The sequence below is a fragment of the Nocardioides panzhihuensis genome, assembly GCF_013408335.1.
GTDB lineage: Bacteria > Actinomycetota > Actinomycetes > Propionibacteriales > Nocardioidaceae > Nocardioides > Nocardioides panzhihuensis.
This window is the reverse complement of record NZ_JACBZR010000001.1, coordinates 4,520,825-4,745,825: the sequence shown is the minus strand read 5'-3', so window position 1 is coordinate 4,745,825 and position 225,001 is coordinate 4,520,825. Positions and strand designations below refer to the sequence as shown.

215 protein-coding genes and 2 tRNA genes (2 of these 217 cut by a window edge) are annotated in these 225,001 nt (G+C 69.1%); 130 read left to right on the top strand and 87 right to left on the bottom strand.

What is annotated here, in order from left to right; translation table 11 throughout:
• Window positions 1-467, top strand: partial view of an acyl-CoA dehydrogenase family protein gene (locus BJ988_RS22525; RefSeq protein ID WP_179660118.1) — the 3' end only. It extends 1,177 nt beyond the left edge of the window; the window shows 467 of its 1,644 coding nt (coding positions 1,178-1,644); its start codon lies off the left edge, out of view; the stop codon is at window positions 465-467.
• 26 nt (window positions 468-493) lie between these two features.
• On the opposite strand, the gene aztA is transcribed toward BJ988_RS22525, so the two are convergent.
• On the bottom strand, window positions 494-1,147 hold the full coding sequence (gene aztA, locus BJ988_RS22520; RefSeq protein ID WP_218861051.1) for a zinc ABC transporter ATP-binding protein AztA: 654 nt from the start codon (window positions 1,145-1,147) through the stop codon (window positions 494-496).
• Between the two features lie 55 nt (window positions 1,148-1,202).
• Between aztA and aztB the strand changes: the two genes are divergently transcribed.
• Genes aztB through aztD form a run of 4 tightly spaced genes read left to right on the top strand, consistent with a single transcriptional unit; the run spans window position 1,203 to window position 5,425 of the window.
• Complete coding sequence (gene aztB, locus BJ988_RS22515; protein ID WP_179660117.1) at window positions 1,203-2,090, top strand: zinc ABC transporter permease AztB; 888 nt, start codon at window positions 1,203-1,205, stop codon at window positions 2,088-2,090.
• Window positions 2,051-3,283 (top strand): ABC transporter, encoded by a 1,233-nt coding sequence (locus tag BJ988_RS22510; protein ID WP_179660116.1) that lies wholly within the window; start codon window positions 2,051-2,053, stop codon window positions 3,281-3,283. The genes aztB and BJ988_RS22510 overlap by 40 nt, the downstream gene beginning before the upstream one ends.
• Window positions 3,280-4,200 carry a zinc ABC transporter substrate-binding protein AztC gene (gene aztC, locus BJ988_RS22505; protein WP_179660115.1) on the top strand — a complete coding sequence of 307 codons (921 nt, stop codon included), beginning with the start codon at window positions 3,280-3,282 and terminating at the stop codon, window positions 4,198-4,200. Before BJ988_RS22510 ends, aztC begins: the two co-directional genes overlap by 4 nt.
• Window positions 4,201-4,210: 10 nt before the next feature.
• The gene (gene aztD, locus BJ988_RS22500; protein WP_179660114.1) at window positions 4,211-5,425 is read left to right on the top strand and encodes a zinc metallochaperone AztD; all 1,215 of its coding nucleotides are present in this window, start codon (window positions 4,211-4,213) and stop codon (window positions 5,423-5,425) included.
• A gap of 55 nt (window positions 5,426-5,480) precedes the next feature.
• Here aztD and BJ988_RS22495 read toward each other — a convergent pair whose 3' ends face one another.
• On the bottom strand, window positions 5,481-6,536 hold the full coding sequence (locus BJ988_RS22495) for an aldo/keto reductase (RefSeq protein WP_179660113.1): 1,056 nt from the start codon (window positions 6,534-6,536) through the stop codon (window positions 5,481-5,483).
• 90 nt (window positions 6,537-6,626) lie between these two features.
• Between BJ988_RS22495 and BJ988_RS22490 the strand changes: the two genes are divergently transcribed.
• The 4 genes from BJ988_RS22490 (at window position 6,627) to BJ988_RS22475 (ending at window position 8,965) form a co-directional block, all read left to right on the top strand.
• Window positions 6,627-7,214, top strand: a complete 588-nt coding sequence (locus BJ988_RS22490) for a TetR/AcrR family transcriptional regulator (protein ID WP_179660112.1) — start codon at window positions 6,627-6,629, stop codon at window positions 7,212-7,214.
• A 119-nt stretch (window positions 7,215-7,333) separates the two neighbouring features.
• Window positions 7,334-7,675, top strand: coding sequence for a nuclear transport factor 2 family protein (locus tag BJ988_RS22485; protein WP_179660111.1), 342 nt, complete (start codon window positions 7,334-7,336; stop codon window positions 7,673-7,675).
• 35 nt (window positions 7,676-7,710) lie between these two features.
• The gene (locus BJ988_RS22480) at window positions 7,711-8,106 is read left to right on the top strand and encodes a VOC family protein (protein ID WP_179660110.1); all 396 of its coding nucleotides are present in this window, start codon (window positions 7,711-7,713) and stop codon (window positions 8,104-8,106) included.
• 10 nt (window positions 8,107-8,116) lie between these two features.
• Complete coding sequence (locus BJ988_RS22475) at window positions 8,117-8,965, top strand: helix-turn-helix transcriptional regulator (RefSeq protein WP_179660109.1); 849 nt, start codon at window positions 8,117-8,119, stop codon at window positions 8,963-8,965.
• A 44-nt stretch (window positions 8,966-9,009) separates the two neighbouring features.
• On the opposite strand, the gene BJ988_RS22470 is transcribed toward BJ988_RS22475, so the two are convergent.
• On the bottom strand, window positions 9,010-9,429 hold the full coding sequence (locus BJ988_RS22470) for a MarR family winged helix-turn-helix transcriptional regulator (RefSeq protein ID WP_179660108.1): 420 nt from the start codon (window positions 9,427-9,429) through the stop codon (window positions 9,010-9,012).
• A gap of 84 nt (window positions 9,430-9,513) precedes the next feature.
• Here BJ988_RS22470 and BJ988_RS22465 point away from each other — a divergent pair, with 84 nt between their 5' ends.
• The 6 genes from BJ988_RS22465 to BJ988_RS22440 all read left to right on the top strand — a co-directional run bounded on the left by BJ988_RS22465 (window position 9,514) and on the right by BJ988_RS22440 (window position 17,077).
• Complete coding sequence (locus BJ988_RS22465) at window positions 9,514-10,311, top strand: crotonase/enoyl-CoA hydratase family protein (RefSeq protein ID WP_179660107.1); 798 nt, start codon at window positions 9,514-9,516, stop codon at window positions 10,309-10,311.
• Window positions 10,308-12,305 (top strand): acetoacetate--CoA ligase, encoded by a 1,998-nt coding sequence (locus BJ988_RS22460; protein WP_343051740.1) that lies wholly within the window; start codon window positions 10,308-10,310, stop codon window positions 12,303-12,305. Before BJ988_RS22465 ends, BJ988_RS22460 begins: the two co-directional genes overlap by 4 nt.
• Window positions 12,302-13,222: a 3-hydroxyacyl-CoA dehydrogenase NAD-binding domain-containing protein gene (locus tag BJ988_RS22455; RefSeq protein ID WP_179660106.1), complete on the top strand. Its 921-nt coding sequence runs from the start codon at window positions 12,302-12,304 to the stop codon at window positions 13,220-13,222. The genes BJ988_RS22460 and BJ988_RS22455 overlap by 4 nt, the downstream gene beginning before the upstream one ends.
• A 38-nt stretch (window positions 13,223-13,260) precedes the next feature.
• The gene (locus BJ988_RS22450) at window positions 13,261-14,796 is read left to right on the top strand and encodes an acyl-CoA synthetase (protein ID WP_179660105.1); all 1,536 of its coding nucleotides are present in this window, start codon (window positions 13,261-13,263) and stop codon (window positions 14,794-14,796) included.
• Complete coding sequence (gene couO / locus BJ988_RS22445) at window positions 14,793-15,677, top strand: 4-hydroxyphenyl-beta-ketoacyl-CoA hydrolase (RefSeq protein ID WP_179660104.1); 885 nt, start codon at window positions 14,793-14,795, stop codon at window positions 15,675-15,677. Before BJ988_RS22450 ends, couO begins: the two co-directional genes overlap by 4 nt.
• A 98-nt stretch (window positions 15,678-15,775) precedes the next feature.
• Window positions 15,776-17,077 (top strand): MFS transporter, encoded by a 1,302-nt coding sequence (locus BJ988_RS22440; RefSeq protein ID WP_179660103.1) that lies wholly within the window; start codon window positions 15,776-15,778, stop codon window positions 17,075-17,077.
• A gap of 42 nt (window positions 17,078-17,119) precedes the next feature.
• Here BJ988_RS22440 and BJ988_RS22435 read toward each other — a convergent pair whose 3' ends face one another.
• On the bottom strand, window positions 17,120-17,590 hold the full coding sequence (locus tag BJ988_RS22435; RefSeq protein WP_179660102.1) for a winged helix-turn-helix transcriptional regulator: 471 nt from the start codon (window positions 17,588-17,590) through the stop codon (window positions 17,120-17,122).
• Window positions 17,591-17,699: 109 nt separating this feature from the next.
• Between BJ988_RS22435 and BJ988_RS22430 the strand changes: the two genes are divergently transcribed.
• From BJ988_RS22430 to BJ988_RS22420, 3 genes are all read left to right on the top strand, one after another.
• Window positions 17,700-18,164, top strand: coding sequence for an SRPBCC family protein (locus tag BJ988_RS22430; protein WP_179660101.1), 465 nt, complete (start codon window positions 17,700-17,702; stop codon window positions 18,162-18,164).
• A gap of 246 nt (window positions 18,165-18,410) precedes the next feature.
• Window positions 18,411-19,610, top strand: coding sequence for a sensor histidine kinase (locus BJ988_RS22425; protein ID WP_179660100.1), 1,200 nt, complete (start codon window positions 18,411-18,413; stop codon window positions 19,608-19,610).
• A 79-nt stretch (window positions 19,611-19,689) separates the two neighbouring features.
• Window positions 19,690-20,352: a response regulator gene (locus BJ988_RS22420; RefSeq protein ID WP_179660099.1), complete on the top strand. Its 663-nt coding sequence runs from the start codon at window positions 19,690-19,692 to the stop codon at window positions 20,350-20,352.
• A 53-nt stretch (window positions 20,353-20,405) separates the two neighbouring features.
• Here BJ988_RS22420 and BJ988_RS22415 read toward each other — a convergent pair whose 3' ends face one another.
• The 3 genes from BJ988_RS22415 to BJ988_RS22405 all read right to left on the bottom strand — a co-directional run bounded on the left by BJ988_RS22415 (window position 20,406) and on the right by BJ988_RS22405 (window position 22,533).
• Window positions 20,406-20,804 (bottom strand): hypothetical protein, encoded by a 399-nt coding sequence (locus BJ988_RS22415; protein WP_179660098.1) that lies wholly within the window; start codon window positions 20,802-20,804, stop codon window positions 20,406-20,408.
• The gene (locus tag BJ988_RS22410) at window positions 20,801-22,180 is read right to left on the bottom strand and encodes a DUF4331 domain-containing protein (RefSeq protein WP_179660097.1); all 1,380 of its coding nucleotides are present in this window, start codon (window positions 22,178-22,180) and stop codon (window positions 20,801-20,803) included. Before BJ988_RS22410 ends, BJ988_RS22415 begins: the two co-directional genes overlap by 4 nt.
• 77 nt (window positions 22,181-22,257) lie before the next feature.
• Window positions 22,258-22,533, bottom strand: a complete 276-nt coding sequence (locus tag BJ988_RS22405; RefSeq protein WP_179660096.1) for a hypothetical protein — start codon at window positions 22,531-22,533, stop codon at window positions 22,258-22,260.
• 279 nt (window positions 22,534-22,812) lie between these two features.
• On the opposite strand from BJ988_RS22405, the gene BJ988_RS22400 reads away from it, so the two are divergent.
• Genes BJ988_RS22400 through BJ988_RS22385 form a run of 4 tightly spaced genes read left to right on the top strand, consistent with a single transcriptional unit; the run spans window position 22,813 to window position 26,324 of the window.
• Complete coding sequence (locus BJ988_RS22400) at window positions 22,813-23,658, top strand: alpha/beta hydrolase (protein ID WP_246321551.1); 846 nt, start codon at window positions 22,813-22,815, stop codon at window positions 23,656-23,658.
• Window positions 23,655-24,395, top strand: a complete 741-nt coding sequence (locus BJ988_RS22395) for an ABC transporter ATP-binding protein (protein ID WP_179660095.1) — start codon at window positions 23,655-23,657, stop codon at window positions 24,393-24,395. The genes BJ988_RS22400 and BJ988_RS22395 overlap by 4 nt, the downstream gene beginning before the upstream one ends.
• A gap of 37 nt (window positions 24,396-24,432) precedes the next feature.
• Window positions 24,433-25,257, top strand: coding sequence for an ABC transporter permease (locus BJ988_RS22390; protein WP_179660094.1), 825 nt, complete (start codon window positions 24,433-24,435; stop codon window positions 25,255-25,257).
• Between the two features lie 5 nt (window positions 25,258-25,262).
• The gene (locus tag BJ988_RS22385; protein WP_218861047.1) at window positions 25,263-26,324 is read left to right on the top strand and encodes a fatty acid desaturase family protein; all 1,062 of its coding nucleotides are present in this window, start codon (window positions 25,263-25,265) and stop codon (window positions 26,322-26,324) included.
• A gap of 11 nt (window positions 26,325-26,335) precedes the next feature.
• Here BJ988_RS22385 and BJ988_RS22380 read toward each other — a convergent pair whose 3' ends face one another.
• Window positions 26,336-26,893, bottom strand: a complete 558-nt coding sequence (locus BJ988_RS22380) for a hypothetical protein (protein WP_179660092.1) — start codon at window positions 26,891-26,893, stop codon at window positions 26,336-26,338.
• Window positions 26,894-26,939: 46 nt separating this feature from the next.
• Window positions 26,940-27,350, bottom strand: a complete 411-nt coding sequence (locus BJ988_RS22375; RefSeq protein WP_179660091.1) for a hypothetical protein — start codon at window positions 27,348-27,350, stop codon at window positions 26,940-26,942.
• A 152-nt stretch (window positions 27,351-27,502) separates the two neighbouring features.
• Between BJ988_RS22375 and BJ988_RS22370 the strand changes: the two genes are divergently transcribed.
• The 4 genes from BJ988_RS22370 (at window position 27,503) to BJ988_RS22355 (ending at window position 31,649) form a co-directional block, all read left to right on the top strand.
• Entirely contained in the window at window positions 27,503-28,198 is a 696-nt protein-coding gene (locus BJ988_RS22370; protein WP_343051737.1) for an NAD-dependent deacylase, read from the top strand.
• Window positions 28,199-28,229: 31 nt separating this feature from the next.
• The gene (locus BJ988_RS22365) at window positions 28,230-28,946 is read left to right on the top strand and encodes a hypothetical protein (protein ID WP_179660089.1); all 717 of its coding nucleotides are present in this window, start codon (window positions 28,230-28,232) and stop codon (window positions 28,944-28,946) included.
• Between the two features lie 128 nt (window positions 28,947-29,074).
• Window positions 29,075-30,439 carry an MDR family MFS transporter gene (locus BJ988_RS22360; RefSeq protein ID WP_246321550.1) on the top strand — a complete coding sequence of 455 codons (1,365 nt, stop codon included), beginning with the start codon at window positions 29,075-29,077 and terminating at the stop codon, window positions 30,437-30,439.
• A gap of 61 nt (window positions 30,440-30,500) precedes the next feature.
• Window positions 30,501-31,649: an acyl-CoA dehydrogenase family protein gene (locus tag BJ988_RS22355; protein ID WP_425490884.1), complete on the top strand. Its 1,149-nt coding sequence runs from the start codon at window positions 30,501-30,503 to the stop codon at window positions 31,647-31,649.
• A 400-nt stretch (window positions 31,650-32,049) separates the two neighbouring features.
• Here the strand turns inward: BJ988_RS22355 and BJ988_RS22350 are convergent, their stop codons facing one another.
• Complete coding sequence (locus BJ988_RS22350; RefSeq protein ID WP_179660087.1) at window positions 32,050-32,187, bottom strand: hypothetical protein; 138 nt, start codon at window positions 32,185-32,187, stop codon at window positions 32,050-32,052.
• A 174-nt stretch (window positions 32,188-32,361) separates the two neighbouring features.
• On the opposite strand from BJ988_RS22350, the gene BJ988_RS22345 reads away from it, so the two are divergent.
• The 5 genes from BJ988_RS22345 (at window position 32,362) to BJ988_RS22325 (ending at window position 36,060) form a co-directional block, all read left to right on the top strand.
• A complete protein-coding gene (locus BJ988_RS22345; RefSeq protein WP_179660086.1) occupies window positions 32,362-33,600 on the top strand; it encodes an amidohydrolase in 1,239 nt (412 codons plus the stop codon).
• Between the two features lie 71 nt (window positions 33,601-33,671).
• On the top strand, window positions 33,672-34,136 hold the full coding sequence (locus BJ988_RS22340) for a hypothetical protein (RefSeq protein WP_179660085.1): 465 nt from the start codon (window positions 33,672-33,674) through the stop codon (window positions 34,134-34,136).
• Window positions 34,120-34,854, top strand: coding sequence for a VIT1/CCC1 transporter family protein (locus BJ988_RS22335; protein ID WP_179660084.1), 735 nt, complete (start codon window positions 34,120-34,122; stop codon window positions 34,852-34,854). Before BJ988_RS22340 ends, BJ988_RS22335 begins: the two co-directional genes overlap by 17 nt.
• A gap of 33 nt (window positions 34,855-34,887) precedes the next feature.
• Window positions 34,888-35,448, top strand: coding sequence for an RNA 2',3'-cyclic phosphodiesterase (thpR, locus tag BJ988_RS22330; protein WP_179660083.1), 561 nt, complete (start codon window positions 34,888-34,890; stop codon window positions 35,446-35,448).
• 84 nt (window positions 35,449-35,532) lie between these two features.
• The gene (locus BJ988_RS22325) at window positions 35,533-36,060 is read left to right on the top strand and encodes a DoxX family protein (protein ID WP_179660082.1); all 528 of its coding nucleotides are present in this window, start codon (window positions 35,533-35,535) and stop codon (window positions 36,058-36,060) included.
• A 223-nt stretch (window positions 36,061-36,283) separates the two neighbouring features.
• On the opposite strand, the gene upp is transcribed toward BJ988_RS22325, so the two are convergent.
• On the bottom strand, window positions 36,284-36,925 hold the full coding sequence (upp, locus tag BJ988_RS22320; protein ID WP_179660081.1) for a uracil phosphoribosyltransferase: 642 nt from the start codon (window positions 36,923-36,925) through the stop codon (window positions 36,284-36,286).
• Between the two features lie 81 nt (window positions 36,926-37,006).
• Here upp and BJ988_RS22315 point away from each other — a divergent pair, with 81 nt between their 5' ends.
• The 3 genes from BJ988_RS22315 (at window position 37,007) to BJ988_RS22305 (ending at window position 38,111) form a co-directional block, all read left to right on the top strand.
• A complete protein-coding gene (locus BJ988_RS22315) occupies window positions 37,007-37,519 on the top strand; it encodes a tRNA adenosine deaminase-associated protein (protein WP_179660080.1) in 513 nt (170 codons plus the stop codon).
• Between the two features lie 26 nt (window positions 37,520-37,545).
• Window positions 37,546-38,013, top strand: coding sequence for a nucleoside deaminase (locus BJ988_RS22310; RefSeq protein WP_179661639.1), 468 nt, complete (start codon window positions 37,546-37,548; stop codon window positions 38,011-38,013).
• 10 nt (window positions 38,014-38,023) lie between these two features.
• A tRNA-Ser gene (locus BJ988_RS22305) sits at window positions 38,024-38,111 on the top strand.
• Window positions 38,112-38,155: 44 nt separating this feature from the next.
• Here BJ988_RS22305 and BJ988_RS22300 read toward each other — a convergent pair.
• The 4 genes from BJ988_RS22300 to BJ988_RS22285 form a co-directional block, all read right to left on the bottom strand.
• Window positions 38,156-39,013, bottom strand: a complete 858-nt coding sequence (locus tag BJ988_RS22300; protein ID WP_179660079.1) for a fructosamine kinase family protein — start codon at window positions 39,011-39,013, stop codon at window positions 38,156-38,158.
• Entirely contained in the window at window positions 39,010-39,480 is a 471-nt protein-coding gene (locus BJ988_RS22295; RefSeq protein WP_179660078.1) for a low molecular weight protein-tyrosine-phosphatase, read from the bottom strand. Before BJ988_RS22295 ends, BJ988_RS22300 begins: the two co-directional genes overlap by 4 nt.
• Window positions 39,481-39,534: 54 nt before the next feature.
• Window positions 39,535-39,927 carry a phage holin family protein gene (locus BJ988_RS22290; RefSeq protein WP_179660077.1) on the bottom strand — a complete coding sequence of 131 codons (393 nt, stop codon included), beginning with the start codon at window positions 39,925-39,927 and terminating at the stop codon, window positions 39,535-39,537.
• 93 nt (window positions 39,928-40,020) lie between these two features.
• Entirely contained in the window at window positions 40,021-40,692 is a 672-nt protein-coding gene (locus BJ988_RS22285; RefSeq protein WP_179660076.1) for a GntR family transcriptional regulator, read from the bottom strand.
• Between the two features lie 135 nt (window positions 40,693-40,827).
• On the opposite strand from BJ988_RS22285, the gene BJ988_RS22280 reads away from it, so the two are divergent.
• Together BJ988_RS22280 and hisC are read left to right on the top strand one after the other, a co-directional pair.
• Complete coding sequence (locus BJ988_RS22280; protein WP_179660075.1) at window positions 40,828-41,748, top strand: arginine deiminase family protein; 921 nt, start codon at window positions 40,828-40,830, stop codon at window positions 41,746-41,748.
• A 10-nt stretch (window positions 41,749-41,758) separates the two neighbouring features.
• A complete protein-coding gene (gene hisC / locus BJ988_RS22275; RefSeq protein WP_179660074.1) occupies window positions 41,759-42,838 on the top strand; it encodes a histidinol-phosphate transaminase in 1,080 nt (359 codons plus the stop codon).
• An 82-nt stretch (window positions 42,839-42,920) separates the two neighbouring features.
• On the opposite strand, the gene BJ988_RS22270 is transcribed toward hisC, so the two are convergent.
• Window positions 42,921-43,592, bottom strand: coding sequence for a hypothetical protein (locus tag BJ988_RS22270; RefSeq protein ID WP_179660073.1), 672 nt, complete (start codon window positions 43,590-43,592; stop codon window positions 42,921-42,923).
• A gap of 673 nt (window positions 43,593-44,265) precedes the next feature.
• Here BJ988_RS22270 and BJ988_RS22265 point away from each other — a divergent pair.
• Window positions 44,266-44,736, top strand: coding sequence for a hypothetical protein (locus tag BJ988_RS22265; RefSeq protein ID WP_179660072.1), 471 nt, complete (start codon window positions 44,266-44,268; stop codon window positions 44,734-44,736).
• 58 nt (window positions 44,737-44,794) lie between these two features.
• Window positions 44,795-45,760 carry a glutathione S-transferase family protein gene (locus tag BJ988_RS22260; RefSeq protein ID WP_179660071.1) on the top strand — a complete coding sequence of 322 codons (966 nt, stop codon included), beginning with the start codon at window positions 44,795-44,797 and terminating at the stop codon, window positions 45,758-45,760.
• 27 nt (window positions 45,761-45,787) lie between these two features.
• Here the strand turns inward: BJ988_RS22260 and BJ988_RS22255 are convergent, their stop codons facing one another.
• Both BJ988_RS22255 and BJ988_RS22250 read right to left on the bottom strand, forming a co-directional pair.
• On the bottom strand, window positions 45,788-46,882 hold the full coding sequence (locus BJ988_RS22255) for a DUF2855 family protein (RefSeq protein ID WP_179660070.1): 1,095 nt from the start codon (window positions 46,880-46,882) through the stop codon (window positions 45,788-45,790).
• A gap of 87 nt (window positions 46,883-46,969) precedes the next feature.
• Complete coding sequence (locus tag BJ988_RS22250) at window positions 46,970-47,554, bottom strand: hypothetical protein (protein ID WP_179660069.1); 585 nt, start codon at window positions 47,552-47,554, stop codon at window positions 46,970-46,972.
• 191 nt (window positions 47,555-47,745) lie between these two features.
• Here BJ988_RS22250 and pdhA point away from each other — a divergent pair, with 191 nt between their 5' ends.
• The 4 genes from pdhA (at window position 47,746) to BJ988_RS22230 (ending at window position 52,150) form a co-directional block, all read left to right on the top strand.
• On the top strand, window positions 47,746-48,882 hold the full coding sequence (gene pdhA / locus BJ988_RS22245) for a pyruvate dehydrogenase (acetyl-transferring) E1 component subunit alpha (RefSeq protein WP_179660068.1): 1,137 nt from the start codon (window positions 47,746-47,748) through the stop codon (window positions 48,880-48,882).
• Complete coding sequence (locus tag BJ988_RS22240) at window positions 48,879-49,853, top strand: alpha-ketoacid dehydrogenase subunit beta (RefSeq protein WP_179660067.1); 975 nt, start codon at window positions 48,879-48,881, stop codon at window positions 49,851-49,853. The genes pdhA and BJ988_RS22240 overlap by 4 nt, the downstream gene beginning before the upstream one ends.
• Window positions 49,847-51,178: a dihydrolipoamide acetyltransferase family protein gene (locus tag BJ988_RS22235; protein ID WP_179660066.1), complete on the top strand. Its 1,332-nt coding sequence runs from the start codon at window positions 49,847-49,849 to the stop codon at window positions 51,176-51,178. The genes BJ988_RS22240 and BJ988_RS22235 overlap by 7 nt, the downstream gene beginning before the upstream one ends.
• A 111-nt stretch (window positions 51,179-51,289) precedes the next feature.
• Entirely contained in the window at window positions 51,290-52,150 is an 861-nt protein-coding gene (locus BJ988_RS22230; protein ID WP_179660065.1) for a calcium-binding protein, read from the top strand.
• 96 nt (window positions 52,151-52,246) lie between these two features.
• Here BJ988_RS22230 and BJ988_RS22225 read toward each other — a convergent pair whose 3' ends face one another.
• From BJ988_RS22225 to BJ988_RS22205, 5 genes are all read right to left on the bottom strand, one after another.
• On the bottom strand, window positions 52,247-53,884 hold the full coding sequence (locus tag BJ988_RS22225) for an ABC transporter permease (RefSeq protein ID WP_218861043.1): 1,638 nt from the start codon (window positions 53,882-53,884) through the stop codon (window positions 52,247-52,249).
• The gene (locus BJ988_RS22220; RefSeq protein WP_179660064.1) at window positions 53,881-54,819 is read right to left on the bottom strand and encodes an ABC transporter ATP-binding protein; all 939 of its coding nucleotides are present in this window, start codon (window positions 54,817-54,819) and stop codon (window positions 53,881-53,883) included. The genes BJ988_RS22225 and BJ988_RS22220 overlap by 4 nt, the downstream gene beginning before the upstream one ends.
• Window positions 54,820-54,876: 57 nt before the next feature.
• Window positions 54,877-55,548, bottom strand: a complete 672-nt coding sequence (locus BJ988_RS22215) for a TetR/AcrR family transcriptional regulator (RefSeq protein WP_179660063.1) — start codon at window positions 55,546-55,548, stop codon at window positions 54,877-54,879.
• Between the two features lie 47 nt (window positions 55,549-55,595).
• Window positions 55,596-56,498 (bottom strand): exonuclease/endonuclease/phosphatase family protein, encoded by a 903-nt coding sequence (locus BJ988_RS22210; protein WP_179660062.1) that lies wholly within the window; start codon window positions 56,496-56,498, stop codon window positions 55,596-55,598.
• A 99-nt stretch (window positions 56,499-56,597) separates the two neighbouring features.
• On the bottom strand, window positions 56,598-58,130 hold the full coding sequence (locus BJ988_RS22205; protein ID WP_179660061.1) for a carboxyl transferase domain-containing protein: 1,533 nt from the start codon (window positions 58,128-58,130) through the stop codon (window positions 56,598-56,600).
• Window positions 58,131-58,576: 446 nt separating this feature from the next.
• Here BJ988_RS22205 and BJ988_RS22200 point away from each other — a divergent pair, with 446 nt between their 5' ends.
• The 5 genes from BJ988_RS22200 to nagB all read left to right on the top strand — a co-directional run bounded on the left by BJ988_RS22200 (window position 58,577) and on the right by nagB (window position 63,519).
• Window positions 58,577-59,032: an HNH endonuclease gene (locus tag BJ988_RS22200; RefSeq protein WP_246321549.1), complete on the top strand. Its 456-nt coding sequence runs from the start codon at window positions 58,577-58,579 to the stop codon at window positions 59,030-59,032.
• Window positions 59,033-59,308: 276 nt separating this feature from the next.
• On the top strand, window positions 59,309-60,346 hold the full coding sequence (locus tag BJ988_RS22195; RefSeq protein WP_343051734.1) for an ROK family transcriptional regulator: 1,038 nt from the start codon (window positions 59,309-59,311) through the stop codon (window positions 60,344-60,346).
• Entirely contained in the window at window positions 60,346-61,788 is a 1,443-nt protein-coding gene (locus BJ988_RS22190) for a glycoside hydrolase family 3 protein (protein WP_179660059.1), read from the top strand. The genes BJ988_RS22195 and BJ988_RS22190 overlap by 1 nt, the downstream gene beginning before the upstream one ends.
• An 11-nt stretch (window positions 61,789-61,799) precedes the next feature.
• Window positions 61,800-62,720 carry an ROK family protein gene (locus BJ988_RS22185; RefSeq protein ID WP_343051733.1) on the top strand — a complete coding sequence of 307 codons (921 nt, stop codon included), beginning with the start codon at window positions 61,800-61,802 and terminating at the stop codon, window positions 62,718-62,720.
• A 1-nt stretch (window position 62,721) separates the two neighbouring features.
• On the top strand, window positions 62,722-63,519 hold the full coding sequence (nagB, locus tag BJ988_RS22180) for a glucosamine-6-phosphate deaminase (protein WP_179660058.1): 798 nt from the start codon (window positions 62,722-62,724) through the stop codon (window positions 63,517-63,519).
• Here the strand turns inward: nagB and galT are convergent.
• The 4 genes from galT to BJ988_RS22160 are packed head-to-tail and all read right to left on the bottom strand — an operon-like array spanning window position 63,516 to window position 68,339.
• On the bottom strand, window positions 63,516-64,610 hold the full coding sequence (galT, locus tag BJ988_RS22175; protein ID WP_179660057.1) for a galactose-1-phosphate uridylyltransferase: 1,095 nt from the start codon (window positions 64,608-64,610) through the stop codon (window positions 63,516-63,518). The two genes, nagB and galT, sit on opposite strands and share 4 nt — an antisense overlap.
• A 24-nt stretch (window positions 64,611-64,634) precedes the next feature.
• The gene (locus tag BJ988_RS22170) at window positions 64,635-66,203 is read right to left on the bottom strand and encodes a protein kinase domain-containing protein (RefSeq protein WP_179660056.1); all 1,569 of its coding nucleotides are present in this window, start codon (window positions 66,201-66,203) and stop codon (window positions 64,635-64,637) included.
• Complete coding sequence (locus tag BJ988_RS22165) at window positions 66,200-67,540, bottom strand: FHA domain-containing protein (protein ID WP_179660055.1); 1,341 nt, start codon at window positions 67,538-67,540, stop codon at window positions 66,200-66,202. The genes BJ988_RS22170 and BJ988_RS22165 overlap by 4 nt, the downstream gene beginning before the upstream one ends.
• Window positions 67,533-68,339, bottom strand: a complete 807-nt coding sequence (locus tag BJ988_RS22160; RefSeq protein WP_179660054.1) for a PP2C family protein-serine/threonine phosphatase — start codon at window positions 68,337-68,339, stop codon at window positions 67,533-67,535. The genes BJ988_RS22165 and BJ988_RS22160 overlap by 8 nt, the downstream gene beginning before the upstream one ends.
• A gap of 230 nt (window positions 68,340-68,569) precedes the next feature.
• Between BJ988_RS22160 and BJ988_RS22155 the strand changes: the two genes are divergently transcribed.
• From BJ988_RS22155 to BJ988_RS22140, 4 genes are all read left to right on the top strand, one after another.
• On the top strand, window positions 68,570-74,887 hold the full coding sequence (locus BJ988_RS22155; RefSeq protein WP_179660053.1) for an Ig-like domain-containing protein: 6,318 nt from the start codon (window positions 68,570-68,572) through the stop codon (window positions 74,885-74,887).
• Between the two features lie 16 nt (window positions 74,888-74,903).
• On the top strand, window positions 74,904-75,872 hold the full coding sequence (locus tag BJ988_RS22150) for an AAA family ATPase (protein ID WP_179660052.1): 969 nt from the start codon (window positions 74,904-74,906) through the stop codon (window positions 75,870-75,872).
• Between the two features lie 202 nt (window positions 75,873-76,074).
• The gene (locus tag BJ988_RS31445; RefSeq protein WP_179660051.1) at window positions 76,075-77,244 is read left to right on the top strand and encodes a DUF58 domain-containing protein; all 1,170 of its coding nucleotides are present in this window, start codon (window positions 76,075-76,077) and stop codon (window positions 77,242-77,244) included.
• Complete coding sequence (locus tag BJ988_RS22140; RefSeq protein ID WP_179660050.1) at window positions 77,241-79,478, top strand: transglutaminase TgpA family protein; 2,238 nt, start codon at window positions 77,241-77,243, stop codon at window positions 79,476-79,478. Before BJ988_RS31445 ends, BJ988_RS22140 begins: the two co-directional genes overlap by 4 nt.
• 21 nt (window positions 79,479-79,499) lie before the next feature.
• Here the strand turns inward: BJ988_RS22140 and BJ988_RS22135 are convergent, their stop codons facing one another.
• Together BJ988_RS22135 and BJ988_RS22130 are read right to left on the bottom strand one after the other, a co-directional pair.
• Complete coding sequence (locus BJ988_RS22135) at window positions 79,500-79,865, bottom strand: PPOX class F420-dependent oxidoreductase (RefSeq protein WP_179660049.1); 366 nt, start codon at window positions 79,863-79,865, stop codon at window positions 79,500-79,502.
• A 76-nt stretch (window positions 79,866-79,941) separates the two neighbouring features.
• Entirely contained in the window at window positions 79,942-80,379 is a 438-nt protein-coding gene (locus BJ988_RS22130) for a DUF4383 domain-containing protein (protein ID WP_179660048.1), read from the bottom strand.
• Window positions 80,380-80,538: 159 nt separating this feature from the next.
• On the opposite strand from BJ988_RS22130, the gene BJ988_RS22125 reads away from it, so the two are divergent.
• Together BJ988_RS22125 and BJ988_RS22120 are read left to right on the top strand one after the other, a co-directional pair.
• Window positions 80,539-80,808, top strand: coding sequence for a type II toxin-antitoxin system Phd/YefM family antitoxin (locus BJ988_RS22125; RefSeq protein ID WP_179660047.1), 270 nt, complete (start codon window positions 80,539-80,541; stop codon window positions 80,806-80,808).
• Entirely contained in the window at window positions 80,808-81,227 is a 420-nt protein-coding gene (locus BJ988_RS22120) for a PIN domain-containing protein (protein WP_179660046.1), read from the top strand. Before BJ988_RS22125 ends, BJ988_RS22120 begins: the two co-directional genes overlap by 1 nt.
• Here BJ988_RS22120 and BJ988_RS22115 read toward each other — a convergent pair.
• Window positions 81,208-82,392: an RsbRD N-terminal domain-containing protein gene (locus BJ988_RS22115; protein WP_179660045.1), complete on the bottom strand. Its 1,185-nt coding sequence runs from the start codon at window positions 82,390-82,392 to the stop codon at window positions 81,208-81,210. The genes BJ988_RS22120 and BJ988_RS22115 overlap by 20 nt on opposite strands.
• Before the next feature lie 71 nt (window positions 82,393-82,463).
• On the opposite strand from BJ988_RS22115, the gene BJ988_RS22110 reads away from it, so the two are divergent.
• From BJ988_RS22110 to BJ988_RS22100, 3 genes are all read left to right on the top strand, one after another.
• Window positions 82,464-83,615 carry a ferredoxin reductase gene (locus BJ988_RS22110; protein ID WP_179660044.1) on the top strand — a complete coding sequence of 384 codons (1,152 nt, stop codon included), beginning with the start codon at window positions 82,464-82,466 and terminating at the stop codon, window positions 83,613-83,615.
• 25 nt (window positions 83,616-83,640) lie between these two features.
• On the top strand, window positions 83,641-84,891 hold the full coding sequence (locus BJ988_RS22105) for a fatty acid desaturase family protein (RefSeq protein WP_179660043.1): 1,251 nt from the start codon (window positions 83,641-83,643) through the stop codon (window positions 84,889-84,891).
• Between the two features lie 90 nt (window positions 84,892-84,981).
• Window positions 84,982-85,545 (top strand): RipA family octameric membrane protein, encoded by a 564-nt coding sequence (locus BJ988_RS22100; protein ID WP_179660042.1) that lies wholly within the window; start codon window positions 84,982-84,984, stop codon window positions 85,543-85,545.
• A gap of 52 nt (window positions 85,546-85,597) precedes the next feature.
• On the opposite strand, the gene BJ988_RS22095 is transcribed toward BJ988_RS22100, so the two are convergent.
• On the bottom strand, window positions 85,598-86,311 hold the full coding sequence (locus tag BJ988_RS22095) for a Type 1 glutamine amidotransferase-like domain-containing protein (protein WP_179660041.1): 714 nt from the start codon (window positions 86,309-86,311) through the stop codon (window positions 85,598-85,600).
• Between the two features lie 74 nt (window positions 86,312-86,385).
• The gene (locus BJ988_RS22090) at window positions 86,386-89,460 is read right to left on the bottom strand and encodes a M4 family metallopeptidase (protein WP_179660040.1); all 3,075 of its coding nucleotides are present in this window, start codon (window positions 89,458-89,460) and stop codon (window positions 86,386-86,388) included.
• 205 nt (window positions 89,461-89,665) lie between these two features.
• On the opposite strand from BJ988_RS22090, the gene BJ988_RS22085 reads away from it, so the two are divergent.
• Window positions 89,666-89,929 (top strand): WhiB family transcriptional regulator, encoded by a 264-nt coding sequence (locus BJ988_RS22085; protein ID WP_292649912.1) that lies wholly within the window; start codon window positions 89,666-89,668, stop codon window positions 89,927-89,929.
• Window positions 89,930-89,937: 8 nt separating this feature from the next.
• On the opposite strand, the gene BJ988_RS22080 is transcribed toward BJ988_RS22085, so the two are convergent.
• Window positions 89,938-90,834 carry a sigma-70 family RNA polymerase sigma factor gene (locus tag BJ988_RS22080; RefSeq protein ID WP_179660039.1) on the bottom strand — a complete coding sequence of 299 codons (897 nt, stop codon included), beginning with the start codon at window positions 90,832-90,834 and terminating at the stop codon, window positions 89,938-89,940.
• Window positions 90,835-90,972: 138 nt separating this feature from the next.
• Between BJ988_RS22080 and BJ988_RS22075 the strand changes: the two genes are divergently transcribed.
• Window positions 90,973-91,437, top strand: coding sequence for a carboxymuconolactone decarboxylase family protein (locus BJ988_RS22075; RefSeq protein ID WP_246321548.1), 465 nt, complete (start codon window positions 90,973-90,975; stop codon window positions 91,435-91,437).
• 235 nt (window positions 91,438-91,672) lie between these two features.
• Here BJ988_RS22075 and pgm read toward each other — a convergent pair whose 3' ends face one another.
• Window positions 91,673-93,352: a phosphoglucomutase (alpha-D-glucose-1,6-bisphosphate-dependent) gene (gene pgm / locus BJ988_RS22070; RefSeq protein ID WP_179660038.1), complete on the bottom strand. Its 1,680-nt coding sequence runs from the start codon at window positions 93,350-93,352 to the stop codon at window positions 91,673-91,675.
• 38 nt (window positions 93,353-93,390) lie between these two features.
• Here pgm and BJ988_RS22065 point away from each other — a divergent pair, with 38 nt between their 5' ends.
• A complete protein-coding gene (locus BJ988_RS22065; RefSeq protein ID WP_179660037.1) occupies window positions 93,391-94,182 on the top strand; it encodes a crotonase/enoyl-CoA hydratase family protein in 792 nt (263 codons plus the stop codon).
• On the opposite strand, the gene BJ988_RS22060 is transcribed toward BJ988_RS22065, so the two are convergent.
• The 3 genes from BJ988_RS22060 to BJ988_RS22050 all read right to left on the bottom strand — a co-directional run bounded on the left by BJ988_RS22060 (window position 94,164) and on the right by BJ988_RS22050 (window position 96,734).
• On the bottom strand, window positions 94,164-95,039 hold the full coding sequence (locus BJ988_RS22060; protein WP_179660036.1) for a hypothetical protein: 876 nt from the start codon (window positions 95,037-95,039) through the stop codon (window positions 94,164-94,166). The two genes, BJ988_RS22065 and BJ988_RS22060, sit on opposite strands and share 19 nt — an antisense overlap.
• Before the next feature lie 69 nt (window positions 95,040-95,108).
• On the bottom strand, window positions 95,109-96,050 hold the full coding sequence (locus tag BJ988_RS22055; RefSeq protein ID WP_179660035.1) for an oxidoreductase: 942 nt from the start codon (window positions 96,048-96,050) through the stop codon (window positions 95,109-95,111).
• 75 nt (window positions 96,051-96,125) lie between these two features.
• A complete protein-coding gene (locus BJ988_RS22050; RefSeq protein ID WP_179660034.1) occupies window positions 96,126-96,734 on the bottom strand; it encodes a LysE family transporter in 609 nt (202 codons plus the stop codon).
• Window positions 96,735-96,809: 75 nt separating this feature from the next.
• Here BJ988_RS22050 and BJ988_RS22045 point away from each other — a divergent pair, with 75 nt between their 5' ends.
• On the top strand, window positions 96,810-97,727 hold the full coding sequence (locus tag BJ988_RS22045) for an ArgP/LysG family DNA-binding transcriptional regulator (RefSeq protein WP_179660033.1): 918 nt from the start codon (window positions 96,810-96,812) through the stop codon (window positions 97,725-97,727).
• Here BJ988_RS22045 and BJ988_RS22040 read toward each other — a convergent pair.
• From BJ988_RS22040 to BJ988_RS22030, 3 genes are all read right to left on the bottom strand, one after another.
• The gene (locus BJ988_RS22040; RefSeq protein ID WP_179656083.1) at window positions 97,706-98,053 is read right to left on the bottom strand and encodes a DUF6458 family protein; all 348 of its coding nucleotides are present in this window, start codon (window positions 98,051-98,053) and stop codon (window positions 97,706-97,708) included. The two genes, BJ988_RS22045 and BJ988_RS22040, sit on opposite strands and share 22 nt — an antisense overlap.
• Window positions 98,054-98,144: 91 nt before the next feature.
• The gene (locus BJ988_RS22035) at window positions 98,145-99,368 is read right to left on the bottom strand and encodes an MFS transporter (protein ID WP_343051731.1); all 1,224 of its coding nucleotides are present in this window, start codon (window positions 99,366-99,368) and stop codon (window positions 98,145-98,147) included.
• Window positions 99,369-99,481: 113 nt separating this feature from the next.
• Complete coding sequence (locus tag BJ988_RS22030) at window positions 99,482-101,335, bottom strand: acyl-CoA dehydrogenase C-terminal domain-containing protein (protein ID WP_179660031.1); 1,854 nt, start codon at window positions 101,333-101,335, stop codon at window positions 99,482-99,484.
• Between the two features lie 199 nt (window positions 101,336-101,534).
• Here BJ988_RS22030 and BJ988_RS22025 point away from each other — a divergent pair, with 199 nt between their 5' ends.
• The gene (locus BJ988_RS22025) at window positions 101,535-101,987 is read left to right on the top strand and encodes a nuclear transport factor 2 family protein (protein WP_179660030.1); all 453 of its coding nucleotides are present in this window, start codon (window positions 101,535-101,537) and stop codon (window positions 101,985-101,987) included.
• A 98-nt stretch (window positions 101,988-102,085) separates the two neighbouring features.
• Here the strand turns inward: BJ988_RS22025 and BJ988_RS22020 are convergent, their stop codons facing one another.
• The 4 genes from BJ988_RS22020 to BJ988_RS22005 all read right to left on the bottom strand — a co-directional run bounded on the left by BJ988_RS22020 (window position 102,086) and on the right by BJ988_RS22005 (window position 105,196).
• Window positions 102,086-102,718, bottom strand: coding sequence for a TIGR02453 family protein (locus tag BJ988_RS22020; RefSeq protein ID WP_179660029.1), 633 nt, complete (start codon window positions 102,716-102,718; stop codon window positions 102,086-102,088).
• Between the two features lie 36 nt (window positions 102,719-102,754).
• Window positions 102,755-104,131, bottom strand: coding sequence for a class-II fumarase/aspartase family protein (locus tag BJ988_RS22015; RefSeq protein WP_179660028.1), 1,377 nt, complete (start codon window positions 104,129-104,131; stop codon window positions 102,755-102,757).
• Window positions 104,132-104,287: 156 nt separating this feature from the next.
• A tRNA-Gly gene (locus BJ988_RS22010) sits at window positions 104,288-104,363 on the bottom strand.
• 50 nt (window positions 104,364-104,413) lie between these two features.
• Window positions 104,414-105,196: an SGNH/GDSL hydrolase family protein gene (locus tag BJ988_RS22005; protein WP_179660027.1), complete on the bottom strand. Its 783-nt coding sequence runs from the start codon at window positions 105,194-105,196 to the stop codon at window positions 104,414-104,416.
• Between the two features lie 130 nt (window positions 105,197-105,326).
• On the opposite strand from BJ988_RS22005, the gene dcd reads away from it, so the two are divergent.
• Together dcd and BJ988_RS21995 are read left to right on the top strand one after the other, a co-directional pair.
• Window positions 105,327-105,902 carry a dCTP deaminase gene (gene dcd, locus BJ988_RS22000; protein ID WP_179660026.1) on the top strand — a complete coding sequence of 192 codons (576 nt, stop codon included), beginning with the start codon at window positions 105,327-105,329 and terminating at the stop codon, window positions 105,900-105,902.
• Between the two features lie 7 nt (window positions 105,903-105,909).
• On the top strand, window positions 105,910-106,872 hold the full coding sequence (locus tag BJ988_RS21995) for a serine/threonine-protein kinase (RefSeq protein ID WP_179660025.1): 963 nt from the start codon (window positions 105,910-105,912) through the stop codon (window positions 106,870-106,872).
• On the opposite strand, the gene BJ988_RS21990 is transcribed toward BJ988_RS21995, so the two are convergent.
• The gene (locus tag BJ988_RS21990; protein WP_179660024.1) at window positions 106,869-108,827 is read right to left on the bottom strand and encodes a vWA domain-containing protein; all 1,959 of its coding nucleotides are present in this window, start codon (window positions 108,825-108,827) and stop codon (window positions 106,869-106,871) included. The two genes, BJ988_RS21995 and BJ988_RS21990, sit on opposite strands and share 4 nt — an antisense overlap.
• A gap of 78 nt (window positions 108,828-108,905) precedes the next feature.
• Here BJ988_RS21990 and BJ988_RS21985 point away from each other — a divergent pair, with 78 nt between their 5' ends.
• From BJ988_RS21985 to BJ988_RS21945, 9 genes are all read left to right on the top strand, one after another.
• Window positions 108,906-109,409 carry a DNA-binding protein gene (locus BJ988_RS21985; RefSeq protein ID WP_179660023.1) on the top strand — a complete coding sequence of 168 codons (504 nt, stop codon included), beginning with the start codon at window positions 108,906-108,908 and terminating at the stop codon, window positions 109,407-109,409.
• Between the two features lie 36 nt (window positions 109,410-109,445).
• Window positions 109,446-110,048 (top strand): DNA-3-methyladenine glycosylase I, encoded by a 603-nt coding sequence (locus tag BJ988_RS21980; protein ID WP_179660022.1) that lies wholly within the window; start codon window positions 109,446-109,448, stop codon window positions 110,046-110,048.
• Between the two features lie 71 nt (window positions 110,049-110,119).
• A complete protein-coding gene (locus BJ988_RS21975; protein WP_179660021.1) occupies window positions 110,120-111,178 on the top strand; it encodes an ABC transporter substrate-binding protein in 1,059 nt (352 codons plus the stop codon).
• 8 nt (window positions 111,179-111,186) lie between these two features.
• Complete coding sequence (locus BJ988_RS21970) at window positions 111,187-112,218, top strand: FecCD family ABC transporter permease (protein WP_179660020.1); 1,032 nt, start codon at window positions 111,187-111,189, stop codon at window positions 112,216-112,218.
• The gene (locus tag BJ988_RS21965; RefSeq protein WP_343051729.1) at window positions 112,215-113,255 is read left to right on the top strand and encodes a FecCD family ABC transporter permease; all 1,041 of its coding nucleotides are present in this window, start codon (window positions 112,215-112,217) and stop codon (window positions 113,253-113,255) included. The genes BJ988_RS21970 and BJ988_RS21965 overlap by 4 nt, the downstream gene beginning before the upstream one ends.
• Before the next feature lie 16 nt (window positions 113,256-113,271).
• On the top strand, window positions 113,272-114,087 hold the full coding sequence (locus BJ988_RS21960; protein ID WP_246321547.1) for an ABC transporter ATP-binding protein: 816 nt from the start codon (window positions 113,272-113,274) through the stop codon (window positions 114,085-114,087).
• Between the two features lies 1 nt (window position 114,088).
• A complete protein-coding gene (locus tag BJ988_RS21955; RefSeq protein ID WP_179660018.1) occupies window positions 114,089-115,015 on the top strand; it encodes a siderophore-interacting protein in 927 nt (308 codons plus the stop codon).
• A gap of 84 nt (window positions 115,016-115,099) precedes the next feature.
• Entirely contained in the window at window positions 115,100-116,830 is a 1,731-nt protein-coding gene (locus tag BJ988_RS21950; RefSeq protein WP_179661633.1) for a sodium:solute symporter family protein, read from the top strand.
• 10 nt (window positions 116,831-116,840) lie between these two features.
• Complete coding sequence (locus tag BJ988_RS21945; RefSeq protein ID WP_425490883.1) at window positions 116,841-117,137, top strand: hypothetical protein; 297 nt, start codon at window positions 116,841-116,843, stop codon at window positions 117,135-117,137.
• Between the two features lie 10 nt (window positions 117,138-117,147).
• Here BJ988_RS21945 and BJ988_RS21940 read toward each other — a convergent pair whose 3' ends face one another.
• From BJ988_RS21940 to BJ988_RS31105, 8 genes are all read right to left on the bottom strand, one after another.
• Window positions 117,148-117,909 carry a DUF4097 family beta strand repeat-containing protein gene (locus BJ988_RS21940; protein WP_179660017.1) on the bottom strand — a complete coding sequence of 254 codons (762 nt, stop codon included), beginning with the start codon at window positions 117,907-117,909 and terminating at the stop codon, window positions 117,148-117,150.
• Window positions 117,910-117,982: 73 nt separating this feature from the next.
• Entirely contained in the window at window positions 117,983-118,564 is a 582-nt protein-coding gene (locus BJ988_RS21935; protein ID WP_179660016.1) for a toxin-antitoxin system HicB family antitoxin, read from the bottom strand.
• A gap of 239 nt (window positions 118,565-118,803) precedes the next feature.
• Window positions 118,804-122,091 carry a (Fe-S)-binding protein gene (locus tag BJ988_RS21930; RefSeq protein ID WP_179660015.1) on the bottom strand — a complete coding sequence of 1,096 codons (3,288 nt, stop codon included), beginning with the start codon at window positions 122,089-122,091 and terminating at the stop codon, window positions 118,804-118,806.
• 184 nt (window positions 122,092-122,275) lie between these two features.
• Window positions 122,276-123,550, bottom strand: a complete 1,275-nt coding sequence (locus BJ988_RS21925; protein ID WP_179660014.1) for a choice-of-anchor P family protein — start codon at window positions 123,548-123,550, stop codon at window positions 122,276-122,278.
• A 271-nt stretch (window positions 123,551-123,821) separates the two neighbouring features.
• Complete coding sequence (locus BJ988_RS21920) at window positions 123,822-124,766, bottom strand: hypothetical protein (protein ID WP_179660013.1); 945 nt, start codon at window positions 124,764-124,766, stop codon at window positions 123,822-123,824.
• 248 nt (window positions 124,767-125,014) lie between these two features.
• Window positions 125,015-125,893 (bottom strand): HpcH/HpaI aldolase/citrate lyase family protein, encoded by an 879-nt coding sequence (locus tag BJ988_RS21915; RefSeq protein ID WP_179660012.1) that lies wholly within the window; start codon window positions 125,891-125,893, stop codon window positions 125,015-125,017.
• 1 nt (window position 125,894) lies between these two features.
• Complete coding sequence (locus BJ988_RS21910) at window positions 125,895-126,962, bottom strand: HpcH/HpaI aldolase/citrate lyase family protein (protein ID WP_179660011.1); 1,068 nt, start codon at window positions 126,960-126,962, stop codon at window positions 125,895-125,897.
• 57 nt (window positions 126,963-127,019) lie between these two features.
• The gene (locus BJ988_RS31105) at window positions 127,020-127,154 is read right to left on the bottom strand and encodes a hypothetical protein (protein ID WP_281365491.1); all 135 of its coding nucleotides are present in this window, start codon (window positions 127,152-127,154) and stop codon (window positions 127,020-127,022) included.
• 70 nt (window positions 127,155-127,224) lie between these two features.
• On the opposite strand from BJ988_RS31105, the gene BJ988_RS21905 reads away from it, so the two are divergent.
• A complete protein-coding gene (locus tag BJ988_RS21905; protein ID WP_179660010.1) occupies window positions 127,225-128,187 on the top strand; it encodes a GlxA family transcriptional regulator in 963 nt (320 codons plus the stop codon).
• A gap of 25 nt (window positions 128,188-128,212) precedes the next feature.
• On the opposite strand, the gene BJ988_RS21900 is transcribed toward BJ988_RS21905, so the two are convergent.
• The 4 genes from BJ988_RS21900 to BJ988_RS21885 all read right to left on the bottom strand — a co-directional run bounded on the left by BJ988_RS21900 (window position 128,213) and on the right by BJ988_RS21885 (window position 132,896).
• Window positions 128,213-128,752: a DnaJ family domain-containing protein gene (locus tag BJ988_RS21900; protein WP_179660009.1), complete on the bottom strand. Its 540-nt coding sequence runs from the start codon at window positions 128,750-128,752 to the stop codon at window positions 128,213-128,215.
• A gap of 26 nt (window positions 128,753-128,778) precedes the next feature.
• Window positions 128,779-130,236 (bottom strand): MFS transporter, encoded by a 1,458-nt coding sequence (locus BJ988_RS21895; RefSeq protein ID WP_179660008.1) that lies wholly within the window; start codon window positions 130,234-130,236, stop codon window positions 128,779-128,781.
• The gene (locus BJ988_RS21890) at window positions 130,233-131,537 is read right to left on the bottom strand and encodes a M20/M25/M40 family metallo-hydrolase (RefSeq protein WP_179660007.1); all 1,305 of its coding nucleotides are present in this window, start codon (window positions 131,535-131,537) and stop codon (window positions 130,233-130,235) included. The genes BJ988_RS21895 and BJ988_RS21890 overlap by 4 nt, the downstream gene beginning before the upstream one ends.
• Before the next feature lie 63 nt (window positions 131,538-131,600).
• Entirely contained in the window at window positions 131,601-132,896 is a 1,296-nt protein-coding gene (locus BJ988_RS21885) for a C39 family peptidase (RefSeq protein ID WP_179660006.1), read from the bottom strand.
• A 106-nt stretch (window positions 132,897-133,002) separates the two neighbouring features.
• Between BJ988_RS21885 and BJ988_RS21880 the strand changes: the two genes are divergently transcribed.
• Entirely contained in the window at window positions 133,003-134,151 is a 1,149-nt protein-coding gene (locus BJ988_RS21880) for a GTPase family protein (RefSeq protein WP_343051728.1), read from the top strand.
• A gap of 9 nt (window positions 134,152-134,160) precedes the next feature.
• On the opposite strand, the gene BJ988_RS21875 is transcribed toward BJ988_RS21880, so the two are convergent.
• Window positions 134,161-134,649, bottom strand: coding sequence for a winged helix-turn-helix transcriptional regulator (locus BJ988_RS21875; protein ID WP_179660004.1), 489 nt, complete (start codon window positions 134,647-134,649; stop codon window positions 134,161-134,163).
• Between the two features lie 110 nt (window positions 134,650-134,759).
• Between BJ988_RS21875 and BJ988_RS21870 the strand changes: the two genes are divergently transcribed.
• From BJ988_RS21870 to BJ988_RS21860, 3 genes are read left to right on the top strand one after another with little or no spacing between them, the layout of a single operon-like run.
• A complete protein-coding gene (locus BJ988_RS21870; RefSeq protein ID WP_179660003.1) occupies window positions 134,760-135,425 on the top strand; it encodes a dihydrofolate reductase family protein in 666 nt (221 codons plus the stop codon).
• 10 nt (window positions 135,426-135,435) lie between these two features.
• Complete coding sequence (locus tag BJ988_RS21865) at window positions 135,436-135,585, top strand: hypothetical protein (RefSeq protein ID WP_179660002.1); 150 nt, start codon at window positions 135,436-135,438, stop codon at window positions 135,583-135,585.
• Between the two features lie 10 nt (window positions 135,586-135,595).
• The gene (locus tag BJ988_RS21860; protein ID WP_179660001.1) at window positions 135,596-136,501 is read left to right on the top strand and encodes an SDR family NAD(P)-dependent oxidoreductase; all 906 of its coding nucleotides are present in this window, start codon (window positions 135,596-135,598) and stop codon (window positions 136,499-136,501) included.
• Here the strand turns inward: BJ988_RS21860 and BJ988_RS21855 are convergent.
• The 3 genes from BJ988_RS21855 to BJ988_RS21845 all read right to left on the bottom strand — a co-directional run bounded on the left by BJ988_RS21855 (window position 136,498) and on the right by BJ988_RS21845 (window position 139,977).
• Entirely contained in the window at window positions 136,498-137,793 is a 1,296-nt protein-coding gene (locus BJ988_RS21855; protein WP_179660000.1) for an HNH endonuclease, read from the bottom strand. The two genes, BJ988_RS21860 and BJ988_RS21855, sit on opposite strands and share 4 nt — an antisense overlap.
• 521 nt (window positions 137,794-138,314) lie before the next feature.
• Window positions 138,315-138,932, bottom strand: a complete 618-nt coding sequence (locus BJ988_RS21850) for a nitroreductase family protein (protein ID WP_179659999.1) — start codon at window positions 138,930-138,932, stop codon at window positions 138,315-138,317.
• 37 nt (window positions 138,933-138,969) lie between these two features.
• Window positions 138,970-139,977 (bottom strand): IS481 family transposase, encoded by a 1,008-nt coding sequence (locus tag BJ988_RS21845; RefSeq protein WP_179659998.1) that lies wholly within the window; start codon window positions 139,975-139,977, stop codon window positions 138,970-138,972.
• A gap of 255 nt (window positions 139,978-140,232) precedes the next feature.
• Here BJ988_RS21845 and BJ988_RS31100 point away from each other — a divergent pair, with 255 nt between their 5' ends.
• From BJ988_RS31100 to BJ988_RS21780, 14 genes are all read left to right on the top strand, one after another.
• A complete protein-coding gene (locus tag BJ988_RS31100) occupies window positions 140,233-140,355 on the top strand; it encodes a hypothetical protein (protein WP_281365490.1) in 123 nt (40 codons plus the stop codon).
• A 127-nt stretch (window positions 140,356-140,482) separates the two neighbouring features.
• Window positions 140,483-143,377, top strand: a complete 2,895-nt coding sequence (locus BJ988_RS21840) for a helix-turn-helix transcriptional regulator (RefSeq protein WP_179659997.1) — start codon at window positions 140,483-140,485, stop codon at window positions 143,375-143,377.
• A gap of 90 nt (window positions 143,378-143,467) precedes the next feature.
• Complete coding sequence (locus BJ988_RS21835) at window positions 143,468-143,608, top strand: hypothetical protein (protein WP_179659996.1); 141 nt, start codon at window positions 143,468-143,470, stop codon at window positions 143,606-143,608.
• 59 nt (window positions 143,609-143,667) lie between these two features.
• Window positions 143,668-146,589 (top strand): helix-turn-helix transcriptional regulator, encoded by a 2,922-nt coding sequence (locus BJ988_RS31095; RefSeq protein WP_179659995.1) that lies wholly within the window; start codon window positions 143,668-143,670, stop codon window positions 146,587-146,589.
• A gap of 70 nt (window positions 146,590-146,659) precedes the next feature.
• Window positions 146,660-147,256 (top strand): hypothetical protein, encoded by a 597-nt coding sequence (locus tag BJ988_RS21825; RefSeq protein WP_179659994.1) that lies wholly within the window; start codon window positions 146,660-146,662, stop codon window positions 147,254-147,256.
• A gap of 74 nt (window positions 147,257-147,330) precedes the next feature.
• Window positions 147,331-148,182: an aldo/keto reductase gene (locus tag BJ988_RS21820; RefSeq protein ID WP_179659993.1), complete on the top strand. Its 852-nt coding sequence runs from the start codon at window positions 147,331-147,333 to the stop codon at window positions 148,180-148,182.
• A gap of 261 nt (window positions 148,183-148,443) precedes the next feature.
• Window positions 148,444-150,315 carry a molecular chaperone DnaK gene (gene dnaK, locus BJ988_RS21815; RefSeq protein ID WP_179659992.1) on the top strand — a complete coding sequence of 624 codons (1,872 nt, stop codon included), beginning with the start codon at window positions 148,444-148,446 and terminating at the stop codon, window positions 150,313-150,315.
• The gene (gene grpE / locus BJ988_RS30195; RefSeq protein ID WP_179659991.1) at window positions 150,312-151,013 is read left to right on the top strand and encodes a nucleotide exchange factor GrpE; all 702 of its coding nucleotides are present in this window, start codon (window positions 150,312-150,314) and stop codon (window positions 151,011-151,013) included. Before dnaK ends, grpE begins: the two co-directional genes overlap by 4 nt.
• 71 nt (window positions 151,014-151,084) lie before the next feature.
• The gene (locus BJ988_RS21805) at window positions 151,085-152,278 is read left to right on the top strand and encodes a DnaJ C-terminal domain-containing protein (RefSeq protein ID WP_179659990.1); all 1,194 of its coding nucleotides are present in this window, start codon (window positions 151,085-151,087) and stop codon (window positions 152,276-152,278) included.
• Entirely contained in the window at window positions 152,278-152,712 is a 435-nt protein-coding gene (locus BJ988_RS21800; protein ID WP_179659989.1) for a heat shock protein transcriptional repressor HspR, read from the top strand. Before BJ988_RS21805 ends, BJ988_RS21800 begins: the two co-directional genes overlap by 1 nt.
• A gap of 475 nt (window positions 152,713-153,187) precedes the next feature.
• A complete protein-coding gene (locus BJ988_RS21795; RefSeq protein ID WP_218861041.1) occupies window positions 153,188-154,501 on the top strand; it encodes a DUF445 domain-containing protein in 1,314 nt (437 codons plus the stop codon).
• Window positions 154,498-155,517, top strand: a complete 1,020-nt coding sequence (locus BJ988_RS30190) for an Abi-alpha family protein (RefSeq protein WP_218861040.1) — start codon at window positions 154,498-154,500, stop codon at window positions 155,515-155,517. Before BJ988_RS21795 ends, BJ988_RS30190 begins: the two co-directional genes overlap by 4 nt.
• An 81-nt stretch (window positions 155,518-155,598) precedes the next feature.
• The gene (locus BJ988_RS21785) at window positions 155,599-156,921 is read left to right on the top strand and encodes a DUF445 domain-containing protein (RefSeq protein WP_179659988.1); all 1,323 of its coding nucleotides are present in this window, start codon (window positions 155,599-155,601) and stop codon (window positions 156,919-156,921) included.
• Window positions 156,922-157,000: 79 nt separating this feature from the next.
• Window positions 157,001-157,894, top strand: a complete 894-nt coding sequence (locus tag BJ988_RS21780) for an Abi-alpha family protein (RefSeq protein ID WP_218861038.1) — start codon at window positions 157,001-157,003, stop codon at window positions 157,892-157,894.
• A gap of 26 nt (window positions 157,895-157,920) precedes the next feature.
• Here the strand turns inward: BJ988_RS21780 and BJ988_RS21775 are convergent, their stop codons facing one another.
• On the bottom strand, window positions 157,921-158,127 hold the full coding sequence (locus BJ988_RS21775; protein ID WP_179659987.1) for a hypothetical protein: 207 nt from the start codon (window positions 158,125-158,127) through the stop codon (window positions 157,921-157,923).
• Window positions 158,120-158,965 carry a multinuclear nonheme iron-dependent oxidase gene (locus tag BJ988_RS21770; RefSeq protein WP_179659986.1) on the bottom strand — a complete coding sequence of 282 codons (846 nt, stop codon included), beginning with the start codon at window positions 158,963-158,965 and terminating at the stop codon, window positions 158,120-158,122. The genes BJ988_RS21775 and BJ988_RS21770 overlap by 8 nt, the downstream gene beginning before the upstream one ends.
• A gap of 125 nt (window positions 158,966-159,090) precedes the next feature.
• Here BJ988_RS21770 and BJ988_RS21765 point away from each other — a divergent pair, with 125 nt between their 5' ends.
• Entirely contained in the window at window positions 159,091-161,364 is a 2,274-nt protein-coding gene (locus BJ988_RS21765; protein ID WP_179659985.1) for a transglycosylase domain-containing protein, read from the top strand.
• Between the two features lie 45 nt (window positions 161,365-161,409).
• Here the strand turns inward: BJ988_RS21765 and BJ988_RS21760 are convergent, their stop codons facing one another.
• The 4 genes from BJ988_RS21760 to BJ988_RS21745 form a co-directional block, all read right to left on the bottom strand.
• On the bottom strand, window positions 161,410-162,261 hold the full coding sequence (locus BJ988_RS21760) for a GTP-binding protein LepA (RefSeq protein WP_179659984.1): 852 nt from the start codon (window positions 162,259-162,261) through the stop codon (window positions 161,410-161,412).
• 201 nt (window positions 162,262-162,462) lie between these two features.
• The gene (locus BJ988_RS30650; RefSeq protein ID WP_179659983.1) at window positions 162,463-163,665 is read right to left on the bottom strand and encodes a lytic transglycosylase domain-containing protein; all 1,203 of its coding nucleotides are present in this window, start codon (window positions 163,663-163,665) and stop codon (window positions 162,463-162,465) included.
• A 112-nt stretch (window positions 163,666-163,777) separates the two neighbouring features.
• Window positions 163,778-164,854, bottom strand: coding sequence for an HAD family hydrolase (locus BJ988_RS21750; RefSeq protein WP_179659982.1), 1,077 nt, complete (start codon window positions 164,852-164,854; stop codon window positions 163,778-163,780).
• Window positions 164,811-166,031, bottom strand: a complete 1,221-nt coding sequence (locus tag BJ988_RS21745; RefSeq protein WP_179659981.1) for a PucR family transcriptional regulator — start codon at window positions 166,029-166,031, stop codon at window positions 164,811-164,813. The genes BJ988_RS21750 and BJ988_RS21745 overlap by 44 nt, the downstream gene beginning before the upstream one ends.
• A 289-nt stretch (window positions 166,032-166,320) precedes the next feature.
• Here BJ988_RS21745 and BJ988_RS31600 point away from each other — a divergent pair, with 289 nt between their 5' ends.
• From BJ988_RS31600 to BJ988_RS21695, 10 genes are all read left to right on the top strand, one after another.
• Entirely contained in the window at window positions 166,321-168,090 is a 1,770-nt protein-coding gene (locus tag BJ988_RS31600; RefSeq protein WP_179659980.1) for an ABC transporter permease, read from the top strand.
• Complete coding sequence (locus BJ988_RS21735; protein ID WP_179659979.1) at window positions 168,090-168,932, top strand: MlaE family ABC transporter permease; 843 nt, start codon at window positions 168,090-168,092, stop codon at window positions 168,930-168,932. Before BJ988_RS31600 ends, BJ988_RS21735 begins: the two co-directional genes overlap by 1 nt.
• Window positions 168,929-170,218, top strand: a complete 1,290-nt coding sequence (locus tag BJ988_RS21730; RefSeq protein WP_179659978.1) for an MCE family protein — start codon at window positions 168,929-168,931, stop codon at window positions 170,216-170,218. The genes BJ988_RS21735 and BJ988_RS21730 overlap by 4 nt, the downstream gene beginning before the upstream one ends.
• Window positions 170,215-171,246 carry an MCE family protein gene (locus BJ988_RS21725; protein ID WP_179659977.1) on the top strand — a complete coding sequence of 344 codons (1,032 nt, stop codon included), beginning with the start codon at window positions 170,215-170,217 and terminating at the stop codon, window positions 171,244-171,246. Before BJ988_RS21730 ends, BJ988_RS21725 begins: the two co-directional genes overlap by 4 nt.
• On the top strand, window positions 171,246-172,259 hold the full coding sequence (locus BJ988_RS21720; RefSeq protein ID WP_246321545.1) for an MCE family protein: 1,014 nt from the start codon (window positions 171,246-171,248) through the stop codon (window positions 172,257-172,259). Before BJ988_RS21725 ends, BJ988_RS21720 begins: the two co-directional genes overlap by 1 nt.
• Window positions 172,256-173,302 carry an MCE family protein gene (locus BJ988_RS21715; RefSeq protein ID WP_179659975.1) on the top strand — a complete coding sequence of 349 codons (1,047 nt, stop codon included), beginning with the start codon at window positions 172,256-172,258 and terminating at the stop codon, window positions 173,300-173,302. The genes BJ988_RS21720 and BJ988_RS21715 overlap by 4 nt, the downstream gene beginning before the upstream one ends.
• The gene (locus BJ988_RS21710) at window positions 173,302-174,660 is read left to right on the top strand and encodes an MCE family protein (protein ID WP_179659974.1); all 1,359 of its coding nucleotides are present in this window, start codon (window positions 173,302-173,304) and stop codon (window positions 174,658-174,660) included. Before BJ988_RS21715 ends, BJ988_RS21710 begins: the two co-directional genes overlap by 1 nt.
• On the top strand, window positions 174,660-175,799 hold the full coding sequence (locus BJ988_RS21705) for an MlaD family protein (protein WP_179659973.1): 1,140 nt from the start codon (window positions 174,660-174,662) through the stop codon (window positions 175,797-175,799). The genes BJ988_RS21710 and BJ988_RS21705 overlap by 1 nt, the downstream gene beginning before the upstream one ends.
• 79 nt (window positions 175,800-175,878) lie before the next feature.
• On the top strand, window positions 175,879-176,469 hold the full coding sequence (locus tag BJ988_RS21700) for a hypothetical protein (RefSeq protein ID WP_179659972.1): 591 nt from the start codon (window positions 175,879-175,881) through the stop codon (window positions 176,467-176,469).
• On the top strand, window positions 176,466-176,969 hold the full coding sequence (locus BJ988_RS21695; protein ID WP_179659971.1) for a hypothetical protein: 504 nt from the start codon (window positions 176,466-176,468) through the stop codon (window positions 176,967-176,969). Before BJ988_RS21700 ends, BJ988_RS21695 begins: the two co-directional genes overlap by 4 nt.
• Before the next feature lie 82 nt (window positions 176,970-177,051).
• Here BJ988_RS21695 and BJ988_RS21690 read toward each other — a convergent pair whose 3' ends face one another.
• From BJ988_RS21690 to BJ988_RS21680, 3 genes are all read right to left on the bottom strand, one after another.
• Complete coding sequence (locus BJ988_RS21690; RefSeq protein ID WP_179659970.1) at window positions 177,052-177,447, bottom strand: peptidoglycan-binding domain-containing protein; 396 nt, start codon at window positions 177,445-177,447, stop codon at window positions 177,052-177,054.
• A 310-nt stretch (window positions 177,448-177,757) separates the two neighbouring features.
• On the bottom strand, window positions 177,758-178,003 hold the full coding sequence (locus tag BJ988_RS21685) for a hypothetical protein (RefSeq protein ID WP_179659969.1): 246 nt from the start codon (window positions 178,001-178,003) through the stop codon (window positions 177,758-177,760).
• On the bottom strand, window positions 178,000-178,425 hold the full coding sequence (locus BJ988_RS21680) for an SCO6045 C-terminal-like domain-containing protein (RefSeq protein ID WP_179659968.1): 426 nt from the start codon (window positions 178,423-178,425) through the stop codon (window positions 178,000-178,002). The genes BJ988_RS21685 and BJ988_RS21680 overlap by 4 nt, the downstream gene beginning before the upstream one ends.
• Before the next feature lie 155 nt (window positions 178,426-178,580).
• Here BJ988_RS21680 and clpB point away from each other — a divergent pair, with 155 nt between their 5' ends.
• The 4 genes from clpB to BJ988_RS21660 all read left to right on the top strand — a co-directional run bounded on the left by clpB (window position 178,581) and on the right by BJ988_RS21660 (window position 183,843).
• The gene (gene clpB / locus BJ988_RS21675; RefSeq protein ID WP_179659967.1) at window positions 178,581-181,172 is read left to right on the top strand and encodes an ATP-dependent chaperone ClpB; all 2,592 of its coding nucleotides are present in this window, start codon (window positions 178,581-178,583) and stop codon (window positions 181,170-181,172) included.
• Between the two features lie 88 nt (window positions 181,173-181,260).
• A complete protein-coding gene (locus BJ988_RS21670) occupies window positions 181,261-181,842 on the top strand; it encodes a chloramphenicol phosphotransferase CPT family protein (RefSeq protein ID WP_179659966.1) in 582 nt (193 codons plus the stop codon).
• A gap of 164 nt (window positions 181,843-182,006) precedes the next feature.
• The gene (locus tag BJ988_RS21665; RefSeq protein WP_179659965.1) at window positions 182,007-183,101 is read left to right on the top strand and encodes a hypothetical protein; all 1,095 of its coding nucleotides are present in this window, start codon (window positions 182,007-182,009) and stop codon (window positions 183,099-183,101) included.
• A 43-nt stretch (window positions 183,102-183,144) separates the two neighbouring features.
• Entirely contained in the window at window positions 183,145-183,843 is a 699-nt protein-coding gene (locus BJ988_RS21660; RefSeq protein ID WP_179659964.1) for a hypothetical protein, read from the top strand.
• Here the strand turns inward: BJ988_RS21660 and BJ988_RS21655 are convergent.
• Together BJ988_RS21655 and pyrE are read right to left on the bottom strand one after the other, a co-directional pair.
• Window positions 183,840-184,514: a DedA family protein gene (locus tag BJ988_RS21655; RefSeq protein ID WP_179659963.1), complete on the bottom strand. Its 675-nt coding sequence runs from the start codon at window positions 184,512-184,514 to the stop codon at window positions 183,840-183,842. The two genes, BJ988_RS21660 and BJ988_RS21655, sit on opposite strands and share 4 nt — an antisense overlap.
• A gap of 78 nt (window positions 184,515-184,592) precedes the next feature.
• The gene (gene pyrE / locus BJ988_RS21650; RefSeq protein ID WP_179659962.1) at window positions 184,593-185,129 is read right to left on the bottom strand and encodes an orotate phosphoribosyltransferase; all 537 of its coding nucleotides are present in this window, start codon (window positions 185,127-185,129) and stop codon (window positions 184,593-184,595) included.
• A 19-nt stretch (window positions 185,130-185,148) separates the two neighbouring features.
• Here pyrE and BJ988_RS21645 point away from each other — a divergent pair, with 19 nt between their 5' ends.
• A complete protein-coding gene (locus BJ988_RS21645) occupies window positions 185,149-186,315 on the top strand; it encodes an aminotransferase class I/II-fold pyridoxal phosphate-dependent enzyme (protein ID WP_179659961.1) in 1,167 nt (388 codons plus the stop codon).
• A gap of 4 nt (window positions 186,316-186,319) precedes the next feature.
• Here BJ988_RS21645 and BJ988_RS21640 read toward each other — a convergent pair whose 3' ends face one another.
• A complete protein-coding gene (locus BJ988_RS21640; RefSeq protein ID WP_343051723.1) occupies window positions 186,320-187,099 on the bottom strand; it encodes a DedA family protein in 780 nt (259 codons plus the stop codon).
• 57 nt (window positions 187,100-187,156) lie between these two features.
• Between BJ988_RS21640 and BJ988_RS21635 the strand changes: the two genes are divergently transcribed.
• Window positions 187,157-187,846, top strand: a complete 690-nt coding sequence (locus BJ988_RS21635; protein WP_218861034.1) for a TrmH family RNA methyltransferase — start codon at window positions 187,157-187,159, stop codon at window positions 187,844-187,846.
• 86 nt (window positions 187,847-187,932) lie between these two features.
• Here BJ988_RS21635 and BJ988_RS21630 read toward each other — a convergent pair whose 3' ends face one another.
• From BJ988_RS21630 to BJ988_RS21615, 4 genes are all read right to left on the bottom strand, one after another.
• A complete protein-coding gene (locus BJ988_RS21630; protein WP_179659960.1) occupies window positions 187,933-188,709 on the bottom strand; it encodes a septum formation family protein in 777 nt (258 codons plus the stop codon).
• Between the two features lie 92 nt (window positions 188,710-188,801).
• Window positions 188,802-189,173, bottom strand: coding sequence for a dihydrofolate reductase family protein (locus BJ988_RS21625; protein ID WP_179659959.1), 372 nt, complete (start codon window positions 189,171-189,173; stop codon window positions 188,802-188,804).
• Between the two features lie 180 nt (window positions 189,174-189,353).
• Window positions 189,354-189,845, bottom strand: coding sequence for a SigE family RNA polymerase sigma factor (locus tag BJ988_RS21620; RefSeq protein WP_179659958.1), 492 nt, complete (start codon window positions 189,843-189,845; stop codon window positions 189,354-189,356).
• Complete coding sequence (locus BJ988_RS21615; RefSeq protein ID WP_179659957.1) at window positions 189,845-190,969, bottom strand: hypothetical protein; 1,125 nt, start codon at window positions 190,967-190,969, stop codon at window positions 189,845-189,847. The genes BJ988_RS21620 and BJ988_RS21615 overlap by 1 nt, the downstream gene beginning before the upstream one ends.
• Window positions 190,970-191,132: 163 nt before the next feature.
• Here BJ988_RS21615 and fbaA point away from each other — a divergent pair, with 163 nt between their 5' ends.
• The 4 genes from fbaA to BJ988_RS21595 all read left to right on the top strand — a co-directional run bounded on the left by fbaA (window position 191,133) and on the right by BJ988_RS21595 (window position 195,794).
• Complete coding sequence (gene fbaA / locus BJ988_RS21610) at window positions 191,133-192,155, top strand: class II fructose-bisphosphate aldolase (protein WP_179659956.1); 1,023 nt, start codon at window positions 191,133-191,135, stop codon at window positions 192,153-192,155.
• A 264-nt stretch (window positions 192,156-192,419) separates the two neighbouring features.
• Window positions 192,420-194,105, top strand: a complete 1,686-nt coding sequence (locus BJ988_RS21605; protein ID WP_179659955.1) for a fibronectin type III domain-containing protein — start codon at window positions 192,420-192,422, stop codon at window positions 194,103-194,105.
• Between the two features lie 313 nt (window positions 194,106-194,418).
• A complete protein-coding gene (locus BJ988_RS21600; protein WP_218861670.1) occupies window positions 194,419-195,141 on the top strand; it encodes a FadR/GntR family transcriptional regulator in 723 nt (240 codons plus the stop codon).
• The gene (locus tag BJ988_RS21595) at window positions 195,138-195,794 is read left to right on the top strand and encodes a cache domain-containing protein (RefSeq protein ID WP_179659954.1); all 657 of its coding nucleotides are present in this window, start codon (window positions 195,138-195,140) and stop codon (window positions 195,792-195,794) included. Before BJ988_RS21600 ends, BJ988_RS21595 begins: the two co-directional genes overlap by 4 nt.
• Before the next feature lie 7 nt (window positions 195,795-195,801).
• On the opposite strand, the gene BJ988_RS21590 is transcribed toward BJ988_RS21595, so the two are convergent.
• On the bottom strand, window positions 195,802-197,277 hold the full coding sequence (locus BJ988_RS21590; protein WP_179659953.1) for a DHA2 family efflux MFS transporter permease subunit: 1,476 nt from the start codon (window positions 197,275-197,277) through the stop codon (window positions 195,802-195,804).
• A gap of 46 nt (window positions 197,278-197,323) precedes the next feature.
• Here BJ988_RS21590 and BJ988_RS21585 point away from each other — a divergent pair, with 46 nt between their 5' ends.
• The 4 genes from BJ988_RS21585 to BJ988_RS21570 all read left to right on the top strand — a co-directional run bounded on the left by BJ988_RS21585 (window position 197,324) and on the right by BJ988_RS21570 (window position 201,917).
• Window positions 197,324-197,737, top strand: coding sequence for a DUF3151 domain-containing protein (locus tag BJ988_RS21585; RefSeq protein WP_179659952.1), 414 nt, complete (start codon window positions 197,324-197,326; stop codon window positions 197,735-197,737).
• 45 nt (window positions 197,738-197,782) lie between these two features.
• Window positions 197,783-199,303 (top strand): lysine--tRNA ligase, encoded by a 1,521-nt coding sequence (gene lysS / locus BJ988_RS21580; RefSeq protein WP_179659951.1) that lies wholly within the window; start codon window positions 197,783-197,785, stop codon window positions 199,301-199,303.
• Window positions 199,304-199,461: 158 nt separating this feature from the next.
• On the top strand, window positions 199,462-200,442 hold the full coding sequence (locus BJ988_RS21575; protein WP_179659950.1) for a helix-turn-helix transcriptional regulator: 981 nt from the start codon (window positions 199,462-199,464) through the stop codon (window positions 200,440-200,442).
• A 176-nt stretch (window positions 200,443-200,618) separates the two neighbouring features.
• Window positions 200,619-201,917 carry an adenylosuccinate synthase gene (locus BJ988_RS21570; protein WP_179659949.1) on the top strand — a complete coding sequence of 433 codons (1,299 nt, stop codon included), beginning with the start codon at window positions 200,619-200,621 and terminating at the stop codon, window positions 201,915-201,917.
• Window positions 201,918-201,979: 62 nt separating this feature from the next.
• On the opposite strand, the gene BJ988_RS21565 is transcribed toward BJ988_RS21570, so the two are convergent.
• The 3 genes from BJ988_RS21565 to BJ988_RS21555 are packed head-to-tail and all read right to left on the bottom strand — an operon-like array spanning window position 201,980 to window position 204,807.
• Window positions 201,980-202,258, bottom strand: coding sequence for a hypothetical protein (locus tag BJ988_RS21565; RefSeq protein ID WP_179659948.1), 279 nt, complete (start codon window positions 202,256-202,258; stop codon window positions 201,980-201,982).
• A gap of 22 nt (window positions 202,259-202,280) precedes the next feature.
• Window positions 202,281-203,567: a phosphoribosylamine--glycine ligase gene (gene purD, locus BJ988_RS21560; protein WP_179659947.1), complete on the bottom strand. Its 1,287-nt coding sequence runs from the start codon at window positions 203,565-203,567 to the stop codon at window positions 202,281-202,283.
• Between the two features lie 25 nt (window positions 203,568-203,592).
• Window positions 203,593-204,807 (bottom strand): DUF4032 domain-containing protein, encoded by a 1,215-nt coding sequence (locus BJ988_RS21555; protein WP_179659946.1) that lies wholly within the window; start codon window positions 204,805-204,807, stop codon window positions 203,593-203,595.
• A 52-nt stretch (window positions 204,808-204,859) separates the two neighbouring features.
• On the opposite strand from BJ988_RS21555, the gene purB reads away from it, so the two are divergent.
• From purB to BJ988_RS21525, 6 genes are all read left to right on the top strand, one after another.
• Window positions 204,860-206,287, top strand: coding sequence for an adenylosuccinate lyase (gene purB, locus BJ988_RS21550; protein ID WP_343051845.1), 1,428 nt, complete (start codon window positions 204,860-204,862; stop codon window positions 206,285-206,287).
• Window positions 206,288-206,330: 43 nt separating this feature from the next.
• On the top strand, window positions 206,331-206,912 hold the full coding sequence (locus BJ988_RS21545) for a sigma-70 family RNA polymerase sigma factor (RefSeq protein ID WP_179659944.1): 582 nt from the start codon (window positions 206,331-206,333) through the stop codon (window positions 206,910-206,912).
• Window positions 206,909-207,679, top strand: coding sequence for a hypothetical protein (locus BJ988_RS21540; RefSeq protein WP_179659943.1), 771 nt, complete (start codon window positions 206,909-206,911; stop codon window positions 207,677-207,679). The genes BJ988_RS21545 and BJ988_RS21540 overlap by 4 nt, the downstream gene beginning before the upstream one ends.
• 13 nt (window positions 207,680-207,692) lie before the next feature.
• Entirely contained in the window at window positions 207,693-208,094 is a 402-nt protein-coding gene (locus BJ988_RS21535; RefSeq protein ID WP_179659942.1) for an NUDIX hydrolase, read from the top strand.
• Window positions 208,095-208,134: 40 nt separating this feature from the next.
• Window positions 208,135-209,031, top strand: a complete 897-nt coding sequence (locus BJ988_RS21530; protein ID WP_179659941.1) for an oxygenase MpaB family protein — start codon at window positions 208,135-208,137, stop codon at window positions 209,029-209,031.
• 98 nt (window positions 209,032-209,129) lie between these two features.
• Window positions 209,130-209,708: a putative antibiotic biosynthesis monooxygenase gene (locus BJ988_RS21525; protein ID WP_179659940.1), complete on the top strand. Its 579-nt coding sequence runs from the start codon at window positions 209,130-209,132 to the stop codon at window positions 209,706-209,708.
• A 4-nt stretch (window positions 209,709-209,712) separates the two neighbouring features.
• On the opposite strand, the gene BJ988_RS21520 is transcribed toward BJ988_RS21525, so the two are convergent.
• Window positions 209,713-210,045 carry an ArsR/SmtB family transcription factor gene (locus BJ988_RS21520; protein ID WP_179659939.1) on the bottom strand — a complete coding sequence of 111 codons (333 nt, stop codon included), beginning with the start codon at window positions 210,043-210,045 and terminating at the stop codon, window positions 209,713-209,715.
• An 85-nt stretch (window positions 210,046-210,130) separates the two neighbouring features.
• Here BJ988_RS21520 and BJ988_RS21515 point away from each other — a divergent pair, with 85 nt between their 5' ends.
• Window positions 210,131-211,339, top strand: a complete 1,209-nt coding sequence (locus BJ988_RS21515) for an MFS transporter (RefSeq protein WP_246321544.1) — start codon at window positions 210,131-210,133, stop codon at window positions 211,337-211,339.
• A gap of 16 nt (window positions 211,340-211,355) precedes the next feature.
• On the opposite strand, the gene BJ988_RS21510 is transcribed toward BJ988_RS21515, so the two are convergent.
• Window positions 211,356-211,952, bottom strand: a complete 597-nt coding sequence (locus BJ988_RS21510; RefSeq protein ID WP_179659938.1) for an HIT family protein — start codon at window positions 211,950-211,952, stop codon at window positions 211,356-211,358.
• A 69-nt stretch (window positions 211,953-212,021) separates the two neighbouring features.
• Between BJ988_RS21510 and BJ988_RS21505 the strand changes: the two genes are divergently transcribed.
• The gene (locus BJ988_RS21505) at window positions 212,022-212,930 is read left to right on the top strand and encodes a phosphoribosylaminoimidazolesuccinocarboxamide synthase (protein ID WP_179659937.1); all 909 of its coding nucleotides are present in this window, start codon (window positions 212,022-212,024) and stop codon (window positions 212,928-212,930) included.
• A 113-nt stretch (window positions 212,931-213,043) separates the two neighbouring features.
• Window positions 213,044-214,606, top strand: a complete 1,563-nt coding sequence (locus BJ988_RS21500; protein WP_179659936.1) for an AMP-binding protein — start codon at window positions 213,044-213,046, stop codon at window positions 214,604-214,606.
• Between the two features lie 68 nt (window positions 214,607-214,674).
• Here the strand turns inward: BJ988_RS21500 and BJ988_RS21495 are convergent, their stop codons facing one another.
• Window positions 214,675-215,907, bottom strand: coding sequence for an MFS transporter (locus tag BJ988_RS21495; RefSeq protein WP_179659935.1), 1,233 nt, complete (start codon window positions 215,905-215,907; stop codon window positions 214,675-214,677).
• A gap of 79 nt (window positions 215,908-215,986) precedes the next feature.
• On the opposite strand from BJ988_RS21495, the gene purS reads away from it, so the two are divergent.
• The gene (purS, locus tag BJ988_RS21490; RefSeq protein ID WP_179659934.1) at window positions 215,987-216,238 is read left to right on the top strand and encodes a phosphoribosylformylglycinamidine synthase subunit PurS; all 252 of its coding nucleotides are present in this window, start codon (window positions 215,987-215,989) and stop codon (window positions 216,236-216,238) included.
• Complete coding sequence (gene purQ / locus BJ988_RS21485) at window positions 216,235-216,906, top strand: phosphoribosylformylglycinamidine synthase subunit PurQ (RefSeq protein ID WP_179659933.1); 672 nt, start codon at window positions 216,235-216,237, stop codon at window positions 216,904-216,906. The genes purS and purQ overlap by 4 nt, the downstream gene beginning before the upstream one ends.
• Here purQ and BJ988_RS21480 read toward each other — a convergent pair.
• A complete protein-coding gene (locus tag BJ988_RS21480; protein WP_179659932.1) occupies window positions 216,872-218,122 on the bottom strand; it encodes an ROK family protein in 1,251 nt (416 codons plus the stop codon). The two genes, purQ and BJ988_RS21480, sit on opposite strands and share 35 nt — an antisense overlap.
• Window positions 218,123-218,267: 145 nt before the next feature.
• Here BJ988_RS21480 and BJ988_RS21475 point away from each other — a divergent pair, with 145 nt between their 5' ends.
• A complete protein-coding gene (locus tag BJ988_RS21475) occupies window positions 218,268-221,762 on the top strand; it encodes an alpha-N-acetylglucosaminidase TIM-barrel domain-containing protein (protein ID WP_179659931.1) in 3,495 nt (1,164 codons plus the stop codon).
• Window positions 221,763-221,823: 61 nt separating this feature from the next.
• On the opposite strand, the gene BJ988_RS21470 is transcribed toward BJ988_RS21475, so the two are convergent.
• On the bottom strand, window positions 221,824-223,263 hold the full coding sequence (locus BJ988_RS21470; RefSeq protein ID WP_179659930.1) for an MFS transporter: 1,440 nt from the start codon (window positions 223,261-223,263) through the stop codon (window positions 221,824-221,826).
• A 171-nt stretch (window positions 223,264-223,434) separates the two neighbouring features.
• On the opposite strand from BJ988_RS21470, the gene BJ988_RS21465 reads away from it, so the two are divergent.
• Both BJ988_RS21465 and BJ988_RS21460 read left to right on the top strand, forming a co-directional pair.
• Window positions 223,435-223,986 carry a TetR/AcrR family transcriptional regulator gene (locus BJ988_RS21465; protein ID WP_179659929.1) on the top strand — a complete coding sequence of 184 codons (552 nt, stop codon included), beginning with the start codon at window positions 223,435-223,437 and terminating at the stop codon, window positions 223,984-223,986.
• Window positions 223,987-224,014: 28 nt separating this feature from the next.
• Window positions 224,015-224,521 (top strand): YflT domain-containing protein, encoded by a 507-nt coding sequence (locus tag BJ988_RS21460; protein WP_179659928.1) that lies wholly within the window; start codon window positions 224,015-224,017, stop codon window positions 224,519-224,521.
• 43 nt (window positions 224,522-224,564) lie between these two features.
• On the opposite strand, the gene BJ988_RS21455 is transcribed toward BJ988_RS21460, so the two are convergent.
• Window positions 224,565-225,001 carry the end of a glycoside hydrolase domain-containing protein gene (locus BJ988_RS21455; RefSeq protein WP_179659927.1) on the bottom strand. It continues 916 nt past the right edge of the window, so 437 of the gene's 1,353 nt are visible here — the last part of the coding sequence; its start codon lies beyond the right edge, outside the window; it ends in the stop codon at window positions 224,565-224,567.

The window sequence follows — 225,001 nt, the reverse complement described above, 5'->3', positions numbered from 1 at the left end:
CCTTCATGGTCAACGAGGCCCTGGAGTGCCTGGGTGGCAACGGCTACATCGAGGACTTCGACGTCGCGCGCATCTATCGCGAGATGCCGCTCCTCTCGATCTGGGAGGGGTCGGGCAACGTCGCGGCGCTGGACGCGCTGCGAGCGCTGGCGAAGGAGCCGCACACCCTTAACGCGTTCATGGCCGAGGCGGAGCTCGCCTCCGGTGCCGACGCCCGCTACGACGCCGCGCTGGACCGGTTGAAGAAGGAGTTCGCCTCCTTCGACGACCTCGAGCTCCGGGCGCGACGGATCGTGGAGCAGATGGCTCTGGTCTTCCAGGGCTCCCAGCTCGTCCGGCACGCACCTGCTCCCGTCGCCGACGCGTTCTGTGCCTCGCGTCTCGGCCGGGACTGGGGTGGAGCCTTCGGGACGCTGTCGCCACGCGGGGATCTCGGCGCGATCATCGAGCGAGCGCTTCCCGCCTGACCCAGCCCGGCCTCGGCGGGCCACGTTCACCAGCCGACGACGCGACCGTCCTCGAGCCGGATGACGTCGTCCGCGGCGGCGATGCTCTCCTCGTCGTGGCTGACGCAGACGATCGTGGTGCCCCGGGCGGCCTCCTCGGCGAGGATCTCGCGGGTGCGCTGCCGGCTGGCGGCATCGAGCCCCGCGGCAGGCTCGTCGAGGAGCAGGATCTCGGTGTCCTGGACGATGCCCTGAGCCAGCAGCGCGCGCTGGCGCTGCCCGCCGGAGAGCTCTCCGAACGTACGCTGCTCGAGGCCGGTCAGGCCGACCCGGTCGATCACCTCCGCGACCGCGCTCCGCCGGTCGGCGCGCCTGCTGCCCAGGTGACCCCGGGTGCGGCCCCAGGTCCCGATCGCAACGACGTCGTGGACGGTCACCGGTAGGGCGTCGGGCGTCGAGGGTCGTTGCACGACCAACGCGAGCCGTCCGTCGCGGTCGATCACGCCCCGTCGCGGGCTCCGCACCCCGGCGAGCAGCTCGACGAAGGTCGACTTTCCCGACCCGTTCGGCCCGGTGACGGCGGTGACCGAGCCAGGCGAGAAGCGTGCGCTGACGTCGTGGAGCACGTCGTGGCCGTCGTAGCCGAAACAGAGGCCGCGGGCGGAGAGGTGTGGGGAGTCGGTCTTGTCGAGGGGGAGCACATGCAGCACTATAGCAATTGGTAACCATTCTCATTAAGCGTTAGAGTCCCGGTTCGTGTCACCGATCATCGAGCCCTTCCGGACCGACTTCATGCTGCAGGCGCTGGCCGGCGGAGTGCTGGTCGCGGCGATCTGTGGAGTCGTCGGCACCTGGGTCGTGATCCGCGGGATGGCGTTCCTCGGGGAGGCGATCGGGCACGGGATGCTCCCCGGCGTCGCCCTCGCGACGGTCCTCGGCGCACCCGTCATGCTCGGTGGCGCCGTGAGCGCGATCGTCATGAGCGCGACCATCGGAGCGCTCCAGCGCCGCGGCCGGCTGACCTACGACACCAGCATCGGGCTGCTGTTCGTGGCGATGCTCTCGCTCGGCGTCATCATCGTCTCCCACTCGCGCAGCTTCGCCACGGACGCGACGGCGATGCTGTTCGGCGACGTACTCGCCATCGGCACCGCCGACGTCGCCGGCCTCGCCGTCGCCCTTGCCATCACTCTCGCCATCGCCGCGGGCTTCCACCGGTCGTTCGTCGCCTCGGCCTTCGACCCCCGGATCGCCCGTACGTTGGGCCTGCATCCGCAGCTGGCGCAGGTGATGCTCGTCGGTCTGGTGACCCTCGCCGTGGTCGCTTCCTACCAGGCGGTCGGCTCGCTGCTCGTGATCGCGCTGCTCCTCGCGCCGGCCGTGGCTGCCGGCCAGTGGACCACGAGGATCCCCACGACCATGGCCTGCGCCGCCGCGATCGGCGCAGTCGCGGTCTTCATCGGCCTGACCGCCTCCTGGTACGCGGAGACCGCCGCCGGGGCGTCGATCGCCTGCGCGGCGATCCTCACCGCGGTCGCCTCCGGGCTGCTCCGCAGCGGCCTCGGTCTCCTTCGCCGTCTGTCCCCCACCTCCGAAAGGACCACATGCACCGCAGGACACTCGCCGGCGTCGTCACAGGGCTGACGCTGGCCGCCACCACGGGGTGCGGCGGCTCCCCCGCTCCTCGGGCCGATGACGCGAGCGCCGGCTCGGGGAAGGACCATGGCGCCGTCGAGGGCGCGCAGGAGGTCGCCGAACCCCAGCTGCACCTGACCACGATCGACGCCGGCGGTGCGGTCGCCCAGCTCGACCTGATCGAGGGGAGCTCCGCGAAGGTCGGAACCGTCGGCGTTCCGAGCGCGGTCGACAGCGACGGCCGCTACCTCTTCGCGACCACCGCGGACGGCGTGGAGATCGTCGACAGCGGCGTGTGGACCTGGGACCACGGCGACCACTTCCACTACTACCGGGGCGAGCCGGCGCTTCTCGGCACGGTCGAGGGCGACGGCGACGGTGACGTGACGGTGGCGACCGGTCCGCTGTCGACGGCCGGCGCGACGGGGGTGTTCTTCGCGGGCAGCGGAGAGGCGGTCCTGCTGGACAACGAGGCCCTCGCCGACGGCGAGGTGCGCGAGCGGTTCCGGCTTGACGCCGAGCCTCATGCGGGGCTGGTCGCGCCGTTCGGCGACGGCGCCCTGGTGACGGTCGCCGACGGCGGCGAGGTCACCGGGCTGACGTATCACGACGCCGACGGCAGTGCGGTCGGAGAGCAGATCCCCTGCGCCCAGGCGAGCGGCACGATCACCACCAAGGTCGGCGTCGTCGTCGGCTGTGCCGACGGTGCGGTGCTGGCCACCGAGGCCGACGGGGAGCCCCGCTTCGAGCGGATCGACTATCCGAAGGGCACGACGGCGCCGCGGGCGACGACGTTCGAGGGGCGAAAGAGCCGCCCGACGGTCGCCGCACTGTCCGGGACGACCGGGATCTGGCTCCTCGACACCCGTGAGCGGACCTGGAGCCACCTCGACGCCGGCGTACCGCTGCGCCAGGTGGTCGCCGTCGACGACGAGGAGGGGCACGTGCTCGCCCTCGACACGACCGGCCGTGTCCGCGTCTTCTCTGCTGAGGACGGCAAGCAGCTCGCCGCGACCGAGCCCCTCGTGGACCTGAGCGAGGCCGCCGCGGGAGTCGACCTGGTCGTCGACCAGGAGCGGGCCTACCTCAACGTGCCGGAGAAGGGGGGCGTCCACGAGATCGACTACGCCGACTCCGCACGGGTCGCCCGGACACTCGAGACGCCCACCGCCCCGGTGTTCTTCACGGAGACCGGCCGATGAGGCGCCTGCTCGGGGCCGCGGTCGCGGCCGCCGCGATGACACTCACCGGCTGCGTCGGCGCAGCCGACGGCGACGACCGCCCGCACATCGTGGTGACCACCAACATCCTCGGCGACGTCGTCACCAAGACGGTCGGCGACACGGCCCGGGTCACCACGCTGATGCGCCCCAATGCCGACCCGCACTCCTTCGAGATCTCGGCACGGGAGGCCGCGATGATGCGCGATGCCGACCTGCTCGTCTCCAACGGGCTCGGCCTCGAGGAGGGCCTCCAGCGCCACCTCGACAAGGCGGCCGAGGCCGGCGTCGAGACGTACGTCGCGGGTGAGCAGATCGACGTCCTCGACTATGCCGAGGGGGACTCCGCGGGCACGCCGGACCCGCACTTCTGGACCGACCCGGCGCGGATGCGCGAGGTCGTCGACGGCCTCGAAGCGGTGGCGAAGGACGTCGACGGCGTCGACGACCGGGCGGTGGAGCAGGCGGCGGCTGCGTACCGCACCGAGCTCGAGGAGCTCGACCAAGAGATGACCGACTCCTTCGCGAGCATCCCGGAGCAGCACCGCAGCCTGGTCACCAACCACCACGTGTTCGGCTACCTGGCCGAACGGTTCGGGTTCCGGGTCGTCGGCGCGATCATCCCCGGTGGGACGACCCTGGCCGCGCCCAGCGCCGCGGACCTGCGCGACCTGACCGAGGCGATCGAGCAGGCCGGTGTGCCGACGATCTTCGCCGAGTCCTCGCAGCCGGACCGCCTCATCCAGGTGCTCGCCGACGAGGCGGGCGTCGACGTCGGCGTCAGCGAGCTGTTCACGGAGTCCCTGACCGAGAAGGGCCGGGGCGCCGAAACCTACCTGACCATGATGCGCGCCAACACCGAGCGCATCACCAGCGGGCTCTCCGAGCCCACCGATTGAAAGGCGCACCATGCAGACCCCACAGAAGCGTGCCCTCCGGGCCGTCGCGGCGGTGGCCGGCGTATCGCTGGCCCTCTCGGCGTGCGGATCCACCGCCGAAGGCGACGAGTCCAAGAACCAGAAGTCGGCAGACGCCGGCAACCGCCTCGCCGTCTCCTACGCCAACGGGATCGCCGTCCTGGACGGTGAGACCCTCGAGGTCGTCGACGAGTTCGAGACCGAGGAGTTCGTACGCCTCAACTCGGTCGGTGACGGTCGCAACCTCATGGTGACCACCAGCAAGGGCTTCCAGGTGCTCGACACCAAGAGCCCCGAGCTGACCGACCTCGTCTTCGAGGCCGACGCCGGTGGCCACGTCGTCCACCACGGCGACAAGACGGTCCTCTACGCCGACGGCAGCGGCGAGACGACGATCTTCGAGACCGACGCGCTCGGCGACGCGGGTAAGCTCCCGGAGACGACGACCTGGACGGCGCCCGAGGCCCACCACGGCGTCTCGATCGTGCTCGAGGACGGCACCCTGCTGACCACGGTCGGGACCGAGGAGAGCCGCTCGGGAGCGATCGCCCTCGAGGCCGACGGCGACGACCCTTCGACAAGCTCAGGACATCGCTTCAAGGAGGCCGCCACCAACGACACGTGCCCCGGCATCCACGGCGAGGGCACCGCGGCCGACGAGGCGGTGGTCTTCGGCTGCGAGGACGGCGCCCTGCTCTACCGCGACGGTGCGTTCGAGAAGCTCCAGGCGCCCGACGAGTTCGGCCGGATGGGCAACGCGTACGTCTCCGAGACCAGCCCCATCATCGTCGGCGACTACAACACCGACCCCGACGCCGAGGGCTACCTGCTCGACAGCGTCGCCCTGGTCGACACCGAGAAGAGCACCTTCAAGCCGATGGCGCTTCCCGAGGGTGTCGAGTACACCTTCCGCGACGTGGCGCGCGGACCGGAGGACCTGGCCTACATCCTCGCCACGGACGGCTCGATCCACGTCCTGGACCCCGCGACCGGCAAGATCACCGACGAGTTCCCGGTCGTGAAGCCCTGGGAGGGACCGGCGGAGTGGCAGGACCCGCACCCGGCGATCAAGGTGAGCGGTGACATCGCGTACGTCACCGAGCCGGCCAGCAACACCGTGCACGCCGTCGACCTCACCTCCGGTGAGGTCACCGCCTCCGTCGAGCTCTCCGAGCAGCCGAACGAGATCGCGATCGCGCTCGGCTGAGCCCGCCACCCCTCTCGCCCCACCGCCCGCCCAAGGCGGCGGTGGGGCCTCGCCGTCAGGCCACGGGCGTGGTCGGCAGGATGAATCGGTGGGGGTCGTCGCCGAGCATCGGTGCCTGGATCGTGGTATTGATCTCGTGCGGTACGCCCATGCTCGGTGCGCTCACGTCGGTGAGGCGCGCGTACTGCTCCGGGGTCAGGTCTAGGTCCAGCGCGCCGAGGTAGTCAGTGAGCTGGTCCATCGTCCGCGGCCCGATGATGGGGACCAGAGCTGTGGTCGAGCGGTCACCGCGTGCGCGGAGCCACGCCATCGAGACCTGGGCGGCGCTCCGACCGGTCTCGGCTGCGACGGCCAGCACCGCGTCGATGACCGCGGTCCGCTGGTCGGTCGACTCGGTGGGACTGATGCGGGCCGGATCGGTCATGCGTCCCTCGCCGCTCGTGCGGTACTTGCCGGTCAGCAACCCGCCGGCCAGAGGTGACCACAGGTTCGCGGCGAGTCCGAGCGACTCTGCCATCGGCAGCAGCTCCCGCTCGGCGCTGCGCTCGGCCAGGCTGTATTCCATCTGTACGCCGACGATGGGTGACCAGCCGCGCAGGTCCGCCTGGCTGACGGCCAGCGAGACCTTCCAGGCCGGGTAGTTCGACAGGGCGCCGTGATGGATCTTCCCGCTCCGGACCAGGTCGTCCAGCCCGCGCAGGATCTCCTCGATCGGCGTGTACTGGTCGGGGAAGTGGACCCAGAACATGTCCAGATAGTCGGTCTTGAGTCGCTTGAGGCTGGCTTCGACCGAGGAGATCATCGCCTTCCGGGTGGTGCCGTGGTTGGCGCGATCGGGGGCCTCGGGATTGCCGAGCCCGTACTTCGACGAGAGCACGAAGTGGTCGCGAGTCGTGGTGAGAAGATCGCCGAGCATGACCTCGGACTGTCCGCCCTGGTACATCGCGGCGGTGTCGAGGAATGTGCCTCCGGCGTCGGCGTATCGGTCGAAGATCGCCCTCGCCTCAGGGGCAGGGGTCCCGCTGGACCATTCGGTGCCGAAGTTGCCCGTTCCCAGGGCGTACTCGGAGACCCGTAGGCCGGCCTGTCGACCAAAGCTGGTGTAGCGCATCAGATGCTTTCCTCGCTGGTAAACCGATCGTCTTACCAGCGACGCTAGCAGCAGGTGGCGGTGAAGTAAACCGATCGGTACCATCGGGGGATGGAGAACACACCGACGGTGCGCGAGGGCGGCCGGGGCGCGCGCGAGAGGATCTTGGCCGCAGCCGAGGAGCTGTTCTACGGCCAGGGCGTGAACGCCACCGGTATGGCAGAGCTGGCCGCGTCGGCTCATGTGTCGAAGCGGACTCTCTACCAGCAGTTCGCGACGAAGGACGAGCTGATCGAGGCTTGCCTGCGTCGGTTCCAGGATGAAGAGGTGCTGGGCAACGAGCTGGCCCTCAAGCGTACGGACCTCACACCTCGGGAGCGGCTCCTGGCGCTCTTCGCCGCGCCGGCGCCCGGGTTCCCTCTTCGTGGCTGTCTCTTCAGCAACACGGCGGTCGAGATCGCCGACACGACTCACCCGGTCCGCGAGTTCGTCGCCGACCACAAGCGTCGGTTCGCCGAGCAGGTCGTCGACATCGCTCGGCAGGCCGGCGCCTCGGACCCGGAGGCACTCGCCGGTCAGCTGTCGGTCCTCTTCGACGGTGCCAGCGCCCGAGCAGCGGTGCTCAGCAGCGCGGCCCCGTACGAGCAGGCCCGGGCGGCCGCAGAGGTGCTCATCGAGCACGCCGTCGTCGGTGAATGACGCCGACCTCGGGGGGGCCGCACGCCGAGCCAGGGTGCGCTGCACCCTGGTGCCGCCTCGATCTGACGCACAGACTCGGACACATCAGGCACGAGGCCCGATCGAAGGAAGGGGTCGCCATGACCATCACCGAGCAGCACGCGGTCGTCGAGGACTGGATCGCCGCCACCGACAGCCACGACCTGATGCGCTATCTGGCGCATTTCAACGAGGACGCTGTGCTCGACGACCCCTCGGTGGGTCGGCAGTTCAACGGCCGCGGGGAGATCGCGGAGTACTTCCGGTCCTACTTCATCGGCTACAACACCCGGACCCGGCTGCTCGGCACCGAGGCCCGCGGCGGACTGCTGCACGTCGAGGTCGACTTCACCGGCGACTTCCCCGGGGGACAGACCGGTGGGACCTTCGACCTGACGTTCGACGGCGAGCGGATCGCCAACGCCACCGCCGACCTCACCTGAGCCAAGCCACATCGACACGTGACTACGGAGCACCCATGACGAATCCTCTGCCCATCCCGCCCGTCACCCTGGGAGCCATCAACATGGAGGCCGAGGACCCGCAGGCCCTCGCTGCCTTCTGGGCCGAGGTCACCGGTGGTACGCCGGCGGTCTCGGGTGACCACGTCTACATGCCCGCGGCGCACGATGGCGGTTTCGCCATGTTCTTCCAGCCCATGACCGGACCCCGGCCGGACCGCGCCGCGTCCCATCTGGACCTGACCGTCCCGTGGGGCAGCCGTGTCGCCACGGTCGACCGGCTGCTCGATCGTGGCGCCACTCACCTGTGGGACGTGCTCGAGGAGTACGAGCATGTCCAGTGGACCACCCTGGCCGACCCGGAGGGCAACGCGTTCTGCGTGGCCGAGCATCCGCCGGTCGCCGGACACTAGAGTGGCGGCCATGGCTGCGGCTCCCACCCCGCTCGGTGAGTTCCTCCGAGCCCAGCGCGCCAGGATCAGTCCCGGGGACGTCGGCCTCCCCGATGTCGGCGTGCGTCGGGTGCCGGGCCTGCGCCGGGAAGAGGTCGCGGTGCTCGCCGGAGTCAGCGCCGACTACTACGCCCGGCTCGAGCAGGGCCGTGAACGGGCCCCGACGGCATCCGTGGTGGAGACCCTCTCGGTCGCTCTCCTGCTCAGCGCCGACGCCCGCGACCACCTCTTTCGCCTGGCCCGCCTCTCGCCCGGCTCCCAGGGCATCGGCGGACAGGTCAGCGCCGAGCTCAACGTGCTTCTCGACGCCTTCCCTCAAGCAGCCGCGTACGTCGTCGATCCGGTCTTCCGGATCATCGCCGCCAACCCCACGGCCCGGGAGTTGCTCGGGCCTCAGCAGCTCGAGCGTGGTGCGATGCGCTTCCTGTTCGTCGAGCCCGGGGCTCGTAAGTACTTCGACGACTGGGAGCAGGTCGCGCGAGCCGGCGTCAGCGCGCTCCGACTCGGCGTCGGGTACGCACGACCGCACCCGGACCTGCTGCCTCTGATCGACCAGCTGCGCGCGTCGTCCCCGGACTTCGCGACTCTGTGGGCCGACCAGACCGTGGCCGGCCTCGCCGTCACCCACAAGGTGATCAACCATCCTGAGGTCGGCCGGATCGCGCTGACCTACCAGACCTTCGACGTACGCGATGCCCCCGGGCAGCAGCTCACGGTCGCGACCGCCGTCCCTGGCACTTCCAGCGCCGATGCGCTCTCGATGCTCGGCAGCCTTCACGCGACCCGTGCGACCACTGCTCCTCGCCCGTCGGCCACCTGAGCTCGCCGGGCGGCCGTAGGGTCGGAGATGGTGAGCGAAGGTCCCTAAGACAGCGCCCGGCGGGCGGTGTCGAGGAACGTACGGAACGACTCTCGGTCCTCGGGTCCGAGCTCGGCCAGCATCTGCTCCTCGAGCTCTTCGACGCGCGGGTCGTAGGTGTCGAGCAAGGTGCGGCCCTCGGTGGTGAGGCTGATCAGCATGCGGCGCCGGTTGTCGGGGTCGGTGCGGCGCTCGATGAGGCCGCGGCGCTCGAGGGCACCGATGAGATCGGCGGCGGACTGGGCGCGTACGAACGAGGCGCGGGCCAGGTCGGCGGCGCTCATCGTGGGGCGGCGCTCGAGCACCGAGAGGGCGGTGTACTGCAGGGCGGTGACCCCTGATTCCTTCAGGACGGCGTCGAGGCGGGCTCGGGTGGCGAGCTCGAGCTGCTTGACGACGTAGAGCAGCAGGGGTGCGTCGGTCATGCGGTCATTCAAGCATCGCTGCGCTTGCGAGAGGCGCCTACTTCTGCGATTATCAGGATTCCTGTCAATCAAGAGGAGTTCATGATGCTGGGAACCTCCCCATGGTCGGCGTTGCCCGATGCCCTGCGCGCCGAGCGCGTCGACGACATCGCGGTGCTGACCCTCGCCCGTCCCGCGAAGCGGAACGCGCTCAGCGATGAGGCGGTGCTCGGGATCGAGCGGTTCTTCGATGGCCTCGAGCCGGACGTACGCGCCGTCGTCATCGACGCGGACGGCGACCACTTCTGCGCCGGGCTCGACCTGTCCGAGATGACCGAGCGCGACACCCTCGCCGGAGTCACCCACTCGCGGATGTGGCACCGGGTCTTCGAGAAGATCGAGTTCGGGCCCGTCCCGGTCGTGGCGGCGCTGAAGGGCGCCGTGGTCGGAGGCGGCCTTGAACTGGCCGCCGCCGCGCACATCCGGGTTGCGGAGGAGTCCACCTTCTACGCTCTGCCCGAGGGGCAGCGCGGGCTCTTCGTCGGCGGCGGTGCCTCGGTGCGCGTCCCACGGCTCATCGGGGTCTCCCGGATGGCCGACATGATGCTGACCGGCCGTCGCTACGACGCGCAGGAGGGGCTGGGACTCGGCCTGAGCCAGTACGCGGTCGCCGACGGCACCGGCCGCAAGACCGCCCTCGAGCTGGCCGGCCGGATCGCCCAGAACGCGCCGCAGACCAACTTCGCCGTCGTGCAGGCGCTGCCGCGCATCGCCGAGGCCAACCCCCGTGACGGCTTCCTGATGGAGTCGCTGATGGCCGCGATCGCGCAGGGGACCGACGACGCCAAAGGTCGGATGCAGGACTTCCTCGACGGCAGGGCCAAGAAGGTGACGGACCAGTGAGCGCGACCCAGCAGCAGATCGAGCAGGGCGACATCGTCTGGACGCCGCCGACGGACGTGCTCTCCACCTCCCGCGTCGGTGAGTTCCTGGCCTGGCTCGCCCGCGAGCGCGGCCTGGAGATGACCAACCACGACGAGCTGTGGCGCTGGTCGGTGACCGACCTCGACGGCTTCTGGTCGGCGGTGTGGGAGTTCTTCGGGGTGCGGAGCCATGCTGCGTACGACGCCGTCCTGACCTCCCGAGAGATGCCGGGGGCGCGCTGGTTTCCGGGCGCGCTGCTCAACTATGCCGAGCACGCGCTCGGCGCCGACGAGGATCTCGACCGGGTCGCCGTGCTCGGCCGTTCGCAGACCCGTGACGACGTCGAGCTGACCTTCGGCGACCTGCGCGACCAGGTGGCCCGGGCGCGGGCGGCGCTGATCAGGCTGGGCGTACGCCGCGGCGACCGCGTCGCCGGCTATCTCCCCAACATCCCCGAAGCCCTGGTCGCCTACCTCGCCACCGCCAGCCTGGGCGCGACCTGGGCGAGCTGCGCGAGCGAGTTCGGTCCGCGCAGCGTGATCGACCGCTTCGCCCAGATCGAGCCGGTCGTGCTGCTGGTCGCCGGCGGCTACCGCTATGGCGCCAAGGACATCGACCGGCGCGAGCAGGTGGCCGAGATCCGGGCCGAGCTGCCGTCGGTGCGCCACGTGATCGATGTCGAGTACGGCCCGCATCGCGTCGACGACGCGCTCTCCTGGACCGCCCTTCTCGCCGCGGAGGAGGGCGCCGAGATCGCTTTCGAGCCGGTGCCCTTCGACCATCCGCTCGTGGTGCTCTTCTCCTCCGGCACGACGGGTCGCCCGAAGGCGATCGTCCACGGCCACGGCGGCGTCCTGCTCGAGCACCTCAAGAACCACGGGCTGTCGTGGGACATGGGACCCGAGGACCGGATGCTCTGGTTCTCCACGACCGCCTGGATGATGTGGAACGCCCTGGTCTCCTCGCTGCTGGTCCGCTCCTCGATCGTCATGGTCGACGGCAACCCGATGCACCCCGACCTCACCTGGCAGTGGCGGCTCGCGGCCGAGACGGGAGCGACCGTGATGGGTGCCAGCCCCGGGTTCGTGATGGCCTGCCGCAAGGAGGGCGTCGACCTCAGAACCCTTGGTGAGCTGCGGGTTCGCGTCCTCGGCTCGGCCGGAGCGCCACTCCCGCCCGAGGGCTATGCCTGGCTTCGGGAGCAGCTCCCGGGCGCCCAGATCAACGTCGGCAGCGGCGGCACCGACGTCTGCTCCGGCATCGTTCAGAACAACCCGCTGCTCCCGGTCTACGCCGGCGAGATCTCCGGTCGCTGCCTCGGTGTCGACGCCCACGCGTTCGACGAGTCCGGCCGCCCGGTCACCGGCGAGCTCGGTGAACTGGTGATCACCTCGCCGATGCCCTCGATGCCGGTCGGCTTCTGGGGCGATGACGACGGGTCGCGCTACCGGAGCGCCTACTTCGACCACTATCCCGGCGTGTGGCGCCACGGTGACTGGATCCTCTTCCACGACAACGGCAGCTGCCACGTCGCGGGTCGCTCCGACGCGACCCTCAACCGCGGCGGCGTACGCCTCGGCACCGCCGAGTTCTACCGCGTCGCCGAGGAGGTGGACGGCGTCGCCGACTCGCTGGTCGTCCACCTCGAGGACCCCGACGGAGGCAACGGCGAGCTGCTGCTCTTCGTCGTCACCGACGAGGGCTCTCGCCTCGACGACCAGCTCCGGGCGCGCCTGGTGGGCGCGCTGCGGTCGGCGCTCTCCCCACGGCACATCCCTGACGAGGTGATCGAGGTGCCCGCGGTGCCGCGCAACCTCACCGGCAAGAAGCTCGAGCTGCCGGCCAAACGCATCCTTCAGGGCGTACGTCCCGAGGATGTCGCCAGCCGGGACGCGCTCGCCGACCCGGCATCCCTGGACCCGTTCGTCGCGCTGGCGACCTCGGGCGCGCTGAGCCGAAGGAGCAGCTCATGAGGAGCGGCCAGAAGGTTCGTACGCTCGGGGTCGTCGGCACCGGCGCGATCGGGGTCAGCTGGGTGGTGCTCGGGCTCGAGCACGGGCTCGACGTGGTCGCCTGGGACCCGGCCGAGGGTGCCGAGGAGCGGCTGCGGGCGCAGATCCCGAACTCGCCGCTGGTCGAGCCGCGAGGCACGCTTCGCTTCGCCGAGAGCCTCGCCGAGGTCGGGCGTGAGGCCGACCTGGTGCTCGAGAGCGGGCCCGAGCGGCTGGAGGTCAAGCGCGAGATCTTCGCCGCGCTCGACGCGGCCGCCGCCCCCGACGTACTCCTGACCAGCAGCTCCTCGGGCCTGATGCCGAGCACCTTCCAGGACGCCTGCACCCACCACCCGGAGCGGGTGCTCGTCGCCCACCCGTTCAACCCGCCGCACCTGGTGCCGCTGGTCGAGGTCGTGGGCGGCTCGGCGACATCGTCGGATGCCGTCGACGCTGCCCTGGAGACCCTGCGCCACCTGGGCAAACGTCCCATCCACATCCGACGCGAGGTGCCCGGCCACGTCGCCAACCGGCTCCAGGCGGCGCTGTGGCGCGAGGCCTACCACCTCGTCGACCAGGGCATCGTCTCGGTCGCCGACATCGACACCGCGATCTCCGACGGCCCTGGTCTGCGCTGGTCGCTGCTCGGCCCCTTCGCGACCCAGCACCTCTCCGGCGGTCCTGGCGGGCTCGGCCACGTGCTCGAGCACCTCGGCCCGCCGATGGTCGACTGGTGGGACGACCTGGGTCATCCCGCGCTCACGCCTGCTCTGGTCGAGAAGCTGGTCGACGGCGTCGACGAGGAGCTCGACGGGACCTCGGCGGAGGAGCTCGTCGAGCGCCGCGACCAGGCGCTGCGGCGACTGCTGGAGATCAAGGCAGATATCGGACTCGGCTGAGTCCACGAGCTGAGTCCACGAGAGGAACGAGGATCGACATGTTGGACAGCGGCATCGGATCGTGGCCCGCCCGCCGGGCCCGGATGACCCCTGGCGCACGGGCGTTCGTGCAGGACGACGCGGCGGTAACGTACGCCCAGGTCGACCGCCTCGTCGAGGCGCTCGCCCACGGCCTGCGTGCCCGCGGCGTCGCAGCCGGGGACCGGGTCGCCTTCCTGGGCCTGAACTCCGTCGAGCTCGTGGTGACGCTCTTCGCCACCGCGCGGCTGGGCGCGATCTTCCTGCCGCTCAACACCCGGCTGGCGCCGCCGGAGCTCGCCTGGATCCTCGCCGACGCCGAGCCGGTGCTCCTGGTCCACGCCGACGACTTCGACGCGACCGTCGCCGCCGAGCCGGTCGCGGCCCTCGGGCTGCCGAGCCACCGGTTCACCGCGTCCGGCGGCCGCGGTCTCGACACGCTGGCCGAGGTCGCCGAGGTCGCGGGGGAGCGGATCGACGTCGAGGTCGGCCTGGGCGACGTCTTCATGATCCAGTACACCTCCGGCACGAGCGGCCGCCCCAAGGGCGTGATGCTGACGCACGGAAACATCGCCTGGAACGCCTTCAACCTGCTCGTCGACGTCGATCTGCGCTCCGACGAGGTCGCGCTGGTCACCGCTCCGCTGTTCCACACCGCCGCGCTCAACCAGGTGCTGCTCCCGACCTTCCTCAAGGGTGGTACGTCCCTCATCGCGGCCCGCTTCGACCCGGCTTCGGCGATCGCCACCATCGAGCGTGAACGGGTCACCCTGCTCTTCGGCGTCACCTCGATGTACCAGGCTCTCGCCCAGGAGCCGACCTGGGCCACCGCCGACCTCGACAGCCTCCGCTCGGCCCTGAGCGGCGGCGCGCCGATCCCGCGCACGCTCCTCGACACCTGGCAGTCCCGCGGCCTGCACATCATCCAGGGCTACGGCCTGACCGAGGCCTCCCCGGGGACCACCATGCTGCGCGCCGGCGACGGCCTCGACAAGCTCGGCTCGGCCGGCACTCCCTGCTTCTTCACCGACGTACGCGTCGTGGCGCCCGGCAACGATGAGGCGGCTCCCGGCCAGACCGGTGAGGTGCACGTCAGCGGTCCCAACGTGACTCCCGGCTACTGGCGCAACGAAGCGGCGACGGAGGCTGCCTTCGACGGACCCTGGCTGCGTACGGGTGATGTCGCGATGCTCGACGACGACGGCTTCCTCTACGTGGTCGACCGGGTGAAGGACATGTTCATCAGCGGCGGCGAGAACGTCTACCCGGCAGAGGTCGAGCAGGCGATCTACACCCATCACGGCGTGGCCGAGGCCGCCGTCATCGGCGTCCCCGACGAGCGCTGGGGCGAGGTCGGTCGCGCCGTCGTCGTACGCCGCCCCGGCACCGCCCTCACCGAGTCCGACCTGCTCGAGCACCTCGGCGGCCGGCTCGCCCGCTACAAGATCCCCAAGGTCGTCGTCTTCGTCGACGAGATCCCGCACAACGCCTCCGGGAAGCTGCTGAAGTCCCGGGTGCGCGAGCTGTACGGCACCCCGGAAGGAACCACCCGATGACCCGCTACGAGCCCCGCATCGACACAGCCTCGATCCGAGCCCTCGACATGCACACCCACGTCGAGGCAGACCATCACGGCCACTTCTCGCTCGACCAGGAGCTGATGGACGCTTCCGCGGCGTACTTCCGCGGCGACCACCCGCGCACGCCGACCGTCGACGACCTCGCCGCCTACTACCGCGAGCGCGACATGGCCGCGGTGATCTTCACCGTCGACGCCTCGACCGGTCTCGACCACCCGCCGCTGTCGAGCGAGGAGATCGCCGAGCGGGCGACCGAGCACGCCGACGTGCTGATCCCGTTCGGCTCGGTCGACCCTCGCAAGGGCGAGGCGGCCGTGAAGCAGGCGCGCCGGCTCGTCGAGGACTACGGCGTACGCGGCTTCAAGTTCCATCCCGGGCTGCAGGCGTTCTCGCCGGCCGCCCCTGAGCACAGTCCGCTGTGGGCGACCCTCCAAGAGCTCGATGTGGTCGCGCTGTTCCACACCGGCCAGACCGGGATCGGTGCCGGCCTTCCGGGCGGACGCGGGATCAGGCTGCGCCACTCCGACCCGCTGCTGCTCGACGATGTCGCCGCCGACTTCCCGGACCTCCAGATCGTGATGGCGCACCCCGCCGTCCCGTGGGTCGACGTCCAGATCTCGATCGCCACCCACAAGGCCAACGTGCACATCGACCTCTCGGGCTGGTCGCCGAAGTACTTCCCGCCCCAGCTGGTCAAGCAGCTCAACGGCCCGCTGCGCCACAAGGTGCTCTTCGGGTCCGACTTCCCGTTGATCACCCCTGACCGCTGGTTCGCCGACCTCGACAAGCTCGAGATCAAGGACGAGGTCCGACCGCTGTTGTTCCGGGACAACGCGCTCCGTCTGCTCGGTCTCTAGGCCTCTCTTTTCACCGCCGGACCCCTTGACGGGGTGACGTGTATCACTAGAATTGACAGGAATCCTGATAAACAGGAATCCTGAATGGAGCCCCCAAAATGACCCTCACCTCCGGTGGTAGCACGACCGCCCCACGTACGCAGATGGGCCGGATCGTCGCCAGCAGCTTCACGGGCAGCTTGATCGAGTACTACGACTTCCTGCTCTACTCCACCGCCTCGGCCGTGGTCTTCAATGAGGTCTTCTTCTCCAACCTCGACCCGGTGACCGGAACGATCGCGTCCTTCGGCACCTTCGCCGCGGGCTACCTGGCGCGCCCGCTCGGCGGCGTGATCTTCGGCCACTTCGGCGACCGGCTCGGCCGGAAGAAGATGCTGGTCCTGACCATGCTGATCATGGGGTTGGTCAGCTTCCTGATCGGCTGCCTGCCGACGTATGGCCAGATCGGCGCAGCCGCGCCGGTGCTTCTCGTCCTGCTTCGGGTCATCCAGGGTGTCGCGATCGGTGGCGAGTGGGGCGGCGCGGTGCTGATCACCGCCGAGCACGCCACCTCTCGGCGTGGTCTGTGGGCATCGTTCACCAATGCAGGTGCCCCGGCCGGAATGGTCCTCTCCACCGCGGTGATGGCGCTGATGGCCACGGTCACCACTCCCGAGCAGTTCACCGCCTGGGGATGGCGCGTGCCGTTCCTGCTCAGCATCGTCCTGCTCGCCGTCGGCCTGTGGATCCGCCTCAGCGTGACCGAGTCGCCCGCCTTCGAAGCGATGAAGGAGAAGAAGGCCGACGCGAAGACGCCGCTGATGGAGGTGCTCCGCAACCACCCGCGCACGCTCCTGCTGGCCGTCGGGGTGGGGCTCGGCGCCTTCGTGGTGCAAGGCACCTTGACCACCTTCCTGATCAGCTACGCCATCGGGGCGGGCTTCGAGCGCCCGGCGGTGCTCAACGCCCTGACGCTGTCCTCGGCCGGCGCCGTCATCGGGATCATCGGCTGGTCCGCGCTCACCGACCGGGTCGGCCGTCGGCCCGTGGTGCTCTCCGCGGCCGTCGCGACCGCCGTCTTCGGATATCTGCTCTTCCCGATGCTCGACAGCGGGAGCACCGCGCTGCTGGTCCTTGCGGTGGTCCTGGGGCAGTCGGTCATCCACGCCGCCTTCTACGGTCCGCTCGCAGCGCTGATGAGCGAGGTCTTCAAGACCTCCTCGCGCTACACCGGGGCCTCGCTGGGCTACCAGCTCGCCGGCATGGGGGCAGGGCTCTCGCCGCTCCTCTTCGCGTCTATGCAGAAGGCCGGTGCGAGCACCATCATGCTCTCCACCGTCATCGCCGCGTTCTGCCTCCTGAGCGTCTTCTCCCTGGTCCGGCTGGGGGAGACCAGCGACCGAGATCTCGTCGACGCCTGACCCTCACAGTGCCTGCTGCGAGTCGCGGCGGGCACTGCTGCGTCATCGGTTCCGAACCGGCCGGCGGGCCGCCAGGTAGTCCGCGGGCATGCCCGGGCCGGGGCGGACCACGACGTCCTCCGGTGGGACGGTGCCGTGCTGCTCGCAGCGCGTCTCGAGGTGGACGGGTTCGCCGCAGTCCGCGTGGAGGTAGTCGATCGGGCGGCCGTCGGGGGCGAACCAGGTATCCCCCCACTCGGTGAGCGCGATCAGCGCGGGGCGTAGCCCTTGGGCCATGGCGGTCGGCCGGTAGTCGCCGGCGTCGTCGCGGGTCATCAGGCCGGCCTCGACGAGGGAGGCGAGGCGTGTCTTCAGGATGTTCGTGGAGATGCCGAGGTTGTGCTGGAAGTCGCCGTAGCGCGTGACGCCGGCGAAGATCGCGTCCCGCAGGATCAGCAGGGTCCAGCGCTCGCCCACGATCTCCAGAGATCGGGCGATGGAGCAGATCTGACCGTCGTACGTCTTTCCGAGCACAGTGAAGAGTCTAGCAAGTCACTTGCATGATGAAAGTGTCTGTGTCTACGGTGGTGCTTGCATGATGCAAGTCCATGATGAAAGTCAGAGCCGATCTCAGGAGACAACCATGAGCGACCTCACCGCAACCTTCACCGTCGACGCCACCCCTCAGGAGGCGTACGAAGCCATCAACGACGTACGTTCCTGGTGGGGGCACCACATCGCCGGACCCACCGACCAGGTCGGTGCCGAGTGGTACTACCTGGTGCCGGACATCCACTACTCCAAGCAGCTCGTCAAGGAGCTGGTTCCGGGCGAGCGCGTCGTGTGGGAGTTCACCGACGGCTACCTCGACTTCATCGCGGACAAGAAGGAGTGGATCGGCACGACCGGACGCTTCGACATCGACCGCGATGGCGACCAGACCCGGGTGACCTTCACCCACGAGGGCCTCAGCCGCGGCGACGAGTGCTTCGACGTCTGCTACGACGCCTGGACCCACTACATCACCGTCAGCCTGAAGAGCCGGATCGAGTCCGGCGAGGGCACAATCCGAACGCAGGACGAGGACAAGGCTGCCGTGGGCAGGTAGCGCGTCACCCGGTGAACGGGTCGATTTGGGCCTTCCGGAGCCGCTCGGGAAGGCCCAGAGTGACCAATTCTCGATCGGCGAGGTCACCCACTTCGATCTCCAGGAACTTGGGCGCCACCAGTACAGAACGGTGCAGTCGGCGCGTACATCGTCCAGACGGAGGCCATAGGCGCTCAGGGGCAGCGCGACTGCACGAGTTGTGCGGAGCATGCGCCACGCACGCGATGCCCTGGTATTACTGAAAGCATGCTGAAGACCTGGCCTGGCCGCGGTCGTCTGGCCTTGTACGTCGCCGCGACCGTGCTCGCGATCGTGGAGGCCGCGGTCCTGACCACCGACCCCTATGAGGTCGCGGGCGGGGTCGCTCTGCTGATCGGGGTCACGCACGCCGCCTCGGTTCCGTTGGCGCTCCGGCGGCCGGTGGAGGCGGCCGGGCTCTCCCTGGCCGCGGTGACCGTGGCCGCACTGGCGATCGTGAGGGTGAGCGAGGACGGATGGCCATGGATGGTGCCGCCGCCGACGCTGACCCAGCTTCTGGTGCTGGTTGTGCTGACCCTGGTCGCCGGGTGGCGGCTGGCGGCGATCACCCTGGCCATTCAGGTTGCCGCCGGAGTGGTCCTGGCCGTGGTCGGATGGACGTGGAACGACATCGGCGACTCGCTCGTGGAGGTGGCCAACTTCGCCTCGCTCGCGCTGCTGTTCGGCGCCCTCGCCGCCGTCGCCAGGCGGCTGGCCGAGAGCCGCAGCGCCTTGCAGGAGGAGCACGAGCGGCGCTCGGTCGTCGAGGAGAAGGCGCGCATCGCCCGCGAGCTGCACGACGTGATCGCCCACAACATGTCGCTGATCACCGTCCAGGCCAGATCGGCGCCGCACCGGGTCGACGACGTCAGCCCGGCGGCCGAGGCGGAGTTCGCCGAGATCGCCGACCTCGCCGCCTCGGCCCTGCGGCAGATGCGTGGTGTCCTCGATGTCCTGCGCACCGAGGAGGGTCAGTCGGGCCGGGTCCCGGTGCCGGGCATCGACGGTCTCGCCGGCCTCTTCGACTCGGCCCGAGGGACGGGGCAGCGGGTCGAGGTGCGCGGCGAGCTTCCGGAGGTCACCGATGTGGCTCCCGAGGTCGGCACCGCCGCCTATCGGATCGTGCAGGAGGCGCTCAGCAACGCCCGCCGCCATGCTCCCAGCGAGCCGGTGAGCATCGATCTGACGCTAGGCGAGCAGGATCTCGAGATCCGGGTGACCAACACGCTCGCCGGCCCCGCCCCGACCGCCGCGGGGGAGAACGCCAGCGGGGGTCACGGACTGATCGGGATGCGTGAGCGCGCCGCCGCCGTCGGTGGCAGCCTCACCGCCGGGGCAACTGGAGAGAACGCGTTCGTCGTCGACGCGCGACTCCCGAAGCAAACCGTTGTGCGCGCCCTCTCCAAACGCGGTAGGAAGACCCCGTGAACGAGCGCAAGCGAGTGAACCGTGAGCACAACACGCCGCCGCGCCCGTATTCTGGCGCTTGCGCTACGGGGGTGGCGGCGTGACGGTGAAGATCGTGGTCGTCGACGACCAGGACATGGTGCGCTCCGGATTCGTGGCGCTGCTCAGCACCCAGCCGGACATCGAGGTGGTCGGCACCGCCGCCGACGGCTCCGAGGCGGTGCAGGTGGTGCGGCGTACCCATCCTGATGTGGTGCTGATGGACGTCCGGATGCCGGTGATGGACGGGATCGAGGCGCTCCGGCAGCTCGCCGAGAACCCGGCCACCGCACAGATCAAGGTGATCATGCTGACCACCTTCGACGCCGATGAGTACGTCCACGAGTCCCTGCGTCTCGGTGCCAGCGGGTTCCTGCTCAAGGACGCCTCTCCGGACGAGCTCGCCTCCGCCATCCGCGTGGTCCACGCAGGCGAGGCGCTGCTCTCACCGTCGGTGACCCGGCAGGTGATCGCCCAGTTCGCCCGCGCGCCTAGGAAGAGGCGGGCCGACCCGCGCCTCAAGCAGTTGACCGAGCGTGAGCGCGAGGTGCTCGAGAACATCGCCCGAGGCAGCTCCAACAGCGAGATCGCCGCCGAGCTCTTCCTGGCCGAGCAGACCGTGAAGACCCACGTCAGCCGCATCCTCGGCAAGCTCGGCCTGCGCGACCGCGCCCAGGCCGTGGTGTTCGCCTACGAGAGCGGCCTGGTCGCGCCGCACGTCTGACGGGCGAGAGACGCATGACCCGGCCCGCGATGGTGCGGGCCGGGCCATTCATGTCAGCGTGGCCAGATTGCGTAGGTGACCTTCCCTCCGCTGACGTCCACGGTCAGCCGGACCGGACCGTCCGGTCGGACGTACAGCTCGTAGGACCCCTCGGGGACCTCGTAGAAGACAGCCGAGTGGACCGTGTCGCCCTCGGGCGTCGGTCGCGGCACCACAGCTACGTGCGGCAGCCCGTGGTGATGACCGTGATCGAGTTCATCGTGGCTGTGGCCCTTCGCATCCTCCGGCCCAGCCGGGACGGCTCGGCCGGTCGGGCGCAGCTCGATCTCCAGCCCTTCGAGCTCGGCCGGCATCTCGATGACCAGGGCACCGATGTCGCCACCGATGTCCAGCAGCACCGATGACCCCCGCCCGGCATGGGGGTTCTCGAGGAGATTCGCGTCCTTGTTCATGACGCGGCCGGCACGCCCGGCTTGGACTGGTATCCGCCGGCGGGCGTACCGAGGTACGGGAACACCTTCAGGTAGTCGGAGTTCGTGTTCGACGTACCGTCGTTGATCGCGCTCGCCGCGTCGTCGGGGGTGAACTTCGGGTCGACGAGCGGGATGGTGAGCCCGGCGACCGCTCGCAGCTCGACAGTGACCACGTCGTCGAAGACCCGGCGTCCGTTGGGGAATCCGGCGGCATCGCCGGCGACGAGGCCGAGCGGATTCGGTGTCTTGGCCGGCGGAACGGCGACGTTCAGTCGGAGCAGGTCGGACTCGACCGGGCCGGTGTAGTTCTGGAATCCCGGCACCACCCCCTCCGGGATCCCGGTCAGCAGGATCGCTGCGAGGTCCGCCCGCGGCTTCTTGTACGCCGCCAGGTTCGGGAACACGTCCGGGTAGAGCACGGGCAGCAGGCCGGCGAGCTCCGGCGTGGTCACGTACTTGGCGTACTCGCGGTCCTTCGACGGCGGTCGGCTGTTCCACCTGTCCTTTTCCGCCATCGGCACGATGACCTCGTTGAACAGGGGATTGCCCAGCCGCGAAACCTGCTTGTGCGGGCCGTGCCACACGGAGATGCCGAGAAGCTCGTCGAAGATCCTGGACTGCTGCCGGCTGGCCGACGCCCAGACACCGATGGTCGCCTTCGGGTCCATCACGTCCTTGGGGACCCGGCCGTTGCGGGTCAGGTCGCTGATCGGGACCTGGAGTGCGATCGTGTGCACGTTCGAGCCCTGCAGACCGTTGACCCCGACCGCTGCAGCTGACGGGATCAGGTGCGCCATCTGGAACGGCCGCAGCGTACCGAGGTCGAAGATGCTGCCCAGGTCAGCGAAGAAGCCGTCCGCGCGCTGCCCGGCGAACACCGTGCGTCCGCCGTCGAGAGTGTGGACTGCCGCTTTCGCGAGCTTGGCGTAGTCCGGCGTGCTCCGGATGCCTACGTTGACCGGCGGTACGGGGAGGTCACGGGCCAGGGTCCGGGACCTGCCCTTCTCCACTCGGGTGACCGTGTAGTACTGCGGACGGTTCCAGGTCTTGTCCTCGATCGAGGTGATCGGTCCAGTGTTGTAGAGGAAGGTCTTCTTGTTCCGGATCTCGGCCCGGAACCGGAACTGGTAGCTGATGTCGGTCTTGCCGTCTCCGCCGTTGGAGATGTTGATCTGGTAGAGCACGTCGTCGCCGAACTCGTAGAAGTTCGGACCGCCGAACGGGTTCTGGAACGGGATGAAGTTTGCGATGAGGGTGACCGTGTCCGGCTTGTCCGGGCTGACGAACGCGTAGACATCGGTGTTGTCGGCGACCGGATCCTTCGAGATCTCCGGTGCTTCGCGATGGGACGACATGAAGTTCCTCCACTAGAGGTGCTGATCGATGAGATGAGGTACGAAGGGTGCCCGCGGTACGCCGGCCCGTGGTCAGGTCAGGCGGTCCGCGTGGATCCGGCCAGGCGGGCGGCGAGCTCCCGATCAGTCACCAGGACCTCGCGGTCGCCGACCATGATCACCAGCTGGCCCTGCTTGACGTTCTTCACGTGCACCACGAACGACTCCGCGTTCGCCAGGTCGACCGACTCCAGGCCGGCCGCCGCATCGGCGGACGTCGAACCGAAGATCTTGGGTACGGCAACCGCACCGACCGCTGCCGCTGTCCCGGCCCCGGCGATCACCAGGAAACCGCGACGTGACTGTTCACTCATGACTGTCCCTTCCACTCGACAGGCGCTGCCACCGAACGGCCAGCCGCGGCCCGGTCTGATGGACGTGATCTGGATCACAAAGTCGCGCCACGGCGTGGTTCGTCCTCCAAGGCGAAACGGATTTGACGAGACGCGATAATTTCTCCTCAGTGCGGCTCATCCCAGCGACGAGTCGCATCGGGTCTGGTTCCAAGGGGCATCCCCGACTACCCCGGTAGGGGGTCGAATGGCTCCCGGGAGTGACGCGCGGCGGTGAACCCGCTTCCTAACGTCACAGCCATGACAGTGACGCCGCTCAGATACGGCCTCGACGAGGCCGACGGAACCATCGGACCCCGGCTGCTCGCCTGCGACCCTCCCGGCGGAGCGCGGGTCGTGGAGGTCTTCGGAGACGTCGTGAACGCCGACCACATCGCGGTCGTCGTGCCCGGCAACGGCCACCACCTCGGCAACTACTTCACCAGCCAGGAGGCTCACAGCCCCCGCAGCCGCGGGCAGCTCCTGCTTCGTACGATGCAGGAGCTCGCGCCCGAGAGCCGGTCGGCCGTCGTGGTCTGGGTGGGCTACCACGCGCCGCCGGAGTGGTACAACGCGATCACCAACGACGCGGCCTATGCCGGCGCGAACGACCTGGCCGCCCTCACCCACTACCTGCCCCGCGATGCCCACCTCACCCTGATCGGCCACAGCTACGGCTCCACGGTCGCCGGCCTCGCCCTCGCCGCGGCTCGCGCCGAGGACTGCGTGGCGCTGGGCAGCCCGGGCATGGGTGTGGTCCACCGCTCCGAGCTCGGCACCGGCACGCGGCTGTGGGCCGGCTACGGCGAGACCGACCGGATCCGGCTGATCCCGCAGGTACGCCTCGGCCGGCTCGGTCTGGGCCGCAACCCGCTGCATCCCGAGCTCGGTGCGACCACGTTCGGCACCGGCGACATCCCCGGCCACTGCGGCTACTACACCGAGGGCAGCGAGTCGCTGCTCAACATCGCTCGGATCGCACTGGGCCGCTACGACGAGGTGACCCCGGCCGGTGTGATCTCGACAAGCTCGACCACCGAGGGCCGGAGGGGCCGAACAGCCACCGCCCGACGCATCCCCGCAAAGGACATGGAGACAGCAGCATGATCACCGACGAACCCGCCATCTGGACCCAAGGGCTCCGCAAGAGCTATCCCGGTCGTGGTGCCGCGCTGGACGGCATCGACCTCGCCGTCGCCCCCGGCACCGTCCACGGACTGCTGGGGCCCAACGGCGCCGGCAAGACCACCACCGTACGCATCCTGGCCACCCTCGCCCGCCTCGACTCCGGTCAGGCCTGGGTCGCCGGCCGCAACGTCGTCCACGACCGGGCGGGGGTGCGCGCCCGCATCGGTATCGCCGGACAGTACGCCGCCGTCGACGAGGTCCTGAGCGGCCGGCAGAACCTGGAGATGTTCGCCCGCCTGTACCGGATGCGGGCCAAGCAGGCACGTCAGCGCTCCGGTGAGCTGCTGGAGCGCTTCGGGCTCGTCGAAGCCGCCGACCGCCCGGTCCGCGGTTACTCCGGAGGCATGAGGCGACGGCTCGACCTCGCCGTCAGCCTCATCCGCAGCCCCCACGTGCTCTTCCTCGACGAGCCCACCACCGGGCTCGACCCGCGCAGCCGGCTCGAGGTCTGGGACGCGGTCCGCGAGTTGGCCGAGTCCGGCACGACCGTGCTGCTGACCACCCAGTACCTGGAGGAGGCCGACCGCTTGTGTTCACGCATCACGATGGTCGACCGCGGTCGCGTCGTGGCCGAGGGATCGCCCGCCGAGCTCAAGTCCAGCGTCGGCGGCCGCGACCTCGACGAGGCGTTCCTGCTGCTGACCGAGGGGGCCTGAGATGTCTGTGTCCATCACTGGGTCCATTGCTGGGGCCATGACCGACGTCTCCGACATCCACGGATCACGCATCACGTGGGCGGCGGTCGACACCTGGGTCGTGGCCAAGCGCCACCTCCTCCATCTCGTACGCCGCCCCGACGAGCTCCTCGGCACGCTGATGATCCCGGTGATGGCCGTGGCGATGTTCGGTTTCGTCTTCGGCGAGGCCTTCGGGGTCGCGATGGACGTGCCGGGGGCCGAGTATCGGGAGTTCCTGCTCCCGGGCCTCTTCGCGCTCACCATGGCGTTCGGCATCGGGAACACGACGATCTCGATCGCTGAGGACGTACGCGGCGGGGTACTGGACCGTATGCGATCCCTTCCCATGTCACCGGTGGCAGTGCTGGCCGGGCGCGCCCTGGCCGACATGATCCTGGCGGTGGTCGAGCTGTCCATCCTGCTGGCGCTGGGGACGCTCTTCGGCTGGCAGGCCCATCTCGGGCTCGGCGGTGTCCTCGTCGCGCTCGGGCTGCTGGTGCTGCTGCGTCTGGCCTTCTCCTGGGTCGGCATCCTGCTCGGCCTGCTGGTCAGTGGACCCGAGGCGGCGATGAAGTACTTCGCGCTCGTCTTCCCGCTCGCCATGGTCGCCGACACGATCGTGCCGACCGACCTGATGCCCGGCTGGCTGGCCATCCCCGCCGAGTGGAACCCGCTCTCCTCCACCGTCATCGCCACCCGTGAGCTCTTCGGCAACGTGGCCGCTCCCGCCACCACCTGGGTCGGCGAGCACGCGCTGACCATGGCCGTCCTCTGGCCGGTCGCCATCATCGCGATCTGCCTGCCGCTGGCCATGGCCCGCCTGCGGCGTCTGGGGCGGTGACCACGATGGCCACGCTCCCCGGCCAGGCTCACCGCCAGGTCAACGCCTACACCGAGCTGATGAGTCGCGTCAGGCAAGAGGGCCTCCTGGCGCGGTCGCCGCGGACGTACGCCCGCCGTGCAGCCCTCCTCGGCACCGGCTACGCGCTCGCGCTGATCGCCATGCTCGCCCTCGGGCAGACCTGGTGGCAGCTGCTGGTCGCAGCGGCCTTCGGGGTCCTGTTCACCCAGACGGCGTTCCTCTCCCACGACGGCGCCCACCGGCAGATCTTCGCCTCCGGCCCGAAGAACGAATGGGCCTCTCGCATCCTCGGCAACCTGGTCGTCGGGCTGAGCTACGGCTGGTGGATGCGCAAGCACACCCGCCACCACGCCAACCCGAACAAGGTCGGCGCGGACGAGGACATCCGCCCATCGGTCCTGCTGTTCACCCCCGAGGACGTCGAGCGGCGTACAGGTTTCAAGCGGTGGCTCACCGCCCGCCAGGGATGGCTGTTCTTCCCGCTGCTGACCCTCGAAGGCGTCAACCTCCACGTCGGCGCCGTCCGCACCGTGATCGGCGACCGGGACCTCAAGCATCGCCGTACGGAGGCAGCGTTCCTGGCGGTGCGGCTGATCGGCTGGCCGGTCCTGGTCTTCTCGGTTCTCGGCCTCGGCCTGGGCGCGGCATTCCTCGGCGTGCAGCTGGCCGTCTTCGGCGTCTACATGGGCGCCAGCTTCGCCCCCAACCACAAGGGCATGCCGCTGGTTCCGCGCGACACCAGGATCGACTTCCTCTCCCGCCAGGTCCTGACCTCCCGCAACATCCGCGGCGGGCGCTGGGTCGACTGGTTCATGGGTGGCCTGAACCTGCAGATCGAGCACCACCTCTTCCCCAGCATGCCGAGCAGCACTCTTCGCCGCGCCCAGCCCCTGGTCCGCGCCTACTGTGCCGAGCAGGGCGTCCCCTACACCGAGGCCGGTCTCCTGGAGTCGTACGCCATCGTCGTCCGTCATCTCAACCGCGTCGGCCTCGGCGACCGCGACCCGTTCGCCTGCCCGTTCGTCGTGGTCAACAGGACGGGCTGACCGGGTGGGCCCTACGGGGTCGGATCGGCGAGCACCGCTGCCCGGACCCGCCCGTGATCTGAGTAGTCCACATCGGCCTCCACGGTGCCGGCGCCACCGAGCTCCCTCTCCCACTCATGGGTGAGGGACTCGGTCTCGCCGTCCTTTCGGGCCCGCCGGTCGAACGAGACCCGGGTGACGTACCCGTCCTTCGACCAGACCAGCACCCCGTCGACCTCGGCCTCGAAGCGACGACCGTCGGGCAGCACGAGATCGACACGTTCGCTGGCGTAGTCGCGGATCCCCGGGTAGGCCTCGTTGTCCTCGGGCAGGCTGGAGAGCCGGACCGGCTCACGCAGGTCGATCTCGATGGTGCCGGGGTCGCGGTTGAGCTGGGAGAAGACGACGAGGGTGACGACGAACAGCACCGGAATCGCGAGCACGCCGACGCCGGTCCAGGCCAGCGGCTTCGGGTTCCTCCCCGACATCCGCACCACCCCGGCGGCGACGAGCAGGGCGATCGCGAGGGCCACGAAGCCGAGCAGCACCGCCCCGACGATGATGATCAGAAACGCCCCGCCCGCACCCATGGGGCCAGTATCGCGGTCGCGCGGTTCGCCGCACGGCTGAACGGACCTACGCGACGGTCGCGGCGATGCAGACGGCCAGCGTGGAGAAGTAGACGACGCCGGCGAACAGGGCGTGGAAGCCGACGCGGAACGGCAGCCGGCCGTTGAAGATCGAGCGAAGGGCGAGCTTGTACGTGTTGACCATCGAGAGGTGGCTGCCGCCCAGACGCCGCGTACGCCGCAACAGCATGTTGTCGCCGAAGGCGTTGCCGATCGTGATCATGACCAAGGCCGCCCATGCGTAGAGGACCTGGTCGGTGAGGACGTACGTCACCCACGTCCCGAGCCCGATGGCGGAGAGAACGACGTGGGTGATCACCACGCGTGGGTGAGCGCGGCCGTGCCGGAACCAGCCCGTCATCAGGAAGACCCCCACGGCCACCTGGACGAGCCACGCCACGAGGACGAAGTACGACATGCTGCGACCGTAAGACCGCTCGCGGCCTGCTGGACGAACCGAGCCGGCGGTCCCCGATATCGGGGGCGCCTTTCCCGACTGTGCCGGGCAGAAGTCCACAACAGCCGTCCGGGGCAGCGAAGGCTTCGTCGACATCGCTAGCCTCAGTGCTTGTGAAAGTTGTCGTGCTCACCGGAGCCGGGATCTCTGCAGAGAGCGGTCTCGCGACCTTTCGCGACGCCGACGGACTCTGGCAGGGGCACCACGTCGACGACGTCGCCACGCCCGAGGCCTTCCAGCGCGATCCCGCGACGGTGCACCGGTTCTACGACGACCGGCGCCGAGAGCTGCGGGCGGTGGCGCCCAACCCGGCCCACATCGCGCTGGCCAGGCTCGAGCAGATCCTCGGCGACGACCTGCTCGTGGTCACGCAGAACGTCGACGACCTGCACGAGCGAGCCGGCTCCCGCCGGATCGTGCACATGCACGGCGAGCTGCTCTCCGCCCTCTGCGCCTCGTGTCAGGGCCGGTTCGCCTGGGACGACGACCTCGGCGACGTGCCCGCCTGCCCAGGGTGTGGCAACAGCACGCTGAGGCCCGACGTGGTGTGGTTCGGCGAGATGCCCTACGACCTCGACCTGATCGAGCGGGCCCTCATCCAGGCCGACCTCTTCGTCGCCGTCGGCACCAGCGGCGCGGTCTATCCGGCCGCCGGTTTCGTACGTATGGCCGCGGTCGCCGGTGCCAGGACGCTCGAGCTCAACCTGGACTCGTCCGAGACCTCGCACCTCTTCGACGAGGCCCGCCAGGGGCCGGCCAGCAAGCTGGTGCCCGAGTGGGTTGCCGACGTACAGGCGCCTTCGCATTGACCAGTTCGCAAATTCTGTCACGATAGGCCGCGTGTTTCGCCAAGCCGTGCTCACGACCGCCCTCACCGTCGCGCTGACCAGCGCTCTCACCGGCTGTGGCGAGGAGGAGGGCACCCTGTCCCAGGCACGCGACTACGCGAAGGAGCCCGGGAACCAGATCGCCGAGCACGCACGAACAGCGATGCACGACCTCGACACCGTCCACGTCGAGGGCGACGTGCTCGACTCGGAGGGCACCAAGATCACCGTCGATCTCGACGTCTCCGCCGAGGACACCTGCGTCGGCAAGGTCAGCATCGGCGACGGTGAGATCTCGCTGCGCGCCATCGCCGGCTCGGCCTGGTATCAGGGCGACGAGGCGTTCTGGAAGTCGATCGCGCCGGCCAAGGGCGAGGGCGAGCGCATCGCCAAGCGGGTCGGCGACAAGTGGGTGAAGCTCGAGGGTGAGCTGGCCAGCCTGCGCGCCTTCTGCAGCATCGACAGTCTCACCGCCCAGATGGTCCCGGCCGAGGCCGAGGCGCAGACGGTCGGCCCGGCGATGGCCGCCGAGGGTCCCTCCGTACGCCTCGACGTCACCCACGGCGACACCGAGAGCCGGACGTACGTCCTGGCCTCGGAGCCGCACCGGATCGTGAAGTGGACCCAAGGCAGCGCCGGCGAGCTCACCTTCTCCGACTTCGACGAGGAGTTCGAGGTCGAGGAGCCTCCCGCCGACGAGGTCTTCGACCTCGCCGAGCTCGAGAAGTGACTCCCCAGGAATGCCCAGGAATGAATCGGCGGCCGTGAGGCTTGCGGAAAAGTGTGTCCACCTCCACCAGACCCACTCGCAGCTCGATAGGACTTCGTAGCGAACGCGGGCCGATCCTGCTCGCGGTCATGGTGTCGCTGAGCCTGGTCGCGATCGACATGACGATCCTGGCGACCGCGGTGCCGAGCGTGGTGAAGGACCTGGGCGGGTTCGAGCAGTTCCCGTGGCTCTTCTCGATCTACGTGCTGGCCACCGCGGTGACCACGCCGCTGTACGCCAAGGTCGCCGACCGGCTCGGCCGCAAGCCGGTCATGATCGCCGGGATCGTGGCCTTCCTGGTCGGGTCGCTGCTGTGCGGACTGGCGTGGTCGCTGACCGCACTGATCGTCTTCCGGGCGATCCAGGGCATCGGCGCGGGTGCGATCCAGCCGATGGCGATGACGATCGTCTCCGACATCTACACGCTGGAGGAGCGGGCGGTCGCGACGTCGTACGTCGCGTCGGTCTGGGCCACCGCCGCGATCGTCGGCCCGACGCTCGGCGGCCTCTTCGCCGACTACCTCGACTGGCGCCTGATCTTCCTGATCAACCTGCCGATCGGCGCGGTTGCGCTGTGGCTGCTCCGCCACTTCCACGAGGACCGCCGACCCGCGGCGACGACCGCCATCGACTGGTCCGGTGCTGGGCTGCTGACCGTCGGCGGGATCGCGTTGCTGCTCGGTCTGCTCGAGGGCGGGCACGCCTGGGCGTGGGCCTCGTGGCCGTCCTACCTGATCTTCGCGGTCGGCATCGCGGCCCTGGTCGCCTTCGGGTTCGTCGAGCGTCGTGCCGCCGACCCGGTGCTGCCGCCGTGGGTCCTCGGCCACCGGGTCCTCGCGCCGGCCAACGCCGCCAGCCTGATCGTCGGCGTGGTGATGCTCGGGCTGACCACGTACGTCCCGCTCTATGCCCAGAGCGTGCTCGGTCACTCGGCGGTGGTGGCCGGGTTCGCGCTCGCCGGGATGAGCATCGGCTGGCCGATCGCCGCCGCCACGGCCGGCCGGATCTACCTCTCGAAGGGGTTCCGGGCCGCGGTCGGGCTCGGTGCGCTGTTGGTCATCGCCGGCGGGCTGGTGCTGGTCACGGTCCGCGAGACGTCGTCGTTCTGGCACCTGGCGATCCCGTGCTTCGTGCTCGGGCTCGGCTTCGGCTGGTCGGTCAACCCGGGCGTCGTCGCTGCTGGCTCAGCAGTCGGCTGGGAGGTGCGCGGGGTGGCGACTGGATCCAACATGTTCGCCCGCTCGGTGGGCTCGGCGCTGGGCGTCGCGCTCTTCGGCGCGGTCGCGAACGGCCTGGTCAGGCGTGAGTACGCCCCGGGAGAGGTGCCTCCGCTCGAAGCCCTGCCGGCCGACGTCCTCGCGCCGGCGCTGCATGTCGTCTTCCTCGTTGGGCTGGTCGTCTCGCTCCCGCTGCTGATCGTGGCGTGGCGTACGCCGGTCCGGATCAACAGATGACCCAACCGTTTTTGAAACAGGGGTTACCACTGAGTAACCACTGCGTCGTAGACTCCGACGCATGCTGAAGCGCGACCACTATGAGGAAGACCACGAGGACTTCCGAGCCTCCGTCCAGCAGTGGCTGGAGCGTTCGGTCAAGCCCCACACCGACAAGCACATCGCCGACAAGGCGCTGCCCCGCGAGTTCTGGCTCGAAGCCGGTGAGAACGGCTTCCTCGGTCTCGCGATCCCGGAGGAGTACGGCGGCGCCGGCGCCGACGACTTCCGCTTCAACGCGGTCCTCGCCGAGGAGCTCGCCAAGATCGGCGCGGCCTACCCGACCTGCGTCGGCATCCACTCCGACATCACCGCTCCCTACCTGGTCCGCCTCGGCACCGAGGAGCAGAAGCAGCGCTGGCTCCCGGGCGTGGCCTCCGGCGAGATCCTGCTCGCCATCGGCATGACCGAGCCGTCCGGCGGCTCCGACCTGGCCGCGCTGAAGACCACCGCGGTCCGCGACGGCGACGAGTGGGTCATCAACGGCTCGAAGACCTTCATCACCAACGGCTACTCCTGTGACCTGGTGATCACCGCGGTCCGCACCGACCCGGAGAAGGGCGCCAAGGGCATCACCCTCTTCGCGATCGAGGCCGACAAGGAGGGCTTCTCCCGCGGCCGCAAGCTCGACAAGGTCGGCATGGAGGAGTCCGACACCGCCGAGCTCTTCTTCGAGAACGTACGCGTCACCGACGCCGAGATCATCGGCGAGCTCAACCGCGGCTTCATCCACATGATGGAAGAGCTCCCGCAGGAGCGCGTCTCCTGCGCGGTCGCCAACGTCGCCCAGGCCAAGCAGATCCTGCTCGAGACCGTGCAGTACGCCAAGGACCGCAAGGCCTTCGGCCAGTCCATCGGCGCCTTCCAGCACAACAAGTTCCTGCTCGCCGAGCTGGTCACGCAGATCGAGGTCGCCGAGGCGTACGTCGACAAGTGCGTCGCCGCCCACGCTCGCGGTGAGCTCTCGCCCGTCGAGGCGTCCAAGGCCAAGTGGTGGTCCTCGCAGGCGCAGTCCGAGGTCCTCGACCACTGCGTCCAGATCCACGGCGGCTACGGCTTCATGAACGAGTACCGAGTCGCTCGCGCCTGGCGCGACGCCCGCGTCACCAAGATCTGGGCCGGCTCCAATGAGATCATGAAGGAGCTCATCGGCCGCGACCTCGGCTTCTGAGCCCGAACGAAAATTCATTCGTACGCCGCGGGCGGCCGTTCCTCCGGGAGCGGCCGCCCGTGGTGATCGAGCAGATCACCTGGACGACATCGGTGTCGCGGAGCACACGGCCAAGCTGTTTCACCAGGGGCGGTTCCAACTGATCGTCTTCACGGGTGCGAACGCGCCCACGACGGTGAAGAACTTCCCCCGCGGCGAAGCGGTGGAATTCGCCGAACGTGCAGAAGAGCCTGGCGTTCCTCGCCAGGCGAACCGCGTGCAACAAACACAGGCCAGAACCTCAAGTTCACCCGGTCGTTGCTGGAGGAACGTGGCATCCCGGCGACGAGTGCGACTCTGATCAGCCGCCCCTATCAGCAGCGTCGCGCGTACGTCCCGATCACTGACGTTCGGGATCGTGTCAAGAGTGATGAAGCTGCTCCGCCAGGTCCAGAACGGCCTCAGCCTGGCGCAGCGCGGCGGTCAGGCGCGCATCATTCAATGATTCGCCGAGGTGCTGGACCCTGAGCCTGGTGTTCGGGGCGGAGAAGTCCGCCATCAAGTCGTACTAAAGTACGGAGAAGCGCACAATAGTACGACCTGCGCGTTGTCCTGCTTGTCGTGGACCACGACAACCTCAGCACAGGTTCGCCTCCGACACACACGGGCCGGGGTTGGCTCGACTTCGTCCTCCCACGGCTCGCTGAGGTCCTCGAAGCGGCATGATGGCGCCATGACCCAGCGCTCCTCCGTTGCCATCACCCACGCGTACGTAGTCCCGGTCACCGGCGACCCGATCGAGGACGGGACGGTGGTGATCGAGGACGGAGTGATCACGGCAGTCGGGAGGGGCGTCGAGATCCCCGACGGGATCGAGACGATCGACGCCGCGGGGAGATGGCTGCTGCCCGGCTTCGTCGAGGGGCACGGCCACATCGGGATCTCCGAGCAGGGCGAGGGCTGGGCCGGCGAGGACACCAACGAGATGACCGACCCCGACGGCGCGGCCCTGCGGGCGATCGACGCGGTCAACATCGAGGACGAGGGCTTCCGCGACGCCCTGGCCGGCGGGGTGACCACTGCGGTGATCAAGCCCGGGTCCGGCAACCCGATCGGCGGCCAGACGGTCGCGATCAAGACCTGGGGCGGACGGACCATCGACGAGCAGGTCGTCTCCGACTCGGTCTCGGTCAAGAGCGCCCTCGGCGAGAACCCCAAGCGCGTCTACGGCGACCAGAAGAAGACCCCGTCGACCCGTCTCGGCGTCGCCACCATCATCCGGAAGGCCTTCGTCGAGGCGCAGAACTACGCCGCCAAGCGGGCGGCTGCCGAGGAGAAGGGCGAGCCCTTTGACCGCGATCTCGGCAAGGAGACCCTCGCTCGCGTCCTCGCCGGCGAGCTCGCCTGGGACCAGCACACCCACCGTGCCGACGACATCGTCACCGCCATCCGGCTGAGCGAGGAGTTCGGCTACCGCCTGGTCGTCAACCACGGCACCGAGGGCCACCTGCTCGCCGACGTGCTCGCCGAGAAGGACATTCCGGTCATCTACGGTCCGATGTTCGTGTCCCGCTCGAAGGTGGAGGTGCGCAACCGGGCCAACCGCAACATCGCCGCGATGGCCGCCGCGGGCGTGCGCGTCGCGATCACCACCGACCACCCGGTCATCCCGATCAACTTCCTGGTCCACCAGGCATCCTTCGCCGTACGTGACGGCCTCCCGCGAGACACGGCCCTGGCCGCGATCACCACGAACCCGGCGAGCTTCCTCGGTCTCGACGACCGCGTCGGCGCGATCGTGCCCGGTCTCGACGGCGATGTCGTCCTCTGGTCCGGAGACCCGCTCGACACCGACCACCGCGCAGAGCGCGTCTTCATCACCGGGACCGAGGTCTACGCCTGGGACGGCGAGGCCGACGCCGGGCGCGGTGCTGGGAGCACGCGGGAACGCGCGACGAGGTTCGGGATCTGATGGTGTCGGTGAGGGCACCGCGCAGGCGGCCCGGACGCAACGAACCTCGCAACGCAGACGTACCCAAGGTCATGACCAGCACCCACAACAGCGACAAGAGCAAGCTCGCGACCCGCCCTGCGGCGTACGTCCTGCCCGTCCTGGCCCCGTTGCTGGCCCTGACGTTGGCCGGATGTGGCTCCGAGGCGACCGACCCAGGCGCTAACGTGTCTGACGTGCCCAGCTCATCCAGCCCGACGCCCGCCGAAGACCCGAACGTCGCAGCCGCGATCGCCGACCTGGCCGAGCGTCAGGGGATCAAGAGCGAGGAGATCACCGTCGTCTCCAACGACGAGGTGACCTGGCGCGACGGCAGCCTGGGCTGCCCGGAGCCCGGGAAGATGTACTCGATGGCCCTGGTCGACGGCGTCCGCGTCGTGCTCGAGGCAGCGGGGAAGACGTACGCGTATCACGGCGGCAAGAGCGGGACGGTCCGTTTCTGCGAGAACCCACAGGAGCCCGTCCCCAGCGAGGGGACCAGTGACGCTCCCCAGTGAGGGTGCCCATGCGGGCCACGGCGACGCCGAGGAGCGGGCCGACGGCCTGAACAACCGGCTCAACTGGCTGCGCGCAGGGGTCCTCGGCGCCAACGACGGCATCGTGTCGACCGCCGGCGTGGTGATGGGTGTCGCCGGTGCCACCACCGACGACACCGCGATCCTCATTGCCGGCGTCGCGGCCCTGGTGGCGGGAGCGATCAGCATGGCTGCGGGGGAGTACGTCTCCGTCTCGACCCAGCGCGACACGGAGAGGTCGCTGATCGCCAAGGAGCGCCGCGAGCTGGAGGAGATGCCCGAGGAGGAGCTGCGCGAGCTGGAGGGGTTCCTGCGGGAGCGTGGGCTCGAGGACCAGACCGCCGCCGACGTCGCCCGGCAGCTCACCAAGCGCGACGCGCTGCGAGCCCACGCCGCGCTGGAGCTCGGCATCGACGTCGACGATCTCACCTCGCCCTGGACCGCTGCCGGGGCCTCGATGGTCGCGTTCACGCTCGGGGCGCTGCTGCCGCTCCTCTCGATCACGCTCCTCCCCGAGAGCGACCGCATCTGGGCGACGGTCCTCACCGTCGCCGCCGCGCTCGCCGTCACCGGCTGGACCAGCGCGCGCCTCGGCTACGCGCCACCCGTCCGAGCGGCGCTGCGCAACGTCGCCGGCGGGCTGCTGGCGATGCTGGTGACCTACGTCGTCGGCGACCTGCTCGGCACACAACTCAGGTGACCCTGTCCGCTCCGCCAGGCACAATGGACATCGATGAATCGAATGTTCGTGGCGGTGATCCCGCCGGAGTCGAGGATCGAAGATCTCGACGAGTTCCTGTCCGTACGCCGCGACGCGGCCGCCTTCCGCTGGTCGGCGCCTGACCAGCTCCACCTGACGCTCGCCTTCGCCGCTCACGTCCCCGACCGGTCGCTCGACGACGCGATCGAGCGGCTGGAGACGGCCGCGGGGCGGCGTACTCCCTTCACGCTGACCATCACGGGTGGCGGCGCCTTCCCCAACGTGGCCGAGGGCAAGGTCCTCTACGCCGGGGTGGAGACCGACGCGTTCGAGGAGCTCGATCGAGCGGCCGCAGGCGCTCGTAACGCGCTGGTCAAGGCCGGGTCCGAGGTCGACGGCGGACGTTTCCGACCCCACCTGACGGTCGCGCGGGCCGGCGTTCCGGTCGAGCTCAGCAACTGGGTGCGGCTGCTCGATGCGTACCGGGGGCCGTCCTGGACCGTCTCGTCGTTCGTGCTGGTGCGCTCGCGGCTCGGAGAGGGGCCGAGGAAGCGCCCGGCCTATCAGGCCGTAGCGGAATTTCCCTTCGGCTGACAGCAAACCCCGGGTGGTAACGGCGCGGACCCGAGATCGCTACCGTGTGCGGGCCGTTCTGAGCTACCCAGAGGAGAATCGGACATGAGTCGACGAGTGGGGCGCAACGCCTACACCGGACTTTTCAACGACGTCGTGCTGCTCGCCGCCCGTGTGGTCGTCGGCGGGATCTTCGTCGCGCACGGCTGGCAGAAGTACGACCAGGGCTTCGCCGGCACCGAGCAGTTTCTCGGCGGGCTGGGGGTGCCTCAGCCTGCGATCGCCGCCCAGGTGGCGACGTACGTCGAGCTCGTCGGCGGTGCGCTGCTGATGCTCGGCCTGTTCGCGCCGGTCGTCGGGGTGCTGCTCGCGGCTCAGATGGCCGGAGCGATCTGGTACGCCCACCGCACCACCGAGGTCTTCGTCGACCAGGGCGGCTGGGAGCTCGCCGCCGCGCTCGGTGTCTCTGCTCTCGTGCTCGGCCTCGTCGCCCCGGGCCGGTTCACCCTCGATCAGCTCCTGACCTGGCCTTTCAAGGCGAGGGCTGCCAAGCGCAAGGCCCGGGAGGCCGAGGCGAACGAAGCGGCCGAGGCGCAGCCGTACGTCGAGGAGAAGGTCACCATCAAGGCCTGAGCCCCGCTGGTCGAGCCGCCGGAGCCGCTATGCGACCGAGCGAGGCCGCCCGGCGAGCTTGCTCGTCCGGGTGTGCCGAGCGAGGGAGCACCCGAGCGAAGCGAGGGCGGCGAAGGCGTGTCGAGACCAACACGGTCCTATCGAGCGCCGAGGGGATTGTGCTGGTCTCGACACGCTCGGCCGCAGGCGGCCTCGTGGCTCGACCAGCGGCGACTTCGCTGGTTCAGCCCGCGACGCCGTAGAGCCGGTCGCCGGCGTCCCCGAGCCCGGGAACGATGTAGCCCTTCTCGTTGAGCTTCTCGTCGAGGGCCGCGGTGACGAGCCGGACCGGAGCGTCGACGCCGGCGAGGGCGTTCTCGAGGGCCTTGATGCCTTCAGGAGCGGCCAGGAGGGTGACGGCGGTGATGTCGTCGGCGCCGCGCGAGACCAGGAAGTCGATCGCTGCGGCCAGGGTGCCGCCGGTGGCCAGCATCGGGTCGACCACGTAGCACTGCCGGCCGGAGAGGTCGGCGGGCAGACGCTCGGCGTACGTCGTCGCAGCCAACGTCTCCTCGTTGCGGACCATGCCGAGGAAGCCGACCTCGGCGGTCGGCAGCAGCCGGATCATCCCGTCGAGCATCCCGAGACCGGCCCGCAGGATCGGGACGATCAGGGGCTGCGGGTCGGTGAGGCGTACGCCCTGGGTCTGGGCCACCGGAGTGACGATGTCGACCGGCGCGACGCGCACTCCGCGGGTCGCCTCATAGGCGAGCAAAGTGACGAGCTCGTCCGCAAGCCGCCGGAAAGTCGAGGAATCGGTCTCTTTGTTACGCAGCGTGGTGAGCTTGTGGGCGACGAGCGGGTGGTCCACAACGAGGGTCTCCATGGGCTGAACCCTACGGTTGGTTCCCCTTAAGGTCACCAATTCCCCCTAGACCTCGGGCTGTTTGGATGTCACTCTGGTCGTGTGTCTGATCAGCTGGAGCAGATCGAGGGTGTTGACTTCGCCGTCGCGATGTATCGCGAGGACGGAGCTTGGGTTGTGCGCGAGCTGGCGCACGACCTGCTGACCGATGTCGAGACTCTGACGCACGCGCTCCACCGCTTTCCAGGCGATGGCGGCGCGATCGCGATGGCGGCGATCGACGAGGACTTCTTCGTGATCGTCCGGGTCACCGGCGCCGCGACCAGGGTGCTGCTCTCCGACGTGACCGCGGCCGACGAGTGGGAGCTGGCAGCGTCGGCTCTCGACGTGCTCGGGCTGCCGCTGCCGGAGGAGGTCGAGGAGGAGGAAGAGGCCGATCCTGCCGGCGACCTCGGCATCCTCGCCGACTTCGGGATGAGCGCGGTCGAGATGGGCATGCTGCTGGACGACATGTTCGAAGACGACCTCTACCCGGACGAGACTCTCTCCGAGATCGCCCGAGCGATCGGTTGTGGCGAGGCCTTCGACGACGCCGTCGGCCTCATGCCCGCGTGATCGCAGCCGACCGCTGGGAGGCCCCGATGCGGGCAGCCCTCGACGAGGGTCGCGCTGCCTTGGCGACCGGTGACGTGCCGATCGGCGCGGTCGTCGTGGACGCGTCCGGGGCCGTGATCGGCACCGGGCGCAACGTACGCGAGGCCGAGGCCGACCCGACCGGACATGCCGAGGTGGTCGCGCTGCGCGAGGCGGCCAAGGCACGGGGTGAGTGGCGCCTGGAGGGCTGCACGCTCGTGGTGACCCTGGAGCCGTGCACGATGTGTGCGGGTGCCGCGGTCCTGGCGAGGGTGGAGCGGATCGTCTTCGGTGCCTTCGACGACAAGGCCGGTGCGGTGGGATCGCTGTGGGACGTCGTACGCGACCGCCGGCTCAACCACCGACCCGAGGTCGTCGCCGGGCTGATGGCCGAGGAGCAGCGCGCCATGCTGGAGGACTTCTTCGGCGCCCAGCGAAGCGGCCCCGATTTCGGCGAAGACCACCCGAGGTTGTAACTTATTCGGCGGTGACGTGTCCGAGCGGCCGATGGTGCAACACTCGAAATGTTGTGTAGGGCGACCTACCGTGGGTTCAAATCCCACCGTCACCGCCACACCGAAAACCCCTGGGTAACCAGGGGTTTTCTGCTTTTCCGTATCAGAGGTAGCGAGCAGCCACGGTGGAGGCGCGGGCGCCGTAGCCACCGCCGAACATCGCGGCGTGGACGAGGAGCGGGAAGAGCTGGTGGAGGCCTTGACGGTCCTCCCAGCCCTCGGCGAGGGGGGTCGCGTCCTCGTAGGCGGCCATCATCCGCTCCAGATGGGGGAGGCCGAAGAGCGCGAGCATCGCGAGGTCGACCTCACGATGACCGGCGTACGCAGCGGGGTCGATGAGCCAGGCGTCGCCGCTCCGGTCCCAGAGCACGTTGCCGTTCCAGAGGTCGCCGTGGAGAAGGGCGGGCGGCTCCTCCGGGATCAGCGACGTCAGCTTCCCGACGACCTGCTCGACGCGCTCGGCGCCGGCGGCGTCGATGTTGCCGCGGTCGCGAGCGGCCTTGAGATAGGGGAGCAGTCGGCGTACGGCGTAGAACTCGGCCCAGCTGTCCGCAGGCTTGTTGGGCATCGGCAGCCGGCCGATGAACCCGTCCTTCTCGGCACCGAACCCCGAGACCGGAGCGGAGTGCAGGCCCGCGAGCGAGCGGCCGAGCTCCTCGGCGGTCTCGGCGTTGGGGCGGCCGGGATCGACCCAGCGCAGCACCAGGCAGTCGGGCTCGGCCGCAAGCACCTCGGGGACCTTCACGGCGCCCGACTCCTCCAGCCAGCGAAGCCCGCGGGCCTCGGCGGCGACGAAGTCGTCACGAGCGGGGGAGAGCGCCTTCATCAGCACCAGCGAGCCGTCACTGAGCCGGATCTTGGTGGCGGTAGAGGTGTCACCGCCCGCAACTGGAGATGTGCTCACCACCGCGGCCCCGAGCAGCTGTTCGGCACGTCGGGCGACCGCGGGCTGGCGGGTCACGAACCGCGCCTCGACGTGGCTAGGGACGCGACGATCGCATCACTCGTACGCTCCACCATGGCCAGCACCTCCCGGAATCCCTCGGCACCACCGTAATAGGGATCGGGCACATCGCCGGGGCCTTCGGGATCGAAATCACGAAACATCCGCAGCCTGCTCGCTGGTGTCTGACCAGCCAGATCGGCCAGGTCAGCCAGGTTGTCCGCGTCCATCGCAAGCACGAGATCGTACGTCTCGGGGTCCCCGACCGGCCATTGCCGGGCCCGGTGACGCTCGGGGTCATAGCCCGCCTCGAGCAGCGTCGCGGCCGCGCGGCGGTCCATCTTCTCGCCGGCATGCCAGCCACCGGTGCCGGCCGAGACGAGCTCCACGTCGTCGAGCCCGGAACCGTCCAGACGATCCCGCAACACCACCTCTGCCATCGGAGAACGGCAGATGTTGCCCAGGCAGACGACCGCGATCTTCATGACCCGAGTTTTACATTTCGGCCAAGAATGCGGGCCGAATGCCGATTCTGGGCCTCAGCTGGCGGTTTCCGGCCAGACCCGGTCCAAGGCCCAGCCGACGATCGAGATGATGATGCCGCCGAGCACCGCTGCCCAGAACCCGTCGACGTGGAAACCGATCTCGGTCGGACCGAGGATCCACGCGGTCAAGCCGAGCATCGCCGCGTTGATGACCAGCAGAAGCAGGCCGAAGGTGAGCAGGATGAACGGGAACGCCACGAACTTCAGTATCGGCTTCACCCACGCCGACACGATGCCGAGCACCAGGGCGACGAGCAGCAGCGGAAGCAGCTTGTGCTTGATCTCGGCCATGCCGCTGGTGGGGCCGTCGAAGTAGATCCCGTCGACGAGCCAGGTTGCCACGGCCAGGGCGATGGCGTTGGTGATGAGCCAGGTCACGATGCGCATGGCGTTGAGTGTCGCAGGCTCCGCGTCCGCACGTAAGGGTTGAGCGACCGGCGTGGCGGACGTGTCGGTCTCGACCGCCCGGTCGCTGGAGCCTCACCTCTCCAGACCCAGCGCTCTGCAGATCGAGTGGGCCGCATCGGAGAGGTGTTTCTGGAGGAACCGCTCGGCGTCATCGATGTGGTCGGCGTCCAGGAGACGGACCAGGGCCGCATGGTCCTCTGCCTGGTCGTGGGCGTTACGGCGGATGCGGTCGACCTGGGCGAGGGCGAGCTTGAGCTCGAGGACCAGGTGCTCCTGCATCGCGACGAGCCGCGGAGATCCGGTCAGCGCGACGAGCGAGAGATGGAAGGCGAGGTGGCGCTCGTTGAGCTCGCGGTAGGTCGAGTGGTCCGAGTGGACCGCCGAGATGTACGCATCGAGTGAATCGTGCACAGCCTTGCGGTTCTCCGTGGAGGCGTTCCCCCAGTTGCGGACCCCGGCGCCCTCGAGCACCCAACGGGCGGCACAGACGTCGCGGACCGAAGCGGCCTCGGGGGTGGCGACGGCGACGCCCTTGTTCGGGGCGCGGGTGGCCAGTCCCTCGGCGACGAGGATGGTCAGCGCCTCGCGGACCGTGGAGCGGCCTACCCCCAGGGACTCGGCGAGACCGTGCTCGCGCAGCGGCGTGCCGGACTCGAGCTCGCCCTCGAACACCGCCCGGCGGAGCTCGTCGGCGACTCGGTCGACCGTCGAGGCCGGTTCGTCCAGGGTGAGCGACTCGAACATGGGCCCCATTGTCCTACCTGCGCTGTCTTCCGGTGCTGACCGTTCGTGTACTAACCTATCGGCAGAGGATTGTCTGACAATCAGTCAATCAGGCAATCGGACGATCTTACGATCAGAGTTGAGAGGGGTTAACGAGTGAGCACATCGCTGAGCTGGGGACGTCACTACCTGATGACCGAGCCGACGCACTACCGCATCGACTACGCCATCAACCCGTTCATGGACACCGAGATCCAGCCGGATCCGGTCCGTGCTCGCGCGCAGTGGGACACCCTCAGGGCGACCATCGAGGAGCTCGGCGGGCGCGTCGACGTCATCGCGCCCCGTGAGGACAGCCCCGACATGGTCTACGCGATGAACCTCGGCTTCGCGGCCACCCTTGCAGACGACAGTGCCGATCGCCTCGGGCTCCGCTTCGGCAGGCGCCACGTGCTCCTCTCCCACATGCGCTTCCCCGAGCGCCGCAACGAGACGCTCACCGCGGTCGAGTGGTTCGCCGCGAACGGTTGGGGGACGGCGTACGTCGGCAAGGACGGCATCGGGCCGACCTTCGAGGCGGGGGACGTCTTCCCGTTCGCCGGCCACCTGGTCGCCGGCACCGGGCCGCGCACCGACGAGATGGCGCTGAAGACGCTGGCGGCCGAGATGCACGTGCGGGTGCTGGGCGTGCGCACGACCCACGCCGGCATGTACCACCTCGACCTGGCCTTCTGCCCGCTCGACGAGCGCCGAGCGATCATCTGTCCGGACGCGCTCGCTCCCGAGTCGGCGCAGGCGCTCCTCGACCTGATCCCGGAGCCGCTGGTCATCACCGAGGAGGAGGCGCTCAGCACGTTCGCCGCCAACTCGATCGTGATCGGCCGCACCATCGTGATGCCGTCCTGCCCGGACCGTATCCGCGCCGTTCTCGAGGGCTGGGGCTTCACGATCCGGATCGTCGACATGAGCGAGCTCCACCTCGGCGGCGGGTCGGTCCGCTGCGTCACCAACCCGCTCGACATCGTGGTCGGCCGAGACGTCCCCGTGGTTTACGGGGGCGAGGTCATCCCGACCTAGAGTTGTGATCATGACCACCCCACAGCCTCGCCCCAGTGTCGCTGCGATGCCTGCGTACGTCGCGGGCAAGCCGCCGGCCGAGCGGCCGGGGCTGGTGACCTACAAGCTCTCCTCCAACGAGAACCCGTACCCGCCGCTCGACGGGGTCGTCGAGATCGCCGCCGCGGCGGCGGGACGGGTCAACCGCTATCCCGACGCCGGCAACACCGAGCTCTACGAGGCGCTCGCGACGAACTACCAGGTTCCCGCCGAGGAGCTCGCGCTCTCGACCGGCGCGGTGGCGCTGATCTTCCAGCTGGTCTCGGCCTACTGCGGACCGGAGGACGAGGTCGTCTTCGCCTGGCGCAGCTTCGAGGCCTACCCGATCGCGGTTCTCGCCGCCGGCGCGACCGCGGTGAAGGTGCCCGTCGCCTCCGACGGCCACCACGACCTGGACGCGATGGCGGCGGCCATCACGGAGCGTACGAAGGTCGTCTTCGTCTGCACCCCCAACAACCCCACCGGCACCTCGGTCACCCAGACCGAGCTCGATGCCTTCCTCGCGAAGGTGCCCGAGCACGTGCTGGTCGTGGTGGATGAGGCCTACGCCGAGTTCGTCCGCATGGACGATGCCGTCGACGGCATCGCCACCTACCGGTCCCGGCCGAACGTCGTCGTGCTGCGCACCTTCTCCAAGGCCTACGGGCTCGCCGGCTTCCGGGTCGGCTACGCCTTCGCGCCCGCGCCGATCGCCGCCACCCTGCGGGCGATGGCGCTGCCGTTCGGGGTCAACGTGGTCGCGCAGGCGGCCGGCGTCGCCTCGCTCGAGCGGAAGACCGAGCTGTTGGCCCGCGTCGACGACCTGGTGACCGAGCGCGTCCGCGTCGTCGAGGGCGCACGCGCCGCCGGCTGGGACGTCCCCGATGCCCAGGGCAACTTCGTCTGGTTCGCCTTCGGGTCGGCCGACCGCTGCGCCGAGTTCGCTGCGGGTGCCGACGAGATCGGCCTGATGGTTCGTCCCTACCCGCCGGAGGGCGTGCGCGTCTCGATCGGCGAGGCGGAGGCCAACACCCGCCTCATCGAGCTCGCGGGTTCGTTCCCGAAGGGCTGAGAACGGCGTTCGGCCACATAGCAGAGGTCCAGCAGCACCCCGCGCTGCTGGACCTCTGCTATGTGGGTTCTGATGTGTGGCTTTACGGCACCGGGAGCTTCCCGAGGATCGAGCTGAGGAGGTCGGTCAGGACAGGGCCGACGACCGGGACGCTGTTGATGATGCCCAGCAGGCTGTCGGTGACGTTGGGCAGCTCAGGAGTGCCCGGGATCGGAATGTCCGGAACGGGAACGTCCGGAACGGGAACGTCCGGAACGGGGACGTCCGGAACGGGAGCGTCCGGGACCGGAACGTCCGGTACAGGAACGTCCGCGGCCGGGGTGCCCGGGACCTCAGGGCTGTCCGGAACCTCGGGGGCGTCAGGAACGTCCGGGACCGGGATTTCCGGGACCTCAGGGCTGTCCGGAACCTCGGGGGCGTCAGGAACGTCCGGGACCGGGGTTTCCGGGACCTCAGGGCTGTCCGGAACCTCAGGGGCGTCAGGGACCTCAGGGGCGTCCGGCGCGTCCGGGACCTCGGGGGCGTCCGGAGCGTCCGGCGCGTCGGGGGTGTCCGGGGTGTCCGGGGTGTCCGGAATGCCCGGGCCCGGGTTGTCCGGAACCGGGCAGCCGGGGACCGGGACGCTCGGGCCCGGTGTTTCCGGGACTGGGCAGTCAGGACTTGGAGGTGGCACAGGACTGGCCATGGCTGGTGCGGCGACCGTGGCCATTGCGAGTCCGGTGACGACAGCGGCGATTCGAGCCCGAGAGTTCACGAGATCTCCTTTGTTTGCTGTTGGGTCGTACCGAATGAATCCTGAGACGCCCATAACCTTAAAGTCAAGGACTTTCTCTTACCTATTGGTTCTTATGGGCGCGATGCCTTCGGTTTCAGAGGCATTTTCTGATATGTCGTCATTTGGGACTAAAGGCCGCGATCCTGTTCGATTTCATACGTTCCAGTGTTGATCGCGGGTAAAAAGGTATATAAGCCTCGACGAAGGTGACGGCCGGCGTGTGCGATGGCTGTTCACATCGGCTGCCGGCGGCGGATCAGCGCTGTTCTCGGATGCGGATCTCGGCAGGCACGGTCGCGGGTGACGGCGTCCGTATGAATCGGTGGGCTGGGGCGATTCTTTAAGGGAATCCGCTTTGGAAGCCGGTCCAGACGAAACCCGATTACCAATCAACGTATTCTGATCTAGCAGTCTCGGCATCGTGGTATTCCACCTGTTTCCAGCCAAGTTTCGCTCACCTGATTTCGGCCCGTTCTCGAGCGCACGAGCTCGCGGGCCGTTAGGGTTCCCGCTACCTCGCCACCACCATTGCCCAGGAGGCCGCGGCTCGTCGGAGCTGACGCGGGGTCGTCAATGTCGAAGCCACCCTCGACCTCGACAGTCTCGGTCGATGTGGCCCCGGACCAGCAGGAGTGAAGTTACGGTGTTGCTCGTGGGACAGCCTCCGCAGCGGGCGAGCATCGTGACCCGCGGCCGCCGCTGGCGTCGCGGAGTACGCATCTCCGGACTGCTGGTGGCGGTCGTGGCTCTTGCCGCGCTCGCGCTCTGGTGGATGGCGCGCGCCTCGGGGCCGGCCGAGGTCTCCCGCGAGTTCATGGAGACGACCTCGGCGGCCACCCTCTACGAGCTCGCCTCCGACGAGGGCGACGAGCTCCTCGACGGCGGTGGCGCCCGCGCGATGATCGACGCCGCCGAGGGCGAACGAACCTATGCCGACCCCAGCCCGCGCGCGGTGACCCGGACCATGGTCTTCGCTGAGCCCGATGTGGAAGGCGAGACCGCCCGCGTCACCGTCGCCGTCTCGTACGCCGCCGAGGACGGCCCGGTCGCGGACGAGTCGATGATCGTCGTCCTCGTCCGGGAGGGCGGTGGATGGCGCGTCGAGAGCTGGGGTACGGCCTGAGGCTCGACTTCGTCGCCTGGCTGGTTCACGTTCCGACCCAGCGCCTAAGGTGAGGTGCATGGGGGAGAAGGCGACCTACATCCAGCCAGGCAACGAGTTCAACCGGGACATGAACTACATCCCGGACCGGATCACCCGTGACGCGCGGAAGCCGGAGTTCGGGTCGAGCGACGTCCCGCTGTGGCCCGTCGAACCGGGCCGCTACCGGCTGATCGCGGCCGCCGCCTGCCCGTGGGCCAACCGGGCGATCATCGTCCGCAACCTGCTCGGGCTCCAGGACGTCATCTCCCTCGGTCTCGCCGGCCCGACCCACGACGCCAGGTCGTGGACCTTCGATCTCGACCCCGGCGGCATCGACCCGGTGCTGGGGATCGAGCGGCTGCAGCAGGCCTACCTCGAGCGCTACCCCGACTATCCGCGCGGCATCACGGTGCCGGCGATCGTCGAGGAGGCCTCAGGCAAGGTCGTCACCAACGACTTCCCGTGGATCACCCACGACTTCTTCCATGAGTGGACCGACTTCTTCGCCGACGACGTGCCCGACCTGTGGCCGCGCGATCTCCGTGGGGAGATGGATGAGGTCAACCAGAGAGTCTTCACCGAGATCAACAACGGGGTCTACCGGTGTGGCTTCGCCGGCTCTCAGGAGGCGTACGACGCGGCGTACGACCGCCTCTTCACGGCTCTCGACTGGCTCGAGGAGCGGCTGTCGCGGCAGCGCTACCTGGTCGGCGACCAGCTCACCGAGTCCGACATCCGGCTGTTCACGACGTTGGCTCGCTTCGACGCGGTCTACCACGGCCACTTCAAGTGCAACCGGCAGAAGCTCGCCGAATTCCCGGCGCTGTGGGCCTACGCGCGCGACCTCTACCAGACCCCGGGGATCGGCGAGACGCTCGATTTCGAGCAGATCAAGCAGCACTACTACATCGTCCACACCGACCTGAACCCAACTCAGATCGTCCCCGCCGGCCCCGACCTCTCTGGTTGGGACGAGCCGCACGGACGCGAGTCGCTCGGCTGAGACGAACTCGGGGCGCGTCGTTCGGTGTCACCCCGCGTTGGGGATGAACACGTGACCGGCGACGGGGTCCGTCGATCCGTCGTGGAATTCGGCGATGACGGCCGGGGCGTCCTCGAGACCGGCGTGTTCGACCAGCTTGATCGCTGGCCGGTCCGGCCCTCCCACACGCTCGAGGAACTCACGCTCGTCGCGTCGGTAGCGCTGCATGAAAGCACGCGACTGGCCCTCCGCCTTGTAGGCGTCGAGCTGGAGGGCTGCGAAGAAGAAGACCGGAGCCGGTCCCACGAGGCTGGCGTCCTCCTCGGGGAAGCCCTCGGCCTGAGTCGACCCGACGAGGCAGTCGAACGCGAGCTGGTCACCGAAGTGCTCGTGCACCCGCCGGCGCAGATCACCGTCGCCTGACAGGTCGACATAGACGGTCCGTCGGCCCGGGTCGACGGCTGTCAGATCGGCGTACTCATGTGCCTCCGCGTAGTGGCCGAGACCTTTGACGAAGTCCATGTTGCGGGCGGAGGTGAGCGCGATCTTCTCGGCCGGAGAGTCGGCGAGGCAGTAGGCGATGCCGTACGCCGTCTTGCTCGAGGCGCTCGAGATCACGAACTGCTCGGCGTCGAAGAAGTCGCGCTCACGCAGGTAGTCCGCTGCGGTGTAGGAGGTGATGAACAGGGCGCGGAAGATGGCGGTGAGACTGTCCAGCCGCGGATCTGCATCCTGTGGCTGGAGCTCGTAGAGGTTGTAGACCTGGGGCGTCCCGGTGCGGTGCTCGGCGCCGTCGATGAAGCTGCGAGAGGTGACCGTCGTGGGTCGCATCGTCAGGTGGGTCGCGAGGGGGAAGTAGCCGAAGATCCGAGTCCCCACAGGTACCTCGGACGACCTCGACTCGACGATCTCCGCATGCCCCCACGCCGGCATGCAGCCGTGCCCGGGCAGCTCGGCTGGGAACAGATTCCAGTACCTCAGGGCGTCGCCGTAGACCGCGTAGGTCATGTTGTTCGTGGTGAGAGCGAAGCGCTCGACCCGCGCCAGCACCTCACCCTCGTTGAGCTGTGGGGCCGAAAGGTCCACCAGATCAGCCACGCCGAGGTCGCTCTTGAGCGACTCCACTCGGGTGATTCGAGTCATCGGTTCCTCATCTCCTGGATCTGGGGACGATCCCGTTCGACAAACTTACTAAGCGCTTGCTTAGTTGTCTACCGATGAGTGAACCTCTCAGTATCCGGTGCGCTGCTGTCGCCTCGCGGCGCCGACCGAGCTGAAGTAGGCCGACGACGGCCGCAGCCACAGCAGCACCAGGATCGCGATCACCAGCAGCGGGTTCACGACCGCGAGCACGACGCTTCCGCCGGACATGGGCATGGTCATCCCGCCGAGCGCGGCGTTGCCCGCCATGCTGCCGACGCTCGACAGGCTGGAGGCCAGTGAGAGGGCGCCGAAGACGGTGCCGGTGATGCGCGCCCAGTTGCGGCCCTTCCCGTTCATGATCGCCATCCAGATCCAAAGCCCGAGCGTGATCAGCCCGAGGACGGCGCCGCCGATCTGGATGATCGGGACGAACATGTCCGCCATCTCCTGAGCGTCGATGACCGAGGGGTCGTACGTGGGCTGCTTCTCCATCTCCGTCACCATCTGCGCCTTCATCTCGGCGATGTCCATGGTGAGGAGGAACAGGAACGAGACGACGGTCAGCAGGCCGCCGATCCACATGCCGATCACGGCGTACGTCACGGTCTTCGGCCGCTCGATGGGAGCGGCGGGCACGGGGTAGGGCTGGTTGTAACCGTAAGGATCGGACATCGGCGCCTCCGTGGCGGTTCGTGGGGGAGGCGACTCTAGCGACGAGGCCTCGCTCCAACCATCGAATTCGCGTGTGACTGAGGAAGCAACCGCGGGCGGGTACCGTTTGACTATGTCGATGTGTGACAGATCACAAGTCTGCGTACGACATGGCCAGCGGTGGCGACCCCACCCCGTGTGAAGGAAGCGTGATGACTGAATTTCTGGATCCGAGTCCCAGCCACACCGACATGGTGCAGCTGCTGAACCCCGAGGGAGAACGGGTCACGCACCCGGACTTCGAGTTCTCACCCGACCGCCCCGAGGACGAGGCCGTACGCGGCTTCTACCGCGACATGGTGCTGACCCGCCGCCTCGACGTCGAGGCCACTGCGCTGCAGCGCCACGGCGAGCTGGGCCTGTGGGCTCAGCTGCTGGGCCAGGAGGCGGCGCAGATCGGCGCGGCCCGCGCGCTCGCGCCCCAGGACTTCGTCTTCCCGACCTACCGCGAGCACGGCGTGGCCTGGTGCCGGGAGGTCGACCCGATGCAGCTGCTCGGACTGTTCCGCGGCACCGACCAGGGCGGGTGGGACCCCGCCGAGCACAACTTCGGGCTCTACACGATCGTCATCGGCGCCCAGACGCTGCACGCGACCGGCTACGCGATGGGAGTGCAGATGGACGGTCTCGTCGGCACCGGCGACCCGACCCGGGACACGGCCGTCGTGGCCCACTTCGGTGACGGCGCCTCATCGCAGGGCGACGTCAACGAGGCGATGGTCTTCGCCGCCACCTACAACGCACCGGTCGTCTTCTTCTGCCAGAACAACCAGTGGGCCATCTCCGAGCCGGTCGAGCAGATGGTCAAGGTGCCGCTCTACAAGCGCGCCCAGGGCTTCGGCTTCCCCGGCATCCGCGTGGACGGCAACGACGTCCTGGCGACGTACGAGGTGATGAAGTCGGCGCTCAAGCGGGCTCGCGAGGGCGGCGGGCCGACGATGGTCGAGGCCTACACCTATCGGATGGGCGCGCACACCACCACCGACGACCCGACCCGCTATCGACTCTCCGACGAGGTCCAGGCCTGGAAGCTCAAGGACCCGGTCGCTCGGGTGGAGGCCTACCTGCGCCGTGGCGGCGGCGCCTCGACCTCGTTCTTCGCCAAGGTGGAGGCCGAGGCCGACGAGTTCGGCGAACGCCTGCGCGCCGGGATCCATGCCCTGCCCGAGCCCGACCCGGTCAAGCTCTTCGACAACGTCTACACCGAGCTGCCCGAGGAGCTGCGCGAGCAGCGCGACGGCTACGCGGCGTACCTCTCCTCCTTCGACCTCGAGGGGGCCTCCCGATGAAGATGACGCTGGCGAAGGCGCTCAACGCCGGGCTGCGGCGATCGATGGAGGACGACTCGAAGGTCGTCCTCATGGGTGAGGACATCGGCCGTCTCGGCGGTGTCTTCCGGATCACCGACGGGCTCCAGAAGGACTTCGGCGAGGCGCGGGTGATCGACACGCCGCTGGCGGAGTCGGGGATCGTCGGCACGGCGGTCGGTCTCGCGCTGCGGGGCTATCGGCCGGTGGTAGAGATCCAGTTCGACGGATTCGTCTACCCGGCCTACGACCAGATCGTCTCCCAGGTGGCGAAGTTCCACTACCGCTCCGGCGGCCGGGTCGCGATGCCGATGGTCATCCGGATCCCGTTCGGCGGCGGCATCGGGGCCGTCGAGCATCACAGCGAGTCGCCGGAGGCGCAGTTCGCGCACACGCCCGGTCTCAAGGTCATGGCCTGCTCGAACCCGGTCGACGCCTACTGGATGATCCAGCAGGCGATCTCCCATCCTGACCCGGTCATCTTCCTCGAGCCGAAGCGGCTCTACCACTCGACGAAGGCCGACGTCGACGTCGACGCGACGCCGGGGGAGTTGTTCGAGTCGCGGGTCGTGCGGTCCGGTTCCGACGTGACGGTGCTCGCCTACGGCCCCACCGTGAAGACTGCCTTGACCGCCGCCGAGGCGGCCGCGGGGGAGGGCAAGTCGCTCGAGGTGATCGACCTGCGCACCCTCTCGCCGCTGGACATGGCGCCGGTGCTCGAGTCGGTGCGGCGTACGGGCCGTGCCGTCGTCGTCCACGAGGCCCACGTCAACCTCGGCCTCGGCGCCGAGCTCGCGGCCCGGATCACCGAGACCTGCTTCCACTCCCTGGAGGCGCCGGTGCTGCGCGTGGGCGGGTTCGACACGCCCTATCCGCCGGCGCGGGCCGAAGAGCACTACCTTCCGGACCTCGACAGGGTCCTCGACGCCGTGGACAGGAGCCTGGCATGGTGAACGAGTTCAAGCTGCCCGACGTCGGCGAGGGCCTCACCGAGGCCGAGATCGTCGAATGGCACGTCGCCGTCGGCGACGTCATCAAGGTCAACGACCCCGTCTGCGACATCGAGACCGCCAAGTCCGTGGTCGAGCTGCCTTCTCCGTACGCCGGGGTGGTGCAAGCGCTGCTGGTCGAGGTCGGCACCGAGGTCCAGGTCGGCACCCCGATCATCCGCATCGGCGACTCCGCCGAGGAGTCAGTTCCTGACCCCGAGACGTCAGTTTCTGACCCCGAGGAGTCGGTTCCTGACCCCGAGGAGTCGGTTCCTGACGCCGAGACGTCGGTTCCCGAGCAGGAAGAGCCCGAGAAGCCCCTGACCCTGGTCGGCTACGGCTCCAAGGAAGACGCCGTCGTACGCCGCAACCGCACCGCCGCCGCGCCCGCCGCAGCCGCGGGCAACGGAGTGCTGGCCAAGCCGCCCGCCCGGAAGCTGGCGCGCGACCTGGGGGTGGACCTGGCGACCGTCACGCCGGAGCGCGAGGACGGCGTGATCACCACGGCCGACGTGGAGGCGCTGAAGGGCGCTCCGCCGGCCGAGACACGCGAACCGGTCGAGCCGGCAGCGCCGGTCGGTGGTGAGCGGCGCGAGCCGATCAAGGGCCTGCGCAAGCAGATGGGCCAGGCGATGGTCGACTCCGCGTTCACGCTGCCGCACGTGACGATCTGGACGACGATCGACGTGACCCGTACGTCCGAGCTGGTCGGCGAGCTCAAGACCGACCGTGACTTCGCGGAGGTCCGGGTCAGCCCCCTGCTGATCGTGGCCAAGGCGGCGCTGCTGGCGATGCGACGTACGCCGATCATCAACTCCTGGTGGGACGAGGCCGCCCAGGAGATCGTGTTCAAGGAGTACGTGAACCTCGGCATCGCCGCGGCCACGCCCAGGGGCCTGCAGGTGCCGAACGTGAAGGGCGCGGACCGGATGTCCTTGGTCGAGCTCGGCGCCGCGATCAACGAGCTGACCGCGACCGCGCGTACCGGCAAGACCCCGCCGGCCGACCAGGCCGGCGGGACGTTCACGATCACCAACATCGGCCCGTTCGGCATCGACGGCGGCGCCCCGATCATCAACCCGGGCGAGTCCGCGATCCTCTCGGTCGGCGCCTTCAAGCGCCAGCCGTGGATCGTCGGCACCGGGGACGACGAGCGCATCGAGCCCCGCGACGTCTGCACCCTCGCGCTCAGCTTCGACCACCGCCACATCGACGGCGAGGCCGGCTCCCGCTACCTGGCCGACGTGGCGAAGATCGTCGGAGACCCGAGCACAGCCCTGCTGTTCTGACATTCGACAATCGCTCCACAGAACGTCAATTCGCTACCCAGGCCGGTATCGGATCTGGAACTATCCTCAGGCCCGCGCTGACGCGGGCCTGAGGATCTTCTGGAGGCAGGAATGGTGCTCCTGACGGGGCGCACGCTGCTCGCCGGGATCGTCGCGATGGCCGCTTCGGCGACCGTGCTCGTGGCGAGCCCCGCAAGCGCGGCGACAACTTCGACCGGCGTACGTTGCACGATCGTCGGCACGTCCGGTGACGACAAGCTCCGCGGAACATCCGGCAGGGATGTGATCTGCGGTCGAGGTGGCGGTGACGTGATCGATGGACGTGGGGGCAATGACCTCATCGATGGCGGATCCGGCGTCGACCTCATCAGCGGTGGGTATGGCAGCGATGTCATCCTGGGGGGCGACTCTCAGGACCACATCCATGGCAACGCTGGCAACGACACCATCAGAGGCGGTGCCCGACCTGACTTCCTCTACGGCGGACCCGGAGCCGACAAGATCAACGGTGGACGTGGCAGCGATGACCTGTATGGCGGCACCGGCAGCGACCGTATCTGGGGTGAGAGCGGAACAGATGCGATCACTGCAGGCGACGGCAACGACATCGTCGCAGCGGGTGCTGGTGGGGACCTGGTCTGGGGCGGTGTCGGCGATGACCGAATCTCCGGTGGAACTGGAGTCGATGACATCTACGGCGGCCGTGGCGCAGACCAGATCCAAGGTGGTGACCAGAACGACTACATCCTCGGTGAGGCCGGCAACGACCGGCTCTGGGGAGGTTCTGGCCACGACAGCCTCTTCGGTGGCACAGGAGCAGACGTTGTTCGCGGTGACTCTGGATCCGACTACATCGCGGGAGGCGACCAGAACGACAACCTCGACGGCGGCTCGGGTGAAGACGTCGTATATGGCGAAGGTGGGAGTGACACCTGCGTGGCCCGTCCTAGCGACACGGTGGGTACCTGCTGATTAGTTGCTGTCACCCTTGACGAGACGTCAGTAACGCCGGTCGAGTGGGCACCTCGGTGCCCACTCGACCGGCGTACGTGACGTCTCGGCAGGGCGTCAGCTCGTGATGTCGCGGCGGCGGAAGCCGACGAACGCAGCCAGGAGCAGAACGGCTGCGACCACACTGAGGCCGATCATGTGTGATGCCTCGATGGGCTCCTGCGGGTAGCGGCCGACCCACCAGATGGGGGAGATGCCGGCTACGGCGTCCGGGAGGTCGAAGAGGGGCCCGAACATCCCGGTGATGGCGGTGAACGCGAAGAGCGCCCAGACGACCGGCGTGATCTTCGGGACCCAGGCGTACAGGGCAGCGGTCAGCGCCATGAAGACGGCGACTGCGGGCAGGAACGCCGCGCCGCCCTTCAGGAACGTCGCCAGCTCGACCTCGCCGTTGACCAGCGCACCGGCCCACAGCGCGAGCGCACCGGAGACCATGGTCAGTACGAAGGCGCCGAAGGCCACGACCAAGAGGTGCGCGGCGAACCAGCGGCCCCGCGAGACCGGCTTGGCCAAGGTGATGTCCAGCCTGCCTTCGGTCTCCTCGCTCTTGGTCCGCAGGGTGGTGGCGATCGCATACCCGGCAGCGGCCAGCGCGGCGTACAGGATCATGATCGCCAGGAACCCGGTGAGCGGGTCGTCGCCGAACATCTCGGTCCCGCCGGGGATGTCCTTCATCATCTCCTCAACCCCCTCGCCGAGGTAGGTGCCGGTCGCGCCGAACATCACGAAGGTGCCGAGGAACCACCAGAACAGCGCCATCCGCTGCTGGCGCCACGACATCGCGAGCGGGTTCGAGAGCATCGAGGGCGCCTCGGCTCGGCCCGAGCCGCCGGTGAGCAGGGCCCCGTCGAAGTCCCGCTTCGAGGCCAGGAAGGCTCCGAGCGCGAGCAGCACCAGGACCGCTACGACGCTCAGCGCGAGCGGCCACCAGCGCAGATCGACGTACGCCCGCATCTGCTGCGTCCACGCGATCGGTGAGAGCCAGGAGAGCCAGGTGCCGTGCTCGCCGGGCCCGGCCTGCAGGTCGCCGATGCCGCGCAGCAGCACGGAGACACCCAGGACCGCGAGGGCGAGACCGGTGGCGCCGCGCCCGTGGGTGGTCAGCTGCGAGGTGACCAGGGCGACGGCGGCGAAGACCAGTCCGCTGACGGCGATCGCCGTCGAGAGTGCGAAGGTGTCGGCGACCGCGAGGTCCCCCGCGGTGATGAGCAGCGCGCTGCCGAGCAGGGCGAAGACGACGTTGGCGATGACCACCGTCAGCAGGGAGGCGGCGACCGCCGCGTGTCGCCCGACGGCGCCGGACCGGACCAGCTCGGCCCGACCGCTCTCCTCCTCGGCGCGGGTGTTGCGCACGACCTCGAACATGTTCATCACGCCGAGCAGCCCGATCATCCACAGGGTCATCTCGTTGGCGAACATGGCGCCGATCGTGTAGTCGTCGAGCCCGTAGTTGGGCCCGCCGAGGAACACCGATGCCGGCTGCTGCATCAGGTCGGCGCGTCCCTGCCGGTCCTCGGCCGTGGGGTAGACGGTGCCTAGGGCGGTGACGAAGTAGGCGTACAGCGCGAGCAGCGAGGCCGTCCAGACGGTGAGCCGCACGCGGTCGCGTCGCAGCATGAACCGGGTCAGGTGCCAGGTGCCGGCGAAAGAGTCCAGCGCCGTACGCCTCGGCATAGCCGGAGCAAGCGCGCTCATCGAGCGTCCTCCGTCTCGATGACGTCACCGTAGTGCCGCATGAAGAGCTCCTCGAGCGACGGCGGGGTGATGGTCAGACCGCGTACGTCGAGGTCGGTCAGCGTCTTGAGCACGTCACCGACGGCGTGGTTGTCCACGTCGAAGGCGACCCGGGTGCCGGCACCGTTCTGGCTGGTCACCAGGTCGTTGACGGCCTCGAGGCTGCCCAGCGGGGACGGGTCGCCGCCGACGGTGGCGACGACCGCGGAGCGAGTGAGGTGGCGCAGCTCGTCGAGCGTGCCGGACTCGACGGCGACCCCGGCCCGGATGATCGTGACGGTGTCACAGACCTTCTCGACCTCGCTGAGGATGTGGCTGGAGAGCAGCACCGACGAGCCCGCGGCCTTGGCCTCCCGGGCGTACTCGGTGAAGACGGCCTCCATCAGCGGGTCCAGGCCCGAGGTCGGCTCGTCGAAGATGTAGAGGTCGGACTCGTCGAGGAAGGCCGCGACCAGGGCGACCTTCTGCCGGTTGCCCTTGGAGTAGGTGCGCGCCTTCTTCGTCGGGTCGAGCTGGAACCGCTCCAGCAGCTCGGCCCGGCGCGCCTTGCGTCGGGCCTTGTCGCCGCCCGGCTTGAGCCGGGTGAGGTAGTCGATGCACTCGCCACCGGTGAGGTTGGCCCACAGCGACACGTCGCCGGGGACGTACGAGATCCGCTTGTGCAGCTCGACCGCGTCACGCCACACGTCGCCGCCGAAGAGGCGTGCGGTGCCGGCGTCTGCGCGCAGCAGCCCGAGCAGGACCTTGATGGTGGTGGACTTGCCGGCGCCGTTGGGGCCGAGGAAACCGGCAACCTGGCCGGGCTCGACGGTCAGGTCGAGGCCGTCCAGGGCCTTGAACGAACCGTAGGACTTGTGCAGGCCCGCGATCTCGACCGCAGGGATGTTTTCGGGCATGAGGAACTCGCTTCCGCGTTGGGAGAGTAGGAGGACGTACGCCGACGGGGCCTGGCGTCATTCAGACGGGGGCTCCGTGGCGGCTTCCTGCGGCGGGTCCGGGACGTAGAGCAGGTATTCGTCGAGCATCCGGCGGGTGGTGAAGACACCCTGGGTGTAGAGCTCGATCATCGGGAGATAGCTCGTTCCCAGGAAGCTCCGCACCATGCCGCTGATGTCGCTGGGGTCCTCGGACGGGTTGAGGGTCAGCTCGAGCATGAGCGAGCCGAGAGCGGAGAGGACCAGATAGCGGGCCCTGGCCGTCTCGTCGAGGCTTGGCTTGATCAGCCCTGCCTCGATGCCGTGCTTGGTGTAGCCGACCGCGTCCTCGATCATCTGCTCGATGAAGGCGCGGCCGACCGGGCCACCGTCCTGCAGCGAGCGGAGGACGTAACCGAGCATCGGCGCGTACTCGTCCGCGGCCGCGAACCTGTGCAGGATGCCCTCACCCGAGGCCAGCTCGTCGATCGTCTCGTTCTTCGCCGCCCGGATCTCGGTGAGCACCTGCTCGTCGCACTCGGCGTGGAGGGCGTCCTTCGAGCCGAAGTGGTGCATCACGAGGGCCGGGCTCACGCCGGCGTCGATGGCGATCGTGCGGACCGAGGCACCGAAGCCGTCACGCGCGAACCGGAGCACGGCCGCGTCGCGGATCCGCTCGCGGGTGCTTTGGTCGGCAAGGGCTGAACGCATGTTCAATGCTAAACACGTGTTCAGCCCCTGCGCAAGGGATTGGCCGATCAATCGGTGGTCCAGCTGAAGTCGACGGCGATGGGGAAGTGGTCGGAGACCATCAGGTCGGTGCCGTCCTCGCGGAAGTCTGCGTCCAGGTTGCGGTAGGAGGTCGCACTCAGATCGACACCGTCGCCGTCGCGGTAGAGCACCTTGTCGACGACCTCGCACTCCACGCCCGGGTTCACCTCCGGGCACCCCAGGGCGGGGCTGCCGCGGTCGGGCTCGTCACCGCTGCGTACCAGCTCCACCCAGGCATCGGTGAGACCGTTGGCGGCAGCGAAGTCGGAGATGCGGTCGCCCTCGCGGGTGTAGCGCGTGTTGGTGTCGCCCATGACCAGGACGGCGTTGCCGGCGGAGTGCTCGGAGATGTACGCCGTCAGCTGCTTGAGGTTTCCGCGTCGAGCGGCCTCGTCCAGGTCGCCGTCGCCGGCGTCGGCGTGCAGGTTGTAGACGTCGATCCAGGTGTCCGGGGCGATCTGAGCGCGGTGGAAGGTGAACCCTTTCGGGGTCAGGCAGTCGGCCGAGCCGATCCAGCAGTGCTTCCAGGTGACGCGATCGAGCGTCTCGTACGGCTGGTGGTGCAGGCTGTTCAGCCCGCTGCCGAACGGCACTCCGCCCGAGGTAGGGGTGCGGTGGGCGTGCACGTCGGTCTCGTAGAGGTAGGCGTGGTAGTTGAAGTCCTCCTGGACGTTGACGATGTCGAACTCGTCGATCCGTCGGCCGATCTCGTTGGTGGCGCTCTTGCGGGGTGTCGGGGCGCTGGAGATGGCTTCGGGGAGGCCGGCGATGTTGTACGTCAGTGCGCTGAAGCGCCCGTCGTGGGCCTGCGCCGGGATGGCGCCTAGAACGGGTAGGGCCGTGGCGAGCGAGATGGTCGCGACGGCGAGGAGACGGTTGATCTGAGGCACGAGAGACTCCGATCGACGGTGGGGTTGCTGCCGGAGTCGGCAGCGCCGAGCCACCCATCGTGGCGGACGTTGCGGTGGGTGTCCTCGGATCGGAGTGAGTCAGCGCGCGTAACGAGCAGCCCGAGTCGCCGGGGCGCCCGGGCCGGCGGCGAGCAGCGCGAGCAGCTCGTCCTCCAAGATCGCGCCGACCCGGCGGCAGAAGGCCACGGGCTCGTCGGCGGCGTCGGGGGACTCCGTGACGATCCGATCGACCACGCCGATCTGCTGGAGGTCGACTGCCAGGACCCGCTGTGCCTCGGCCATCTCGGCGGCGTGGTCGGAGTTGCCGTGCACGATCGCGCTCGCGCCTTCCGGCGGGAGCGGAGAGAGCCAGGCGTGCTGGGCGGCGACCACCCGGTCGGCGGGGAGGAAGGCGAGCGCGCCGCCACCGTTGCCCTCGCCGAGCATCAGACTGAGCGTCGGGGTCTCGACGTTGACGAGCGCTCCCAGCGTACGCGCGATCTCGCCGGCGATGCCGCCGTTCTCCGCCTCGGCCGACAGCGCGGCGCCGGGGGTGTCGATGACTGTGACGACGGGGAGGCCCAGGCCGGCGGCGAGCTTCATCCCGCGCTGTGCCTCGCGCAGCCCCTCCGGACCCAGCGGCTGATGTGCCTGCTCGCGCCGGTCCTGGGCCAGCACCAGACACGGCGCCGACCCGAACCGGGCCAGCGCGATGATCAGGCCCGGATCGCGCTCGCCCTGCCCGGTGCCGTTGAGAGGTACGACGTCCGAGGCCGCGATCCGGAGCAGCGCTCGCGCCCCGGGCCGGTCCGCCCGCCGGGACCGCGTGATCGCGTCCCACGTGTCGATCGCCGAGAAGTCGCGCGCGTCGGCCGAAGCGTCACTCCCGTCGGCCGAGGCGTCATCCGGTGACCTCTCGGCCGACGCGAGTGACGTCTCGGGCGACGCTAGTGACGTCTCGCGCCGGAGGTCGAGGATGGTGAGTACGCGGTCGACGAGCCCGGCGAGCTCGTCGGGAGGTACGACGCCGTCGACGAGGCCGTGGGCGAAGAGGTTCTCCGCGACCTGGACGCCGGAGGGGAAGGGCCGACCGTTGAGCACCTCGTAGACCTTCGGCCCCAAGAAGCCCAGGAGCGCCTCGGGCTCGGCGACGGTGACGTGTCCCAGAGAGCCCCAGGAGGCCATCACCCCGCCGGTGGTGGGGTGGCGCAGGTAGACGAGGTAGGGGAGCCTGGCCGCCTTGTGTCGGGTGACCGCCTCGGCGATGCGCACCATCTGCACGAACGCCGGCGTACCTTCCTGCATCCGGGTCCCGCCCGAGGCCGGCCCGGCCAGCAGCGGCAGCCCTTCCCGTGTCGCCCGCTCCACGGCGGCGATCAGCCGCTCGGCCGACGCGCGCCCGATCGACCCGGCGAGGAACCGGAACTCCGAGAGCACCACGGCCACCCGTCGTCCGGAGATCCGGGCCTCTCCGGTGACCACCGACTCGTCGGTCCCGGCGCGCTCTCGCGCGCGAGCCAGGTCGGCGGCGTACGCCTCCGGGATCTCGCCGTAAGACGGCGGGGCGTCCCAGGGAGTCCACGTGCCTGGGTCGAGGACGAGGTCGAGCAGCTCAGCGGAGGTCAAGCCCATGGGCCGACCATACCCAGGAATTGGCTTGGTGGTCAGTCCAGTCCAGATCGGCAGATCTCGTCGCTAACGGGCACAAACGATGCGAGTCGGGTGTAGTTAACCGGAACGACATGGGGCTGACCTGCGAAAACCGTTGGTAGGTGGAGGGTGTTCGTTCTACTCTGGTAGCACCCGGTTCGCGCCGGGGTCAGCCATCCAAGCCCAACCGAAGGTCCAGCCATGAACGCGCAGCACTCGACCACCGCCCCGGCGGCCTGGTCGCTGACCGCTGCGCACGAGCGTGACCCTCATGCCCGCGGGAGCCGACAGTGACCTGGGTGCATAGCCGCACCGGATCACTCCGGGCCGCTCCTGCGAGACATGTCCGTCTCGCTGGGGCGGCCCTTTTTGTTTCTGTCCGAATCAACACGCGATCTCTATCCGACTCTCCTGGGAGGTAACCGAGCATGACCACGACCATGGGTGCAGTAACGCTGTACAACGCCTCCTTCGAGCCGCTCGGGAGGGTCTCGTTCAAGCATGCCGTGCGGATGCTGTTCCGCGAGGTGGCGGTGGTCCACGAGCAACAGGGCGACAAGATGATCGGGCCACATCCATGGCCGAAGGCGGTGCGGCTGGTCCGCTACATCGCCATGCACTGGATGTACCGCCCGGCCGGCTACTCCCGCGAGGGAGTGCTCAAGCGGGACCAGCATCGTTGCGCCTATTGCGGCGGCCACGCTCGCACCATCGACCACCTGCTGCCGCAGTCGCGCGGGGGCAGGTGGACATGGATGAACACCGTGGCGGCATGCGGCAGGTGCAACGGCCGCAAAGGCAACCGCACCCCAGAGGAGGCCCACATGTCCCTCCGAGTCCAACCGTTCGTCCCGACCCGTGCCCAGCTCGCCGCCATCGCCTGACCCGTCGAGAGGTCAGCTTCTGCCCCCGAGGAGTCGATTTATGGTCGCGAGGCGTCAGTTCCTGACGCCGAGCGGTCCAGGAACTGACGCCTCATCGTCAGAAACTGACCTTTCGGCGTCAGAATGTGACGTCTCGGCGGGGAAAAGGCCGCGTCGACTTGACGCGCCATTAATAAGTACGATGGACTAACAAACATGTCGAAGGCGAGACGGCGTACGTTGCGGCCGATCGGGAAACTGCTACAGGAAGATGCGCGGCGTCATCATCGTTCTCTGGTGCTCCAGCACCTCTTCGCGGTGGGCCCCGCGAGCCGCGCCGACCTGGCTCGATCCTCCGGTCTGACCCGGGCGACGGTCTCCGACCTGGTCGGGAGCCTGCTCGACGACGGGCTCGTCGAGGAGCTCGGCGCGCCGGTGGAGAGCCGGGTGGGGAAGCCGCCCATGCTGATCGGGCTGGCCGCCGACGCCACCCACATCGTGGCGATCGACGTCTCCGGGGACGACCAGGTCGCCGGCGCCGTGCTCAACCTGACCGGCGACGTCATCCACCGCACCACCCGGTGCCGGGAGGGACGCACCGGAAGCGAGGCCGTACGTCTCGTGACGGATCTGGTCACCGAGCTGATCGCCGGCTCCGCCCGGCCGATCCTCGGCATCGGGATCGGCAGCCCAGGTGTCGTCTCGGCCGACGGCACCGTCATCGACGCGCCCAACCTGGGCTGGACCGATGTCCCCCTGGCCGAGCACGTGCGCCGCGAGACCGGCCGACCGACGTACGTGGCGAACGACGCCAACACGGCGGTGCTGGGGGAGTACACCTTCGGGCAGTCCGGCGACGGCGGGCTGATGCTCGTCCGGGTCGGCACCGGTGTCGGTGCCGGCCTCGTGCTCGAGGGCGCGCTGCTCCATGGTTTCGTCGACGCGGCCGGTGAGGTCGGCCACGTGACCGTCGACCCCGGAGGCGCGCTGTGTGCGTGCGGCCGCTCGGGCTGCCTGGAGACCTTCCTCGCGGTGCCGCGCCTGCGGGAACGCATCGAGACAGGCCACGACGATGCGCTCGTGGAAGCCGGAGAACATCTTGGAAAGGCACTGGCGCCCGTGGTCGGAACCCTCAACCTTCACGAGCTGGTCCTCTCCGGGCCGGCCGATCTCCTCGACGGACCGCTGCGGGAGACCGCCGATCGGATCATCCGCGAGCGGACGATGCCGGTCAGCGGCGAGCGGCTGGAGTTCCGTACGTCCACGCTCGGCGAGGACGTCGTCATCGTCGGGGCTGCGGTGCTCGTCCTCGCCGGCGAGCTGGGAGTGTCGTGATGCCGCCCTCCTCAGCCGTCGAGACCCTGGCGCTGCGCGTCCAGGTGTCCGCCTTCGCAGGCTCCACGCTGCCGGCCGACTACGCCGACCTGCTCCGCGAGGGTCTGGGCGGCATCTGCCTCTTCGGCACCAACACCGAGGCCGGTGAGGAGTCCGTACGCCGCCTGGCGGCCGAGATCCGATCCGCCTCCGCCCTGGGTGGTCGGGTCCCGGTGATCACCATCGACGAGGAAGGCGGGGACGTCACCCGGATGGAGGCGCTCACCGGCTCCTCGGTGCTCGGCGCCGCCGCCCTCGGTGCGGCCGACGACCTCACGCTGACCGAGGAGACCGGCCGGGCCGTCGGAGTGCGGCTGGCGCGAGCCGGCATCAACCTCGACCTGGCACCCGTCGCGGACGTGAACTCCAACGCCGACAACCCGGTGATCGCGACGCGGTCGTTCTCCCACGATGCCGGCGTGGCCGCCAAGCACGTCGCCGCCTGGGTGCGGGGCCTGGAGTCGGCCGGCGTCGCCGCCTGCGTCAAGCACTTCCCCGGCCATGGCGACACCGGCCAGGACAGCCACGTCGCCCTGCCCGTCCTCGACGCCGACCTGGCGACGCTTCACGAGCGCGAGCTGGTCCCGTTCCAGGCGGCCGTCGAGGCCGGTGCCGCCTCGGTGATGACCTCCCACATCGTGGTGCCGGCGCTGGACCCCGACCTGCCCGGCACGCTCTCGGCGCCGGTGCTGGGCCTGCTGCGCGAGCTGGGCTTCGACGGACCGATCGTCACCGACGCCCTCGACATGGCCGGAGCCTCTGCCGAGCGCGGGATCCCGGCTGCCGCGGTGCTCTCGCTCGAGGCGGGGGCCGACCTGCTCGTCCTCGGTCCCGACAAGCCCGCCTCGCTGGTCCGCGACACGGCCGCCGCGATCGTGGCCGCGGTCGAGTCGAGTGAGCTCGCGCTGGAGCGGCTCCAGGATGCTGTCGCGCGTATCGACCGGCTGCTCGCCGACTTCCCAGGAACCGAGCAGCGCCCGGACATCGACCCGAAGCTCGAGCAGCGCTCGATCGAGGGTGCCCGCCGCGCGCTCGCGACGGCGAGCGACCTCACCGAGCTCCCGGACCTCGCCGGTGCCCGGGTGGTGACCGTCGACACCGAGGCGAACATCGCCGTCGGCGACGTCCGCTGGGGCCTTCCTCCGGACGTCGTCCTGCGCCCGGGCGAACCGCTCCCGGAGCTCCCCGACGCACCCCTCATCGTGCAGGTGCGCGACGCCCACCGGCGCCCCGACGTCGGCCAGACCGTCGCGGAGCTACGCAGCGCCGCGGTGCTGGTGGAGTGGGGCTGGCCTGGGACGTACAACGGACGTCGGTTGCCGCGCCTGTGCCCGCAGGGCTTCTCACTGCCGGGCGTGGCCGCCGTGACCGAGATCCTGCGACGATCGGGCTGGGACCGGTGAGCCCCCGACCGGTGAGCCCCGCACTGGTGAGCCCAGCGCGGGTCGGCCTCGACATCGGCGGGACCAAGATCCACGGCATCGCGATCGGCCCGGACGGGGCCGTGCTGGCCGAGGAGCGTGCCGCGACCACCCCGGGCGCCGAAGGCGTCGTGAAGAGCGCTGCCACGGTGGTCGCGAGTCTGCGGGATGCGCTCGACGACGGCGAGATCAGCTCGATCGGGGTCGGCATCCCCGGCATAGTCGACACCCGAGCGGGCACCGTGAAGCATGCGGTCAACCTCGGTCTGGACGGTGACGCCTTCCCCCTCGCGGAGCTTCTCGGCGCGCGGGCCGGAGCGGTCGTCACTCTCGAGAACGACACCAATGCGGCCACGCTCGGCGCGCACGCGGTCGAGGACGTCGACGACCTGGTCTACCTCTCGCTCGGCACCGGCCTGGCCGCCGGCCTCTACCTCAACGGAGCGCTCCGCCGCGGCTTCCACGGCGCCGCCGGGGAGGTCGGACATCTTCCGGTCGACCCGGAGGGCCCGGTCTGCGGCTGTGGGCAGCGCGGCTGTCTCGAGCTGGTCGCCTCGGGCGCCGCGCTCGCGGCCGCCTGGCCGACCGCCGCCGGCCACCCCGCCGCCGCGCTCTTCGCGGCAGCGACCGCGGGCGACCCGGCCGCTGTCACGGTCCGTGACCGCTTCGCCGACGGCGTCGCCGCCGCCGTACGCGCGCTCGCTCTTGCCGTCGACCCCGAACGCGTCGTCATCGGCGGGGGAGTGGCGACGGTCGGTGAGCCGCTGCGCGAGGCGATCGCGGCCGCGCTCGTCAGGCAGACCGAGGCCTCGCCCTTCCTCGCCTCCCTCGAGCTCGCCTCGCGACTGAGGGTGGTCTCCGCCGCACCGGTCGCCGCCATCGGCGCCGCTCTGATCACTCCGACCAAGGACTGACATGGAAGTAGTTGTCCTCGACACCCCAGCCCAGGTGGCCTCCCTCGCCGCTGACACCATCGAAGACGTCGTGCGCCGCGGGGCGGACGCCGGCGCCCCGGCCGTGCTCGGCCTGGCCACCGGCTCGACGCCGCTGGCGACCTACGTCGAGCTCGTCCGGCGCGCCCAAGACGGCCGCGGGCCGTCCTACGAAGGCGTGGAGACGTTCAACCTGGACGAGTACGTCGGCCTCCCCGACGGCCACGAGCAGTCCTATCTGGCGACCATCCGGCGGGAGCTCACCGACGCGATCGGCATCCCTCCCGAGCGGGTCCACGGTCCCGACCCGACCGTGGCGACGCTGCCGGACGCCGGCGAGCGCTACGAGGCGGCCATCGTGGCAGCGGGCGGGATCCAGGTGCAGCTCCTCGGCATCGGCTCGGATGGCCACCTGGCCTTCAACGAGCCGGGCTCGTCGCTGGCCTCGCTGACCCGGATCAAGACGCTCACGGCCACGACGAGGAAGGACAACGCGCGCTTCTTCGGCTCGCCCGACGCGGTGCCGCGCCATGTGCTCACCCAGGGGCTCGGCACCATCACCAGAGCCGGCCACCTGCTTCTGCTGGCGACCGGGGAGGGCAAGGCCGACGCGATCGCAGCAGCGGTCGAGGGCCCGGTCTCGGCTAGCTGTCCTGCCTCGGTCCTCCAGCTCCATCCCCACGTCTCCGTGCTGCTCGACGAGGCCGCGGCCTCTCGCCTCGTACGCCGCGACCACTACCGCGAGGTCTACGCGGACAAGCCGGACTGGCAGGGCCTCTAGAGCGCCTCGCGGAGCCGCTCGGCCGCGGTCTCCGGCGGGATGTCGTTGACCCAGAGCGCGACCCCGGACTCGATGCCGGCCAGATACTTCAGCCGCCCCGGCGCCCGCCGGATGGTGAAGATCTCGGCGGCCAAGTGCCAGGTCTCCTCGCGGCCGGTCGGGGCCTGCTGCCAGCCGGCGATGTAGGGCACCGGACCGGCGTCGTCGAGCCCGTCCATCCGGCGCAGGCACTCCTGGTAGAGCGCGGCGAGGTCGTTCATCTCGTCGGCGGTCAGCCCAGGCAGCGAGCCGACGTGGCGCCGCGGCACGACGCGGATCTCGTAGGGCCAGCGACCGGCATAGGGCACGTACGCCACGAACGACTCGTTCTCCGCCACCACCCGCGATCCGTCGGCGATCTCGTCGGCGAGCACCGCACACTGCAGGCACTCGCCGGTCGCCTCGCGGTGAGCGTCGGCGGCGTTCACGAGGGACTCGATCCGCGGCGGCAGCACCGGCATGGCGTAGATCTGGCCGTGGGGGTGCTGGAGGGTCACCCCGATCTCCTCCCCGCGGTTCTCGAAGCAGAAGACGTAGGCCACCTCCGGCATCGCCGTCAGCTGCTCGGTGCGGCGCGCGAGCGCCGCGAGCACCGTCCGCACCCGCTCGGGAGGGAGGTCGACGAAGCTCTGCTCGTGGTCGCTCGTGAAGCAGACCACTTCGCACCGGCCATGTCCCGGCTGGGAGACGAACGGCTCTCCGGTCGCCTCGCCCACCGCGACCGTCGAGAGCGCCGGGAACCGGTTCTCGAAGGCCACCACGTCATAGCTCTCGGCCGGGACCTCGGTGAGCCTCCCGTCGACCGACGGGCACAGCGGGCACTCGTTCGACGGCGGCTTGAACGTACGCGTCTGCCGGTGTCCCGCCACCGCCGTCCAGGTCGCGGTCAGCCGGTCCCAGCGCAGCTGCGACCCGCCCGCCCGCGGCTCCAGGGGCCGCTCGTCGTGCACCGACCGCAGCGTCGGCTGCTCGTCGAAGAACCAGATCTCGCGACCGTCCGCCAGCTTCGCTGAGGTGGCCACAGGGTCGGTCGGCACCGGTGTGTTCTGCATGCGCCCAGTATCGCCTGCGGCGAGCTACTTGCTGACGCAGGCCTGGGCGGCACCCTGGGAGACGTTGCCGTTCTCACCCAGGGAGCGGACCTGGATGCAGACCTTGGTGGCTCCCTCGAGGCGTACGACCGCCTTGGGGCGGCTCACGTTCCCGCTGGTGGAGTTGTCGCCGACCCACTTGTAGCCGGTGGCTCCGGGGACGCCGGACCAGGTGAAGACGGCGCGGTTGCCGTTGAGCGTGCCCTTCACCTTGCCTGGGGCGGCGGGCCCGGTGACGCCGGGGAGGTCGGTCTCGACGGGTGGGGGCGGGACCTCGTCGGGCTTCTCGTCCTCGCCACCACGGGAGAGCATGATGCCGATGGTGGCGGCGACGAGGAAGAGGACGACGACGCCGATGATCGCCGGTGTCTTGCTGCGGGTCTCGCCCGGGCGCGCGCCGGTGAGGACGGAGGGGCCCTCCTCCGTACGCGGGTAGCTGAACCGGGTGCGGTCGCCGGAGGGCGAGCCGGCATCGGCCACAGGCGTAGACGCGAGCGAGGCCGGGGGCTGGGTGATCGGCGCCTGCGCGATGACCTGGGAGGGCGGCTTGAGCTCGGTGGCCTTCTCCATCTCCGGGTCGGTGGGTGGAGAGGGAAGACGCGCCCGGCCCGAGCCGGTGGTCGGCCCCTCACCCCGCGCGGCCGGGATGTCGGGAACGACCGGGATGGAACCGCTGCCGCCGGCGTCGCGGTCGAGGACCTGCACCTCGGTGCGTCCGAGCCGCAGCTCCTGCTCGATCCGCTGGAAGTGTCGGGCCAGGTCGAGGGCCGTCCTCGGCCGGTAGGTCGGGTCCTTCGCCATCGCCTGCTGGAGGACCCGGTCCAACGACGGAGGTACGTCGGGCCGACCCGTCGCGGGCGGAGCCGTGTGCAGGATGCGGGAGAAGACGGCGCGGTCGGAGTTGTTGCCGCGCTCTGCGAACGGCGACCGGCCGACGAGGAGGTGCCAGACGGTTGCGGCCAGCGAGTAGACATCGGAGGCCACCGACCCGTTGGACGCGGAGGTGAGGACCTCGGGCGGCGACCACGGCAGCGAGACCCCGATGTCGCCCTCGTCGTCGCGCGGACGGCCGGCGATGCCGAAGTCGGCCAGACCAGGCACGTCGTAGCGGGAGAGCAGGATGTTGGACGGCTTGATGTCGCGGTGGATGATCCCGGCGCGGTGCGCGGTCTCGACCGCGGACGCCATCTGGATCCCGAAGCGCAGCGCGTCCTGCACCTTCATCGGGTTGTTGCGTACGCGAGCACCGAGGTCGTTGTTGGGGTAGTAGCCCATCACCAGGTACGGGCGGCCGTCGGGCGTCTCACCGGCGCTGTGCACCGGCACGATGAACGGGTGCTCGGCCAGCTCGGCCATCACCGCCGCCTCCGCGGCGAACTGCGCCCGCTGGGCCTCGGCGAGGTCGGCGGACCGCATCAGCTTCACCGCGACCCGGACCTTCGGGTGGTGCCGCTCGTAGAGGTAGACGTCGGCGAAGCCACCCGAGCCGAGCCGGCCCAGGCAGGTCATCCCCGGCAGCTCGGGACCGAGCTCGGGGCGTGCTGCCTGGTTCACCCGAGAACCTCGTAGGTCAGGTTGATCGAGCCGGCAAGGCTCACCACGGCTCCGGGCTCCAGCGAGTACTCCTCCATCGGCCGCATCTGCTGCGGACGCCCACCGGGCAGGGTCAGATAGGACCCGTTGGCGGAGCCCAGGTCGCGGACGAGCACCTGCCACTCCTCCAGGCGCACCTCGGTGTGCAGTCGGCTGATGTCAGGCAGCATCACCTTCACCAGATGCGGAGGTACGCCGCCGGCCCCCGTGTTGCCGCTGGCATCCGCGCGGGGCGACCGCCCGAAGATCGCACCCCGGTCCAGGACGACGATGCGGCCGTCGTCGAGCTTGAGCTGGCCCAGCGCGGGGCGCGGGACCGAGACCGGCTGCTGATGTGGAGGCAGCGCCAACCGGCAGATGCGGCAGGTCGGGGAGTAGGGCGGGGACGCGTGCCCCTGCGGGCAGTAGACCGCCCACACCGTCGGCCCGCCCGCGGGCGGAACCGGGGTCGGGGTGTTGCGGACGCGGGTGGCCATGTCGTTGGGCGGGTACGCCGCGGGCGCGGGCGCAGGCGTAGGCGGGGGCATGGGGGGCGGGCTCTGCGGAGGCATGGCCGGCGGCGCGGGCTGCCGGTCGGGCGGACCCCATGCGGGCTGGTCGGACTTCTTGGCACCCTTCTTGCGCCACGGAAGCCCGTCGATGATGCCCTTCTTGGCCTCCGGCGCGGGCTGCGGCGGCGACATCGGTGGCGGCGGAACGGCGGCCGGGGGAGGGCTCTGGAACGGCGGCACGCCCGGCGTCGGCGGTGGAGGCGCGGCAGGCGGGGCCGCGGGCGGCGGAGAGGCGGCCAGGTCCGAGCGCCGGATGGTGTGGTCCATCTGCGCCATCGTCGCGTCGGCCTGGGCCTGCGCGCCGAAGTCGGGGTCGAAGACGACGTCGAGCGAGCGCGCGTGGGCGGTATCGAGTAGCGGCTGGTCCTCCTCCATGCCGCCCCAGGCGCCGTTGGCGAGCTCGGCGCGCTCGGGGACGGCGGCGAAGTGGCCGTCGGCCCACTTGCCGGAGACGTCGATGCCGTCGACGAAGACCGGCACCTCGTTGACGACCGCGGTCACCTTGGCCGGCGAGCGTACGGCGTAGCGCACTCGCGGGCCCTCGCGTCCGACGATCGCGAAGCCGGGGGCGCGCGGTCCGTCGGCGGAGAGCAGTCCGGCGATCGCGTCGACGGGCCGGGGGTCGGTCAGGGCGGCTTGGACGCCGCCGACCCGCGGGTCGCCCGGCCCCAGCTGGACCAGCGCCCAGCACCGGTCGCCCTTCAAGGCGAGCCAGTGCCCAACACAGTAGGTAGCGGTATCACTCATGAGACGACGTGATGTCCCCTGAAGATCGGGCAGAGTCCGTAGGAGCGGCGAAGAGAGAGGGCGGGGGTGTCACGAGTACCACAGTGACATTGTCGCGCCCGCCCGATGCAACCGCAGCGTCCACCAGCCTCTGGGCCAGGTTGTCGATGCTCCCGCCCACACCGAGCGTCTTGGACGCGATCTCGTGGATCTCGTGGTCCTCGAGCTCGCCGGTGAGACCGTCGGAGCAGAGCAGGAACATGTCGTCGGGCGACACGGCCATCAGCCAGGTGTCCGCCTCGGGCGACGGGAAGGTGCCGAGCGACCGGGTGATGACGTTGCGCAGCGGGTGGACGCGGGCCTCCGCGGCGGTGATCATCCCCGCCTCGACCATGGCGGCGACCTCGGAGTGGTCGATGCTCACCTGGGTCACCCCCGTCGTCGAGAGCCGGTAGACGCGCGAGTCGCCGACGTTGAAGACCAGCCAGTGGGGCGCACCCTCCGACTCCACGAGCGCCACCCCGGTCAGGGTCGTGCCCATGCCCTGCTTCTCGGAGTGACGGGTCGCCTCCGCGGTGATCGCGGAGTTGGCGGCGTGGACGGCGTCGAGGATGTCCTCGGGAACCGGGCAGACGGCCGCGAAGCGGCTCTGGAAGGTCGCCACCGCGAGCGAGCTGGCGACGTCGCCACTGGCATGACCGCCCATCCCGTCGGCGACGACGGCCACCGCAGGAAGCATGACGAACGAGTCCTCGTTCACCTCGCGGACCCGGCCGACATCAGTCGCCCCCGCGGCACGCAGGGCTGGGTATGCGGTCATGCTGTTCCTTTGCGGAGCCGATTATCGGGACATCCCGGTCAGGATGCGAAATGGTGGTGCTAAGAGCGGACACTTTAGAACATCCCGTACGGTACCGGTGAGCGTGTTCACTGAGCCGTGTGCCACGTTTGGCTCATTCGTGTGGCTTCAACCCTGACGCGCGCCTAGAGTAAGCCCGGCTTTTTGCGTCGGCTGGCCGATTGGCATGGAAGGACTTGGGGAGAGTCTTGGTGGCACGTTTCGGGATGGCGCCCGGTTGGATGCGGCGTCACCGCACCGCTATCGCGTCCTGGGCTGCCCTTGCGGTGGTTGCCAGCGGTTTGACCGTCTACGCGATCCAGTCGACGGGCTACCCCGTGCACAAGGCCGATCTCGACGACGGTGGCATCTGGGTGACCAACCAGTCCTGGGGCACCCTGGGCCGGCAGAACCGCCCGGTGGCTCAGCTCGACGGTGTCGTCTGGGCGGCCAACGAGACCGGCTCGAGGTCCGAGCGCAACGGGCTCGACGTGGTGCAGAACGGCATCGCCGTGGCCTCCGTCGACCGCGACGCCCGCACGATCACGCCGGTGAACACCAAGCTCGCCGAGGGCCTGGACGACGACGCGGTGACCGTCAAGGACAGCCGGGTGGTGATGGGCGGCAACACGATCGGTGTCGCCGAGCAGAAGACCGGAAAGGTCTGGCTCACCTCCGTCGACCCGACCACCGGCATCGGCGATCTCTCCGACCTCTCCGGCTCGGCCAAGCCCACCGAGACGGTCGGCGCGGACGCGGTGCTCACGATCGGCGCCGACGGGACCGCGTACGCCGTCTCGGCAGCCAAGCGGACGCTGACCACCTTCGCGCCGGACGGTGAGCGGTTCGCCGATCCCGTCGAGACCAAGCTCCCCAAGTCCCCGGAGTACGCGGAGACCCCGACCTCGGCGACCGTCGTCGGCGACGACGTCATCACCCTCGACGAGGCCGGTTGGCTGCTCGGTGCCTCCAAGGGCTCGTACATCGCCGTGGACTTCGGCGACACCGCGGAGAGCGCGGTCCTCCAGCAGTCCTCCGTCAAGGCCGGGGACGTCCTCGTCGGTGACGCGGAGGGCCTCAAGGCCGTAGACCTGAGGAACGGCGAGATCCGGCGCATCTCCGAGTCCGCCGGCGACCCCGCAGCGCCCGTCCGGCTCGGCGACTGCGTCTTCGGCGCCTGGGCCAACGGTTCGACCGGCTCGGTGGCGACCCAGTGCGGCGAAGGCGAGCCGATCCTGGGCGAGATCCCGACGCTCGGCCCGGCCGCCGAGCTGGAGTTCCGGATCAACCGCGGCCAGCTGGTGCTCAACGACCTGCGAAACGGCGATGTCTGGGAGATCGACGGCGCCGACATCAAGAAGATCTCCAACTGGGAGGCCTTCCAGCCGCAGACCCAGAAGCAGAACCAGAAGAAGGACAAGCAGCAGCAGCAGACCAAGGCCGCTCAGGCGCCGAAGGCCAAGGACGACCAGCTCGGTGCTCGGGCCGGACGCACCACGGTCCTGCACGTCCTCGACAACGACTCCTCCGCGAAGGACTCGATCCTGAGCGTGGTCTCGGTCGGCAAGGCCTCCGTCAAGGGTGTCGAGGCCACCATCGCCCCCGACCGGCAGTCGGTCCTGGTCACCACTCCCGAAGCGTCCGAGGGGAAGACGACCAGCTTCAAATACACGGTCGACGACGGTCTCAAGGGCAAGGCCGGCCAGGACGACGCCAGCGTCGAGCTCAAGATCCAGGGCTCCGAAGGCACCGGCAAGCCGACCCTGCGTGATCACTACACCCCGACCGACTACACCGTCGCGGCCGGCGGCACCGTGGAGATCCCGGTGGTGAGCGACTGGCGCGACGAGCGCTACGGCGACCCGGTCACCGCGCAGTCCCCGGAGGCCTCCAAGGGCAAGGCGAGCGTGACTCCCGACGGCCTGCTGCGCTACACCGCCGCCCCGGACGCCTCGGGCAGCGAGAACCTCGGCTACCAGGTCAGCACCGGCGGCAAGGCGTCGAAGAACAAGGTGCGCGTCAACATCGTCGCCGGCGCGAACACCGCGTCCCCCGAGCCGAAGGACGACGTCGCAGAGGGGACCCAGGGCTCCTGGGTCACGATCCGGCCGCTCGACAACGACATCCCCGGCGCCGACCCGTCCGACCTCGACGCGACCCTCACCCTCGCCGGCGACGTCCCGCCCAAGGGCGGCCTCGAGGTGAGCACCGACCGGGAGACCGGCGTGGTGCGTGCCAGAGGCAGCTCTCCGGGCACCTACCAGCTCAGCTACAACGCCGGGTTCGGGGCGGCCAAGCCCGTCTCGGCGAAGATCCGCGTCGACGTCAGACCCGCTTCCCAGGCCGCGGACGAGCCGATCGCCACCCCGGACACGACCGCCGTGCTCGGCACCTCGACCCGCACCCTGGACGTCCTCGCCAACGACTACGACTCCCAGGGCCGGCTCCTCGCCGTGACCCATGCCGAACCGGTCGGCGAGAGCGACCTGACGGTCGCGGTGCTCGACGGACGGTGGCTGCGGATTCAGGCGTCAAAGCCCGACATCTCCCCGTCCACCCAGGCGATCCGCTACACGATCAGCAACGGCGCGGCCGAGGCCGAGGGCTCGGTGACGGTGAGCCAGCGTCCGGCGCTGCGCGGTGCCGCGAACGCTCCGGAGGCGGTCGACGACGAGGCGACGGTGAGAGCTGCCGACTCCGTCTCCATCCCGGTGCTCGACAACGACTCGACGCCGTCGGGCGACCCGGTCGGTCTGGTGGTCGACCAGACCATGGAGACCAAGGGACAGCTGCAGGTGCTCGGCCAGCCGGCCGTCGGGGAGGCCTACATCGACGGCAACCGGGTCCGCTACGTCGCACCGGACGACGTGAAGGGGCCGGTCGACGTCGACGTCCGCTACGTCGTGCAGAACACCGGCGACCCCTCCGCGGAGCACTCCTCGGGCAACATCCGCGTCCACGTCAAGCCGCTGCCGAAGAAGAAGGCCGACAACTCCCCGCCGGCGCCGAAGGCGCTGGAGTCGCGGGTGGTCCAGGGCGACGAGGTCACGCTGCGCCTGCCCACGGTCGGCACCGACCCGGACGGCGACTCGGTCTCGGTGACCAGGATCAACAGCGCACCGTCCTACGGCCGCGTCCTGGCCCACGGGGCGAACACGATCACCTATCAGGCCTTCCCCAGCGCCGCGGGCACCGACGAGTTCACCTACGAGGTCAGCGACCCGTTCGGTGCCGTCGCGACCGGCACCGTGCGGATCGCCGTCGTCGCGCCCGGCGCGCCCCAGCGTCCGGTCGCCGTCGACGACCTGGTCACGCTCGACCCCAGCAAGAAGCTGACCTACGACGTGCTCGCCAACGACCTGCGTACGCCGGGGACGGAGCTCCATCTGGCCTCGCCCGACGCGGCCAGCGGCGCCGGGGTCAAGCAGCGTTCCGACGGCATCGTCACGGTCACAGGTGGCTCCGAGAAGCCGTTCCAGAACATCCCCTACCGCGCCACCACCGGCCTCCACGAGGACACCGGCGAGCTCGCGATCCGCTATCAGGAGGGCTACGACAACCCGCCGATGGCGGGGATCGTGGTCGCGGACCCGGAGGGCGACTCGGCGACGGCCACCGTCGACGTGATGGCCAAGGTGACCGACATCGACGACTCGCTCGAGGACCTCACCGTCGACGCGGTCAAGGGCCCCTCGGTCGGCGAGGACGAGGCCAAGCCGAAGATCGACGACGGCGAGGTGACCCTGCCGGTCGGCGACACGACCCGGGTGTGGACCTACCGGGTCACCGACCCCGACGGCGCCCAGGCGGTCGGCTCGATCTACGTCCCGGCGCGTCCCAAGGACGCTCCCTACCTGAAGCCGGGCTCCGAGCTCCAGCTGAACCCGGGGGAGACGAAGAAGGTCGACATCACCGACTACGTCGAGGACCCCGAGGGCGACCCGGTGGTGCTCACCACCACCGACAAGATCGTGGCCGCGCCGGAGGGGATGCTCAACACCGGCGACACCACGGCGACGACGGTGGAGGTCACCGCAGGTGAGACGAAGGGTCCGGCGGTCCTGACGTTCGAGGTCGCCGACCGCGAGAAGATCACCTCCGCCGAGGCCCACCTGGCGGTGATCTCGCTGCCGGTGCAGATCGGCAAGGAGGAGCCGGAGATCAACTGTCCGAGCACCCCGGTCGAGGTCCCCGAGAGCGGCGACGGCGCGCTGGTCGACATCGCCGCCATCTGCCACGTGTGGACCGCGGACCCGGGCGACTCCGACGACCTCGACTTCACCGCCGAGGTCGGCGAGGGGCTCGACGGGGTCGAGGTCAAGCCCGAGGCCGGCGGTCTGCGTCTCACCGCCGAGCACGCCGACGCCGGTGCCCAGGGCGCCCTGGAGATCGGCATCGAGGGCACCGACGCGACCGGTCAGCTCCTCGTCACGGTCATCGCGCTGCCGCCGCCGTCGCTCTCCCCGATCAAGCCGCTCCAGACCGAGGCCGGGAAGACGGTGTCGATCGACATCGCCGACTATCTGCAGACGCCTGTCCCGTCCGGGTCGCAGGAGGTCGTGATCACCAAGCTCGACCCGATCGACGGTGACTCGCCCGACATGGGTGAGGTCAGCGGGTCGAAGATCACCTTCAACACCCCTGAAGAGGGGCACGGCCACTACCGCTACCCGATCGAGGTCAGCGACTCGGGCAAGGACTCCAAGCGGGTCAAGGCCACCGGCGTCATCGAGGTGGACGTCATCGACGTCCCCGGTGCGCCGACGGGGCTGCGTACGACCTCCGACTTCCTCTCCAACGTGGTCGCGCTGTCGTGGAACGCTCCGAAGGACAACGGCGACGACCCGATCCAGCGTTACGAGGTCGAGGCCAACGGTGACCACGTCCAGGACTGCCCGTCGACCTCGTGCCGCATCACCAACCTGAAGAACGGTGTCATCTACGACTTCCGTGTGCGCGCGGTGAACTCGGTGGGACCGAGCCGGGAGTGGAGCAACTCGGCCGAGGGCGAGCCCGACGCCTACACCGGTCCGGTGCAGAACCTGCGAGTCACCCGCCAGCGCGACCACCGGGTCGAGCTGAGCTGGAGCAAGCCGGCCCCGTGCGACTGCTCGGACGTGCAGAAATACCGGATCAGCTGGCCGGGCGGCGGCATCAAGGACATCTCCGCAGGTCAGACAACCTATCCGGCGGCGGTGAGCACCAACGGTGACCCGGTGCAGTTCACCGTCGTCCCGCTCAACGACAAGGGCGTCAAGACCAACAAGGGCCCCTCCGCGACGGTCGAGGGGATGGGTGCGGGCAAACCGGACACCCCCGCGACGCCGACCTTCGAGTTCGCCAACACAGCCAACAACTCAGGCAAGACGGTGAACGTCTCGTGGAGCCCGGTGGCGCCCAATGGTCCCGCCCCGGTCACGTACGAGGTACGCCGCACGGGCGGCTCCGGCGAGAAGATCGTCTGCTCCTGGGTGACCGAGACGAGCTGCCGTGACGATGTCCCCAACGACGGCACGATCTACACGTACGACGTCCGGGCACGCAACGCGGAGGCGACCTCGCCGCGCGAGACGGGATCGGGAGGCTCGCCGGACACGCACATCTCCAGCTACTCCGCCGGTGGCAAGGTCGAGGCGGCAGCGACGCCGGACGCGGTCTCCTTTGCCAGCGCGACCCCGACCGGGTCCAACGGCCAAGCGAAGATCGTCTTCACCCCTCGCGCCTCGCACGGTAAGACCAACCGAGTCGAATGTGTCCGCAACGGCTCGTCCTGCGGGTCTTGGACCTACCCGCCCGAGGGCGCCGGTCAGCAGACCAAGACGATCTCGGGATTCACCAACGGCACCTCGACCCAAGTGCAGTTGCGCGCCTGCAACGACTCGTCCGGTGGCGCCGGTGCCGGGGAGTCTTGTGGCGCCTGGTCGTCGAAGAACGTGACCACCTACGGACCCCTCGGCACGCCCTCGATCTCGGCGAACGCGGTCTCCAACTCCAAGGACGTGAGGTGGAACGTCAGCTATGACCCGAACGGCAACGCAGCCACCGTCGTCGTCAAGCGGGGCAACACCGTCATCGAGCAGTTCAACACCGGCACCGATAAGGGCAGCCGCTCGGGCACGGACACGGCACCGGACTGGAGCACGACCTACACCTACACGGTGACGATCAGCGACAGCTCGCCCTCACGTAACAGCAAGTCCGACTCGGTCAGGGCGACGACGGACAACCCGCCACCACCCTCGATCAGGGCCTACAAGGGCGGCGAGTGCTCAGGCGCGAGCTGCCCTGAGCCGGACGTGGCCTGCGGCGGCACCTGCTGGTACGTCGGTGCCGAGATCACCGACAAGGGCTTCCCGAACAACGACTGGAGATGCGAGACCGACCAGACCAGGTCGGAGTGGACGGTCCGCATCGGCTCCAACGGTGAGGGCCGCGAAGCAGGCAATGGCTGGGTGGGTGCCAACAACAAGACCACGGTCACCTGTAGATCGTCTGGCCGACCGACCCAAGAAGTGACCTTCACTTGGTAACCATGAGAGAGAAACGATGACCGTCACCACTGAGCAGGCTCGCTGGTTCCACGAGACCTTCGAGAAGCTGTGCGACAACGTCGAGAAGGCGGTGCTGGGCAAGCGCAACGTGATCCGCCTGGTGCTGACCGCGCTGCTCTCCGAGGGCCACCTGCTCCTCGAGGACTACCCCGGGACCGGCAAGACCCAGCTCGCCCGCGCTCTGGCCAACACCGTCCAGGGCTCGCACGCGCGCATCCAGTTCACCCCCGACCTGCTGCCGTCCGACGTCACCGGCGTCACGGTCTACGACCAGGGCAAGGCCACCTTCGAGTTCCACCCGGGTCCGATCTTCCACTCGATCGTGCTGGCCGACGAGATCAACCGAGCCTCCCCGAAGACCCAGAGCGCGCTGCTGGAGGTCATGGAGGAGGGTCGGGTCACCGTCGACGGTTCCACCCGCGACGTGGGCCGGCCGTTCATGGTGATCGCGACCCAGAACCCGATCGAGCAGGCCGGTACGTACCGGCTGCCCGAGGCGCAGCTGGACCGCTTCCTCATGAAGACGTCGGTCGGCTACCCCGACCGGAACGCCACCGTCGAGCTGCTGATGAACTCCTCGGTCCGGGACCGGGCTACCCTCGTCACCCCGATCATCACCGCGCCGACGGTCACCCAGATGGCCGAGATGGCCGACCAGGTCTACATCGACCAGGCGATCGTCGCCTACGTCTCCGCGCTGGTCGACGAGTCGCGTCGCCACAAGCACGTACGCCTCGGCGCCTCCATGCGTGGCTGCCTCGCCCTGGTGCGCACCGCGAAGGTGTGGGCGCTCTCCGAGGGCCGCTCGCAGGTGCTGCCCGACGACATCAAGTCGCTCGCCGAGCCGGTGCTCTGCCACCGCCTGATCCTCGACCCGGAGGCGATGTTCAACGGCGTCACGGTCGAGGACGTCATCGGCGACCTGCTCACCTCGGTCCCGGCTCCCACCGAGCGTGTCGCCTGAGATGAGTCACCCGCTGGTTGAGCCGCCGGAGCCGCCACCGTCGGTTGAGCCGGACCCGCGAGGAACGAACGGGTCCGTGTCGAAACCAACACGGTCCCCTCGGCGCTCGATGAGGACTGTGTTGATCTCGACACGCCTCCGACTAGCGGCTCCGGCGGCTCGATCAGCGGTGAGGTCAGTGGTCGGGGTGGTTCGACCAGCGGTGACGAAATGGTTCGGCACCGTGACCTCGATCGGCTGGGGCGTGCTGCTCCTCGGCGCGCTCGCCTGGGTCGCCGCGACCGCGCTGGGCTGGATCGAGGCGGCCGTGGTGGCGATGGCGGCGCTGTTCCTCGTGATCGGCGCGGCCTTCTTCATGATCGGGCGCACCCGGCTCACGGTGGCCACGGTGGTCGAGCCGCCGCGCGTCGCGGTCGGTCAGGCGCTGACCGGCGAGCTGCGGGCCCGCAACGAGGCGCGCGGCCCGCTCGTCTCGACGAGCCTGGAGTTCCCGATCGGGGCAGGTGGGGTGACGTACGACCTGCCGATGCTGCTTCCCGGCGCCGAGCACACGGAGCTGTTCGTGGTGCCGACGCAGCGTCGCGGCGTGATCGACGTCGGTCCCGTCCGGACCGTGCGCGGTGACCCGCTCGGGCTCTTCCGGCGGGTGCAGGAGTGGACGGATCGCACCGAGGTCTTCGTCCACCCGCGCACCACTCATCTGGAGCCCTTCGGGGTCGGTCTGGTCCGTGACCTCGAGGGGTCCACGGCGCAGAACACCTCGATGAGCGACCTGGCCTTCCACGCGCTGCGTGAGTACGTCCCCGGCGACGACCTGCGCCACGTCCACTGGCGCTCCTCGGCGCGCCACGGGCAGCTGCTGGTGCGGCAGTTCCTCGACACCCGTCGCTCCCACATCGTCGTCATCGTCGACTCCTCGCCGATGTCCTACGACAACGAGGACGAGTACGAGACGGCGATGTCGATCGCCGGCTCGCTGCTGCGCCGCGGGATCCTGGACGAGTTCGACGTCTCGTTCGCGACCGGCGACGTGATGATGGTGCGGGCAACCGCGGCCAACGGGGGAGGGCGGTCCGCCCTGGACGCCTGCTCCCGGGCGACCCCACAGCCGACCAACCTGATCGAGACCACCGGCGAGGCGGCCCGGCAGGCGCCGGACGCGTCGTTGGTGATGCTGGTGACCGGGCGCTATCCCCAGTTCGTGACGCTGCAGCGCGCGGCCGGTCAGTTCTCGGTCGACGCCACGACCGTCGCCGTGCGGGTCGACTCCTCACAGCGGGCCGGCTTCAAGGCCGTCGCCGACCTGCCGATGCTCACCCTGCCCGATCTGGACCAGCTGCCGATCGTTCTCTCGAAGGGGCTGTCCGGATGAAGAAACACCACTCCGTAGACGCCCTCCTCCTCTTCCTGCTCGGCACCATCGCGTTCCTCGGCTTCGACGACACCTACGCCGGTTGGACCTACCTGATCGCCGGGGTCACCGGGCTCCTGCTCGGGATCCTCATCGCCTTCGTCGGCCGCGGACAGCCTGTGGTCGTGCTGGCCGTCGGGCTGCTGGCCGCCTTCTTCGTGCTCGGTGGCGCGGTTGCGCTGCACGGGCTCGGCAACCTCTCGATCCTTCCGGTCCCCGACACCATCGGCACCCTTGCCGACAACTCCGTGCACGGCTGGAAGCGGCTGCTGACCACGCTGCCGCCGGTCGACGGCGGTGCGCTGCTGACGATCCCGTACATCCTCGGCCTGGTCTCCGGCTGTCTCGGCTTCGCGCTGGCGGTGCGGATGAAGGCGGCGCTGCCGCCGGTTCTGGTCGCCTTCGCGTTGATGGCCGGCGTGATCCTGCTCGGCGTCCAGGATCCGTCCAAGACCGCTCTGCTGGGCGCGCTCTTCGGGGCGGTCGCGATCACCTGGCTCTGTATCCGCGGGCTGCGGGCTCGCGCCCTCGCCGCCGGTGGCCGCCGCCTCTCCCGGACCGCCATCGGGGCAGGGCTGTGCCTCGGCGCGGCCGGGCTGGCGTTCCTCGGCGGGCCGCTGCTCCCGGGTATCGCGCCCGAGCGCACCGTGCTGCGCGGCGAGATCGAGCCGCCTTTCGACGTCGGGCAGTATCCCTCGCCCCTGGCCGGCTTCCGGATCTACACCAAGGGCTACCAGACACCGGAGGACGATCGCCGGCTCTATGAGAAGGACCTCTTCACCGTCTCGGGCCTGCCCGAGGGGACCCGGGTCCGGGTTGCCGCCATGGATTCCTACGACGGCACCGTCTGGCGCGCGGCCAACGACTCCGGTGAGACCGAAGGTCCCGACGACACCTTCCAGAAGATCAGCTCGACGCTGCGCAACCCGCTCGCCGACGGCAAGCAGGTGCGCGGGACGATCACGATCGGCGAGGACTTCGGTGGCGTCTGGGTGCCGCTGCCGACCGCGCTGACGCGCATCTCTTTCGACGGTCCCGACACCGACTCGTTCCGCTACAACCTGGCGACGTCCACCGGCGTTCTGCCGTCGGCGCTGAAGCCGGGCGACTCCTACTCATTCACCGCCTCGGTCGCTGACGAAAAGGTCGGGGAGAAGAGCGAGAACTGGTCGGGCGGGTCGCCGATCGGTGACGAGGCCGCTCAGTTCCAGGCGCTCGCGGCCGAGTACGCGGGCGGGGGTGACTCGCCGATCACGAACGCGCTGGCGGTGGCCGAGAAGCTGAAGTCCGAGGGGACCTACACGGACGGGGAGCCGCCCAACCAGCAGTATCCGGCCGGCCACTCGCTGCGTCGTCTCGCCGACTTCACCGCCAAGGGTGGCCAGCTCGCCGGCAACGACGAGCAGTACGCCGCGCTGATGGCGGTCCTGGCCAACCAGGTCGGTGTGCCGGCCCGAGTGGTCCTGGGGGCCGTCGTCGGCTCCGACGGAACCGTCCAAGGCAAGGACATGCACGCCTGGGTCGAGCTGCGGATGTCGGACGGTTCGTGGGCGACCCTGGACTGGAACGAGTTCATGAACACCGAGAAGCCGCCCGAGCAGAACGCTCCGCAGCCCGAGGAGCTCGTCACCGGCAAGGTCGTCCCGCCGCCTGCGCCCGTGCGTCCGCCCGCGACCTCCGGCGACCCGCTGGACGAGTCGGTCAACCAGAAGGCCAACTCCCGTCCCGACGGGTTCGTCCTGCCCGGCTGGGTGGTGGCCATCTTCAAGTACGTCGGCCTGCCGCTGCTCCTCATCGCAGCTCTGTGCGGGGCGATCATCGGCGCCAAGATCTGGCGCCGCCACCGCCGCCGCACCCGGGGGACTCCCGTCGCCCGCCTCTCCGGTGGCTGGCGCGAGACCCTCGACCACGCCCGAGACTTCGGGGTGGCGGCCCCCGCCTGGGCCACCCGCCGCGAGCAGGCCTCCGTCCTCTCCGCGTCCGCGGGCATGGACGGCGCGCCGGGCCTCGCCCTCCTCACCGACACCACCATGTTCGACGAGTCCGGGCCGAAGGATGACGACGTGGAGACCTTCTGGGAGCAGGTCGGGACGCTGCGTACGTCCCTGTCCGGCTCTCGCACGCGCTGGCAGCGCATCCGGGCGGCGATCAACCCGCTGTCGCTGCTGCCCGCTCGGTTGCGGGGCAAGCGGTAGCCGCGGTTCGAGCCACCGAGGCTAGGCGTCGAGGCCGTACTCGATGACCCGCGCCGGGGTGATCCTCAGGATCTCGCGGGACAGGCCTTCCATCGGTGGGTCGATGTCGGTGAGGGCCTCGGCAGTGCCGCGGATCTCGACCATCCGCGGCTGCCAGGGGTTGGTGGACTTCAGGTCGTCGACGACGAACGCGACCTGATCGTGCTTCTGGGCGTTCTTGAACTTTCTGGACCTGCCCATCTCGTAGCCGCCGATCAGGATCCGGTGCTCGTCGTCGATGTTGAACCCGACGGGGTTGTTCTGTAGGCCCCCGTCGGGTGCGAGGGTCGCGAGCCTGCCCAGCGGTTGGGTGCGGAGGTAGCGGAGCTGCGTGTCGGTGAACTTCATGACTCCAGCGTGGTTGCTCATGTCGAGTTGAGGTCAACCCTTCTCCGGATCGACGACGTCGCGACCCTCGCTCCGGTCAGAGTGCGCCAGGTCGATCTCCTGCGTGCGGGCGCCGCCCCAGGGCCAGGCCGAGCGCGATCATCCCCGCGCCCAGGATCAGGTGAAGCCAGTTGTCGGCGTCGTTGAGGGGGACGAAGTTCGCGTGGCTGCCGTGATCGATGACCAGGCCGTAGATCCACAGAACCAGGTAGATCGCCCCGCCGCCGATCAGGTAGCCACGGGCTCCGCTCCAGGTGCTTGCCAGGACGAGGCCGGCGATCCCGAACAGGAGGTGCACGATGTTGTGCAGGATCGACACCTGGAAGATGCCGAGGAGCATGGCTTGGGACTCGTGGCCCGCGAAGGTCATCGAGTCATAGTCGGTGGTCACGCCCGGGATGAACCCGAGGACTCCGACGAGCAGAAACGTCGCGCCCACGACCGTCGCCGCGATCTGCAGCGGTGTTGCGGTCATGGACCGATAGGCAGTGGCGTTTGTCATGGCAGGAGTGGTACCCGGTTCGCCGAGCTCGTATGCCGCACCACGGCTACGTGGCTCCGATAATCGGAAGGCTTACGTTCGGAACCGGTAGTCTTTGTAGAAAAGTTCTATTTCCTGCGTTATCGTGAATGCATGAGCGAAGTGCGAGTGGGTGAGCTGAACCAGCAGACGGGCAGGGTGCTGAGGCGCGTCCAAGCCGGTGAGTCGCTGGTCGTGACCGATCACGGCCGTCCCGTGGCGATGTTGGTGCCGGCGCCGACGAGCAGGTTCAGACAGCTAGAGATGCTCGGCCACATCAAGCCGCCGAGGAACACCAGCGGTCGGCTCACTCCGGTCAAGCGAGTGAAACTGTCGAGGTCGACCGACGAGATCCTCGCGGAGATCCGGGCGGACAAGATCTAGTGCTCGTCTACGTCGACACCTCGGCCATGGCGAAGCGGTTCGCGGATGAGCCTGAGTCTGATGCTCTGGATGAGCACTTGAATGCGCTGATAGCTCGGGGAAACACCGTCATCTCGTCCGTCCTGCTCGACGTCGAGTTGACCCGGGTTGCCCGACGCGAGCGCCTGGACCCCGCGACCGTCGAAGCCGTGCTGGCCGACGTCGGCTTGGTGGGCATCTTCCCGGAGGTGCTTGAGGCTGCCAAAGACATCGAGTTTCACCTGAAGGCGCTCGACTCGATCCACCTAGGCACCGCTCTGATCCTCCAGGACGAGGCGGAGGGAGACGAGGCAGTCGAGCAGGTTGTCACGTATGACGACCAGATGGCTCGGGTCGCCGAGAAACTCGGCTTCGAGGTGGTCAGCCCAGGGCGACCGTGAGAGCGAGGAGCATCGCGGGGTCGTCGAGCCGATCGCCGTACACGTCGCGTATCTGCCCCATCCGATAGCGGACTGTCTGCGGGTGGATGAACAGATCGGCCGCGACGTCCTCGCGCCGGCCCTGGTGGAGGAGCCAAGAGCGCAGGGTCTCGGTGAGCTTCTCGGCGGTGGCTGGACGCAGGTCGGCCAACGGGGCGAGCACCTGGGCGCGGAGGTCCTCGCGGGCATCGGAGTCGGCAGACAGCACCAGCTCGACCAGGTGCTGCTCGGTGTCGGACCCGAGATCCGCGAAGTGGACGCGGCGGGCGCGCTCGTAGGAGACCCGGGCCTCGCGCCACGGCTTGGCCGGCCCGACCACGGCCCGACGACCTTCCAGCGCCTTCATCAGGGGCCGTCGGCGGTGACCGTGGGCGTCGGGGACGAGCATCAGAGTGTGGTCGTTCAGATCGCGTAGGTCGTCGAACTCCAGCGTGGACTGGTTGACCTTGGCGAGGATGCTGCCGACCTGCGAGTTCGGCACGAGCACGGCGGTCAGCGTGCTGGGCGGAGTCCACTCGGCGCGCGCTGCGGCGTCATCGAGCTCCTCCGGGGTCGTCGCCTCCGCCAGCAGCCTCCGGGCCAGCCGTTCGCGCAGCTGGCGCTGCACACGTCCGGTGGTGGCGCGTTCGTCGGCATGTCCGGCGGCCGAGGCCTCCGAGATCTCGTCGATCCAGGCGAAGACCAGCGCGGAGAACTCGACCAGCATCGCCGGTTCCATGCCACCTTCGACGGCCTTGCTGGCGAGCTGTCTCCAGGCGACCCTGGCGCCGATGCGATAGGCGGCGAGCAGGGCCTCCATCGTGCGTCCGCTCCTGGCCTCACCGCGCCCGAGGTCGTACGCTCCCTGGAGGGCCGGTGGGGTCGCGGCCGACACGTCGGCAGCGAGGCCGGCGCCGGAGGCGAGCGACAGGAAGCCACCCAGGGCCACCCCGACAGCGGTCCGGATGGTCTCGCCCATGTGCCCGGAGAGGGCGTCCTGATAGGGCGGCACCTCGGCGATGACAGCGTCGACCACGTCTTCGCCGACTTGGGGGAGCACCTCTCGGATCGAGGCGATGACCTCGGGAGTCAGCTGAACGTCATAAGAGGAGAGTTCAGGGATCTTTGGGGAACTTTTGTTCGTCACGTATAAATCCGCCTATCAGATTCACGTCGCTAACACAGGAGTTTACCTCGTTTAAGTAGCACTATGGAGACATGGCTGAGATCTCCACATCCACCGCCTTGCTCTCCCCGAGCAAGGCCAGGCGTCCCGCGCTGCGGGAGCGGCTCTCGCGCAAGGCGTGGGAGCTCGCTGAGACGATCGCAACTCCATTGGCCCCAGCCGACTACCTCGACCTCTTCAACCCGCTCCGGCCCGGTGCTGACCTGCGCGGACGCATCGTCAAGGTCACCCCGGAGACCGCCGATGCGGCCACCATCGAGATCAAGCCCGGCGCCGACTGGGAGGGCCACACGCCCGGCCAGTACGTCCGCGTGGGCGTCGAGGTCGACGGCGTACGCCACTGGCGGGCCTACTCGCTGACCCACGGCCCCCGCAAGGACGGCCTCATCTCGATCACCGTCAAGGCTGTCCCCGACGGCAAGGTCTCCAGCCACCTGGTGCGCCGTCTGCGCCCGGGCAGGATCGTCCACCTCGAGCAGGCGGCCGGCGACTTCGTCCTCCCCAGCGACCTGCGCGGCCACAAGTTCCTGATGGTCACCGCCGGCTCCGGCGTGACGCCGGTCATCGGGATGCTACGCAACCTCTTCCCGGTCACCGACGAGGGCGTCGTCGAGCACCAGCGTCTCGACGTGACCGTCGTGCACGTCGCTCCGAGCCGCCCCGACTCGATCTTCATCCGCAACCTCGAGTCCCTCGCCGAGGCGGGCGCGATCCGCCTCGTCACCCGCTACACCGGCTCCGAGGGTCGCCTCGACCTCGACGCCCTCGTCGAGCTCGTCCCCGACCTGCAGGAGCGCAGGGCGTACGCCTGTGGCCCCGCCGGTCTCCTCGACACCCTGCAGTCCTGGTACGACGCCGAGGGCCTGCCGCTCCAGACCGAGCAGTTCCGTCTGGCCACCGTCGTCACCAGCGAGGGCGGCACCGTCTCCTTCAAGGACAAGACCGTCGAGGCCGCCGGCGACAAGCCGATCCTCGACGCCGCCGAAGAGGCCGGCGTTCTCATGCCGAGCGGTTGCCGTATGGGCATCTGCTTCGGCTGTGTGCTCCCGATGAAGGAGGGCGCCGTCCGCGACCTCCGCAACGGTGAGCTCACCGTTGCCCGACCCGGCGAGACCGGGCCCGAGGGCATTCCCATCCAGACCTGCATCTCCGCCGCCGCCGGCGAGTGCGTCATCGACCACTGACCGACCACGAGAGAGCGAGACAGAAATGACCATCGCACCCGAAGCCCCGGCCTACACCGGCCCCATCGCCCACCTCAGCCGCGAGGACGTCGAGCAGCTCGGCCGCGAGCTCGACGCCATCCGCCAGGACGTCCTCGACACCCGTGGTGAGCGCGACGCCGCCTACATCCACAAGGTCATCAAGGTCCAGCGCTCCTTGGAGCTCGGCTCCCGCGCGGTCCTTCTGGCCAGCATCTTCCCGCCGGCGTTCGTCGTCGGCACCGTCGGTCTCTCGATCGCCAAGATCCTCGACAACATGGAGATCGGCCACAACATCATGCACGGCCAGTGGGACTGGATGCGTGACCCGAAGATCCACTCCTCCGTGTGGGAATGGGACAACGCCTCCACCAGCGAGGGTTGGAAGCACTCCCACAACGAGCTGCACCACACCTACACCAACATCGTCGGCAAGGACAATGACCTCGGTTGGGGCATCATGCGCGTCGACGAGGAGCAGCGCTGGACGCCGGCGACGCTCAGTCAGCCGCTGATGAACTTCATCAACATGTGCATCTTCGAGTACGGGATCGCGGCCTATGATCTCGAGCTCGGCAAGATGCGCCGCCTCAAGAAGAGCGGCCGTGACATGCCCGAGGGCTGGCACGAGATGGCGCGCAACACGGTGAAGAAGATCCGCCGCCAGGCGTTCAAGGACTACGTCGCGCACCCGCTGGCGTCGATGGTGACGCTCTCCGGCCCGACCACGCTGCTGGCCAACGTGACCGCCAACTTCGTGCGCAACGTCTGGACCCACTCGGTGATCATGTGCGGTCACTTCCCCGAGGGCGTGGAGACGTTCGAGCTCAAGGACATCCCCGAGAACGAGACCCGCGGCGAGTGGTACGTCCGCCAGATGCTCGGCTCGGCCAACATCTCCGGCTCGAAGTTCCTGCACCTCATGTCGGGCAACCTGTCCCACCAGATCGAGCACCACATCTTCCCGGACCTGCCCTCGAACCGCTACGCCGAGATCGCTCCCAAGGTCCGCGCGCTGTTCGACAAGTACGGCCTGAACTACCACACCGCGCCGATGCCGCAGCAGGTCGCTTCGGCCTGGCACAAGGTGCTGCGCCTCTCGATGCCCAACGGCTTCTTCGAGTCCACCAACGTGCGCAACGCCCCCTCGCAGTTCGGCAAGCTGGTCAAGGCCGTCCGCGGCGACACCCGCACCCGCCGACGCATCCTGAAGGAGTTCGAGGCTGCCGGTGCCGCCTCGGTCGGCAAGGCTGTCTGACGCTTCCTGCCTTCCCGGCGGTCGTGTGTCCACACGGTGACGAACCTCGTATGGACATCGTCCGCCGGGAGCGGTAGACAACTAGCCACTATGGAGAACGAGTTGATTCCCGGCACCGGGTCACAGACCGCGGTGCGCAGCTATGTGACCGCCAACCAGCCGAACTCCTCGGCGCTCGCCGACGGTCTGTGGGTGCTGCCTCCCGACGTGCTCTCCAGCGGCGACCGCGCGGTGCTCTTCGACCAGTACAAGCTCTACGCCGCCGAGGCGGAGCGGCTCAGTGTGCGGCGTACGCTCACCAGCGCCTTCCTCCTCGTCCTCAACATCGGGCTCCTGGTCGCCGGCACCGCCCTCGTGGCCAGCTCGCCGGAGCAGCCCTGGCTCTTCACTGTCGCCCTGATCGCCGCCCTCGGCACCTGCCTAGGCTGGTTCTGGATCATCCGCTCCTACCGGCAGATGGCGAGCGGGAAGTACTCCGTCATCTCCCACCTCGAGAAGCAGCTTCCCGCGGCGCCGGGTGTGGCCGAGTGGTCGGCGGTCGGTCTGGGGCGCGACAGCTCGCGCTACCTGCCGATGAGCAACATCGAGGTGTGGGCGCCCGCGCTCTTCGCGTTCTGCCACGTCGCGACGTACGCCCTGCTCTACGTGCCGTAACGCTGGTTGAGCCGCCGGAGCCGCTAGGCGGAGGCGTGTCGAAACCAACACATCACGGGAGCGTACGAACCTCCAGTGCCGTCTCCCCGTCCGGCCCGACGGCGTATGCGACTCCGTCGGGCCGTTCGCTGATCGCCTCGACCAGCTCGCCGTCGCGCCACAGCAGGGCGACGCCGTCGTCGGCGGCGTAGCCGGCCGGGAGTGCCCCGGAGCCGACGAACCGGACGTACGTCTCGCGTCGGTCCGCCTCGCCGAGGTAGTGCGGGCAGAACGAGCCGGGGAGGAAGCCCAGGCCGTCGGGGAGCGGCGCGGTGGGGCCGAAGGAGTCGGTCGAGGAGGCCTCGTACCAGCAGTTGGCCCCGGCCGAGATCCCCGCCAGGATCGTGCCGCCGCCGGCGGCCTTCTCCAGCAGGGCGGGCAGCCCGTGCAGTCGCCAGACCGCCAGCAGGTTGGCGGTGGACCCGCCGCCGACGTAGACGATGTCCTGGTCGAGCAGCTGCTCGAGCTCGTCGATCGGGAGCTCGTGCCCTTCGGGAGCCTTGTTGAACAGCGACAGCACTTTCGCCTCGGCACGCTCGGCGTACGCAGCGAGGAACTTGTCGTGATAACTGTCCGCGTCCCCGCTCGCGGTCGCGATGAAGCAGACCTTGGGCTTCGCCTTCCCACTCAGCCGGGTCAGTTCCGCGTCGAGGGGCGAGAAGTCCCGCCCGTGCACCTCGGGCATCGAGAAGCCGCCACCGCCCAGGGTCATGATCGTTCCGCGCATGGGGTGAGTGTAGGGACACAGAGAGCCCCGCCGAACTGGATTGTCCGGCGGGGCTCTCTGGTTGATGTGTCGGTCTACTTGACCCTGACGGTCACCGTCTCGGTGATCGCCTCGTTCTTCCGGTCACCCGAGTAGGCCACCTGATAGGTGTGCTCGCCTCGGCTCGCCCGGAATGTCGCCGTCTCGTCCTTCTTGAGACCGAACCGGCCGATGCGCTTGCCGTTCTCGGTGACGACGATCTCGCCGGAGGCGCGCTCGCCGTCGACGGTGATCTCGACCTTGCCCTTCTTCGGCGACTCGGCGGTGATCTCCGGGACGGCCTTCTCGGTGCAGTAGCTCACCGAGACGTTGTCGATGGCCCAGCCCTCGACACCGTTGCAGCCGTCGCGACCCATGTCGAAGCGGAACTTCACGGTGTCACCGGCGTCGGCGACCGCGTCCAGGTCGACGATGGTGGTGCCCCACTCGCCGGTGAACTCGCCACCGTCGGTGCCGGTCCAGACCGGCTGGCCCTCCAAGAACCCGCTGCCATCGCCGAGCGCGCCGGCGGGGGCGTTGAAGAGGTACGCGGCCTGGTCGACGAGCGCGAAGTCGCCACCGTTGACCGACACCTTGACGTTGCCGCCGTCCCAGCCGGCCTCGGTGCGTACCGAGTGGTCGAACGTGAGGCGCGGCGTCTGGCCTGCGGGCACGGTGATCTCCGGGGAGATCAGGCCGTTGCGAGAGGTCAGGTCGTCGGGGTCGTTCCGACCACCGCAGGAACCGAGGTCCGCGGGGTCAGGGCCCCAGGCGACTCCGGTCTCGTTGCCCTCGATGTCGGAGCGGGCCTCCCACGGGAAGCCGTTGCCGCCGTTCCACGCCTCGGCGTCCTGGGACCAGCCGGTGAGGCCGTCCTCGAAGGTCTCGGTGTAGGTGGAAACCTCGTTGGTGCCCTCGCCGCAGATGGCGGGGGTGTCCTGGTCGAGCAGCGGACCGAAGTTGCACTGGACGGGCTCGTCGGCGAGCTCGGTGGCCGTGTTGGCCGCGGCGACGGCAGCACAATCAGCAGCCGTGATCGGCTCGAGTGCCGGAGCCTCGGCCGCGCCACCCGGAGTCACGCCGCCGCCGGACTGCGGCGTCGAGGTGCCAAGGGTGAGCTTCTTGAGGTTGGTGGCCCCGGCCAGGTCGGCGCACGAGGTGACCATCGCCTGGGCGTACTCGGGGAAGCCCGAGGTCGGCGTCAGGTAGTTGGTCTGGGTGTGCCAGATCAGGTTGGCCGCCTTGTCGAGGCCGATGCTCGGCACCGTGACGTCGTTGTAGGCGCCGCCGTCCACGAGCAGGGCGAAGTGGTGGTTGATGACGCCGGAGTTCGAGTGAACGCCACCGGCATCGCTGGTGTCGCAGTGGTACTCCTCGTCGGAGACCTTGCCCGGGTCGCCGTAGCAGGTCGGGTTCCACATGTCGCGGATCGCGCCGCCGAAGGCGGTGGAGTCCTCACCCACCAGCCAGCGCTCGGACTCGGCGGTGTTGGCGGTCTGCGAGATCGTCGCAGTCGCCGAACCGGCCGTGCGCAGCTTCTCACCGTGTGCCATGTCGATCATGACGCCGGGGATCGTCGAGGTGCCGCTCATCGGGTTGGGGGCGGCAGCCGTGTTGTTGCCGACCACGAGGCCGGCGGCACCAGCCGCGACCGCGTTGTCCGCCTTGATCTGGAATGGGCAGGTGCCCCGGTCGACGTAGGCCCACTTGCCGGCCACGTCTGCGGCGTTGGAGTAGGCCGTGCAGCCGTCGGTCTCGGACGGGCCCTCCGTGTTGGCGGCGTCACGGGCGACCACGATGCTCGCGTTCACCGGCGTGGCGAACGCGTCGGGGGCGGTCCAGGAAGCCGACGCGACCTGGCAGAGCCCCGCGATGTCCTCCGGCGCGGTGATCTCGAACTTCACTCGCGCGGGCGAGGAGGTCGAGCACGCGTCGTCGGAGCGGATCACGTCGTCCGTCGTGTTCTCACGGGTGTTGAGGAAGTCGACGGCGTTGCCCCACATGTCGGAGTACGCCTCGTTGAGCGCGCCCGACTGCCACTGGTAGATCAGGCCGGAGGTGTGCTCGGTGTAGGCGTGGCCCCACTCGTGCGCCACCACGTCGTCGGAGGTGACCCCGGAGCAGTAGTTGGTGGTCGCGCCGTTCCAGTTGGCGTTCGGGCACGAGATCCCCGGGTCGTTGTTGACCGTGACCATCTTCGCGCCGGAGCCGTCGTAGGAGTCGCGGCCGAACGTGTTCTGGAAGAGCCAGTAGGACTCGCCGGTGGTGGCGACCTCGTTCTGCTGGTCCTGGTCGAGCGTGCCCGGGAAGGCGTCGTTCTCGACCCAGACGGTCGCGTCGTCGGCGGTGTCGGGGGTGTTGTGCTTCTCGATCAGCTCCCGCTCGTTGGCCGAGTGGATCATCGAGTAGCGGTTGACCGGCTTGCCGTTTGCTGCGTCGAGCACGACGGTCTCGCGCACGGTGGACTTGTTGGACACCTCGATGACCCAGGCGAGCAGGCTCTTGCCGCTCACGCCCTGGGCGGCGCCCATGCGGTAGACGTTGAGGTCGGCCTCGACCACCTCGACGCCCAACGTGTTGACCTGACTGTCGGCGTGGGCGTCGGCGGGCTTCGCCTTCACGAGATCGAGCGCCTTGGCGCTCGCCTTCTCCTTCGACCACTTCGGGGTCGTGCCGAGGTCGAGCGACGGGGCGGCGAAACCGTTGACCGAGGTCAGGTCGCCGGCCTTGTCGACGTGAGCCTTCAGGACGCCGCCGAAGACCGGCACGCCCTCGTACTCCTGCTTGAACTCGACGGTCCAGCCGGAGGGGTTCGTGGTCACCTTCGACTGGTCGAGCTGGTCGGCCTCGGCCCCGAAGACCGGGGCGTACTTGTCGAGGTACTTGCGGGCCTTCGCGGCCGCCTTCGACTTGCCGTCGGCCGCGACGTCGGGCATCAGGTCACCCTTGGTGGATACGAAGCCGATCTGGCCGGTGGCACCCTCCTTCTTGAGTGTGACCGTCTTGTCGGCATCGGCCCTGAGTTGGTCGATGGCGCTTGAATCTGGCTGTGCGGCGACGGCTGCGATCGGTGTGACCACCATGCCTGCCGCGACGAGTGCAAGGCTGATTCCTTGCATTCCGAGCTTCACGGTTGCTCCTCTCGGGATTGCGCCACGTCAGGTCGCGGCGCTTTCGCATCGTAGAGAGATTTGCGTCACACAGATGTGCAAACGCGTATCACAAGTCCAAAACGATTCGATCCCGGACGGTTGGCTCGCGGCGCAGAGGGCCTCAGGGGCGATCTAAGGTAGTTTCCCGATGCGCGGGACTACCTCAGGCGCAGATTCTCAAGGGGTGCCCCTCGAGATCATCCCGCCTCTGTACGCCGCCGGCCTGCCGTGCCATGGAGACGACTCTGCGTTGTGGTTCTCAGAGTCCCCTGCCGCCCTCGAGGTGGCCAAAGACCGCTGCCTCGACTGCCCGGTGATGCGTGAGTGTCTCTCCGGCGCCCTGGCCCGCTCGGAGCCGTGGGGCGTCTGGGGCGGCGAGATCGTCGAGCGTGGCCAGGTGGTCACCCACAAGCGCGGCCGCGGCCGTCCCCGCCGCCAGGCGGCCTAGGACATGCCCTAGCCGTGCGCTGACTCGAGGCCCAGGTCCTCGGCGACCTTCGCGATCTGGGCGGGGGCTGCGTACGCCTCGATCTCGGTGATCCGACCGTCGACCACGGTGAAGGCCATGACGCTGTAGAGCTTCCCGTGGATGGTGACCACGGCGCCGGCGGTGCCGTTGACGAGGGCAGGGTGGGTGACGCGGTCGGCATGGGCGTACATGACCGCGTTGCCGGCGACCTTCGCGGCGCCGCGGTAGGTGGTGATCCCGGAGCCGAGATCGGAGCGGAGGACCACCTCGGGGTGGAGCGCACCGATGAGCCGATCCAGGTCACCGCCCCGGGCGGCTGCGAAGAAGGCGTCGACGACCTCGCGCTGCGCGGTGACATCGGTCTCCGGCGTACGACCTCTGACCCTCCGCCGCGCGCGGCTCGCGAGCTGTCGGGTCGAGTCCGGGGAGCGGTCGAGCATCGTCGCGATCTCGTCGAAGGGCACGGCGAAGAGATCGTGGAGTACGAAGGCCAGCCGCTCGTCGGGCGAGAGCTGGTCGAGCACGACGAGGAGAGCGATGCTGACCGAGTCGGCGAGGATCGCCCGCTCGGCCGGGTCCTGCCTCGTGCCGTCGTCGAGGGTGACCGAAGGGTCGGGCAGCCCGGCCTCGAGGGGCCCGGCATCCAGGGACACCTCGCCGCGGGTCTTGCGGGAGCGCAGCATGTTGAGCGAGACCCGTGCCACCACCGTCGTCAGCCACGCGCCGATGTTGTCGATCTCGTCGGCGTCGCTCCGGCTCAACCGCACCCAGGCCTCCTGCACGGCGTCCTCGGCCTCGGCGGCCGACCCGAGCAGCCGGTAGGCCACCCCGAACAGCTGTCGCCGCTCGTCCTCGAACCGCTTGGCCAGCCATTCCTGCTGCATCGTCCGTCCTCCGGATCCATGGGTCGGTAGTCTCCACAGACCCGACACGCGAAGCAGACCAGATGTGACCGATCCGGCGAAAGAAATTTTTCTTTCACCGACCTGTCACATCTGTCCGGCCCCGCGGGACGAGATGGCATGAGCAACCGAATGAAGAACCCCGCAGAAGTCATCCCGCAGGCATTCAAGGGCATCGGCAACCTACTGGCCGCCGTGGCCGACGGCGGCCTCCCCGAGACCACGACCGAGCTCGTCGCCATCCGAGTGAGCCAGCTCAACGGCTGCGCGGCCTGCCTCCAGGGCCACGCCGTACGCCTCGCAGACGTCGGCATCCCGATCGAGAAGGTCGTCGGCCTGGCCGCGTACCGTGAGTCGCCCTTCTTCGACGACGCGGAGAAGGTGGCGCTCGCTCTGGCCGACGCCGTCACCCGCCTCGCTGACTCCGAGGACGCGGTGTCCGACGAGCTCTGGCGCGAGGTCACCAAGCACTACGACGAGAAGCAGACCGCCGCCCTGGTCCTCTGCATCGCCACCCACAACCTCTTCAACCGGGTCAACGTGACGGTGCGGGAGGACGCCGAGCACCCGTTCTGGCTCCGCTGACGCCCAAAGCCGCGCTACGCTGACGCGCCATGATTCGTGAGCGTAGACGCGGCGTTGTCGGCTGTGCGTTGGTCCTGGCCCTCGTGGTCGTCGTCGCGCTCCTGGTCGGAGCAACGCTCGAGCTCGGTCCAGGCGTCCTGAACCGCTGGGAGACGTGCCTCCAGGATCCTGGCCACGAGATCTGCGGCGATGGGCCGGGACCCGGAAGCATGGAGGGAGGCACCTCTAGTGCCCCTCAGCTCAGCGCCTCGGCGACGACATCCTTGGCCTCAGCCTGAACCGCGGCGAGATGCTCGGGGCCCAAGAAGGACTCCGCGTAGATCTTGTAGACGTCCTCAGTCCCCGACGGGCGAGCGGCGAACCAGGCCGACTCGGTGGTCACCTTCAGGCCACCGATGGCCGCACCGTTGCCGGGTGCCTCGGTGAGCTTGGCGGTGATCTCCTCGCCGGCCAGGGTGGTGGCGGTGACGGCGTCGGGGGAGAGGGCGGCGAGCTTGGCCTTCTCATCCCGCGTCGCGGGTGCGTCGATACGGGCGTACGCCGGTTCGCCGTGCTCGGCGACCAGCTCGGCATAGCGCTCCGACGGTGACTTCCCGGTGCGCGCCAGGATCTCGGAGGCGAGCAGGGAGAGGATGATCCCGTCCTTGTCGGTGGTCCAGACGGTGCCGTCGAAGCGCAGGAACGAGGCGCCCGCGGACTCCTCGCCGCCGAAGCCGAACGAGCCGTCGATCAGCCCGGGCACGAACCACTTGAACCCGACGGGCACCTCGACGAGGGCCCGTTCTGATGAGCCCAGCTCGAGTGCGCCGGCGACCCGGTCGATCATCGAGGACGAGACCAGCGTCTTGCCGATCCGCGCGGTGGCCGGCCAGTCCGGCCGTGCGCCGCCGAAGAGGTGGTCGATCGCGACCGCGAGGAAGTGGTTGGGGTTCATCAGCCCGGCGTCGCGGGTGACGATCCCGTGCCGGTCGGCGTCGGCGTCGTTGCCGGTGGCGATGTCGAACTCCGGGGTGCTCTCCAGGAAGCGCACCAGCTCGGCCATCGCGCTGGGGGAGGAGCAGTCCATCCGGATCTTGCCGTCCCAGTCCAGCGGCATGAAGCGCCAGGTCGGGTCGACCAGCTCGTTGACCACGTTGAGCTTGAGCTTGTGCCGCTCGGCGATCTCGCCCCAGTAGGCCACGGAGGCGCCCCCGAGCGGATCCGCCGCGATCCGCACCCCCGACTCACGGATGGCGGCCAGGTCGACCACGTTGGGCAGGTCGTCGACGTAGGAGCCCAGGAAGTCGTACGCCTCGGCTTTCCGCCGCGCGGCAGCGAACGGCACCCGCTTGACGCCGGTGAGCTCGGCCCGGATCAGCTCGTTGGCGCGCGCGGCGATGACCTTGGTCGCGTCGGAGTCAGCGGGGCCGCCGTGGGGCGGGTTGTACTTGAAGCCACCGTCGGCTGGCGGGTTGTGGGACGGGGTCACGACGATCCCGTCGGCCAGACCGCTCCCGGAGGTCGAGCCTGTCGAGACCCGTCCGGCGTTGGCACGGAGGATCGCGTGCGAGACCGCCGGCGTGGGCGTGTAGCCGTCGCGGTCATCGACCAGGACACGTACGTCGTTGGCGACCAGCACCTCCAGCGCGCTCGCCCAGGCGGGCTCGGAGAGGCCGTGGGTGTCGCGGCCGATGAACAGCGGCCCGTCGATCCCCTGCGAGGTCCGGTAGTCGACGATCGCCTGGGTCGTGGCCAGGATGTGCGTCTCGTTGAACGCCGACTTGAGCGAGGAGCCGCGGTGCCCGGAGGTGCCGAAGACGACCTGCTGGGCCGGATCGTCGGGGTCGGGCTGCAGGTTGTAGTAGGAGGCGACCAGGTGAGGTACGTCGACCAGGTCGGCGGGCGTAGCGAGCGTTCCAGCGCGAGGGTCAGCCATGTGTCCCATCATGCCTACTGCCCCGTACTGTTCTCCCCATGCCCCTCGTCACCACCGAAATCAACGACGGCATCGCCCAGGTGCGCCTCAACCGCCCTGACAAGCTCAACGCGCTGACGCTCGACCTGCTCCGGGAGCTGGTCGCCACCGCCAAGACGCTCGGCAAGAACCACGACCTGCGAGCGGTGGTCATCGCCGGTGAGGGAGACGCGTTCACCGCCGGTCTCGACTTCGCCTCGGTCCTGCGCGACCCGAAGAAGGTCGTCGGTGCGTTCCTGCCCGTGCCCTTCCGTGGCACCAACCTCTTCCAGGAGTCGGTCTGGGCCTGGCGTCGGCTGCCGGTCCCGGTGATCGCGGCCGTCCACGGTCACTGCCTCGGTGGCGGCGTACAGATCGCGCTCGGCGCCGACTTCCGCATCGCCGAGCCCGACTCGCAGTGGTCGGTCCTCGAGGGCAAGTGGGGCATCATCCCCGACATGACCGGCATCCGGTCGCTCTCCGAGGTCGTCGGCATCGACACCGCCAAGAAGCTCACCATGACCGCCGAACAGTTCTCCGGCGAGCGTGCCTACGAGCTGGGCCTGGTCACCGAGCTCTCCGCCGACCCGGTGGCCACCGCCACCGCCTTCGCCCGCAGGCTCTCCGAGCGCTCTCCGGACCAGCTCGCCGCCGCCAAGCGCCTCTTCAACGACACCTGGTACGGCCCCATCAGGCGCACCTTCTCCCGCGAGCGCATCGAGCAGGTCCGCCTCCTCTTCGGCGAGAACACCAAGATCGCCCGCGAAGCCGCCTTCAAGCGCGAGAAGCCGACCTACAAGCCCCGCCGCTGACCCTCATCCGTCGAGACGTCACCAGCGTCGGCCGAGACGTCACCAGCGTCGCTCGAGGCGTCACTCGCGTCGGACGAGGCGTCACTCGCGTCGGACGAGGCGTCACTCGCGTCGGACGAGGCGTCACTCGCGTCGGACGAGGCGTCATCCGCTGACTTCTCGGCCTGCGGGAGCGACTTCTCGGCCGACGTACCTGACGCCTCGGCGTGCTTGCGGCGGCGCTTGATCTCGCCCTGGGCGAGGAAGAAGGCGAGGAGGACGGGCCAGACGTACTTGAGATGGTTCGCGATCCACTTGACCCATTCGGGGACCTGTACGTTCGGCAGGTCCGGCCAGGGGATCGCCGGCCACGGGATGCTGGGAAGGTCGGGGAGCGGCAGGTCGGGGAGGTCCGGCAGGTTCGGGAGCGGGAGGTCGATGTCCGGGAGCGAGATCCGGGAGACGATCCAGGCGACGACCATCGCGCCGACGATGCCCGCGATGACGCCGCCGACGCCGCCGAGGGTCTCGATGAGCGCATAGCGCCTGGGATGCTCGATCACCCGGCGTTCGTACGCAGCGGCTCGTGACCCCGGCTCCGGGGTCAGGTCGACTCCGCCGACGCCGGTCAGCCCGGCCAGGCCTTCCTCAGGCGTGAAGTAGGTCGCGCGCCGCGGCGTGCCGAGCCCGGAGTGGATCACGAGCAGGCTCCCGTGCTCCTTGCTCTCCAGCCGAGCCCGATCGTCGGAGGTCTTCCGGGTGAGGATCTCTTCGCCGTCGACGGTCCACACGAACGTACGGACGATCTCTCCGGTCACCTCGAGATGGTGGGTGCTCCCGGAGATCGTTCGCGACCAGATCTGGACCTTCTTGCTCACCCCTCGAATCTAGAAGTCGGGGCACCGCGGCGGCATCGGCCGCAGGTAGCGACCGGAACCAGACTTTGGTCAGGGGTAGGAGAGTCCGGTGGTCTGCTCGGAGAGCTCCCACAGCGCCCGCGCCGCCTCCGGGTCGCGCGCGAGGCGAGACGCGGAGACCGGCTTCGGCACGCCACCACCCTCGAAGGCGCCGCTCGGACCGATGTACGTCGCGGGCTCGAGCCCTGGGTAGGTTGCCGCCATCAGCGCCGGCCAGGCGCCGGCCTCCGGTGACTGCCCCGTCGCCCGGACGAATGCTTCGCCGATGCTCGCGATCGGCGCGACCATGGTTCGGGCGGCCCCGTTCGCCATGAGGTGGGTGGCGGCGAGCCCCGGGTGGGCGGCGTACGCCGCGATCGGCAGCCCCGCCTTCTCCAGGCGTCGCTGGAGCTCGAAGGTGAAGAGCAGGTTGGCGAGCTTCGACTGCGAGTAGACGCCCCACGGCGAATAGCGGCCTACCTGCGCCGTCGGGAAGCCGAGCGGTGCTTTGCGGGCGACCTTGTGGGCCATGCTCGCCATGGTCACGATCCGCCCTTCGCCGCTCTCGGCCAGCGGCTCGAGCAGCAGCCCGGTCAGCAGGAACGGACCGAAGTGGTTGGTCGCCATCTGCAGGTCGAGGTCGTCCACGGTGCGCGACTGCGGTGTCGCCATCACCCCGGCGTTGTTGACCAGCAGATGGAGCGGCCCGCCGCCTTCGAAGGTCGCCGCCGCGATCGCCTCGGCCCCGGCCCGCACCGCTTGGAGCGAGGAGAGATCGAGGGCGACCCGGTCGAGCCGGGCGCCCGGAACCTCCTCGGTCAGCGCTTCAGCGGCCGCGTCGAGCTTCTCCCAGGACCGCCCCGCCAGGATCACGCGCGCCCCCGCCGCGACGAGGCCACGCGCGACGAAATACCCGATCCCGCCCAGCGTCGGGCCGGTCACCACGGCGTTCTTGCCGGTCAGGTCGGGAATGTCGGAGGTCGTCCACGCCATGCGGCCACACTAGGCGGCCGATCAACACAATGGCTGGATTTGACTATGGCCGGATTTGAAGGGCGGCCCGCCCGGTCAGCCGAGCCCGCCCACCGCGAGCCCGCCCGCGATCGCGAGCATCATGCACCCGATGAGAGTGTCCAGCACCTGCCAGGCACGTCGGCTGGCGAGCAGCGGAGCGAGGAACCGGGCGCCATAGCCGAGACCGGCGAACCAGACGATGCTGGCCACGCACCCGCCGACGGCGAACCCCCATCGCGCCGAGCCGTAGGTCGCCGCAATCGACCCGTGGAGCACAAGTGTGTCGATGTAGACATGCGGGTTGAGCCAGGTGAAGGCGGCGGCCTTGGCGATCACGCGGGGGAGCGTCTCGCGGGGCGCCTCCGCAGCATCCATCCCCGAGGGCCGCAGCGCCCGCCGGAACGACCCGATTCCGTACCAGCCGAGGAAGACCACCCCGAACCAGCGCAGCACCTCCACCGCCCACCCGGCGCTCTCGACGACCGCCCCCATGCCGGCGACCCCGGCGCAGATGAGGAGTAGGTCGGAGATCGCACACACGGCCACCACGGCGAACACGTGCGAGCGCAGGATGCCCTGTCGCAGGACGTACGCGTTCTGGGACCCGATGGCGATGATGAGGCTGAGCCCGGTGAGGAGTCCGGCGAGGCTGGCGTTGATCACACCGGCGACGCTAAGGCGCCCGCGTGCCTACAGGCCAGCGAAAGAATCTAACCGAAGATAAGCCACACTTAAGCCGTGCCCGCTCTCGACCCGACCCAGCTCGAGACCCTCGTCGTCATCGCCGAGGAAGGCACCTTCGACGCCGCGGCCCGACGCCTCCACATCACCCCGAGCGCTGTCAGCCAACGGATCCGCGCGCTCGAGCGCGCGGCCGGCCAGGTGCTGGTGCGGCGTACGACTCCCTGCACGCCCACCGAGGCCGGTGAGCCGCTGATCAGGCACGGCCGACAACTCCGCCTGCTGCTCGACGAGGCCGCCGCGACCCTGACCTCAGGCGACAGCAGCGACGCCGGCGCCGTTGTCGACCTCTCGGTGGTGGTCAACGCGGACACCCTCGCGACCTGGTTCCGTCCGGTGCTCGACGAGGTCGCCACCTGGGACCGGACGTCGCTGCGGATCACGGTGGAGGACCAGGGCTACTCGGCCGACGCGCTGCGCCGTGGTGAGGTCCTCGCCGCGGTCACCAGCGAGCCGAAGCCGGTCCAGGGCTGCACCGTCGAGCCGCTCGGCCGCCTCCGCTACACCCCGGGCGCGACCCCGGCGCTCGTCGAGCGCCATCGCCGAGGCAGAGGCATCGACTGGGGTGCGATGCCGATGATCGTCTACAACGAGAAGGACCATCTCCAGGACGAGGTGCTGGCCGCCCACGGCGCGACCCGGCCGCCGGTCGTCCACCGGGTCCCGAGCAGCCACGACTTCCACGAGGCCATCCGCCGCGGCCTCGGCTGGGGGATGCTCCTCGACGCCCAGGCCGAGGCCGACCTCGCGTCAGGCGCGACGGTCCCGCTCCCCGGCGCGAAGCCGATCGACATCCAGCTCTTCTGGCAGCGCTGGCGCCTCGACTCGATCGCTCTCGACGACCTGAGCGAAGCCGTACGCCGCGCCGCCAGGTCGCAGCTGCGCCGGGTGCGTCAGCCCCGGCCGCCCGGATAGCCGCCCTGCGACGGGCCCTGGCCGGGAGGGTAGTTGCCCTGCTGCGGCGGGTAGTTGCCCGGCTGGGGCTGGCCGGGATACGGACCCTGAGGCTCTGCGGGGTAGGGGCCGACGTCGTAGCGGCGGTGCTCGACAGCCGTCGTGTGTTGCGAGCGGTTCACCGACAGCAGCACGCCGATCGCGATCGCGAGTCCGCCGGCGATGGTCAGGATCCACCCGAGCGGTTCGGTGGCGATGGCGTTGGCGATGTCGTCGGGCAGATCGACCGCTCCGGTGAGCAGGATGAGTCCGAGGACCAACAGAATGATCCCAAGGCCGATGGTCATGACAGAACTCCAGACGTGAGAAGGCTGGCGATCAACGCTACCCGCCTGTTTCGGTCAGGCATACCGTCCCCTGCATCGCGGTCGACCACACTCAGGCCGTACGCCGAGTCCCCGAGACCCCTCGAGCCGCGACCCCGAGCAGCACCAGCAGGAGCGCACCGAAGGCGAGCATCGCCGGGTCCGTGGCGACGTACTGCAGCAGGATCCCCAGCAGCACCACCGGCACCGTGATCCCCAGATACGCCATCAGGAAGAGCCCGGCCAGCGCCTCGCCACGGCTGGCCATCGGCGCCACCGAGATCACGGTGGCGATCGCCGCCTTGAACGACATCCCCGAGCCGGCCCCGGTGACCAGGGCCCCGACGACCAGCACCCAGAACGTGCCGGACAGCAGGGCGCCGACGACCAGGAGCAGTCCCGCGGTCAGTGCGGCCAGCCCGACGACGTACAGCCTCCGGCGCGGCCAGCGCCCGGCCAGCACCTGGAAGAGCGCCGCGGCCCCGAAGATCGAGAACCCGACCACGCCCGCGACGGCGTGCGAGCGCATGTCCAGATCCTCGGCGAGGAACGACGGCACCAGCGAGGTGAAGAAGCCGAACATCGCGAACGCGACGAAGCTCGCCATCCCGGCCGCGAAGTAGGCGCCGCGCGCGTCAGCCGGCACCCTCACCCGCTGCGGCCGGTAGGTCCAGTTCGGCTGGTCGGTGTCGACCGTCTCCGGCGCCGCCACGACCGCCAGCAGCCCGAGCACCATCAGGAACGCGAAGACCGCGTACGGCGTGTAGAGCGGCCGCGGTGCCCATTCGGCCAGCGCGCCGGCGACCAGCGGGCCCAGCCCGAGGCCTCCGATGTTGGCCGCGGTCGCGACCACCTCGGCGCGGGTCGTCGAGGCCTCCGGTCGGCTACGCCGGTGCAGCTCCGCCAGATGGGCCGTCGCGGTCGCGGTCAGCATCCCTACGCCGAGACCGGACAGCAGCCGCGCCAGCAGCAGCCAGCCCAGCTCGTGGGTCGAGAGGAAGATCAGCGCGGAGAGCACGTTGAGCAGCACGGCCGGCACGACCACCCGCCGCCGCCCGAACCGGTCCGAGAGATGACCGGCGAGGAAGAGCGAGATCGCCACCCCAGCGCCGTACGTCGCGAACACCACCGTGATCACGAACGATCCCCAGCCCTGCTCATCGACGTAGAAGACGTAGAGCGGTGCCGGCGCGGACGCGAAGCCCATCGTCACCGCGAACAGGAACGCCACCGACCAGAACCCACGAGCGTGATGGACAGAGCTCGTACGCAGCCGGCGATCGGTCGAAGAGGTCACGTGACTTCTCAACCACTCCCGGTGCCCGCATCATTCCGCCAGACGCACCACAGCCCGCCCGGAGAACCGGGCGGGCCGCAGCGTACGTGCAGGTCAGACTCTGCAGATCAGGCTCAGAAAGCGGACTCGGGCAGATCCATGATCGAGTTGTCGATCGCCTCGGCGATGGCCCGCTCAGCGGTCAGCTTGGGCAGGTTGTAGGAGGCGAAGAACTTCGCGGCGGCGACCTTGCCGGTGTAGAAGTCCGTGTCCTTGCCCGCGTCACCCGCAAGGGCGGCGAGGGCGATCTCCGCCTGGCGCAGCAGCAGCCACGCGACCACGACGTCGCCGACGGCCAGCAGCAGGCGCGAGGTGTTCTGGGCGACCTTGTAGATGTTGGTGATCTCCTCCTGGGAGGCCATCAGGTCGTTGAACATGTGCCCGACGATCGCGTTGACGTCCTCGAGCGCGGTCGCGAGCAGCGCACGCGACTCCTTGAGCTCGGCGGAGCCCTCGTTGTCCAGGAAGGCCTGGATCTCGCCGGCGATCTGGCCGAGCGCGGCGCCCTGGTTCTTCACGATCTTGCGGAAGAAGAAGTCCTGGCCCTGGATCGCGGTGGTGCCCTCGTAGATCGAGTCGATCTTGGCGTCGCGGACGTACTGCTCGATCGGGTACTCCTGCAGGAAGCCCGACCCGCCGAAGGTCTGCAGCGACTCGGTGCCGAGCAGCACCCAGGCGCGCTCGGAGCCGTAGCCCTTGACGATCGGCAGCAGCAGGTCGTTGACCGCGGCGGCCAGCTTGTTCTCGTCGGAGCCGTCCTCGGTGAGGATGACCTTCTCCTGCCACGAGGTCGTGTAGTAGACCAGCGCGCGCATGCCCTCGGCGAACGACTTCTGCACCAGCAGCGAGCGGCGTACGTCGGGGTGGTGGGTGATCGTGACGCGCGGGTCGGTCTTGGCGGCGGCGACCAGGTCGGCACCCTGGACGCGGGTCTTGGCGTACTCCAGCGCGTTCAGGTAGCCGGTCGACAGGGTCGCGATCGCCTTGGTACCGACCATCATCCGAGCGTTCTCGATGACGTCGAACATCTGGCGGATGCCGTCGTGCACCTCGCCGAGCAGCCAGCCCTGGGCGGGCTCGCCGCCGCCGACCTGCGGGTCGCCGAAGGTGAGCTCGCAGGTGTTGGAGACCTTGATGCCCATCTTGTGCTCGACGTTGGTGACGTACGCACCGTTGCGCTCGCCGGTGAGCTCACCGGTCTCGTGGTCGAAGTGGAACTTCGGCACGAGGAAGAGGGAGAGGCCCTTGGTGCCCGGGCCGCCGATGCCCTCGACGCCCTTCGGGCGGGCGAGGACGAGGTGCATGATGTTCTCCTGCAGGTCCGACTCGGCGCTGGTGATGAAGCGCTTGACGCCGGTGATGTTCCAGGAGCCGTCCTCGTTGGGGGTCGCGAAGGTCTTGCCGGCGCCGACGTCGGAGCCCGCGTCGGGCTCGGTCAGCACCATGGTGGAGCCCCACAGCTTCTCGACCATGAACTTGGCGATCCGCTTGTCGCGCTCGTTGCCGTTCTCGTAGACCACCTTCGAGAAGAAGGGGCCGGCGGCGTACATCCAGATCGCCGGGTTGGCGCCGAGCAGCATCTCGGCCATTGCCCAGACGATGGAGTTCGGAGCCTTCTGGCCACCGATCTCCTCCGGAACGCTCATGCTCCAGAAGCCCGAGTCCATGAAGGCGTCGTACGACTTCTTGAACGCGGCCGGGACCGGCGCGGTGTTGGTCTCGGGGTCGAAGACCGGCGGGTTGCGGTCGGCCTCGACGAACGACTCGGCGAGGTCCTCGCGCGAGAGGCGCTCGACCTCGGCGAGGATCTCCTTCGCGGTGTCGACGTCCAGGTCCGCGAACGGACCGGTGCCGAGCACCTTGTCGGTGCCGAAGACCTCGAACAGGTTGAACTCGATGTCGCGGAGATTGCTCTTGTAGTGGCTCACTGATCCACCTTCATAACCTTTGTCGGATGTACCAGTTGCGGGAGCGCCGGTCGGCACCCTCTACTGGCGGGTAACATTAAGAATAGGCTCGCCCTCAAGGGGTGGCAAGCCCGGGTCTACTCATGAGTAGGGGTCTTGCTCACATTTGCTAGCACCTGGTCGGTAGAACACGTTTCAGTTTCGGCGTACGATCTGCCGCATGATCTCCTCCGACGCCATCACCTGGAACGCTCCAGACGACGAACACCCCGCACGTACGGCCGGACAGCGCTCCTATGCCGCCGTCGCCAAGGGCGACCTAGACGAGTGGCTGACGGTCTACGCCGAGGACTGCGTGCTCGAGGACCCCGTCGGGCCGTCGATGTTCGACCCCGAGGGCAAGGGGCACCACGGTCACGAGGGGCTCAGGGCGTTCTGGGAGAAGGCGATCGCCACGGTCCACGAGTTCGAGTTCGAGATCAACGACTCTTTCGCCAACCCCGAGGGCAACACCTGCGCGAACATCGGCAAGATCAAGACCAGCTTCCCCGATGGCAGCTACACCACCACCGAGCTGATCATGGTCTACACCGTCAACGACGAGGGCCGCATCGCTTCCATGAAGGCCTTCTGGGAGCCCGAGCGCACCATGGCGAGCTTCACCAAAGCCTGATCGGGCGCGGGCACTTTCCCGCCCCGGCGGGAAAGTGGGCACCAGAAGGCGCTCCCTGCGTCGCAGAACGACACCATGGCGGGAAAGTGCCCCGCCCCTCAGGCGATCGCGTGCTCGGCGATCCACTCGACCAGCGGACGTACGGCCCGCCAGTCCTTCTTCACCTCGTCGACGAGGTCGTGAGTGTGGATGATCGGCTCGAAGCCGATGGTGCGACCGAGGTGCATCGACTTGTAGCGGAGGAGCTCGATCTTGGGGTGCTCCTTGTCGAAGCCACGGGGTGCGGTCTTGAGGCGGTCGCCGGTGACCTCGTACCCCTTCTTCTCCGCGACCGCGAGGCGCTTCTCCAGATCAAGGCCGTAGTGGTCGTGGACGATCGCGTCGCGGAAGGCCGCCAGCCGGGGCGGCTCGAACCAGTAGCAGCCGCCGCCGGTGCGGATGCCGCGAGGCGAGACCTCCACGTAGTAGCCCGTCTGCGGGGCCACAGCCACGAAGGCGCCCTGGTGGGTCTTGTAGGGGAGCTTGTCCTTCGAGAAACGTACGTCGCGGTAGGGCCGGAAGATCTTGGCGGTGCCGAACTCCTCGGCCAGCTCGTCGGTGAGCGCCTTCATCGGCGCGTGCACCGACTCCTTGTAGATGTGCTTGTGGGCCTCCCAGAACGACTTGGTGTTGTCGACCTCGAGGTCGTCGTAGAAGTCGAGCGCAGCGACGGGGAAACCTTCAAATACCACGTACGCAGCCTAACGATGTCGGCACAACAGCCAAGATCAGGCGGAGGGGATCTGGATGGTGTCCGCCACCCGGCGGGCGTGCTCGGCCATTGCGCGGGCGATGTTGGCGGACTCGCCGAGGTGGCGGGCGGGGTCGAGCAGTCCGTCGATCTCGTCGCGGCTGAAGTGGGCCGAGACCTCGGGGGAGGCGGCGAGCAGCGAGGCGAAGTCGATGTCGTCCACCGCGGAACGCTGGGCCAGCTCGAAGACGACGTCGTGGGCGACCTGGCGACCGATGCGCTCGCCGAGCTCGAGCATCAGCGACTCTGAGCCGATGAGGCCGCCGGACAGAGCGAGGTTGGCGCGCATCCGGTCCTCGTCGAAGGTCAGGCCGGTGAAGATGACCACGAGCCTGGCGAGCACGTCTCCGGCCAGGCGGGACGCCTGCGCGACCGCGTCCTCGAGGATGCCGGTCATGGCGCCGTTGGCCTCGTGGTCGTGGAGCATCGACTCCATCGCCGGGGCGACGAGGCCGCGCAGCTGGGTGGCGGCGGTGATGACGTCGAGGGTGAGTTGAGGGTTGCGCTTGTGGGGCATCGTCGAGGAGCCGATGGTGCCCTCGGGGATCGGCTCGAAGGCCTCGCCGAACTCGGGCTGCATCATCGAGTAGACGTCCTTGCCGATCTTGCCGGCGGTGCCACCGAGCAGACCGAGGATCGAGACCCACTCGACCATGCCGTCGTTGATCGCGCGCGACGGAACAGGCATCGAGCCCATGTCGAGCCGCGAGGCCGTCTCGGTCTCGATCGCGCGGGCATGGGAGCCGAAGGAGGCCATGGTGCCGGCCGCGCCGCCCATGAGCAGCCGGAAGACGCGGTCCTCCACCGAGCGGAGCCGGTCGACGTGGGCGGCGATCTCGTCGATCCAGATGGCGACCTTGAAGCCGAAGGTGATCGGGACGGCGTGCTGGGAGTGCGTACGCCCCGGCATCGGCACCTCGGCGCCGGCCTCGGCGACCTTCGAGAGCGAGCGGAGCAGGTCGCCGAGCAGGTCGAGGATCTTGTCGTGCGCCTGGCGCAGCAGGATCAGGTCGGCGGTCTGGGTGATGTTCTGCGTGGTGGCGCCCCAGTGGACCCAGCCGCCGTGCTTCGCGCCGACGACCCGGCACAGCTCTTCGACCAGCGGTGTCAGCGGATGACTGTGCTCGGCGGTGGCCTTCTCGATGCGGTCCATGTCGAGCTTGTCCAGGTCGGCGGCCTCGGCGATCGCCTCGCCGGCCTCGGCCGGGATCACCTTGACGGCCGCCTCGGCCCCGGCCAGCGCCGCCTCGACGTCGAGTCGTGCCTGCAGGCGCGCCTCGTAGGTGAACAGGTCTCCGATGCCGTGGTCGGGGACTCGTCCATCGGTGAATCGGCTGGTCGAGCCCGGGGGCATGTCGAGTGATCCTTTACTCGTCGTTCACACATCGATTGGAAAACAGAGTCCCAATCTTAATCGACGCGAAGCGTGAACGGCGGCGATCGTGCGCCGCATCACTTGGATCGTGCAAGCGAACTGAAACAAGCCGTGCCAAAGGCACGGCCTGTTCATTGGAGCGGACGACGAGATTCGAACTCGCGACATCAACCTTGGGAAGGTTGCGCTCTACCAACTGAGCTACGTCCGCAGGTGCGACCAGGATGTTACCGCACACTCCTGACCAGATGTGAAACCGGTTCAGGAAAGTCGTGTCAGCCGGGGATGGCGCGCCGACAGCCCGTCGCCCGCTGGGCCACGCACCATGCGGCGTACGGCCCAAGGGAGGGCCCGCGTCGCCAGCCGCCGGACCCTGCGGATCGGGCCGCCGGCGCTCGGCTCTTCGAGGACGACCAGCGGCTTCGGAGTGGACAGGTGATGGCGTACGCCGAGGGTGTCGAGGACCTTGATCGCCATCAGCTGGTGGCCCGGAGCGCCGAGGAAGCCGTGGCCGTCCCAGTAGCCAGCGTCGTCGTACTCGGTCATCCGCCAGAAGTCGACCAGCGTGGCCCCGCGCCGGTGCGCGATCTCGCGGACGGCCTCGTTGTAGACCGCGAAGCGCCCCCGCAGTAGCCGCCCGACGGTCGTCGCCCGAGCGCCGTACGCGGTGAAGACCAGCACCTTCGCGCCGCTGTCGACAAGCTGCTCGACCGCCGACTCGTACGTCGTGAGCAGGGCGTCGATGTCGACGTGTGGCCACATCAGGTCGACCGACCCGCCGTAGATCGTCACCACGTCCGGCTCGAGCGCGATCGCCGGCGCGACCTGCTCCTTGACGATCCGGTCGATCCCGCGGCCCCGGACGGCGAGGTTTGCGTAGGTGAACTCAGGGGTCCGCTCGCCCATGACCTCGGCGACCCGGTCGGCCCAGCCGCGCACGCCGTTCGGGCGGCGCGGGTCGGTGTCGCCGACTCCCTCGGTGAAGGAGTCGCCCAGCGCGACGTACCGGCGGTAGCCGCCGGGGATCAGCGCATCCAGTGCCATGAATCAGATTCAATCGGTTCAGCGCCGCGACACACGACTATGCGGCGGAATCTGTGACAGATGAGGTAGGGGAGATTTCAGAGATACCGCAGCGGCCGTACGCAGCGCCCGGCTGCGTTAGGTTTGGCTCGTGCTGCTGAGCGACAAGGACATCCTGACCGAGATCCAAGACGGAAGGATCGTCATCGACCCCTGGGACGAGTCGATGCTGCAGCCGTCGTCCATCGACGTACGTCTGGACCGGTTCTTCCGGGTCTTCGACAACCACAAGTACGCCACGATCGACCCGGCCGTGGACCAGTCCGAGCTCACCCGGCGGATCGAGACCGAGGGCGACGAGCCGTTCATCCTGCACCCGGGCGAGTTCGTGCTCGGATCGACCTACGAGACCGTCAGCCTGCCCGACGACATCGCCGCGCGCGTCGAGGGGAAGTCGTCGCTGGGGCGCCTCGGGCTGCTCACCCACGCCACCGCCGGGTTCGTGGACCCGGGCTTCTCGGGCCATGTGACCCTCGAGCTGGCCAACGTCGCGACGCTGCCGATCAAGCTCTACCCGGGCATGAAGATCGGGCAGTACTGCTTCTTCAAGCTCACCTCGCCCGCGCAGAACCCCTACGGCTCGGAGAAGTACGGGAGCCGTTACCAGGGCCAGCGCGGCCCGACCGCCTCGCGCAGCTTCCAGAGCTTCCACCGCACCAAGATCTGAGCGTCCGATGGGCGAGGTCTTCGCGGGCCGCTACGAGCTGCTGGAGCCGATCGCGGAAGGTGGGATGGGCGCGGTCTGGCAGGTCCACGACCGCCGCGAGGGCGACATCAAGGCGGCCAAGCTGCTGCGCCAGCGCGATGCCTCCTCCCTGCTCCGGTTCATCCGCGAGCAGGCCACCCGGATCCACCACCCGCACGTCGTGACCCCGCTCGGCTGGGCCGGCGAGGACGACAACGTGCTGTTCACGATGCCGCTGCTGCGTGGCGGCTCGGTCGCCATGCTTGTGGGCGACTACGGCGCGCTCTCCGAGCAGTGGGTGGTCCCGATCCTCGACCAGACCCTGTCCGGTCTCGAAGCGGTGCATGCCGCCGGTGTGGTGCACCGCGACGTGAAACCGGGCAACCTCCTGCTGGAGGTGACCGGCTCCGGTGTCCCGCACATGCGCCTCTCCGACTTCGGGGTGGCCGTCCCCACTGACCAGCCGCGGCTCACCGAGGCCAACGTGATGATCGGTACGCCGGGCTACATGGCGCCCGACCAGGGCTTCGACCCCGACCCCCGCGACGACCTCTACGCCACTGCCGTCACCGGCCTGCAGATGCTCACCGGGACGAGGCCGCCGCACGACGCGGCGTACGTGCCACGGACTCCGCTGGGGCAGCTGCTGCTGCGCGCGGTCGGCGAGGATCGCGCCGCCCGGCCGCAGTCGGCCGGCGAGTTCCGCCAGCTGCTCGCTCAGGCCGTGCCGGCGCGACCCTGGGAGCCGGGCGAGGCGGAGGTCCTGGACCAGTACGCCGCCGGGTGCACGTCGCCGCTGCCGCCACCTCCGCCACCGACGCCTCGGGACACCCGGGAGAAGACCGCGATGCGGCGTACGGAACAGCACGACGACCGGCCGGTGTGGCCGATCGTCGTGCTGGTGCTCGCCGGGATCCTGCTGCTGTCGGGCGGCGTCCTCCTGCTGACCTAGGCGCGGCGCCTCCGGATCAGCAGCACGGCCGCCGCGGCGAGCGCGGCGATCCCGAGGCCGGTGCCGCCGATGCCGGCGACCAGCTTGAGCGTGTCGGATCCATGCTCGCTCTTCGCGCTCGCGTCGGCCCCGGAGGCGGAGCCCGCCTCGCCCTCGTCCGAGCCGTCAGAACCGCCCGATCCCTCTGCGGCCTCGGCGCCGTCGGCGGCGTTCAGGTTGAGATCGGCGGTGGGCGCGGTCAGCCCGGAGACCTTCTCGTAGTCGGGTTCACCCTCGCCGTCCTCGCCGACGGTCTTGATGGTGAGGGTGTAGGGCACGTTGAAGTTCTCGTCGAGCTGGTACTGCACCCGGACGTAGTGGACGCCCGGCAGTCCGGTCGAGGCCGCCGCGTCGGCGTAGTCGAATCGGTTGCGGTAGGCGACGACGTTGGAGAGGGTGCCGGTTCGCCATGCGTCCGGGCAGTTCTGGAGCAGGCCGGGGCGGCACCAGCTCTCCGGCGCGTCGGTGCGGACGTCGATCGTGGCCTGGCCGCCGAGCGGTCCGATGACATCGAGCTCGATGCCCGCTCCGACTCCCCACTCCTTGCGGATCTCGTCGGTCAGCCTGGCGTCGAACTGGGCCTGCAGGTGCTGGCCCCACCCAACGGGGACGCCGATGACCTGGTTCTCGCCCGGGTTGATGTCGAAGGAGTACGTGCCGTCCTCGACGATCGGCGCGTTCGCGATCGCGCTGCCCGGGATCATGCCGGCGGTCGGCTCGCCCGGCGTCAGGTCGGTCCACGTCGGCGGGTCGGGCTGGGCAGGCAGGGCATCGAGGGCGGCTGCGCTGACCGGCGGCTCCTCGTAGACCATCAGCTGGACCTGCTTGCCGGCGATGGCGCCGGTGTCCTTACCGCCTGACTCGGTGTCGAAGAACAGCGCGTCGGCGGTGTTGCACGGTGCCTCCGGATCGGTGTCCGCGCTGTGCGTGGAACCGAAGATGAGGCGGCTGCCGTCACCGTGCGTCGTGCTCTGCACGACCGCCCGCCGGCACTGGGTGAGATCGCCGCTCTCGTTCTCGACGCTCATCTGCGCGTTCAGGTTGCTGACCAGATCCTCGGACTCGCCCTCGAAGATCAGGCCGAAGTGCACCGTGGTGCCCGGCGCGGTGCGTTCGAAGCGGTAGTAGCGCGCGCCACGGGTCTGGATCGTGTCCAGGTACTGCCCCGTCTTCACGGTGGGCGCGTCAGCGGCATCGGGGGTGCCCTTCACCGGGGTGCCGGTGAACTCGAACGGCCGCAGCGCGCGCTGCGAGGCGCCCGAGATCGACTCGCCGATGCCCTCGGCGTCATCAGCGTCGTAGTAGGTGCCGTTGCCCTTCTCGGCGATGCACTCGAGCTGCTTGCGGGCCTTGCCCGACACAGAGAGCCCGACGACGTCGATCTGCAGGTCGATGCCCTTGTCGGCGAGAGCCTGCGCAGCCGGGCAGGGGTCGCCGCAGGTCGACTCGCCGTCGGAGACGAGGACGATCGACCGCTTGCCCTCCGCCCCGATGTCCTCGGCGGCGCGCTCGAGGGCGATCGGGATCGGGGTCTCGCCGTAGGGCTTGTAACCGCTCACCGCGGACCTCAGGTCGTCGCGGTTGCCGGTGCCGGGCTCGACGACCAGCTGGGTGTCCTGGCACGCGCCCTTCTGCTTGCGCCCGAACACCTTCGCGCCGAACACCCGCATGCCCACGTCGGCGCTCTCGGGAAGGTCGTCGATGACGGTGTCGAGCGCCTGCTTGGCAGCCTGGATCTTGGTGGTGCCGCCGCCGGCCGGCTCCTTCATCGAGCCGGAGGAGTCGAGCACGAGCATCATCCGTCCGTACGTCCCCTGCTGCTGTTCCTCGGCGGCGGCGGGGGCGGTCCCGGTGCCGACCACGGCCAGGACGAGGGCGCCGGCGAGGCCGCTGGTGATCGCAAGTCTGTTCCGCATGCCCGCACCCTATGTTCACTAATGTATACGGCGCAAGTACGTTTGCGAATCTGTCGTCTACGTGTGTATATTCACGCCATGAGTGTCGAGGAGAACATCCGACGGCAGCGCGAGCTGTACGGCGAGCCGCTGGGCGAGCTGGTGCGACGTGCGACCGCTCCGTTGGGTCTCACTCAGGCGACGACCGCCAAGGTCCTCGGGCTGAGCCCGGCGATGCTGTCGCACCTGATGACCGGGCAGCGGGTCAAGATCGCCAACCCGATCGCGCTGGGGCGTTTGCATGCGCTGATCGACCTCGGGGCCGGTGCCGGTGACCTCACCACCTCCCAGATCAACGAGCGGCTCGACGAGATCCGTGAGCTGTCCTCGGAGCTGACCACCGGCTCTCGGGCTGCGACCGTCGAGGGAGGCGCGGCGGTGCGTGGCGTGCTGCGCGCGGTGGCCTCCGGGCGCGAGCTGCAGCAGGCGGCTGACGCGCTGCGCGACGTCGCGCCGGGGCTGGCCGAGGTGCTCGAGGTCTACGGCTCCGGGACCGACGAGGACGTCCGGGCTCACTTCGCCTCGATCCGCCACCTGCTGTGAGGGGAGCTGTCGGTGGTCGCGGCTAGGGTCGGGTGGATGAGTGAGACACCGTTCCTGGCCCCTGACGGTCAGACGCGTTGTGCGTGGGCCGGAGGAGCGCCGGAGTTCCTGGCGTACCACGACACCGAGTGGGGCTTTCCGACCGGCGGTGACGTCCGGCTCTTCGAGAAGATCTGTCTGGAGGGGTTCCAGAGCGGGCTGTCGTGGCGCACGATCCTCAACAAGCGCCCCGCGTTCCGTGAGGTCTTCGAGGGGTTCGACTACCACCTGGTGGCCGAGTTCGACGACGGTGACGTGGAGCGACTCCTGCAGGACGCCAGGATCATCCGTCATCGCGGGAAGATCGAGGCCACGATCAACAACGCCCGGCGCGCGGTCGAGCTCGTCGAGGAGCACGGGTCGCTGGCTGCGTACGTCTGGGGTTTCGAGCCCGAGCCGCTGGCGGTGCCGGAGGTGGTCGCGACCTCGGCTGCGTCCATCGCTCTCTCCAAGGACCTCAAGAAGCGCGGCTGGAAGTTCGTCGGGCCGACGACGATGTACGCGTTCATGCAGTCGATGGGGATCATCAACGACCACTCGCTCGACTGTGTGACTCGGGAACGGGTCGAGGCAGAGAGGGCGGCGTTCGTCAGGCCCTGACTTCGACGCCGGGCGACAATGTGATTAGGCTGTCCTAACTAAGCATTGCCTAACCCGAGGGTGGCCCCACCGTGATCCGTCGATCCGTACTCATCGTAGCGAGCGTCGTACTCGCTGCTACCGGCCTGGCTGCGTGCAGCACAGGCGCGACCGACTCCGCGGACAGCTCCGCGGACTCCGCATCGAAGGCCGACTCGGGCGCCTTCCCCGTCACTGTCGAGCATGCCTACGGCAGCACCGAGATCACCGAGGAGCCGACCAAGGTCGCCACCATCGGCTGGTCCGACCACGACGTCACGCTGTCGCTGGGCGTCGTCCCGGTCGCCGCTCAGGCGATCACCTGGGGCGGCAACGACCAGCAGTCGACCGACTGGTTCGACGCCGAGCTGAAGGAGGTCGGCGGCAAGCAGCCGGTGCGCTACAACGCCGACACCAGCATCCCCTTCACCGAGATCAGCAAGGCGACCCCTGACCTGATCCTGGCGACCAACTCGGGCATCTCCAAGCAGGACTACAAGAAGCTCAGCGAGATCGCCCCGACCGTCGCCTTCCCCGGCGACCCGTGGCTGACCTCCTGGCAGGACTCCCTGGAGATGGTCGGCAAGGCCACCGGCCGGGTCACCCTGTCCGAGGAGGTCAAGAAGGAGACCGAGGACGCGATCGCGCAGGCCCAGAAGGACCACCCGCAGATCGTCGGCGCCGAATACCTGGTCACCGGTGTCCAGGACAACTCCAAGCTCGGCACCATCGGTCTGTACGGCGCCGGCGACGCCCGCCCGCAGATGCTGACCCAGCTCGGCATGAAGCTCGCTCCGGTCGCCGACGAGCTCGTCCCGGCCGGCCAGTTCTACACCGACGTCTCCGCCGAGAAGGCTCCCCAGCTGGAGTCGGAGGTGCTGATCAACCTCGGCTACACCGAGGGCAGCTTCGAGGCCCTGCAGCAGGACAAGCTGCTCAGCCAGATCCCGGCGATCAAGAGCGGCCACTACCTCGACATCACCGACCAGCCGCTGTCTCTGACCTTCTCCGCCGCGAGCACCCTGTCGATCCCCTACTTCATCGACGAGCTCGTCCCCTCGATCGCCGAGGCGGTCGACGGCGGGAAGGTCAACGTCACCGCGGAGAAGTGACGGCCGCGTTGACCACCCCCACGCCTCTCGCCCCGGTCGCCCCGGCAGCGCCTGCTGCCGCGGTCGTCCGGGGCCGGCGACTTCCCGGGATCGGCCTGATCCTGGGAGCGTTGATCCTCGCCGCGGTCGTCTCGATCCTGCTCGGCGCCGAATGGGTGCCACCCAGCGCACTGCTCGACGACGGCAGCTTCGGGCACGCGATCTTGGAGAATCGGATCGCCCGCACGGCGACCGCCTTCGCGGTCGGCGGCGCGCTCGCGCTCGGCGGGGCCTGCCTGCAGGGGTTGACCCGCAACCCGCTGGCCGACCCCGGCCTGCTCGGGCTCAACGCCGGCGCGGCCTTCGCGGTCGTGGTGGCGCTCGTGTACGTCGGGGCCACCGGCCTGAACTCGCTGCTGTGGGCCGCCTTCATCGGTTCGGCACTGGCCGCGATCCTCGTGCACGGCATCGCCGCGATCGGCCGCGACGGCGCCACCCCCGCCAAGCTGGTGCTGGCCGGTGCCGCGCTGACCGCGGCGCTGACCAGCTGGACCAGCGGCATCCTGCTGATCGACCACAAAGGGCTGGAGGTCTTCCGGCAGTGGCAGGTCGGCACCATCGGCAGCGACTGGGGCGACCTCGCGATCTGTGCGCCGTTCCTCGTCGTGGGGGCCCTGATGGCCCTGCTGAGCGCCCCGGTCCTGAACGCGCTCGCGCTCGGTGACGACCTCGCCAAAGGTCTCGGCCGCCGCACCGGCCTGGACCGCGTGGTCGTCGGCCTCGCGGTGGTCCTGCTCTGTGGCACCGCCACCGCTCTGGTCGGCCCGGTCGCCTTCGTCGGCCTGGTCGTCCCGCACGCCGTACGCGCCCTGGTCGGTCCCAGCTACGCCCTGGTGCTGCCGCTCTCGATCGCCGCCGGCGCCGCGCTGACCGCCATCGCCGACGCGCTCGGCCGGGTGGTGCTGCCGCCCACCGAGGTGCAGGTCGGCATCATGACCGCGGTGGTCGGCGTACCGGCATTCGTCTGGTTCCTGCGACGTGGGCGGATGGCGGGCCTGTGAGCATCACCGCACCTGCCGAACCCACGCGGCCCGTCGACGTCGTACGCAAAGCCCGGCGGGGGCCGCGGCGGCACCATGCCTACGTCGTCGGTGTCCTGGCGGCGCTGCTGTTCGGGGCCTTCGTCGCCCGGGTGCTGCTCGGCAACTACATCATCACCGTGCCCGACTTCTTCCGGATCCTCGGCGGGGCCGAGATCCCCGGAGCCACCTTCCTGCTGATGTCGGAGAAGCTCCCGAGGGCGATCCTCGGGGTGCTGGTCGGAGTCGCGTTCGGTGCTGCCGGCGCGGTCTTCCAGGGCACCCTGCGCAACCCGCTGGCCAGCCCCGACATCGTCGGAGTCTCGCTCGGCGCCAGCGCGTCGGCGGTCTTCGCGATCGTGGTGCTCGACATGGAGGGCCTGGCCCTGAGCATCGCCGCGATCGTGGGCGCGATCGCGATCGCGGTGGCGGTCCGGCTCGTCGCCGGCTCCGACGGCAGCTACCGGCTCGTGCTCGTCGGGGTCACCGCGGCGGCCGCGATGACCGCGGTCGTCCACTACCTCTTCACCCGTGCCAACGAGTTCGACGCGCTGCTCGTGCTGCGGTGGCTCACCGGTGCGCTCAACGGCGTCACCTGGCCCACCATCTGGATCCTGCTCGGCTTCCTCGTCGTGCTCGTCCCGGCGCTGATCTGGACCGCCCGCTCCGCGCAGATCCTCCAGCTCGGCCCGGACGTGGCCACCGGCCTGGGCGTCAGCCGGCGGCGTACGGACCTGCTGCTCCTGCTCGCGGTCCTGCTCACCGCTCTCGGCGTCGCCGCAGCCGGGCCGGTCGCCTTCGTCGCGTTCGTGGCCGGACCGATCTCGCGGGCGCTCAACGGCGGGCGTACGACGCTGGTCGGCGCTGCGCTGGTCGGCGCCATCGTGATGGTGGCGGGCGACTACATAGCCGACTATGCGGTTCCAGGCGTCTCCTTCCCGGTAGGCGTCGTCACCGGTGCGTTCGGGGCGCCGTTCCTGTTGTGGTTGCTCGCCGCTGGGCGGGCTGGAAGGCGATGACATGAAAGAGGCCCAGATGAGACTCGCTGCGGAGAGTGTGAGCCTCGGCTACGGCGGAGATCCTGTCGTCGACGAGGTCTCGCTGGAGATCCCCGACGGGCTCACCACCGTGATCGTCGGTGCCAACGGCTGCGGGAAGTCCACCCTCCTGCGTGGGATGGCCCGACTGCTGAAGCCGATGTCCGGACAGGTCGTGCTCGACGGCAAGGCGGTCCACAAGCAGCCCACGAGGGCGGTGGCCAAGACGCTCGGCCTGATGCCGCAGTCGCCGATCGCGCCCGAGGGGATCACCGTCGTCGACCTGGTCGGACGTGGGCGCCAGCCCCACCGCGGTGCGCTGCAGCGCTGGTCTCCCGAGGACGGCGCGGCGGTCGCGGAGGCGCTCGAGCTGACCGACACGCTCGATCTCGCCGACCGGATCGTCGACGAGCTCTCCGGCGGCCAGCGGCAGCGGGTCTGGGTGGCGATGGCGCTGGCCCAGCAGACCGACCTGCTGCTCCTCGACGAGCCGACCACGTTCCTCGACGTCGCCCACCAGATCGATCTCCTCGACCTGCTCCACGGTCTGCGGGAGACCCGGGGCACCACCGTCGTGATGGTGCTCCACGACCTCAATCTGGCCGCCCGCTATGCCGACCACCTGATCGCGATGCGCGGCGGCAAGATCGCCGCGACGGGCCGACCTGGCGACGTGGTGACCGCCGACCGTGTCGAGGAGGTCTTCGGGCTCGAGGCGCAGGTCATCCACGACCCCGTCTCCGGCACCCCGCTCGTCGTACCCATCGGCCGCCACCATCGACCGTCCGCTCACCCCCACGCACAAGGAGCCTGACATGCCCATCCTCGCCCGCGTCTCGGTGCGCTCAGTGGAACGCCTCTCGCCGTCGTTCGCCCGGATCGAGCTGGTCGGCGACGACCTGGCTGACTTCGGCACCGACGGTCCCACCCTCGACCAGCGGATCAAGCTCCTCTTCCCGGCCGCCTCGGGCGTCCTGCCGGAGCTCTCGGCCGACGACTGGTACACCGAGTGGCTCGGCCTCCCCGACGAGGAGCGCCCGCGGATGCGCACCTACACGATCCGGTCGATCGCGGGGGAAGGCATCGAGAAGCGTCTGTACGTCGACTTCGTGCTCCACCCCGGAGCGCACGGTCCCGGCTCCGACTGGGCCGTCGCGGCGAGCCCCGGGGACGAGATCATGGTCGTCGGCCCGAAGCTCGGTGAGGAGTACGGCGGCATCGAGTGGCTTCCCGGTGATGCCACCCGGCTGCTCCTGGTCGGCGACGAGACGGCCGTGCCGGCGCTCGTCTCGATCATCGAGTCTCTGCCCGCGGATGCCACCGGATCGGCGTTCCTGGAGGTGCCGGTCGCCGGCGACGTACAGGACGTGTCTGCGCCTGAGGGGCTGAAGGTCAGCTGGCTGCCGCGCGACGGGGCGCCGGTGGGCGGTCCTGCTCTGGCCGCCGTCGGCGGGCTGCTCGGGTTCGAGGCGACAGCCGAGGACGTGACCTCGGTCGAGGTCGAGGACCCGGACCTGTGGGAGACCCCGATCTTCTCGTCCTCCGGCGAGGAGGTCGCGACGCTCGGGAACGGCTCAGCGGGAGCCGCCGAGGACGGCGAGGACGGGCGTTACGCCTGGATTGCCGGGGAGTCGCGGATGGTCACTGCGCTGCGTCGTCACCTGGTCAACGAGCTCGAGATGCCTCGCAAGCAGGTCGCTTTCATGGGCTACTGGCGAGAAGGCGTGTCGATGAAGGGCTGACCCAGCGCCGTTCTCGGGCAGGTGCGGGGTTAAGTTGGGTGCGCCCAATCAAATAGAAGGGTCTTGGGAATGCACACAGGCATCCTGGCCGCGGACACCCTGATCCAGGCCAACGCGGTCGACTATCTCCTGATCGCGATCTACTTCGCATTCGTCCTCGGAATCGGCTTCTTGGCCAGCCGCGGCATGTCGAGCTCGGTGGACTTCTTCCTGTCCGGCCGGTCGCTGCCCGCGTGGGTCACCGGCCTCGCCTTCATCTCAGCGAACCTCGGCGCCGTCGAGATCATGGGTATGTCGGCGACGGGCGCACAGCTCGGACTACCCACCGTCCACTACTTCTGGATCGGCGCCGTTCCGGCGATGCTCTTCCTGGGCGTCGTGATGATGCCCTTCTACTACGGCTCGAAGGTGCGCTCGGTCCCCGAGTTCATGAAGCGCCGTTTCGGCACCGGGGCCCACCTGGTCAACGCGATCTCGTTCGCGGTGGCGCAGCTGCTGATCGCGGGTATCAACCTCTACCTGCTCGGCTCCATCGTGCACGCGCTGCTCGGCTGGCCGCTGTGGATCGCGCTGATCGTGGCCGCGCTGATCGTGCTGTCCTACATCACCCTCGGTGGCCTGAAGGCGGCGATCTACAACGAGGTGCTGCAGTTCTTCGTGATCGTGGCCGCCCTGCTGCCGCTGACCCTCCTCGGTCTCTACCGGGTCGGGGGCTGGGACGGTCTGACCTCGAAGATCGAGCAGGCTGCGACCGCCAACCCCGACACGGTCGCGCCGGCCGCTGACCAGCTCAACTCCTGGCCCGGGTCCGCGCTGACCGGCTTCTCCTCCGACATCCTCTCGGTGATCGGCATCGTGTTCGGTCTCGGCTTCGTGCTCTCGTTCGGCTACTGGACGACCAACTTCGTCGAGGTCCAGCGGGCGATGGCGGCCAACTCGATCAGTGCCGCTCGCAAGACGCCGATCATCGGCGCCTTCCCGAAGATGTTCATCCCGTTCATCACCATCTTCCCCGGCATGATCGCGGCGGTCCTGGTCACCGAGATCGCGCGTACGAAGGCGGGGGAGTCGGTCCCGGGAGGGGCCTCCGGCGAGGGCGTGACCTACAACGACTCGCTGCTCTACCTGATGGCGGAGGTGCTGCCCAACGGTCTGCTCGGCCTGGCGATCACCGGTCTGCTGGCGGCGTTCATGGCCGGGATGGCGGCCAACGTGTCCGCCTTCAACACGGTGGTGACCTTCGACCTCATCCAGGAATACATCATCAAGGACCGGCCGGACGACTTCTACGTCAGGCTGGGTCGTTGGGCCACCGTCTCGGCGACCGCCATCGCGATCTTCACCGCGGTCCTGGCGTCCAGCTTCTCCAACATCATGGACTACCTGCAGACCCTGTTCGGGTTCTTCAACGCGCCGCTGTTCGCGACGTTCATCCTGGGTATGTTCTGGAAGCGGATGACCGCGACCGCCGGCTGGGCCGGTCTGGTCTCCGGCACCTTGGCCGCGATGCTCGTCGGCATCCTCGCCGAGGGCACGCTCGGCGGGCTGTCCGTCGGTGTGCTGCCGCTGTCCGGCCAGGGCGCGTCGTTCGTGGCTGCCGGTGCGGCCTTCGTCGTCGACATCGTCGTCAGCGTGATCGTCTCGCTGGTGACCAAGCCGAAGCCGGAGGGCTCCTTGAAGGGTCTGGTCTACTCGGAGACCCCGAAGGAGGACCTCGTCGACCCCGAGGACGCCGGACGCCCGTGGTATGCGCGGCCGGTGCCCCTGGCAGGTGTCGCGCTGGTCATGGTCACCATCTTGAACGTGATCTTCTAAGGAGGCTGAGATGTCCACCGAATCCAACAAGGCTGACTCCAACATGGCTGATTCCAACAAGGGGCTTCTCGGCACGCTGCTGGCGCTCTTCGACATCCGCAACGTGATCGGGGCCCTGCTCGCGATCTACGGCGTCATCCTGCTGCTGATGGGTCTGTTCGGCGACCCGGAGGTCGACAAGACCGGCGGGCCCAACGCCAACCTCTGGGCGGGCATCGTCCTGCTCGTCATCGGGGCGATCTTCATCGCCTGGGGTCTGCTCCGGCCGGTCGTGCCGGACGCCCCCGGGGCCGGCGAGGAGAAGTAGCCCTTCGGACTCAGAGCCCGACGAGGGTCACGTCACCGCTGACAGTGGTGGTCCGGAGCTCGACGTAGGGCTCACCCGCGGCCGGTGCGCCAGCACTCTGGACAGTGCTGGTGCACCGGCCGGTCACGGTGTTGATGTCGGTCCAGACCGGGGTGCCGTTCGGGATCCCGATGTGTACGTCGGAGGAGGCCCCCTTCACCGAGATCCGCCCCGCGCTGACCGAGTGGATCGCGAAGTCTCCGGCGCCGGTCGAGTGGCTCACGTCGCCCTCGACCTCGTCGATCTCCACGGTTCCGGATCCGGTCTTGGTATTCAGGTCGTGGGCCGTACCGATCCGGATGTCGCCTGATCCGGACTTGATCGAGGCGTGACCGCCGAGGGTGTCGGCCTCGATGTCCCCGGAGCCGGACTCGACCTGGAACTCCTCGGCGACCTGGTCGATCCGTACGTCGCCGGAGCCGGTCTGGATCCACGCCGCCCGGAGGACCCCCTGGGTGGCGATGTCGGCGCTTCCGGTGCGTGCTCGCAGCTGGCTGCGGGACGGCGCCGTGATGGTGATGTCGTAGCGCCGCGAGCGGCTGAACGGGCCCTTGTGCGGGTCGATGACGTTGATCGTGTCGCCGTTCTGCTCGACGACCAGACTCTCGGCGTCATCGCCGTCGACCTCGACGGTCGTCTCGTCGGTGTCGGTCGCCTGGACCTCGAGGTTGCCCTTGCCGAACTCGACGAAGAGCTTGGCGGGTGCGGTGGACATGAAGGTGTACGTGCTCATGGTGCTGCTCCTCAGGGTGTGCTGATCTACCGGACCGGCCGGGTGGCCGTCCGTTGGTGCGTCTCGGGTCAGATCAGAGCCAGCCGGTCATCCGGCGGTCGGACCTACCGCGGTTGCCCCCGCGGAAGGGATCGAGGTTGCTCATCGCCTCGTTGACGATGTGTGGGATCGCGGAGAGGTCGACGTCGACGCCGACCGTGTTCTCCCGCGTCGCTGCCCGCACCGCGCCGACCAGCCAGGTGTTGAGCGACTGGCCCGCGTCGGCCGCCGCCTCCTCGGCCTTCGCCTTGAGCGACTCCGGGATGCGGAGGCTCACCCGGGAGAGAGAGTCGTCGGTCTCGAGCTCCGGCGGGACTGGGGGAGCCGGGGGAGCGGGCGGTGTCGGCGGGGTGGGGGCGACCGGTTCGGCGAGCGCCGGAAGCGTGACGCCGAATTCCAGGTCGCGCCCTCGCAGGCGTACGTCCACGTTGCCCGTCGGCAGCTCTGCGGTGATCTCGGCAGCTGCCTGGCTCACCGCCTCCATCATGGCGAGCCGCGCGGCCGGGTCGAGCGCATAGGTGAGCCGCTCCGTGGTCTCCCGCGCCTCCGGCCCCGATGCCTCGGCCGCGGCCAGCAGGTCTCGTCGCAGGCTGTCGATATACGGCGTGATGTCCATACGCACCACTATGACATCATCGTGACGTCATAACAACCCCAGTCTGACATCACGTGACGTCAGAGCCCTCGCCGAGGCGTCACTCCGGTCGGCCGAGACGTCAGGTGCGTCGGTCGAGTGGACACGCTGGTGCCGTCTCGGCCGACGCGAGTGACGTCTCGGCCAAAATGACGATGACACCTTGTGAATCGTTCACAAGGTGTCATCGTCTGGAGCAGCCGGACTGGGCTGCGGTGGGATCAGAGGTCGAAGAGCGACCCTGTCTCGTGGATGTCGACGTCGGTACGCGGCGTGTGCGCCTCTCCGCTCACCGACGGCGCGGGCTTCGGCGCGGGCTCCGGCTCGGCCGGAGTCTCCGTCTCGACTGCCGCCTCCTCGACAGGTGCAGCCTCGACGGGTGCCGCCTCGGCCACGGTCTCCGCAGGAGCCTCGGCCACAGGAGCGGCCTCGGTGGGAGCGGGTGCGGCCGGAGCCTCGGCGGTGACCGAGCCTTCCGGAGCCTCGATGTCGAAGAGTGAGCCGAGACTGTCGAAGTCGACGTCGGTCTTCGGCTCCGAGGTCACTCCCGAGCCTGCCTCAGCCGGAGCAGCCGGAGCAGCCGGAGCGGCCGGAGCCTCGGCCGGAGCGGAGGCCTCGGGGGCCTTGGCCGGAGCCTGCTCGGGCTCGGCGGCCGGGATGTCGAAGAGCGAACCACCCGCGCTGAGGTCGACGCTCGGCTCCTCGGCAGCTGGCTCCGCAGCCGGGGCTGCGGCAGGTGCCTCGGGCTCGGCTGCGGGTGCGGCCTTGGCCTCGGGCGCGGCAGCGGGCTCTGCCTGCTGAGCGGGTACGTCGAAGAGCGACCCGCCGGCCCCGAGGTCGACAGCAGGCTCTTCAGCGGGCTTGGCTGCGGGCTCGTCGGCCGGCTTGTCGGCCGGCACGTCGAACAGCGAGCCGCTCGAGGCAGGGGACTCCTCGGTCGTCTCTGCAGGCGTGTCGAAGAGCGATCCGCCGTCATCGAAGAGCGATCCACCGGAGGCAGGCTTCTCCGGCTCGGCGGCCGGAGCAGGGGTGTCGAAGAGCGACCCGCCGCCCGACGTACCTCCCGAGGCCGGCTCGGCCGGCGCGGGAGTGTCGAAGAGCGAGGAGGCGTCGGACGGAGCCTTCGGGGTCTCGGTGGCCTCGGCCGGGGAGTCGAAGAGCGACGAGCCGGCAGCAGCGGAGGCCGAATCGGGGGCCGGAGCGGCCTCCTCGACGACCGGGGCGGCCTTGGCGGCGGCGCCGACCTTCGCACCGTCGCCCGGGGCCAGCTTGGTGGCCTGCTCGCCCTTCACGGACGCGAGCAGCATCTGCGCGACGTCGAGGACCTCGACCTCCTCGCGTGCGGCCCCGTTGGCCTGGGCCTTGGTCAGACCGTCGGAGAGCATGACGCGGCAGAACGGGCAGCCGACGGCGATCTGGTCGGCGCCGGTGGCGACGGCCTCGTCCGTACGGTTCTCGTTGATCCGCGACCCGATCTTCTCCTCCATCCACATCCGGGCACCACCGGCGCCACAGCAGAAGGAGCGCTCGGAGTTGCGGGGCATCTCCTTGTACTCGGCGCCCGGCATGATCTGCAGCAGCTCTCGCGGCGGCTCGTAGACGCCGTTGTGGCGGCCGATGAAGCAGGGGTCGTGGTAGGTGATCGAGCGCTTGTGGGCGCCGGCGCCGTCCGCGATCGGAGTCAGCTTGCCCTCGCGCACGAGCCGGTTGAGCAGCTGGGTGTGGTGGACGACCTCGAGCTCGATGCCGAACTCCTTGTACTCGTTCTTCAACGTGTTGAAGCAGTGAGCACAGGTGGTGACGGCCTTCTTGACCTTGAACTCCTTGAACGTCTCGACGTTCTGCTGAGCCAGGCCCTGGAAGACGAACTCGTTGCCGGCACGGCGGGCGGAGTCGCCGGTGCAGGTCTCGCCGTTGCCGAGCACGCCGAAGGAGACTCCGGCCATGTCGAGCAGCTCGGCCACGGCGCGGGTGGTCTTCTTGGCCCGGTCCTCGTAGGCGCCGGCGCAGCCGACCCAGAACAGCCAGTCGACCTCCTCCAGCGACTCGATGTCCTTGCCGACCTCCTTGACGTCGAAGGGCAGGTCCTTGGCCCAGTCCATGCGCGCGTTGGCGTTCATGTTCCAGGGGTTGCCCTTGCCCTCGAGGCCCTTGAAGAGGCCGTTGAGCTCGGTCGGGAAGTTCGACTCGACGAGCACCTGGTAGCGGCGCATGTCCATGATGTGGTCGACGTGCTCGATGTCGACAGGGCACTGCTGGACGCAGGCGCCACAGGAGGTGCAGGACCAGAGGACGTCCTCGTCGATGACGAAGCCGCCGTCCTCCGGGTTGTAGAACCAGTCGAGCACCTCGGTGTTGCTCTCGGAGCCAGCCGGGGCGCCGTCGGCCTTGCCGATGAGCGGCAGCTCCTTCAGGTCTGAGTCACCGGCGGCGGCGTAGGCGTGCTCACGCAGGCCCATCACCAGCAGCTTGGGCGAGAGCGGCTTCTCGGTGTTCCAGGCCGGGCACTGCGACTGGCAGCGGCCACACTCCGTGCAGGTGGTGAAGTCGAGGATGCCCTTCCAGGAGAAGTCCTGGATCGAGCCGACGCCGAGGATCGCGTCCTCGGGGATGCGGTCCTCCTCGACGTCCTCGAGGGTGACCGGCTTGCCGTCGATGAGCATCGGCTTGATCGCGCCGAGTGCGGTGCCGAGCGGGCGGGCGCCCTCGGTGTCGGACGTACGCGAACCCGGTTCGCGCTTGAACCAGATGTTGAACCAGGCGGTGAAGCGGTGCCAGGCGACACCCATCGTCAGGTGGGTGGAGACGACGGCCAGCCAGATCAGCGCGGTGATGATCTTGAAGGCCGCGATCGAGTAGATGACGTTCTCGAGCGTGTGGACCGCGTCGGGGCCGGTGGGGTAGAGCGCCCCGAAGAACTGCGAGACCGGAAAGTGGAACGCGGTGGCGTGCTCGGCGACCTCGCCGCCGTGGGCCTTGGCGAGGTTGTACTCCGCACCGCGGATGAACAGGATCGCCGCGCTCTCCAGCAGCACCATCGCCTCGACGAAGAAGGCCTGCCACTGCGTGGAGCCGAAGAACCGCGTGCTGCGGCCCATCTTCGAGGGCAGGTGGGTCACCCGGTAGATGATCAGCGGGATGATGCCCAGTGCGCCGAGCAGGCCGAGGAGCTCGGCGAGCCACTCGTAGACGAACAGCTGTCCGATGACCGGGAGCGTCCACTCCGGGTCGAAGAGCTGGAAGTACGCAGCCCCTACCGCCGTCGAGAGCAGCAGGAACGCGGCGAAGGCGAACCAGTGCAGCACGCCGATCCAGGTCCACTGCAGCATGCGCGTGTGGAGGACGGTCTCTTTCAACATCGTCAGGGTGCGGGCCAGCGGCTGGTCGACGCGGCTGATCGGCGTACCGATCTTGATTACCGCGAGCATCGACCGGACCGCCTTGATCACCAGGTAGGCGGTGGCCACCGTTGCCGCAAGACACACGACGATGGCGATGATCTGCAACATGCCTAGGCGCTCCTCATCAGGGGGCAGGACGAACCGGTTTGCAACCGAGCCTAGTGCTTGTGAGTCGGTTCGGTTGCTAAGGGTGGGTTGATACTACCCGCGAGTAACTTCATAGTGAAGAAACGGCCCGCGACCTGGGCAGGTCGCGGGCCGTTTCTTAGGTCAGCCTTAGTGGTTCAATGCCTCACTTGTTGGCGTTGACCTTGAACTTCGCGTGACCGATGTTGACCACCGTCTTGGTGCCCTTGGTCCCGTCGAGGAGGGTCAGCCGGAGGGCGACGACCTCGACCAGGTTCTTGCTGCGCTCGACGACGACCTTGGTCTCGATCTTGGCCAGGCCGGGGATGTCGACGCGGGAGAGCGCCGACTCCAGCTGGGCGAGGGAGACCTTCTGCTTGCCGATGTAGATGTCGCCGAACTTCGTGCCCGAGATGGAGCTCGTCGAGCCCTTGCCCTTGACGTACTTCGCGTTCGCCTGGGCGCGGATGGCCTCGATGCGGATGGCGCCGTCGCCGATGTTGACGTTGGCGACCTCACCGAAGGTGTAGCCCTCGGCGGTGGTCTTGGTCTGGTTCGAGCGCTGACCGCTCGTGAGACCCTTGACGTCCACGATGTTGCCAACCTCGCCCAGCGGGACATGCCCGATGGACTTGGTCTTCAGCTTGCCCTTGGTGCCGGCGCAGCCGGCGTTGGTCAGCGGGTTCTTGCCGACCTGGACGGCGCCACCGAGAGCGGAGGCGTCGACGGAGTTGGAGAAGCCGTTGAAGACCGCGGAGAAGGCCTGGCCGTTGATCTCCGCGCGGGAGCGACCGATGGTGACCTCGGAGTCGGTGCCGTGGAGCTTGATCCAGACGCCGTTGGCGTAGGAGTGCGCGCCGTCGGCGTTGGCGCGCTCGACGATGTTGCCGATGCCGATGGTGGCGATGCCCGGGATGACCAGCGGCTTGTCGCGGCCCGGGATCGGAAGGTCGATCGTCCGGCCGGGACCGGCCGGGTCGAGGACGATGTGGGCGATCTTGGCCTTCGAGTCGGACTTGTAGCCCTTGCCGTCCCACCAAGCCTGGGAGACCGAGCTGAGACCCTCGACGGTGACCTTGCCGAGCGGGCTCTTGTCGAGCACGACGTCGGCGATCTTGTGCTCCGAGATGGACTTCACCATCGAGCCGGACTTGATCGTCCGCTGCCGAGTGGTGGTGGCACCGATCGTGCCGAGGCCGGGCACCTTGGCGCCGGCGGTGTTGTTGCTGACGTCGTGACCAGCCTTACGGGTGCACCCGATGGTCTGGTACCCGAGGTCACCCGAGTTGGCAGGCAGGCTCCCACCGGTGACACGGGTGCCGAAACCGCTGGCGAACAGCCCGAAGTCGGTGTTCGTCAGAGCGGCCTGAGAGGGCGCTGGCACAGCCAGGACTGCGCCGACTACGGCGACAGAGGCTGCGGACAGCGCGAGCGTACGCATGCTTCGCATTGTTGGTTGGACTCCGATTCTGCGGTGGGGATCCCCCAAGATCCCCGCTACGGGGCCGTGCCACCTGCCAGATCCGGGGGAACCTGGCGCACTCCCGAGTTATGGGGTGGCACACCGCTCAAACGAGGGAAAACCGTGGAAGTTATCGGGACGGAGGTCCTTTTTCCGAATGACCCGTTCTGACTATCGCCAAGCCACCCAGGCGAACGTAAACGGGCCGTGACCTCGGCTGAGGTCACGGCCCGTTTCAGGGATCCCGGAATTATGGGGTCAGATCGATCTTGATGCCGGTGAGCGCGTCGACCACGCCGGTCACCGTGTCGAGCACCGGTGCCACCACGTTCTTGGTCAGCGTCGGTTGAGTCGGTCCGGGGGCCGGCTCGGGCGCAGGCGCTGGCTCGGGTGCCGGCGCCGGCTCAGGAGCCGGCTGAGGGGCCGGTGCGGGAGCCGGCGCGGGCTCGGGTGCCGGCGCGGGGTCTGCCGAGGTGCCCCCGCCGTTCGGCGCGGAGAGCGTTCGGCTCGAGGAGTGAGCGCCACCGTAGGTCTCGGCGGTGGAGGGTGCGTCGTAGTCGCCGTTGGAGTGCTTGCCTCCGGGCGTGGTGCGTGCGGAGGCGGGGGAGAAGGGAGATGTTGTCTCCGGCGCGATCACGCCGGGGGCGTCGATGACCTTCTGGTTGCCGGTGTCGACCACGGGCACTGCGTCGTACTGGCCGGCGTGCGCAGTGACCTGCTGAGGCTGGTTCTCGAGGTCTGTGCCCAGGTTGGACTGGGCGAAGGCGCCGACGCCGGCCGAGGCGATCGCCATCGCCGCGAGCGGCAGGAGCACAGCCTTCTTGTTGCGGCCGCGGCGCTCCGGCGCTGGGCCCTGGTCGGCGGCCGAGCCGTTCCTGGTCGGCACCTGGGCGGCTGCGTAGGACGGCATCGCGGGGTTGGCGAACATCACCGGTCCCGCCGGGTGCCGCTGCTGCGCCGCGTAGGGGCTCGGCTGGTAGGCGTACCGGGGCGGCTGCGTGTGCGGAGGCGACGGCAGCCGGTAGACCGGCCGAGGCGGCGGGGGCGCGGATGGCGTGTCGCGAGGTCGCGCCGGCTCGGGGGTGGTGTCCGCCTTGGGAGTGGCGAACCACGACTCGGTCGCCGGTGACAGTCCCTGGAGAGCGCGGTTGGCGATCTCGACGGGGTCTGCCGTGGTGTCGTTCGTGATGCGCATCTGTGGTGCTTGGTGTCGAGCCGGCGTCGGTGGGACGTTCGAGTGGTCCCCCGTCGCGGGCCGACGATTCGCTTCAGTCATCTGACGCTGTCTCCTGAGCGCTTAGCGAGTGTCGGTTGTATCGCGCAGCACGTAACGGAACCAGAATCTCGACTGTTTGTCACCTTCTTCTCAGAAAAAAGTTACCTCCGAGCTCGATGGAGCTCGGAGGTAACGACAAAGATACGGCGAGGGGTATCTTCGGAGGGTTACAGCGCGGCGATGGCCTCGGCGATGCTCAATGTGCGCCGCGCGGACTCGACGTGGAGGTTCTCCACCATCTTGCCGTTGTAGGTCACCACTCCGCCGTCGCTCGCCTCCCAGGTCTCGATGAGGCCCTTGGCGTCCGCCACTGCCTGCTCGCTGGGCGCGAAGCCGGCGTTGGCGCCGTCGACCTGCGCGGGATGGATCAGGGTCTTTCCGTCGAACCCGAAGATCCTGCCCTGCTCGACCTCGGCCGCGTAGCCCTCGCCGTCCTTCACGTTGTTGTAGACGCCGTCGAGGATGATCTTGCCGCTCGCGCGCGCGGCGAGCACCGCCAGCTGGAGGCTGGCGACCAGGTTGGCGCGGCCGGGGACGTGGTCGACGTACAGCTCCTTGACCAGGTCGTTCGTGCCCATCACGAGAACCGTCAGCCGTTCGGAGGCGGAGGCGATCTCCTCGGCGTGGAGGATGGCGTACGGGCTCTCGATCATCGCCCACAGCTTCGTCTGCTCCGGGACGCCGGCCTTCTCGAAGGCCGCGACGAGGTCGTGCACCTGCTGGGCGCTGTTGACCTTGGGGACGACGATGGCGTCGGGGCCGGCCTTGGCGGCGGCGGCCAGGTCGTCGGCGTGCCACTGGGTGTCGGCGCCGTTGATGCGGATGGTGAGGTACTTGTTGCCGTACTCACCTGACGTCACGGCGGCGGCTGCGTTCTCGCGCGCCTCCGGCTTGGCGTCGGGAGAGACGGCGTCCTCGAGGTCGAGGATCAGCGCGTCGGCGGTGATCGTCTTGGCCTTCTCGAGGGCGCGGGTGTTGGAGCTCGGCATGTAGAGGACCGAGCGGAGGGGGCGGCTGTGCCCGATTTCTTGGGTTGCTTCAGTCATTTCAGTCCACCTCGATGGCGTCGTAGAGCTCCTTGAGCTTCGGGTCGATGGCGGCCAGCTCCTCGGCGAGGTCGACGAGCACCAGGCACTGCTTGAGGCTGGCGTCGTCCTCCATCTTGCCGTCGAGCATGACCGCGCCGGTGCCGTCGCCCATGGCGGCGACCACGCGGCGGGCGTGCTTGATGTCCTCGACGCTGGGGGAGAAGACGCGGTTGGCGATCTCGATCTGCTTGGGGTGCAGGCTCCAGGTGCCGACGCAGCCGAGCAGGAACGCGTTGCGGAACTGGTCCTCGGCGGCGACCACGTCGGTGATGTCGCCGAACGGGCCGTAGTAGGGGTAGATCCCGGCCGCGGCGCAGGCGTCGACCATCTTCGCGATCGTGTAGTGCCACAGGTCCTGCTGGAAGACCGTGCGCTGCCCGTGGATGTCACCGTCGACCGGGTCCTGGCGGACGAGGTAGCCCGGGTGGCCGCCGCCGACACGGGTCGTCTTCATCTTGCGGTCGGCCGCGAGGTCGGCCGGGCCGAGGCTGATCCCCTGCATGCGGGGGGAGGCCGACGCGATCTCCTCGACGTTGGCCACGCCGCGCGCGGTCTCGAGGATGGCGTGGATCAGGATCGGCCTCTGTACGCCGCCCTTGGCCTCGAGCTGCGCCAGCAGCCGGTCCACGTAGTGGATGTCCTCGGGACCCTGCACCTTCGGCACCATCACGACGTCGAGCTTGTCGCCGATCTCGGTGACCAGGGTGATCAGGTCGTCGAGCACCCACGGGGAGTCGAGCGAATTGATCCGGGTCCACAGCTGCGTGGGGCCGAAGTCGGTTTCCGAGGCGATCTTGACCAGGCCTTCGCGCGCCGCGACCTTGTTGTCGGCCTTGACGGCGTCCTCAAGGTTGCCGAGGAGCACGTCGACGGTGCCGACCATCGCCGGCACCTTTGCGGCCATCTTCGGGTTGGACGGGTCGAAGAAGTGGATCGCGCGACTCGGCCGCGCCGGGATCTCCCGCAGCGGTGCGGGAGCGCCCACCGCCAACGGCGCGAAGAAGTCCTTGGGGCTCTTGTGACTCATGCCGGTCACCCTAATGGCCGGTGATTACCGGCCGGTAGGCGTCTCGGCTTGTAACGATCACGACCGACGTCGCGAGGGGTGGTTCTTCGGAACCTGGGCGCCGTGACGGACCCGGGCGCCGGCGTCGAAGCCGGCGAGGACGGAGCGAACGGTGCCGAGGACCTTGCTGGGGTTCTTCCTGTAGTTGGTCATGGCTCCATCGTGCCCGCGTCGACCGCGTTGGGGGAGTGGCAAGATTGACTAAGAGTGATAGATTCTTGCCATGTCCTCGAAGCCATCCATCGCCGTCCCGATCGTCGACGGGATGACCCTCTTCGAGATCGGGATGCCGCTCGAGGCGCTCGGCTACGACTGGGATCACGACGCCAGCCCGCTCTACGACGTGGTGCTGTGCGGTGACCTGCGCGGAGTGCGTGTCCACGGCGGGCCGCGGCTGACGCCGCAGCGGCCGATGACCGCGCTGGCCGAGGCGGGCACGGTGCTGGTGCCGGCGATCCGGCCGGGCGAGCCGATCAGTCCGACCCTGCTCCGAGAGCTCCGCCGGGCCGCCGACGCCGGCGCCGGCGCACGGATGGTCTCGCTGTGCACCGGCGCCTTCGCGCTGGCCGAGGCCGGGCTGCTCGACGGTCGCCGAGCGACGACCCACTGGCGGTGGGCGAACCTGTTCCGGCGTACGTATCCAGCGGTCGACCTCGACCCGCGGGCGCTCTACGTCGACGACGGCGTGCTGACCAGCGCAGGCTCGGCCGCCGGGCTGGACCTGTGCCTCCACCTGATCCGCACCGACCACGGTCAGCATGCCGCCAACACCATCGCCCGCAACCTGGTCATCGCCTCGCACCGCGACGGCGACCAGGCTCAGTACGTCGCGGCCGACCCGCTCACCGACCAGGCCCGCTGGCTCGACGAGCTGCGCGCCTGGCTCCGCGCGAACCTGCACGAGGACGTCACCCTCGAGCGTCTGGCGGCCGCCGCCGCGGTCTCCCCCCGCACCCTGGCCCGGCGATTCGAGCGCGACCTGGCCACCACCCCGATGCGCTGGGTGGCTGCCGAGCGGATCGCGGTCGCCAAGACCCTCCTCGAGACCACCGACCTGCCGATCGACCGGATCAGCCACGAGGCCGGCTACTACTCGACGGTGACCTTCCGGACCGGGTTCACCTCGGAGGTCGGGCTGACTCCGGGCCGTTATCGGATGCGGTTCTCGCACCGAGAGGTCGGCTAGGAGACCCGCCCTCGCCGCTGACCTGTCAGCGGCGCCACCACCGCTTCCGGCGCGTCTCCTTGCGGCGTACGTCTGCTCTGGCGGCCTCCAGCCGGGTGGCTCGGCGCTCGCGCCAAGCGGCCAGCGTGGCCTCGAGGTCGCGAGGCATGGTGATCAGCGGCGGCCCTTCGGGCGCGCCGTAGCGAGCCGCGATGACGCGCTCGTTGAACTCCTCGACGATCCTGCGGGCGCCGTCTTCGGTCGTCTCCCGATCGATGAGGTCATCGAGCTCGGCGTCGTCCTTGCGGAGCTGGACGGACGGGGGGAGCACCACGATCTGCTCGCGCTCGACGAGCTGCTTGACCCACCAGTCGGGGTCGTGGTCACGGTCGAGGTTCTTGATCGGCTTGCCGGCGCCGGGCAGGTTGTCGAAGTCGCCGCGCTGCATCGACTGCTGCACCTGCAGATCGACCCACTTGGTCTGGTCGCGCATCCGGGCCGCGGCCGCTGCCTTGCTCGCGGCATCGTCGAGCTGCGGCGGCGGCATCTCCGGGCGTCCCTCGGACAGGTCGTCGCTCTCGGGCATGTGGTTCACCTCCAGCGCGACAGAGTTTAACCCTCTTCTGGGGTCTGACCGGCCGTAGTCGTGCTGCGCGGCAGCAGGAGCAGCAGCCCGGCGACCAGAGCGGTGGCGCCGCAGACCGCCCATACGGTCAGGTAGCCCGACAGCGGTGCGTGGGCCTCGCCGGAGATCGACCCGTCCGCGGCGAGCGCGATGGCGAAGACCGCGGAGGCGATGGCGCCGCCGACGGTCTTGGTGGCGTTGGTCATGCCGGTCGCGAACGCGGTGCGGGAGGAGGGGGCTGCCGCGGCGGCCGCGGCCGGCAGCGAGGCCACCAGTGCACCCGAGCCGAGCCCGACGATCGCCATGTTGAGGAGTCCCTGGCCGGTGGAGTCGTGGAACGGGAGCCACATCAGGTAGCCGGCGGCCACCAGGAAGCAGGCCACCGCCTGGGCCCGCGTCGGTCCGAGGAACCGAGCCCACAGCGGCAACGTGAAGGCGGAGACGGCCATCGCGATGACGTACTCGGCGATCAGCAGCGACACGAACGATGCGTCCGCGCCCAGTCCGAAGCCGGCCTCCGCGGGATCGGTGCGCGCGAAGGTCGACAGCGGGATCTGGGCGCCCAGCACCGACATCCCGAACAGGAACGCGGTCAGCTGGATCGGCCATTGCCCTCGCGAGACCAGCAGACGTACGTCGATCAGCGGCTCACGCAGGCCGGCGTCGTCCAGCGCGGTCTCGATGCGCCAGAACGGGACCAGCGCGAGCAACCCCAGGACGACGAGGGCCCAGGGGAGCAGAGACCCGGCCCCGAGGACGCGTACGCCGACCAGGCCGGCCATCACCAGGCCGAGCACGACGGTGAGCACGGCCAGGCCGAGCCAGTCGAAGGCACCGCCGCTGGTGCCGGAGTCGGGCTCGATGCCGACGGCGATGACGACGAAGACCGCGGTCACGGCCACGGCCGGGAAGGTCAGGATCGCCCACATCGGGAGCACGCCGACGAGGGCGCCGGCAGCCACCGCGCCGATGATCACCGAGAGCTGCAGCGCACCGACCAGGATCCCGGCGGCCCGCCGGGTCAGGGCAGTGTTGCCGCCGGTGCGCTTGTGGACGATGGCGACCTCGAGCGGCAGCCAGATGACGTAGGCGCCCTGGATCGACCAGGCGACCAGGAACGAGCCGAAGTCGGGGGCGACGACGGTCCACCAGGTCGCGAGCGCGGTGATCCCGGTCGCCAACAGGAGGACCTTCTTGTGGCCGATCAGGTCGCCGAGCCGGGCGAGCGGCGGCACGCACAGCGCCGAGACGATCAGCTGTCCGGCCTCGAGCCAGTTGAGGTCGGCGTCGGAGACGCCGAGGTGGTCGGCGAGATCGGAGAAGATCGGGGTGTAGTAGCCCTGCAGGATGCCGCTGGCGAACTCGACTGCCACCAGGAAGCCGACGATCACCCAGATCCCGCGGGCGGCGTTCTCGACGCCGGTGCGCTGACTCTCGGTGGTCACAGCGACTCGATCAACCTGCGGTAGAAGACGATCCCGTCGAGGTAGTCGTCGACCCGGATGTTCTCGTCGGCGGCGTGGATGGTGGCCCGCTGGGCGGCGGTCATCCGGAACGGTGCGAACCGGTAGACCCGAGCGCTGATCTCGTAGAAGAAGCGGGAGTCGGTCGCGGCCATGACGGTGTAGGGGGCCGGCACCGACTCGGGGAAGATCTCCGAGATGGTCGCGGTGATCAGCGAGAACGCCTCGTCGCGAGGAGAGACCGGCGACGGCTCGCCGGCGCGGACGACCTCGATCTCGACCTGCTTGTCACCGATGGCGGCACGCAGCCGCTCGACGACCTCGGCGACCGTCTCGCCGACCATGATCCGCAGGTTGACCCCGGCGGTGGCGGCCGAGGCGATGACGTTGGCCGCCGGGCTCCCCTCCAGCGTCGTGATCGCGACGGTGGTGCGGGTCAGGGCAGCGGGCTCGGGGCCGAGCCTGGTGAGGAGCCGGGCCAGTGCCGGGGCCAGCCGGCCGGCGTTGGCCAGCACGGGCTGCAGGGGCTTGGCGGCGTACGGGGCGATCTGCTCGAACATCTCCACGGTCGGCGCCGGCAGCTGCACGGGCATCGACATCCGGTCGAGGCGGGTGATCGCGCGGGCCAGCCGCGCGGTCGGGCCGTTCTGTCGTGGGGTGGAGGAGTGGCCGCCGTCGCCGGTCACCCGCAGGCGTACGTCGGTGGTGCCCTTCTCGGCGACGCCGACGACACCGATCGGTGCCGCGATCCCCGGGAAGGCGTCGAACGCGACCGCGCCGCCCTCGTCGAGCACGAACCACGGCTTGACCCCTCGGGTCCGCAGTTCCTCGACCGCGGCCCGCGCGGCCGCACCTGTCGTCTCCTCGTCGGAGCCGAACGACAACCAGACGTCGTACGCAGGCTCGAACCCGTCAGCGAGGAGCCCCTCGACCGCGGCACAGATCGCCACCAGCTGGCCCTTGTCGTCGAGCGTGCCGCGACCATGGATCACCCCGTCGACGATCTCGCCGCCGAACGGGTCGTGCGTCCAGTCACCGGCGATCGGGACCACGTCCTGGTGGGCCATCAGCACGATCGGCTTCTCGGCCGAGGCGCCGGACCAGCGGAAGAGGAGTCCGTGCTTCCCGACCGGGGTCAGCTCGAGCGTCGAGTGGAGCAGCGGGAAGTGGTCGCGCAGCGCCTCGTGGAGCTGCGCGAACGCCTGACCCTCCGCGCCCGATCCGTCGTTGACGGTCGGAGCTCGAAGTGCGGCCTGAAGAGCGGCGACGGCGTCGAGGGTCATGGCCGAAACCTATCCGCGCGCAGCCGCTCCAAGGTGGCCCATGTCACCCTCGTGGCGGCTCCGTCACCAGTTTGTGGCCTTCCCTGCGCCGGGCAGCTCCACGTCGTCCGGGTGGATGACGTAGGCGACCCCGTCGGTCGAGGTCTGCCAGACCCGCTCGAAGTTCTCGCGGGTGTAGACGTTGCGCACCTCGTCGTTGGAGGGGTAGTTGGGGTCGTAGACGATCGGGTCGCCCTCGGCGGTGAATCCACCGATGACCAGGAGGTGGCCGTTGGTGCCGTAGCCGGACTCCGGCATGTCGGCGAGCTTCCAGCTGGCCGAGACGACCAGCGGGATCCCGGCCTTCACGAGCCGCTCCGCCTCGGCCAGCGAGCGCAGCCTGGTCACGAACCCGTCCAGGCCCCAGCGGGTGGCGTAGGCGATGTTGAACGGCCAGTTGCCGGCGCCCTCGTAGGCGTAGTCCCAGGTGTTGATCGCGGCATAGTCGACCTGCGGGTCGCCGTTGGGCGCCACGATCCCTTCGAGCTCGCTCGCCGGGACCTCGCGACCCCAGTGGTACTGCACCATCGTCGTCGAGGTCGGCGAGCACCAGACCTGTCCGCCGCCACCGAACTCCGGGTACTCGCCGCGGTGGATGTTCTGGCTGAACGGGGGCAGGCCGAGGTCGATCTCCTTGCCGAGAGTCGGCGTGCTGGTGCCGGGGTAGGCGGAGGCGGGCAGGTACTCGTTGGTCAGCGTGGAGACCGACCGCAGGCTCGGGGAGACGGTGGCACCCTCGGGGCGCAGCAGGGTGACGCTGGTCTGGAAGGCCTCGGGCTCCTTGCCGGTCCGGGCGACGTAGGTGTCGGTGTAGAGCGCTGCGTCGGTGTCGTTCTGCCCCTCGACCGAGGTGCGGTGGATGTCGCCGGCGGCGAAGTCGTCGCCGGCCGTCCAGCGACCCATCACGAACCACTTCGTCCAGGTGCCGTCTGCCTTCTGGCCGCGGAACCGGACCTCGGCCCAGGTGCCGGTCGGGGTGTCGACGTCCCAGGAGGTGACCGACTCGTCGATCGCGTAACCGGTCTTGACCACCGGCGAGGTCCAGGTGCCGTACTCGTAGGTCTTCGCCGTACCGTCGCCGAAGGGGTCGGTGTAGGTCGTCGTCCCGGCGTCGCGGCCGATCCGCAGGGTGCCGCGCCGGCCCGGACGGAGGTTGCTCGACCGGCCCTTCGCGAACTCGTCGCCGCTGTCCCACTGGGTCAGGGTGATGTCGGTCGGCTGGGTCTCGGACTCGGCCGCGTGGACCGGGGTCGTGGGCGCTACCAGGACGGTTGCGGCGGCGAGGGCGACAACGTACGCGAGGCGGGACCGTGGGCTCATGCCCGGCACGCTATTCCTCCTCGGAGGCTCCGGTCCTGACAATGCGCCAAGTCGGCTCACCAAGTCTTCTCCGAAAGGTCGGTGCCGGGTGGCATCCTTGCTCACCGTGAACAACTTCGCATCCGAGGGCTGGTTCAAGGACGAGTTCCACAAGAGGTACGCCGACTCGGCCAAGGAGATCGGCCGATTCAACCTGGCGGTGTTCGGCAAGACCGGAGTCGGCAAGTCGACGCTGGTCAACGCCGTCTTCGGGGCGGAGGTGGCGAAGACCGGGATCGGTGAGCCGGTGACCAAGGAGTCGACGCTCTACCTGCACACCAGCGGGTTCTTCGGCCTGCTCGACACCCAGGGCCTGGAGATCGGCGTCGAGGGCGACCGGGTGATCAAGGACCTCGCCAAGCTGATCCAGGAGCGGCGCCGCAAGCCGCAGTCGGAGCAGGTCCACGTGGCCTGGTACGCCGTACGTTTCGCCGACCGCCGCTTCGAGGAGACCGAGGCCGCGTTCATCCGCAAGCTCGCCGACCTGGGACTCCCGGTCGTGCTGGTGATGACCCAGGTGCCGACCTCGCCGACCGGTGCCTACCACCCGGATGCGGTCGAGTTCGCCCAGCAGATCGACTCGCGCGGCCTGCCGGTGCACGGGGCTCGGGTCTACCTGACCAACGCGAAGGCCGACGACTTCTCTGGCCAGCAGGTCCACGGGCTGCAGGAACTCGTTGATGCCACCTTTCGATGCGCGCCTGCAGGCGTCGAGGATGCCCTTGTCGCGGCGCAGAAGGTGGATCTCAAACGCAAGCAGGATCAGGCGAACACCGTGATCGCTGGTGCGGCGACCGCGGCCGGGGCCGCCGGAGCCACTCCGATCCCGTTCTCGGACGCAGTCGTCCTGGTGCCGATCCAGCTCGGGATGATGGCGCGGATCTCGGCGATCTACGGCATCGAGGTCGACAAGGCGGCGATGGCCTCGATCGCGGCCACCGCCGCCGCCACCCAGGCCGGCCGCACCGTGGCCGGCAACCTGCTCAAGATGATCCCCGGGTTCGGCACCGTTGGTGGCGGAGCGATCAACGCCACCGTCGCCGCCGGTTTCACCGGCGCCATCGGCGCGGCCTGGTCGACCGTGTGCGTCAAGCTCGGCGAGGGCAAGCTCCGCGGGGTCAACGGCGCCCTGGACACCGAGAGCGTCAGGTCGCTCTTCCTCGACGAGCTGAAGAACCAGATCTCGAGGCTGAAGCTCAACGCCAAGGAGAGGTGAGCCTCCGGCTCAACCAGCCATCGCCGCCTCGTACGCCGCGGCGAGCTGCTCGCTCGCCATCGGCGCGTCCGGGTCGGGTCGCGGTGACCCCAGATGGAGCTCGCGCAGCTCGTCCATGAACGACTCCACCATCTCGGGGTCGGCATCGCGGAGCAGCTCCGCGCGGACCCGGAGCTGCCGGGTGCCGTCGCGATGGGCGAGCCCCCAGTTGCCGAGGGCGACCATGATCGGCAGCGTCTGGATGCCTGCCTCGGTCAGGGCGTAGGCCGCCTTCTGGCCGCGGCCGGCCTCCTCCTTGGTGAGCAGGCCGCCGTCGACGAGCTTCTTCAGCCGGCTGCTGAGGATGTTGGACGCGATGCCTTCCTCGGAGCTGCCGAGCAGCTCGCGGAAGTAGCGGCGGTTCCCGAACATCACGTCGCGCAGCACGATCACCGACCAGGGGTCTCCGAAGACCTCCACGGCTGCGTTGATCGGGCACCCCGATCTGGGCTCGCTCACTCGGTGCCTCCTGCCCTCGAAAATAGTGGTTGCAATCTGCAATCGGGGAGTCTACCCTCGGCGCTAGTGATTGCAAAGTGCAATCACTCTTGCTCGAGGGAGATCGACACATGTCACTCGTACGCGCTCACACCATCGGCATCTCGCTGGACGGCTTCGCCACCGGCGACGGCCAGAGCCTGGAGACTCCGTTCGGCCATGCAGGCATGCGGCTGATGGAGTGGTTCTTCCCCACCGCGACGTTCCAGAGCGCGACCGGAGACCGGGAGCGGGTGGCGGTCGACCCGGCGGCCGAGCCCGACGACGTCTTCGCCAGGCGCGCCTGGGAGAACATCGGCGCCGAGATCATGGGAGCCGGCAAGTTCGGCCCTCCCGGATGGCAGAACGACGCCGACTGGACCGGATGGTGGGGCGAGGAGCCGCCGTTCCACACGCCCACCTTCGTCCTGACCCACCAGCCCCGCGAGTCGATCGAGATGAAGGGCGGCACCACCTTCCACTTCCGCAACGCCCCCATCGAGGAGGTGCTGGCCGAGGCGCAGGAGGCTGCCGCCGGCCAGGACGTACGCATCGGTGGCGGCCCGTCGTTGCTGCGGGACTACCTGGCGGCTGGCCTCGTCGACCACCTGCATGTCGTTGTCGTCCCGATCATCCTCGGCCGCGGCGTACGCCTCTGGGACGGGTTGGAGGCGCTCGAGGACGGCTACGACGTCGAGTCGACCACCACCCCGAGCGGCGTCACCCATGTCACCTTCGACCGGAAGACCTCGCGATGAGCAAGGTGCTGTGGCACTTCTCGATGTCGCTCGACGGCTTCGTCGACAGCACCGAGCCGGGGACCCGGGCGGCGCGCCGATCCGGCTGCACAACCTGATCGGCGACGATCCGCACCTCGAGGTCGACGTCCGCTACGCACCGGTGCGTCCGTCGCCCTAGGGTGCAAGGCGTGGTCAGCCTTTTCTCGCTCCCGCTCCTGCAGGCGCCCCGAGCCCGCGTCGCCCGTACGATCCGGGCGGTCACCGGCAGCCCAGGCCCGCTTGCTGGTCGCACCGTGCTGGTCACCGGCGCCAGCTCGGGGATCGGCGAGGCGACGTCGTACGCCGCGGCTCGACGCGGCGCGCACGTGCTCCTCGCCGCCCGCCGGGCAGAGGAGCTCGAGCGGGTGCGGAAGACCATCGAGGAGGCGGGTGGCCGGGCCTCGACGTACGTCGTCGACATGGCCGAAGGCGACTCGATCGATGCGCTGGTGGAGCGACTCCTGGCCGAGCACGGCGCGGTCGACTACCTGGTCAACAACGCCGGCCGGTCGATCCGACGGTCGCTGGAGCTGACCCACGACCGTTTTCACGACTTCGAGCGGATGATGGCCGTCAACTACTTCGGCGCCGTCCGGCTCACGATGGGCCTGCTGCCGGCCATGCGTGCCCAACGCTTCGGCCATGTCGTCAACATCGTCACCTGGGGCAACCAGATCAAGGCGCCCAAGTTCGCCGCCTACATCGCCGCGAAGTCCGCCCTCGACGTCTTCGGAAGGATCCTGAGCCGCGAGGCCTACTTCGAGAACGTGACCTGCACCAACATGCGAGTAGCGATCGTCCGGACCCCGATGATCGCGCCGACCGCCGAGTACGAAGGCCGCGGCGAGAGCCCCGAGGAGTGCGCCGAGCGAGTCGTCCGCGCCCTCGAGGACCGGCCGGTGACGGTGAACGGCGCGTTCGGCTCTGTCTACGAGGTCCTCAACATCGCCGCCCCGCGCCTGGCCGATCTCGCCATGGCGATCTCGCACGTGCGTACGCCCGACTCTGCTGCCGCTCGCGGGAAGGATCATGTGCGGTCCGCCGATGCTTCCTAGGCTGCCCGTGTGTGGTCGAGCAGCACGTCGCGCAGCACGAACTCTGCTCGGGACAGTGGTGGTGGGTCTGGTTGCCAGGTGTCGGGTGGTGGGCTGACGTAGGTATGGCCCGTTGGCGTGATGGTGATGATGCTGCCGTCTGGCCCGGGTCTGGCCTGCCAGCCGAGGGCTTCTTTCGCTTGGTTGCATCTTTCGCACAAGCCTTGGAGGTTCGCGGCCTTGGTTTCGCCTCCGTCTGCGTGGCGCTGGGCGTGGTCGATGTTGCGGATGGGTGCGTCGCAGCCGTTGGTGCGGCAGATCCCGCCGTCGCGGGTGGTGATGAACTCGGCCAGGCCGTCGGGGGCTTTGCGGGAGTGGGACTCCATCGCTACCAGCTGCCCGGCGGGGTCGGTGTACAAGCGGCGGATGAAGACCTCGGCGTCGGCGAGCGCCTCGCGAGCCCAGGCAGCGGGGACGGGGCCGTAGCCCTCGACCATGGCGGGCTGGTCGGTGTCGTTGGTGAGGGCGTCGGCGGTCATCACGATCTTGACCTCGATCCGAGGCTTCACCTCGGTGCCGGTGCGGCCGGTGACTCGGTTCACGAGGGTGTCGGCCATGACCTGACCCCTCGTCCGTTCATCCCCAGCAGCCTGCGCGGCCTTGGCTGCCTGGTCCAACGCCGCGTAGACGGCAACACCGTCCTTGACCGGCAGCAGCGCACCCAGCCAGGTCATCGTGTCCGGTGCCGGCCGGACGCTGACTCGACGGTCCTTCTCTGCGTTTGCGGCTCGGTTGACGACGGATTCTTGGTCGAGGGTGATCGCGAGCTTCTTGGCCGCGTTCTCGAGTTGTCGCAGCCCCATGGTCACGACCTTCGGAACTTCACGGTCTTGACTGAAAGCACAGAGTTCGTAGTCGATGACCCGGCGGTCCTCCATCGAGAGGCAGGCGGTTTCGCGGGCGAGGATGGTGGCTTGCCACTGCGAGAACAGGCCCGCCTTCATCAGAGCCAACGTGTGTGGCATCTCCGCAACCAGGATCTTCGCCAGCCCGAGCAGTATGGCGCCTTTGGCGGGTGAAACCCGCCGCGCCAATGCGACTTGGGAGGTGACGCCTTCGCCGAGCTTGCGGGCAGGGACCCCGGCCTCGGCCTGCCGGGCTCGGGTGGCTTCCTCGAGGCGTACCGCTGCTTCTGCCTGGACAGCCTCGGCGATGCACTTCACTTCTTCGAGCCGGCTGATCCAGTCGACCAGCTCACCTTCGGACGCACCCAGGGGCGGCCCGGTGAGGAGCTGGTCGACGGTCTCGTTCATACGCCTCATTATATGTGAAAGAGCCGCCCGCGGCTACCTGTTTGCGCTGGTCAGTCCCGATTTATGCAGTCCGTGAACAAGTAACCTGAACCCCGCGCCACACCCTCGCCGCCGCCCCGATAATGGCGAAATCTTTCTCGATCAGGTGCCGAGTCAAGGACCGCGAAGCGGCCGGCGAAGCCGGCGGGCCGAAGGCCCGTCCTTGACGCGGCGGCTGATCGAGAAACACTCGAAGAAGGGTCGGCGGCGAACACTGAAACGAAGTAGCAGTCGCTCAGCGAGGTTTCCCCGACGCGAACCGTGTTGGTCTCGACACGCCTCCGCCTAGCGGCTCCGGCGGCTCGACCAGCGGGAGGCAGGTCTCGACACGCCTCCGCCTAGCGGCTCCGGCGGCTCGACCAGCGGGAGGCAGGTCTCGACACGCCTCCGCCTAGCGGCTCCGGCGGCTCGATCAGCGGGACGAGCCCGTTGGCCGCGGCGGTTCGACGAGCGGGACGAGCCCGTTGGCCGCGGCGGTTCGATCAGCGCGGAGACCACCGCCCACGATGAACAACATCCCCGAGCGAAACCCGCTGACGCCGAGTAGGCGACCCCTTGGCACCCCCAGAAGCAGGATGCCCGATGGTGACGGCCCCGATGGGGTCGAACGTATCCGGGATGTCGAATGCCAGCCGAACCGCCGCGTCGGCCTCCGGCGGGATCCCGAAGTACAGCGCACCGAGACCTTCGTCGACCACGGTCTGCAGGATCAGCATGGTCGCCATCGCGGTGTCCATGTGCCAGAAGGGCATCGGCCAGTGGGCCTCGTCGCGATCGGTCCAGCCCTTGTCCGGCTCGGCGTAGCGGTCCAGGTAGGCCGCCTTGGAGGAGCACGGGATGACGATCACCGGTGCCTGCATCATCCCGGTCAGCCACGCGTCGGGGTCGTCGCCGGCCTTGACGCTCGGGGCGGTGGCCTCCCAGTAGCGGCGTACGTCCTCGGGGGTGTCGAGCACGAGGAAGGCCCAGCCCTGGGAGAAGCCGGCCGACGGTGCCCGGGTGGCGTTGTGCAGGATCCTGTCGAGCACCTCAGGATCCACGGGATCGCTGGTGTAGCTGCGGACCATCTTGCGGCGGCGTACGACCTCGGAGAACTCCATAGGTGAAGTGTCTCGTCTAAGGCGCCGAGCGCGTGGCCTAGGTGTGATGCCCAGCCAGGTTGTTCAACCGGGTGATGGGTGCGGCCTTCCCGATTGCTGAGTGGGGCCGGTGGTGGTTGTATTCGTGGACCCATGCTGGCAGAGCCGCGAGTCGGGCTGACTCGGAGTTGTAGAACTTCTTGAATGCCCAGCCCTCGGCCAGGGTGCGGTGGAAGCGCTCGATCTTCCCGTTGGTCTGTGGCCGGTAGGGACGGGTCTTCTTCGGGACGATCCCGAGGTTCGCGCAGGTCTCGAGCCACATGCGGCTGCGGTAGCAGCTGCCGTTGTCGCTGAGAACCCTGGTCACGGTGACGCCGCGTTCTGCGAACCAGGCGACCGCGTTCTTGAGGACCTCGGTCGCGGTCTCCTTGGTCTCGTCGTCGTGGGCTTCGACGTAGGCGACGCGGGAGTGGTCGTCGATCACGGTGTGCAGATAGCAGGTCCCCGTCAGTGGATCGAACCGCTTGCTGCGCTGTCCGGTCCGCTCGGCGGTGAGGGCCTTGTTCCGCCTGCCCTGGTGGCGACCGACGTAGCGCCAGCCGCCGCCGTCGGGGATCTTGCCGAGCTTCTTGACGTCGACGTGAATCAGGTGGCCCGGCTTCTCGTGCTCGTAGCGGCGGATCGGTTCGCCGGTGGCCCGATCGATGTGAGTCAGGCGGTTGATCCGGCAGCGGACCAAGACGGCGTGAACGGTCGAGGAAGGCATGTCGAGTCGGCTGGCGATCTCGACCGGTCCGAGTCGCTGCTTCCAGCGCAGGTGCACGATCTTGCGGACCACGGGTGCCGGTGTCCGGTTCGGCTGATGGTGTGGCGCCGAGGACCGGTCCAGCATCCCGGCCGGCCCCTCGTCGCGGTAGCGGTCAGCCCACTTCTTCGCCGTACGCCAAGAGACGTCGTATCGCTCAGCGGCGCGAGCGGGCGGCCAGCCGTCCTCGACGATCAAACGGGCGAGTCGCAGGCGGGCGCGAGGGGTCAAAGCCGCGTTGGCATGGGTAGCGTGGGACATGAAGGCATCTCCTGGTGGCGGCACTGGTTCCTAGACAGCTCCACTCCACACCAGGGAGGCCTTCACCCATCTACACCTCAGATCGTGTCGTCACACGATCTCGACCAACGTGCCTGGGCATCACACCTAGGTCGGGAAGCGAGGTGGCGGTGGTGAGAACTAAGGCGCGCGACCGATCCCGGTACCTACCTCAGCAGAGGAGTGTTCTCGATGTCAGCAGGAAACCCCAGCAGGACAAACCAGCAGGAGATCGAGATGTACACCACCGCAGGTTACGAAGCAGAGGTCAAGTACCGCCGCCAGCAGATCCAGAAGGACCTGGCCAAGCGCCAGCGGGCCAACCAGGCCCGTCAGGCACGGCGCGACCGCACCCGCTGAGATGCAGGCGCAGGACCGACAACGCCGAGCAGGAGAGATCCCGCTCGGCGTTGTTTCACGTCCGGGGCCCGGCGGTGTCGACCCCTCGGCCGACCCGGCGGCGACGAAAGGCGCGATGATGACCCTCATGGCGCAGAGTGCCGAGAGGCTTGTCGGACGTGATGCCGACCTGGAGACGCTGATCGGGCTGGTCGACAACGCGCGAGCGGCCAAGGGCAGGCATGTGCTCCTCGCCGGCGACGCCGGTGTCGGGAAGACCCGGATCCTGCGCGAGCTCCGCGGCCGAGCCGTCGCGGACGGCAGGCAGACGTTCGTCGGCCACTGCCTCGACTTCGGCGACAGCGCTGAGGCCTACCTCCCCTTCACCGAGATCCTCGACAACATCACGACCGCGCTGCCTGAGGTGGTGGCGCAGGTGGCTGACGTGCATCCGGCGCTCCTGCGGATGGCGCCGGTCGCCCGTGTGCTCGGCGGGGCTGACACCGCCGACCAGGAGGCGCTCGACCGAGGCAATCTCTTCGCCGCGATCCACGCGCTGCTGGAGCGCGCGGCCGAGAAGGCTCCGGTGCTGGTCGTCGTCGAGGACACCCACTGGGCCGACCAGTCCACCCGGGACCTGCTCACCTTCCTCTTCACCCGGCCGTTCATCGGCCCGGTCACGATCGTCGCCTCCTACCGCGCCGACGACCTCCACCGCCGCCACCCGCTGCGCCGCCAGCTCGCCGAATGGACCCGGCTGCCGTCGGTCGAGCGGGTCCATCTCGGGCGGCTCTCGGACGATGACGTACGCCTCCTGGTCGCAGAGCTCGCCGGCGATCTGGGGATCGACGTGGAGAGCGTCGTACGCCGCGCCGAGGGCAACGCCTTCTTCGTCGAGGAGCTGGTGCAGGCGGCGGGCGCCGAAGAGCTGCCCTGGGACCTCGCGGACCTGCTCCTGGTCAGGCTCGAGCAGCTCGACGCGACCGCCCGCGAGGTGGTCGACACCGCCAGCGCCGCCGGGCGCAACGTCAGCGACGAGCTCCTCGAGGCCGTCGCCGGCCTCGATCGGGCCACGCTCGACGCCGGGCTGAGGCAGGCGATCGAGCGCGCGATCCTGGTGCCGCGCGAGGACGGCTACTACCTCTTCCGGCACGCGCTGCTCGGCGAGGCGGTCTACGACGACCTGCTTCCGGGGGAGCGGGTCAGGCTCCATCAGCGCTACGTCGCGGCGCTGCGTGGCGATCTCACGACCGGTAGCGCGGCCGGACTTGCCCGCCACGCGCGTCTTGCCGGCGACCACGAGACCGCACTCAGCGCCGGGATCGAGGCGGGAGACGAGGCGGCAGCCACCGGCGGCCCCGACGAGGCCTCCCAGCACTATCAGCAGGCGATCGCCCAGCTCGCCGGTCACGCCGCCTCCGACCATGACACCCAGCGCCTCGTCGATCTGGTGGTCAAGGCCAGCGATGCGATGGTCGCCGCCGGGCATGCCGATCGGGCCGGCAAGCTGGCCCGTGAGCAGCGGGAGTCGCTTCCGCTCGATGCGCCCGGACTGTGGCGCGCCCAGCTGATGACGGTCGAGATCGAGACCAGCTTCGCCTACGTCAACGATGTCGAGGTGGGGGCGCTCGCGGAGGCGGCGATGGCCGCGCTCCCCGAGGACGCCCCGCCGCTGGTGCGCGCTCGTCTGCTCGCCGCGTACGCCCGGACGCTGATGATCTACCGCCGTCACGACGACGCCGAGAGGGCCGGCCAGGAGGCGCTGGCGCTGGCCGAGGAGCTCGGCCGGACCGGTCTCGCCGCGGAGGTCTCGGCGACCCTGGCCGGGACCTGGGGCCGCCCGCCGCAGGCCCGGATCGAGCCTCTCCGCGCGGCCGTGGCCAGAGCGGCCAAGGCCGGTGCGCTGCACCCGGAGCTGCGGGCTCGGATCCAGCTCGCCTTCGCCCTCGACGCCGCCGACCGTCTCGAGGAGGCCGGCGAGAGCTACCGCAGCGCCTTCCTGCTCGGCGTCGAGCGGGGCGTGCCGTGGGCGCCGTACTCCTTCGACGCCCGGACCGCCTGGCTCGGCCACCTCTACAAGATCGGCCGGTGGGACGAGGCGCTCGCGCTCACCGAGGCCTACGGGATCCCGCCGGCCCTGTCGCCGTGGCTGGAGGCCAACCGGCTGATGATCGAGCAGGACCGGGGCGCGGACCGCGGGGCGGAGGCGCGACGGCTGCGGCCGTCGTGGAAGCAGGAGGTGGCTACCGCGAGCGAGTCGGTGCCGGTGGAGATCAAGGCCGCCGGTGCGCATGGTGATGTGGAGACGATCCTCGAGGCCTACGACGCAGGCGTCGAGACCCTCGGCCGCACCTGGGGTAAGTGGTTCGGCGGCAACACCCGGCTCTCTGCCGTCGCCGTCAGCGCCATCAGCGCCGCGATCCCGGGGCTTCCGGTCGGTGAGCGCCGGCAGGTGACGGCTCAGGTGGACCGCATCGTCGCTGCGGGCATGCGACCGGCCGAGGCGAGGCCGACCTGGGGTCTGGAGGGCCAGGCGTGGACCGCACGCCTGGTGGCCGAGGGACTCCGGGTCCACTGGCTGGCCGGCATCGATCCGCCCGAGCAGGAGGAGCTCGTCGATGCCTGGCGGAAGGCAGTGGCCGCCTTTCAGGTCTTCCCGCACGTCCACGAGCTCGCCTGGTCGAGGGCCCGGCTGGCCGAGATCCTCCGTGCGGGCGGTGACGCCGCCGGCGCACGGGAGCTGGTCGACCAGGCCCGAGAGTCGGCGAAGCAACTCGGCGCCGAGCCGCTGCTCGAGCACCTGCGTACGTTCGGTACGACGCCGCAGCGGTCCGGTGCCGGTCCGTCCGGCCGGCTCACCGCCCGGGAGAGCGAGATCCTCGCCCTCGTCGCGGCCGGGCGGAGCAACGGCGAGATCGGCACGCAGCTGTTCATCTCCACGAAGACCGTCTCGGTCCACGTCTCGAACATCCTGGCCAAGCTCGGCGCCTCCGGGCGCACCGAGGCGGCCGCCATCGGACGACGCCGTGGACTCGTGGAGTGACCCGGATCACGACCGAATGAGGCACCTCTGACGTACTCCTAAGGCAGGCGCCTCATGTCCGGCCCTACCTCAGGAGCCGACTCTGGATACATGACCTACAACACCCAGATCAGCTACGACGCCGAAGTGGCGTACCGCCGTCAGAGCATGCGCGGCGCGGCTGCCGCCGACCGGCTCGCCCGCCAGGTGAAGCGCCGTCGTCCGCGCCGGATGGACTCGATACACAACTGAGTCCTCGGGCGACGGTAATGCAGGAGAATCCCGGGCCCGGAGGCGCGATGATAGGGGGCATGGCGCAAAGTGCTCGGTCCTTCGTAGGTCGCGACTCGGAGTTGCGGACCCTCACCGGGCTGCTCGGGGTGGAGTCGATGGGTGACACCCGGCGCCAGCACGTCCTCCTCGCCGGTGACGCCGGCGTCGGCAAGACGCGCCTGCTCACCGCGCTGCGCGACGGCGCGGTGACCGACGGCTGGCAGGTGCACGCTGGACACTGCGTCGACTTCGGCGAGAGCGCAGTGGCGTACATGCCGTTCTCGGAGATCCTCGACCGGATCGTCGCGGACCTGCCTGAGGTGGTCGAGCGGGTGGCGGCCGACTATCCGGCACTGGCCAGGCTGAGGCCCGTACGCCGCGTGATGGGTGCCAACCCGGGCTCCGCCGCGGCAGGGACCGACCGGGGCCAGCTCTTCGACGCCGTCCACACGCTCTTCGAGGCGGCCGCGGAGAAGGCGCCGCTGCTGGTCGTGGTCGAGGACACCCACTGGGCCGACCAGTCCACCCGTGACCTGCTGACCTACCTCTTCACCCGGCCCTACAGCGGTCCGGTCGCGATGGTCGTGTCCTACCGCGCCGACGACATCCACCGCCGCCACCCGCTGCGCCGCCAGGTGGGCGAATGGGGCCGTCTTCCTGACGTCGAGAGGATCGTCCTCGAGCCGCTCTCCGACGACTCGGTGCGGCGCCTGGTCCACGAGCTGGCCAGCGGCAAGGTCGACGCCGAACGAGTCGTCCGCCGAGCCGAGGGCAACGCCTTCTTCGTCGAGGAGCTGGTGCAGGCCGGCTGCGACGAGGACCTCCCTGTCGACCTCGCCGACCTGCTCCTGGTGCGCCTGGACCGGCTCGACGGCGCTGCTCGCAGCGTGGTCCGCACCGCTTCGATCGCCGGCCGCCGCGTGACCCACGAGCTGCTCGCCGCGGTCACCGAGATGAAGACCGACGAGCTCGACGACGCGCTGCGCACCGCGGTCGAGCAGAAGGTGCTCGAGCCGACGGGCTCGCGCTACACGTTCCGCCACGCGCTGCTCGCCGAGGCGGTCTACGACGACCTGCTTCCCGGTGAGAAGGTGCGGCTGCACGCCCGGTTCGCCGAGGTGCTGAAGGAGACCCCCGGGCTGGGTGCGGCCGCTGAGCTCGCGCTGCACGCCAAGCACGCCGGCGATCTCGCGACCGCGCTGCGCGCGCGCATCGCCGCGGCCGAGGAGGCCCGCAACGTCAGCGGTGTGGGCGAGGCGGCCCACCACTACGAGAAGGCGCTCGGTCTCGCCGCGGACCCGAAGGTCGCCCAGGCGGCCGGGGTCGACCTGGACCGGGTCTACGAGCGGGCTGCCGACACGCTCATCCTCGCCGGGCTGCCCTCGCGCGCCGACGCGATCCTGGCCGAGCGGCTCGACGCGATCCCAGCCGGCCGGACGGTCGGCCGGGCGCTGCTGCTGGCGACCCGGGCCGAGGCGGCGCACGCCATGGAGAACGGCGACCCGCTCACCCACTCCCGCGACGCGATGGACGCGCTGCCCGACGACGCCGAGCCGAAAGCGCGGTGCGCGGTCCTCGCCGTGCGCACCCGGACGCTGGTCGCCTATCGCCGCATCGAGGAGGCCGAGGCGGTCGGGCTGGAAGGCATCGAGATCGCCGAACGGCACAGCCTCTCCAAGCTGGCCTCCGACATGGCCACCAGCCTGTCGATGCTGAAGGTACGCACCGGCCGCGGTGGCGGCGACAAGGTGGAGGGCTTCCGTCAGGTGCTGCGCGAGACCATCGACCAGGCGCGGCGGGTCGGGTCGACGTACGCCGTCAGCCGCGGGCTGTTCGCGCTCGGCCGCTCCTACGACGAGGCCGGGGACTACGCGGAGGCGCTGAGGTGGTTCCGTGCGGTGATCGAGGAGACCGGCGGGGAGTCGCTGCAGTGGTCGCCCTACGCTGCCGCGGCCCGCTCCGACATCGTCCGGATGCAGATGGTCCTGGGGGACTGGGACGAGGCGCTGGCGCTGACCGGTGGCAACCTGCCCGACGCGCCGCCGATCCCGGTCGCGCTCCTCGACATGCTCCGGATGATGATGGAGCAGGCGCAGGGAGCGTCGGTCGGTGAGGCGGCCGCAGCGCTGCGTCCCTACTGGACCCAGGAGGGCTTGATCGCGCTCTACGGCGCCACCGTGGAGATGGTCGCCGCGGGTCGCGCCGGAGACCATGCCGCCGTCTTCGCGATCTATGCCGACACCGTCGAGACGCTCTCGCAGTTCTGGACCGAGTGGTTCGGCGGCAGGGTGCGGCTGGCGGTCGTGGCCGCCTCCGCGATCGCGCAGATGCTGCCCTCGGTGCCGGCGGTCCAGTGGCCCGCCCTGGTCGAGGCCGTCGACGGGCTGCGCAGCGACGGCGAGCAGGTGGTCGCCCAGTATCAGCCCGGCGAGTGGGGTCCGGAGGGTCGTGCCTGGGCCGCGCGGCTGGAGGCGGAGGTGCTCCGTGTCCACTGGCTGGCCGGCATCGACGCGCCGGCTCAGGAGTCGCTGCTGGCGGCGTGGGCGCGCGCGGAGCAGCAGGTCGAGACCTACGGCGACGTTCCGGGACTGGCCGCCGTACGCACGACGTACGCCGTCATCCAGCGCGCCACAGGCGACGTCCCCGGGTCGCGGGCGACTGCCGACAAGGCCAGGGAGACCGCGAAGCGGCTCGGCTTGCAGCCGCTGCTCGACGAGCTGAGGTCGCTCGGCGCGACCGCGGTCAAGCAGCAGCAGGCGACGCCGACGTCCCTGACGCCTCGGGAGAGCGAGATCCTGACGCTGGTCGCGGCGGGACGCAGCAACGGCGAGATCGGCAAGCAGCTGTTCATCTCGACGAAGACGGTCTCCGTGCACGTCTCCAACATCCTCGGGAAGCTCGGCGCGGGGAGCCGTACGGAGGCGGCCGCCATCGCGCGCCGCCAGGAGCTGATCAGCTGAATTCCTGGTGCCGGGTGTGAACGTGTGGCTGAATTGTCACCATCGCAGGTTTCTGGGCTGAGGAGCACACGTGGAGCAGGGGAAGCGGCATCCGATCGCAGCCGGGGTCACGGCACTGGTAGCGGTCGCCGTGGGGGTGGGGCTGATCGTCGGGATCGGGATGTTCGTCGGTGCCAACATCCTGGGTCTCGGTGGCGATGGTGCCGCCAGCGACCAGGCCACCGACCCCGATGCGGGCGCGTCGCTCTACGCGCCGTCGCCGAAGCCGACCAAGACCGCCACCGGTCCGGCGATCACGCTCGACGCCTCACCCACGAGCGCTCCCGAGAAGAAGGCCGGGTCGGTCTCCGCCTCCACGAGCTCCTCGTCCGCGGCCGCCGACGAGAAGCCCGCGAAGAAGATCACTCTTCAGACCGGCGTCGTCGTGGCGAAGCCGATGGAGCGGATCGACATCACCGGCATCTACCCCGGCGGCGAAGGCGCGATCCTTCGGCTGGAGCGGGACGAAGGCGAGGGCTGGGAGGAGTTCGGCATCCCCGACGTCTCGGTGACCGGCGAGCAGTTCTCCACCGCGATCCAGACCGGCCGGATCGGGAAGCACATGTTCCGGATGAAGGACATCGACACCGGCGCCTACTCCAACGTGGTGACCGTGACGATCGGCTGAAGCTGGAGCCAAGCTGGAGCCAAGCTGGAGCCAAGGGGTGGAATAGGTCGCGACTCACTTGGTTGTATGTGGGTATGACGGTTCCCACGATCAAGCTCAACGACGGCACTTCGATCCCACAGTTCGGTCTCGGCGTCTGGCAGGTTCCCGAAGGCGAGACCGAGCAGGTTGTCAGCCAGGCCCTCGAGGTCGGCTACCGCCACATCGACACCGCGCAGATGTACCAGAACGAGGCGGGCGTCGGCGCCGCACTGAAGACCGCCGGACTCGCCCGCGAGGACGTCTACGTCACCACCAAGCTCAACAACTCCCAGCACGACCCCGCCAAGGCCAAGGCTTCGCTCGAGCGGTCTCTGATGCTGCTCGGCCTGGACCACGTCGACCTGTTCCTGATCCACTGGCCGCTCCCGACGCAGTACGACGGGACGTACGCGAAGACCTGGGAGGCCCTCGTCGGCCTGCGTGAGGCGGGCCTGACCACCTCCATCGGCGTCTCCAACTTTCAGCCCGACCACCTCGACAAGATCGTCGCCGAGACCGGCGTCGCCCCGGCGGTCAACCAGATCGAGGTCCACCCCTACTTCACCAACGAGGACGCCCGGTCCGCCACTCTCGCCCACGGCGCGAAGGTCGAGTCGTGGTCGCCGCTCGGGCAGGGCGGCGGGGAGCTCTCCGACCCGGTGGTCGCCGAGATCGCCTCCGCGCACGGCAAGTCGCCCGCCCAGGTCCTGCTCCGCTGGCAGATCGACCGGGGCGACATCGTCTTCCCCAAGTCCGTACGCCGCGAGCGGCTCGAGGAGAACCTGGCGATCTTCGACTTCGAGCTGAGCGCAGACCAGATCACCGCCCTCGCGGCGCTCGACAAGGGTGAGTCCGGCCGCTCCGGCCCCAACCCCGACACCTTCGACTGGATCCCGTCCTTCTGATCCATTGCCACCGAGTCGGCCCGTTCTGACGCAAACACACGCCGAGTCGGCTCGTCATGACGAGCCGACTCGGCGGGGTTTTCGGTCAGGATGAGCCGACTCGGCGTGCTTTTGGCTGGGGCTGGAATAGTGGGCGTAGGGTCTTCGTTGTGGGGAGTGAACGAAGTTGAGTTGAATCGACTCAACTTGTTTGCAAGACTCAGCGTCAGCCGTTGAGCGGCGCCCACATACACACAGCTTCAACAAGCGGAGGTAGCAAAGATGGCACGTGCCGTCGGTATCGACCTCGGGACCACCAACTCGGTCGTCTCGGTTCTGGAGGGTGGCGAGGCCACCGTCATCGCGAATGCCGAAGGCGCCCGTACGACGCCTTCCGTGGTCGCGTTCAGCAAGTCCGGTGAGGTGCTGGTCGGTGAGGTCGCCAAGCGCCAGGCCGTCACCAACGTGGACCGCACGATCAGGTCCGTCAAGCGTCACATGGGCACCGACTGGAAGGTGAACATCGACGACAAGGACTTCACGCCGCAGCAGATCAGCGCGTTCGTCCTGCAGAAGCTGAAGCGCGACGCCGAGGCCTACCTCGGTGAGCCGGTGACCGATGCGGTCATCACCGTCCCGGCGTACTTCTCCGACGCGCAGCGTCAGGCCACCAAGGAGGCCGGTGAGATCGCGGGCCTCAACGTCTCCCGCATCGTCAACGAGCCCACCGCCGCGGCGCTGGCCTACGGCCTCGACAAGGGCGACGACCAGACCATCCTCGTCTTCGACCTCGGTGGCGGCACGTTCGACGTGTCCCTGCTCGAGATCGGTGAGGGCGTCGTCGAGGTCAAGGCGACCTCCGGCGACAACCACCTCGGTGGTGACGACTGGGACAACGCCGTCGTCAAGTGGATGGTCGAGAAGTTCAAGTCCGCCAACGGCGTCGACCTGGCCGCCGACAAGATCGCCGCTCAGCGCCTCCAGGAGGCCGCCGAGAAGGCGAAGATCGAGCTCTCCTCGAGCCAGAACGCCTCGATCCACCTGCCCTACATCACCCACGGTGAGTCCGGCCCTCTCCACTTCGAGGAGACCCTGACCCGGGCGGAGTTCCAGAAGATCAGCGCTGATCTGCTGGACCGCACCAAGAAGCCGTTCGAGTCGGTCCTCAAGGACGCGGGCGTCGCTCTCAAGGACATCGACCACGTCGTCCTGGTCGGCGGCTCGACCCGGATGCCGGCCGTGACCGACCTGGTCAAGAGCCTGCTCGGTGGCAAGGAGCCCAACAAGGGCGTCAACCCCGACGAGGTCGTGGCCGTCGGTGCCGCGCTGCAGGCCGGCGTGCTGAAGGGCGAGGTCAAGGACGTACTGCTCCTCGACGTCACCCCGCTGAGCCTCGGCATCGAGACCAAGGGCGGTGTCTTCACCACCCTGATCGAGCGCAACACCACCATCCCGACCAAGCGCTCTGAGATCTTCACCACGGCTGACGACAACCAGCCCAGCGTCGAGATCAAGGTCGCCCAGGGCGAGCGCCCGATGTGGTCGGAGAACCAGCCGCTGGGCAACTTCGAGCTCACCGGCCTCCCGCCGGCGCCGCGTGGTGTGCCGAAGATCGAGGTCGCCTTCGACATCGACGCCAACGGCATCGTGCACGTCTCCGCCAAGGACCAGGCCTCGGGCCGCGAGCAGTCCATGACGATCTCCGGCGGCTCCGCGCTGTCGAAGGACGACATCGACCGCATGGTCAAGGAGGCGGAGCAGTACGCCGAGGAGGACGCCAAGCGTCGCGAGTCCATCGAGATCCGCAACCAGGGTGACAGCCTCGTCTACACCACCGAGAAGTTCATCACCGACTCCGGCGACAAGGTCCCGGACGACGTGAAGACCGAGGTGCAGGCCGACCTGGACGCGTTGAAGAAGGTCCTCGAGACTGGACCCGATGGGGGCGAGGCCGACAAGGACGCCATCCAGGCGGCGATCACCAAGCTCGGTGAGTCCTCGCAGAAGATGGGTGCGGCCATGTACGCCGCGGCCGAGGCCGAGCAGTCCGCTGCCGGCGGCGCGACAGGTGCGACCGGCGAGGCCGACGACGACGTCGTCGACGCCGAGATCGTCGACGAGCCTGTCGAGGGTGAAGAGGGCGACAAGAAGTGACGAAGCGCCGCCCCGGCGGGGCGGGCGAGGCCGTCGAGGAGACGACCTCCGAGACCCCGCCGCCCGAGACCGACCCTGAGACGAAGGCGGACGAGGAGCCGACCGAGGACTCCGAGGCGGACGCCCCTGAGGGCGACGCCTCGGACTCGGACGACGCTGCCGAGGCCGGATCCGACGAGGATGGCTCCGCCGAGGCGGCCGAGGACGAGGCCGAGGTCGCTGCTGAGGATGCTGCCGAGGACGACACCGAGGTCGACTTCGGCGATGCCGCCGATGAGATCGACAAGCGGGTCGCCGAGCTGACCACCGATCTGCAGCGTCTCCAGGCCGAGTACGTCAACTACAAGAGGCGGGTCGACCGTGACCGCGAGCTGGTCTCGCAGAACGCGACCTACAAGGTGCTCACTCCGATCGTGGAGGTGCTCGACACCATCGACCGTGCCCGCGAGCACGGCGAGGTCGAAGGCGGCTTCAAGGCCGTCGCCGACCAGCTCGAGAAGATCGTGACGAACCTGGGTCTGAAGAAGTTCGCCGAGCCGGGCGACGTCTTCGATCCCAACCTTCACGAGGCGCTCAGCCACATGGGCACCGACCCGGAGGTCGAGGAGACCTCGGTCAAGCTGGTCGCCAAGGCCGGCTACATGATCGGCGACCGGGTGGTCAGGGCCGCGCAGGTCCTGGTCGTCGACCCGGAGTGACAACGATGGGCAGACGAGCCTGTCGAGACATCGACAGGCTCGTCTGCCGAGAAGAAGGGAGGAGGGGCTAGGTGGCAGAGAACGACGGGATCCGGCCGGACTGGATCAACAAGGACTACTACGCCGAGCTGGGCGTCAAGAAGGACGCCTCGAGCGACGACATCAAGAAGGCCTACCGCAAGCTCGCGCGGGCCAACCACCCCGACTCCAACCCTGGCGACGACGCCAAGCACGAGAAGTTCAAGAAGGTCGCCGAGGCCTACGACGTCGTCGGCGACCCCGAGAAGCGCAAGAAGTACGACGAGGTGCGCACTCTCGGCGCCTCCGGCGGGTTCCCGGGTGGCTTCGGCGGCGCGGGCGCCGGCCGCGGCTACAACTTCGACGACCTCTTCGGTGCCGGCGGCACCCAGGCCGGCGGGCTCGGCGACATGTTCGGTGACCTCTTCGGCGGTGCCGGTGGCGCCGGCGGAGGCTTCAGCGGGCGGCGTACGACCCCGAGGGCCCGGCCGATCAAGGGTGCCGACGTCGAGACGAGTGCCACGATCGGGTTCACCGACGCGCTCGACGGCGTGACCATCTCGCTGCGCCTGACCTCGGACTCCGCCTGTCCCGACTGCAACGGCACGGGCGGCAAGCCCGGCACCAAGCCGCGGGTCTGCCCGGAGTGTGAAGGCGCGGGCTACGTGGTCAACTCCGTGGGCGGTGCGTTCTCGATGAACGAGACCTGTCCGCGCTGCGGGGGCCGTCAGCTGATCTACGACGAGTCCTGCCCGACGTGCCGAGGCTCCGGCCGCGGCACCTCGGCGCGCACCATCCAGGCTCGTATCCCTGCCGGGGTCAAGGACCGGCAGCGGATCCGGCTCAAGGGCAAGGGTGCCGCCGGGGAGAACGGGGGACCCTCCGGCGACCTCTACGTCACGGTGCACGTGACGCCTCACCGCGTCTTCGGCCGCAAGGACGACAACCTCACCATCGACGTGCCCGTCGGGTTCGACGAGCTGGCGCTCGGAGCAGAGGTGAAGCTGCCGACGCTCTCCGGTTCGCCGGTGACGCTGCGGATCCCCGCCGGCACCCCCAACGGACGTACGTTCCGGGTCCGGGGCAAGGGATTCCGGCGTGCCGACGGCACCATCGGCGATCTGCTCGCCACCGTCGAGGTGCACATCCCGGCCGTGCTCGACGCCGACGCCAAGGCCGCAGTCGAGGCCTATCGGACGGCGATGGCCAGCAAGCCACTGCGTACGTCTCTTCTCGAGGAGTCATGATGAGCGACGGATTCGGCAGCCCGTCTCCGGATGCCGCGGTGTATGTGATCAGCGTCGCCGCGGAGCTGACCGGGCTGCACCCGCAGACGCTGCGCACCTATGAGCGGATGGGCCTGATCACCCCCGGCCGCACCGGGGGCGGCGGGCGGCGCTACTCCTTCCACGACATCGAGCGGCTGCGCTCGATCGCGGACCTGACCGGGGCCGGGATCGGCATCGAGGGCGTGCGTCGCATCCTGGCTCTCGAGCAGCACGTCGACGCCCTGCGCCGGCGCAACGAGGAGCTGCTGCACGAGCTGGCCGCCACCCGCGAGGCGCTCGCCCAGGCGAGGGCGGCCGCCCCTGAGCCGCAGGTCCCGGCCAGCAGGCTTCCCGCGGTTCGGCAGGCGCCGCCCGGACAGGCGATCGTGGTCTGGCGGCGGCAGCACGGTTAGCACGTTCCTAACTGATCGCTTGACAGATTTGTTGGCGAGTTGTGGATTTCGGGTAAAACCGATGTTGGTCCACTGCCCGCATACTGATGAGCAAGCCGCGAGTGTCGGACCAACCCCCATATGGTCGGGGCACGCGCGGCGGACCCGGTGGTGCCGACCCGAGACGGACCCACCGGGTCCTTCCACGTTTTGGGGGTCGAGGTGCAGCGATACCCGGTTAACCGGGTATCGCTGCACTTCTCCGGCAATGCAACACCTGAGAAGTGCAGCAATTGCCTGTACGCCGTGACAGATGTGACTCCCGTTGCGTGCGTCGCTCTGGACCGAACCCAGGTGATCAGGCAGGATCTGAAGTGACGCCTGCGCACGGCGCAGGCGCTATCTCCCAGCTCGGTGACTCTCGGCGCGCCTTCGTGTCGATCGGTGCAGTCTCCGGACAAGAGGGAGACTCACTGACCGAAATACGAGGGGTCCCGTGTCTAGCGTCGTCGACGTGCTCTCCGGGTGGGACATCGACTGGTTCGCGTTCTGGTCCATACCCGTCTTCACCGCCGTGATCGGCTGGCTCATCAACTGGTCGGGGCTGTGGATGCTCTTCTCCCCGATCCGCTTCCACGGGATCACCGTGCCGGGGCTCCAGCACATCGCCGGCTCGCTGCCCCGCAAGATCCAGGAGATCCCGGGCATCCTCCGCGGTGGTCTGGGCTGGCAGGGGATCGTGCCGGCGCGGGCAGCGAAGATGGGCTCGATCGCCGTCGACCGGGCGCTGTCGCAGATGGCGACGGCCCGTGACTTCTACGAGCAGCTCGAGCCGGACAAGATCGCCGCCCACATCGTCGACGTCTTCCGTCCCGAGATCCCGTTCCTGGTCGACGAGATCATGTGGCGCGAGCACCCGCGGTTCTGGCGTGACCTGCCGCGTCCGTTGCGCGCGACGGTGATCGAGCGGGTCCAGGCCCGGCTCCCGGAGGTCGTCGGCGACGTGACGGTCGAGATCGGCAACCACATCGACCAGCTCTTCGACCCGAAGATCATGGTGATCGAGAACTTCGAGAAGGATCCCTCGATCATCGTGCGGATCTTCAAGGACTTCGGCGCCCGCGAGCTGCGGATGATGGTCGTCTTCGGCGCGGTCTTCGGGTTCCTGCTCGGAATCCCGGTCGCCGTCGTCGACCAGGCCTTCCACATCTGGTGGCTGCTGCCGATCCTCGGTGTACTGGTCGGCTGGACGACCAACCTGCTCGGCATGCTGCTCATCTTCGAGCCCGCCGAGCCCAAGCGGATCGGCCCGATCAAGATCCAGGCGCTCTTCGCGCGGCGGCAGTGGCAGGCCTCCGACGTCTACGGCAAGCACATCGCCAACGACGTGATCACGCTCGAGCACATCGGCGAGCACCTCCTCAACGGGCCCTCCGGCGACCGCACCCGCCAGATGCTGGCCGCCGCCCTCGAGCCGGCGGTCGACGCGGCGGTCGGACCGGCCCATGGCGCGGTCCGGGTCGCGGTCGGGACCAGGAGGTTCGACGCGATCCGGTCCTCGGTCGCCGAGCAAGCGGTGGAGTACACCCTGACCCCGCTACGCGACGCCGCCTTCAGTCAGCAGCAGTCGTGCAACATCCGCCGACTGATCGCCGACAGGTGCCGGGCTCTGCCACCGAGGACCTTCGTTGAGATGATGAGAGCGGCGATCAAGGAGGACGAGTGGCTGCTCTACGCCCACGGGGCGATCATGGGGCTGGCGGGCGGGTTTCTGCACGTGGCAGTCTTCGAATGGTGGAACGTGTTGTGAGCGCCCTGCACATCAACACCGAGCCAGGGGCTCTCCGACCGGAGAGCGACGTCGTCACCCCTTCGACCGAGCCGACCGAGGAGCTCGTGCAGGGCCGCGAGGGGATGCACCGCATGCCCACACCGGCGCCGAGCGGCGGTCTTCTCGACGAGGCGACGGACGTTCTACCGGGTCTGCTCAGGATCTCCGCGGTGACGGTGGCCCACACCGCCGGGTGGGGCCTGAGGACGTACGCCCGTGGGGTCGGTCGGGTGGCGAAGGCGGTCGTCGATCCCAACGAGGCGGTGCGGCTCACCGAGGACGTGGCGTCCGGCGCCCGCCAGGTGACCGGCTTCGCAAAGCGGGTCGCGACGGGCAACCCGGTCACCGGTCTGCTGGAGCGCTTCGCGCTTCCGGCGGCCGAGAACGCGAAGGCGGCGATGGAAGGTCGTGCCGCGCGGGTCAACGGCGCCGATCCCGGCGACGGACCCGACCGACTGCGGCGGAGCGGTGAGGAGCTGCTGCGCCGCTCGCGCGACGTGTGGGACGAGAACGAGCGCCATCCGGCCTTCGCCAGCATCCTCGACGAGCTGGCGCCCGACGAGGCCCGCATCCTGGTGCTGATGCTCAAGGGTGGCCCGCAGCCGGCGGTCGACGTGGTCGAGGGCGGCCTGATCGGCCACCTGCGTGGATCGCGGATGATCGCCCGGGGTCTGACGATGATCGGCGCGCAGGCCAGCGCGCGCTACCCGTCGCTGGTTCCGCAGTACCTCAACAACCTGGCCCGGCTCGGGCTGGTGTGGCAGTCCGAGGAGCCGGTCAGCGAGCTGATCCGCTATCAGGTGGTCGAGGCACAGCCCGACGTACTCGAGGCTTGTCATTCCACGGGCGGCGCCCGGATCAAGCGGCGCTCGATCCACCTGACCCCCTTCGGACAGGACTTCGCCCGGGCCTGCTTCGCCGATGCCGAGGACCTCCATCGGCTGCCGAGCCACGAGATTCCGCCCAGTGCGGCGACGGAAGCGTCAACCGAATAGCAGACGCTTCGGGGTGTGTGCGTTCGCCTGTGGGTAGGGTACGCATACCGACGGTCTGGAACTCTGGCGGAAGGAGCTCGAATGTCGCCGGAGTGGCAGGACTCGCTGGTCAGCTGGTTCGAGGACTGGGCTGCCCATGTCCACTGGCTCTCGCTGATCACCATCCCGATCTTCACCGGGGTGATCGGCTGGCTGATCAACTGGTCGGGCCTCTACATGCTCTTCTCCCCGCTCAACTTCAAGGGGTTCCAGGTCCCAGGGCTGCGCGAGCTGGCCAGGGTGCTGCCGCACAAGCTGCAGGAGGTCCCGGGCTTCGCCCAGGGCGGGCTCGGCTGGCAGGGCATCATCCCCGCCCGGGCCGCGAAGATGGGCTCGATCGCCGTCGACAAGGCGATCGCCAAGCTCGGCACCCCCAGCGACTTCTACCAGCAGCTCGGCCCCTCGGAGATCGCCACGCACATCGTGGAGACCTTCCGCCCGGAGGTGCCCGAGCTCGTCGACCAGATCATGATGCGCGAGCATCCCCGGCTCTGGCGCGACCTGCCGCGGGCGGTCAAGGACGCGATCACCGTTCGGGTGCAGGCACAGCTCCCCTCGATCGTGCACAAGGTCACCGACGACATCGGGGTGCACATCAATCAGCTGCTCGACCCGAAGCTGATGGTCATCGACCACTTCCGCAACAACCCTGCCCTCGTGGTCAGGATCTTCCGCGACTTCGGTCAGCGCGAGCTCAACCTGATGGTCGCGTTCGGCTTCATCTTCGGGTTCCTGCTCGGCATCCCGGTGGCGCTGATCGACCAGACCTTCCACATCTGGTGGATGCTGCCCGTGATGGGCGTGATCGTCGGTTGGGTGACCAACCTCCTCGGCATGTGGCTGATCTTCGAGCCCGCCGAGCCCCGTCGCATCCTGGGGATCAAGGTGCAGGGCCTCTTCCCGCGCCGCCAGGAGCAGGCCGCGGAGGTCTATGCCGACATCATCGCCACCGACGTGATCACGCTCGAGCGCATCGGCGACTTCCTGCTCGACGGCCCCCGCGGCGACGCCACCAGAAAGCTGCTGATCAACGCACTGATGCCCGCTGTCGACCGGGCGGCCGGGCCCTACCGGGGGGCGGTGCGGATCGCGCTCGGGTCGGAGCGGTTCGACCGGATCAGCACCTCGGTCGCCAACGAGGCGGCGGATCGTACGCTGGTGCCGTTCCGTGATCCCGGTTTCAGCCGTCACCAGGCAGACAAGATCCGCGACCTGGTCGCGCGGCGCACCAAGGAGCTCCCGCCGGGTGACTTCGTGGACATGATGAGGTCAGCGATCAAGGAGGACGAATGGATGCTCTACGCCCATGGCGCGATCATGGGGCTCGCCGGCGGCTTCCTGCACCTTCTAATCTTTCCGACATGAGCGAGCGTCAGCGAGTGATCATGGAATCCATCATGGCGCCGCGTCCGTATTCTGGCGCTTGCGCTACGGAGGTGGCGACATGAGCCTTTTGGGCAAGGTCGTCCCGACCGCCTCCGCCGTGGCCGGCACCGCTCCCGGCCTGGCGCGGGTGGCGGCAGGCGCTGCCTGGCAGACGGCCGGGTGGGGGCTACGCACGTCCAGCCGCGCCGGCTTCCGGGTGGCGCGGGCGATGGTCGACCAGGACGTACGCGACGGGTTGGTGCGGGAGACGGCCGAGGCCGTGGGGATCGTCGCCGGCACCGCCGCCCGGATGATCCGGCCCGGGTCGAGGCCGGTGATGGAGCTCTCCGCATCCGACTACGAGACAGCCGGCCACGATGTCGTGCTCGCCCGTACGCGGGAGGCCGAGGCATCCGAGGACTCACTGCCTGTGCTGCGCCGCCGCGGAGCCGATCTGCTCGACCGCTCCCGCGACGTCTGGGCCGACGAGCAGGGACACCCTGCGTACGCTCGGATCCTCGACGAGCTCGCGCCCGACGAGGCGCGGATGCTGCTCTATCTGCTCCAGGCGGGGCCGCAGCCGTCGGTGGACATTCGCACCGGCGGGCCGACCGGGCTCGTCGGCAGCACCATGATCGCCCCCGGGCTCAACATGATCGCCGGACGTAGCGGCGTGCGCTATCCGGAGCGGGTGCCGGCCTACCTGAACAACCTGTTCCGGCTCGGGCTGGTGTGGTTCTCCAAGGAGCCGCTGCCCGACCCGCTGGAATACCAGGTCCTCGAGGCGCAGCCCGACGTGCTGGACGCGCTTCGCTCGGTGAAGTTCGCCAAGATCGTGCGTCGATCGGTGCACCTGACGCCGTTCGGCGAGGCCTTCGGCCGCACCACGCTGGTCGACGAGGGCTCGGCCGAGTCGGCCTACCCGGAGCACCAGGCGCCGGTGACCGGCGGGGCCGATCTGCCCAAGGCCTGATTGCTCAGCGCGGACTCAGCCCGGACTCAGTCGCCGCCGCCGCAGCTGCCACCGTCGCCGCCGCAGCCGCCTCGCTCATGAATGTGCTTGCCGTCATCGGTGCGTTTTCGCCTCTCGTGTTCGCCGTCGAGGTCGATCATGAAGCTGATGAGGACGATCAGGATCGGGCCCAGGACCGGCGTCAGGAAGATGACGGCGAGCACGATGATGAGCCAGGTGGGCATGTCAGCCACGGGTGAGGACCGCCTCGGTGAGCTTGGTGAACTCGGGGTCGACGGTCTCCGGTGACACGTCGGTGTCGCGTTCGAGCATGATCCCGGGGAGCGGGCGCCCGGCGTACGCCTCGACCGCGGTCGTGAGCAGCGACAGCACCGGCGGTGGCATGGGATGGGCGTGGGTGTCGAGATAGAGACCGTCGCGCTCGGTGCCGCCGGCGACGTGCAGGTAGGCGACCGCGTCGAGCGGGAAGCGGGCGAGATCGGCGACCGGGTCGGAGCCGCGGGCGGTCGCGGAGGCGTAGAGGTTGGCGACGTCCAGAACGAGACGTACGCCGGTGCGCTCGACGAGCTCGGTGAGGAAGTCGGGCTCGTTGAAGGTGTCCTCGGGCCAGGTGAAGGTGGCGGCGATGTTCTCGACCGCGAGCGGCACGGGCAGCTGGTCCTGCGCGATCCGGATGTTGTCGACGAGCACGTCGAGCGAGTCGGGCGTACGCGGCGGCGGCAGCAGATGGCCGGCCTCGAGGACGTCGCCATGGAGCGGGTCGGGGGAGTCGCTCGCCCGCACGAAGGCGACGTGCTCGGACACGAACGGGCTGCAGAGGGCCTCGGCGAGCTCGGCCAGCCGGGTGAGGCGGTCCGTGGCGGGGCGGTCGGCGCCGGCCAGGCCCAGCGTGACGCCGTGGGCGACGACCGGGACGCCGAGTTCCAGGACGGCCCGCGGGATCTGCATCGGCGCGGTGTTCTCTGCGATCACCTCGGTGAACCCGAGACGGCCGGCCGCGGCGTACGTCTGGAGGAGGTCGGCGATTCCGGGTCGCCATGCCACGGCGACGCCGGAGACCGAGGGATTCACAGGCAGAAGTGTGGCGCATCGACCGTGGGCGGTGTTGGCCTTTCCGGTATCCTGAAAGACCTGTTCTCCGATCGTTTCGCAACCCTCGCCGGTCCTGGCTCGAGGCCCGGGTAGGAGCCCCCATCTTGGCGCGCAAAGTCGTCCGTTCCCTGCCGTTCCATCGCGTCGTGATGCGGTTCGCGGCCTTCATCGGTGTCGCGGCGGCGACGGGCCTGGTCGCCTCCGGGATGGCGATCCCGTTCGTCCACCTGACCGGGGTCGCGGCCAAGTCGGGGGTCGAGGCGATGAACGACCTGCCGCTCGACATCGACATGGGCGAGCTGTCGCAGACGACTCGCATCCTCGACGCGCACGGCAAGGTGATCACCACCCTCTACGACCAGAACCGGTCCTACAAGGTGCTCGACCAGATCTCGGCCAACATGCCGAAGGCGCTGCTCGCGATCGAGGACACCCGCTTCTACGAGCACGGCGCGATGGACCTCAAGGGCACGCTGCGGGCGCTGCTGCGCAACTCGGCCTCGGAGTCGGGTTCGGTGCAGGGTGGTTCGTCCATCACCCAGCAGCTGGTCAAGACCACGCTCGTCTACGGCGCCGACACCGACGAGGAGCGTGCCGCCGCGACCGAGAAGTCCACGGCGCGCAAGATCCGCGAGCTCCGCTACGCCATCTGGCTCGAGGAGCACCACGACAAGGACTGGATCCTCGAGCGCTACCTCAACGCGGCGTACTTCGGTGACTCCGCCTACGGTGTGCAGGCGGCCGCGAAGCACTACTTCGGCGTCGACGCCGCCGACCTGACCTGGGGTCAGGCCTCGATGCTCGCCGGCATGGTGAAGAACCCCACCGGCTACGACCCGACCGACTACCCCGACGCGACCGTGGCTCGACGCAACCTGGTGCTCGAGCGGCTGGCCCAGGTCGGCGACCTCCCGCGCGCCGAGGCCGAGAAGCTCAAGGAGAGCGAGCTCGGGCTCAATGTGCAGGACAGCCGCAACGGCTGCTTCGGGTCGTCGGCGGAGTTCTTCTGCGACTACGCGCTGCAGTGGCTGCTCGCCGACGAGTCGCTCGGCGAGACCGAGGCCGAGCGCTGGCGGCTGCTGCAGACCGGCGGTCTGACGATCAAGACGTCCCTGGACTCGAGCTTCCAGAAGGCGGCGCAGCGGTCGGTGAGCGGTCGTGTCTCGCCGACCGACAACGCGGTCGGTGCGCTGGCGATGGTCGAGCCCGGCACCGGCAACGTCAAGGCGCTCGCGCAGTCGCGGCCGATGGGGGAGAACCGGAGGAAGGGCGAGTCCTACCTCAACTACCTGGTGCCGAAGGAGTACGGCGACGCCAACGGCTTCCAAGCGGGCTCGACGTTCAAGGTCTTCGTCGGCGCCGCGGCGATCGAGAAGGGCTTCCCGCTCCGGCAGGAGATCCCGTCGCCGCCCAAGAAGACGTTCAACCAGGCGTCCTTCGCCAACTGCCCCGGCCAGGGCAACTTCAGCCCGAACCCCTACCCGGTCGGCAACTCGACCACCTCGGGCAACAAGAACCTCTACACCGGCACCCGGGAGTCGGTGAACACCTTCTACGTCCGGCTCGAGCAGTTCACCGGCGTCTGCGCCCCCTACACGCTCGCGAAGAAGATGGGCATCAGCCTGACCGATCCCGCCCACGAGCGGGTGCCGTCGTTCACCCTCGGACCGGTCGATGTGTCCCCGCTGGAGATGGCCGAGGCGTACGCGACGTTCGGCGCCCGCGGCAAGCACTGCGACTCGCGCCCGGTGACCGCGATCATCGGCCCTGACGGGAAGACGATGAAGGAGTACGCCTCCTCCTGCGAGCAGGTGATGCGGCCGAGCACGGCAGACGCCATGAACGACATCCTCCGCGGTGTGCTGCAGCCGGGCGGCTTCGGGCAGAAGCTCGCGCTGAGCGTGCCGTCGGCCGGCAAGACCGGCACCACCAACAGCAACCGCGCGGTGTGGTTCAACGGCTACACCCCGAAGCTCGCCACCGCGTCGATGATCGCCGGTGCCAACTACGAGGGCAACTGGGTCACCCTCAACGGGCAGCGCCTCCGTGGCGGCTACGTCGCCTCGGCCTCGGGCTCCACCGTCGCCGGCCCGATGTGGGCCGACGCGATGCGGGCGGTCGACAACAAGCTGGGCTCCGCCAACTTCGTACGTCCTGGTGCCGCTGTCGTCAACGGCAAGGGCATCAAGATCCCGAAGGTCGAGGGTCTCTCGGTCGCCAAGGCCACCGCCCGGCTCAAGTCGGCCGGGTTCAAGCCCGTCGTCGGCAAGCGGGTGCGGTCGCACTGGAAGAAGGGCACGGTCGTCGGCACCGTTCCCGGCAGCCGGGCGATCAAGGGCGCGACGGTCGAGATGCTCGTGTCGAGGTGGCGCAGGTGACGGGTGGATGTTCACCGAGGCTCAGGACATCGCCTCGGTGAGCATTCAGGCAGCCGCGCGCGCCCGGGCCGCCTCGACGGCATCGCGGAAGGCGCTGGTGACGTAGTCGGGGACGGGGAGGCCGCGGTCGCGGGCCCAGAGGAGCTCCTGCTCGACGCGGGCGACGTCGGCGGCGAGGTCACGGCCTGCGTGGTCGACGCCGAGGGTCTCCATGACGTCGCCGAAGTCGGCGAGCTGGGTCGCGTTGTTGACCCCGACCGGCGCGAAGGAGATCCGGCGCATGCGTCGGACCAGCCACTTCTGCCAGGCCGAGAGCGTGGCCCAGTGGGCGCGGGCGGAGAGCTGGTAGAAGGCGTAGTGGCCCGGCTCCTGACGCTTGATCGGCGCGATGACCGTCTCGGCGACGGCCCGCTCTCCGGTCTCGATGACTCCGTCGTGGAGCAGGTTGTAGGCGATCACGGCCGAGCGCTCGGTGGCCATGCCGGTCAGGTAGTAGAGCATCCGGCAGACGTCTTGGAACGGCTCCAGATGGGCCAGCAGGCCGAGCACCTTCAGCTTCAGACCGACATGGTCGAGGTCGGTGGTCGCCGGCGGGCGGCCGAGGATCTGCTGCAGTCGGTCGAGGATCAGGCCGTGCTGGATCTCCTGCGGCTGCCACACCTCGGCGTAGAACCGCTTGTCCACCTCGGGCGGGTTGGGGAGCATCGTGGAGATCTCGAGTACGTTGCGGTCGACCTCGAGCTCGACGCGCGCCATGTAGTCGAGGACGTGACCGAAACGGGCCCCGAAGCCGGCCGGGTCGTTGACGGTGAAGTCGACGGAGTCCATCGGGATCGGCGGGTGTTCCTCGCCGAGGCGCGCGACATGAGCGACGAGCCGGTCGTTATCGGTCAGCATGGAGACACTCCTGGTGGTGGGTCCGGCCGCGCCACCAGTGTGCCTGTACCGGGTGAAGTTGTAACGCGATTTAGTCCAATCGAGAAGTGTTGGCCTCGACACGTTCCGCGGGGGCTGCTCCGACGGCTCGACCGGCAGAGGAGGGATGGTCGAGCCGACCGCGGACGGGCGTGCCGAGGCCAACACGCTGGGGGCCGAGTCTCAGGAGGCGCCTGCGGAGCCCTCCGGGCCGGCGGACTCGGTGGCGGACTCGGTCTCGCTAGGCGTCTCGGTAGGTGTCTCGGTCGGTGTCTCGGTCGGGGTCGGGTCCTCGGTTGGCGTGTCCGTGGGGGTCTCGGTGGGTGTCTCGGTCGGGTCTTCCGTCGGAGGATCCGTGGGCGAGCCGGACGGATCCGGGCCCGAGGTGGGCGACGGGCCGCCGGACCCGCCGCCGGGGGAGGGTGAGCTCGACGGCGCGGGTGCGGAAGGCGTGGTCGTGCCGCCGCCGGGAGTACCGGTGCCCTTCTCTCCCGAGGACGAGCCACCCGGAGAACGTCGGGGCGGCTGGGCGCTGGGCGAGGCGCCGGAGCGCGGCTCGTGATCGGAGGAGGGGATCTGCGCGGCGGGCAGGACGACACCGGTCGGTGTCTCGAAGGTGCCGAGCCGATAGCCGTCGGCGATCTGCAGGACGGCCGAGGCGTACGCACCGCTGCGGTTGTAGCGCAGCACCGCCGAGCGCTTCCCGGCCTCGGTGGACAGGTCTGCCGAGCCCGAGCAGAGGTAGACCGCGGCCGCGAGCGCGGCATCGTCGACGTCCTGCGGGTCCCGGCGGCCGTCGGAGTCGGCGTCGACCCCGACCTCGGACCAGGTCGAGGGAATGAACTGCATCGGCCCGACGGCGCGGTCGTAGGTCAGGTCACGGTCGTACGCCCCACCGTCGGTGTCCATGATCCGGGCCGTCCCGGAGGCCCCGGTGAGCGGGACACCGTAGATACCCGGCGTCGCGACCCCGGAGGTGGACAGCGTGCTGCCCCCGGCGCGGCCGTGGTCGGACTCGACCCGGCCGATGGCGGCCACGAGCGACCAGTCGAGCCCACAGGCCGAGTCGGCGTCGGCGAGCACGGAGGCCGACCGCTGGTAGGCCGCGAGCGCGACGTCGGGGATGACGCCGGCCGCAGCGTCCGCGGCGAACCCGGCGGGCTTGGCCGCGAGCGTCGGGGTGACCTTCGGAAGAGGCTTGACCGCGGAGACGCTCACCGGTGGCCGCAGCTCGTGCTCCGGCACGTCGACGACGGGCACCTGGGCCACCTCTGCCGAGGCGTCGAGGGGTCGTGGGTCCTGGATCGCATGGATCGTCCAGGCGGCGGTCGCGGCGGCCACGGGCACTGCCGCGACCTTTACGAACAGACCGGCTCGTGGGGTCATCCTCGGTCACATCCTCGGGTGGGGCACAGATCGACGACATCGATCCAGCCACGGATGTGAGCCCCGCCACAATGCTTTCAGCGAGGTCGGGGCAGACTTGGGCCGAAATTACTCACGTAGGTGACAAGTTTCCGGCCCGCATCACGCTGATCGTCCCCACCGCGGCGGCCGTCACCAGGCACAGCAGCGCACAGATCGCCGCGACGACCACCGACCCGAGACCGAGCACCGCCAACCCCAGGCCGACCAGCGCGGGCACCGGTCCGAGCGGCCGGGCGAGCCGAGACCCCGCGACCACCCCGCGTGCCGTCGAGAGCAGGGCGGTGACCCGGCTGACGTCGAGATCCTGCAGGCGTACGCCGCCATCCCCGCCCACCGCCAGGTCGGCCGCTGCCTGCGCCTCGGCGTCCTCCGGGCGAGAGCTCACGACGGCCACCACGTGCCCCTGCTCCTGGAGCTCGGCGACGAGCCGGGCGCGCTTCTCGGGCGCGATCTCGGGATGAGAGCGCTCGATCCCGCACGCCTCGGCCAGATGCTCGGTGTTGCGGGCGGTGTCGTCGGAGACCAGCACCGGGGTGACTCCGAGCGCGGAGAGCCGGGAGATCGCCGTCCGCGCGTTCTCGCGGGGCTCGTCGCCGACGACGAGGTAGCCCAAGGGTCGCCCGTCCAGCTCGACCCCGACGACCACACCGAGGTCGTTGCGCTCGGCCATGCCGACCCAGGCGGGCCGTCCGACGCGTACCGGATGCCTGTCGACCGATCCCTGCACGCCACAGCCCGGCACCTCCTCGAAGCCGCTCACCTTGCCCCGGGGCGAGAGCCGGGCGATCGCCCGGGCCAGCCGGCCCTCGGCCTCGTGCTCCAGCGCACCCGCGAACCAGCGCAGGTTGCGGACATGGTCGGGGTCCAACGGGTCGACCGTGGTCACCTTCAGCCTGCCGGTCGTCACCGTGCCCCACCGGTCGAGCACCACCGCATCGACCTTCGCGGCCGACGCCCACGCGGGTCCGGGCACCGCCTCGATCCCGGACTGGCGCCCGACCCAGCCTGCGACGACGCGCGGAAACCGCGCTCCCAGGACGTACGCCGCCAACGCCCCGACCGCGAGAACGACCAGCTCCAGCATCACCACGATCACCCCGAGGTCATCCGGTCTGCTGCTGGTAGCGGTCGAAGTCGCTCTGGTCACCGGCGACCCAGAGCGGCACGCTCGCCTTGAGCAGCAGGAGGAGCTGGGTGACGAACTCGGGGTCGCGCAGAGACTCACCGAAGAGCTCGTTGATCCGCTTCCAGCGATAGCGGATCGTCTGCGGGTGCACCCCGAGCACGGCCGCGATCGCCGGCGCGCTCTCCCGGGTCTCGAGCCAGACCAGCAGGGTCTCGGTGAGGATCTCGCGGGAGTTCTCCGACTCCGCCAGAAGCGGCTCGAGCAGCTCCTGGGCGAGCTGACGGCGCATCACCGGCTCGGCGTGGAGCCAGATCTCGGTGCGGTAGGCGAGGCAGTCGATGACCGGTTTGGCCGGGATGACCCGTGCGTTGACCAGCGCCAGGGCACGGTTGGCCCAGCGCCAGGCGGCGGGGACATCCTCGGGCGGCACCGGCCAGCAGACCGAGACCCGGGACTTCGGCCCGGCTGCTGCCCGCACCTGTTTGGTGATGGCTGCGGCGTCGTGAGGCGGGCAGATCACCACCTGGGTGGGCTCACGACGGCGGGTGAGGGCGGTGGCGGACAGGGCGTCGGCGGCGATCCGGCCGCCGTCTCGCAGCTCGACCGCCATGACCGTCACCTTCTCGGGCAGGTCCCACTCGCCCAGCGCCGCCTGCACCTCCATCTCGGCGGCGGAGGCGCCCGACAGCATGCGATCGATCAGCCGCGCTCGGGCGACGTCGTTGTCCTGGTCGCGCGCCTCGGTGCCGGCCTCGAAACCGGCCGTGACCTGAGCGGTCAGGTGGTCGACGTACGCCGTCATCATCTCGTTGAGCGCGTTCAGCGCCGCCGCGGAGAGCTCGTTCTCGACCGCCCGGCGGCGCAGCTCGTCCCAGAGCTCGGTGGTGGCCATGTCGATGCCCCCGTCGACGATGGCCCGGGCCTCACCGAGAGCGGCGACCCGGAAGCCGACCTTGCGGAAGTGGTCGTCGATCGCGGTGTAGGGCGCGGCTCGCCCGAGGCCGAGGTCGATGAAGTGCGACATCGCGCCGTGCACGGCGGTGAAGATGATCTCCTCGAAGCCCTCGGTCTCAGCGGGCAGGCTCTCGCGCAGGTGACGGGTGATCTGGAGAGCGATCGGCCGCACCTCGCTCTCCAGGCTCTTCAGCATCCACACGGCCGACCCAGGAAGACCGGGAGACCGCTGGGTCTGCGTCATATCGTGCTCCGCTGCACGTCATGCTCCTTCGTCCAACAAGCCCGAGAAGGTATCGACCACCATGGCACGCCTTTGCCTTGCCTGCCCCTGAAATTCGGTACGACTGTGCCGCCGTGCGGCCGAACGGGGTAGGTGCACCGGGTTTCGGCCGGGCTGATTTGTCATGCGCATGACAAAACACGGCACTGATTTGACCCTCGATCGATTTATCTCTCCCCTGTGACCGGGGCCACACGTACTGTCCGATCGTTGACGCACCCCACAACGGCAGAAACAGGGAGGTCCCGCGATGGGCGGCACCGTGGAGGTCACCGGACTCACCAAGAGCTTCGGGTCCCAGAACATCTGGAGCGACGTGACCCTCACGCTGCCCCAGGGCGAGATCACCGCACTGCTGGGCCCCTCGGGCACCGGCAAGTCGGTATTCCTGAAATCGCTGATGGGGCTGTTGCGGCCCGAGGCCGGAATCTGCCTGGTCGACGGTGTCGACATGGTCAAGGCGCGCGAGTCCCAGCGCCAAGAGCTGCGCAAGCGGTTCGGCGTGCTCTTCCAGGACGGCGCGCTGTTCGGTTCGATGAGCGTCTTCGACAACGTCGCCTTCCCGCTGCGCGCCCACACTCGAAAGCGCGAGTCGGAGATCAAGCAGATCGCATGCGACAAGCTCGACCTGGTCGGCCTGATGGGCCAGGAGCACAAGCTGCCCGGCGAGATCTCCGGCGGGATGCGGAAGCGTGCGGGCCTGGCCCGCTCGCTGGTCACCGAGCCCTCGATCATCCTGTGCGACGAGCCCGACTCGGGGCTCGACCCGGTGCGTACCGCCAACCTCGCTCAGCTCCTCGTCGACGTCAACGCGGCCACCGACGCCACGATGCTGGTGGTCACCCACAACATCGAGCTGGCGCGTACGCTCCCGGACAACCTCGGCATGCTCTATCGGCGCCGGCTGGTGATGTACGGCCCGCGGGAGGAGTTCCTGCTCACCGACCACCCGGTCGTCTCGCAGTTCATGAGCGGTGACCCGATCGGGCCGATCGGGATGAGCGAGGAGACCGACCACGGCGTCAACGACGACTACGTCGAGGGCCAGGCCTACTACCCCGCCGGGGGAGTGGCGACCGTGCGCGCCGGTGCCCGCGCCATCGAGGTGCTGCCCCGCCAGCTCGCCCCGGCCAGCGGCGCGCCTCGCGAGGGGGCGGCGCGACACGCGGACCGGGTCGCGAGCGGAGCCGCGGCGCTCTACACCGCCGATGACGACGAGGTTGACCGAGCCCCGGCGGCGGTCAAGACCAAGGACCCGGTCAGCCGGGGCCTCGACAAGGTCGGGGCGCTCTTCGCGCTGGGTCTGGACACCTTCCGAGCCGCCTTCCGGCGACCCTTCGCAGCCCGCGAGCTGCTCGACCAGTTCTGGTTCGTCACCTCCGTCTCCTGGATCCCGGCGATGCTGGTCGCGATCCCCTTCGGAGCGGTGATCGCGCTGCAGCTCGGCACGCTGACGGTGCAGATCGGGGCACAGTCCTTCACCGGAGCCGCCTCCGTCCTCGCCGTCGTGCAACAGGCCGCGCCGATCGTGACGTCGCTGGTCATCGCGGGGGCCGGCGGGGCGGCGATCTGTGCCGACCTGGGATCACGGACGATCCGAGACGAGATCGACGCGATGCGAGTGATCGCGGTCGACCCGATCCAGGCGCTCGTCGTGCCACGCGTGCTCGCCTGCGTGCTCGCGGCGGTGCTGCTCAACGGTCTGGTCAGCGTCGTCGGCGTCCTGGGCGGCTACTTCTTCAACGTCATCATCCAGGGCGGTACGCCCGGGGCGTACCTCTCCTCCTTCACCGCCCTCGCTCAGCTCTCTGACCTATGGGTGGGCGAGATCAAGGCGGTCCTCTTCGGGCTGATCGCCGGTCTCGTCGCCGCGTTCTGTGGGCTCAACACCAAGCCCGGGCCGAAGGGGGTGGGTGAAGCGGTCAACCAGTCGGTCGTCGTCACCTTCATGCTGCTCTTCTTCGTCAACACCGTGATCACCATGCTCTATCTCGAGCTCGTTCCTGGGAAGGGTGCCTGATGGCGACCGTCGATGTGGTGAAGAAGCGGTCGCGGTTGGACCGCTCGCTCGACGGGCTCGTCCAGAGCGGCCGGGACATCCGGTTCTACGGCAAGGTGCTGGTCGGCATCCCGTCGGCGATCAGGAACTACCCGCGCGAGATCCTCCGGATCCTCTCCGAGGTCTCCTTCGGCACCGGCGCGCTCGCGGTCATCGGCGGCACGATCGGGGTGATGACGGGGATGAGCATCTTCGTCGGCACGGTCGTCGGCATGCAGGGGTACGCAGCGCTCGACCAGATCGGCACCTCGACCCTCAACGGGTTCATCTCCGCCTACTTCAACACCCGTGAGATCGCCCCGCTGGTGGCGGCACTGGCGATGTCGGCCACCGTCGGAGCCGGGTTCACCGCCCAGCTCGGCGCGATGCGGATCAACGAGGAGATCGACGCGGTCAAGGTGATGGGGCTCGGCACGATCCCCTACCTGGTCTCCACCCGGGTGGTCGCCGGCTTCGTCGCGATCATCCCGCTCTACGTCGTCGGGTTGCTGACGTCCTACGCCGGCTCGCGACTGGTGACGGTCTACTTCCACGGGCAGTCGGCCGGGACGTACGACCACTACTTCCAGCTCTTCCTGCCGCCCATCGACATCCTGCTCTCGTTCGGGAAGGTGCTGATCTTCTCGATCCTGATCATCCTGATCCACTGCCGGCTGGGCTTCTACGCCAGCGGCGGACCCTCCGGGGTCGGGATCGCGGTCGGGCGCTCGGTGCGACGGACCATCGTGGTCGTCGCGCTGCTCGACCTGGCGCTGTCGATGGCGATGTGGGGCGCGACGACGACGGTGAGGATCGCGGGATGAGCCTCTCGAGAGTTCGTGATGCGTTCCTCGGCCTGTGCTACCTGGCTGTGGTGGCCGCGGTGGGGCTCGGCGCCTGGCTCGCCTACGACCAGACCTTCGTGGACCGCTCCGAGGTCACGCTGACCACCGGCACCCTCGGCAACGCCCTCCAGGAGGGCTCCGACGTCAAGCTGCGCGGGGTGCCGGTCGGCACCGTTCGCACCGTCTCGGCGCGCGAGGGCGGCGCCGAGCTGACGCTGGCGCTGGAGCCGGCGGCCCTCTCCGACCTGACGACCGACACCACCGCCCGGCTGCTGCCCAAGACCCTCTTCGGCGAGCGCTACGTCGCCCTGCAGCCCACGGCGGGCGGGCCGGAGCTGGAGGCCGGCGACGTCATCGAGCAGGACCGTTCCGACGAGGCGGTCGAGCTGGAGCAGGTGCTCGACGAGCTGCTCCCCGTCCTGAAGGCGATCCAGCCGCACAAGCTCAACGCGACGCTGAGCGAGCTGGCCACGATGCTGCGCGACAACGGCGACGACATCGGCGAGGCCTTCTCGGCGTGGGCCGACTACCTGCAGAGGCTCAACCCGCTGGTGCCGCAGCTGACCGACGACCTGGCCTCACTGGGACGGGTCGCGGGCCACTTCGAGGAGGCGGCGCCGGACCTGCTGGACGCGCTGGACACCATGACGATCACCGCGAGCACCCTGGTCGACCAGCAGAGACAGCTCGCCGAGACGTTCCGGTCGGTGACCACGACGGCGTCGGACACCGACCGGTGGCTCGAGCGCAACCGCGAGACGATCGTGGTGCTCTCCGACACCTCGCGCGACGCGCTGCGCGCGGTCAGTCCGTACGCCTCGTCCTTCCCCTGCCTGTTCAGCGCGCTGCGCGACTACGCGCCGGCGATGGCCAAGAACCTCGGCAAGGGGACCGACGAACACGGCGTCCACGCGCTGGTCAGCGTCTCCGACATCCGGCAGCCCTATCGCCCCGGCTACGTCCCGAAGCTGCGCACCGGCGGCCCGCGTTGCCCGTACGTCACCGGCCGGACCGGCACCCAGCCGGCGGTCACCGGAACGGCGGACACGGCGGACACGGTCGAGCAGATCGAGGCGCCGCCGACGGACCGGGTGCGCACCTTCGGTGCGACCACGGGGCTGGGGGAGCAGAACTCCAAGGGCGAGAACCAGCTGATCGCCGAGGTGATGGCACCAGCGGAAGGCATGGCACCTGATGAGTATCCGACCTGGTCGAGCCTGCTGCTCGGCCCGGCCCTGCGAGGCACGGAGGTGATCGTGCGATGAGAAGCGGCACTGGCGGCTCGGTTGCGGTGACACTCACCAAGTCGGTGGTCTTCGCGCTGGTGACGGTCCTGGCGATGGCGGCGCTGGCGACGACGATCTCCAACGGGACGACCTCGTCGGGGCGTACGTTCACGGCGCTGTTCACCGACGCGACCAGCCTCAACAAGGGCGACGACGTGCGCATGGCAGGGGTGAAGATCGGCACCGTGCAGTCCATCGGGCTGCGGCACAACGACACCGCCGAGGTCGTCTTCACCGCGGCCGAGTCGGCGCCGATGGTCGAAGGGACCCGGGCGGAGCTGCGGTTCCGCAACCTGATCGGGCAGCGCTACATCGCCCTCGAGCCAGGCTCTCAAGGCGGCGACCCGTTGCGGGCCGGTTACACGTTCTCGCTCGACGAGACCCGGCCGGCGCTGGACCTGACGATGCTCTTCAACGGCTTCCAGCCGCTGTTCAAGTTCCTCGACCCCGAGGACGTCAACAACCTCAGCGCCCAGATCATCGCGGTCTTCCAGGGCGAGGGAGCGACGGTCGAGTCGCTGCTCTCCTCGACGGCCTCGCTGACCTCGACCCTCGCCGACCGGGACCAGGTGATCGGCGACCTGATCACCAACCTCAACTCGGTCCTCGAGGTGGTCAGTGAGCGCACCGGGATGCTCGACACCACCCTGGTGACGCTGCAGCGTCTGGTCTCCGGGCTGGCCGCGGACCGCAAGACCCTCGGCTCGACCATCGAGGGGATGGGGGAGCTCTCCCAGAGCGTGACCGGGCTGCTGGAGGAGGGGCGCAAACCGCTGCGCGACTCGATCGACTCCCTCGGCGACCTCTCGGGGAACCTCGCCGAGAACGAGGAGGTCTTGACGAAGTTCATGACCACGATGCCCCGGAAGACCGACGAGATCGGCCGAATGGCCACCTACGGCGGCTGGCTCAACTTCTACATCTGCTCCATCGACGGGCGGATCCCGAAACCCGAGGGCTACTACGGCGACCTCGGTGTGGACTCGCCGGCAGGAAGGTGCCAATGATGGCCCGCTATCCGAAGTCGTTCGCCGAACGCAACAAGATCGTCATCGCGGTGATCGGGATCGTCGCCATGACCGGCGTCTTCCTCGCCACGTTCAACGCCGAGGATCTTCCCGTCATCGGCGGTGGCGAGACCTACGAGGCCTACTTCGCCGAGGCCGCCGGGCTGCGTCCCGGCGACGAGGCGCGGGTCGCCGGGGTGAAGGTCGGCGAGGTGTCCTCCCTCGAGCTCGACGGTGACAAGGTGCTGATCAGGTTCCGCGCCAAGGACGTCACGCTCGGCTCGCAGACCACCGCGTCGATCAAGGTGAAGACGCTGCTCGGGCGCAAGTTCCTCTCCCTGGACCCGGGCGGCTCGGGAGATCTCCGCGAGCCGATCCCGGTCTCCCGGACCACCACCCCCTACGACGTCAACGCCGCCTTCTCCGATCTGTCCACGACCGTCGGAGAGATCGACATGGCCCAGGTCGAGGAGTCGATGGAGGCCCTCTCGGAGGTCTTCGAGGACACCCCCGAGGACGTACGCGGCATGGTCTCCGGTCTCACCCGGCTCTCCCGCACGATCTCGTCGCGGGACCAGGAGCTGGCCGAGCTGATGAAGACCACGACCACGGTCACCGACACCCTCGCCGAGCGCAACCAGGAGATCGGGCTCCTGATCGAGGACGGCGACAAGCTGCTCGAGGAGCTGGCCGCGCGCCGGCAGGCGATCCACCAGATGCTCACCTACACCGACGACCTCGCCAAGCAGGTCTCCGGGCTGGTCGAGGACAACCAGAAGCGGCTCCGGCCGGCGCTCGAGAAGCTCGACCAGGTGGCGGTGATCCTGCAGCGCAACCAGGACCACCTCGACAAGGCGCTCTCCCAGATCGGCGCCTACTACCGCGTCGTCGGCGCCTCGATGAGCAACGGCCCCTGGATCGACGTCTACGGCTGCGGCCTCTTCGACGAGAACAACGCGCCGGTGCTCGACAACGACGTCACCCGCGACTGTGTGCCGGGAGGGAAGCGATGAGACTCCGTCGGTTCATCTCAGGGTTCCTCGTGGTCGCCGTCGTCGGCGTGATCGGGTGGGCTGCGGCGTACGGGGTCCGGGAGGGAGGCAAGGGCACCACCTTCTCCGCGCTCTTCGAGGCCTCTGTGGGGCTCTATCCCGGCTCGGACGTGCAGATCCTCGGCGTGCCGGTGGGGAAGGTGACCTCGGTGACCCCGGTCGGCGAGCACGTGAAGGTCTCGATGACGCTCGACCCCGGCCAGACCGCCGCGGCCGACACCGAGGCCGTGATCGTCGCCCCGACGCTCGTCTCCGACCGCTTCGTGCAGCTCACCGAGCCGTACGTCGACGGCCCCGAGCTCCGCGGCGGCACCGTCATCGAGGAGACCGCCGTGCCGGTCGAGATCGACGACCTCTACGCCTCGCTGACCGAGACCGGCAAGCAGCTCGGTCCCGACGGGGCCAACCAGAACGGCGCGCTGTCGCGGTTCCTGGAGGTGATCGCGGCCAACCTCGACGGGCAGGGCGCCGACATCAACCAGGTGATCCGGGAAGGTGCCGACGCCTCCGCGACTCTGGCCGACGTCGACCAGGACTTCTTCGCCACCGTCGAGAACCTCGACACCTTCAACAAGACGCTGCTCGAGCACGACGACGGGGTCGAGGACGCCAACCGCCGGTTCGCGCAGGTCACCGAGTATCTCGCCGAGGACCGCGACGACCTCGCCTCCGCGGTCAGCAACCTCGGCGAGGCGCTGGCGCTGCTGGAGTCGTTCATCGAGGACAACCGGGGCGTGATGCAGACGAGCGTCGAGAACCTGCACGGGCCGACCCAGGTCCTCGTCGACCAGAACGAGTCGCTCGAGGAGGCGGTCGCCACGATCCCGCAGGTGCTGCAGAAGTTCGTCAACGCCTACGACCCGGGATCCAACACCCTGGTCGGCCGCACCAACCTGAACGAGCTGAGCGTCTGGTCCGGTGACGGCCTCACCGGTCAGACCTCCGAGGACGCGCCGCCGGTCCTGCTGCCCGGTGTCGGCTCCGCAGCTGGAGAGGAGCAGTGATGACGAACCTGGCCAGAACCGCAGCGGTCGTCGCGGCCGCCGCCCTGACCCTGTCGGGCTGCGGGCTGGGTGCCGTCAGCGGGGGCGTCTATGAGGCGCCGCTCCCCGGTGGCGCCGACGTGGGGAAGGACCCGATCACGCTGAGCGCCGAGTTCAGCGACGTACTGGACCTGGTCCCGCAGTCCAGCGTCAAGATCGACAACGTCGCCGTGGGCCGGGTCTCCAAGATCCGGCTGACCGAGAACGGCCGCAGCGCGCGGGTGTCGCTGGTGGTCAGGGACGACGTCCCGCTCCCCGCCGGCACCACGGCACGACTGCAGCAGACCTCGCTGCTCGGCGAGAAGTACATCGCGCTGATCCCGCCCGCCACGCCGGTCGCGGGCTCGCCGCTGGGTGATGGCGCGGTCCTCGGGCGGGGCGACACCGAGGCGGCCGCGCAGGTCGAGGAGGTGCTCGGAGCGCTGTCGATGGTTCTCAACAGCGGCGGGATCGCGCAGTTCCAGGAGATCTCTCGCGAGATGCAGAAGATCTCCGACGGTCGACCGGAGGAGATCAAGGCGTTCCTGACGGAGATCAACCGCTTCGTCTCGGTCCTCGACTCGAGGTCGACCTCGATCACGTCGGCGATCGAGTCGCTCAACGAGCTCGCGGTCACCCTGGAGAAGGACAAGGACAAGATCTCCAGTGCGTTGGAGGGGCTCTCGCCCGGGATGCAGGTGCTCGTCGACCAGCGTCCGCAGCTGATCGCGATGCTGAAGGCGCTCGACAAGCTGTCCAAGGTCACCATCCGCACCCTCGACCAGGCCCAGGACGACATCGTCGCCGACCTGAAGCTGCTCGACCCGATCCTCGACCAGCTCGCCAAGGCCGGCTCCGACCTGCCCTATGCGCTGGAGATCCTCTTCACCTACCCGTTCCCCGACGAGGTGCTCAATGCGATCCGCGGCGACTACATGAACCTGTTCATGGTCACGAACTTCCGCACCCCCGCCGGCTGTCAGTCCAAGGGCTGCGAGTGGCTGCAGCCGGGGTCCGACGGCGCGTCCGGCGGCTCGGTCTCCTCCCAGTCCGGGTCGTCGGACGCACCGCCTGGATTGCTGCCGTCGACCAGCTCACCGGTGCCGGGCTCGTCCTCGCCGTCGATCCCGGGGGAGTCGATCCTGCCCTCCGACGGCTCGTCGTCCTCGGACCCGTCCTCAGGCGATCCGTCGCCGTCGGGCTCCGGGTCGACGTCGCCTTCGACCTCGCCCTCCTCGCCGTCCGAGTCGCCGGCCGGCCCGGAGTCGGCGACCTCCGAGTCCTCACCCGACGGAACCGGCTCGGGCCCTGACGCCGGCTCCGTGGAAGGGAGCGAATGATGCAACGGCTCACCGGAGGCGTACGCGTCAAGCTCGGCCTCTTCGTCGCCCTCGCCCTCGTCGGCACGAGCTATGTCGGGGCCCGCTACGTCGGCCTGGACCTGCTCGACGACCCCTATCGCGTGGACGTCTCGCTGCCCGAGGGCGGCGGGCTCTTCGTGAACTCGGAGGTGACCTACCGCGGGGTGCCCGTGGGCGAGGTGACCGACCTGAAGGCAGGGGCCGACGGCGTACGTGCGGTCCTGGAGATCGACGGCGACGCTCCCGCGATCCCGAAGGACGCGACGGTCAAGGTCGCCAACCGGTCGGCCATCGGCGAGCAGTATCTCGACCTCCGCGGCGGCGCGGTGAGCTCTGACCGGCTCTCCGACGGTGACCGGCTCTCCGCCGGGAAGGAGGCGCTGCCGTACGACGCCTCCCAGGTCATCGAGACCGGCCGTGACTTCGTCGCCTCGGTGCCCGAGGAGGCCCTGGTGACGACCATCGACGAGTCCTACCTGCTGTCCCAGGGGGCCGGCTCCGACCTGCGGAAGCTGGTCGACACGTCGCTGTCGTTCCAGAAGGAGGCCGACCGCAACTTCCTGGTCACTGCAAGCCTGATCCGCAACTCAGACCAGGTGCTCGAGACCCAGGAGGAGTCGGCGACCAGCATCAAGGCCTGGAGCAACGACCTCGCGCTCTTCTCCGAGACGCTCGCCTCCTCCGACCAGGACCTGCGCGACCTGATCGGGGCGGCCCCCGGCGCGGCGACCGAGATATCGCTGCTGGTCAAGGAGGTCGGCCAGCCGCTCGGCATCCTGATGAGCAACCTGGTCACTCCCGCGACCCTCTTCGGCACCAACGCCGCCGCGCTCGAGTCGACCTTCGTGACCGTGCCGGAGGCGGTCAGCATCGGCTGGGCGATCAACACCTCCAACGGGGCGCGGCTGAGCCTGATGCCGTCGTTCTTCAACCCGCCGCCCTGCGTCTTCGGATACGAGGGCACCGATCTGCGCGCCGGCACCGATGTGAGCAAGGGCAAGCCGTTCAACACCGCGGCGGGCTGCAAGGCCGTACCGAAAACCACGAAGACCGAGACAGTCGAGCCGGAGACGGTTAGCGTCCCCACCACGCTCGCCGGGCTGATGGGGGAGCGATGAGCGAGCGTCAGCGAGCGAACCTTGGACCTTTCAGCGGGCCGCGTCCGTATTCTGGCGCTTGCGCTACGGAGGTGGCCCGATGAGCACGACAGTAGAGAGACGAAGGGAGGCGAAGGTGGTCGAGCTTGTCGAGACCACAGAAGAGCCGAGGTCGACCCGTGACCGGGTGCTCGCCTGGGCCCTCCCGCTGGTGGCCCTGTGCGTGCTGGTCGCGGGTGCGCTGACCTGGTGGCGGGCGAGCGGCCACGACCAGGAGATGGTCGACGAGGCCGCCCTTCGTGACCGGGTTCTCATCGTCGCGACCAGCCACATCGAGACCCTCAACTCGCTCGACCACCGCAAGGTCGACGAGGGGCTGAAGGGCTGGGCCGCGGTCACCACCGGCACCCTGCACGACCAGCTGACCAGTGTCACCGAGGAGGACCGCAAGGTCCTCGCCGAGCAGAAGAAGATCTCGACCGGCTCGGTGATGGACGCCGCGGTCACCGAGCTCGACGACGACAGCGCGACCGTGATCGCCGCGGTCGAGATCACGGTCCGCGACGGGTCGGGCTCTGCAGAGGACGCCGAGCCGACCGTCAAGCGCAACAGGTTCGCGGCCGACCTGGTCAAGGTCGGGGACGACTGGCTCCTGGAGAGCCTCGAGCAGGTAGCGGTGAACATGTCATGACCACCTACGTACGCCGCTGGGCTCCGTTCCTCGCCGCGCTCGCCCTGATCCTGGGTCTGGGTGCGTTCTGGCAGGCCGACCGGGAGCGGAAGACCGACCACGTCGGCAACCGTGCCGTCGTCGACGCCGAGGCCACCACCGAGGTGCAGTCGGCCGTCTCGACCGGGCTGCTCCAGGTCTTCTCCTACGACTTCTCCGACCCCGGCCCGACCGCCGCTGCCGCCGACGAGTTCCTGGCGGGCGACGCCCGCAAGGAGTACGACCTCCTCTTCAAGCAGCTCCAGGAGAAGGCGCCGGGTCAGAAGCTCACGCTCAGCGCCGAGGTCCAGGTCGCCGCGGTCAAGTCCCTCGATGCCGACTCCGCCGAGCTCCTGGTCTTCCTCGACCAGGCCTCCCAGCGCTCCACCGACAAGGAGTCCTCCATCTCGGCTGCCCAGATCGCGGTGGAAGCGGCCAAGGTGGACGGCCAGTGGAAGGTCACCGCCCTGGACCTCTTCTGACGCCAGCGCCTTCCGCCAGCGCGCGCGGGCCGCGGCCGCGGCCCGCACGCTCATGCCGGTCAGATCGCAGCGTCGGCGAAGATCAGAACGACAGCTTCGCGCACCCGTAGGCCTTGCTGTAGTGCCTCATTGCGTTCCGAGTCTGTGGGCCGTACGTCCCGTCGATGCCGAGGTTGTACTTGTCTTGAACGGCTTCGACAGCTGAGAACGTCTGAACGCCGTAGTAGCCGTCGGGCTCGTCCATCCACGACATCTTCTCGCAGTACTTCAGGCTTGCCTGGAGAACCTTGACGGCGTTGCTGTACGAGCCGGTGTTGTAGACCAGATTGCACTTCACGGAACCGTTGTAGGCGGGCACGTTGTAGTACATGCTGCCGATGAACATTCGCACCGACCCGTTGCACGTGTTGTACGCGCCGGCGGCGCTCGCGGGGGTGGCGGTCGCGAACGTGGCTGCTGAGACCAGGATGCTGGTCATTGCGGCCGCGCTCGCGAGCAGTCGTTTGAGGGATCGATTCATGTCAGAACTACCTTCTGGTGTGGGGGCCGGCAGAACGTGCCTGTCGTTGGTGTCCCCCAACTTCTACAGTGCACCCGGCTCGCCTTGAACCCGTACGTTTCCCGTACCTCCCGACCTGCGGGGTCAACCACTTGTCAGCGGATCTGCCAAGGTCGACGGCCGACGGAAGGTCACCGTCCTAGACCTCTTCTGATGCCGAGTCGGCTCGTTCTGACGAGCTGACTCGGCGCGGATCCTGGTCAGGATGAGCCGAGTCGGCGGGGAGGGGTCAGTCGCCGCCTCCGCCTCCGCCGCAGCTGGAGCCGCCGGATGAGCTGCTGCAGGAGGAGCTACTGCACGAGTGGCGGTTGTCGCCGGAGTCGTAGGAGGAGCCCGACGAGCCCGAGCTGCAGTTGCTGCCGCCGTGGCTCCGGGGGCCTCGGCGGCGCCGGTTGCCGCGGCCGACGCCGACGGCTGCCTTGGTCAGCGCGAAGACGAGCAGACCGAGGATCGCGATGATGATCAGGGATTTCATGTGGAGCTCCGTTTCCAGGTGCGACGTCTGAGGTGCCAGATCTGCGAGCCGAGGCCGACGGTGAGCACCCGGCGGCCGGAGATGTGGGTGAGCGCGATCCGGCGCCGGCCCTCGTAGACCTCGTGCAGGCGGAGCCAGCCGGGGCCGATGGTGGCCAGGAACGTGCGTACGTCGTCGTGGGCGCAGCCCTGCTGCGGGTGCTGCGCTGCCCAGGCGTGGAAGCGGGCGCGCCAGTCCGGGAGCAGGTCGAGCTCGGGGGCGGCATGATGGGCGGCCGAGGAGCGCTTGTGGTGCAGCACCCGCGTCGTCGCGGTCGTCCCGGCGGGATCGAACCCCGGCGGCGTACGTCCGGCCAGCAGGTCGTCGAGGACCTCGCGCTGGCGCGCGGCGAGCTGCTCGCGCACGGCGCCTCGGGAGTCCACGGGAGGAGTGTGCCCGATCGCCGGCACAGTCGGCAGGGCAATGGAAAAAGCCAAACTTGAGTGGAATAGACTCAACTTTGATGTGTTGAGATAGATGCGGGTGACGGGCATCCGCGACAGACTCAGGTGCATCCCCAGGAGGAGAGCAGACACAGATGAGCCAGTTTTCGGCAGAGAAGTTCACCACCAAGGCTCGCGAGGCGATCGAGGCCGCGCAGCTGTCCGCCACGACGGCGGGCAACACCACGACCGAGCCGATCCACCTGCTCGTCGCGCTGCTGCAGCAGGACGAGGGCACCGCCACGTCGATGGTCACCAAGTCCGGTGTGGACGCCGAGGAGCTGTCACGCACGGCGGCCACCGCCCTCGCCGGGCTTCCGCGTGCCAGCGGGTCCACGGTGCAGCAGCCCGCTGCCTCGGGTTCGCTGACCCGTGTCCTGGCCGGGGCGATCACGCTGGCCACGTCCCTGAAGGACGACTATGCCGCCACCGAGCATCTGCTGATCTCGCTGGCCACGGTCGAGTCGTCGGCGCAGAAGGTGCTCAAGGGCGCCGGGCTGAGCGAGAAGGGGCTGCGCGATTCGCTGAAAGCGGTCCGCGGCAACCGCCGGGTGACCAGCCAGGATGCCGAGGACTCCTACGAGGCCCTCGAGAAGTACTCCCAGGACCTCACCGAGGCCGCCGAGCGCGGCAAGCTCGACCCGGTCATCGGCCGTGACTCCGAGATCCGTCGCGTCATCCAGGTGCTCTCCCGGCGCACCAAGAACAACCCGGTCCTCATCGGCGAGCCCGGCGTCGGCAAGACCGCCGTCGTCGAAGGGCTCGCGCAGCGGATCATCGCCGGCGACGTACCCGACTCCCTCAAGGGCCGCCGTGTCCTCTCGCTCGACCTGGCGGCGATGGTCGCCGGAGCGCAGTTCCGCGGCCAGTTCGAGGAGCGACTCAAGGCCGTCCTGGAGGAGATCAAGGCCGCCGAGGGCCAGGTCATCACCTTCATCGACGAGCTGCACACCGTCGTCGGCGCCGGCGCCGGCGGCGACTCCGCGATGGACGCCGGCAACATGCTCAAGCCGATGCTCGCGCGCGGCGAGCTCCACATGATCGGTGCCACGACGCTCGACGAGTACCGCGAGCGCATCGAGAAGGACCCGGCGCTGGAGCGCCGCTTCCAGCAGGTCTTCGTCGGTGAGCCGTCGGTGGAGGACACCGTGCAGATCCTGCGCGGGATCCAGGAGAAGTACGAGGCGCACCACGGTGTCCGCATCACCGATGCCGCTCTGGTGGCTGCCGCGTCCCTGTCCGACCGCTACATCACCGGCCGCCAGCTGCCCGACAAGGCGATCGACCTCATCGACGAGGCGGCGTCCCGGCTGCGGATGGAGATCGAGTCGTCTCCCGAGGAGATCGACCAGCTGCGGCGCGCCGTCGACCGGCTGAAGATGGAGGAGTTCGCGCTCTCCAAGGAGTCCGACGACGCCTCGCTGGAGCGCCACGCCGCGCTGCGCAAGGAGCTCGCCGACAAGGAGGAGCAGCTGCGCGGCCTGGAGGCTCGCTGGGAGCGGGAGAAGGCCTCTCTCGAGGGAGAGGGCGCGCTGCGCAAGCAGCTCGACGCCCTGCGCAGCGAGGCCGAGCGGCTCCAGCGCGAGGGGTCGCTGGGGGAGGCCTCGGAGATCCTCTACGGCAAGATCCCGGCGCTCGAGCAGCAGATCGCCGAGGCGGCCTCGGAGTCGGAGGAGGAGCAGGTCACCGAACGGCTGGTCGGCGAGGAGGTCGCCGCCCAGCAGATCGCCGAGGTGGTCGAGGCCTGGACCGGCATCCCGACCGGCAAGATGCTCCAGGGCGAGCAGGCCAAGCTGCTCGAGATGGAGTCCGTCGTCGGGCAGCGGCTGATCGGGCAGAAGGCAGCGGTCACCGCGGTCGCCGACGCGGTGCGGCGCTCGCGCGCCGGGATCGCCGACCCCAACCGGCCCACCGGCTCGTTCCTGTTCCTCGGCCCGACCGGCACCGGTAAGACCGAGCTCGCCAAGTCGCTGGCCGACTTCCTCTTCGACGACGAGCGTGCCATCGTACGCATCGACATGTCGGAGTACTCCGAGAAGCACTCCGTCGCGCGGCTGGTCGGAGCGCCTCCGGGCTATGTCGGCTACGACGAGGGTGGCCAGCTGACCGAGGCGGTGCGGCGCCGGCCCTACTCGGTGGTGTTGCTCGACGAGGTGGAGAAGGCTCACCCCGAGGTCTTCGACATCCTGCTGCAGGTGCTCGACGACGGCCGGCTGACCGACGGTCAGGGCCGCACCGTCGACTTCCGCAACACGCTCCTCATCCTCACCTCCAACCTCGGCTCGGCCTTCCTGGTCGACCCGGTCATGGATCAGCACGAGAAGCACGAGTCGGTCATGGCGGTGGTCCGGTCGTCGTTCAAGCCGGAGTTCCTCAACCGTCTCGACGAGGTCGTCATGTTCGACGCCCTCTCCCTGGCCGACCTGACCAAGATCGTCGACATCCAGCTCGCCCAGCTGGAGAAGCGTCTGGCCGTACGCCGCATCTCGATCTCCGTCACCCCCGAGGCTCGGGAGTGGCTTGCCGAGACCGGCTACGACCCGGCGTACGGTGCCCGGCCGCTGCGTCGCCTCATCCAGTCCGCCATCGGTGACCCGCTCGCCCGGATGCTCATCGGTGGCAAGGTCACCGACGGTGGCGAGGTCACCGTCGACCGCGACGGCGACGCTCTCACCCTGAAGGTCTGAGGCCGAGACGTCACTCCGGTCGGCCGAGTGGGCACCTAGGTGCCCACTCGGCCGACCTACGTGACGCCTCGGCGAATAGTCTCCTCGCATGCGAAGCGGTCGGATCATCCTGCTCAACGGGGCGTCGAGCTCGGGAAAGAGCAGCATCGGCCGCGAGCTGCTGCCATTGCTCGAGGACCCGTGGTTCTTCGTCCCGGTCGACGAGTTCAGCGGGATGCGGTCGACGGTGCACACGCGCGATCTCGACCAGACCGAGATCGGCGAGATGCTGCGGCGGACCAGGCTCGGCTACCACCGCGCGGTCGCGGCCCTGGCCTCGGTCGGTAACGACGTGATCATGGACTACCCGCTCAGCGAGACCTGGCGTCTCGACGACCTGCTCGAGGTGCTCGACGGCTACGACGTCACCCTCGTCGAGGTCTGGTGCGCGCCCGAGGAGCTCGAACGCCGTGAGGCCGCTCGTGGCGACCGTCCCGCCGGCCTCGCTCGCTCGCAGACGCTCGTCTATTCGCACGGTGCGTACGACATCCGGGTCGACACCACCACCGCCACTCCCGCCGCCTGCGCCAAGGAGATCGCCGAGGCGATCCCCGCGGTCGAGACCCCCAAGGCCCTCGACCGCCTCCGGAAGCGACCCCAAGCCGAGACGTCACCTACGTCGGTCGAGTAGTCACTGCGGTCGGTCGAGAAGTCACGTACGTCGGCCGAGGTGTCATCCACGTGCCAACTCGGCCAGCGGGAGTGACGTCTCGGCCGACGCGGGTGACGTCTCGGCGGAGTCTGGGCGGGCGGAATGGGTGGAAGGTTGGAGGGGATGAGAAAATGGTTCTCAACATGTCTGAAACGAAGCTTCCTCGCCCCGGTCAGGCCACCCTCGCCGGGTGGCTCATCGTGCTCGGCTCCCTACTCACGGTGGTGGGGGCCTGGGATCAGATCTCCGGGCTGCGCAGCCTGGACACCCGGGAGCGGGTGGAGGAGGTGCTGGCCGAGCCGCCGCTGGCCGGCTCGGGGATCGGGCTCGACGGCATCCTCGACCTCATGCACATCATGGCGCTGGTCACCGGCGCGATGGCGGCGGCAGCGGTGATCCTCGGCTGGCACGTGCTGCAGCGCAACAAGCAGGCCCGGCTCGCGCTCACGATCATCGCGGCGCCGCTCTTCTTCACCGGGATGTTCGGCGGAGGGTTCTGGTCGACGCTGGCGGCTGTCGCCGTCGTACTCCTGTGGATGTCGCCCACCCGCGACTGGTTTGACGGCGTGTCGCCGGCCAAGCGGGAAGCCGGCGGCGGTGACCCCAACCAGAAGTCGTACGTCGCCCCGGCCCGCCCGGACACCGCGACCGACTCGACCGGCTCAACAGGCTCGACGGCCCCGACCATCCCGGCAGGATCACCAGACGCGACCACCGGCACGGTACGGCTCTCCGAGAAGCAGCCGCCGCCGTGGACCGGCGCGGTCGCCCAGACCGCCAACACGGCGCCCAAGCGGCGCCCGGGCGCGGTGACGGCGGCTGCCGTGCTCACCTGGGTCGGCTCGGGGTTCACCGCGCTGATGATGCTCGCCTCGGCGGTGACGGCGACCGCCAACCCCGACCTGATCCTCGACCAGGTGCGCAAGCAGGCAGAGAGCGACCCCAGGATGCGGGAGGTGGCCGGTCTCTACACCACCGACGTCATCGTCGCCTCCGCATGGATCGGGGCTGCGCTGGTGGCACTCGTCTGCATCGCCGCGGCCGCGTTCGCCGTGTTCGCGATGCGTCGTCACCCCTGGGCTCGGGTCGCGTTGATGATCTCGGCCGGGGTCTCGGGGCTCTCGCTCCTGCTCTTCGCTCTCGCCTTCCCGCCGGCCGTGGTCCTCTTCGGCGCCGCGGTCGCGACGTTCTCGTTCCTGCTGCGGCCCGAGGTCGGCGCGTGGTTCCGCTCACGGTGATAAACCAGGGCCGGTGACCCCGCCGGCCGGATAGGCTCCGCGCATGTCAGATCAGTACGGCTCCTTCGACAACCCCTACGGCGGCAAGCCCCCGTTCGAGGGGCAGGAGCCGCCGGCCCAGCCGAGCAGCCAGCCCCCGCCCACGCCGTACGCCACACCCCAGCCGCAGGGATGGGGCCACCCTCCTCAGGCGTACGGCCAGTACCCGATGGCCCAGCAGCTCCCGCCGTACCTGCCGCATTATCCGCAGCCCGACCCCGACAGCCGGCCCGGCACCGTGGTCGGCGCTTCGGTCATGACGATCGTCGGGTCGGTGATCGCGCTGCTGATCGCGGTGTTCATGGTGCCGACGGGGATCGCGGACTACAACGACCCGACGTCCTCGGACAAGGGCGTCACGATGTTCATGATCATCTGGTTCGCCATCTGCGGCGTGCTGAGCCTGGCCGCGATCCCGCTCGGGATCATGGTGCTGTTCCGCTCCAACCTGGCCCGGATCCTGCTCACCGTCGTCGGCTCGATCGCCGCGCTGCTCTCGCTCTTCGTGGTGCTCTACCCCGCGCTGATCATCGCCGCGCTGGTGATGCTGTACGTCGGCAGAGCAGGCCGCTGGTTCTCCCGTCGCAAGCCCGGCGACCCCTGGCAGCAGCCGGCGGCGACACCGAACAGCGGGACACCGAACGGCGGGACACCGAACGGCGGGACACCGAACGGCGCCCCGCCGACCCACCAGCAGTTCTAGGAGACGAGCGAGTCGTCCTTGGCCCCGTTGTCGGAGCCGCGGACCATCTTGTAGACCCGCACGGCGATCCAGGCGACGACCGCGACGGCCACGACCACGATCACGACGTTCTGGAAGCGCCCGACGATCGGCTCGACCTTCTCCCAGTTGTCACCGAGCTGGTAGCCGGCGACGACGAAGATCGTGTTCCAGATCGCCGAGCCGACGGTGGTGAGGAGCAGGAACTTCCAGATCGGCATCCGGGTGACTCCGGCCGGCACCGAGATCAGCGACCGGAAGATCGGGATGAAGCGGCCGAAGAAGACCGTCCAGGCGCCGTACTTCTCGAAGAACGCCTCGGTCTTCTCCAGGTCGGAGGTCTTGATGAGCGGCAGCTTCTCGCCGATCCAGTAGACCCGGTCGCGGCCGATCAGCGCACCGACGAGATAGAGCGCGAGCGCGCCGACGACCGAGCCGAGCGTGGTCCAGATCAGCGCCTCGGCGAGGGTGAACCGGCCCTGCGCGGCGGTGAAGCCGGCCAGCGGCAGGATGATCTCCGAGGGCAGCGGCGGGAAGAGGTTCTCCAGCGCGATGCCGAGCCCCGCACCCACCGGGCCGAGCTTGTCCATCAGGTCGACCGCCCAGCCGGCGACGCCGGTGAGCTCCTCGGGCTGGCTGGCGGTGAGGATCATGAGGCTCTCTTCGAAGGTGTTTGGGGTGGGCCGGGCGGCCGAAGCCTAGCGACCGAACCTGAAATCGACGTGGTGGCCCTAGGAGGCCGCGTGGACCGCGTCCAGGTCGGCCCGGGTCAGCACCGACCGGATCTCCAGCTCGACATCACGCAGGGACTCGCCAGGCGTCGGCGACCGGTCGATCGCACACACCACAGTGTCCACGACCGCACCAAGCGGACGGAGCGCGTTCACCGCGTCGCGTACGGCGCCACCGGAGGTGATCACGTCCTCGATCAAGGTCACGCGCTTCCCGTCGAAGGAGGGACCCTCGGCGAGCTTGGCGGTGCCGTACTCCTTGGCCTTCTTCCGGATGAAGATCGCCGGGATGCCGGTCTTGGCCGACACCATGGTCACGATCGGGATGCCGCCGAGCTCGAGGCCGCCGAGCAGCTCGGTCCCCTCGGGGAGCAGCTCGACCATCCTCGCCGCGACGCGGTCCAGCAGCGCCGGCGAGGCCTCGAAGAGGTACTTGTCGAAGTACGTGTCGCTGACCTGACCCGAGCGGAGCGTGAACTCCCCATGCAGGCGGCAGGTGGCGTCGATGTCGGCAGCGAGGGTCTGATCCGTGGTCACGACCCCTAGCCTAAGTGTCATGACTGCAGCACGACTTCACGGCATCCCACCGACGATCTTCGCCGAGATGTCGGCGCTGGCCGTCGCCACCGGCGCGGTCAACCTCGGCCAGGGCTTCCCCGACGTGGACGGCCCCGAGGAGCTCATCGAAGAGGCCGTCTCCGCGTTGCGGAGCGGACGCAACCAGTACGCCCCGGGCCCCGGCATCCCGGCGCTGCGGGAAGCGGTCGCAGCCCACCAGGAGCGTCACTACGGCCTGGCCTTCGACCCCGCACGCGAGGTCGCGGCGACCACCGGCGCGACCGAGGGCATCGCCGCGGCGATCCTCGCCCTGGTCGACCCGGGCGACGAGGTGATCCTCGTGGAGCCCTACTACGACAGCTACCCGGCCATGGTGCAGTTCGCCGGCGGCGTACGTCGCCCGGTGACCCTCAGCCTGGACCCGACCGCGCCCGGCGGCAGGCTGCCGCGAGCCGCCCTCGAGGCCCAGATCTCCTCGAAGTCCAAGGTGCTCATCCTCAACTCCCCGCACAACCCGACCGGCACCGTGCTCACCCGCGAGGAGCTGGAGACGGTCGCCGCCTTCGCGAGGGACCACGACCTGACGGTGGTCTCCGACGAGGTCTACGAGCACCTCACCTTCGACGGGATCCCGCACATCCCGATCGCCACCCTCCCCGGGATGCGAGAGCGCACGCTGACCCTGTCCAGCATCGGCAAGTCCTACTCGTTCACCGGCTGGAAGATCGGATGGGCGACCGGCCCCGAGCACCTGGTCCAGGCGCTGCTGGGAGCCAAGCAGTGGCTGACGTACACCTCCGGAGCGCCGCTGCAGCCCGCCGCCGCGTACGCGCTCGAGCATCTCGACCACTGGCCCCAGGAGCTCGCCCTCGATCTGCAGGGGAGGCGCGACCTCCTCTGTGCCGGGCTGAAGGAGATCGGCCTGGACGTCACGATCCCCGAGGGCACCTACTTCGCCGTCTCCGACATCACCGACCTCGGCTGGAGTGACGGGCTCGAGTTCTGCCGGGCGCTGCCCGAGCGTGCCGGGGTCGTGGCGATCCCGCTGCAGGGCTTCTACGACGGCGACGCCGGCAAGCACCTGGTCCGCTGGACGTTCACCAAGCAGCGCGACGTGATCGAGGAGGCGCTGGACCGGCTCGCTCAGGGGCGTCTGGCGCGATAGGGCGTCAGCGGTCGGCCGGACTCTCGGCGTCGTCGTCGGCCGGCGTGCGCGGCCGGACCGGCATCCCGAGGACGTCGCGGTCGGGCCGGCCGTCGTGGTCCAGGTCGGCGGCGAGCCGGGAGGTCGTCCGCCGTCGACGCCACCACTCCACCATGGCCGGCGCCAGCGCGAGCGCGAAGAGCAGCAGGATCAGGTAGTCGATGTTGTCGGCCAGCCAGGGCCAGCGGGCCCCGACGAAGAACCCGAACAGCGTCACCGCGAGCACCCACAGCACGCCACCGACGAGGCTCCAGAAGTAGAACCGCCGCCGATCCATGTGGGTGACCCCGGCGACGACGGTGACATAGGTGCGTACGAACGCGATGAACCGCCCGATCACCAAGGCCTTGTTGCCGTGCTTGTCGAAGAACGCGCGGGTCTGATCGAGATGCCGCTTCTTGATGAACCGGCCTTCGCGTTCGTAGAGCCGTGGCCCGATCTTCCGGCCGATCTCGTAGCCGGTCACGTTGCCGGCGAAGGCGGCCGCGACGAAGAAGAGCATCGCGATCACCACCTCGACGCCGGGAGGCCCCGGGAAGATGTCGATCTTGCCGGTCGCGATGAAGATCCCGAGCGCGATCAGCAGGCTGTCGCCGGGAAGGAACGGAAAGAAGAGGCCGCACTCGACGAAGATGATGATCAGGCTGATCCAGAAGAGCGGCTCGCCGAATGTGGTCAGCAGAAAGTCGGGACTCAGCCACTCCAGACCGACCATCAGCGGCGCAAAGTTCCCGGCACCTGTCACGCCGCTTAGCCTACCTATAGGTAACAAAATCTTGTTGTCGAATAGTGTTATCCGCCGATGAAAGAGACACCACCCGCGGAGGGCGAATCCCGAGCGCCGTACGACCCGATGCCCCACGGGCAGCCGGAGGTCGGCGTGGGCCCGTGGCAAGGCGAGTGGCCCGAGGGGGAGCACTGGGATCCGGAGCTGCTGGCCGGCGGCGACCGCCGCAACGTGGTCGACCGTTACCGCTACTGGACCCTCGAGGCCATCGTCGCCGACCTCGACCAGCGCCGCCACGGCTTCCACGTCGCGATCGAGAACTGGCAGCACGACTTCAACATCGGCACCATCGTCCGCACCGCCAACGCTTTCCTCGCCGCCGAGGTCCACATCGTCGGCAACCGCCGCTGGAACCGTCGCGGCGCGATGGTCACCGACCGCTACCAGCACGTCCATCATCACCCCGACGTGCCGGCGCTCGCGGCGTACCTCCACGACCGGGACGTACGCCTCCTCGGCATCGACAACCTGCCCGGCTCGCTCCACCTGGAGACCATGGAGCTCCCCAGATCCGTCTGCTTCCTGTTCGGGCAGGAGGGCCCGGGACTCTCCGAGCAGGCTCGCGTCAGCGTCGACGGCACCTTCTCGATCGCCCAGTTCGGCTCGACGAGGTCGATCAACGCCTCCGCCGCGGCGGCGATCGCGATGCACTCCTGGGTAGTCCAGCACGCCGACCTGGGCTCCGACGAGGCTTGGCGCGGCTGACCGGATCGCTTGAACGAATCACTCGAAAACGTACGATCCCCCGGGGTGTCCGCCCGGGGGATCGACCGTTGTGACTGATCAGCCGATCAGTTGGTGTTCCGCTCGTAGCAGACGACCCAGCGGTCGCCGGTCTGCCACTCGTACCTGGACGGCGTGCTGTAGGCCCTGGTCCGGGCCGGGCAGTTGGCGCCAACGGCCCGCTCGAACGAGGCGAGGGTCGGGTAGGTCGTACCCGCCTTCTTGAAGGCCGAGATCGACTTGTAGGTGTGCGAGCTCAGGCACGAGTACGACCCGTTGGTCTTCGCACTCATGCAGGCACGGGTGCGCTTGGTCAGCGAGACGCCCTCGAGGAACCTCGCCCGGTTGGTCGGCAGGCTCTTGAGGGAGTCCTTGCCCGGGAGCACGACGTCGCAGCGGAACCAGCGCTGGCCGGCCCTGAACTGCTCGACGTTCGGCACGAAGAACGCAGTGGTGTACGCCGACTGGTTCCGCTTCGAGTAGGTGCTGCCCAGCTTGTTCCTGAGCGCACGGACACACGTCTTGACCATGTGAGAGTAGTTGGCCTCGCGGGTGATGGACGCCTCGGTGCGCGTCGTACCGGAGACGAGGGTGCCCAGCGCGATGGTCTTCGCGGTGTGGGCGCTGCCGCACGAGACCTTCTTGCCGGTCTGGGACCAGGCGCCGTATGCGCTCCAGCCGTAGTTGTAGCAGGTGCCGATCGTGGGCTTGGGCGGCACCGCCGCCTCGGCTTTGGTGGTGGTGAGTCCGATGAAGGAGAAGACGCCGAGGATGAGGCCGAGTGCAAGGGCCACCATCATCGGCTTCTGCGCGGGCGCGATGGCGCCGGCACGAAGACGAGACATGATCGTGCTTTCGATGAGGGGGATAGAGCGGCCTGATCATCGCAGCGAAATACAGGTCTCGGCATAGTTATTTCGGGTGGTTGTAAATTCGGTTACGGGCCGGTGTCAGGGGTCCGGACCGGGCCCGCTAGAGTTGATCCCGGGTCGCCCGGATGTGTCACCCTTTCACAGGGTGCGTGGCCTCGGGGCCGGGCGACAGCGGGGGCTTTCAGCGCCTCGTGATCCGGTATCGGATCTGCACCTGATCGCCGGTCTGCAGGACGTCGATGACGCGCATCCGTCTGCACGAAGCGCACCTGCGTGCCCCGGACCTCCGGCAGGTCGGTCGCGTGCGTGAACACCCACACCGGCCGTTCGTCGTAGTACTCCCGCCATTTCTCCGGACCGGTCAGCATCTCCGGATCATGGTCGATCATCCAGCGGTACGTCGTGCCGCCCATCACCAGCGCCGCCGACTCCGCCATCAGTCGTTTCCAGGAGATCTCGTCGTCGCCGTGCGGCGTCTCGAAGAGCCAGTCCAGCAGCTGTTCTCATCGGCGATGTAACCGTCCAGCGACGTTGCGGTGAAGTAGGTGACCTTGGGCATGCCCCTGACACTGGGCGCGTCAGGGGCATGCCCGCCCGACCGTTCTTGCTCTATCGGGTCACGTTCGGGAGGCGTTCCCCGCCTCCAGGCAGGTACGCAGGGCGGCGAGGCCGCGCGAGGAGTGGCTCTTGACCGTGCCCTCGCTGATCCGCAGCTCGCGCGCGGTCTCGGCGACCGAGAGCTGCAGCCAGTGGCGCAGGACGACCACCTTGCGCTGCATCTCCGGCAGCCCCTGGAGCGCCGCGAAGAGCTCGGACCGCTCCTCGACCTGATCCACCGGCCCCGGCCGTTCCGGCAGGTCACCCGAGCGCTCCCGCTTCCACCACGGCCGCCGGGTCTGGTCGATGTGGGCGCGAACCAGGATCGTCCGGACGTACGCCTCCTCCGACCCCGACTCGACCCGGCGCCACGAGGCGTACAGCTTCAGCAGCGACGTCTGCACCAGGTCGTCCGCCCGGTGCCAGTCGCCGCACAACGCGTACGCCACCCGCACGAGGTGCGGCCGCCTGGCCGCGACGAACGCGGTGAATGCCTCGTCGTGCGCGCTCATCACCACAGCCCCGATCCGGGAGTCATGCGACGGTCGACCATTTCCGCGAACTCGTCGAGCGTGAGCGGTCTGCGGTCCTCTGCTCGCGGCGCCGGGAGCACGGAGAAGGAGTAGGCCTGCGTGACGCCGTCCTTCTCGCGGACCAGCACGTATCGCTCCTTGCTGCCGACCGTGATCCGAGCGGCCGCGGTTCGCGATGTCCCCGTGGCGAACGAGTGACCGATGTCCGGGTCGTCGACCTGCTCGACGATCTTCACCCGGTCCTCGGTGGAGACGACCTCGGAGCCTGATCCGAACGCGACCGCCTCGGTCGGTTCGATGCTGAAATCCACGTTGCCGGGACGGTAGTCCTTGCGGTCTGTCGCGACCTGGACGGCCAGCCATTCCTCGATGGTCTGGCCGGGGATGGCATAGACCGCGTCCAGCCCGCTCGACTCACCGCCATCTTTCGGACGGTTGCCGCTGTAGAGGATCCACTGCTCGACGCCCTCCCGCTCGACGATTGCGCCGACCGAGTCCCAGGGTGCTGCGTAGCCGAGCGGGTTGGGAATCTCGCGGACGATCTCCCAGCCGTTCTGCTTCACGCGGAGATTCCCACCTGCGTTCCAGGTGGCGCTCAGGTGATGGGCTCGCACGTCGTCGACCCAAGCGCGGAGGCTCGTGGCGCTCGTGCGGGAGGCATCGGCGTAGGAGATCTCGGTCGGATTCATGAAGTGCACGTAGACGGTCCTGTTGCCCTTGGTCGCCGCGACCGCCAGCGCGTTCCCAGAATCGAGCGGACCGACCTGGTCGGTCTCCTTCCAGCCTCGATGGAGGGTCACCTCGCCGGTGCCGTGGTCGTACGCGACGGGCGCGAGGTCGCTCAACGGGATGTCGGCCTCGGGCGGCCACTCGTCCTCGGCCGTCGACTGCGTCGCGATCGGTGGGTTCGGGGTGGCGCTGTCACGCGAGGGAACGACCGTGCCGATCCCGACCACCGCGGCCACTGCGGCGACAGTGCCGGCGACCACGGCGAGCCGCCGGCGGCGTACGAGCTTCTTTCCGTCTGCCACCAGGGCAGCCGGGTCCGAGCGTGTCGGCGGGGGGTGAGGGATCGCCCGCTCGAGGGTTTCCTGCCAGTCCATGATGGCCTCCAAGTTCAGTCTCACCCGTGGATACGGCTCCCGCGGCAGATCGGTTGTCCTGGTTGATCGATCCAACCGCGAGCGTTGGGCGAGGTGGCCAGAGGTCCCATTACGCTGGCCACCAGCGCACCGGCCGACAACGGATCTTCAAGGAGACCCCCAGATGCCCATCGCCACCCCCGAGAAGTACGCCGAGATGCTCGCGACCGCGAAGGAGAAGGGGTTCGCCTTCCCCGCGATCAACGTCTCCTCGTCGCAGACCCTCAACGCGGCACTGGCCGGCTTCGCGGAGGCCGGCTCGGACGGCATCATCCAGATCTCCACGGGCGGCGCGGAATACTTCTCCGGCCCCACGGTCAAGAACATGGTCACCGGTTCGGTGGCCTTCGCGGCGTACGCGACCGAGGTCGCCAAGTCCTACGACGTCAACATCGCGCTGCACACCGACCACTGCCCCAAGGACAAGCTCGACGGCTTCGTACGCCCCCTTCTCGAGCTCTCCGCCGAGCGCGTCCAGCGCGGCGAGGCGCCGCTGTTCCAGAGCCACATGTGGGACGGCTCCGCGGTTCCGCTGGCCGAGAACCTGCAGATCGCCGAGGAGCTGCTGGCGCTCGCCAAGGCGGCCCACATCGTGCTCGAGATCGAGGTCGGTGTGGTCGGCGGCGAGGAGGACGGCATCGTCGGGGCGATCGACGACAAGCTCTACTCGACCCCCGAGGACGCCATCGCGACCGCCGACGCGCTGGGCATCGAGGGCTACCTGACCGCGCTCACCTTCGGCAACGTGCACGGCGTCTACAAGCCCGGCAACGTCAAGCTCCGTCCCTCGATCCTGCGTGACGCGCAGGACGCGGTCGCCGCCAAGCTCGGCCTTCCGGCCGGCGCGAGGCCGTTCGACCTCGTCTTCCACGGCGGCTCCGGCTCGAGCGCCGAGGAGATCGCCGAGGCCGTCTCCTACGGCGTGGTCAAGATGAACATCGACACCGACACCCAGTACGCCTACACCCGCGCGGTCGCCGGCCACATGCTCGCCAACTACGACGGCGTTCTCAAGGTCGATGGTGAGGTGGGCAACAAGAAGCAGTACGATCCTCGCGTCTGGGGCAAGCTCGCGGAGGCCGGTATGGCTGCTCGGGTGGTCGAGGGTGCCTCGCATCTCGGTTCTGCAGGCAACTCCATCGGCTAGAGACACGCCGGGGATATGCCAATGGTCCCGATTCAGAAAACGTTGTGGCGAACGGCATAGCAAATTCGGGTTTATGTCGTTGTGCCGGTCATTGGTAAAGCGATTCAATGCCCTGGCTGGACGGCGACCCTCGGGTGACCTGGTCGAACCGTCCCCTCGGCGTTGATTCTTGGGAGGGACATCCTCGGTATGGAAACCACTGCGCGAAACCGCACAATCGGCGGGATCGTCATAGGCGCGATCATCTTGATCCTGCTTCTCGTCTTGTTCTCTTGCACTGTCAGCGGCGACCCAAAGGGTTCGCCGACGAATGATCCGACGCCAGGGGAGTCTTCTTCGCTTCCCAGCGACCCGGACACGATCGAGCCCGACGATGACCCGTCGGAGTCCGAGTCGGACGACCCGGAGGAGATCGACGGCGACGACATCGTGCCGGCGGCCAACACCGGCGTGACCTTCATCCCGGCGGGCAACGTCCCCTCGGGCAGCACCCCGACCTGCGACCTCGACCCGAGCGCCTGCGAGCCCAACCGCCCGCCGGGTGCCGGTGTCGACATCTGTGAGATCCGCCCGGACCTGGCCCAGTGCCAGGAGCCCGAGCCGACGCCGACTCTCCCACCGGACGATGGCGAGACGACGCCTCCGGACGACGGTGACGACGACTGCTTCCTCGGCATCGGCCTGCTGTGCCCTCCGGATAACGGTGATGGTGATGGTGACGGTGATGGAGAGACCTCGCCGACGCCAGTTATGCGTGATGTGAACTGCAAGGACGTGAGCACGACCGCGCTCAAGCTGTCGTGGCAGGCAGCAAAGGACGACAAGAAGGACGACATCGCGTACTACACGATCCGCGGAAATCGCGGCATCGGCGAGTACCAGACCACATCTCTCGGCGGTGAGTTCACCGGGCTGGAGCCTGACACGGAGTACCGGTTCGATGTCTGGGCGACAGATGGCGACGGCAACGAATCCGAACGGGTCGAGAAGCAGTGCACGACGGACGCTGACACTCAAGGCCCAACGATGCCGTCCGACCTGAAGGTCGTACACATCACCAGCACTACTGCTGATCTGGCGTGGGAGCCGTCGAAGGACAACTCTCGGGTCGACCACTACGAGGTGACCTGGACATCCCCGAACGGTGACTCGGAGGGCTCCGCCGAGACGGATGGAACCACCTTCTATGTCACCGATCTTGACCCTGAGACGAACTACACGTTCAGTGTCGTCGCAGTCGATATCGTGGGCAACCCGTCCCCCTCCGCTTCGGTAGATGGCACGACCCTCGTTGACGACACGGACCCGCCGGAGGTGCCGGCGAATGTCGAGGTCGTCAAGGTCGGCGACAGCACGCTTCGTGTTTCGTGGAACGCTAGCGCTGACAATCAGTCGCGGGCATCGGCCATCGAGTACGACATCAGGATCAGTGGCGTGGCCTTGGCGAACGGCTCCGTGACCGGAGAAACGAGCTATACGACTGACTACCTCGACCTGCTTCCGGGAACGATCACTGCCGAGGTCACTGCCACCGATGAAGCGGGCAACACCTCGGAGGCTGGGTCAGGCGAGCTGACGCTGGAAGAGCAGCGTCAGGCGCAGCGTCAGGCTCCGGGGGTCCGCTCGCAGACGCAGGACCCGTCGAAGTCCGGTGCCCCGTCTGGGGAAGCCCCTGCTGAGAAGCCGACCGACGAGAAGTCGCCGGAGCTGCCTGGTCTGGGCGACATCCTCCCGGGCGGCGAGGACTCCGCTGAGGCTCCTGCCGAGAAGCCGGCGGAGCCCGAGGCGGAGCCGAGCGAGTCGGAGACCCCGGCTGCGCGTCCGACGACCGAGGAGCCTGCCGAGGAGCCTACGGAGAAGTCGACCGAAGACGCTCCGGCCGAGGAGGACAAGGGGCTGCTGGAGAGCATCGGTGACGCGGTGACCACTGCCGTAGCCGCGGTGTTCTAGCCGACACACGCCGAGACAACAGGGCGGGGAGAGCCGAGAGGCTCTCCCCGCCCTGTCGTATTCAGAGGCAGTCGTCCCCAAAACCAAGGAGTCGGATGCCCAGCGCCCCCCACAAGCCCTGGACATCCGACGATCTTGGGTGACCGACACCAAGTCTGCGTCAGCCGTGCGCTCAGGTTATGCATAGAAACGCCCGTAGATCCAGATAGTTAAGACGAAATTCACGAAGTTCCTGCGCGGATTCGAACAGATTCGAACAGATCTGGGACTCAAATCATCTGGAGCCATACATTAGGATTTCGCTGTGCGTGTGATGACCTCCCGAGCTCGCGCGGCCATCTTCGCCCCGATCGGCGACGAGGGCCGCGCAGCGCGTGTGGAGAGTCGGCTCGCCGAGGCGATCCGATCCGGCGTACTCGCACACGGCGAGCGGCTCCCCAGCGAGCCCGAGCTCGCCCAGATGCTCGGCGTCGCGACGGTCACCGCGCGGGAGGCGCTCGTCGCGCTGCGCGCCAAGGGCCTGGTGGTGACGACGCGCGGACGTGGCGGCGGATCGTTCGTACGGGCCCCGGAGAGCGCCGGCCTCGTCGAGGACCGGCTCGCCGCGATGTCACGAGTCGAGCTGCGTGACCGGGCCACGGTCTACCTCGTGGTGCTGACCGGCTGCGCGGAGATCGCTGCGGAGCGCACCGACCCGGACGAGGTCGAGGACCTGCGCGACCTGCTGATCCCCCTCAACGTCAGCGACGTCGCCCGCTGGCGCAGCGCCGACAGCGAGCTCTACCTGTCGGTGGCCGCGCTGACCCAGTCGGCCCGGATGACCCGGGAGGTGGTCCGCCAGGAGGCCGAGTTCGGTGCGCTGCTCCGAATCCCGCTCAGCGAGCCGGGCTTCCGAGAAGCCACCGCGACCCGCCATCAGGAGCTTGTCGAAGCCCTCGCATCGGGAGATGCTGTCAGGGCCCGGGAGAGCGTGCGCGAGCACGTCACCCACTCTCTTGAACGCTTGGCCGAGATCCATGAGGCGGTGCGACGATGAAGACCATGTCTCCCCTCGACTGTGTGGCTCAGGTCGAAGAGCATTTCGGGCCGATCGTGGCCCATCTCGAGCGCGTACGCAGCGATGTGGCCGCCCTCTTCGAGGCCGGCCCGGTCATCTCCGCCTCTCTGCGGGAGCGGCTCGAGCCGGGGGCCTTGGAGTTCCTGCGCAACCCCAACCTCGTCGGCGGCGGCTTCGTGGTCGCACCGGACGTACTCAGTGACCGCCGGCTCTATCTGGTCTGGTGGCAGGGCGAGGAGCGCGACTTCCTCGGTGACGCCGACGCTCCGGCCACCGGCGAGGCGATCGACTACACCCGCCAGCCCTGGTATCGGAACCCGGAGCGCACCGGGGAGCTGACGCTCGTCGGGCCGTACGTCGACTTCGTCTGCACCGACGAATACGTCATGACCACGACGATGCCGGTCTACGTGCAAGGCCGCATGGTCGGCGTCGCGGGGGCGGACACGCTCGTCGAGACGCTCGAGACGATGCTCCTGCCCGGGCTGCGCGAGGCCGGTGCCACGCTGGTCAACGGTCACGGCAAGGCGATCGTCTCGGCCGACCCCCAGCTGGCCACCGGCGACCCGCTGACCACCGCCCGCGACATGATCCCGGTCCGGGGCCTGCCGCTCTCTGTGGCGCTCTCCTGAACGTCTTCTAGGGCGACGGCTTCACCATGTGCCGCGGCGTGGTGAAGAAGAGCACCGCCACGAAACCGATCGCGAGCGCGGCAGCCGGCAGCAGCATCACCTCGGACATCGCCTCGGCGAACTGGGAGACGACCGCGGGCGGGACCGAGGAGCCGGACGCGGTCTCGTGGTTGCCTGACAGCGACTCGCCGAGCCCGTGGGCGTTGAGCCGGAGGTCGATGAGCACGGCGACCGCGGCGGAGCCGACCACGGACCCGACCAGCCGGGTGGCGTTGTAGATGCCCGACCCGGCGCCGGCCTGCCGCATCGGCAGGTTGCGGGTGGCGGTGGCGGCCAGGGGCGACCAGACGGCCGCCGAACCGAGGCCGAAGAAGGCCATCGGCACGAGCAGCTGCCACAGCGGGGACTCGACGGTCATCGGCACCGAGACCCAGAAGAGCGAGACGGAGCAGAGCAGGAACGCCACCCCGGTCAGCAGCCGAGGGTGCATCCGGTCGGTCAGCCTGCCGACCAGCGGCGCGGCGACGAACGAGACCAGCGCCATCGGCACCAGCAGCATCGAGGCCTCGAGCGCGGTGTAGCCGCGGACCAGCTGGGCGTACAGCATCAGCGGGAAGCCCATGGCGACCGCCGCGAAGCCCATGCAGGAGATCGCCAGGCTGGAGACGGAGAAGTTGCGGTCGGCGAACATGGGCAACGGCACCAGCGGCTCTACGCGGTTGCGCGCCTGCCACCAGACGAAGAGGCCCATGATCGCGATCCCGCCGACCACGAGGGCCCAGGTGAGGGCGTCCCAGCCCCGTTGCTCGCCGTTCTGCAGGCCGAAGACCACGCAGAACATCCCGACGCCGCTGAGCACCACGCCGAGCCAGTCGAAGGAGTGCGAGTGGGTCTCCAGGACCGGCACGAGCCACCAGTTGAGGGCGATCGCGACGATGCCGATCGGCACGTTGACGAAGAAGATCCACTCCCAGCCGCCGAGCGCGACCAGCGCCCCGCCCGCGAGCGGGCCGATGAGCGTCGCCAGGCCCGCGGTCGCGCCCCACAGCGCCATCGCCGAACCGCGACGCTCGGAAGGGAAGATCCGGGTGATGGTCGCCATCGTCTGCGGCGTCATCATCGCCGCGCCGAGGCCCTGCACCGCCCGCGCTGCCACCAGCGACTCGATGCTCCCGGCGAGCCCGCACCACAGCGACGAGCCTGTGAAGACGGCGAGGCCGACGAGGTAGACCCACTTGGGCCCGAAGCGGTCACCGAGCCGGCCCATGATGAGGATGGGTACGGCGTAGGTCAGCAGGTAGGCGCTGGTCACCCACAGCACCGCGTTGGCGCTGGCGTCGAGGTCGGCCATGATGTCGGGCGTCGCGACGGTCACGATCGTCATGTCGATCAGCAGCATGAAGAAGCCGATGCACAGCGCGAACAGCGCCCGCCACGGGTGCTCGGTCGGGACTGCCGAGGACGTGGCGGTGGTCTGGCTCATGACACACAGTGAACACCTGTCGGTGCAGGCAGGCACAATGGCTCACATGACACATCAGGACCTGCTCGCCGGACCTCCTCCCACCCACCTTCCGGTCGACCCGGCCAGGGCCGAGCTGGCCGCCGGCGCTGAGCCCGCCGACGTCGTCCGCCGCCACCCGGCATCCCCCGTCGCCTGGGCAGCCCTGGCCACTGGTGCGAAGGAGACCGGCGCGGACGATGTGACCATCTACGCCTACGCCCGCGTCGGCTACCACCGCTCGCTCGACATGCTGCGCCGCAACGGCTGGAAGGGCCACGGTCCGGTGCCGTGGGAGCACGAGCCCAACCGCGGCTTCCTGATCAGCCTCGCGGTCCTCGCCCAGCAGGCCAAGGCGATCGGTGAGACCGAGGAGTGGGAACGCTGCTCGGAGTTCCTGCGCGACAGCAGTCCGACGGCGTACGACACGCTTCTGGGCTGAATTACCGAATCGCGTCGGACCAGCGATTTCGCCTAGCCTTGCCCTGTGACTGAGCAGACCACCAACGCGCCAGAGCCGGACCTCAACGAGCAGATGTTGGTCCGGCGCGAGAAGCGCGAGCGACTGCTGGCCGAGAAGAAGAAGGCGTACGCCATCGGGGTCGGCCGCACCCACACGCTCGCCGAGGTGCGCGAGGCCTACGAGGACAAGCTCGAGGCCGGCGACGAGACCCAGGACGTGGTCACCGTCGCCGGTCGGGTCATGTTCGTCCGCAACACGGGCAAGCTGGCCTTCGCGACGCTGCAGGAGGGCATCGGCACCCGCCTCCAGGTGATGCTCTCGCTCGCCGAGGTGGGCGAGGAGTCGCTGGCCGAGTGGAAGGCGCTCGTCGACCTGGGCGACCACGTCGCCGTCACCGGCCGGGTGATCTCCTCGCGCCGCGGCGAGCTCTCCATCATGGCCTCCAGCTGGGAGATGGCGTCCAAGGCGCTGCGGCCCCTCCCGGTGCTCCACAAGGACCTCTCCGAGGAGGCCCGCGTGCGGCAGCGCTACGCCGACCTGATCGTGCGCCAGGAGGCGCGCGACATGGTGCGTACGCGCGCGAAGATCACCCAGGCGATCCGCCGCTGCCTGGAGGACGACGGCTACCTCGAGGTCGAGACGCCGGTCCTGCAGCTCATCCACGGTGGAGCGCACGCGCGGCCGTTCAACACCCACATGAACGCCTTCGACCAGCCGATGACGCTGCGGATCGCGCTCGAGCTCAACCTCAAGAAGGCCGTCGTCGGCGGCATCGACAAGGTCTACGAGATCGGCCGGATCTTCCGCAACGAGGGCGTCGACTCCACCCACAGCCCCGAGTTCACGATGATCGAGGCCTACCAGGCCTACGGCGACCAGTTCACCATCGCCGAGCTGATGCGGCAGATGTATCTCGCCGCCGCCGACGCGGTCGGCTCGCGCCAGATCGAGGTCTCGACGGGCTCGGACGACGAGACGCAGGTCATCGACCTCGACGGTGAGTGGAAGTGGCTCCCGGTCTACGACGGCGTCTCCGAGGCCGTCGGCGTGGAGGTCACCCCCGACACCGATGTCGACACGCTCAAGGCACTGGCCGAGAAGCACGATGTCGATCTCGACCCGGCCTGGGGGGCGGACAAGATCGTCATGGAGCTGTGCGGCGAGCTGGTGGAGCCCAACCTCATCCAGCCCACCTTCCTGTGCGACTTCCCGTCGATCGCCCAGCCGCTGGCGCGGATCAACGACGAGGAGCCGAGCAAGGTCCTCGCCTGGGACCTGATCATCGGCGGTGTGGAGCGCGGCACGGGGTTCACCGAGCTGATCGACCCGGTCGTGCAGCGTGAGGTGCTCACCTCCCAGTCCCTCCTCGCCGCGGGCGGCGACCCCGAGGCGATGCAGCTCGACGAGGACTTCCTGCGGGCGCTGGAGTACGGCGCCCCGCCGATGGGCGGCCTCGGCCTCGGCCTGGACCGGGCGATCATGCTCTTCACCGGTGCCGGCATCCGCGAGACGATCCTCTTCCCGCTGCTCAAGCCGGAGGCCTGATCGGTGGCTTGCTCCTTCGGCAAGGTATGCAGCCGAAGGCACGCTTCCCGGGCGGAGCTCCGCGAGGGATGTGAGACCTCGTCTGCATACCCTTCGACAGGCTCAGGACACCGCCTTGATCAAGGTCCACGCCGGTTACTGGCACTAAGGTGCCACGTATGGAGAACGGCCGGTCGCAGACGCTGATGACCGCGCTCGGGTTCGACCTGGGCGCGGCGCAGCTCTACAGCCGTCTCCTCCCGCTCAACGGGTGGCCGCTGGTGGTCGTGGCGGCGACGCTGTCGACCTCCGAGGAGGAGCTACGGGAGGTGGCCGCGCCGCTGATCGACAGCGGGGTCATCTGCATCGGCGAGACCTTGACCGTGCGCGGCCCCACGGCGGTGGTGGCGCACATGCTGGAGCGGGCCGCCACCCGGGCCCAGGACGCCCACGACCATCTTCTCAAGATCTCCCAGTCGGTGCCGTACGTCGCCGGCACGGCCGCACGGCTCCCCGCGACCATCGGCGAGGAGCAGCCGATCGACGGCGAGGTGATCGCGACCGAGTTCACGCCGGAGACCTTCGAGCGGCTCGTCTCGACCACCTCGGGCGAGATGGTGTGGCTGCGCCCGGTGGTGACCGTGCACCCCTCGGAGATGCGGTTCATCTCGGCCATCGAGTCCGCGATCAGATCGGGCCGCCGGTGTCGTGGCATCTACCCGGTGGCAGCGCTGAAGCACTCGCCCGACGTGCTCCGGATGCGGATCGAGGTCGGTGAGGAGATCCGGATCCTGCCGAGCGTCGCCACCCACCTGATGGTGGTCGGGAGCACGCACGCGATGTTCCCGGACCCGCTCGGCCAGGTCGAGCAGCCGATGGTCAACGTCCGCCAGCGGGGCATCGTCGAGGTGGTCACCAACTACTTCGAGGAGCTGTGGCGCCGGGCGCTGCCGGCGGCCGAGCTCGAGGACCTGCCGAGTGCCGAGCGCCGCCTGCTGCTCGCCGAGCTGGCCAGTGGAGCCCAGGACGAGCAGATCGCCCGGAGGCTGGGTGTCTCGCTGCGTACGGTCCGGCGCCGGGTCGCCGAGCTGCTCGAGGAGCTCGGTGCGACCTCACGGTTCGAGGCGGGTGTCGAGGCGGCGCGGCGCGGCTGGCTGTGACGTACGGCCTCGGATTTGCTAGCGTGTGGTCGCAAGAGCCCTGGTCTTGCCAGGGCTTTTCGCATTTCTGACTGATTCAGCGATGGATCCAGCGGTGGATCAACACACTAGATATTGGTGCGTCGAGCAGCCGGGCCCCGCCCGGAGGGACTCCGTCCGGAGCGAAGGAGCAACACATGCCCGCGATCACGATCATCGGTGCCCAATGGGGCGACGAAGGCAAGGGCAAGGCGACCGACCTTCTCGGTGAGCACGTCGACTATGTCGTGAAGTTCAACGGCGGCAACAACGCCGGCCACACCGTCGTCATCCGCCAGGAAGACGGACAGAGCGAGAAGTACGCCCTCCACCTGCTGCCCAGCGGCATCCTGACCGCCGGCGTGACGCCGGTGATCGGCAACGGCGTCGTCGTCGACCTCGCCGTCCTCTTCGAGGAGCTGACCGGCCTGGAGGAGCGCGGCGTCGACATCTCCAAGCTGAAGCTGTCCGCCAGCGCCCACGTCATCGCCGACTACAACCGCCAGCTCGACAAGGTCACGGAGCGGTTCCTCGGCTCGCGCAAGATCGGCACCACCGGTCGTGGGATCGGCCCGACCTACGCCGACAAGGTCAACCGCATCGGCATCCGCGTCCAGGACCTCTTCGACGAGTCGATCCTGCGCAGCAAGGTCGAGGGGGCGCTGGAGCTGAAGAACCAGCTGCTCTCGAAGGTCTACAACCGTCGTGGCTTCACCGTCGACGCGGTCGTCGAGGACCTGCTGTCCTACGCGGACCGGATCGCGCCGATGGTCTGCGACACCGGCCTGCTGCTCAACCAGGCGCTCGACCGGGGCGAGACCGTGCTGCTCGAGGGCGGCCAGGCGACGCTGCTCGACGTCGACCACGGCACCTATCCGTTCGTGACCTCCTCCAACGCCACCTCGGGCGGCGCCTGCACCGGCTCCGGGATCCCGCCGACGCGGATCGACCGCGTCGTGGCCATCGTGAAGGCCTACACCACCCGCGTGGGGGAGGGGCCGTTCCCGACCGAGCTCTTCGACGCCTCCGGCGCCTACCTGCGTGACAACGGCCACGAGTTCGGCACCACCACCGGCCGGCCGCGTCGCTGCGGTTGGTACGACGCGGTCATCGCCCGCTACGCCGCCCGTGTCAACGGTGTCACCGACTTCGTCCTCACCAAGCTCGACGTGCTGGACGGTCTCGACGAGATCCCGGTCTGCGTGGCCTACGACGTCGACGGCGTGCGCCACGACGAGATGCCCGTCAACCAGACCGACTTCCACCACGCCAAGCCCATCTACGAGATGCTGCCGGGCTGGAAGGAAGACATCTCGGGAGCGCGGTCGTTCGACGACCTCCCGGCCAACGCGCAGGCGTACGTGAAGTACGTCGAGGAGATCTCCGGCGCCCGGATGTCCGTCATCGGGGTCGGCCCGGCCCGCGACGAGACGGTCATCATCAACTCGCTGACCTGACCTGACGCGACGAGCTGGGAGTGGTCCTGTGGGCCGCTCTCAGCCTGTCAGGAGCGGGCCTGTCAGGAGCGCCGGATCGTGACCCGTCCGGCCTTCAGGTCCACCCCGTGGGGCGGATCGTCGCCGTCGGGCGACGGGACGACATGACCGACGTTGTCCTGATCCTTCAGGTCGCGCGCGGCGCGCGCGTTCCCGGGGTCGAAGACGTCGATGAAGCTGCCGAGGCCGTCGCCGATCCCGGAGGAGACGCCGCGTCGCGAGGAGCGCAGCGCCTTGTTGCAGGCCGCGATGATGAGGCCGAGAACGACGACGACGGCTACGCCGAACACGACCCAGGTCATGCTCGGCAGAATACGCCCAGGCTCAAAGCAGCGAGGCGCCTTCGACCACTCCGAGCGGCTCGGCCGCGATGTCGGAGCGTCGCTGGAGACCGTCGAAGGTGACCAGGTCGGCGGCGGCGTACGCCCGCGAGCGCGCGTCGTCGATGTCGTAGCCCTTGGCCCGGACCGCCAGCACGCGGCCGCCCGCGGTGACCAGATGGCGGTGGTCGGGCTCCTCGGCCGTGGATGCGTCCACGATCGCCGTGCCGGCGTGGATCACGTCCACGTCGTTGATCGAGTTGGCGTTGCCGGCGCCGGTGATGACGTCGCCCTTCGAGGAGGACTCCGGGTAACCGGCCGAGGCCAGCACGACGGTCACCGAGGCGCCGTCGGAGAAGGTCGGCTCACTGACGGTGTCCAGCGAGCCCGTCGCGGCTGCCAGGAGCAGCTCGCCGAGGGAGGACTCCAGAAGAGCCAGGACCGGCTGCACGTCGGGGTCACCGAAGCGGCAGTTGAACTCGATCACCTTCGGGCCCTTGGCGGTCAGCGACAGCCCGACGTAGAGGCACCCGACGAACGGCGCACCGCGCTCGGTCATCTCCGCGAGAGTCGGCTCGACGACCGTCTCGAGCACGACCGCCGCCAGGTCGGGCTGAGCCCACGGGAGCGGGGAGTAGGCACCCATCCCGCCGGTGTTGCCGCCCTTGCCGCCGTCGAAGATCCGCTTGAAGTCCTGCGCCGGCTGCAGGGCGTAGGCGCGGGAACCGTCGCAGATCGCGAACAGCGAGACCTCGGGGCCGTCGAGGAACTCCTCGATGACGACCCGGTCGCAGGCGGCCGCGTGGGCCAGGGCCTCGTCGCGGTCACGCGTCACCACCACCCCCTTGCCAGCGGCCAGAGCGTCGTCCTTCACGACGTACGGAGCGCCGAACTCGTCCAGCGCAGCGGCCGCCTCCTCGGGGGTGGTCGCGACCCGCGAGCCCGCGGTCGGGACGCCGGCCACCGCCATCACGTCCTTGGAGAACGCCTTCGATCCCTCGAGCTGCGCGGCCGCCTGCGACGGCCCGAAGACGGCGATCCCGTTGTCGCGGACGGCGTCGGCGACCCCGGCCACCAGCGGCGCCTCGGGCCCGACGACGACCAGGTCCACGCCCAGCTCGCCCGCCAGCGAGGCGATCGCGGGACCGGACATGATGTCGACGTCCCGGAGCGTGGCGAACTGCGCGATCCCGGGGTTCCCGGGTGCGGCGTACACCTCGTTCCCCTCCTGGGAGAGCTTCAGAGCGAGCGCGTGCTCACGACCACCGGTGCCGACGACGAGGATCTTCACGGGGCCACCTTATGCAACCCGGCGCTCATTCCGCGGCGGGCGGGGTGACGGCCTCGTCGGGACGGCTGTGGAGGACGTCCTCGTAGTAGGACTCGGCGGCGTTGATGAGCTTGACCCACTCGCCCGCGAACTGGGAGAGCACCCAGCGGTGCTCGAGGATCTCGTGGAACATCTGCGCCGGGGTGAGCTTGGCGGTGGCGTCGGGCGGGCGCATCGCGACGATCGGCTCGTAGACCTCGCGCAACCAGCGGCCCGCGGCGACCTCGATCGGCAGGTCGCCGAGCTCGCGGGTGGCACGGAAGGCGGAGATGTCGTTGAGGATCCGCCTCGCCTGGGCGTCCTGGACGTCCAGCCCGGTCAGCGTACGCAGCTCGCGACGGTGGTGGCCGAGCTCGACCACCCGCGGGCGGAGGGCCACGGTGTCGCCGTCCTCGCTGGTGGTGATGTCGAGCTCCTCGACGTCGAAGCCGAGGTCGTGGAGGCGCTCGATGCGCTGCTCGATGTGCCACATCTCCTCGGCGGAGAAGACCTGCTCCTCGGTGAGCTCGCGCCACAGCACGTCGTAGCGGCTCTGCAGCCGCTCGACGATCGCGTCGATCGGGAAGGCCTCCGGCAGCGCCTCGCTCGCCTGCAGGTCGAGCAGCTCGCCGAAGATGTTCTGGCAGGCGACCTCGATGTCGTACTCGCGCAGCCGGTCGGAGAGCTCAGCCTTCAGCTCCCCGGTCTCGGCGTCGACCAGGTAGGCGGCGAACCCGGCCGCGTCGCGGACGAAGAGGACGTTCGACAAGGACACGTCGCCCCAGTAGAAGCCGGCCAGATGGAGGCGTACGAGCAGGACCACGAGGGCATCGATCAGGCTCGGGAGCCGGTCGGCGGCCATGCCCCGCTCGAACAGCGCGCGATAGGGGAGCGAGTAGGTGAGGTGCTCGGTCATCAGCGCGGCGCCGAGCTCGTTGCCGTCGTGGTCCGTGCGACCGGTGACGACGCTCTTGGCGACCACCGTCGGCAGGCCGATGCGCTGCAGCTCGCGCAACATGTCGTACTCGCGTCGCGCGATGTCGGCCTGGGTCTCCTTGACGGCGTAGAGGTGGTTGCGCACGCGGACGATGCGTACGACGTGGCGGCTCAGGCCACGCGTCAGCGGCACCACGACGTCGTCCGGCCAGTCCTCCAAGGCCCGAGACCAGGGCAAGGTGTAGATCGCCGGGTCGGGCCGCCTGGCGAGGATCTGCAGAGCCATACCGCCACGTTAGTGGGGTGGGCCCCGACATGGGAGGATGGCGACCGTGACTGTGGTGCCCAACGTCCTCGCCAACCGCTACGCCGCTGCCGACCTCGCTGCGATCTGGAGCCCCGAGCACAAGATCGTGCTCGAGCGACAGCTCTGGATCGCGGTGCTCAAGGCCCAGAAGGATCTCGGCATCGAGGTCCCCGACGGCGTCGTGGAGGCGTACGAGAAGGTCGTCTCCCAAGGTGAGGCCGGCGTCGACCTCGACTCGATCGCGGCCCGTGAGCGGGTGACGCGCCACGACGTGAAGGCGCGGATCGAGGAGTTCGCCGCGCTGGCCGGTCACGAGCACATCCACAAGGGCATGACGTCGCGGGATCTGACCGAGAACGTCGAGCAGCTCCAGGTGCTCTCGTCGCTGAAGCTGATCCGCGACCGCGCCGTCGCGACGCTGGCGCGCCTGGCCCGGCTGGCGACCGAGCACGAGACCACCGTGATGGCGGGCCGCAGCCACAACGTCGCGGCCCAGGCGACCACGCTCGGCAAGCGGTTCGCGACCGTCGCCGACGAGATGCTCGTCGGGATCCAGCGGGTCGAGGAGCTCATCGCCCGCTACCCCCTGCGCGGGATCAAGGGCCCGATGGGCACTGCCCAGGACATGCTCGACCTGCTCGACGGCGACGCCTCGAAGCTGGCCGCTCTGGAGGAGCGGGTCGCGGCCCACCTCGGCTTCGACAACGTCTTCACCTCGGTCGGCCAGGTCTACCCGCGCTCCCTCGACTTCGACGCGGTCTCGGCGCTGGTCCAGCTGGTCTCCGGCCCCTCCAACCTGTCGACCACGATCCGGCTGATGGCCGGCAACGAGCTGGTCACCGAGGGCTTCAAGGAGGGCCAGGTCGGCTCGAGCGCGATGCCGCACAAGATGAACTCGCGCTCCACCGAGCGGGTCAACGGCCTCTCGGTCGTGCTGCGCGGCTACCTCTCGATGATCTCCGAGCTGGCCGGCGACCAGTGGAACGAGGGCGACGTCTCCGACTCGGTCGTGCGCCGCGTCGCGCTCCCGGACGCGTTCTTCGCCGCCGACGGCCTCTTCCAGACCTTCCTGACGGTGCTCGACGAGCTCGGTGCCTTCCCGGCCGTGATCCAGCGCGAGCTCGACCGCTACCTGCCGTTCCTGGCGACCACCAAGGTGCTGATGGCCGCCGTCCGCAACGGGGTCGGGCGCGAGGAGGCGCACGAGGCGATCAAGGAGGCCGCCGTCGGCACCGCGCTGTCGATGCGCAAGGGGCAGGTCGAGAACGACGTCTTCGCCAAGCTCGGCGCCGACCCGCGCCTCGGGCTGACCCAGGAGCAGATCACCTCGCTGGTCGCGGCTCCGATCGAGTTCACCGGTGCCGCCGTCGCGCAGGTGCAGGAGGTCGTACGCCGCGTGGAGGCCGTCACCGCCCGCTACCCCGAGGCCGCCGCCTACGCTCCTGGCGAGATTCTCTAGAGCTCATGTGTGACGCCCGGTGACGAGCCGGACATGGTAGGGCGTGAGCCGTCTCGCCGATCCGTCCGCCGTGCGTTTCCGGGCGCTCTACGACGCCAACTTCCAGGCGGTCCTCGGCTACGCGCTGCGCCGCGTCGACCAGCCGGCCGATGCCGCGGACGTGGTCAGCGAGACCTTCCTGGTCGCGTGGCGGCGGCTCGACGACGCCCCGCCGGGTGACTTCCGGCCGTGGCTGTTCGGGATCGCCCGCAACGTGCTCCTCAACCAGCATCGCTCGACCCGGCGTCGGGCGCGGCTGGGGGAGCGGCTGCGTACGCTCCTGGCGGGTTCAGCCGCCCCTGACCCGGCCGACGGCGTGGCCGAGCAGGATCGCGTACGCCGCGCCCTGGCGGTCCTGTCGGAGGCCGACCGCGAGCTGCTCACACTGATCGCCTGGGACGATCTGAGCCCCAGCGAGGCGGCGGCCGTTCTCGGGATCGCGGCGGGGACCGCGCGGATGCGGCTCGCGCGGGCGCGGGCGCGCTTCGCCGAGGCGTTGGGTGACGCTGCGTCGGGTGACGCTGCGTCGACGGCCGGACATGTGCGGGGCGTACCCCACGACTTCGCGACCGAGGAGGGCCGATGACCGACCCGATCGAGAGACTGCGCCGCCACAACCCCGTCGATGCAGACCGGGTTCGCCGCGCTGTGCCTTCTCGGGAGCGACAACTGCTCCTGGAGGAGATCATGTCCGACGAGACCACCACCCACGGGCGCCATCGAGGTTGGCTGGTGCCTGCCGCCGCAGCCGCGGCGGTTGCCGCCATCACCCTCGGTGTCTGGGCGGCCACCCAGACACCGGAGACCACCGCTGTGCCGGCGGCCGGTTCGCCGCCCGCCGCTGACGAGTCGAGCCAGGCCCCCACGTCGGGCGAGAGCCTGGGCGGGACCCCCTCCCTCGGTCCGGCCGAGCCCGAGAGGGAGGTGGAAGATCCGTGCCCGGCGTACGAGCCCACGACCGTCTCCGTCCCACAGGTGGCTCAGGGCAAGCAGCTGATCGTCGATGCCCCCGGCTGGACGGGTGTGGACCATGAAGGGGCCGAGCGCTGGACCGGCCCCGGTGGCGAGGTCTACGTGACCGGCACCGGCGGGGACCCGCGCGGGAACGACAAGTACTGCACCCGTTTCACCGGTGAGCTCCGTGTCGCAGGTGTCGAGGCGCTGTCCGGCGCCGTGCCGGAGGAAGCGTTCGTCTTCGCGGTGACGCCGCCGATCGACGAGCTGAGCGGCGCCGGCATGCCCACGAGCATCCTCATCGAGTCGACGACCCTGAACCCGGACGAGTTCGCCGCGGTCCTGAAGAGCCTGAAGTGGGTCGATGCCGCGGAGTTCGACCGAGTCGTGAAGCGATGACATCCTTGCTCGCATGAGTCTGGTCATCACCGTCGCGGCGGTCGTCTTCCGTGACCGTGACGGGCGGATGCTGACCGTCCGCAAGAGCGGCACCACGAAGTTCATGCTTCCCGGCGGGAAGCTGGAGCCGGCGGAGTCGGCCGCGGAGGCGGCCGTCCGCGAGGTGGCGGAGGAGCTCGGCGTACGGCTCGGGGTCGAGGACCTCACGCTGCTCGGCGAGTTCGAGGCGGACGCCGCCAACGAACCGGGCCATCTGGTGCGTTCGACCGTCTTCACCTGGGCCGGCGAGGTGACGCCGGATGCCGCCGCCGAGATCGCGGAGCTGCGCTGGGCGAGCCTGGCCGAGATCACCGAGGGCGCGGAGTTCGCGCCGCTGACCAGGGAGTACGTCGTTCCTGCGCTCGAGCCCGCCTGAACCACCGGTCGTCGGACCCGGACGGTGGCAGACTGTCGGTATGCCCGGGTACTTCGCCGCAGACTCGATGGTGGTCCGTGCGATGCGTCAGCGCGCCGTCGGCCTGACCTGGGGCCAGCGGGCGCTGATGCTCGGTGGGCTGCACCCGCGGCTCTTCGTCGGCACCGCCCAGCACACGGCCCACCGGACAACGCCCTACACCCGGCTCGCGCTGACCGCTCGGCTGATGGAGACGGTCTTCCTCGGCAGCAAGGAGGAGGCCGACCGGGCGCTCGCGTTCACGGCGAAGCGGCATGTGCCCGTCGAAGGAGCGATGGCGGTCGACGGTGGTCCCGCTCATCCCGCGGGCTCGCCCTACTCCGCTGTCGACCCCGGGCTGATGTGGTGGACGGCGGCGTTCGCGCTGGACTCGACCGAGTTCATGTACGACGCCCTGGTCCGCCCGCTCCGTCCGGCCGAGCGTGAGGAGCTCTTCGACGACTTCGTGACCTGGGCCGGCCTCTTCGGCATGCCGGCCTCGGCCGCGCCGGCGTCCTATCCCGACTTCCGCCGTCGTTTCGACTCCTGGCTCGCGTCGGACGAGCCGCACCTGGTCGAGGAGGCCCGCCTGGTCGGGCGCCACATCGCCGGCACCGCGGGCTACCACCTCCCGGGTGGGTCACTGACCTCCGAGACGCTCCGGACCGTCGTCCAGGGGAGCCTCCCGCCGCTCGTCCGCGAGCGCTACGGCATCCCGTGGTCGCCCGTCCACGAGACGAGATGGCGTGCCGTACGCACCGCCAGCCGCCTGGCTCACGGCCGTCTCTCGCTCCTCGGGCCGACACCGCTGCTGCGCGGGAGGAGCGAGCGCTTCTACAAGGTCGTCCAGCGGGGCGAGCAGGCTCTGGTGCGACGTGGCGGCGTCAGCATCCCGGGGGTCTCCGACGTCGCCGTCTGACTCCTCAGGAGCCAGATCGGTTTGATCTTCGCCACAGAATGCCCGCAAACCCACGCGACGGATCGGAAAGTGGCGGATCTGCCTGCGACGATGACGGCATGTCCGATCCGGTAACCGTGACCATCGCCCGACGAGTCTCTGTGGAGCGTCGCGACGAGATGGTCGCGTGGATGCAGGCCGGGATCCGCCTGGCCAGCGAGTTCCCCGGCTTCCTCGGCGCGGGCTGGGTGCGGCCGTCGCCGGAGTCCGATCAGTGGCACCTGCTCTACCGCTTCGACTCCCACGAGACCCTGGGCAGCTGGGACACCAGCCGTCAGCGCGACTGGTGGCTGGGTGCGGGCGAGCCGTTCGTCGAGGAGACCACGATCGAGCGGCGTACCGGCATCGAGGGCTGGTTCGACCCGCCGAGCACCTACGACGTCGAGCAGGTCTCCGGGGTCGCGACCGCGCCGGCACGGTGGAAGCAGACGATCACGATCTTCTTGATGTTCTATCCGGTCAGCCTGCTCGCCAACTGGCTGATCGGGCCGCTCACCACGGACTGGGAGCTGCCGCTGAAGGTGCTCTCCGTGATGGTCGTGACGGTGCCGTTCATGACCTACTTCGGGCTGCCGTGGATCACCCGCAACATGGAGTGGTTCCTGCACGGCCGCCCGGCGCCCTGGCGCCGGTCCTAGGGGCCTAGGGCTTCGGTCCGTCGTCCTCGGCGGAGAGCACGGCGTCGAGCAGCCCCGGGAAGCGCGCGTCGAGATCCTCGCGCCGCAGCGAGAGGCGCCGGGCGCGGCCGTTGGCCTCGTTGCGCACCACACCGGCCGTACGCAGCACCTTCATCAGGTGCGACTTGGTCGACTTCGGCACGTCCGGGTTGCTCAGGTGGCACTCCGCCATGTCGAGGGGACCGTCGACCAGCTGGCGGGCGATCGCCAGGCGCTCCGGATCACTGAGCGCGAAGAGCACGGTCGTCAGTGAGATCTCGGAGCGCTCGGGATGCGGCAGGTCCGGGGAAGTGCTCATGGTTCGATAATAGTTGCACAATCAGTGGAACGGCACGTACGCTCCTAAAAGGTTCGAAATAGTTCGAACCATGGATGGAGTGGTGATGTCGGCAGAAGCAGTGAGCGGGACGACGACGGACACCGTCGCCGGGCGGAGACTCGGCGCGGGAGTGACGCTCGGGGCGGTCGTGCTGATGATGGCCGGCGCCAGTGCTCCCTCGCCCTTCTACCCCGACCTCCAGGTGAGCCTCGGGCTCCAGCCCTGGGTGATGACGGCGGTCTTCGCCGTCTATGCCGTGGCGCTGCTGGGCACGCTGCTGGTGTTCGGGTCGGTCTCCGATCACGTCGGCCGGCGACCGGTGGTGACCGTCGGGTTCCTCCTGCTGGCGGCCAGCTTCGCCCTGTTCCGGGTCGCGGACTCCGCCGCCGTCCTCTTCGAGGCGCGGATCCTGCAGGGGATCGCCAGCGGACTGCTGCTCTCGACCCTGTCGGCCGCCATCGCCGACTTCGAGCGGCCGTCGCGGCCGGGCTCGGCGGCCGTGGTCAACGCGATCGCGCCGATGGTCGGTCTGGCGGTCGGTGCCGTCGTGGCCGGTGTGGCCATGCAGGTGACGGGCGACGCGCGGCTCATCGTGTTCGACGCCCTCGTCGTGCTGTCCCTGCTGCTCGCGGCGGTCGTATGGCTCGCCCCGGAGACCGCGCCACGTCACGACGGCCTGGTCGCCTCGCTGCGTCCGCGGGTGTCCGTGCCGCCCGCCATCCGGGGCCTGCTCGCCCGCAGCGCCCCGGCGATCTTCGCCGGCTGGGCGACCGGTGGGCTGTTCCTCTCCCTCGGCGCTGCGATCGTACGCACCGAGCTGGGCGCCACCAGCCATGTCCTCCAGGGGCTGGCCATCGGTGCCCTCGCCGGGTCCGGTGCGGTGGCGGCGTACGTCTTCCGGAACCGCTCGGCCCGGGCGACGACGCTCTACGGCACGGCCGCGCTGGCCGGCGGCACGGTGCTCAGCCTGCTCGCGCTCCCGACCGGTTCGGCGGCGGCGTACCTCATCGCGGTGGTCATCGCGGGCACCGGCTTCGGCACGGCCTTCTTCGGCATCCTGCGCACGATCATGCCGCTCCTGCCTCCCCATGAGCGGGCGGAGGTCTTCGCGGTGATCTTCATCGTGTCCTACCTGGCGTTCGGTGTCCCGGCGGTCGTCGCCGGGGTGCTGACGCCGCAGATCGGTCTCGCGGCCACGACCTACTCCTACGGCGCAGTCGTCGTGGTGCTGTCCGTGGTGGCCGGGGTGCTTCGCTGGCGCAGCAACGACTGATCCGCCAGACGAGGGTTCACACGAGGGCTTCGCCGCAATGGGTGGCGAGCTTGCGGGCGACCTCGGCGAGGTCGGCGCGCCAGACGTCCTCGGGTCCGGGCGGAAGGATGTCGTCCCAGTCGGGTGAGAAGCTGCCGCGTACGGAGGGCAGGTCCTCCGGGCGGGCCAGGAACCACATGTGCAGGTGCTCGGCGCCGTCGCCGATGCGCATCGCGTGACAGCGGGCGATGTTCGGCAGGCTCTCCACGATCCGGGCGATCCGCACGGTGAGGACCCCGAACTCGGCCGCCTGGTGCTCGTCGAGATCGGGCAGGTCGTAGTGCTCGAGCGGCTCCAGGATCAGCACCAGCGGCAGCCCGGACTGCACCAGGTGCTTGACCCGCCAGCTCTCGTCCTGCCAGATCATACCCGGAAGCTCGGTGCCGCACAGGTTGCAGTCCACCCCGTCCTCACCGCTGCGAGGCTCCTCGGGGGCCGGGGGAGCGAGCGGCTTGGGGGAGATCTCCCCGTCGCGTACGACCCACGGGAAGACGTCCCACTCGGTCACGCTCGGTGCGGGCAGCTCGCCAGCGGCCTGGACCCGGGCGTAGATCTGTTCAGCTGTCTCGGCCATGGCTCGAACGATGCCACAGCGGGCGGAGGTGTAACACGCCCCGGTCCGCCCATCTCTTAGGCTGAGTACGTGGCTGAACTCAACATCCCGCCGGCGCCGGCGATCCCGGGCGCGAAGCACCTTCACTCCGGCAAGGTGCGCGACCTCTACGAGCTCGAGGCGGGTCCGCACGCGGGCCAGCTCCTGATGGTCGCCAGCGACCGCATCTCGGCGTTCGACCACGTCTTCGACACGGTCATCCCGGACAAGGGCGAGATCCTCACCAGGCTCTCGCTGTGGTGGTTCGAGCAGTTCGAGGACCTGGTGCCGACCCACGTCCTCTCCACCGACGTGCCGGAGTCGGTGGCCGGTCGCGCGGTGGTCGCACAGAAGCTCCACATGCTCCCCGTCGAGTGCGTCGCGCGCGGCTACCTGACCGGTTCGGGCCTGCGCGAGTACGAGACCACCGGCGAGGTCTGCGGCATCCGTCTGCCGGACGGCCTGGTCGACGGCTCCCGGCTGACCCCGCCGATCTTCACCCCGGCGACCAAGGCCGAGCTCGGCGACCACGACGAGAACGTCACCTACGAGTACGTCTCGAAGCTGATCGGCGAGGACGACGCCGCCGCGGTGCGCCGACTGACCCTGGCGGTCTACCAGCGGGCCGACGAGATCGCCCGCGGCTGCGGCCTCATCCTGGCAGACACGAAGTTCGAGTTCGGCGTACGCCAGGACGACCTGGGCATCCGCACGATCGTGCTCGCCGACGAGGTGCTCACGCCGGACTCGTCCCGCTACTGGGACGCGAGCCAGTGGCACCCCGGTTCTGCGATCCCGAGCTTCGACAAGGACGTCATCCGCCGCTGGCTGCTCTCGCCCGAGTCCGGCTGGGACCGCGCCGCCGGCGGCCCGCCGCCGGAGCTGCCCGAGGAGATCGTCGCCCGCACGCGGGCGAAGTACGTGGAGGCGTACGAGAAGCTCACCGGCCACCGCTTCTGAGCGGTCCGGGTAAAGGTTCGATGACACGTGTCGCACTAAATCGAGACGTGGTTCACGGAAACGCTACGCGCGGGTAGGTTGTGACGCGTAGCACGCACACCACTGGAGGCCAAGTGTCCACGTACAACCTTGCTTCGCTGCTGGAAGACTCCGCGGCGAACCATCCCGAGCGCACCGCGATCGTCCTGGGCGACACCCGTCTGAGCTATGCCCAGGTCAACGGCGCTGCGAACCAGGTCGCGAACCTGCTGGCGAGCAAGGGCATCGGCGCAGGCGACCGGGTTGCCCTGATGAGCCCGAACCTGCCCTACTTCACGATGGTCTACTTCGGCATCCTCAAGGCCGGCGCCACCGTCGTACCGCTCAACGTGCTCCTCAAGGGCCGCGAGGTGGCCTACCACCTCAAGGACTCCGACGCGAAGGCTCTCTTCGCGTTCCAGGGCACTCCTGAGCTGGCCATCGGCGCCGAGGCCCACGCCGGTGCGCAGGAGGCCGGGGTCGAGGACTTCTTCCTGATCACCGCCGACCCGGCCGCCCCGTCGCCGATCGAGGGCGTCACCACGCTCGGCCAGGGGATCGCGGCCCAGCCGCCGACCTTCGAAACGGCGGCCACCGACGAGGACGACACCGCGGTCATCCTCTACACCTCCGGCACCACGGGGCAGCCCAAGGGCGCCGAGCTGCGTCACCGCAACATGCGTGACAACGCGCTGGCCGGTGCCGAGCTCTTCGCCGCCGACGCCGACCGGCCGGACACCTATCTCGCCGTGCTGCCGCTCTTCCACGCGTTCGGCCAGTCCGTCGTGCAGAACGGCGCGTTCGCCTTCGGTGGCACCGTCGTGCTGCTGCCGCGCTTCGACGCCGCGGCTGCGCTGGCGACCATGATCAAGGAGAAGGTGACCTTCTTCGCGGGCGTCCCGACGATGTACTGGGGCCTCCTCGGTGCGCTGTCCGAGGACACCGACGTCGCCACCCTCGCCAAGAACCTCCGGCTCGCTGCCGCCGGTGGCTCCGCGCTCCCGGTCGAGATCCACAAGGAGTTCGAGAAGCGCTTCGGGGTCTCCATCCTCGAGGGCTACGGCCTCTCCGAGACGTCGCCGGTGGCGTCCTTCTCGGTCTACGGCCAGCCGGTGCGACCCGGCTCGATCGGTGTCCCGATTCCCGGCGTCGAGATGAAGCTCATCGACCCCGCGTCCTGGGACGAGGTCGAGTGGACCCCCGACACCATCGGTGAGATCGCGATCAAGGGCCACGCCATCTTCAAGGGCTACTACAACCGCCCCGAGGCCACCGCGGAGGTGCTCACCGAGGACGGCTGGTTCCGCTCCGGTGACCTCGCCAAGCGTGACGAGGACGGGTGGTACTACATCGTCGACCGCGCCAAGGAGCTCATCATCCGCGGCGGCTTCAACGTCTACCCGCGTGAGATCGAAGAGGTCCTGCTGACCCACCCGGCGATCTCGCTCGCGGCCGTGATCGGCGTCCCGCACGACTCCCACGGCGAGGAGATCAAGGCCGTCCTCGTGCTCAAGCCCGGCGCCTCGGCGACCCCCGAGGAGATCATCGCCTGGGCCAAGGAGCAGATGGCGAGCTACAAGTACCCGCGCATCGTCGAGATCGTCGACGCCCTGCCGATGACCGCCACCGGCAAGATCCTCAAGCGCGAGCTCAAATAGGACATCCCGTACGCCGGCAGCAGCCGTAGCTCGAAGATCGCAGTCATCTGGTGGCTGCGATCTTCGAGCTAAACGGCGTCCCGATCCGTACGAAACGCGAGCATCTGGCGCGAGGTGGCGCCGACGGCGGCCAGGGCGAGGAGGCAGGCGATGCCCCCGCTGACCAGGGCGAACGAGCCAGAGGTCAGCTGGGCTACCGCGCCGCCGCGCAGGTTGCCGACCTCCGGGCCGCCGGCACCGACGATCATCTCGACCGCGGCGGTGCGGCCGCGTAGGTCGTCGGGCACGGCGAGCTGGATCAGGGCCCCGCGGGTGACCACGCTGACAGAGTCGGCGGCACCCGCGACGGCGAGGAGGGCGAGGCACAGCCAGGCAGAGGTGGCCAGCCCGACGGCACCGAGGCTGGCGCCCCACACGGCGGCGGCACAGATCATGATCAGGCCGGGCCGGCTGCGCCTCGTGAAGGAGCCGGACACGAGCGAGGCGGCGACACCGCCGACGGCGATAGCGGTCAGGAACAGCCCGAGCGTACGCGGGTCGCCGCCGAACCGCTCCTCGTTGATCAGCGGGAAGAGGCTCACCGGCATCGCCAGCACGGTGGCTGCCAGGTCGACGAGGAGCACGCCCCGGACGACCGGTTGAGTGGCCGCGAAGCGCAGCCCTTCGAGGATGCCGCCGCCGTTCGTCCTGGTCACGGGGGTGAGGCGGGGGAGTCCGATGATGCCGAGGAACCCGACGGTGAAGGAGAGCGCGTCGGCGGCGTACGCGATCTCGAGACCCGCGTAGCCGATGATCAGCCCACCCAACGCCGGACCCACCAGCATCGACCCTTGGAAGCTCAGCCGGTTGAGGGCGAGCCCGGCAGCGACCTGGTTGGTGGGGAGCAGCCGGGGGATCACGCCCATGCCCGCAGGTGCCGCGACCGCGCCGGCGGCGGCCATGAGCGCGACCAGCACGAGGACCAGCCCGAGCGACGACGGCGAGGCGCCCAGCCACAGCGCCTGCGTCATCAGCAGCAGCGCCAGTACGACCTGGGTGAGAGTGGTGGCCATCAGGATCGATCGCCGATCTGCCCGGTCCGCCACCGCGCCACCCCAGAGCCCGGCGACGAGCATCGGAACGAGCTGGGCGAGCGCGACGCTGCCCGACCAGAGTGGGCTGTGGGTCGCCTCCCAGACCTGGTACATCACCGCGACGACCGAGATCTGCCCACCGAGCTCCGACACCGCTCGCCCGAGGAAGAAGCGGCGGAAAGCGGGAGACGTGCGCAGCGGTGTGAGGTCGATCAGCAGATGGCGCACGAGGACCGACAGTAAATCCCGGCGTCGCCGATAGCGATCGGTTTAGGTGAGCAGCGTATGGCCCACCTAGACTGCAGCCATGCCTCGCGTTGTCGTCGACGTCATGCCCAAGCCCGAGATTCTCGACCCGCAGGGGAAGGCCGTTCTCGGCGCCCTGCCGCGGCTCGGGTTCACCGGGGTCACCGAGGTCCGTCAGGGCAAGCGGTTCGAGCTGGAGATCCCTGAGGTCACCGACGACGCGCTCGCCCAGATCGAGAAGCTCGCCGAGACCTTCCTCGCCAACACGGTGATCGAGAACTTCGTCGTCCGCGTGGAAGAGCCGGCCAAGTGAAGATCGGCGTCATCACCTTCCCGGGCACTCTCGACGACGTCGACGCGCAGCGCGCGGTCCGTGTCGGTGGCAACGAGGCCGTCGCGCTCTGGCACGGCGACCACGACCTGCAGGGCGTCGACGCGGTGATCCTGCCGGGCGGCTTCTCCTACGGCGACTACCTGCGCTGCGGCGCCATCTCCCGCTTCGCGCCGATCATGACCGAGGTCATCGAGGGCGCGCAGAAGGGTCTGCCGGTGCTCGGCATCTGCAACGGCTTCCAGATGCTCGTCGAGTCCCACCTGCTCCCCGGCGGCCTGCTGCGCAACGACCACCTCAAGTTCATCTGCCGTGACCAGAAGCTCCGCATCGAGAACACCTCGACCGCCTGGACCTCCGCGTTCACGCAGAACCAGGAGATCGTGGTCCCGCTGAAGAACGGCGAGGGCCAGTACGTCGCCGACGCCGACACCATCAAGCGGCTCGAGGACGAGGGCCGCGTCGTCGCGCGCTACCTCGACGTCAACCCCAACGGCTCGGTCAACGACATCGCCGGCATCACCAACGCGGCCGGCAACGTCGTCGGCCTGATGCCCCACCCCGAGCACGCCGTGGAGACCCTCACCGGCTCCGGCACCGACGGCCTCGGCTTCTTCACGTCGCTGGCCGAGAAGGTCCTGGCTCGCTGACCGACCAGGGGTGACCGGGCTGCACCGAGGCGATCAGCTCGTCCCAGGCTCTGCTCGCGGCCAGGGTGAGCGCGCCGGCCAGCACAGCACGGTCGGCTGGGACCAGCAGGGCCAGCTCCGGTGGGACCAGTGTGAACCTGGGCAGAAGCCGGCGAAGCTGGTCCACCAGGAACTCGCCGGCGTTGGCGATGCCGCCAGTGAGGACCACGACATCCGGGTCGATCGTCAGAAAGACCGGGGCCAGCCGCTCCACCATCTTCTTGGCGACCGCCGACACGGCCGCGACGGCCGCTTGGTCACCCTCCGCGGCGGCGGCAAAGACCTGCTGAGCCGTCAGCGGCCGATCGGCAGGTAGCGCCCCGCCGGGGCGACGGGTCGCCTCCGTTCTGGCCAGCTCGGCGATCCCGGCAGCGCCGAGGGCATGCTCCAGCGGCCCCCGGCCGTGCTCGTCGAACTGCACGCCATCGGCGGAGACCGGGATCAGTCCGACCTCGCCGGCCGCTCGGTGCGCCCCTCGATGGAGGGTGCCGTCGATCACCACGCCAGCCCCGAGTCGCTCACCCCAATGGATCACGACCAGCGTCTGGCCCGGGTGCTCGACGCTGGCCGCGATGGCGGCGAGGTTCGCGTCGTTCTCCACCAGCAGCCGCCCCGGGAATCGCTCGGCGAGGTCGGCAAACAGCCCAGCATCGGTGTTGCCGGGGGCGGACGGCGCGATGGTCACCCGGCTCAGCTCGGGGCCGACGACGCCGGGTGAACCGGCGACCACCGCGCCGATCCGGTCGGCCGGTAGTCCAGCTGCCCGCAGTACGCCGTCGACCAGCGCACCGACCTGACCTCGGACGGAGCCGGGAGCGGAGCCCGGCAGGACCTCGATCGCCTCGTGTGCCAGTGACTCGCCCTGGACGTTGACGATGGTCGCCGCGACCCGGTGGGGCCCGATGTCGAGACCGAGGACGGGCAGCAGGCCGCTGCGCAGGACGTATCGAGTGGCGGGCCGGCCGGCCCCGGACGGCTCCGACGGTGCCAGCGGCTCGACGACGGCAGCGGAGGCCAGCTCGTCGATCGCCTGGGAGACGGTCGGCCGGGTCAACCGGGTGTCTGCCGCCAGCTCGGTGATGCGAGCCCCGGCCGCCCCCGCGGCGCGGACGCCCTCGAGGACCGCGGTGGTGTTGAGGCGCCGCAGCACGCCGTTCCCGCTCGACTCTCCCCTCATCGCGCGTCCCGATCTTCGCCCATGAACCACAAGTTACCGGCTCCCTCTGTTCGCCTGACATCCACAGATCCCTTGACCGCCACGAGGTCCGAGAGGAGGATGTGGCCCACATTACGAAAATGTTCTTCATAATTCTGGAGGCACGATGCCGTTACGCCAGCGACGCAGTCAACAGGCTCATCCGACGAGCGATCGTCGGCAGAGCCCGCTGCGGGCCAGAGGAACCACCGTCGGCATCGTCATGGCGATGCTGCTCGGCCTGCTCGCAGCCACCGGATCGGCTACCGTCGCGGCGGCCGGCCCATCGAAGCAGACGCCCGGGTTCGCGGCGTCGTCGCACCCGGCCGACACCCGCCCGGCCCGGGATGCCCTGGTCAGACTCCTCGGCAGCCGGCACGCGGCCAGGTTCCAGCTGTCGCTGCGCCCGGACAGCACGGACCGGTATCGGGTCAGCTCCCGGGGGAGCCGGATCCTGGTCGAGGGGACGAGCACCCCCGCACTCCTGATGGGGGTCAACGCCTACCTGAAGAAGGTCGCGAAGGCGGACCTCTCCTGGACCGGGAACCAGGTGCCGATCCGCGGCTCCCTGCCTCTGCCCACGGGGCCGATCGAAGGCACATCTCTGGTGTCGCACCGGTTCTCCGGCAACGACACCGAGGACGGCTACTCGGGGCCGTTCCGGACGTTCGACGACTGGCGGCAGCTCGTCGACATCAACGCCATGCACGGCGTCAACGAGATGTTCCTCCCGGTCGGGTCCGAGATGGTCTACTACCGGTTGCTGCAGGAGTACGGGTACTCCGAGAGCGAGGCGCGGGGCTGGATCCCGTCGCCGGTCTATCAGCAGTGGTGGCTGATGCAGAACATGTGGAACTTCACCGATCCGGTCACTCTCGCCCTGCTGGAAGAGCGCGCCGACCTCGGCCGACGCATCGCAGACTACATGCGCTCGATGGGGATCACGCCGGTACTCCCGGGCTACTTCGGCACGGTGCCGACCGACTTCGCCGACCGAAATCCGGGCGCCATCACCGTCCCGCAGGGCACCTGGTCCGGGCTGCGTCGGCCGGACTGGCTGGCCCCTACCCAGGAGCTCTTCGGTCAGGTGGCCGATCGCTTCTACCAGATCCAGGACGAGGTCGTCGGAGCGTCGACTATGTACAAGATGGACCTGCTGCACGAGGGCGGGTCGGCGGGTTCCGTCCCGGTCGGGAAGGCGTCGGTCGCCGTCCAGGACGCCCTGGACGCTGCGCACCCCGGTGCCATCTGGGTTGCCCTCGGCTGGCAGAGCAACCCGCGCCAGGAGACCCTCGAGGCGGTGGACCGCAGCCGGATGCTGATCGTGGACGGGCTCTCCGACCGGAACCTCGACCCGCAGCGAGACACCCAGTGGAAGGGCACGCCGTACGCCTTCGGCTCGATCTGGAACTTCGGCGGGAACTCAACCGTCGGTGCACCGATCAAGGCATGGAACGAACGGTTCTTCGAGTTCCGGGCTCGCCCGAACAGCGCGCTGAACGGTATCGCCATCCTTCCGGAGGCCAGCTACAACAACGCGGTCGCGATGGAGTTCCTCGCCGAGCTGCCCTGGCAGACCGGGCCGGTCGACCTGGACGCCTGGTTCGCCGAATACGCCGACGCGCGCTACGGCGCGACTGACCCGGCAGCACGCGCAGCCTGGAAGACCTTGCAGGACACCGCCTACTCGATCGCTCCGAACAACAACCGCTCAGCCGGAACCAGCGGTCTGTTCGCCGCCGTACCGTCGCTGACGGCCACCCGGCCCAGCAGCTACACCGCTCCCGGGAACCGCTACGACCCGGCGGCCTTCGCGGCGGCGCTGCCGTCGCTGTTGCAGGTGAAGTCGTCGCTGCGCGCCAGCGACACCTACCGACACGACCTCGCCGAGATCGCTCGGCAGGTGGTCGTCGAATACTCCCACCCGTTGCTGGCCCAGATCCGGCAGGCGTACGCCGAGCATGACGCCGCGGAGTTCGACCGACTCACCACCGCGTGGATCGATGCCATCGACACCGCCGACCGGATCAGCGCCACCCGGGCCGATCAGATGGTGGGCCCCTGGCTGGCGAGTGCTCGCGCCTTCGCCTCGTCCCCCGAGGAGGCCGCCGCCCTCGAGCACGACGCCCGCCGCATCCTCGCCTCCTGGACGCTGAACCTGTCGCTGACCGACTATGCCTATCGCGACTGGTCCGGCCTGCTCAACGGCTACTACGCACCTCGCTGGGAACGCTATTTCGCCGCGCTGCGCGAGTCCCTGCGGACAGGTGAAGCGCCGGCGGCGATCAGCTGGCAATCGGTCGCCGACGAGTGGGCGCGGGCAACGGATCGCTACCCGACGAGGCCCGAGGGTGAGACCTACGCCGAAGCCACCCGTGCTCTGCAACAGCTGTCTGCGGCCGACCTCGGTGCGGCTGTGTCGGTCCGTCCGGCCGGAACCATCGGCGAGGACCCGGGCACGGTCGCGTTGACGGTGACCAACAACAACCCGTTCGCCGCGCTGGAGAACCTGGCGGCCCGGGTCGCCGCTCCGGACGGCATCGTGGCCACAGCGGCCGGCGAGCTGCCTTCGCGGCTCGCGCCGGGAGCCACTGCGACGATGAGCTGGACGGTCGCTTCCGGTGCCGATCTGCCGTCGGCGGCAACCGAGGCCGAGGTCGATGTCGAGGTGACCTACGGCCAGCAGGCCGGGACGAAGCAGAAGACGGCCAGAGCGGTGCTGCCGGTCGACGGGCCTGGCCGGACCCAGCTGAGCGACGTGCCGTTCTCCTCCTCGCGCAACCACGACGGGGAGCATCCGATCGCCCGCGACACGGTGACTCCGGCGACCCCCTCCGGCGCCGGCGCGCCGATCCTGCTGGACGGCGTCGCCTACTCGAAGGGCCTCGGCACCAATGCCGCCGGCGAAGCCCGGTTCGAGCTGGGCCAGTCGTGTCAGCGGTTCACCACCGTTGTCGGCATCGATGATGCGATGAATCATGCTGCCGACGGCGACGTGGTGGTGGAGGTGTGGGGCGACGGCCGGCGGATCCACGCCACCCCGGTGCTGCGCAGCGGGTTGGCCGCCACCGGCACCGAGGCGGTCCGCCTAGACGTGGACATCAGCGGAGTGCGCCAGCTTCGGATCGTGATCGATCGGTCCGACGGCAACCGTTCCTTCGATGCGGCCTCGTTCGGGGCGCCGACCCTGGCCTGCAGCGGCGAGCTTCCCACTCCGCTCAGCGAGGGCAAGCCGGCCACAGCGTCCAGCAGCGAGGGTGCGGCGACGCCGGCCCGGGCCGTCGACGCCAAGCTGCACACCAACTGGCTGTGCAACCCGGCACAGTGCGCCGGCAAGCCGGCGTGGCTGCGGGTCGATCTCGGTGCGTCACACGCCATCTCCGGGGTCAGGGTGACGCCCTACTACGCGGATCGACGGTCCTACCGCTACACCGTGGAGGGCAGTGCCGACGGCATCACCTACACGCCGATCGCAGCCAAGACGGCAGACTCCCCGCAGACTGACGTGGGGGACTGGTACGCAGTGAGCGGGAGCTTCCGGTACGTCCGGGTGACCGGCACCGGCAACACCAGCAACGCCAACACCTTGCACCTGCAGGAGCTGGCCGTCTACGGCGGCTGACCCCGGCGTACGAATCGGCCCCGGCTCGCGATCGCGAGCCGGGGCCGAACCTCGGTGTGACTCAGTCGACCTCGACCGCCGCCGGCCCGGTGACGTACGAAGGCGTTCTGGACGGCCGCCGGAGCACGACGGTCAGTGCGGCGATGATCCCGATTGCGCCGAGGGCGGCTGCGGCGTAGAAGGCCTCGCGCATGCCCGGGACGGCCTCGCCGGGGGTGCCGTTGGCGACGTAGACCGAGGCGATCACGGCCAGACCGATGGCGCCACCGAGCTGCTGCATCGTCTGCACCAGGCCCGAGGCTGCGCCGGCGTGGGCGGCGTCGACTCCCTCCAAGCCGAGGGCCGTGGTGGAGGTGAAGACGAGGGAGGCGAAGGCGCCGTTGAGGAGGAACGGGGCCAGGACGGCGCCGGCGTACGTGCTGGTCTCGGTGAGCGTGCTCAGCCACACGAACGAGCCGGTCAGGCCCGTGGCGCCGAGGACCAGCACCCCGGGCATCCCGATCCGGGCCGCGATCAGAGGCGCCACCCGGGACATCGCGAAGATCATCAGGGTCAGCGGCAGGAACGCCAGGCCGGAGGCGAGCGGCCCCAGACCCAGCGCGCCCTGCAGGTAGATCACGGTGAGGTAGAACGTCGCGAACTGGGCGCCGACCAACCCGATCGCTGCGATGAAGGCGGCGACGCGGCGATGGCTGTCGAAGAGGTGGAGCTGCAGCAGCGGGTGGGCGACCCGACGCTCGGTGAGCACGAGGACGACCAGCAGGAGCAGGCCGACGACGATGCCGCCGACGGTGCGCGCGGAGGTCCAGCCGTGCTCGGGGGCGCCGATCAGCGACCACACGATCGCGGCGGCGCCGCCGGTGGCGGTCACCGCGCCCACGATGTCGAAGCGTCCCGGTCGCGGTGCGGTCTCGGAGACGAGGCGGCCGACGAGGGCGAGCACGACGAGGCCGATCGGTACGTTGATGAACAGCGTCCAGCGCCACGACGCGATGTCGGTCAGGACGCCGCCGAGGATCAGCCCGATCGAGGCGCCGCTGGAGGAGACCGCGGCGAAGAGTGCGATCGCCTTGGCGCGACCGGCCTCGTCCTTCGCGGAGGTGGTCAGCAGTGCGAGCACCTGAGGCGCGGCGATCGCGGCCCCGAAGCCCTGCAACGCGCGGGAGATGACCAGCAGGTCGTCGGTCGGCGCGAGGCCGCCGGCCAAGGAGAAGAGGGTGAAGACGGCGAGGCCGGCCACGAACGTACGCCGCCTGCCGAAGACGTCGCCGAGGCGACCGCCGAGCAGCAGCAGGCCGCCGAAGGCCAGGGAGTAGCCGTTGAGCACCCAGGTGAGTGCCGCCGGGGTGAACTCGAGATCGTCGGCGATCCGGGGGAGTGCGACGTTCACGACGGCCGAGTCGAGCACGATCATCAGCTGGGCGACCAGGACCAGGGCGATCCCGGCGCCGGCGGCCTTGGTGGCCGCAGGTGGCTTGGGTGGTGCCACGGTGGATGTCATTCAAGAGCTCCTGTTGGAGACGGAGGAGGAGTACAGTGAAACGGAGGCATGCTCCGCTTGATCGAGATTAGCGGAGGGAGTCTCCGGTTAGCAATGCATTTGAATGCTGCGGCGCAGACTGCTGTTAACTTGAGGCCCCCGCAGCCCGCGGTAGCCACTGAGGAGGTCCGGATGAGAGCCGACGCGCAGCGCAACCGCGAGCGGCTGATCGAGGTCGCCCACGAGGTCTTCAAGGAGCGCGGTCTGGACGCGCCCCTGGACGAGGTCGCCCGGCGTGCCGGCGTCGGTCCAGGCACCCTCTACCGTCACTTCCCCACTCGCGAGGCGCTCCACGAGGCGATCATGGCGACCTGGATCGAGGAGGTCGCCGGCCAGGTCGAGAAGGCGATGGCGACCGAGGGCGGGTGCCGGGAGAAGCTGCTCGCCTGGTTCGAGGAGTACGTCGCTCTGCTGACCCGCCACCAGGGCGCTGCCGCCAAGATCACGGCGTCCCTGGGCTGCCAGGACTCCCCGCTGCGCACCAAGTGCCAGACCTATGCCGACGCCAACGAGAGTGTCCTCGCGGAGATGGCCGACAACGGCGTGCTGCGCGAGGGTGTCGACAACCTCGACGTATGCCGCCTCCTCGGCGGCGTCGCGACCATGGCCGACCATTCCTCGCTCGCCCCCGAGGACGTACGTCCCATGCTCGACGTCATCGCCAACGGCGTGCTCAAGGCCTGACTCTTCGGCGGTCGGGCACACTGGGGGCATGTCCTTCAACTCGCCGGTCCGCAACCCGCAGAGCCCGCTGAAGCTGGAGTTTCCCCAGTCGCTCGCGACCTACGACGACTACGCCGCCGCGCAGAAGACGGTCGACTTCCTCTCCGACCACGAGTTCCCGGTCGAGAACTGCATGATCGTCGGCACCGAGCTGAAGCAGATCGAGCGGATCACCGGCCGCCTCACCTGGAGCAAGGTCGCCCTCGCCGGCGTCCTCTCCGGAGCGTGGCTCGGTGTCTTCGTCGGCCTGATCATGTCGCTCTTCGGTGACGACAACTTCCTGTTCATCCTGCTGTCGACGATTCTCCTCGGCGTCGTCTTCGGCCTCGTCTGGTCGCTGATCGGCTACGCCGCCACCCGCGGCACCCGCGACTTCTCGAGCGTCAAGGTCATCGTGCCGACGAAGTACGAGGTCCTGGTCGAGCACAAGGTCGCGGCCCGAGCTCGCGAGCTCCTCGCCGGTCTCCCCGGCGCGCTCCCCAACCCGTTCGCCTGACCCCGACCGTTCGCCTGAGCCCGACCGCCGACCCGGTTCGGGATCAGCGGCCGTGGGCGAGGTCGTACCAGGTGACCTCGGTGGCCATGCCGGTCGGAGTCCGTCCGAGCCGCTTCTGATAGGCGACGAGGGCGACATGGGTGTTCTGGTCGAGCACGCCGGTGACCTTCGCGCGCTCGGGTGCCGAGGTGGCGTTGAGGGCGCGCTGGAGGTCGCGGACCGCTTCGCCGGCGGAGCCGCGCTTGAGCAGCGGTCGGCTGTTGGCCGCCCACAGCGTCTTCCACGCGGCTCTGGTCCAGGTCTTGCGCACCGCCAGGCCGTGCGAGCGCTGCCAGGCGTTGATCGACCTGACCAGCCCCGCGTCGTACGTCCCGTCGATGGGGCCGCTGAAGCTCCCGCGCTCGCGGAGCATGCACTCGAGCGCCTTCGTGTAGATCGGCGAGGGCGTGTACGAGCTGGTCCGCGGCTTCAGGTCGGGGT

What these genes read in the sequence shown, in the direction of transcription:
- BJ988_RS22510 (WP_179660116.1), top strand. Translation starts at nt 2,051, where the DNA reads ATGCACCGCAGGACACTCGCCGGCGTCGTCACAGGGCTGACGCTGGCC.
- aztC (WP_179660115.1), top strand. Translation starts at nt 3,280, where the DNA reads ATGAGGCGCCTGCTCGGGGCCGCGGTCGCGGCCGCCGCGATGACACTC.
- aztD (WP_179660114.1), top strand. Translation starts at nt 4,211, where the DNA reads ATGCAGACCCCACAGAAGCGTGCCCTCCGGGCCGTCGCGGCGGTGGCC.
- BJ988_RS22495 (WP_179660113.1), bottom strand. Translation starts at nt 6,536, where the DNA reads ATGCGCTACACCAGCTTTGGTCGACAGGCCGGCCTACGGGTCTCCGAG.
- BJ988_RS22490 (WP_179660112.1), top strand. Translation starts at nt 6,627, where the DNA reads ATGGAGAACACACCGACGGTGCGCGAGGGCGGCCGGGGCGCGCGCGAG.
- BJ988_RS22485 (WP_179660111.1), top strand. Translation starts at nt 7,334, where the DNA reads ATGACCATCACCGAGCAGCACGCGGTCGTCGAGGACTGGATCGCCGCC.
- BJ988_RS22480 (WP_179660110.1), top strand. Translation starts at nt 7,711, where the DNA reads ATGACGAATCCTCTGCCCATCCCGCCCGTCACCCTGGGAGCCATCAAC.
- BJ988_RS22475 (WP_179660109.1), top strand. Translation starts at nt 8,117, where the DNA reads ATGGCTGCGGCTCCCACCCCGCTCGGTGAGTTCCTCCGAGCCCAGCGC.
- BJ988_RS22470 (WP_179660108.1), bottom strand. Translation starts at nt 9,429, where the DNA reads ATGACCGACGCACCCCTGCTGCTCTACGTCGTCAAGCAGCTCGAGCTC.
- BJ988_RS22465 (WP_179660107.1), top strand. Translation starts at nt 9,514, where the DNA reads ATGCTGGGAACCTCCCCATGGTCGGCGTTGCCCGATGCCCTGCGCGCC.
- BJ988_RS22455 (WP_179660106.1), top strand. Translation starts at nt 12,302, where the DNA reads ATGAGGAGCGGCCAGAAGGTTCGTACGCTCGGGGTCGTCGGCACCGGC.
- BJ988_RS22450 (WP_179660105.1), top strand. Translation starts at nt 13,261, where the DNA reads ATGTTGGACAGCGGCATCGGATCGTGGCCCGCCCGCCGGGCCCGGATG.
- couO (WP_179660104.1), top strand. Translation starts at nt 14,793, where the DNA reads ATGACCCGCTACGAGCCCCGCATCGACACAGCCTCGATCCGAGCCCTC.
- BJ988_RS22440 (WP_179660103.1), top strand. Translation starts at nt 15,776, where the DNA reads ATGACCCTCACCTCCGGTGGTAGCACGACCGCCCCACGTACGCAGATG.
- BJ988_RS22430 (WP_179660101.1), top strand. Translation starts at nt 17,700, where the DNA reads ATGAGCGACCTCACCGCAACCTTCACCGTCGACGCCACCCCTCAGGAG.
- BJ988_RS22425 (WP_179660100.1), top strand. Translation starts at nt 18,411, where the DNA reads ATGCTGAAGACCTGGCCTGGCCGCGGTCGTCTGGCCTTGTACGTCGCC.
- BJ988_RS22415 (WP_179660098.1), bottom strand. Translation starts at nt 20,804, where the DNA reads ATGAACAAGGACGCGAATCTCCTCGAGAACCCCCATGCCGGGCGGGGG.
- BJ988_RS22410 (WP_179660097.1), bottom strand. Translation starts at nt 22,180, where the DNA reads ATGTCGTCCCATCGCGAAGCACCGGAGATCTCGAAGGATCCGGTCGCC.
- BJ988_RS22405 (WP_179660096.1), bottom strand. Translation starts at nt 22,533, where the DNA reads ATGAGTGAACAGTCACGTCGCGGTTTCCTGGTGATCGCCGGGGCCGGG.
- BJ988_RS22400 (WP_246321551.1), top strand. Translation starts at nt 22,813, where the DNA reads ATGACAGTGACGCCGCTCAGATACGGCCTCGACGAGGCCGACGGAACC.
- BJ988_RS22395 (WP_179660095.1), top strand. Translation starts at nt 23,655, where the DNA reads ATGATCACCGACGAACCCGCCATCTGGACCCAAGGGCTCCGCAAGAGC.
- BJ988_RS22390 (WP_179660094.1), top strand. Translation starts at nt 24,433, where the DNA reads ATGACCGACGTCTCCGACATCCACGGATCACGCATCACGTGGGCGGCG.
- BJ988_RS22385 (WP_218861047.1), top strand. Translation starts at nt 25,263, where the DNA reads ATGGCCACGCTCCCCGGCCAGGCTCACCGCCAGGTCAACGCCTACACC.
- BJ988_RS22380 (WP_179660092.1), bottom strand. Translation starts at nt 26,893, where the DNA reads ATGGGTGCGGGCGGGGCGTTTCTGATCATCATCGTCGGGGCGGTGCTG.
- BJ988_RS22375 (WP_179660091.1), bottom strand. Translation starts at nt 27,350, where the DNA reads ATGTCGTACTTCGTCCTCGTGGCGTGGCTCGTCCAGGTGGCCGTGGGG.
- BJ988_RS22360 (WP_246321550.1), top strand. Translation starts at nt 29,075, where the DNA reads ATGGTGTCGCTGAGCCTGGTCGCGATCGACATGACGATCCTGGCGACC.
- BJ988_RS22355 (WP_425490884.1), top strand. Translation starts at nt 30,501, where the DNA reads ATGCTGAAGCGCGACCACTATGAGGAAGACCACGAGGACTTCCGAGCC.
- BJ988_RS22350 (WP_179660087.1), bottom strand. Translation starts at nt 32,187, where the DNA reads ATGGCGGACTTCTCCGCCCCGAACACCAGGCTCAGGGTCCAGCACCTC.
- BJ988_RS22345 (WP_179660086.1), top strand. Translation starts at nt 32,362, where the DNA reads ATGACCCAGCGCTCCTCCGTTGCCATCACCCACGCGTACGTAGTCCCG.
- BJ988_RS22340 (WP_179660085.1), top strand. Translation starts at nt 33,672, where the DNA reads ATGACCAGCACCCACAACAGCGACAAGAGCAAGCTCGCGACCCGCCCT.
- thpR (WP_179660083.1), top strand. Translation starts at nt 34,888, where the DNA reads ATGAATCGAATGTTCGTGGCGGTGATCCCGCCGGAGTCGAGGATCGAA.
- BJ988_RS22325 (WP_179660082.1), top strand. Translation starts at nt 35,533, where the DNA reads ATGAGTCGACGAGTGGGGCGCAACGCCTACACCGGACTTTTCAACGAC.
- upp (WP_179660081.1), bottom strand. Translation starts at nt 36,925, where the DNA reads ATGGAGACCCTCGTTGTGGACCACCCGCTCGTCGCCCACAAGCTCACC.
- BJ988_RS22310 (WP_179661639.1), top strand. Translation starts at nt 37,546, where the DNA reads ATGCGGGCAGCCCTCGACGAGGGTCGCGCTGCCTTGGCGACCGGTGAC.
- BJ988_RS22295 (WP_179660078.1), bottom strand. Translation starts at nt 39,480, where the DNA reads ATGAAGATCGCGGTCGTCTGCCTGGGCAACATCTGCCGTTCTCCGATG.
- BJ988_RS22290 (WP_179660077.1), bottom strand. Translation starts at nt 39,927, where the DNA reads ATGCGCATCGTGACCTGGCTCATCACCAACGCCATCGCCCTGGCCGTG.
- BJ988_RS22285 (WP_179660076.1), bottom strand. Translation starts at nt 40,692, where the DNA reads ATGTTCGAGTCGCTCACCCTGGACGAACCGGCCTCGACGGTCGACCGA.
- hisC (WP_179660074.1), top strand. Translation starts at nt 41,759, where the DNA reads ATGACCACCCCACAGCCTCGCCCCAGTGTCGCTGCGATGCCTGCGTAC.
- BJ988_RS22260 (WP_179660071.1), top strand. Translation starts at nt 44,795, where the DNA reads ATGGGGGAGAAGGCGACCTACATCCAGCCAGGCAACGAGTTCAACCGG.
- BJ988_RS22255 (WP_179660070.1), bottom strand. Translation starts at nt 46,882, where the DNA reads ATGACTCGAATCACCCGAGTGGAGTCGCTCAAGAGCGACCTCGGCGTG.
- BJ988_RS22250 (WP_179660069.1), bottom strand. Translation starts at nt 47,554, where the DNA reads ATGTCCGATCCTTACGGTTACAACCAGCCCTACCCCGTGCCCGCCGCT.
- pdhA (WP_179660068.1), top strand. Translation starts at nt 47,746, where the DNA reads ATGACTGAATTTCTGGATCCGAGTCCCAGCCACACCGACATGGTGCAG.
- BJ988_RS22240 (WP_179660067.1), top strand. Translation starts at nt 48,879, where the DNA reads ATGAAGATGACGCTGGCGAAGGCGCTCAACGCCGGGCTGCGGCGATCG.
- BJ988_RS22235 (WP_179660066.1), top strand. Translation starts at nt 49,847, where the DNA reads ATGGTGAACGAGTTCAAGCTGCCCGACGTCGGCGAGGGCCTCACCGAG.
- BJ988_RS22230 (WP_179660065.1), top strand. Translation starts at nt 51,290, where the DNA reads ATGGTGCTCCTGACGGGGCGCACGCTGCTCGCCGGGATCGTCGCGATG.
- BJ988_RS22225 (WP_218861043.1), bottom strand. Translation starts at nt 53,884, where the DNA reads ATGAGCGCGCTTGCTCCGGCTATGCCGAGGCGTACGGCGCTGGACTCT.
- BJ988_RS22220 (WP_179660064.1), bottom strand. Translation starts at nt 54,819, where the DNA reads ATGCCCGAAAACATCCCTGCGGTCGAGATCGCGGGCCTGCACAAGTCC.
- BJ988_RS22215 (WP_179660063.1), bottom strand. Translation starts at nt 55,548, where the DNA reads ATGCGTTCAGCCCTTGCCGACCAAAGCACCCGCGAGCGGATCCGCGAC.
- BJ988_RS22205 (WP_179660061.1), bottom strand. Translation starts at nt 58,130, where the DNA reads ATGGGCTTGACCTCCGCTGAGCTGCTCGACCTCGTCCTCGACCCAGGC.
- BJ988_RS22200 (WP_246321549.1), top strand. Translation starts at nt 58,577, where the DNA reads ATGACCACGACCATGGGTGCAGTAACGCTGTACAACGCCTCCTTCGAG.
- BJ988_RS22190 (WP_179660059.1), top strand. Translation starts at nt 60,346, where the DNA reads ATGCCGCCCTCCTCAGCCGTCGAGACCCTGGCGCTGCGCGTCCAGGTG.
- nagB (WP_179660058.1), top strand. Translation starts at nt 62,722, where the DNA reads ATGGAAGTAGTTGTCCTCGACACCCCAGCCCAGGTGGCCTCCCTCGCC.
- galT (WP_179660057.1), bottom strand. Translation starts at nt 64,610, where the DNA reads ATGCAGAACACACCGGTGCCGACCGACCCTGTGGCCACCTCAGCGAAG.
- BJ988_RS22165 (WP_179660055.1), bottom strand. Translation starts at nt 67,540, where the DNA reads ATGAGTGATACCGCTACCTACTGTGTTGGGCACTGGCTCGCCTTGAAG.
- BJ988_RS22160 (WP_179660054.1), bottom strand. Translation starts at nt 68,339, where the DNA reads ATGACCGCATACCCAGCCCTGCGTGCCGCGGGGGCGACTGATGTCGGC.
- BJ988_RS22150 (WP_179660052.1), top strand. Translation starts at nt 74,904, where the DNA reads ATGACCGTCACCACTGAGCAGGCTCGCTGGTTCCACGAGACCTTCGAG.
- BJ988_RS22140 (WP_179660050.1), top strand. Translation starts at nt 77,241, where the DNA reads ATGAAGAAACACCACTCCGTAGACGCCCTCCTCCTCTTCCTGCTCGGC.
- BJ988_RS22135 (WP_179660049.1), bottom strand. Translation starts at nt 79,865, where the DNA reads ATGAAGTTCACCGACACGCAGCTCCGCTACCTCCGCACCCAACCGCTG.
- BJ988_RS22130 (WP_179660048.1), bottom strand. Translation starts at nt 80,379, where the DNA reads ATGACCGCAACACCGCTGCAGATCGCGGCGACGGTCGTGGGCGCGACG.
- BJ988_RS22125 (WP_179660047.1), top strand. Translation starts at nt 80,539, where the DNA reads ATGAGCGAAGTGCGAGTGGGTGAGCTGAACCAGCAGACGGGCAGGGTG.
- BJ988_RS22110 (WP_179660044.1), top strand. Translation starts at nt 82,464, where the DNA reads ATGGCTGAGATCTCCACATCCACCGCCTTGCTCTCCCCGAGCAAGGCC.
- BJ988_RS22105 (WP_179660043.1), top strand. Translation starts at nt 83,641, where the DNA reads ATGACCATCGCACCCGAAGCCCCGGCCTACACCGGCCCCATCGCCCAC.
- BJ988_RS22100 (WP_179660042.1), top strand. Translation starts at nt 84,982, where the DNA reads ATGGAGAACGAGTTGATTCCCGGCACCGGGTCACAGACCGCGGTGCGC.
- BJ988_RS22095 (WP_179660041.1), bottom strand. Translation starts at nt 86,311, where the DNA reads ATGCGCGGAACGATCATGACCCTGGGCGGTGGCGGCTTCTCGATGCCC.
- BJ988_RS22080 (WP_179660039.1), bottom strand. Translation starts at nt 90,834, where the DNA reads ATGCAGCAGGAATGGCTGGCCAAGCGGTTCGAGGACGAGCGGCGACAG.
- BJ988_RS22075 (WP_246321548.1), top strand. Translation starts at nt 90,973, where the DNA reads ATGAGCAACCGAATGAAGAACCCCGCAGAAGTCATCCCGCAGGCATTC.
- pgm (WP_179660038.1), bottom strand. Translation starts at nt 93,352, where the DNA reads ATGGCTGACCCTCGCGCTGGAACGCTCGCTACGCCCGCCGACCTGGTC.
- BJ988_RS22065 (WP_179660037.1), top strand. Translation starts at nt 93,391, where the DNA reads ATGCCCCTCGTCACCACCGAAATCAACGACGGCATCGCCCAGGTGCGC.
- BJ988_RS22055 (WP_179660035.1), bottom strand. Translation starts at nt 96,050, where the DNA reads ATGGCGTGGACGACCTCCGACATTCCCGACCTGACCGGCAAGAACGCC.
- BJ988_RS22040 (WP_179656083.1), bottom strand. Translation starts at nt 98,053, where the DNA reads ATGACCATCGGCCTTGGGATCATTCTGTTGGTCCTCGGACTCATCCTG.
- BJ988_RS22025 (WP_179660030.1), top strand. Translation starts at nt 101,535, where the DNA reads ATGATCTCCTCCGACGCCATCACCTGGAACGCTCCAGACGACGAACAC.
- BJ988_RS22015 (WP_179660028.1), bottom strand. Translation starts at nt 104,131, where the DNA reads ATGCCCCCGGGCTCGACCAGCCGATTCACCGATGGACGAGTCCCCGAC.
- BJ988_RS22005 (WP_179660027.1), bottom strand. Translation starts at nt 105,196, where the DNA reads ATGGCACTGGATGCGCTGATCCCCGGCGGCTACCGCCGGTACGTCGCG.
- BJ988_RS21995 (WP_179660025.1), top strand. Translation starts at nt 105,910, where the DNA reads ATGGGCGAGGTCTTCGCGGGCCGCTACGAGCTGCTGGAGCCGATCGCG.
- BJ988_RS21990 (WP_179660024.1), bottom strand. Translation starts at nt 108,827, where the DNA reads ATGCGGAACAGACTTGCGATCACCAGCGGCCTCGCCGGCGCCCTCGTC.
- BJ988_RS21985 (WP_179660023.1), top strand. Translation starts at nt 108,906, where the DNA reads ATGAGTGTCGAGGAGAACATCCGACGGCAGCGCGAGCTGTACGGCGAG.
- BJ988_RS21980 (WP_179660022.1), top strand. Translation starts at nt 109,446, where the DNA reads ATGAGTGAGACACCGTTCCTGGCCCCTGACGGTCAGACGCGTTGTGCG.
- BJ988_RS21960 (WP_246321547.1), top strand. Translation starts at nt 113,272, where the DNA reads ATGAGACTCGCTGCGGAGAGTGTGAGCCTCGGCTACGGCGGAGATCCT.
- BJ988_RS21955 (WP_179660018.1), top strand. Translation starts at nt 114,089, where the DNA reads ATGCCCATCCTCGCCCGCGTCTCGGTGCGCTCAGTGGAACGCCTCTCG.
- BJ988_RS21945 (WP_425490883.1), top strand. Translation starts at nt 116,841, where the DNA reads ATGTCCACCGAATCCAACAAGGCTGACTCCAACATGGCTGATTCCAAC.
- BJ988_RS21940 (WP_179660017.1), bottom strand. Translation starts at nt 117,909, where the DNA reads ATGAGCACGTACACCTTCATGTCCACCGCACCCGCCAAGCTCTTCGTC.
- BJ988_RS21935 (WP_179660016.1), bottom strand. Translation starts at nt 118,564, where the DNA reads ATGGACATCACGCCGTATATCGACAGCCTGCGACGAGACCTGCTGGCC.
- BJ988_RS21930 (WP_179660015.1), bottom strand. Translation starts at nt 122,091, where the DNA reads ATGTTGCAGATCATCGCCATCGTCGTGTGTCTTGCGGCAACGGTGGCC.
- BJ988_RS21925 (WP_179660014.1), bottom strand. Translation starts at nt 123,550, where the DNA reads ATGCGTACGCTCGCGCTGTCCGCAGCCTCTGTCGCCGTAGTCGGCGCA.
- BJ988_RS21920 (WP_179660013.1), bottom strand. Translation starts at nt 124,766, where the DNA reads ATGCGCATCACGAACGACACCACGGCAGACCCCGTCGAGATCGCCAAC.
- BJ988_RS21915 (WP_179660012.1), bottom strand. Translation starts at nt 125,893, where the DNA reads ATGACTGAAGCAACCCAAGAAATCGGGCACAGCCGCCCCCTCCGCTCG.
- BJ988_RS21910 (WP_179660011.1), bottom strand. Translation starts at nt 126,962, where the DNA reads ATGAGTCACAAGAGCCCCAAGGACTTCTTCGCGCCGTTGGCGGTGGGC.
- BJ988_RS31105 (WP_281365491.1), bottom strand. Translation starts at nt 127,154, where the DNA reads ATGACCAACTACAGGAAGAACCCCAGCAAGGTCCTCGGCACCGTTCGC.
- BJ988_RS21905 (WP_179660010.1), top strand. Translation starts at nt 127,225, where the DNA reads ATGTCCTCGAAGCCATCCATCGCCGTCCCGATCGTCGACGGGATGACC.
- BJ988_RS21900 (WP_179660009.1), bottom strand. Translation starts at nt 128,752, where the DNA reads ATGCCCGAGAGCGACGACCTGTCCGAGGGACGCCCGGAGATGCCGCCG.
- BJ988_RS21890 (WP_179660007.1), bottom strand. Translation starts at nt 131,537, where the DNA reads ATGACCCTCGACGCCGTCGCCGCTCTTCAGGCCGCACTTCGAGCTCCG.
- BJ988_RS21885 (WP_179660006.1), bottom strand. Translation starts at nt 132,896, where the DNA reads ATGAGCCCACGGTCCCGCCTCGCGTACGTTGTCGCCCTCGCCGCCGCA.
- BJ988_RS21870 (WP_179660003.1), top strand. Translation starts at nt 134,760, where the DNA reads ATGTCACTCGTACGCGCTCACACCATCGGCATCTCGCTGGACGGCTTC.
- BJ988_RS21855 (WP_179660000.1), bottom strand. Translation starts at nt 137,793, where the DNA reads ATGAACGAGACCGTCGACCAGCTCCTCACCGGGCCGCCCCTGGGTGCG.
- BJ988_RS21850 (WP_179659999.1), bottom strand. Translation starts at nt 138,932, where the DNA reads ATGGAGTTCTCCGAGGTCGTACGCCGCCGCAAGATGGTCCGCAGCTAC.
- BJ988_RS21845 (WP_179659998.1), bottom strand. Translation starts at nt 139,977, where the DNA reads ATGTCCCACGCTACCCATGCCAACGCGGCTTTGACCCCTCGCGCCCGC.
- BJ988_RS31100 (WP_281365490.1), top strand. Translation starts at nt 140,233, where the DNA reads ATGTACACCACCGCAGGTTACGAAGCAGAGGTCAAGTACCGCCGCCAG.
- BJ988_RS21840 (WP_179659997.1), top strand. Translation starts at nt 140,483, where the DNA reads ATGGCGCAGAGTGCCGAGAGGCTTGTCGGACGTGATGCCGACCTGGAG.
- BJ988_RS21835 (WP_179659996.1), top strand. Translation starts at nt 143,468, where the DNA reads ATGACCTACAACACCCAGATCAGCTACGACGCCGAAGTGGCGTACCGC.
- BJ988_RS31095 (WP_179659995.1), top strand. Translation starts at nt 143,668, where the DNA reads ATGGCGCAAAGTGCTCGGTCCTTCGTAGGTCGCGACTCGGAGTTGCGG.
- BJ988_RS21820 (WP_179659993.1), top strand. Translation starts at nt 147,331, where the DNA reads ATGACGGTTCCCACGATCAAGCTCAACGACGGCACTTCGATCCCACAG.
- dnaK (WP_179659992.1), top strand. Translation starts at nt 148,444, where the DNA reads ATGGCACGTGCCGTCGGTATCGACCTCGGGACCACCAACTCGGTCGTC.
- BJ988_RS21800 (WP_179659989.1), top strand. Translation starts at nt 152,278, where the DNA reads ATGAGCGACGGATTCGGCAGCCCGTCTCCGGATGCCGCGGTGTATGTG.
- BJ988_RS21785 (WP_179659988.1), top strand. Translation starts at nt 155,599, where the DNA reads ATGTCGCCGGAGTGGCAGGACTCGCTGGTCAGCTGGTTCGAGGACTGG.
- BJ988_RS21780 (WP_218861038.1), top strand. Translation starts at nt 157,001, where the DNA reads ATGAGCCTTTTGGGCAAGGTCGTCCCGACCGCCTCCGCCGTGGCCGGC.
- BJ988_RS21760 (WP_179659984.1), bottom strand. Translation starts at nt 162,261, where the DNA reads ATGCTGACCGATAACGACCGGCTCGTCGCTCATGTCGCGCGCCTCGGC.
- BJ988_RS30650 (WP_179659983.1), bottom strand. Translation starts at nt 163,665, where the DNA reads ATGACCCCACGAGCCGGTCTGTTCGTAAAGGTCGCGGCAGTGCCCGTG.
- BJ988_RS21745 (WP_179659981.1), bottom strand. Translation starts at nt 166,031, where the DNA reads ATGACGCAGACCCAGCGGTCTCCCGGTCTTCCTGGGTCGGCCGTGTGG.
- BJ988_RS31600 (WP_179659980.1), top strand. Translation starts at nt 166,321, where the DNA reads ATGGGCGGCACCGTGGAGGTCACCGGACTCACCAAGAGCTTCGGGTCC.
- BJ988_RS21735 (WP_179659979.1), top strand. Translation starts at nt 168,090, where the DNA reads ATGGCGACCGTCGATGTGGTGAAGAAGCGGTCGCGGTTGGACCGCTCG.
- BJ988_RS21730 (WP_179659978.1), top strand. Translation starts at nt 168,929, where the DNA reads ATGAGCCTCTCGAGAGTTCGTGATGCGTTCCTCGGCCTGTGCTACCTG.
- BJ988_RS21725 (WP_179659977.1), top strand. Translation starts at nt 170,215, where the DNA reads ATGAGAAGCGGCACTGGCGGCTCGGTTGCGGTGACACTCACCAAGTCG.
- BJ988_RS21720 (WP_246321545.1), top strand. Translation starts at nt 171,246, where the DNA reads ATGGCCCGCTATCCGAAGTCGTTCGCCGAACGCAACAAGATCGTCATC.
- BJ988_RS21715 (WP_179659975.1), top strand. Translation starts at nt 172,256, where the DNA reads ATGAGACTCCGTCGGTTCATCTCAGGGTTCCTCGTGGTCGCCGTCGTC.
- BJ988_RS21710 (WP_179659974.1), top strand. Translation starts at nt 173,302, where the DNA reads ATGACGAACCTGGCCAGAACCGCAGCGGTCGTCGCGGCCGCCGCCCTG.
- BJ988_RS21705 (WP_179659973.1), top strand. Translation starts at nt 174,660, where the DNA reads ATGCAACGGCTCACCGGAGGCGTACGCGTCAAGCTCGGCCTCTTCGTC.
- BJ988_RS21700 (WP_179659972.1), top strand. Translation starts at nt 175,879, where the DNA reads ATGAGCACGACAGTAGAGAGACGAAGGGAGGCGAAGGTGGTCGAGCTT.
- BJ988_RS21695 (WP_179659971.1), top strand. Translation starts at nt 176,466, where the DNA reads ATGACCACCTACGTACGCCGCTGGGCTCCGTTCCTCGCCGCGCTCGCC.
- BJ988_RS21690 (WP_179659970.1), bottom strand. Translation starts at nt 177,447, where the DNA reads ATGACCAGCATCCTGGTCTCAGCAGCCACGTTCGCGACCGCCACCCCC.
- BJ988_RS21685 (WP_179659969.1), bottom strand. Translation starts at nt 178,003, where the DNA reads ATGAAATCCCTGATCATCATCGCGATCCTCGGTCTGCTCGTCTTCGCG.
- clpB (WP_179659967.1), top strand. Translation starts at nt 178,581, where the DNA reads ATGAGCCAGTTTTCGGCAGAGAAGTTCACCACCAAGGCTCGCGAGGCG.
- BJ988_RS21670 (WP_179659966.1), top strand. Translation starts at nt 181,261, where the DNA reads ATGCGAAGCGGTCGGATCATCCTGCTCAACGGGGCGTCGAGCTCGGGA.
- BJ988_RS21665 (WP_179659965.1), top strand. Translation starts at nt 182,007, where the DNA reads ATGTCTGAAACGAAGCTTCCTCGCCCCGGTCAGGCCACCCTCGCCGGG.
- BJ988_RS21660 (WP_179659964.1), top strand. Translation starts at nt 183,145, where the DNA reads ATGTCAGATCAGTACGGCTCCTTCGACAACCCCTACGGCGGCAAGCCC.
- BJ988_RS21655 (WP_179659963.1), bottom strand. Translation starts at nt 184,514, where the DNA reads ATGATCCTCACCGCCAGCCAGCCCGAGGAGCTCACCGGCGTCGCCGGC.
- BJ988_RS21645 (WP_179659961.1), top strand. Translation starts at nt 185,149, where the DNA reads ATGACTGCAGCACGACTTCACGGCATCCCACCGACGATCTTCGCCGAG.
- BJ988_RS21635 (WP_218861034.1), top strand. Translation starts at nt 187,157, where the DNA reads ATGAAAGAGACACCACCCGCGGAGGGCGAATCCCGAGCGCCGTACGAC.
- BJ988_RS21630 (WP_179659960.1), bottom strand. Translation starts at nt 188,709, where the DNA reads ATGTCTCGTCTTCGTGCCGGCGCCATCGCGCCCGCGCAGAAGCCGATG.
- BJ988_RS21625 (WP_179659959.1), bottom strand. Translation starts at nt 189,173, where the DNA reads ATGGCGGAGTCGGCGGCGCTGGTGATGGGCGGCACGACGTACCGCTGG.
- BJ988_RS21620 (WP_179659958.1), bottom strand. Translation starts at nt 189,845, where the DNA reads ATGAGCGCGCACGACGAGGCATTCACCGCGTTCGTCGCGGCCAGGCGG.
- BJ988_RS21615 (WP_179659957.1), bottom strand. Translation starts at nt 190,969, where the DNA reads ATGGACTGGCAGGAAACCCTCGAGCGGGCGATCCCTCACCCCCCGCCG.
- fbaA (WP_179659956.1), top strand. Translation starts at nt 191,133, where the DNA reads ATGCCCATCGCCACCCCCGAGAAGTACGCCGAGATGCTCGCGACCGCG.
- BJ988_RS21600 (WP_218861670.1), top strand. Translation starts at nt 194,419, where the DNA reads ATGACCTCCCGAGCTCGCGCGGCCATCTTCGCCCCGATCGGCGACGAG.
- BJ988_RS21595 (WP_179659954.1), top strand. Translation starts at nt 195,138, where the DNA reads ATGAAGACCATGTCTCCCCTCGACTGTGTGGCTCAGGTCGAAGAGCAT.
- BJ988_RS21590 (WP_179659953.1), bottom strand. Translation starts at nt 197,277, where the DNA reads ATGAGCCAGACCACCGCCACGTCCTCGGCAGTCCCGACCGAGCACCCG.
- BJ988_RS21585 (WP_179659952.1), top strand. Translation starts at nt 197,324, where the DNA reads ATGACACATCAGGACCTGCTCGCCGGACCTCCTCCCACCCACCTTCCG.
- BJ988_RS21575 (WP_179659950.1), top strand. Translation starts at nt 199,462, where the DNA reads ATGGAGAACGGCCGGTCGCAGACGCTGATGACCGCGCTCGGGTTCGAC.
- BJ988_RS21570 (WP_179659949.1), top strand. Translation starts at nt 200,619, where the DNA reads ATGCCCGCGATCACGATCATCGGTGCCCAATGGGGCGACGAAGGCAAG.
- BJ988_RS21565 (WP_179659948.1), bottom strand. Translation starts at nt 202,258, where the DNA reads ATGACCTGGGTCGTGTTCGGCGTAGCCGTCGTCGTCGTTCTCGGCCTC.
- BJ988_RS21555 (WP_179659946.1), bottom strand. Translation starts at nt 204,807, where the DNA reads ATGGCTCTGCAGATCCTCGCCAGGCGGCCCGACCCGGCGATCTACACC.
- BJ988_RS21540 (WP_179659943.1), top strand. Translation starts at nt 206,909, where the DNA reads ATGACCGACCCGATCGAGAGACTGCGCCGCCACAACCCCGTCGATGCA.
- BJ988_RS21535 (WP_179659942.1), top strand. Translation starts at nt 207,693, where the DNA reads ATGAGTCTGGTCATCACCGTCGCGGCGGTCGTCTTCCGTGACCGTGAC.
- BJ988_RS21530 (WP_179659941.1), top strand. Translation starts at nt 208,135, where the DNA reads ATGCCCGGGTACTTCGCCGCAGACTCGATGGTGGTCCGTGCGATGCGT.
- BJ988_RS21525 (WP_179659940.1), top strand. Translation starts at nt 209,130, where the DNA reads ATGTCCGATCCGGTAACCGTGACCATCGCCCGACGAGTCTCTGTGGAG.
- BJ988_RS21520 (WP_179659939.1), bottom strand. Translation starts at nt 210,045, where the DNA reads ATGAGCACTTCCCCGGACCTGCCGCATCCCGAGCGCTCCGAGATCTCA.
- BJ988_RS21515 (WP_246321544.1), top strand. Translation starts at nt 210,131, where the DNA reads ATGTCGGCAGAAGCAGTGAGCGGGACGACGACGGACACCGTCGCCGGG.
- BJ988_RS21510 (WP_179659938.1), bottom strand. Translation starts at nt 211,952, where the DNA reads ATGGCCGAGACAGCTGAACAGATCTACGCCCGGGTCCAGGCCGCTGGC.
- purS (WP_179659934.1), top strand. Translation starts at nt 215,987, where the DNA reads ATGCCTCGCGTTGTCGTCGACGTCATGCCCAAGCCCGAGATTCTCGAC.
- BJ988_RS21480 (WP_179659932.1), bottom strand. Translation starts at nt 218,122, where the DNA reads ATGAGGGGAGAGTCGAGCGGGAACGGCGTGCTGCGGCGCCTCAACACC.
- BJ988_RS21475 (WP_179659931.1), top strand. Translation starts at nt 218,268, where the DNA reads ATGCCGTTACGCCAGCGACGCAGTCAACAGGCTCATCCGACGAGCGAT.
- BJ988_RS21470 (WP_179659930.1), bottom strand. Translation starts at nt 223,263, where the DNA reads ATGACATCCACCGTGGCACCACCCAAGCCACCTGCGGCCACCAAGGCC.
- BJ988_RS21465 (WP_179659929.1), top strand. Translation starts at nt 223,435, where the DNA reads ATGAGAGCCGACGCGCAGCGCAACCGCGAGCGGCTGATCGAGGTCGCC.
- BJ988_RS21460 (WP_179659928.1), top strand. Translation starts at nt 224,015, where the DNA reads ATGTCCTTCAACTCGCCGGTCCGCAACCCGCAGAGCCCGCTGAAGCTG.